We start from the raw sequence: 226625 nt of genomic DNA, 5'->3' as shown, positions 1-226625 counted from the left end.
CCGCAGCAATGGCGGAGTCCGAAGGCGTGACGATCGTAGGAGGCGGCGATAGCGCAGCGGCGATCGAAGAGTTTGGGTTCGCCGATCAGGTGTCCCACGTGAGCACGGGCGGAGGGGCGAGCCTTGAGTTTCTGGAAGGCAAGGTCCTGCCCGGAATTGTCGTCCTCCAGGACGCCTAACAGAGCATGACGGGTTCGCTGTGCCTGCGCGTGGATCTGGACTATGTCCCCTGGGACAGTCCAGACGGCGAAGAGTTTGGTCATGGTGAGCCAGCGATGGTGCTCAAGCTCCTTGAGCAGGCGCGGCACACGGGGGCTAAGTACCATTTCTTTACGTCGAACCGCTCTCTGCGGGCCTTTCCGACCATCGCCGACGCGGTTCTCAACGATGGTCACCACCTGGATTGGCTCTGCAAGCAGCCCGACCAGTTGGCAGTTCGGTGGGCCCAGGCGAAGGAGTTGTTCGCAATGCACGGACACGCGATCCAAGGTTGCGGTCTCCGGGGCGAGTTGCCCATCGGGCTTGAGCTGCCGGAACAGATCCGGTTCGTAAGCGCGATGGCGACTCCTGGCGAAACGGTAGAGCGCACCGATCTGAGAATCTTTAAGGTCGAGACCCGCCCGGAAAGAGATGCGCTGCGATCCGGTCAAACGGCGAGGGCTTGGATGGAATCGGTCAAGACCCAGCTGCGGGCGTTCGCTTCGCACGGCCAAAGTGCGACGGTGGTCGTCCGGCCGCAAGTGCTGGCCAAAGTGGATGTCAAGTTGGCGCAGATCAAGGAACTGGTCTCCTTCACCCGGGCGGTGGGGATGCGCGTTCAGACTTTGCGCGAGATGGCCGAAGAAGTCGCCCCTTGAGAATCTGACTGCGCCCCCTTGAACTCCGGAGGTTGCCGTTGGTATAATTTGAGATCGCGCACGAAAGTGAGCTCCTTCCTTGTCACCGCGAGGAGTTCTGCTTTAGTTTGCGTCGAAGGCGTCTCGAACGAAGCTTTAGCTTCTATGACGCAGGACACGCTATGAAAGTCAGGGCCAGTGTAAAGAAAATTTGTGACAAGTGCAAGATCATCAAGCGCGAAGGTGTCGTGCGGGTGATCTGCGTGAACCCTAAGCATAAGCAACGCCAAGGGTGATCTGGAGGAATTAATAACAAGTGGCACGTATTGCCGGTGTAGATTTACCACGCGAAAAAGCGATTTTGTACGCCCTTCCGCTCGTTTACGGGATCGGTCGGGTGAATGGTCGAGCCATCATCGAGAAGGCCGGGATTGACCCGCGCACTCGAGTGAAGGACCTGTCCGAGGGAGAAATCGGAAAGCTCCGCGAGATTATCGACGCGGAGTATCAGGTCGAAGGCGACCTCCGCCGTGATGTTTACGGCAATATTCGACGCCTGATGGAGATCGGCTGCTATCGTGGCCTGCGCCATCGACGCGGTCTGCCCACTCGCGGACAGAACACTCGTTCGAACGCACGAACCCGCAAGGGCAAGGCCAAGACTGTCGCTGGCAAGAAGAAGGCGAAGAAGTAAGGAGGACCCATGGCACGCAAGCAAGCACCTCGAGGTAAGCAGAAAGAGAAGCGGCAAGTGGCGACGGGTCATGCCTACATCCACAGCACGTTTAACAATACGATCGTCACGATCACCGATCCGCAAGGCAACGCGTTGTGCTGGTCGAGCGCAGGCAACGTGAACTTCAAGGGTAGCCGCAAGGGCACCCCGTTCGCCGCGCAGCTCGCCAGTGAAAGTGCAGCCCGAAAGGCTGCCGAGCACGGCATGCGCCGAGTCGATGTCTTCGTTAGCGGTCCCGGCAGTGGACGCGAAACCGCGATCCGAGCCCTGCAGGCTGCAGGCATGGATGTGGGATCGATCCGCGACGTAACTCCGATCCCGCACAACGGATGTCGCCCGCCGAAGAAGCGCCGAGTCTAAATCTAATTCGTCACTACTGACTCGGGCCCTCGCGGCCCGAGTCCCTCTGTCCATCCCACGGGAATGGACTCAAAACTCTAGAGAGATTCAAGCCCGAGTTCGGGCGAGAGCCACTATGCCTCATATTCAAACACTGGACCTGAATACAGAATACGGAAAGTTTGTGCTGGAGCCGCTGGAGCGCGGATACGGCCAGACGATCGGCAACGCACTCCGGCGCGTGCTGCTTAGCTCGATCCAGGGTGCTGCGATCACCGCCGTGAAGATCGACAAGGTCTTCCACGAGTTCGCCCCGATCCCTGGCGTGAAGGAAGATGCGACCGAGCTTTTGCTCAACCTGCGCTACGTGGCCATCAAAGTCGAATTCGAAGGCGTGCCTCCCGAGGAGATCGTGCTGAAGATCGACGTGAAGGGTCCGGGACGCGTGACCGGTGCAGATATCGTCTGCCCCGAAGGCGTTTCGATCGTGAACCCTGAGGTCTACATCGCGAGCATCAGCGACAAGGGCGCGAACCTGACCGCTGACCTGTACGTCGGATACGGCACGGGCTACGTGCTCCCCGAGAAGCAGGAGCGATACAAGGGCACCATCGGTATCATCACCACCGGGTCCCAGTTCACTCCGGTCCGAAAGGTCAACTGCACCGTCGAAGCGACCCGCGTCGGCATGCGAACCGACTATGAGCGACTGGTGCTGGACGTGACGACGAACGGAGCGGTCCCGCCCAACGACGCCGTTACCCAGGCCGCACAAATTCTCGACAAGTACTTCCGCATGTTCTTCGACCTAGGCAAGTCCACCGCGGACTTCTCGCTGGAAGAAGAGGGTGAGGAGCAGGACGATCTCTCAAACGTGCCCGACATCAAGATCGAGGAGCTCGACTTCTCGCAGCGCACGTTCAACTGCCTTCGCCGCGCGAGCCTACTGACGCTCAAGCATCTGGCGACGGTCACGGAGAGCGACTTGACAGGTATCCGAGGCTTCGGTAAGAAGTCTCTGACTGAAGTGCGCGAGAAGCTCGAAGAGCACGGACTCGCCCTCAAGCCACCGAAGGGCGGCTACCGAGCTATCGACCTCTTGGACGATGACGAAGAGGATTTTGACTGAACTAAGGACGTAACCCATGAGACACAAAGTCGATCGTAGAAAACTTGGACTGCCAAGCGATCAGCGCCGGGCACTCTTGACGAACCTGACGCGCCAGATGGTGCGGCACGGATACGTCCACACCACCCTGGGCCGCGCAAAGGAACTGCAGCGCCTCGTCGAGAAGCTCGTGACGACCGCGAAGAGCGATACGCTTGCCGCGCGACGCGAAGCTCGCAAGGTCCTCGTCGGTCATAGCAGCAGCTCGCCGAAGCCGATGCGACTGCTCGCCGGCAAGAGCGACATCGAGAAGCTGGAGATCCTCAAGGCGAAGAGCCTGATCAACGGCGAAGACCTCGTCAAGTACCTCTTCGACCACGTTGCTCCCCGATTCAAGGATCGACAGGGCGGCTACACCCGACTGACGAAGACCGGCCAGCGCCGGGGCGACGCCGCGGTGACCGCAGTGTTGGAGTTTGTCGACTAAAGTTCAGAGAATCAAGCTCGTCGTCTCGTACGACGGCACCGACTTTTGCGGCTGGGCCGCGCAACAAGGACAGAGATCTGTCCGCAGTACATTGACAGAAGCCGTTCGCCGGATCTCGGGCGAGGAAAACGAGATCGTTGGAGCAAGCCGTACCGATAGCGGGGCGCATGCACGAGGACAAGTCTGCCACTTTGACACCGCGTGCACGATCCCCCCGCAACGATGGGCGGACACGATCAGCCGATTGCTTCCCGTGGACCTGGCAGTCCTGAGGTCGAGCGCTGTGGCGCAGACCTTCCACAGCCGGTTCAGTCCACTGGATCGCTGGTATCGGTATCGAATACTTCCGCAAAGGCGAGACCCGCTGCGGAGTCGATTTGTGGCCCCGTGTTGGCACCGATTGGATGTCGACCGCATGCACCGAGTCGCGCAGAAGCTAGTCGGCACGCACGATTTTCGCGGATTCAGCGAAGAGATGGCACTCGACAAGAGCGCGAGGCGGACGATCCTGAAGATCGCCGTTCGTGCGCGACAGGACGAGGTCCACATCGATGTGATCGGAACTGCGTTCATCCGCGGAATGATGCGGAGGATCAGCGGTGGGCTTGTGGAAGTCGGAAGGGGACTCAGACCCGAGGAGCAGGTATCGAACCTCCTGGACCCGCGTATCCGCGATTCGCTCCAATGGCCCCGCGTTCTACCCGCGCAAGGACTTTGCCTAATGCGGATACGATACGGGAGATCCTACTACGGTCAGTCACAATTTATCGAAGAAGACAATACGGGAAAAGATAATGAATAGAACCTATAGCGCAAAGCCGCAGGATATAGAGCGCAAGTGGTACGTGGTCGATGCGACCGGCGTGCCGGTGGGTCGGCTCGCCGCCCAAGTCGCAAAGATCCTTCGTGGCAAACACAAGCCAACGTTTACGTACAACCAGGACGTAGGCGATTTCGTCGTCGTGATTAACGCCGATCGTGTGGTCCTGACGGGCCGCAAGCAAGACGAACTCATCCACTGGCACACCGGATGGCCGGGCGGTCTACGCAATATCAGCCGCGGACGCATGCTCGAGACCACCCCGACCAAGCTGGTTGAGAAGGTTATTTGGGGCATGACCCCGAAGACCAAGCTCGGTCGCGCCACGTTTAGCAAGTTGAAGGTTTATGCCGGTTCCGAGCACCCGCACGGAGCGCAGCAGCCAATCGAACTGAAGATCACGAAGGACTAAAGGCAAAGAATTAGATGGCAAAGGATCGAAACTACGGAACAGGCCGACGCAAGAGCGCGATCGCACGCGTGTGGCTCAAGCCAGGCGAAGGCAAAATCAACATCAACGGTCGCGAGCATGCGGAATACCTCGGCCGACCAGTTCTCGAGATTCTCGTGAACAGCCCGTTTGCCCACTTGGGTTACGAAGGCAAGTTTGACGTGATGGCGACGGCCAAGGGCGGTGGCATCACCGGTCAGGCAGGCGCCGTCCGACTCGGAATCGCCCGCGCACTCGTCGAGATGGACGAGAATCTGCGCAAGCCCCTCCGCGCAGGCGGATTCTTGACGCGCGACCCGCGTATCAAGGAACGTAAGAAGTACGGACGCAAGAAGGCGCGACGCGGCTTCCAGTTCGTTAAGCGCTAAGCGCACCCATACCCGTTGTCTTCAAAGAGCCTCGCTTGCCCCGCAAGCGAGGCTCTTGTTGTTTGCGAAGGAAGCTGGGGCAAGTAAACTGCGCAGCATGATCGACCCACGCGTCACAGCTCTCGCCCAGCAACTATGCTCCTATTCGTGCAAGCTCAATGAGAGCGACACGGTCCTTCTCCACATGTTTGACATCCCCGAAGAGGTAACCGCCGAGTTCGTGCGCGTGGCCTACACGTTTGGTGCCAAGGTGCTCACTCGGATCGAGCAGTCTCCCGTGCGCCGCGCGCGCATGATGGGCATGACCGAAGCTAACGCCCAGGTCAACACCGCGGTCGAGCTATACGAGATGCAGCAATCGACGGCCTACATTGCCCTCCGAGGTTCGCACAACAACCTCGAATTGAGCGACGTGCCCGGCGACGTCAACCGCATGTGGGCCAAGACCTACGTGAAGCCCGTCGTGTTCGAGACCCGCGTGCCCAATACCAAGTGGGTCGCACTGCGCTGGCCAAACCCGAGCTTTGCGCAGATGGCATCCATGAGCACCGAAGCGTTCGAGGATTTCTACTTTCGGGTGTGCCTGGTGGACTACGCCAAGATGGCCGCTGCCGCCGAACCCTTGCGCGAGCTCATGGACCGGACCGATCGGGTGCGCATCACCGGGCCGGGGACGGACCTGTCGTTCAGTATTAAGGGCGTCGGCTCGGTTCCGTGCAGCGGCGAAGCCAATGTCCCCGATGGCGAGTGCTTCAGCTCACCCCTGCGCGAATCGATGAACGGCACGGTGCAGTACAACACCGTCTCGCTGTACGAGGGCACCGAGTTCACGAACATCTTCTTCCGGGTCAAGGACGGGCAGATCGTCGAGGCGACGGCGGGCGCAAACACCGAAGCGCTGAACAAAATCTTGGACACCGATCCCGGCGCGCGGTACTTCGGCGAATGGTCGCTGGGCTACAACCCGCACGTCTTGCACCCGATGAAGGACACGCTCTTTGATGAGAAGATCGGCGGGAGCTTCCACCTGACCCCGGGCAATGCCTACGAGGGGACTGGCGGGAACGGGAACGAGTCGAACATCCACTGGGACATCGTGTGTATCCAGCGCGCCGAGTACGGCGGCGGCGACATTTACTTCGACGACGTCCTCATCCGAAAGGATGGGATCTTCGTGCTGCCAGAGCTGGCCGGGTTGAACCCCGACCAGCTTGGCCACTAGTTCTTAGCGTCGAGTCCGGAGCGGACGACGCGGTCGGCGAGGAGTGCCTGTCGGGCTGACCGGTGCGCCTTGCGGCTTAGGACCATGCGGGCGGTTACCGGCGGGCCGGCTGTCCTTTTTCCAGGCTGGCTTCGGCTGGGCAGGCTTGCCAAACGGCTTGGGGCCGTAATCCTTGCTGCCCTGGGGCTTCGGCTTGGGCGAGTACGCAGGTCGCGACTGACCCTCCGGCTTAGGGCCATACGGCTTGCGCTCCGGTCGGTTGTCTCCGTAAGGCTTGCGGTCGTTTCGGTTGTCACCGAACGACGGGCGATCCGGTCGATTGTCACCATTTGGCTTAGGGCCATACGGCTTGCGGTCGTTTCGGTTGTCACCGAACGCTGGGCGATCCGGTCGATTCTCGCCAAACGGCTTACGCTCGGGTCGATGTGCGCTGTGTGGCTTGCGGTCCTGGTTTGGACGCGAATCGTGCGAGTTGCCGTGGTGGTGTTTCGGCTCGTAGTGCTCGTATCGAACGCGGGGTCGCAGCACACGGCGATTGATCGTCCCACGCGAGTGGGTCGATGCAGCTAGTTCTTGCTGAATGACTTCCTCAATGGCTTCGACAGCGCGCCGCTCTTCAGGGCTGGCCATGGTGATGGCGAGGCCGCTTGCGCCTGCTCGACCGGTGCGACCGATGCGGTGGACGTAGTCCTCAGGCACGGTCGGAAGGTCGTAGTTGATGACCACCGAGATCTCCTGGACATCAATGCCTCGCGCGGCGATGTCCGTCGCGATGAGGATGCGGTAGTCGCCAGACTTGAACCCATCGAGTGCCTGGCGGCGCTGGAAAAGCGTGCGGTCTGAGTGGATCTCGGCAGCGGAGTGGCCCATGCGCCGGACGACGGCGGTGAGCTTGCGCGCGCTGTGTCGGGTGCGCGCAAACACGAGGACCGATCCGGAGTGGTGGCCGAGCAGATCGCCGAGAACTTCTTGCTTGTCGTCTTTCGCGACGACGAGGAGCTCTTGGGTGATGTTGTCCGCGGTGACCGTCTGGCTCTCGACTTCCAACCGCACCGGATCTCGCTGCGTGCTGCGTGCGAGCTCGACGATTGAGTTCGGCATGGTGGCGGTGAACAGCATGGTCTGTCGGCCGTGCGGTAGCGCCTCCAGGATCTTAGTGATGGAGGGCAGGAAGCCCATATCCAGCATCCGGTCGGCTTCGTCCAGCACGACGATGTCCACGTTGCGGAGATCGACGGTGCGCTGGTTCATATGGTCGAGCAGCCGACCTGGGGTGGCGATGATCACTTGGGGTCGGGAGCGCAGTTGGCGCACCTGAGGGACCATGCCTGCCCCACCTATGAGTAACGCTGAGCTGAGGCCGAGCCTTCGGAGGCTGTCCTGAATCTGCTGAGCCAACTCACGAGTCGGCGCAATGACGAGGCCGCACTTGCCTGGTCGGATTCTGGAGACCAGTGGCAAGCCGAAGGCCAGGGTCTTACCCGTTCCGGTCTGCGCGATGCCGAGGACGTCTTTGCCCTCGAGTGCAACGGGAATGGCGAGCTGCTGAATGGGGGTGGGGGTGTGAAACCCAAGGTGGCGCAATGAATTAAGGGTAGCTGCGGGCAGGCCAAGGCCCGCAAAGCCGTTCGATTGATTTTTCATGATTGAGAGCCGACGGGAGCAAGGCAGGCAGAGGGATCGGCTCGCAAAGCACCATGGCGAACCTAGTTCGCTTTCGTGGCAGGTTCGACTATACCCGATTTCGGAATTGTTCAATTTTTGACGCGATTTCGGCTCATAGGTGGCGCACGATTCGCACCCCCGCAAATTAGCCTGCAGATCCCTCCACCGATCCCCGAAGATACGATTGTGTCCCCTTGTAAGTGGGGCGCCGCGACCAGGATGGGAGCGTGCCGCGAACGGATTCGCATGGGAGAAGACCCATGCTGAACGCAATTTTTGGAAGTACAGCGGATCGGTTCCAGATCGCTCTGGACCGTACGTCGAAGCGCCACGGGCTTCTGACGCAAAACTTGGCGAACGTGAACACGCCGGGTTACAAGCGTCAGGACTGTGACTTCACGCTTGCGCTCGATGAAGCGACGGGTGAAGACCGAGAGTTTGGTCGCATTCGCCACCTCGCACGATTTGACAACCGCGAGACGCGCTCGGAAACGAACGTCCGTGTGGACGGCAACAGCGTGGACATGGAAAAAGAAGTCTCCACCATCGCCGAGACCGAACTGCGCTACCAGATGCTCACCGAGTTCACTAGCCGCTACTTCGGCGGTATGAAGAATGTCATTCGGGAGGGTCGATAATGGGTCTGTTCGGCGCGATGCGCGCCAGTAGCTCGGGCATGACCGCCGAACGATTCCGCATGGACGTGATCTCCATGAACATCGCGGGCGCAAACACTGTCAAGACGCCCGACAAGGATGCCTACCGCAGACAGGATGTGGTGCTCACGGCATCGGGCGACGGCGTCAAGGTGACGCGCATCGACCGCGATCAGTCGCCGCTGCGACCGGTTTATGAACCGGGGAACCCCGCTGCCGACGAGAATGGATTTGTTTACTACAGTAACGTGAAGCCGCTCCAAGAGATGGTGGACATGATGAGCGCCAGTCGAGCCTACGAGGCGAACGTGGCTGCATTTAACTCTGCACGCGGCATGATTCGCGCCGCGCTGACGATCGGAAAGATCTAAGAAAAGTCATGCGAATTGTCAATGAGACTCTCAGCCGCGCCCTTGCACAGGGCACCCAAGCAAAGTCATCGCCGATGGGCGGAGAGGACTTTGGGCAGATGCTGATGGACGCCGTGAAGGAAGTGAATTCCGCGCAGCAAGATGCTCGCGGGATGCAAAGCGCTTTCATGGCGGGTCAGTCGGGGGTTGAAGCTCATGACGTGATGATCTCCATGGAACGGGCCAGCATCGCGATGCAACTCACGATGCAGGTTCGGAACAAGGTGCTCGAAGCGTACCAAGAGTTGAGCCGAATGCAGGTTTAGCCCCCGCGCCCTAGAGCGCGGTTATGCAATCGATTATTCTAAAACTTAGAAGTTGGTGGGAGACGGCGGATCGGACGCAGAAGAGCGTCACGATCTTTGGCTCCATATTTCTTGTGTGCTTGATCGTTGGGACGATGTACTTCGCGGGGAAACCCAAGATGGACGTCCTCTTCCGCAATCTCTCGCCACAGGATCAGGGCTCGGTCGCAAATGAGCTCACTAAGATGGGCATCCCGTTCGAGCAGGACCGATCGGGTGCGATTATGGTGCCTGCCAGCCGCATCGCCGAAGTTCAAGGCAAGCTCGCGGTGGCACAGAAGCTCCCAAGCAGCGGCCAAGCTGGCTACCAGGATCTGGAGAAGCTCGGCATCATGAACACTCCTACCGCCGAGCGAGAGAAGATTCGCGCCATCCTTGAGGGCGAAATCAGCCGATCGATTGAACAGATGGATGGCGTGGCGACTGCCCGCATCCACTTGACGAATCCGCGTCAAACCGCCTTCGTCCGCGACGGCGAGACCGCTTCGGCGAGTGTCGTGATCAAGGAGACCACCGACGGCGCTCTGACCGGCGAGCATGCCCGTGCAATCCAGCGCTTGGTGCAGTTCGCGGTCCCTTCGCTGACGGCGCAGAACATCACTGTCATCACCGCAGCCGGTCGCACCCTCATCGATGGCGAGTCTGAGGCTTCGGGCGGCGGAGTTGCGACGGAGCGCATGCACACCGAGACGCAAGAGGCCAAGCGCCGAGAGGCCATGCTCCAAGCGCGCATGGACTCGGTCTTCGGCAAGGGCAATACCGTGGTAAGCGTCCCGCTGCTGGAGCTGAACTTCGATAAGAGGGAGCTTTCAAGCACTGAGCGGATGCCGACCAAACCGATTTACATCGAGAAGAACACAGAATCCATGGGCGCGAATGCGAACACAGTGGCCTCCGGCCCGGTGGGTACCCCGAGCAACACGCCGGGAGACGGTGCGACGTCAGCTGCTGGCGGCGGAAATACGACCGACAACAAGTCCTACACCGGCACCCAAGAGGCGAAGCAGATGGAGGTCACGGAGACCCGGACCAACACCGTCTACGCTCCCGGCAACCTCAAGCGCTTAGCGATCAACGTGCTGGTCAACAAGTCGGTCGTTAAAGACGAAGCAACCGTCCGTAAATTCCTGAACGGCGAGCTGGGACCTCTTGCCCTGGACGCTGAGAATTTCAAGGTCGAAGTCACGAGCACGGAGTTCGACAAAGCGGCGAACGAAGAGGTGAAGAAGTCTGAAGCGGCGGTAGCCGGTGCGGCGACGCGTCAACAACTGCTGAGCTTCCTCCCGATCGCTGCATTGCTGTTCGTCGGCTTCATGGTCGTCAAGGCGATCGCAAAGGCAAGTAAAGCCTCGAACGTGCTCGTCGCGGTCTCTCCGGACGGGCAAATGATCCCGCTGAGCACGAGTGCGCAGCACGTGTACATCGAGCAGGACGGGCGCCAAGTCGCCGTTGCCGCGAACAGCCCAATGGCGCTGGAAGCCGCCCGCAAGGGCCAGGTGCTGGGCCAGATCGATCGGGATATCCGTGGCGCTGAAGGGCTTGTCCACGGCGAAGAAATGGACGAGAAGCACGCGGCGCTCAAGGAGTTCGTGGACCAGAACGAAACCATTCGAATCGCAAAGATTCCTGACCACATCAACGTGCCGTTGGAACAGCTCAAGCAACTGTCCACCGAGCGGCCCGAGACCGTTGCCATGCTCCTCAAGACGTGGCTATTAAATGAGGGACGATGAGAAAGCAAGGCGAGGCTCTGACGTCGCGGCGCAAGGCCGCAGTGATGCTGACACTCTTGGGTGAATCGGCGGCCGACGTGATCAAGCACTTCGATGAGGAGCAGGTCGAGGCCCTTTCGGTTGAGATTGCTCGGTTGGAGAAGGTTACGACCGAACAGCGCGAGCAGGTAATCACCGAGTTTCACGAGATGGCCATGGCGCAGGACTACATCGCCGAAGGCGGTCTGGAGCAGGCGCGCAAGGTGCTCTCGGCGGCCTTTGGTGACGAGAAGGCCGATGCGATGGTCAAGCGAATCCTCGCGGCCATGCAGGTCGTGCCGTTCGAGTTCTTGCGGAAGGCCGATCCGCAGCAGTTGTTAGGCTTCATTCAGGACGAGCACCCGCAGGTGATCGCCTTGATCTTGGCCTACATGCCAATGACGCAGGCGGCCCTGGTGCTAAGTAAATTGGCACCGGAACTCCGAGCGGACGTCGCCGAGCGGATTGCGTGCATGGATCAGACCCCTCCTGAAGTCATTCGGCGCGTCGAGCAGGTGCTGGAGAAGAAGGTGTCTTCGCTGATCAGCACGGAAATGACCAAGGCGGGCGGTCCGAAGCAGTTGGTGGAGCTCCTCAACCGCGTGGACCGATCGACGGAGCGGCTCATCATGGACACGCTTTCGGAGAACAACCCCGAACTGGCCGACACGGTCAAAAACATGATGTTCGTCTTCGAAGACATCGTGAGCTTGGACGACCGCTCGATCCAGCAGATCATGAAGGAAGTCGACGTGAAGGACCTTGCAACCGCGCTGAAGGGTGTGACGCCGCAGGTCCAACAGAAGATCTACGGAAACATGTCCGAACGTGCGATGCGCATGCTAAAGGAGGACATGGAGTTCATGGGCCCAGTCAAGATGAAAGTCGTCGAGGAGTCGCAGCAGAAAATTGTTGCGGTCATCCGACGGTTGGAAGAGTCAGGCGAGATCATGATCGGCCGCGGCGAGGACGATGTCCTTGTCTAAGGCGGCCATCCGAAAAGATGCGGATTCGGTGGTGCCGATGCTCGCCGTCCTCAAGCCGTTCGATGACTCCATGGCGGTCGAGAACGCAGGGAACCGGCACAAGTCGAGCGGCGGCAAGCTGTCGCTCTCCCGGATCCAAACTGAGCTCGAGCAAGTAAAACTGGAGGCCTCGAACGAAGGCCGCGAGTTGGGATATAGCGAAGGGTTCAACTACGGAATGCGCATGGGACGCAAAACCGGTCACGCCGAGGCTCATGGTGAGTCGAAGCTGGAGCATGAAACCTCGCTCGCCCTGTTCCTTAAGGATCTGGATCAACTCAGCGTCAGCGTGAAACAGGCGATGGCCGAGTGGATGCTCCTCGCCGAGCAGGAGCTTGCCGCGCTTAGCATCGAGATCGCCGAGAAGGTGATCGCCCGCGAAGTCTCGCTCGCTCCCGGGGATGTCCTTGGGATTGCCCGCGAATGCCTTCAGGAAGTCACTCACGCCGATACGGCCCGCGTCCTCGTGAATGGCAATGCATTTGCCGCACTGCAAGGGCGCGAGACCGAGCTACTCGCCATGGCACCGTCACTTCGGCACGTGGAGATCGTTTGCGACCCGAGCTTGAGCGCGGGCGTCGTCGTCGATACGGACGGCGGGCGGATTGATGGTCTTGTTCAAACGCGTCTGCGCACCCTCATCGACAGCCTGGGAGGAGCCCGATGAACGTCGTTGCTCCACGATTCGACGGACTCCGCTCTAAACTACCGAACGCGCGCACGCTGCGTGTCTTCGGTCGGGTGACCCAGGTCGTTGGGCTCGTTGTCGAGAGCCTCGGCCCAAACGCGCGGGTTGGCGATCTTTGCTTTATCGAGAACAGTTTTGGCGAGCACATGCACGCCGAGGTGGTCGGATTCCGGGGGGACCGCACGTTGCTCATGCCCTTGGGCGAGATGCGCGGCGTGCGAGCGGGCGACCTGGTCCACAGCTCAGGCGGTTGTCTCCAAGTTCCGGTCGGACCAGAGCTTTTGGGTCGCGCCCTGAATGGGCTTGCCGAACCGATGGACGGGCTGGGGCCGATCGCATGCGAGCGACGGTACCCCGTCCTCGCGTCGCCTCCGAACGCACTGGAAAGGACCATGATCGAGCAGCCCTACGCTTCCGGCGTGCGGGCTATTGACGGCATGCTGACGCTCGGAGTCGGTCAGCGCATGGGGATTTTCGCGGGCTCCGGCGTGGGCAAATCGACGCTCCTTGGGATGATCGCTCGGAATGGCAGCGCAGACGTCAATGTGATCGCGCTCATCGGTGAGCGAGGCCGTGAAGTGCGCGAGTTCATGGAGAACGATTTGGGACCGGAAGGTCTGTCCCGGAGCGTCATCGTCTGCGCCACGAGCGACGAGCCCGCCTTGGTTCGGATTCGAGCAGCCATGACTGCCACCGCGATCTGCGAGTACTTCCGCGATCAGGGTCTGAACGTGATGCTGATGATGGACAGCGTGACTCGCTTTTGCATGGCTCAGCGCGAAGTTGGGCTGGCGGTGGGCGAACCGCCGAGTACCAAGGGTTACACCCCCAGCGTCTTTGCGATGTTGCCCAGGCTGATGGAACGGGCTGGTTGCGGTTCGCGCGGCGCGATTACGGGGCTGTATACGGTCCTGGTGGATGGCGACGACACCAACGAACCCATTGCCGATGCGGCGCGCTCGATCCTTGATGGTCACATCGTGCTCAGCCGCAAGCTGACGAGCCGCGGACACTACCCACCCATCGATGTGCAGAACAGCCTGAGCCGCGTGATGCCCATGGTCACTTCGCCCGAGCATGTGCAGGGCGGGAACCGCCTCCGTGAGTTGGTCGCGGCCTATGGCGATGTCGAAGATCTCGTTTCGATCGGTGCGTACAAAGAGGGCACCAAGCCGATTGCCGACGAGGCACTGCGCAAGTGGCCTGAGATCACTAAGTTTTTGCGACAGGACAAACAGGAAGAGTCCGATTTTGAGGTTTCTATAGCCGAAGTAGAGAGGTTAGCGAATGCGTAAGTTTGAGTTTCGATTGCAGAAGGTTTTGGAGTATCGGCTGCTGGTCGAAGGATGGGCGAAGGACGCGTACCTGGAGGCACAGCAAAAGCTTCTTGAGGCCGAGAAGACGCTGCAAACAATGGGTGATCGGCATCAAACCGCACTCGTGCTGAAGCCCGCGACCATCGATGAGATCGTGGTGAATGAGGCGTTCTTGCAGCGACTCGAAGACGAGATGGACATGCAGCGATCGCTGATCGGGATCCTCGATTCCGGAGTCGAGTCGGCGCGCCTGACCTGGCTGGAGAAACGCCGCGAGGCTGAAACTCTTCAGAACATGCGGGACGAGGCGCACGCGGAATACACGCTGGAAGTCAACCGGTTTGAACAGGCGGAAGCGGACGAATGGGCCGTTTTGCGAAGGAAGGCAGCATGAGAATCCAACCACGAGGTCAAGCGGGCATCCAGGCTCGCATCCAAGAACTTCAGTCCAAGATCGATTCAAAGCTCGGCGTCGAAGAGACGTTTGCGCAATCGACTTCGGGCAAGCTCGATCAGAACGAGGGCATGCCTTTGCGCGGGTTGATTGGCAAGCCACCGAGCCCCACGGACTCCAAGCCGATGGCCCCGATGAACCCGTTTGGCGAAGACACTAAGGTCGAAGGGATGCAGGGCGCACCACAGGAACTGAAGGGACTCATCCGCGACGCAGCGACCAAGGCCTCCGTCGACCCGATGTTGCTTGAGGCCCTCGTTGGCACGGAGAGCGGTTACAACCCCCGCGCTGTTTCAGGCGCAGGGGCCAAGGGTCTCTCGCAGCTGATGCCGGGCACCGCCGCCGCATTGGGAGTGACCGACCCCTTTAACCCCGAACAGAACTTGAGCGGAGGCGCACGCTATCTCAGCCAGATGATGAAGCAGTTCCCGGGAGATATGGAGAAGGCGTTGGCCGCCTACAACGCGGGACCCGGGGCGGTCACTCGTCACGGAGGGGTGCCTCCATTTCGTGAGACTCAGGACTATGTACGGCGGGTGATGGCGCGGTTCAACGCGCTGAAGGCAGGTGCTCTCTAAAATGGCCAAGGGGAAGGGCGCGAGTGGGAAGGGTAAGGGCAAGCTGATCATCGTTGCCGTGATCGTCCTGGTTCTCCTAGGGGGCGGGTTCTTTGGCGCGGCGTTCACGGGCATGGTGAAGATCAAAGGGATCACCCCGAAATCGAAGCTCGCCAAGCAAGCCGCTCCCGCTCCCGCAACTGCGGCTAAGGCGGAAGAAAAGCCGGCCGATGCTGCAAAACCGGAGGCGTCGACTCCCGAGCCAGTGGCGGAGGCTCCCAAGCCCAAGCCGGTCTCAGTCGACCTGGAGAAAGGCGCGGCAGCAGTCGCCGAAATCTGGAACAACTTGCCCAACGATAGGGTGCTTGCTATCACGGCGAACTGGGAGATTCCGGATATCGCCCGTGTCTTCGGTCTGATGGAGACCGAAAAGACGGCGGCGATTCTGTCAATGATGAAGCCGGATGAAGCGAGCCGGATCAGCGAAGAGATCCAGAGACAGGCAGGGACTCCGGACCCCGAGGGCTAGGCGCAGGTAAGATCGCGGGCATGATTGGCGGTGCCCTCCAAGCGATCTCGGCACTGGTAACTTTTGTCGGCGAGTGCACGCTCATCGTTTCGAGTTTTGTCTCGCGCTTGCTGAGCCGCCCGCGCGAGGTCGGCGAAACCGTCCAGCAGATGGCGTTCATTGGAGTGGCCTCGGTCCCCATCGTCGCGCTCACCACATTTTTCTCAGGCTCGGTTTTGGCGCTGTATTCCACTGAGCTGCTTGTCAAATATGGTGCGAGCAGCCTCGCGGGTGGCACCATCGGCCTTGCGGTCACACGCGAGATCGCCCCGGTACTAGCGGGGATCATGGTCGCGGCTCGGTGCGGTTCCTCGATGGCCGCGCAGATTGGCACGATGGCGGTGACCGAGCAGATTGACGCGCTCCGCGCTCTGTCGGTGCATCCGACCAACTACCTGGTGATCCCCAGAATCATCGCATGCATCGTCATGTTGCCAGTCTTGTGCATGATTGGCGTGTACTCGGGCATGCTCGGCGGTTACTTGGTGTCGCTCCAGGGCGGGGTCCCCGGCGAATCGTTCGTCATGTCCATTCGACAGTTCGTTGAGCCGTGGGACTTCATCGGGGGCATGATCAAAACTTTGGTCTTTGGCTTCATCGTGAGCGTCGTCGCGTGCCAGCAAGGACTGCGGACGAAGGACGGTGCGGTGGGCGTAGGGCGCGCGACGACGAATACGGTCGTCCTCTCGATGGTGCTCATCTATATCGCGAACTATTTCCTCGCCGACTGGATGTACTGACTGCGATTCTAGTCGGTTTGCGAGGGTATACTTCGCCTCTAGAAACCCCACGACTGATGATCGGTCGCGGGGTGTCTTTTGGAGGATTGAAGAACCAGTATGCCGACGTTGGGCAAAGTGATTCAGGTTTTGGGACCGGTTGTAGACTGCCGCTTTGATACCGGAAAGCTCCCAGGGATTTATAACGCGATCGAGGTGAAGGACGACAAGCACGGCCTGAGCATCGTTTGCGAAGTGGCACAGCACCTCGGCGACGACATCGTTCGCTGCGTTGCCCTCGCTTCCACCGACGGCATCGTCCGCGGTATGGCTGCCGAGGACACGGGCGGACCGATTACGGTACCGGTCGGCGACGCTACTCTGGGCCGAGTCTTCAACCTTTTGGGCAAGCCGATCGACATCCTGGAATCGGGTGAGCACGCCGACACGCCGGAAGTCCGAGCTGAGAAGGCTGCCAGACTTGCCGCTGCTCCGCGACTTCCCATTCACCGCCAGCCGCCGTCATTCGACCAGCAGAACGTTAAGGTTGACATCCTCGTTACCGGTCTGAAGGTCATCGATCTTCTTGTCCCGTTCAACAAGGGTGGAAAGATCGGTCTCTTCGGTGGTGCAGGACTGGGCAAGACGGTTACGATCCAAGAGCTGATCCGCAACATTGCGGTTGAAGCTTCGGGTGTTGCCATGTTCGCCGGCGTCGGCGAGCGCACCCGCGAAGGGAACGACCTCTGGCTCGAAATGAAGGAAGCCAAGTTCACGGACAAGGACGGCACCGAGAAGGCCGTTATCGACAAGACCGCCATGGTCTTCGGTCAGATGAACGAGCCGCCGGGAGCGCGTCTGCGCGTCGCCCTTACGGCACTCACGATGGCGGAGTACTTCCGCGACGAAGTGGGTACGGACGTTCTCATCTTCGTTGACAACATTTTCCGCTTCGTTCAGGCAGGTTCCGAGGTATCGGCGCTGCTCGGACGTATGCCGAGCGCCGTCGGCTACCAGCCGACGCTCGCCACCGAAATGGGCTTCCTGCAGGAGCGCATCGCTTCGACCACGAAGGGATCGGTCACTTCGGTGCAGGCCGTTTACGTCCCTGCTGACGACCCCACGGACCCCGCTCCAGCGACCACCTTTGCTCACCTGGATGCATACATCTATCTTGAGCGAAGCATCGCCTCGAAGGGTCTGTTCCCGGCCGTTGACCCTCTTGCTTCGACCTCGAAGAACCTCGACCCAGCGGTTGTCGGTGCCGAGCACTACGACGTCGCGCGTCAGGTTCAGCAGATTCTGCAGCGGTACAAGGAACTCCAAGACATCATCGCGATTCTCGGTATCGACGAGCTTTCGGACGACGACAAGCTGCTGGTCGCACGCGCTCGCAAGATTGAGCGATTTATGAGCCAGCCGTTCTTCGTCGCCGAGCAGTTCACCGGTAACGCGGGCAAGTACGTGTCGCTCGAAGATACGATCCGCTCGTTCCGAGAGATCGTTGAGGGCCGATGCGACGAGATCCCAGAGCAGGCATTCCTGTACTGCGGTTCGATCGAGGACGTCTTCGAGAAGGCGAAGAAACTCGCAGCTGTCTGATGCAAACCGTGACTCCACGCCTCAGCGCGGCGTGGAGTCACCAACAACTCCATGGCTACTAAGTTCAATCTATCAGTTGTTGCGCCGGACCGGACCGTCGTCGATGAAGAAGTCACGTCGGTGATCGTGCCTGCGTACGATGGTTACATGGGCGTGCAGCACGGTCACCAGCCGATGATCGTCGCGCTGCGCGCGGGAGTTTTCGAGTACCGCGATGCTACGGAACAGAAGCAATACGTGGCCATCGGTGGCGGCTTTATGGAGATCGGCGGTGACCGCGTGATCGTCCTGGCGGACGAAGCCCGTTTGGCTAGCGAAGTCCAGGTTCGCGAAACCGAGCGCGAGCTCGATGAGGCGCGCAAGGCGCTCCGAGGCGAGCCGAGCACCATGACAACCGACGAAGCGACTTCGGCAATCGAACGTGCGACGGCGCGGTTGCAAGCGGCCCGTAACGGCGGCTACCAGTAATCTCTGGCTGAGTTAACAAAAAGAGGGCAGGTTGCCTCGAGCGACCTGCCCTCTTCGTTCGGGTCTTAGTAGTCGTCGCCGTCGGTCTCGTAGTTGGCGCTCATGATCAGGTAGTCAAAGAAGTTCACTTCGCCGTCCTCTGAGAGGTCGGCACCTGCCGAGAAAGTGGGGTCGCCCACCACCGATTCGTAAGCGTCCGAGAGCTGCAGATAATCAAAAAAGTCGACGTGGTTGTCGTCGTTGCAATCGCCATTCTGCAGCGTGACGTCGAGCTGATTGTGGCCGGTGTCGAGATCAACGTTGTACACCGCCTTCTTTAGCCAGTGGCTCGATTTGAAGTACAAATCTGCCGTGCCGGTTGCGGTCGTATCAAAGGCGTACCAGTTGTTGTATCCCACCGCAAACGTCTGCGTGTCTACGAGCACGCCGCCCTGCACGACTTCAACGGTGACCGGGATCCCGATGCTTCGGTTGCTTTGGCCATGATAGAATTGCCCGGCAACAGTACCCGGATTCGCTTGGACCTGGAAGTATCCCTCAGATCGCCGGGTGTAAGTGACGGAGGCTGCGGCCGTGCCAAAGCCGGCATTACTGGTAGTTCGATAGCAGTCGTGAGTCAGGCCGTAATAGTAGTAGTGACCGCTGATCAGCTTTGCGCCCGGGATCGTGGTGCTACCGGCAACCGACGCAGGGCCACCGTCTTGCCACGCCAGGTTTGTCGAGGTCATGTCGAGCACATTCAGTGCACTCGTTGTGAGGGGCATTACCCCGCTGTGGGTGAAGGCGGGCCAGGTGACCGTCCGATCATCCCCTGCGTTGCAGAACTGCAAACTGGAATAGCTTCCCGAAGTCAGGAACGGAATTGAATTGGCGAAGTCGGCGGCACTCGTGGCAACTGTCGCCGATTGACCTGCAAAACTCCCTCCGGTGATCTTGAAAGTGTACGTTCCGGTCGGATAGCTTGTGAACAGCGCGCCCAACGTCGGTTGGTACTCGCCGTAGATGAGGTACGCAGGCGGGCTGAAGATCAGCGGAGTCACGGTCCCGTTGGGCGCGTTGAACTCACCGGCATCAAACTCACCTGTTCCATCGGAAGACATGATCGCTTGAAATGCGAAAAGGTCTTCCAGCACCGGAGCAAAGTCAGAATTCTGGACGGAATTCCGAAGGTACGAAACCGAGTAGCCGGTCACGGCTGCCGGGGCCAAGCAAGAGGTGGCAAGCAGGGACGAGAGCAGGGCAAAGCGGACTTTAATCATTGAGGTCTCCAATCACTACCCCCTAGTTTAATACACATCAGTGAGAATACGGTCAAAAATAAAACGAGGTGGGGCAAATGATCAAGTCACTTGCCCCACCCGTTGTTGAAAGGAGTGTCGATTAAGCTTTATGCTCCCGGTGCGGGCTCATCCCCTTGCAACTCGTAGTTCGCGTTAAGGATGAGGTAGTCGAAGAAGTCGATGACTCCATCGCCATTGAGGTCTGCGTACGGATTGGCATCGTAACCTGGCTGACCTGCCTCGGACTCGTACCCATCCGAAAGGATGAGGTAGTCGAAGAAGTCGACGAAGTTGTCGTTGTTGATGTCGCCATTGATGAGCGTGACCGGGGCGATGCGCACGAATGCGCCGCTCTGGTACTCGCCCACAAGTCTTTGCAAGCCAGCCCTCGTCTTGACGAAGATCCGGTTTAAGCCAGCAACTGGGGCCTTCGCCTCGAAGTAGCCGTCTTTGTCCATCGTCGTGTTGACGGTGACCGGGCCGCCATTGTCAAAGACCACACTGACGGGCATGGTCGCCAGGTTACCGGCGTATCCTGCGACCGCAATGCGACCGGCGTAAGTCTGCTGAGTGGTTGCATACCGCTTCACCGACAGGTCGTCGTAGTGACCGATGTTGGTGGAAGGCGTGCTCGGGCTGGTGCCGATGCTGCTCGCGTACAGCGCGGTGTACGCGAAGTTGTTGCGTGTGGTCGTTCCAAGGATTCCCAGGTCGATCCCGTTGACACTGCCACGAATCCTGCCAATCTGGTTGCCGACGCCCTGGATCAGTTCCAGTCGGTGCCAGGTGTCGCGTGGGACGTTCGTGACGACAGCGCTGACCTGCTGGTCCGGTCGATCCAAGATGGCTCGCCCGTCGCCGGTGATCTTCACTGCTGCGCCGATCTGATAGAAACCGATGCCCGGGAAGAGTTCAATATAGTCGCCGTAGGTCTCCAGGCCGAAGTGGCCGCGGTTCAGGTTGCCGCTTCGCGTGTCGGTGTCGATCTTGACCCAGACGGTACTGACGAAGGTGTCTTGGGTGTTGGTGTCGGTGTCCGGCTTCCAAGCAGTGCGCGCGCCGACGCCGTCGGTCTGCAGCTTCAGGTCGTAGATGACGCCCTGGGTGCCGTTGCGGCCCTGGGCTGCGGCGATCTTAAACGGGTTCGAAATCTGGGTGTCCAGGTCCCAGGTTTGTTGGTTCTTGATCGAGCCGTTCGAGAAGGGGCTCTCAAAACCAGTCGCATACCGGACGGTTTGGGCCATGGACACAGATGCCAGGCAAGCTAACGCAAACGTAGTGGTCAAGAATCGCATGAAAAAATCTCCTCTTCGTGGTCGAGCAACCAACGACAGTGTACTTGACGATATGCGCATGAAATTGGTTCGATATTCATTTGCAACGATTCTTCAAGCAGCTCTGGGAGAATTGCTGGGGACCAAGAAAAAATGCCCGCGAGCATCAAGCTCACGGGCATCTCGGAGTCGTCGATGAGGCTTAGAGCCCGGCGATGTCTCCGTTGGTTTCGTAGTTGTCCGACATGATGAGATAGTCGAAGAAGTCGGCCGCATCGTCACCGTTGAAGTCGCACTCTGCGTTGTATCCACCATCGCCGAGGGCGAGTTCGTAGCTAGCCGAGAGCAACAAGTAGTCGAAGAAGTCCACGAAGTCATCGTTGTTCGCATCGCCTGCGAGCACCGTGGCCACACCGGCGACTGTGTACGGCGAGTTCGCCGTCAACGTGATGCTGCCAGCCTTCTTGCTCAGCCACTTCGAGCCCTTGAAGTAGACATCGTAGGTGCCAGGACCTGCTGTTGTGTTCACTGTGAAGTAGCCGTCGCCATCTGGGGTCGCAGTCTTCGTGTCAACCAGCGTGGACCCGCTGTAAAGCGAGACGGTGACGGGGGCTGTGTCGGCACCCTTCATGTAGCCCGCGTACGTAATCTGACCGGCGACCGCTTTGTTGGCGTTCGAGTATCGGACGATCTTGTAGTCGTCGAAGTGTCCAACGTTGAAACCGCTTGCACTCGCGAGGAGGTCAACGTCGAAGATGAAGCTCTTCAACGTTGGCATCGGAACAGTGATCGGGAACGCCGATCCATTCATCGCGCCCGCCGTACGATTGTTCGGGTAGTCGGTGATCATGTCGATGCGGTGCCAGACGCCGTTCGCCGGAGTAAAGCCGGGAACATCCGCAATGGTGGATGAATAGAACCGGACCTTCTTGTCGCCGCGAACCAGAATAACGGCGATACGGCCGAAGTTCGATCCGCCAGCATCGGAGCCGCCGTAGGCATCGAGGCCAAAACCGGACTGGAGAGTATTAACGGTGTCCTCATCGACCTTGACCCACGCGGTCGTGACATAGGCGTTGCCGGCACCAGCTTGCGTGATGTCAAGCCATGCCCAGTTGTTGCCCGCCGCCGGAGCCGTGTCGTAGACGACTCCCTGGCTACCCGTGCGCTTGCCCGCATCCACGGTGAAGAAACTATTGACGTCTTCATCCACGAGCCAGGATTGCTGGCTATCCAGCACGCCGGGGGTGAACGGGGCCTCAAAGCCAGTGCTGTACACAGTCGTTTGCGCAAAAGCGACGCTTGCGAATGCGACGCCAAGCGCCGCCAGTGTGAGTTTGTTTTTCATTTCATCTCCTCAGAAATCAAAAATAGGAAAAGGCCATTAAATTGTACAACGAAGAACGCTCCAGATTGTTCATCGAATCGGTTTTTGTTCGCTGAAGGAGCGCTCTAGGCAAGGGTTTGAGGGAGAGAAAGCAAGAGATGTGCCATACTGGTAGTTCGTGCCTTCGGCATGAAATCTCACGTAAGGAACTGTTGGACACAAAACATGAGTGAAGAAACCACGCAGACGCAGGCAAGTCAAGCTTCGGAAGCCGCGTCAAACACCGCGGGTGAAAATGGAGCACGACGACCAAGTGCACGGCCGTACGGTAGCCAGGGCGCAGCCGGTGGCGGCGACATGGGCGCAGCGATGACGGGCGAGCCCCGATTCCGCGGACGACGACGACGCAAGGTCAGTTACCTCACCATTAACAAGATTCAGACGGTGGACTATAAGGAGGTCACCATCCTCCGACGGTTCACGAATGATCGCGGCAAGATCCTCTCCGCAAAGTTCACGGGGAACACTGCCAAGCAGCAGCGCATGATTGCTCAGGCAATCCGCCGTGCGCGTGAGATGGCTCTCATGCCGTTCGTCGTGACCGAGTTCAGCGCTGAGCGACCGATGCGACCGCGCCCGCCGCGCAACTACGATCGCGACAACCGCGAGCATCGCGAGCCGCGAGAACCGCGAAACGAAGACTAAGTCTTCTTCAGCAGTAAGTAAAGTGGGCGAGCCCTAAGGGACTCGGCCACTTTGTTTTGTGGGTGGAATCAGGCGCGGCGCGCGATACAGTTGCTGCACGTGCCCTGAACTTCGATCTTGATGGAGTCGGCTTCGTGACCGATCGCCTTGAGTCGATCACGCGTGCTGCTGAGCTCGGTGGCGGAGACGGGTAACTCGGTCACCTCGCCGCAGCTGGCACACACGAAGTGCTCTTCTTCGTGCGAATGATCGTCGCTCATGGAGCAGGCGCGGTAGCCGTCCACGATCCCAATGTGGTGGACCAGGCCCAATTCCGACAGAGTCGCCAGGATTCGGTACACGCTCACCACGTCGATCCGATCGCCCGAGCTCGTGATGGCGCGGTGAATGTCGTGCGCGGTGAGTGCCCTTCTGGTATCCGCCAGGGTACGGATCACTTGCAACCGAGGCATCGTGATGCGAAAACCCTCGTCGCGGAATCGCTGCAAGGCTCTTGTTTCGTATTCGGATGGTGGCTTGGGCAAGTTCACGCAGGCTGTCTCACTCGGTGAAAGTTTACTCCAGGTGCGGAAATTGACCAGGAAGAGCGCAAAATTTCCGCGCCCCGTTGAACCTACAGGTTCAACCCGGTTAGACTACTGATGTGTTAGGCAGGAGAAACTTTTGCACAGTGGGTTCATTTGAACTCAAGGATGTGATATAGTTTTCTCGAATCTATGCAGGCACTTAGGTGTCTTTGGAGGGATAAATGGAGTTCTATGATCTGAAATCGCGAGCGAAGGTTCAAGTAGGTGACAGTGATGTCACCAAGACCAAGATGGTGCGCAAGACCAAGACTGGTCAGCAGACGCGCCACGCGCTCATGGCCAACTACCAGGGCCGCAAGCTGTACAAGTTCGTTAGCGAGAAGGATTTCAACGCGGCGAACGTGAAAGAAGTCTGAATTGCTGCTAAGTTGATTTTTGGGCTGCGCCTCCTTTGGGAGGGGCAGCCCTCGTTCTTGATACCCTCGTGGTGAACAGAAGCCGCATCCTATCGTCCTCACTCACATGGCCGCTCTGACCGAACGAGAGAAGATTGCCCACGTCCTGCGCCGATTTGGGTGGGGAGTGAGCGAAGCCGAACTGGAGTACTACGGCAAGCTTGGGCTCGCTGGTACGATCGACACCCTGCTCAACTACGAGAAAGTCGATCCGCAATTTGACCTCACGCCGAACGACATGGGCATCGGCAAGGGCGCCCCACGCATGCGCGACATCCAAGCGTGGTGGCTCTTGAAAATGGTGGTGACGCGCCGACCCCTCGAAGAGAAGATGACCCTCTTCTGGCACAACCACTTTGCGACGGCGTCTTCAAAGGTTGACGTGGCCCCCGCGATGTACGCGCAGAATCTCCTCTTGCGCAAGCACGCGGTGGGGAACTTCCACCACATGCTGGTCGACGTCGCCAAGGACCCGGCGATGCTCTACTGGCTGGACAACCAGTTCAATACCAAAGAGAAGCCTAACGAGAACTTTGCCAGGGAGATTATGGAGCTGTTCACTCTCGGTGTCGGGCACTACTCGGAGAAAGACGTCCAGGAAGCTGCGCGTGCGTTCACTGGATGGACCTACGGTCGGCGTGGACGCAGCGTAGACAAACCCCGATTTGGCTCATCATTCCAGTTCCTAGAGGACGTGCACGATCCCGGAATGAAGTCCTTTCTGGGGAACAAGGGTCCCTTCGACGGGGAGGACGTCTGCGGTATTCTCGCCGCACACCCCAGTACGGCGATCTTTCTCGCGAAGAAGCTGTGGACATGGTTCGCCTACGACAACCCCGAACCCGCGGTGGTCGAACTGATCGCTGCGGCCTTCACGAACAGCCACTATTCGATTCGGTCCACCCTCAGGGCGATCATGGAGGCTCCAGAGTTCTATAGCGAGCGATGCGTGGGACGCCTGATCAAGAACCCGCTCGATCTATGCGTCGCGACGTACCGGCAGTTTGGGATCGGCGGGTCCATTCAGAGGTCCATCGAGGATGCTCGCGGCACGGAGACAAAGATTCCACGAGCCGCTGCCCTCGCGCCCATTTTCACCTCGACCAAGGCGATGGGGATGGAGGTTCTGAACCCGCCGGATGTGTCGGGGTGGAAGGTCGGAGCCGAATGGATCAGCTCGGCAACCATGATAGAGCGCATCAAGTTCGGTAAGATCTTGGTCCAGGGGCTCCAGCGATCACGGCTCTTGCAGTCGATTGTGCTGGATCTCCGAACGCCCACCGAGTATGCCCAAAGGCTGACGGCACTGCTGGATGTGAAACTCCCGGCGGACAAACTTGCCCGAGTCGAGGATGCCGTCCGAGCCGCCATGCCGTCGCGCATTACCGCGCTGAATGTCGACAAGCCCACGGCTGCGGCACTCGGGCTCATCTTTGGCACACCAGAATTCCAGCTGATGTAGCGCAGAAAATCGGCGGGGAATCGTCTTTAATAGGAGACGACTCCATGAGCACCCCTGTTGAGACTCCTCGCGCCCGCGTCCGTTTGCTGGACGCCCACACGATCAACCAGATCGCGGCGGGCGAGGTTGTGGATCGCCCGGCGTCTGCGCTCAAGGAGCTCGTCGAAAACGCCCTGGACGCCGGGGCAACGCGGATCGAAGTCGAGCTAGATCGCAGTGGGATCGAACGTCTGCTTGTGCGGGACAATGGCTGCGGTATGGACGCGGACGACCTGACGACCGCCCTGCAACGCCACGCGACTTCCAAGATACAGCGGATCGAGGACCTGAGCCGAACGGCGAGCTTGGGATTCCGCGGGGAGGCGCTCCCAAGCATCGCTTCGGTCTCTCGCATGCGCGTGACCACGGGAACGGGCGATGGCATCCGGTACGAACTTGTCGTGGATGGGGGCGTGATTGAGCCCATTCGTACGGTGAGCGGCCCCCAGGGGACAGAGGTCGTCGTCGAGGATCTGTTCTTCAACACCCCCGCGCGGCTCAAGTTTTTGAAGAGCGACACCACTGAGCTGAATGCGTGCGTCGACGTCGTGCAGAGGCTGGCGGTGGTCCGGCCGGACGTCCGGTTCACCATCCGAAGCGGCAAGACCGTCGTGCTGCAGAGCGCGGGGGACGACGACCTGCTCGGGGCGCTGGCAGAGGTCTGGGGTCGTGATGCGGCGCGCGCGTTGGCCGAACTCGATCACTTTGAGGAAGGTGTCCGGGTCCGGGGGTTTATCAGCCCACCGCACTTTACCAAGGGAACTCGCGCGTTCCAGTGGCTCTTCGTCAATGGGCGGCCGATCCGATCGCGCGCGCTACAGGTAGCGGTCGATCTGGCGTATCGGGTATTGACCCCCGAAAAGCGGTTCCCGCTGACCGCGTTGATCATCGATGTCGATCCTGCTCGGGTCGATATGAACGTATCTCCCACTAAGTCTGAAGTCAAATTCCAGCACGAAGTCTCGGTGAACGACGCAGTCCGGCACGCAGTCAAGCAAGCGCTGCTTCACCACGGAATGATCCCGGATGCCGCTGGTCTCATGCGCGTCAACCAAGCGCTCGATGAGCTTTCGGCTCCGCCTTGGCACGCAACGCTAAGCCAGGCTCAGGCTTCAATCGACGCACAGCAGCCCCTGTTTGCGCCTGGCGAGGGTCCCCAGTTGCTGACGACCCCGGTCCCGCCGAACGCGTATTGCTCGCTCCTTGAAGACCTGCGCGTCATCGGTCAGTCGATGAACACGTTCATCATCGCGGAGAACTGCGAAGGGTTGCTGGTGATCGACCAGCACGTCGCGCACGAGCGGATCTTGTACGAAATGCTGGTGCGGCAACGAGGGTCTGGGATGGTTGAGCAGCAACCGCTCTTGGTCCCGGTTACAGTGACGCTGGACCGGCGTTCGACTGGTGCGTTGCTCGATCAGACCGACACCTTGCGGGCGCTAGGATTTGAGATCTCGGAGTTCGGGGACGATGCGATCTTGGTTCGCGCCGTGCCTGCTGCGTTGCGTGTTGCGCCCGAGCAGGTGCTGCGCGAGATCGCGGACGAGATGATGGAGGGGATGGGCGGGTGCGTCAGTCCGGCGCGCCAGGATCTATGGGTTACCGCATCGTGCAAGATGGCGGTAAAGGCTGGCGACCCCTTGAGTTTTGCCGAGATGGAGAAGCTCATCATCGATCTGGCTCAAACCGAGAATCCGTACCTGTGCCCCCACGGGCGTCCGATCACCATCGTGATGGGGAAGGGCGAACTCCTGCGCAAGTTCAAGCGGACGTAATGGGTTCGGGGGAAGGCGTGTGGCGGCGAGACGAGATGAACGGCCGCTCGAAGACCCAGTAGAACCCGTAGCACCCGAGCAGTACCAGCGGAAACCAGGCCAGCAGCCAGGCGGTCTGACGGGTGGGCGTCGCCGCCCACTCGGGGCGCAGGAAGTAACCGACCTGGAGCAGCGGATGGTGCATCAGATAGAGGCTGTAAGAAAAGCTTCCCAACCAGACTAGCGGGCGTGCGCCGAGCATCCTGTCCGACCATGAGCCGCGGTAGCGAGTGATCGCAATGAGGACGGCCGCGACCGCGAGGCCGATGAACGCGTCCGCAACCCATAGGTCTTTGCGCGAAGTGGCAAACCAAACCGACGCGCCAAACAGCGCGCCAGCGCACAGCATGAGCACACCGTGCGTTGGGGGCTCTTCCCGCGAATCCATTGCCATCCGCGCGGCGACCATGCCGAGTGCGAAGAGCGCGGCGTACCAGAAGTAAAGCTTTATCCCGCCCGGGACTTGGAGGATCAGCAGCCAGGCGGCGACAGACGTGCAGGTCACCACGGCCAGTTTTCCGAACCGCATGAGCACCCAGACGAGGACCGGGAACGCGAAGTATAGCTGGAACTCGATGGCGATGCTCCAGAGGACGCCATTGACCTTGTACATCCACGTTGGATCAAAATTGTGGACAAGTAGCAGGTGTGCACCAACGTTCTCGGCGGTCAGCGGTAAATATTGTGTGAAAGGAAGCCCGGGTAGTTTTGTGGTGACGAGCACGCAAACCAGCAGCGAGAACGCCAGGCACGCGTAGTAAGGCGGCAAGATCCGGCGGCAGCGTCGCACCAAGTACCGGCGGAGGTCCTTGAGTTGCCCGTCGCCGTTACGCAGGTACAGCGAGAGTTGGAGACTGAAACCGGAGAGGACAATGAACGCAGCCACGGCCAGGTGTCCGTACCACATTGGGTGGGTCACTTGGGCGAGCCAAGCAGGCAAACTACCGGTGCGAGCGGCGTTACGTTCAGGATCGACCATGGTCACGATGTGGCCGAGCGCAACGTAGAGGGCGGCGAGACCCCGCAGGCTTTCGATGCTACGGATCTTGCCGGATTCGCTCACGCGGGATGTTGTTGCATCTCCTCAATTTGGTGGACGTACCGGTCCAGGTACTCCTGGCTCATTTCGTCCGTCTCGCCCTCGGCGAAAATATGGAAGACGGGCTCAAACGAGTCGGGAAGCACCAGCGCCCACCCGCCCGGCTGAAGTAGCTTGACGCCGTCCACGAGTTCCATTTGGTCCGGGTGTTGAGACTCCGTAAGGACCCGCATGATGGTCCCTTTGGACTCCCACGGGCAGCGCACCTGCTGGTACTTGACGTGGAAGGCGGGGAGGCCGGCGACAACGTCGCGCAGGGTCGTCTCGGCGCGTTCGAGCATCAGGACCAAGTTGGCAAGTGCAAACATGGCATCGAAGCCCGGGTGCAAGCTGGGGAAGATAAATCCACCGCTGGAGTCACCTGCGAACTGGGTTTCCGGGTTCATGGCTGCCGCCATCAGGGCGCGCGAGTCGGCCTTGGTACGGACGACACAAGCTCCGTTCGACACGAGCAGATCTTCGAGAACGCTGGATGCTGTGACGTTCAGGGCCAGGGTCGGGTTCTTGTTCGTGCGAGCCTTCAGAATGCTCATTGCCGCCAAAAGTTGGGTACCACTCAGGATCGCTCCGGTGCTGTCAACCACCGTCAATCGCTCTCCCTCGTTCGTGAAGAGCACCCCGAAGTCGTAGCCGAGCGTCCCCACGATCTGCTGCAAGTTCTCCATGTGCCGGGCAATCTCGCTCGGGCTGCGCGGGGCTCGCTTCGAATCGCTGAAGGAGTTGATGTTGATGGTGTCGATCTCAAGCCGTCCGGCCATTGCGGCAAAGAACGAACTGATGGCACTGTAGCCGAAGTCGCAAACCACCCGCAGACGTCGACCCTGCTGGATCGGGCCGAGCTGGTGAAAGAAGTCGTTCGTGTAGTCCTCGATGGCGCGACTCGCGTATTCGATTGCGCCCAGATCGTCCGGATCGCACCGATGAAAGTCTTCGCGGAAGAACGCGGTCTCGACTTTGCGTTCGTGCGACTTGCTCAGGTAGTTGCCGCGTGCATCGAATAGCTCAATCAGCGTGACGCGAGAGTTGCCTGGCATCTTGCGGACGTTGACTGCGCCCGAAGCGCCGCTTGTACGGATGAAGTGCCGCGCCACCGGGACCGCGGAGCTCTGCATATCCAGGACTTCGCAGCCCACGCTGAGCAGGCTGGCCATGATGGCCCGCTTGATCATGCGGCTGCTGCGGCTGCTGTCGCGTGAGGTAACGATCGTGGCCTTGTTGGGCAGGATTGAGCCGAACGCAGAACCCAATCGTGTGGCAAACTCGGGCGTGATCTCGACGTTCGAGAGTCCGGCCACGCCTAGCTCGCGGAACAGATTGCCGCGCCATTTGTTGCCCCAGACCAGCGACATGGTGACCGTCGAGCCACGCTCGATGACCTTGTCCGGCCAGAGCTTGATTCGGGGACGAATAGTGCAGCCGGTGTCGATCAGACAGCGATCTCCAACCACCGCATCCTCGCCGATCTGGCAGTCGCGTTTGATTGTGCAGCGCGCTCCGATGATGGCCGATTGGACGGTGACGTTCGGTCCGATGTAGCTCCCGTCCCAGACCACCGAGCGCTCGACGTGGGCGCCCTCTTCGAGCAGCGCGTTGTCGCCGATGACGGTATACGGGCCGATCTTGGCGTCGCCTTTGATCTTCGTGTTACGGCCGATGACGATGGGAGGCATGAGGACCGCACGCTCATCGATGTTGGTGTTGGGACCCACCCAGATGCCTGGTTCAATTTGCTCGCCCAGGATGGGTAGGTGGATCCGCCCGGATAGGAGGTGCTCCTGAGCTTCGCGGTACTGCTCCAGCGTCCCGACGTCGCACCAGTAGTCGTCCATGACGTAGCCGTAGAGGGGTTTGCCCTCGCGGAGCAATTCAGGGAATATGTCCTGGCTCCAGTCGTACTGTTTGCCGGGCTTCATCATCTCGAGAATCTCAGGCTCGAGGATGTAGATGCCGGTGTTGACGGTATCGCTGAAGACCTCGCTCCAACTGGGCTTTTCGAGGAATCGTACGACGCGCCCGTCGTCATCGGTGATGACCACACCGAACTCGAGCGGGGAAGTCACGCGGTACAGGACGAGGGTGGCGAGGCTCTTCTTTTCTCGGTGGAAGGCGAGTGCTTTGCTTAGGTCGCAGTCGGTGAGAGCGTCACCAGAGACGATGAAGAAGGTCTCGCCCTGCAGCAGTGCCTCCGCCTTCTTGACCGAGCCAGCGGTGCCCAGGGGAGTGTCCTCAATGCTGTAGTGCATTTTGACCCCGAAATCACTACCGTCGTCAAAATAGCCCTGAATTTCGTCGGCCAGGTAGTGGAGGGTGCTCACGACCTCTTTCACCCCATGGCGGCTGAGCAGCCGTACGATGTGCTGCATGATCGGCTCGTTGGCCACGGGGACCAACGGCTTGGGCCGGTTCGCTGTAATGGGCCGTAGCCTGGATCCTTCGCCGCCCGCCATCACGACTGCTTTCATCGTTTTCTCTCCCCCGATTGTGGCCTATTCGCCCGGGCACGCGGGTAGCTCGCGTGCGAGCTACTAGCAAGGTTACTAGTTTCTGCCGAAGATAGGACCGTGAACAGACTGAAATGTGACGCCGAACTTGCAAATATTGACAAAAACTCGAAATCCGCTCTTTGCATTTGGGCTCCCCTGGGTTATAATCAGTTCGTATCAAAGCCCTTCATGGGTGCGATGCAAATGATTCAGGGTCGTTTCGGCCCACTTTTTGGGATTTCCCAAGGGAGGACAGTAGTGAATAAAGTATTTAGTAAGGCTCTTATGGCCGTTGCTGCGCTTGGCGCAGTTGCAGCCGCAAACGCGATTACGTTTTCGAACGTGTCGATCACTGGCCCGTCGCAGTTGCTCGGAACCCTCGGTACCGACCACTTCTTTACGCCTGGCGCAACGGACATCGACTTCACGTTCAACAAGGCCCTAGTCGGAGACGCACAGCCGCTCCGCTTCGGCACGATCAACATCACCTACGAGGCCAAGAGCCCGACGGCAATGGTTCTTAACGAACTCAAGCTCTCGGCTACCACGCTTCTGCTGGGCAGCGGCCACCTTCGCGTCGTCGAGACGATCGAAGACGTCGTGAACCCCGGTGTGATCGCCAGCTTCTCGAAGGACTACTACGCAGGCACATTCGCCATCGCCGAGAACATTGTCTTCTCGCGACAATCGACGCACATCAAGGTCAAGAAGACGATCTTCATGGACGCGTTCGACACTCAGGCGCTTGACCTCGCAGGTGTGGGCCTCGTTGAGCAGAACATCAAGCTCGTCCCTGAGCCGGGCACGATGATGGCGATTGGCCTGGGTATTGCAGGTCTCGCAGCTCGACGTCGACGCAACCGAGCTTAAGTTTCGTTTCGATTGATTTTTCTGGGCTTTTGCCCTAGGGAGGACAGAATGAAGAAAATTACAGGAAAGATGATTGCGGTTGCGCTGGTGGCGACTGCAGCCGTGGGTGCAAATGCCCTCACGTTCTCGAACTTCGTCATCACGGGTGATGCTGGCATCATCGGTACGCTTGGTACCGACCACTTTATCAAGACCTACGATTGCGACGTTGACATCACATTCAACAAGGCATGGGTTGGCGATAACTTGCCGCTCCGCAGCACGACCATCTCGATCACGTTCCTCGTGACCGCAGGTGCGAACGAGATGATCACCGGCGTCCAGCTTGCTGGTAACGCTCTCGCGACCGGCAGCGGTCTCGTCCAGGTTTCGGAGATCGTCGAGGATCAGAACGACTTTACGAACGGCATCAACGATGGCGTGCTCGTGACTTCGACGACCTCGGGTTCGTTCAACAAGGCGTGGACACTGCGCAAGCCAGCTAAGTTCATCAAGGTTAAGAAGTCGATCTTCCTGAGTGCTCCAAACACTGACGCCCGCGACCTCGCTGGTATCGGCCTGGTTGAGCAGCGATTCATCAAGGCTGTGCCTGAGCCAGCCTCGATCGCCGCGATGGGACTTGGTGTCCTTGCACTCGTTGCCCGACGACGCAAGTCCAAGTAAGGCACAGGCCTCTCCCGAAAACACTACTGAATGGCAGAAGCGGAAATCCGCTTCTGCCCTCCTTAGTTTGTGGAGGTCGGTTTCGCTGACTACGATAGGCGGCGGAATTCGTGCTTTCCGACCCGCAAGATTCGGCCCACAACCTGGTCGATGGGCATCAGCAAGTCGGACACCTTGTCCGCATCCAGTGCGACGCCACCTTGCTGAATCTTGCTCTTGGCCTCGCTATTGCTTTTGGCCAACCCGAGCGTCGTGATCAGCGCATGCATGGCAATTTGACCATCGTGGATGCAGCTCTCGGGGATCTTCACCTCTTCGGCGTCGCCCACCTGGGTCTTCTTGGAGAACGTCTCGATAAAGTAGTTGTCCTCCGCCTCCGCGGCCTCAGCCGAATGGTACAGGGAAACGATCTCGCGGGCGAGCCGCCGCTTAACGTCGCGCGGGTTGACACTGCCGTCGTGGCAGCTCTTCACGAGCGTCGCGATCTCATCAATGGGAACATCGGTGCACAGCACCAGCCAGTTCTCGATGAGTGAGTCCGGGATCGACATGGTCTTGCCGTACATGTCTCGGGGCGTGTCGATGATGCTGACGTAGTTGCCGAGCGATTGGGACATCTTCTCGGTTCCGTCGGTGCCGATGAGCAACGGCGAGAGCACCACGACTTGCGGTTCCATCTCGTACTGGCTCATCAGCGTCCGGCCGACGAGGTTGTTGAACATCTGATCGTTCCCACCGAGCTCGACGTCGGCTCGCAGTGCGACCGAGTCATACCCTTGGCAGAGCGGATAGAGGATCTCGTGGAGCGCGATCGGTCGCTCCTCCTTGAGTCGCTTGGAGAAATCGTCGCGCTCGAGGATACGCGCGACGGTGGTGCGCGATGCGAGCCGAATCACGTCTTCAAAGGTCATCGTTCCCAGCCAATCGCGGTTGTAGCTGATCTCGGTGCGATCCGGGTCTAGGATCTTGAAGACTTGCTGCGAGACCGCCTCAACATTGGACTGCACCTCCTCACGCGTAAGCTGCTTACGGGTCTTGCTCTTTCCGCTCGGATCGCCGATCTGGGCGGTGAAATCGCCGATCACCAGACAGGCAGTGTGGCCCAGGCGCTGGAAGTCGCGGAGCTTGCGCAGGACCACCGCCCAACCGAGGGTCACGTCGGCAGCAGTCGGGTCCACGCCCAGCTTGATGCGCAGGTTCTTCCCGGATGCGAGCTTCTTCGTGAGGTCGTCGCGGTTGATGATCTCGGTCGTACCGCGAGAGAGGAATTCGATTTGCTGTTCGAGGGTCATGGACCCGGAAAGTGTACCGACTCCGATCACAGCCTGCGTTTTGGGCCGCATCTTGCCGATAAATCTGCTAGGAGACCGACTGTCTCCCGCGCGCAAAGGTTATGTTCACCTTCATTGGAATCTTTATCGTGTTGGCAGCCACCTTGATTGGCTATGTCATGCACCACGGTAACATCGCCGTTCTCATCCAGATCAACGAATTCGTGATCCTGGGTGGTTGTGCTGCGGGATCGCTCATCGCTGCCAACGGCATGTCCGGTTTCACGGCGTGTATCCAGGCGGTCATGGGGCTGCTGAAGCCAGACCCATTCACAAAGCCGGCGTTCGTCGATCTGCTGAAGATGATGTACCAGCTCTTCACGATCGCGAGGAAGGAAGGTCTGCTCGGCCTCGAAAAGCACGTCGAATCGCCGTCGGAGTCCGACATCATCAGCAAGTTTCCTACATTCCTGGCGAATCACCACGCCACTGACTTCTTCTGCGATACCCTGAAGGTGATCCTCACCGGTGCCGTCGGTCCGCACGACCTCGCCGAGATGATGGAGCTTGACCTCGAGGTCGCCCACGCTGAAGCCAAAGTACCTGTCGATGCAATCCAGACCGTCGGCGACGCCATGCCCGGTTTCGGTATCGTCGCTGCCGTTTTGGGCGTTATCATCACGATGGGAAAGATTGGTGGCGAAGCCGCCGCAATCGGTCAGTCGGTTGCTGCCGCTCTCGTCGGTACTTTCGTCGGTATCTTGCTCGCGTACGGCGTGTTCGGCCCGATGGCCAAGGCGATGGAGATTCGTCTCAAATCCGAAGAGCAGTATATGAACTGCATCCGGTTTGCCCTTTTCAGTTTTGCCCGCGGCGAATCGCCGATCACCTGCGTGGAGTTCGCTCGCCGCAACATCGTTCCCGCCCTCCGACCTGGCTTCACTGAGTTGGAGACGGCGGTGAAGGAGAAGGCCGCTTAACGAGCGCGAATCGCTATGGCTGACGGCACTCCCATTATCATCAAGAAGAAGAAGGGTCATGGCCACGGTCACCACGGTGGTGCCTGGAAGGTCGCCTACGCGGACTTCGTCACGGCGATGATGGCGTTCTTCATGGTTATGTGGATCATGGGAATGACCGACTCCACCCGGAGCATGATCCAGGGATACTTCAACGACCCGCTCGGTTTTACCAAGAACGAGCCCAAGTCGCGCGTTAATATCCAGCCTAGCAATGGCAGTCCGTACAGCACGTCGAAGTCCAGTAGCAAAGGTGCAGGCGACACGGAGATCCGAACCGAGCGAACCGAGGCCGCGCGTGCCGCAGCCGAAATCAAGAACGCTCTGAAAGGAGCCGCCAACGAGTCCGGGACCGGTGCCGGGCCAAACGACGCAGCCGTCCAGGCACTGTACAAGAACGTCGAAGTCTCGGTCAACGACGAAGGGCTCGTGATCGACTTTGTGGAGAACGCGGGCGCGGTGTTCTTCGAAGTGGGTTCCTCGCAGATCCGGCCGGGAGCGTTAACGCTGATCCGACGAGTGGCACCCATCCTGACGCGTGTCAATCGCAAGATCGTGATTGAGGGACACACCGATGCTCGCCCCTACGTGGGGAACGGCTATGACAACTGGGACTTGAGTAACGATCGTGCCTTCGCCATGCGACGGGCTCTCCGCGGCAGCGGCGTCCCGAGCAATCAGTTTCTGGAGGTCCGGGCGTACGGCCCGACGCGCTTGAAGGTACCGGAAGACCCGTATCACTTTAGCAATCGTCGCGTTACGGTCTTGCTCCCCTTTACTTGGCGCGGCGGAGACAAAGCGCCTGGCATGCCGCGGGATCTGCTGAATAGCGAGATTCAGGGGGTCTTCAAACGACCCGTCGATGTCGGACCGGCGACGGAATTGGTCCCGAAGAAGGACTGATGAAGAAAGGGCGGCGCGAAACTCGCGCCGCCCTTTCTCATTGCCTTTGACGAGGACTCTTAGCGGGTCCCTGCGTCGGTCGGCTTGACGTCCTGAACGCCCGTGTTGGTCGCTTCCTGCGGAGGAGCGGTGGTTGCCGCGCCGCCAACTGCTGCGTTGGGGTCAGTCTTTGTGGCAGGAGCTGCTGCCGTGGCGTCCGGTGCTGTGGCAGGTGCCGCAGCTTCTTCCTTCTTGCCGCAACCGACAGCCATGATGGCGACGGCCAAAACGAGGAGCAAACTAAGCTTCTTCATCATCAGATTTGTACCTTAGTTCGAGAACTCGTTATCCGGCATAAACGCCGCGACGTACAGGATCGAAGTCGAGCCTGCGAAACGGCCGCGGATGAAGTTCGACTCAGCATACGTCTCCGAATCCAGGAACTGGAGCGGCACCAGCGAGTTCGTGCTCGATGGGTAGGACGACTTGTTGCCAGAACCGAAACTGATCGCCTTGGCCGAGCTGTCGCAGAACACGTAGATGTTCTGACCACCGAACGGTGCGTAGCGAGGACCACCCTGCGAGCGGCTGCTCATGGTGAAGACGTCGCCGCGCGTGCCTGTGGCGTTGCCTTGCGGCAGTCCACCGGGATTGAAGCGGCACGGACCCGTACCATTACACAGCAAGCGCGGGTTGGCCATGGTCGCACCCTCCTGGGTGATGTCGCCAAAGCCCTGCCAGGCAAGCGGCATGCGGCTGACCGAAGCGACGCCACTGGTGGACATCGTATGCAGGTTGCCGTTCATGGTCAGGTTGGTCTTCCATGGTGTCTTCAGCTTCGCGCCGTAGCCTGCGGCCCACGGTGCGGCCGAGATCTGCACGACCTTTGCGCCGGGCATCTCGACGATGCCAGAGTTCTTGCGATACGGCTCGGTCGTATTCGTCCAGATCAGGGCGTACTCGTCCTGGGCTCCTGGGTAGTTGAACCAGCCATTGGGCGCCTGAGCCGTGTTATCGAACGGCCGGTAAGTCTCGACCGCAGCGGTGAGGTTGGGAACGACGCAGATCGGATACGAATCGTCGCTTGAGTCGGTGTAGAGAATGATACTCAGACCCGTCTGCTTAGCATTCGTGATCATCTGAGTCTTCTTCGCTGCCAGCTTCGCCTGCGCGAAAACAGGGAAGAGGATCGCCGCGAGGATCGCGATGATCGCAATGACGACCAGCAGTTCAATAAGAGTAAAAGCCTTGCGCTTCATTGTGAGAGTTACCTCGTTGTTTAATATGGCCAGAGCAGCGCCGTTGCTGATCGGGTGTAGGAATTATTCCGAGTTCATTTTATCCTAGGTTGGGTTCAAAAGAGCAAGACGCGCGCAAAGACTCATCGAAATGCATCATCACTTGCTGCTGGTCCGTCTCTAGGGACACGTATGAGTGCACGCATGGATGCTGAACTTTGGCGCTTTAACCTTACAAAAGTAGTGATCATCGACGTCACGGACGACTACGCGGTGATGCAGCCGCCACTCCCCAACAAGTGTTATCCCGTCCTCCGGGAGACCTACTTGCCTGTATACCAATTGAACAAAACCGTCCACCGCGACGACCTGGTGGAAGGGTTCATGTACGATTGGCATCAACGGCCGACCGAGGAGGAGACCGAGTGGGTCGTGGGCGTCGTGCGCGGAGAATTTGTGCGCGAGATGCTGGGTGGCTGAGATAGAATTCAGTTCATGCCACTCGTCATAGGTCTAGGTGTTTTCGTCGCGGGTGGCGTACTCGTCGGAATTTTGGTCTACATCCTGTTGCGCCCGCGCCTGGGACAGGTGGGCGAGCTCGATGCCCTAAAAGTCGAGAAGGCCACACTCGTTGAGCGTGCCTCTGCAGTGGGTCCGCTGCAAGAGGCGCTTGACCGCTCCCGGGCCGAAGCCAATGAGCTGGGGCAGAAGATTGCCACTTTGGATGCGGAAGCCGCCGCGCGCGATCGACAGTTTGCCGAACAAAAGCAACTCCTGGCGGACGCTGAGAATCGTATGCGCGAGGCGTTTCAGAATCTCGCGAACACCGCCGTCCAGACGAGCCAGGGCACCTTCCTCGAACTCGCCAAGTCGGAGTTCGAAAAGCTCCGCGGGGCGAGCGAGTCCGATCTAGACAAGCGCAAAGTCGCGATCGAGGCCCTATTGAAGCCGATTGAGGAGAAGCTCGGCAACTTCAACGTCGTGCAACAGGACATGGAGCGGGCCCGCACCGAGGCGTACGGCGAGTTGCGCAAGTCTCTCGAAACGGTCAAGGGCGACCATGAGCGGCTGCAGCGCGAGACGCGGAATCTCGTCCAAGCACTGCGCAACCCGGTCCGGCGCGGGCAGTGGGGTGAGTTGCAGCTCAAGCGGGTCGTCGAGATGGCGGGCATGCTCGAGTACTGCGATTTCGAGACGCAGAAGAACTTGAACACCGATGACGGACGATTGCGACCCGACCTCATCGTGAAGCTGCCCAATAACCGAACGGTGGTGGTCGATGCCAAAACTCCGCTCGATGCTTACCTCTCGAGCGTCGATGCCGAAGAGGAGGACGCGCGGCGCACAATGCTGGTCGAGCACGCACGACAGGTCAAGAAGCATGTGGAGCAGCTCAGCGCCAAGTCATACGACAAGCAGTTCGAGTCGTCGCCCGAGTTTGTGGTCCTGTTCTTGCCTGGCGAGTCTCTCTACAGCGCCGCGCTCGAACAGGATCCAAGCCTCATCGAGTTTGGGGTGAACAACAACGTGCTCATTGCGACGCCAACAACGCTCATCGCGCTGCTTCGGTCGGTCGCAGCAGGCTGGCGGCAAGAGAAGCTCGCCGAAGAGGCGCGGCATATTACGACGCTGGGACGCGATCTCCATTCGGCGTTCCGAGTTTTCGCCGACCACTACCAGAATATGGGGAAGAAGCTCACCCAGGCGGTGGATGCCTACAATGACAGCGTCGGTTCGCTCGAACGGAACATCTTGCCGAAGGCGCGCAAACTCAAGTCTCTTGGCGGTGCGCAGGAGGCCGCAGTGGTGGACCTGAATGACATCGACATTTCGGCCCGCACGATCCATGCTCCCGAAGTGTCCGCGCTTCCCGCGAGCGCGGGGCTATTCGAAGAGGGGAGCGACGCCTAATTGAGAGCGCTGTGCTTCGCTCTCGGAACGCTCGTTGCGGTCGTAGCGTGGGCTGATCCCGGCTTGGTAGGTGAGATTCCGAACGCCCATAAGGTCCTAAAGCGGACCTTGCGGCTGCATGGGGCGAGTTCGCTGAACCTCCGAGATCGGCGGGAGTTTGCCGTACAGGCACCGATCGGTGAGGCGTGGGAGACCGCCCTCACCTACGACGAGCGAGGGAGGCGTGCCTCGGTGGATCTGGCGTACCAGTTTTTGATTCCGTTCCCCGATGCCATCCCGGGGATTTCGATCGGCGTAGTGGACCTGCCCAATCGCACACGCGACGGGCGGTCGCTCTACCTCGTCGCGACCTGGCAGTTCGGACTCCAGGGGGAGTCGAACGGAAACGTGCCAGCGGAGCTCACGCTCGGAGGGGGTACTGGGCGCTATCGAGGACTGCTTTTCGGAATGAAACTACCGCTCACCGATCGATTCAGCCTCACTTCGCAGCACGATTCCCGCGACCTCAGGGCTGGCTTTGAGTTTCAGGCGACGCAGGAGCTGAAGTTCCGGATTCAGTTTCAGCAGAACCGGAGTCTGGTGTCGTTCGATTGGACTCTGCGATGATCAGCGGCTGACCGTGGGCGGCGCTGAGATCCGCCAATCGCTTTGCAAGCTCGTTGACAAACCGCACGCGCTTCAAGCGCTCGTTCCCCTCGCCCGCGACTTCGTCAAACGTGAACGAGTCTCCAAAAACGATGTCGATGCGATGTCGTCGGGGCCAGCTACGACCCTTTGGCAGCGTGATGTGCGAACCGATCATCGCGATCGGGAGGATTCGAGCGTTCGTTCGCTTGGCCAGCATCGCAAGGCCCGACGAAATCGGACCCATATGAGTTCCGTCACCACGCGTGCCCTCAGGAAACACCAAGACGGCCCGGCCCTCCTCCAGCAACCTGATCGCGAGGCGGATCGCTTCAGAATCGTTCTCTCCACGGCGCACGGGGAACGCGCCGACGGAGCGGATGATCGGCCCAATGACCGGCACTTTGAACAGCTCGCGCTTGGCCATGAAGGTGAGGCAGCGCGGTTGGCAGCACGCGCACGCAGGCGGGTCGAAGTTGCTCATGTGGGTGGGGGCGAAGATGAGCGGCCCATCGTCTGGGATTTTCTCGGGGTGGATCGCTCGCAGTCCACCGAACGGCCGGAAGACCAGCGTACGCGTCGCGTCACAGATAAATCGGTACCACCATGTGCCTCTGTCCATCATGCTCTCAGCCGTTGATACGGAAGTTGATCAGTCGCTCGACGTGCTTCGCCAGAACGTCGTACTCCAAGTTGACCCGGTCGCCGACCTTTCGGTCCATGAGATTCGTGTGTTGACGCGTATGAGGGATCACCCAAGCCTCAAAATGGGCGTCGGTCGGATGGACCACCGTGAGGCTGATTCCATCGACGGTGACGCTCCCTTTGTCGATGAGGTAGCGGGCATCGGGTGCCTCAAATCGATAGACCGTGTGCTCGCCTCGTTCTTGAATATCGAGGATGCGTCCAATCGCATCGACGTGCCCCTGGACGATGTGGCCGCCAAGCCGGTCGCCGACCCGCAATGCCCGCTCCAGGTTCACGCCCGACCCGGGCACCACGTCGCCAAAGTTGGTACGGGTGTAGGTCTCGGGGCTGAGTTCAAAGGTCATGCCCGGCTCGAATTCGATTACGGTGAGGCAGCAACCGTTGATGGCAATGCTCTCGCCGAGCTGAACGGGCTCATCACCGAGGTCGATCGGGGACAAGATGAGCTTGCCCGGGCGTGTTTCCTTGACTGTGCCGACGGCTTGGACCAGACCAGTAAACATTCGCTCAGTGACCGTCCTGCACAGGTCGGGCGTATGGGATGAGGGGCAAAGTCTGCATGAGGGTGTTCAAGCTGCCCGATTATGACCCATGGGCCGCCGTCAGCTCCGCCATGCTTCCAGCTTGGCCCGAGCGGCTCCCGACTCGATGGTGTTTCGGGCCAGCTCAGCTCCCGCTGGGAGGTCCTCGATGACCCCTGCCGCCCACAGCGCAGCAGCGGAACCCGGGATGAGCGCCTCGTTGCGGCTTGTGTTGCCAGGACTGAGGGCCTGGAGCAAAATCTCAGCGCTTTCCTCGAGCGTGTCCCCGGGCGAAATGTCGATCCCGTCGCCAAGCCCGAAGGTGGATGGATAAAGTGTCCATTCTGTGAGCCTTCCGTGCTCCACCTTGATCGCGGTGGAGGGCTCGGTGACCGAGATTTCATCCATGCCCGCCCCGTGTACGACCATGGCCCGTTCGCATCCAAGCTGCAACAAGGTCTCGGCCATAGGTCGGACAAACTCAGGGCGATAGACCCCGATGACTTGGCGCTTGGCACCCGCGGGGTTGAGAAGCGGCCCAAGGATGTTGAACACCGTTCGGACCTTGAGTTCTCGGCGGAGGGCCCCGACGTTCTTCAGCCCAGGGTGGAACGCAGGGGCAAACAAAAATGTGATTCCCAGCCGCTTCAGTTCGTCCGCAGCTGTTGCAGCCGAATCGGCCATCTTGACCCCGAGCGATTTGAGGACGTCTGCGCTCCCGCACTTGCTCGTCACCGCGCGATTGCCGTGCTTGGCGACCCGGGCTCCGGCGGCCGCGGCGACGATTGCTGCACCGGTGCTGAGGTTGAAACTGGGGTAGCCGCCGCCTGTGCCACAGGTGTCCACAAGACGGTCCGAAGAGGTCTGCACCTTGACGGCTTGGGTGCGCAGTTCTTTCACGAAGCCGGTGAGCTCGACCGATTGGACGCCGCGCATCCGCATAGCGATCAGGAGCGCCGCGACCTGGGCGACAGAAGCCTCGGGGACGATCATCGCGCTCATGATGTCGGACGCCTCCACTTCTGACAGCACCGCACCCTCCATGACCGCTTCGATCGCTTTCTCAAGGTTCATCGGGGTTGATTCTACTCGCGGGCTCTCAACGGGTACATTCTCACGTGAGCATGAACGGCGACTTCACTCCGGTTCTGATTCTCATCGCGCTCGCATCATTCCTTTGTGCCGCGATGGTCACCCTCTCTTGGGTCTTGGGCCCGAAAAAGGTGACTCCTTACAAGCAGTCTCCTTATGAGTGCGGCGTGGCACCTCAGGGCGACGCGCGGGAACGGTTCCCAGTCAAGTTCTATCTCGTCGCGATGCTCTTCATCCTGTTTGACATCGAAGTCGTCTTCCTGTGGAGTTGGCTCACCGTGTACCGATTCGCCGACACAGGCTTCCAGATGTTCACGTTCACGGTCATTGCGATCTACATGTTCTTGTGGTTGGTGGGGGACTTCTACGTTCTCCGCAAAAATGCGATCGACTGGGACGAATCGACTTCGCTCGACCCAATTAAGCTTGGCGAGGTGAAGGCTGAGATGCACGACTCGACCGATACGCTGGGCGAGCCGATTTCGAGCCGCGTGATTCCGGCGGCAGGTGGTGCCCAGTGAGTGTGGTGACCGACCGAGCAGAGGTTTCTAAGCTCAAGGAGCAGTTCGGCGATGCGATTCGGTTCGCAACCCTGAAACGGGACGACTTGTTCATTGGCGTCGCGGTGGGCGACCTGCACAAGGTCGTCACGTTCCTGAAGCAAGCGATGAACTTCGACTACTACAGCGAGTGCGTGGGCGTGGACTACTCCACATGGACGCATGCACGCGACTGGCCCGCTGGCGAAGCCAAGCGATTTGAGGTTGTCCACAACTTCATGTCAACGAAGACCTTCTCGCGACTTTTCCTGAAGGTAACCGTTGAGGACGGCCAGCCGGTACCGACGGTGAAGGACATCTTCCTCGGCGCGGAGTACCCCGAGCGCGAGATCCAAGATTTGTATGGCGTTGAGTTTGAAGGGAACGGTCCAATCAAGGGAGAGCGTTTCCTGCTGCCCAACGATTGGGTGGGATACCCGCTCCGCAAAGAGGTCCCGCTCGGAGGCGAGGACGTCGTGTTTGATCAGCACACGCTCGGACCAGCCGTGGAAGACATCTCCATGCCCCATGCGGGTGAGAGCTTCGCCGGAAAGACGGGCAGCGAAGGCGTCAGCGGCCGGTAATCACGCAGATAAACGAAGATGGGGTCCGCTCAACGTGTTGAGCGGACCCCATCTCTCTTTGAGTCAATTCAGATTAGAAGTAGCCCTTGCTGCTTTCGTTGGCTGCGTCGAGCCAGTCGCCGATGAACTTCTTGAGTTCTTCCTCGGTTGTGGTCTCGTTGGTCGGGAAGACGCGATAGAACACGCCGTCAATGTCCTTTCCGAAGCTGAACTGCTCCCAAAGGAGTGCGAGTTTGAGCTTCTGGGTGCTGCCGTAGAACTTTCCGCCCGGACCGCGATAGAAGAACGCAGCCAGTTGGTTGCGCATCTTATCCGAGGTCATCGTGATGAGCGTGATGGGCACTGTGCCGCGTGATTTCGTCACGACAGTCGAAGGGATCATCTTTTCCAGGGTGAATCCCTGGGCGGAGAAGCACACCCGTGGGTCGTGGAAGCTTGCCTTAGACCGGCTCGCGATGAGTACGGCATCAAAGCCTTTCACACCATCGGTGTACTGTCTGGCAACGATGCCGAAAGGTGCAAGGACCCGATAGGTCATCTCATCCATCTTGTACGAGAAGCGACCGTCCTCGGCTGCCGGCAGATAGTCCATTCCGGCGACCTTCATGGGTGCCATGGCCAGGAGTTCGTCCTCAGTACGCTTGAGGGTGTCTACCTTGCTTGAGAACATGACCCACGCGCCAGCAGATGCCATCACGCAGGCCAGAAACATTGATCGGGTGTTTAGTCCTTCCATCCTAGTATCCTCGCTAATTTGAAGAGCACGAAGAAGCAGATCAGCAACGTGAGGTATCCGCTGTAGTCGTGGAATTTATGTCCCGCATCCTGGCCGAATTCGTCCCCCACGACGCCGATTAGCGCGATGCGCAGGCCGTTGATGAACAGACATAGCGGCAGCACGCTGACGAACATGATCATGTTCGCCCAGATATTGAGCCGCGCGATGCAGACGAAGAAGATCATGAAGCAGCTAACCGCAAGCACCAGCTTGAACCCCGAACAGGGTACGCCGACGTCAAGCGTGAAGCGGTTCAAGTAAATGATTGTCGGGGAGTCTTGGAACGGCCTGAAACCGCCGATGTCAAGCATTCCGTAAGCGATCTTAGTACTGAGGAGCTGCAACGGGTTCGTGTATGAGTCGATCGCACCGGTCCATACGGGCAGCATGAATGCCAAGTACAGGATCGGGACGGCCAGGTAAAGCGTCCATTTGAACCCGAGGGTGAACCAAGCTCCGCCAAGCAACGCGAGCACGAAGGCCGCGGACATGAACTGATCGATCCCAGCAACGTATGCGCGTTGGTATACGAACAGTGCCCCTAAGACGATTGCGATCGCCGGGTAGAACGGCCGAACCGGAATGGTGGAAAGCTTCGGCCACCATTTGTAGACGATGTATCCCGCGATGAACGGAACTAGAACGCCGTGGGAGTAGTAGCCCTCGTCGTCGAACCACATGTCCGGGAGCTTCTGGAGCAGCGCGAAGAACCCAAAGATGATGGAGGCGAGCACGATAAGTCCCGGTACAAATGCGGGGCTATTTCGAACTTTGATCCAATCAATCCCTAGGAGTCCTGGCTGCCCGTCGAGGGTTTCGGGATTTGCCGTACTCATAAATCTCTTTTTTTCCTACGTGAAAGTTTCGATGTTAGGGTGCAGGTGCACGATTAAGTCAACGTCACGAAGGCAAGTTTCATTCCAGATTATGGCCCGTTTGGGCGAACCCGCTAGTATTGCCGGTCGCTTCTGGCAGGTAAATTCGGCTGACGATGTCGATAAGGGGAGTCCATCTCAAGCCACTGAGCCGTTACTCGGATAGCCGAGGTTGGCTTACCGAGTTGTACCGGGACGATGAGTTGCCCGAAGGATTTCGACCGGCGATGAGCTACCTGAGCGTCACGTTGCCGGGAGTCGCACGCGGTCCGCACGAGCATGTTCACCAAACCGACCTGTTCGTCTTCTTGGATGGTGAGTACGAATTGCACGTATGGGAGAACCGAGAGGGTGAAATGCCAGCGCACGAGATCCACGCGGTCGGCGCGACAAACCCGATGGCCGCTTGGGTTCCGCCTGGCGTCGTGCACGCATACCGAAATGTAGGCGATGCTCCAGCTTTCGTGCTGAACTTCCCGGACCAGCTTTATGCTGGCGAAGGGCGCAGAGAGCCCGTGGATGAGATTCGGCACGAAGACGATGAAGACTCGAGGTTTCAGTTTTGAATCTGCTCGTCACAGGGGCGGCTGGGTTCATTGGTTCGCACTTCGTTCGGCTTGTGCTGGAGGATCGTCCCGAAGTCCTGGTCGTCGTGGTGGATGCGCTGACCTACTCGGGGAATCGCTCCACGATGGCCGACTTTGCCGACCGAGTCACGTTCCATCAGGCTCGGATTCAGGATGCGGCGGCGATGAATCGTATCGTCGAATCTGAGGGGGTTACCCACATCGTCAACTTCGCTGCGGAGAGCCATAACGACCGCTCGATGGAATGCGCAGCCGAGTTTCTGGACACAAACGTGGGCGGAACTTACACCCTGCTCGAAGCGACAAGGAAGTTCGAGCTGGCGAAAATGGTCCATGTGAGCACCGACGAGGTGTACGGCTCGATCGCCACTGGCGAGTTCACGGAAAGCTCGCCTCTTGAACCCAACACGCTCTACAGCGCGAGCAAGGCGGGGGGTGACCTGCAATGCCGCGCGCATCACCGCGCTTATGGTACGCCGGTCAGCATCACGCGGGGAGGGAACACCTATGGTCCGTTCCAATACCCGGAGAAGCTCATCCCGTTCTTCGTTACGCGACTGATCGACGGCAAAAAAGTCCCGGTCTACGGCGACGGCTCACAGGTCCGCGAGTGGATCTACGTTCGTGACCACTGCGCTGGCATCCTGAAGGTGCTCGACGCAGGTCTTCCGGGAGAGGCGTACAACGTTGGCGATACCAATGAGCGCAGAAACATGGACATCGTCCGCATCTTATTGGAGGAGACAGGACAACAGGATTCGCTCGTAAAGCACATCCCGGACCCCCGACAAGGCGCGCACGACGCGAGGTACTCGATGCGGTGCGACAAACTCAACGCGCTCGGTTGGAAGCCGGAGCACCCGTTCGACGAGACACTGCGGATGACGGTGCGCTGGTACCGCGAGCACCAGCCGTGGTGGCGAGAGGTCACGAGTAAGCCTGAGCAGGTCGAGTTTGTTCGTCGCTACTACGGTCCGGGGCTCGGCGAAGACCTTTAGTCTTCGGGGGCAAGCGACTTTGCGGTCTCGTGCTCGGGGATGAGCAGCGCGATCGTCGCTACGAGGTACACCGCCACCATCGCGACGAAGAGTCCGACGGCGACGATATTACGGGGCGTTTCCACCGAATAGCGGAGCATCCACATGGTGATCGCGACCGCCCAGCCGACCCCGAACAGGATGGCGGTGCCGAGCTTGGCAGGGAGTTTCGGGACGAGCGATGCGTACGCGTCCGCGATCTGCAGATTGAAGAACATCAGTAACGCGGAGACACCGTAGCCACGGCGGACTGAAAGCCAGTACCAGATGCAACACGCAAACCCGGCAACGGCGACAACGTTCAGAAGCTGCGAGACGCGGCGGCGGGTCTCGGGCGAGTCGGGCACCACGTAGTGAATGATCAAACTCAGAAGAAAGACAGGCACCATGGCGACGGGCAGAAGCACCATGAGGACGCGCCGCACCAGACGCTTGAACCCGGACGTCTCGCCAGGTTCATTTATTCGATCACGTTCACCCATCTCTTTCGTCGTGATGGTACCGAAACCATCTAGTAGAATCTGGATTCTACGCGACATTCACTATTATGAAAGCTCTCATTCTCGCCGGAGGCAAAGGGACGCGTTTACGACCGTTGACGTTTTCGATGGCCAAACAGCTCGTGCCTGTCGCGAATAAGCCCGTTCTTGAGTACGGTATCGAAGCGATCGCGGCCGCGGGTGTGAAGGATTTCGGGATCATCGTGGCCGATGCAGCCTCGGAGATCATGCAAGTTTGCGGAGACGGCTCTCGCTGGGGAATCCGAATCACCTACATCCCTCAGCCGGATCCACTGGGGCTGGCCCATGCAGTCGCGACCGCGCGCCCGTACTTGGGAGATGACGATTTCATTATGTATCTAGGGGATAACTTGATGAAATCAAGTGTGGACTCGCTCGTAACGGAATTCACATCTCGACGGCCCGCGGCGACGATCTTGCTGACAGAAGTACCGAATCCCGAGCAGTTTGGGGTTGCGGAAATGCGCGAAGGGCGCGTCGTGCGGCTGGAGGAGAAGCCCAAAGAGCCGCGCTCGAACTTGGCGCTCGTCGGCGTGTACCTCTTCGATCGGCGGATCCACGATGCTATCGCGCGCCTGAGCCCGTCGGGTCGAGGTGAATACGAGATCACCGAAGCGATCCAGGGGCTTATCGACGAGGGACTAGAGGTTCGATCGCACATCGTCGAGGGGTGGTGGAAGGACACCGGCACAGTCGAGGCAATGCTGGAGGCGAATCGACTGATCCTTGAAGACCAGGTGCACGAGAATTTAGGCGACTGCGATGCTCGGTCGCGGATCGAAGGTAGGGTGCGGATCGGCGCGGGGGCGAGGCTCGTGAATTCGACCGTGCGTGGCCCTGCGATCATCGGCCCCGGGTGCTTCATCGAGGACTCATTCATCGGCCCGTTCACGTCAATCGATGCCCGAGTGCAGGTTCGGCGATCTGAGATCGAAAACTCGATTGTCCTGTCGGATGCGGTGATTGAGGACTTGCCCTATCGTTTGGAGAGCAGTTTGGTCGGGCGGGAAGTGCGGGCTTCGCGAGTCGATTCGCGCCCCCGAGCAATACAGTTGGTGCTCGGTGATCGCAGCGAAGTACACTTGCCTTAATCGAACCTAAATCTCTGCCGCCAAGAGCCGATAATGGGGCAGGGGTAAACTCAAATTTCTATGCAAGTTGCGATTGTCGGCACGGGATATGTAGGGCTTCCTACGGGCGTCGTGCTTGCTCATATTGGACACATTGTGTTGTGCGTGGACCGCGATCCCGCGAAAGTCGAGCGGATTCGCGGGGGCAGCAGCCCGATCCACGAGCCAGGTACGGAAGATCTCCTGCGAGAAGGTCTGGCCAACGGTCGATTCACCGCGACCACGGACCTCACCGCCGCCGTCCGCGCCGCGGAAGTCGTGATCCTTGCCGTCGGAACCCCAGAAGGGGCTGACGGCTATCCGGACATGACGGAGTTCGAGAATGCAGCGCTTGAAGTGGCGCGCGCCATCGACAAGCCGACGCTCGTCGTGACCAAGTCGACGGTTCCCATCGGCACCGGCGATCGCCTTCAACAATTGATGCTCGAAGCTGGAGTCCCCGAGGGCCAGGTTTTCATCCTCAGCAATCCTGAGTTCTTGCAAGAAGGGACCGCGATCAAGAACAGTTTGCAGCCCGATCGCGTGCTCATCGGAGGCAACAATGCGACCGCAGCTCAGAAGCTCGCGGATATGTACGCTCCTCTGGGTGCGCCCGTGCTGATCACCGACCGAAACAGCGCCGAGCTCATCAAGTACGCCAGCAACTGCTTCCTGGCAACCAAGATCAGTTTCATCAACGCCGTCAGCCGCCTCTGCGAGATGACCGGAGCGGATGTCGGCGAAGTCGCAAAGGGGATCGGGATGGATCAGCGGATCAATCCACACTTCCTCGGTGCGGGACTGGGCTGGGGAGGCAGTTGCTTCCCCAAGGATGTCAGTGGTCTGATCAAGATATCCGAGCGGATGGGCTACGACTTTGGGCTCCTGCGCGAGGTCGTGAAGATCAACGACGAGCAGGCGCTCAGCTTCCTCAACCGTGTGGAGAAGCGACTCGGCTCACTGGAGGGCAAGACGATTGCGATCCTGGGGCTGGCGTTCAAGCCGAACACCGACGACATCCGCGACTCGCGGTCGCTCGTGCTTATCGAAGAGATTCTCAAGCGCGGCGGCGCGGTGCAGGTTTACGACCCGATCGCGATGACCCATGTCCAACGGATTTTCCCCGACATTCGCTATACGCGGGACGCCTACGACGCCGTGGACGGCGCAGATGCGCTCATCCTGGCGACCGAATGGAACGACTTCCGCTCGCTCGACCTGGCGGCCATCGCCAAACGCATGAAGCAACCGATTCTTTTTGACGGACGACGCGCGGTGATCCGCGCTGCAGCCGAGGCTTCGGGACTGGAATACCACACCATCGGCAAGCGCACCATGGCTTAACGGCGATTTACGACTATGAAGACAGCTCTTATCACTGGAATTACCGGACAGGACGGCGCATACCTGGCAGAGATGCTCCTGAACAAGGGGTACGCCGTGCACGGAATCAAGCGTCGTACGTCGCTGTTCAACACCCAGCGCATCGACCATTTGTATCACGACCGGCACGATGACGGCCCCCCGTTGCGGCTTCACTACGGAGACTTGACCGACTCGACCTCGCTTATCCGCATCATCCAAGAGGTCAAGCCGGACGAGATCTACAACCTGGGTGCCCAGAGTCACGTCAAGGTGAGTTTCGAGGAACCCGAATACACCGCCAACTCGGACGCCATCGGTACGCTGCGCATCCTGGAAGCGGTTCGCATCCTAGGCATGCAGGATTCGGTGCGGTTCTACCAGGCTTCGACGAGCGAACTGTATGGCTTGGTCCAAGAGATCCCGCAGAAGGAGACCACTCCGTTCTATCCGCGATCGCCGTACGCCGTGGCCAAGATGTACGGCTATTGGATCACGGTCAACTACCGCGAGGCATACGGAATGTATGCCTGCAACGGAATCCTCTTCAATCACGAGTCCCCCCTGCGCGGCGAGACCTTCGTCACGCGCAAGGTCACTCGGGCAGCAGCGCGCATCGCTGTGGGACTGCAAAGCAAGCTGTACCTTGGCAATCTGAACGCTTTGCGCGACTGGGGCCATGCTCGCGACTACGTCGAAGCGATGTGGCTGATGCTGCAGCAGGACGTCCCTGATGACTTCGTCGTCGCGACGGGCGTCCAGCACTCGATCCGCGAACTGTGCGAAGTCGCATTTAGTCAGGTGGGTATCGAACTGGAATGGGACGGCCAGGACGAGCGAGAAACGGGCCGCGACCGCAAGACCGGGAACGTGGTCATCGCCGTCGATCCGGCGTACTACCGACCGACGGAAGTCGAGACCCTGCTTGGTGACCCGACCAAAGCGAAGATCAAGCTGGGATGGACCCCAAAGGTCACCTTCCGAGGACTGATCGAAGAGATGGTGGATGCCGACCTCGAGACGGCAAAGCGCGATGCGCTCGTCCAAAAAGAGGGATTCAAGGTTTATCAGAGTGCTGAAGAAGGACGCTAAGATCTTCGTCGCGGGGCATCGGGGGTTGGTCGGTTCGGCCATCGTCCGCGCTCTTCGGGCACGAGGCTGCACGAACATCGTCACCAAGACCCGGCAAGAGCTAGACCTCGAAAGCCAATCGGCGGTGAACGACTTCCTTGCCGCCGAGAAGCCGGACTGGATCGTCATGGCCGCGGCTAAAGTGGGTGGCATTGGCGCGAACTCGACCTATCCCGCCGACTTTATCGGGCTGAACTTGGTGATGGAGTGCAACCTGATCTGGGGCGCACACCTGGCCGAGGTGCCCAACTTCTGCTTCCTAGGTTCGAGTTGCATCTACCCGCGCGAAACCAAGCAGCCAATCCCCGAAGAGGCGCTGCTGACTGGCAAGCCCGAGCCCACCAATGCACCCTACGCGGTCGCAAAGATCGCGGGTCTGGTGATGTGCGAATCGATCCGCAAGCAGCACGGACGGAACTATTTTACGTGCATGCCTCCGAACGTCTACGGGCCCGGCGACAACTACGATTTGCAGACGAGCCACGTGCTACCTGCGCTGATCCGCAAGTTCCATGAGGCCAAGATAGCGGGCAACACGCCCGTTACGTGCTGGGGGACCGGCTCGCCCCGGCGCGAATTCCTCTTCAGCGATGATGTGGCCTCGGCGATCGTCTTCCTCATGGACCACGACAACGTGCCTGACATGGTCAACATCGGGGTCGGAACCTCGATCTCCATCCGCGAACTGGCGGAGACCGTTCAGCGCGTGATCGGTCACGATGGCGAGATTGTGTGGGATTCATCGAAGCCGGACGGTTTTCCGGAGAAGACCAATGACGTTGGACGACTTTTCGGTCTAGGCTGGAGGCCGCAGCACTCGCTCGAAGAGGGCATCGGTTTGGCCTACCAAGCCTATCTTGAGTTGAACGCGCTCGCTCGGTAAGGCGAACTCATGCTCGTTGACCATTTTCCAGGCTACAAGGCAAAGTCCAACACCTATAACGCTTTGCTGTGCCAGTCGCTGGAGGCCCTGGGCGTTACCATCCGCGAATACGACCCGCTGACCACCTTGAAGGAGGGGGCCGCGGACGTGGTCCACGTCCACTGGCCCGAGTACTCGCTCTCCGAGAAGCGACCGCTGTGGCGTCAATTACGCCTTCTGAAGTTCTGGTCGGGCATCCGCTACGCCAGGATGCGGGGAGCCAAAATCGTCTGGACCGCCCACAATCTTCGTCCGCATGAGCGGCTTGACGACGGTCTCGAGACCCGTTTCTACCGAAAGTGGATCCACTGCATCAGCGGAGTGATTTGCCTGTCGGAGGCGTCGAAGGGTCCGCTCGTCGAGCGCTACCCCGACCTTGGGCAGACACCCATCTTCGTCATCCCCCACGGCGACTATCGGCCGACGTTGGGCGGAACCGTGACGCGTGATGCGGCTCGCCAAGCGCTCGGCCTACCGACCGACGCGTTGATGATCGGGAGCGTAGGAGCGGTGCGGCGTTACAAGAATTTGCCCGTGTTGATCGAGTCGTTTCGCCGGGTCGCACCCGAGGGGGTACGGCTTCTCATCGCGGGGAAGTCGTCTGAGCCTGAGCTGATCGCGGAGATCGAACAGGCGATATCGGGCGACCCTCGCGTGACATTCTTGAATAAGTTTCTGAGTGATGAGGAGATGGAGCAGGTGAACGTCGCCTGCGATCTGATGGTCTTTCCGTACACGGACATTCTCAACAGTGGGTCGGCACTGTTCTCGCTCTCGTGCTCGCGTGCGGTGGTGGTGCCCCGGCTGGGGTCAATGCCTGAGCTTTCGGCAGCGGCTGGAGCGGAGTGGGTGCGGTTGTACGAACCGCCGTTCAGCGACGAGGCCCTCGGTGCGGCCATCGCGCAGGAACTACCCGCCGCAGGTAGCCAACCCGACCTTTCGAAGTTCGATTGGAAGGTGATTGGGGCTCAAACCAAGGCGGCCTATGAGCAGGTGTGCCGATGACCCGAATCGCCTTGCTCGTCAACATTGTTGCGCCGTACCGTATCCCGGTGTACGAAGTCATCGCTCAGGACAGTCAATTACAGGTCTTCACAAGTGGTGGTGAGTCGAACCGGACAACGTGGAGCAACTTGACCGCGGAGGCTACGGGAATTCAGTTCAAGAAATCGTGGGGTTTCACGCTCAAGATCCCACGAATGAAGGATGGCAAGGTTTTCGACCACCGGTTCGTGCACATCACTCCCGGCTACTTCTTCGACCTTGTGGCGATGCGGCCGCACGCGGTGGTCTGCAACGAGATGGGGTTCCGGGCGATGACCGCACTCATCTATGGTTCGATTTTCCGTAAGCCCGTATGGGTCTGGTGGGGCGGAACGCTCCATACCGAGGCGGATGTTGGTCGCGGCAAGCGGATGCTGCGCAACTGGTTTGTCCGGCGGGTGCGTCGGTGGATCAGCTACGGCAAGACAAGCACGGAGTATTTGGTCTCGATCGGGGTGAAGCCGGAGGCGGTCCTGGAAATCCAGAACTGCGTCGATAGGCGGCGGTTCTCCACCGATGTCGAGCCCGTTTGGACGGACTTGGAGCATCCTGTGCTGTTGCACGTGGGGCAACTCATCAACCGGAAAGGGATCGATTTGCTCCTGCGGGCTGCGGCGCAGGTCCGGCGGCGCGGTCGAACTTTCAGCCTGGTGCTGGTGGGGGGTGGCGACGAGAAAGCCAACCTCGAAGGGCTCGCCGCTGAACTTGGGCTCAACAATGTCCACTGGAAACCCGCGTGCAAACCGGCAGAGATGCCCGGCATCTACCGCAGCGCAGACGTCGTTGTCTTTCCGACTCTCGAAGACGTCTGGGGGCTGGTTGCCAACGAGGCGATCCTCTGTGGCGTGCCCGTGCTCGTCAGCAAGTTCGCAGGTTGCAACCAAGAGGTGGTGGACCCCAAGAATGTCTTTGATCCGACCGACCTGGACGCGTTCACGGAGATCCTTGATCGGGCCGTGCAGGGCGACATCGCTCCCGCCGAACCCGAACGGCTGAAGAGCTTTGAGGAGGTCGGCGCGATGATCCGCGGCGACATGCGCCGGGTGATCGGCAAGTGAAGATCGTGATCGTCCACGCACGGTACGTGCACCGCGGGGGCGAAGATTCGGTCGTTGATCAGGAAATCGAGCTGCTTCAGCAAGCCGGGCACACGGTCCGGCTCTTCGAGAGGCGGAACGAAGTTCTGACCGAGATGTCACCCGTGCGACAAGCCAGCATCACGATCGCAAACCACGCCGTTGCCGAAGAGTTCCGGGCGTTCCTTCAAGAAGATCCTCCGGATGTCGTTCACGTCCACAATACCTTTCAAGTCATCTCACCGCTGGTGATTCGAGTTGCGCACCAGCTTGGAGTTCCGGTCGTGCAAACGCTCCACAACTATCGGCTGCTCTGCGCAAACGGGTTGCTGTACCGAGAGGACGGAGCCTGCGAGCTTTGCGTGACGAAGAGCTTGAAATGGCCTGCGATCAAGTTCGGTTGCTACCGTGGCAAGGCGGGGAGCACTGCGGTCGCTTTGATGCTCAGCCGATCGCGCCCGATCTACCGCGAAGACGTGACGCGCTTCGTCGCGCTCACCGAGTTTGGCAAGCGCAAGTTTATCGAAGGAGGGTTGCCGGCAGCGAGAATCACCGTCAAGCCCAATGCGCTGCTCCGCGATCCGGGAGTCGGGTCCGGCTCGGGCGGCTACGTCTTGTACGTAGGGCGGCTCAGTCACGAGAAAGGGATCCAAGTGTTGTTGGAAGCGTGGAAGTCGGTGCGAAACCAGCGCATGCTCATCGTCGGTACCGGGCCGATGGAGGACGAGGTCCGTCAGCGCGTTGCTCAGCTAGAAGGCGTCCAGTGGCTGGGCAAGCTCGAGCCGTCTGAGGTGATGAAGAGGATGCAGGATGCCGCGCTGATGGTGCTACCGAGCGTGTGTTACGAAGGGTTGCCGATGACGATCATCGAGGCGTTGGCGTGCGGGACTCCTGTGCTCACCCCGAATCACGGGGCGATGCCAGGGCTGGGTCAAGAAGCGTCCTTGACTTACGAAGCGCCGTTCGAAGAACAACTCGCCACAAAGCTCAACGAACTATTGAGTCATCGAGAAGGGCTGGCAGAATTGCGACCCGCAGCAAGAGCCACCTACGAAGCGCGGTACACCCCGGAGCAAAACCTGGCGAGTCTCGAAGCGATCTATCGGGATGCCGTCGCCGATTGTGCTTCGAAAACCTGACGCAGGCCCGCTTCCAAATCGAGCTTCGGTACAAATCCGAGGTGCTGCCGGGCGAGCTCAGCGGTGCAGCACGAGTGCTTGATGTCGCCCGCGCGGGGCTCGGCATGGATGACCTTGGCACTTGAGCCAGTGACCTTCAGGATCATGGTAGCGAGCTCGTTCAGGTCGGTCGCCTGACCCGTGCCGATGTTGAAAGAGCTGCCGTCCGATTTCGGCGTCTCCATCGCGAGCAAGTTCGCGCGGACGACGTCACTCACGTGGATGAAGTCGCGAGTCTGTGAACCATCGCCGAAGATCGTCAGGTCCGTGCCTGCCCGGGCGCGATCCATGAACTTGGCGATGACCGCGGCGTACTCGCTGAACGGGTTCTGCCGCGTTCCAAAAACGTTGAAGTATCGGAGGGAGACGCCCGCCAGGCCGTGCAACACACTATACGACTTGAGGTAGTTCTCGCAGATAAGCTTCTGCGCGCCGTAGGGCGAGATGGGACCGGTTGGCAGGCCCTCGTGCTTGATCGGCTCGGGGCCGTCGCCGTAAACGGCGGAGCTTGAGGACATCACGACGCGTGCGCCGTTGGCCTTGGCCGCTTCGAGCAGGATCATCATGCTCGTCGCGTTGACGTGGTGCGTCATCACCGGCTCGGCGATGCTCTGCGGGACGCTCGCGATGGCGGCAAGGTGGAAGATACACTCGACGCCCGCAGTCGCCTCGTTCACCAGCGCTTCGTCAAGTATCGAACCCTCGAAGAAACGGACGGAGTCCTTGACTGACTCTAGGTTGGCGAGGTTGCCGGTTGAGAGATCGTCAAGTACTGCGACCGAGTGGCCAGCCGCGACAAGGCCTTCCACAAGGTGGCCACCAATGAATCCGGCACCGCCGGTAACGAGAACTTTCTTCGCCATACGAGCTTCCGTGAGTCTACCGCAGGCGCATTTGGGCGCCCTGAGTTCATTTTCGGTCGTTGACTGACCCTTCATAATGGTCGTATGGCGCAAGACGTGGCGGTGGTGGGAGCGGGTGCAGCCGGCATCATCGCGGCGTGGCGAGCCCGGACGCTTGGTGCCCGCGTTACTCTGTACGAAAAGACCCACCGCGTGGGCACAAAGATCCTGATCTCCGGAGGCGGGAAGTGCAATATCACTCACGACGGGCCGCTTGAGGACGTGCTCAAGGCGTTTCGGCCCAACGAGGCACGGTTCATTCGGCCCGCGTGCTACCGCTTTCCACCGTCCGCGATTCTCGAAGTCCTTACTGAGCGCGGACTGAAGGTGTACACACGACCCGATGGACGGATCTTCCCCGTTGACCAAACGGCTAAGGACGTGGTGGCAATTCTGCACTCGATTCTAAAAGAGGTCGGAGTCCAGATCCGGTTCGATGCAGCGGTGGAGAAGCTGGAGCGATCGGAGCATGGCATCGAAGCGCTGTGGGTGGACCAGAAGCGAATCCCGGCGACACGGGTTGTCGTCACGGTAGGTGGGTGCACCTACCCGAACTCAGGCACGACCGGCGATGGCTGGCGATGGGCCGAGGGATTGGGGCATTCGATGGTGCCGATTCGCGCCGCCCTCGCACCCGTCCTGACCGATCCGGAACCCGCCAGTGGGCTTCCCGGTGTGGCGCTCCGCGATATTGTTCTCAAGGGTCGGGTCGCCGGGAAGGAACTCACCCGTTGGCGTGGCGACATGCTCTTTACGCATCACGGACTCAGCGGTCCGACGGTTCTCGGGCTGAGCCGGGTGGTCGCCGAGGCGATGGCGGATCGTCAGACGGTCACGGTGGAGGCCGACCTCTGTCCTGATCTCACGTTCGAAGGGCTCGGCGAATCGGTGCAAGAGTTCGGCACTGAAAACCCGCGTAAGAAGCTGAGCGGATTCATCGAGCGGTTTGCTCCTGCGCGGGTAGCCGAGGACGTGCTGAGGCTAACGGAGCTCGATGAGACGACCGTTGCAGGTGGCTTGGCGAAGAAGTCGAAGAATCGGCTGGTGGAATGCCTCAAGGCGTTCCCGCTGGGAAGGGTTCGCGAGGTCATTTTGCCTAAGGGCGAGGTCGCGGCCGGCGGGATTGCGCTGGATGAGGTCGATCCAAAAACGATGGCGAGCTTGCGCTGTCCAGGACTGTTCCTTGCGGGCGAAGTGCTGGATATTGCGGGTCCGGTAGGCGGTTACAACCTTCAGGCGGCGTGGGCGACCGGCTACGTGGCGGGAGAAAGCGCCGCTACCAACCCAACCAAGTAACGAAAATCGTCCTAGTGCAGCGGTTTGACAGGCGAGGTATGCAAAAATGCGGGGGAGGGCCTATGAAGTCGAACGACGGAATGACGAATTTTGCGTTGCTGATGCTCCGACTTACCGCCGGGCTGATCCTGCTGTACTTTGGCTCGCAGAAGTTCCTCGGCGCATTCGGAGGGATGGGGCTCACGAACACGATCGTAGCTTTCAAGAACTCGATGGGGATTCCGACTCCCATGACGGTGCTTGCCGTGATTGCGGAATTCTTCGGCGGACTTGGACTCGTCTTGGGCGTGTTCACTCGGGTCGCTGCGTTTGGCGTCCTGTGTACGATGGCGGTCGCCACGTACACGAACGTTCAGAAGATTGAGTCACTGGTAGCGACCCAAACAAACCCGTTCCCCATCAACGGGGCGGCTTTCCCAATGGCGTTGGGCGCGATTGCGCTGGCACTCATGCTCTTGGGTAGCGGGGACTGGTCGCTCGAAGCGCACTTCTTCGCCAAGCGTCGCCGCCGCTAGCGTCCAACGGGCTAGCAGGTACCCTCTGGGAATGCTTGGTCCGGCTCTCCCGCGCCCTGGAAGTCAGCTTCGTGCGCTGTTTGAGAAAGGCATCGTGGTGATGCCTGGTGTTTTCAATGCCCTGAGTGCGAAGAGCGCAGCAAACCTAGGCGCGCAGGCGCTGTACATCTCGGGCGGTGCCACCACCAACGCCCTCATTGGGACCCCCGACATTGCACTCATCTCGCTCGAAGAGATGGCACTGACCGCTGCCCGGTGCTCTCAAGTCGCGCATGTCCCGATCATCTCAGATGCCGATACCGGCTGGGGGGCGGAGTGGAACGTCGTCCGAACGGTACTGGAAATGGAGCGGGCGGGCTTGGCAGGGATCCACCTTGAGGACCAAGTGAGCCCCAAGCGGTGCGGCCACCTGGACGGTAAGGACGTCGTTTCGTGCAACCAGATGCAGGCCAAGATCCGAGCTGCTGTGGCGGCGAAGGCCGACCCGAGCTTCATGATCATTGCGCGCACCGACGCGCGAGGCGTCGAAGGGATGGATGCCGCTGTGGACCGTGCTCGTGCCTACGTAGATGCGGGCGCGGACGCAATCTTTCCGGAAGGCTTGATCAGCGAGGAGGAGTTCGCAGCGTTCCGCAAGGCGGTCGGCGTTCCGCTGCTCGCCAACATGACTGAGTTCGGAAAGACTCCGCTGATCTCCGCATCAACATTCGAGAATCTCGGCTATCAGATGGTGATCTTTCCCGTGACGGCGCTGCGAGTGATTCTGAAATCGATGGAGGAGTTCTATGCCGATTTGTTGAGCACGGGGACTCAAGCAGGTTGGATGGATCGGATGCGGACACGCAAGGAGCTCTACGCCACGATCGGGTACGACGAGTACACCGCGCGGGGGCAGGCTTGGAGTCAGGGCGACGATTCGTGAATGTCCTTGACCGGATTTTCGCCGCCAAGAGGGCGGAGGTCGCGGAGAAGTCAACTGCCGCCGCGCTAGCCGACTTGCGTGCGCTCGCCGCAGACCAGTCGCCGACCCGCGGTTTTGAGCGGGCCCTCCGAGGTGCGGACCGGCTGGCCTTGATCGCAGAAGTGAAAAAGGGGAGCCCTTCCAAGGGGACCATTCGCGCCGATTTTGATCCCGCGGCAATCGGACGCGACTACGCGTCCGCTGGAGCGGCCTGCCTAAGCGTGCTGACCGATGTTGAATTCTTCCAGGGCGCGCCCGAAAATCTGAATCTTGCGCGTGAGGCGTCGGGTCTGCCGGTGCTACGTAAGGACTTTACGACAAGTGAGTACCACGTGATCGAGGCGCGCTCGCTCGGAGCGGACGCCATCCTGCTTATCGTTAACGGCTTGGACAATCATGAATTGCGCGACTTGCGAGCGCTTGCCGAATCGTTGGCCATGGATGTTTTGGTGGAGGCCCACAGCGAAGGCGAAGCGGATCGGGCGATTGCGAGCGGAGCGAAACTGCTTGGGATCAATAACCGCGATCTGGAGACTTTTCAGACATCGGTCTCGGTTGGCGAGAAGCTAATCCCACACTACGCCCGTGAGCAGTACGTGGTCGCCGAGAGCGCGCTGGAGTCGGCGCAGGATGTCCGGCGCATGGCTGACGCGGGGGCACGGGCCGTGCTTATCGGGACGGCGTTCTGTTCCGCGCCCGATATCCGGCAAAAGGTGGCGGAGATGATGGCCCCGGTGTGGAGCAGCCAGTGACCCGCATCAAGATCTGTGGGCTCACGCGGCGCGAGGATGCCGAACTTGCGGTCGAGCTCGGAGCGGATGCGGTCGGGTTCGTGGTCGAACCGACCAGCCCTCGGTGCGTCGATCCCGCTGAGCTGCCCTGGCTGGAGGACCTAGCCCCGTTCGTCACACGTGTTGCGGTATTCGGTGAGTACCGATCGGGCCTGGACCTGCAGCAGTTTGACGCGATGCAGACCGTCAAGGGTGGCGTGGGTCGGCGGATCCAAGCGTTACGGGTGGCGGAGGGGGAGTCGCCGGTACTGGCGCTCAGTCGGATCGCCCCTGGCGTGCATGCGGTGGTCCTCGATGCGCACGTGGCGGGACAGTACGGTGGGACGGGGCAGACCATCGACTGGGGTGTCGCCGAGCAGATCGTTGCGCTGAGCACGGTGCCAGTGATTCTAGCTGGCGGACTAACGCCCGCCAATGTCGCTGAGGCAATCCGGCGGACACGTCCATACGCAGTCGATGTGAGTAGTGGTGTGGAGTCGGAGCCAGGAATGAAGTCTGCGGACCGACTGCGAGCTTTCTTCGCTGCAGTAGAAGGGGTCTAGCAAAAAAAAAACGCGGGAACGTTGAAAGGAGAGCAAAGCACGTTCCCGCTAGTTCGTTCAAACCTTCCTCTAGGCCTCTCCGACCGCGCGTTGGCGATCACCTGAGTACTTTCGGTTTGTAGAGTTATAGTACCGCCCATAGTGCTCCCAGCATCGTATATTATTGTGCATATTAGCACAATAATACTAATTACCATAATCTAGTGTCACAAATTTGCAAGCTTGGCAAAGGCTGGTCCTAGCGTTCGTACGAGCATCCTCGCAGGTATAATTCCGGCGCAATCATCGCAGGAGGTGCCCCCCTTGGGAGCAGCCATTGAGACCAAATCACTCACGAAGACTTACCGGTCAAAGCAACGCGGTTCTGTAGACGTCGTCAAGAGCCTCGATCTACACGTCGAAGAAGGCGAAATCTTCGGGTTCCTCGGGCCCAATGGCGCGGGCAAGACCACGACGATCAAGATGTTGCTGAACATCATCAACCCGACGTCGGGGACGGCCCAGATCTTTGGCAAAGAGGTGGACGACATGGACGTCCACCGAATCATCAGCTATTTGCCGGAGAAGCCGTACTACTACGAGCACATGACTGGCATCGAGATCTTGCGGTTTTACGCCAGCCTCTTCGGGATCAAGGACGAGGCCAAGTGCCAGGCCCTTCTCGAGAAGGTGAACTTGGCTGGTGACATGTCGAAGATGATCTCGCAGTACTCGAAGGGTATGCAGCAGCGGATCGGCCTCGCGCAGAGCCTGCTAAACGACCCGAAGCTGCTCTTTCTGGATGAGCCCACGGGCGGTCTGGACCCGATCGCGCACGTCGAGATTCGTGACTTGATCCTCCAATTCCGCGATGAGGGCAAGACGGTTTTCATTTCGAGTCACGAGCTCAGTGACGTCGAGCGCATCTGCGACCGCGTGGCGATCATCGTAAAAGGCACGGTCGCGACGCAGGGTCGTCTTGAGGACCTGCTGAAGGGCGGACGCATTGAGATCACCGCAAATGGGGTCAGCGAGGCCCTAAGTAAGGAGCTCCACGGTCTGTCGGACGCTCTGGTTTCGTACAACAGCGGGCGACTGATTCTGGATATGCCCGACGAACGCGATCCAAACTCCGTAATCGACTCGATCCGCTCCAGTGGCGGGACTGTCAGCAGCGTCATCCCACGTCGTAAGCGGCTAGAAGATTTGTTCGTTGAGATTGTTGCGGACGCCGACACGGCCGCAGGCAAGAGAGCCACCGAGGTTTCACAGGCATGAGAGTCATCTATTCCATTGCAGCGACCACCGTCGGCGAAGCGATTCGCCGCAAGGTTTTGCTGATCATTCTGTTCATCGGCGTTCTCTTCGTCGCGATCGCTCCCGGATTGCAGGTTCTGTCTGCTCGTCAAGAAGAGGCGGTTCTGAAAGGGTTGACGCTGGGCATCATCCAGCTCACGAGCGTGGTCATCGCCATCGTTCTCACGGTCTATCTGATCCCGAACGAGATCGAACGGCGCACGATTTACACTATCCTGTCGAAGCCCGTCCTCCGAGCGCAGTTCCTGCTCGGCAAGTACCTAGGCGCAGTCGCCGCACTCGCGCTGATGATGTCGCTGATGACATCGGTGCTGCTGGTGGTCTACGCGGTGCAGAACCGTGGCGGGAACATGAGCGCGTTGGCCGATTTGGCCAAGCCTCCAATGATGTACTTTGTACAGATGTCGCTGCTGGCGGCTCTCGCAATCTGCCTCTCGACGTTCGTGACGCCCTTGGTGAACTTCTTCCTTAGCGGGGGCCTGTACCTTATCGGCTCGCTGCTGTCCACCGTCTTCCAGACGATGAACGAAAACCCGAACATGCCGGCGTTTACCAAATACTTCGCGCTCATCGTGAGCTCGATCTTGCCGAACTTCGCCAAGTTCAACGTTCAGAACCCCATCATCAACCCCGTCAGCCAGATTCAAAACGAAACGCAGTACTACTTGGCCGCAACGGGCTACGGAGTGATCTATATCGGCGTCCTGCTCATCATCGGCATGCTGATCTTTGAGCAGCGCGAGGTTTGACGATGCGAAAGAACAGCAATGTCCTGAAGATGCTTGCGGCGGTCCTCTTTGTGGGGCAAGGCCTGATCCACAACTATGTGGTGCAGCCGCGCTGGGCCAAGGACTATGCGCCCAAGCAGACTGGCATCGCAGAAGGGCTCTCGCCAGATCAGTTGCTTGCGGCACTGGCGGGCTTCCGCGAGATGATCGCAGGCATCCTGTGGGTTCGTGCGGATTCGTTCTTTGACACGGGCAACTACGACGCGATCTTGCCGATCGTCCGGCTGGTCACCTGGCTGGATCCCAGCCAGATCGACGTCTACGCCACGGGTATGTGGCACATCGGCTACAACTTCACGGACGAAGAGCAGCGCTCCGACCGGCGCTATCTGCCGTCAGCGCTCGCTCTCGGCATGGAGGGTGCCAAGAACAACCCCGCGACGTACGAGATGTACTTCGAAACGGGTTGGATGTGGTACCACAAGATCGAAGACGACTTCGACCAGTCAGTGAATTGGTTTGAACAAGCCGGAACGAAGCAAGATATGCTCCCGGCGCGCCGAAACGTGCTGGCCAACGCCTACATGAAGGCAGGCAAGATCGATCGCGCGTTGGACTACTACTACAGTCTGCTCGACAAGGCCGAGCTTGCCCTGAAGAACGACAAGGACAACTTCCAGAACCGAACAAACCGCGATACGATCGAGAACAACATCGACACGATGCTCGTTCGCATGTCACAGCGCGGCTGGTTCACCCGCAACAACCCGGCGGAGAATCCGATCCCGGCCGACACGCAGCCTCCGTTCGAAACTGGGTTCTCGGTCCGCGCAACGGTCGTTGAAGCCAAGGTCATCCAGTTTGAAGGGACTTGGAATGTTTTGCCGGTTGGTACTCGAATTCGCGCAATCTTGCGCGATGAGGACTATCCGAACGCTTACCCGGGTTCGGTGCACTGGGAGAAAGACGCGACGACTGTAAATCTGGATCCGCCCCGCGATCGAACGTTCATGCAAGAACAGCTCTACGTGCGCAACCGCCAGTTCTTGAAGAAGGTGGACATGAGCAAGGACCCGACCATGTACCCCATGTCTCGGGACAAGTACGTGCTGGAGTTCTACTACAGCGCGCGCAACGCTCCTCCTCACATCCAAGATAAGTTTGGTTGGAACGGTGAAGGGTTCACAGACAAAAACTTCTTGAACCTCGACGCACGACCGGGCGTAAGAGTGATGTACACGTCGTTCACGATGACGCGCGATCAGCTGCTGCGACGTGGCGAGTGGGCCGAGAAGACCCCGGTCATCCAGACCCCGAACTTCGTCGAGCTCAACCGATCGAACCTCAACAAGGACATCATCAACGTGCCAGGACTTCTGTCAGAGCCGAGCGTCGTGAAGCCCGGAAACTGACGGAATCAAGTAATCTCAGTAAGAGAAGGGACGCGGTCCCAGCGATGTGTCCACGCGGCACATCGCCGGGAACTGCGCGGCAGCAGGCCGGTGAACTCCGCCAGGACCGGAAGGTAGCAACGGTAAGTCGAACCTCTGTGCGATGCATTCTTCCCGGCGTTCCTTCTCTTTGATTTTTAGGACTGACCATTGGCCCACATTGCCCTCTACCGAAAATATCGCAGCCAGACGTTTGGCGATCTTGTCGGCCAGCAGCATGTGGTACGCACCCTGCAAAACAGTCTGAAGTCCGATCGGATCGGGCACTCGTACCTTTTCACCGGGCCGCGTGGAACGGGCAAAACCAGCACCGCTCGCCTCCTTGCCAAGGCGCTCAATTGCGAAACGGGACCTTCGAGCGAGCCATGCAACACCTGTGACCATTGCGTGGCGATCACCGCGGGCACGTGTTTCGACGTTTTCGAGATGGACGCCGCGAGTGAATCGACGGTGGACGATGTCCGCGAAAAGATCATCGCGGCAAGCGAGTACAAGCCGGCGGCGTGCCGGTTCAAGATTTTCATCATTGACGAGGTTCACGATCTGTCAGCCAAAGCGTTCGATGCGCTGCTGAAGACCATCGAAGAGCCGCCCCAGCACATCGTCTTCATCCTCGCAACTACGGAGTACAGCAAGGTCCCTCCCACTATCCGTTCGCGGTGCCAAAAGTACGAGTTTCACCGCGCGACATTGGGCGATCTGACGACGCGGCTCGACCATGTCTTGAAGGCAGAGGGTGTCGGCGCGGACCCGGGAGCGATCGCGGCGATTGCGCGCTTGGCGGACGGTGGATACCGTGACGCATTGACGCTGTTGGAGCAGGCCATCCTGTCTGCAGACGGACATCTGACAGCAGAGAAGGTGTATGACCAACTCGGGCTGATTCCCGATGACGAGGTGGACGCGGTACTCGTCGCGATTGGGGACGGCAATGTGCCCGACTTACTCTCAAAGCTGGACGCACTGAATGCGGCCGGACGCGATCCTCGATCGATCTTGGAGTCGCTGCTGCACAGAACGAGCGACCTGACTCGGGTGCTCTTTGGCGTCGATAGTTCGGGGACGGTGGATGCGAGCGCGCAGGCATCGATGCACGCGACCGCCTCGAAGCTGGGCAAGGACAATTTAGCGCGGATTCGCCGTATGATCGCGGATTCGCAGCGTTCCGTCCGGGAGGTCTCGCTGCCTCGATTGTGGTTGGAGGCCGAACTTGTAGGGCTGGCCAATCCGCAGCCGCTGCCCGTTGCCCCTGTGCCCGCGCACGCACCTGCGCCCGCAAAGCGCGCCGCAGAGACGACGGCGGTCGTGGAGGTCGCTGCTCCCAAGCCTGTGGCGAAGCCAGCACCTGAGCGAACGTCCAGCGACCCGCACGAAGCCGCATGGCTGAAGACCATTGACACCATCGGCTTGACTTCTAAGGCTGCCGCCTTGCGGTTGCAACGAACCCGGATTCTATCTGCGACCAACGGCGTTGTGACGATCGGTTTTGAGCGGTCGATGGACCTGGAGTGGGTGCGCGAGAAGCCCAAGTTCTTGCCGCTGCTCGAAGACACTTGGGCCAAGTGCCGCCCCGAAGGAGATCAGAAGTTGACGCTTGCCGAGGACACGGGCTCTACGGGCCCGGTCATCGAGGAGGCGATCATGGACGTGCCCGCCGAGGGCGAGCGGCTGAAGAAGCTGGTCGAGGACGAACTGAAGGACCTTTGAACTTCGCGAGAGTACAATACCAAGACTCATGAAGCTTCCTAAGAATTTCGGATTTGGCGCGCCAAACATGGCGGACATGATGAAGCAAGCCCAGTCGGCGATGGACCGGGCAAAGAACCTTGAAGACGAGCTGGCAGGCGAGTCGTTCGAACTCGATAAGGGCCCGATCAAGGTGACCTTTGACGGACGTGGAGCGATGACCGGGCTCAAGATCGTGGACAAGTCGGTGGTAGATCTGGACGACCTGGAGATGCTTGAGGACATGATTGTCGCGGCGGCGCGTGATGGCTTCCAGAAGGCGACGGAGATCCGGCAGAAGAAGGTCGATGAGATCATGCCGAACATGCCCGATATCCCCGGTCTCAAGGGCCTGATCTAATTCGGATGCTGTTTGCCAAGCCGCTGGCCGAGCTCATAGGTCAGTTAGAGCGGCTGCCTGGGGTCGGCCCGAAATCTGCTCAACGGTTGGCGTACCACGTCCTGCGGATGCCCGGAGATGACGTTCGGCGGCTCGCCGAGGCGCTCATCAGCGCGTCCGAAAAGCTTCAGCATTGCGAGGTCTGCCAGAACGTGGCCGAAGGTCCGCGCTGCGAGATCTGCATGGACTCTAGTCGCGACACGAGCACGCTGTGCGTGGTGGGCGAGTCCCGCGATGTGGCGGCGCTGGAGCGGCTGAACGAGTTTCGGGGCGTTTATCACGTCCTGCACGGGTTGCTAGACCCGATGAGCGGGGTTGGCCCCGAGCAACTGCGCATCCGCGAGCTCCTTGCTCGGCTGCATGGGACCGTCACCGAGATCATCTTGGCCACGAATCCCACCCTGGAAGGCGATGCGACTGCGCTGTACCTTAGCCGCCAGCTCAAGCCGATGGGCATCAAGGTCACCCGACTGGCGCACGGGATGCCCATAGGCGGTGAACTTGACTTTGCGGATTCGGCGACGCTGCTTAGTGCACTGGAGTATCGGCGCGAGCTATGAGCCAGCCTCGCGTGCTGGTCATCGGCGGCGGAGGGCGCGAGCACGCGCTGGCTTGGAAGCTAGCCCAAGAAGCTGAGATCCTTGCCGCGCCGGGCAATCCAGGCATCGCGGCGCAGGGTGAATGTTTCTCGGTCGCGGCGAAGGACTCTGTGGGACTAACCACTCTGGCTGATCGGTTGCGTCCGGATCTTGTGGTGGTAGGCCCGGAGGATCCGCTGGTGGACGGTCTTGCGGAGCATCTCCGGACGAGCGGCCACGCGGTCTTTGGACCGGGGGCAGACGGGGCGAAGCTCGAAGCGAGCAAAGCTCACAGCAAGGCTGAGATGGCTGCGGCCGGTGTCCCGACGGCGCACTTTCAGTCGTTTACTGATGCCGGGGCCGCTCTGGAGTTCGCCATGTCCCGATTTGATGCTGGCCGTGGGGTCGCGGTCAAAGCCAGCGGCAACGCACTCGGGAAGGGGGTTGTGGTTTGCGATTCTCTCGATCAAGCAGAGGACGCCATTGGAGCGATGCTCGTCGAAGGAGAGCTGGGGGAAGCGGGCCGGACGGTGGTCGTCGAAGATCGGCTCGTGGGGCGCGAGTTCAGCTTACTTACGGTCGTCAGTGGGGAGGACCTTGTCAGTCTGCCCGTGGCTCAAGATCACAAGCGCATCTTTGATGGTGATCGCGGACCCAACACCGGCGGAATGGGGACTCACTCGCCCGTCTCGTGGTTGGAGCACGGCTGGGTCGAGCGCGCGGAGGCCGAGGTCGTTCGGCCCATACTTGCACGCCTGCGATGCCAGGGGATTGATTACCGCGGAGTGCTGTTCAGCGGGCTCCTGGTCGAAGACGGGAAGCCGTACTGCCTGGAGTACAACGTACGCTTTGGTGACCCCGAAACCCAAACGGTGCTGCGACGGGTGGGCGCGGGATTCTATGAGTTGCTTCATTCCGCAGCGACAGGATCGCCGCTGCCGGAAATCGAAGTGCTTCGACAGGCTGCTTGCACGGTCGTACTCGCGAGCGCGGGCTATCCGGGCAAGGTGAAGGCCGGGTTCCCGATCACGATCGGCGAGATGCCCACAGGAGTGCAGCTCTTCCACGCAGGTACTGCGCTTGAAGCCGGGCAGATCGTCACCAAAGGCGGGCGGGTGCTGGGTGTTTCCGCGGTTGGCTCAGACCTGGCGGCTGCGTGCGCTGAGGCATACACGGCGGTCGCCAACATCCACTTTGAAGGGATGCAGTTTCGCCGGGATATCGGCGCGTCCTGATCAGTCTTGGAAGCGCCGCTTTTTGGGTGGTGTCCACCCAAACTTCTCCACAACGATTGCTTGCCACTGGATGACTCTCGTCGGTGTCTCGGTCGTATCTCCGGTGATCGTCAACGTGCCGGAACGGATGCCCGGGGTCGAGGTGTTCAACGTGATATTGGAAACGGTTCCGTTGCCCGGGGTCGCGACCTGCGTCCCTACGGGCGCGGAGATTCCGGTGCTCGGGGTGAAGGAGTACTTCAGATCTGCGAGCCCGGCCGCGGTCCAGAGGGCGGTGTTGCCCGAGTTCGTGACCGTGATCGGCGCGCTCACGCTGGCACCCTGATCGACAATGCCGAAGTCGATGAAGTTGGTCGAAACCGTCATCAGTGCGGGTAGTTTGAGATCCAGCATCACGGGCAAGTGGCCGTTGCCATTGACCGAGTTGACGAGGGCCTGGGCGATGGTCGGGCCCACCATCGTGTTCGTGGCTGGGTTGAGCGGAACATCGAATGTAGTGCCGTCGTTTCCCCAACAGCGATACGAGTGGTTAGGATCGTTCCAAGTGGTCGAACTGTAGGGGATGGTCAGGCTACCGATATAGTCAAAACCCGCGCCGTCGCGCAGCTGACCGCAAAGCAAAATTTGGTCGTGGCGACTGTCCATCTGGGTTGATGGCTCTTGGGTGTGGATCGTCTTGAACGAGCTCGAGTTCTCCCAAGTCCCGGGGCGCATAATCGGGTCAAATGCTCGTCCAGCATTGTTCGCCTTGCTAACTGTCATCTCAACGTATGCATCCTGGGTGCTTGCTTGGACGTTGAAGTCACCGCAAATGACGAACTGCCAGTCGGCCGGAAGCGATTCCGCATTGGTTCGGATGTATTGGGCTTCAAGCAGCCGCCGGGCCAAACTTGCGGAGTCGGTCCCCGACTTCATGTGATTGGAGTAGATTGCCAGCGTGGCAGCGCTGGCCGAGTACCCGATCGGGCGGACGTCGTATCGGATGCAGTCTCGAGGAGGGAACGCGGTATTGGAAGTCGCCTTGAAGAATCGCGTCGCACCGAGGAACTGGACCTTGCTGGTCCGGTAGAAGAAGCCGCTCTGGGTGTCATTACCTGGAACAATCCACGGTGCCGCCGCCCAATCGCCGGGGCTGCCGGGGGCAGTGTTCAGGATACTGAGATAGTTCGTAACGCCCGATGAGGACGTAAGTTCCTGAACAGCGAGAACGTCTGGCGCAAATTTGCGCCCCTGGTACTCACCGTAGAGCGCAGTCTGGAAGTCGGCGACGCGCCCGCTGGAGTAGTTGGTGATGTTCCACTGGCCGACGCGCAACTGCGCAAGCGCAGGGCCAGCTCCCAAGACACCGGCGCACAACAACGCCGTTAAACAACGAATGGATTTCGTGATCATATGCTCCCGCGGTCCCTCTATTTTGACAGACTCGTTAGAGTAGGACCACCGGTGCTTTCGCGGGGTTCGCACAAAACCGAAAAAAGGGGGGCGCAGAGCCCCCATCTTTTAGCCGAGTTTGATGCCGCGCTACTCGCCGCGGGCCCCGCCACGGTCTCCGCCTCCGCCTCCACCAACAGGGCCACCTCCCATCGGTCGTTGGGGTGGCAAGTTGACCTGCGCGACGACCTTCAAATCGCTGGACAGTTTGATCAGTTGGTCACCGCGAAGGACGTACACCCAGTTGCCGTCCACCTCGAGCTGAGGGCCAGATCCCATCATCATCATGCGGCCAGGCATCTGGCCCTCGCCACCGCCCTGACCCATGCCATCGATCTGCGGCGGGAGTCCGCCTTGGCCGCCTACTTGCGGTTGGCTCTCCATGTTGTCCGACTGAGCAAAGGACGGGGCCGAAAGCACACCCACCATGGCGAGCAAAGCGATTCCGCCGACGAACATACCGGTATTGCGTGTTGACATAGCGTCTCCTCGGACAGAAAGAGTCCGTCCCAACTGCAGTGACGCAACCGACCGGCAAAAAGATCAGTGGGTGCTCAATCGATTTCGATGCCGAGGTGCTCCGCGTACCGGCGGAAGAGGTTGTGAGCCGCGGGATAGCATGAGTTTGGCGACATGAAGTGCGGAAACTCAAACGTGATGATCTTCTCGGCGATTTGGCTTGCGGCCTCCATTTTGAACCTGAGGTATCGCCAATCGGCGGGTGGGAACTTGATCGGCATGTCTCGGTCGAACGTCTCGAGATTGCTCCAGATTGTCACGCCGTATTTCTTCCCAATCTCGCCGATGCCGCGCACGAACTCTGGCAGTTCTTGGTAGTGCACCTGGCCGTCCTGGAATGCGCAGATATCGTATGCGCTCCGTGTCTCGCTGAAGATTCGGTCCCAGTGGTCAAAGCTCTCTTCGAGCGTAAAGGCGTTCTCACCGAGCTGCTTCGCCCCCTGAGGGTAGGGCGAGATGAGGGTCGGTACTGGTGCGAGCGATTTGCAGTGATTCCCGATGTGGTTGAACAGCTCGATGATGTGGGCGTCGTTCTTTCCCGTTTCGTGGGTTAGGTACCAGCCTTGGAAGCTGGGGTGATGGCCATATCGCTCATACGCTTCGTCCAGGAAGAGCTTGTTGATGTCGACCTCTTTCCACCACGTGCGCCGCCACCAATGGTAGCCGCTATCGTACGTGCCGAAGAAGACCTTTAGCCCGAACTCGTCGGCGGTGGAGTAGATGATTTCGCCGATGTCCTCGTAGACAGGGAGCAGATCTGGCAAGCATTTCGCTTGGAAAATGCACTTATTGCGGTAGCCCGCGCGAATGATGATGAGCGTGTCGATTCCGATCTTCGAGTACAGCTCAAATTCGCGTCGCCACTCTTTCGGGCCCCAATTTTGGCTTGGGATGTCGTGGGTGATTTCGTCGATGAACGTGCCAGAAATGGGAAGAATGGAGGGCATGTCACCCCCCATTCTACATGCGCAGTCAGATCTCTGACTTGATGCGCTCGACCGCTTCGGCGAGGGTCATGGCCCCGAGGTCCCCCTCGTCGCCGCGGATTCGCACGCCGACCGTTCCCTGCTCAATATCCCGATCTCCGATAATGAACATGTAAGGGATCTTCATGCGGGAGTTCTCGCGGATCTTCTTACCGATCGTCTCGCGTCGGTCATCGACTTCCACACGGAGCTTGACACCGAGGTCGCCTTCGTGCCCGCGAAGTTGCTTCGCAAGCGCGTGGCAATGCTGGTTGTGCCGGTCTGCGATCGGCAACAGCGCGACCTGGACAGGTGCGAGCCACAGCGGGAACGCGCCTGCATACTGTTCGGTGAGCAGCCCAATCATGCGTTCCAATGAACCGAACGGCGCGCGGTGGATCATGACGGGGCGGTGAGGCTTGCCGTCCTCCGCGATGTACTCAAGCTCGAACCGCTCTGGCAGGTTGTAGTCCACCTGGACGGTGCCCATCTGCCAGTCGCGGCGGAGGGCATCCTTGATGATGATGTCCAGCTTGGGGCCGTAAAACGCAGCATCGCCCGGCGAGATCTCATACTGCAAGCCGAGCTTGCTGCACGCGTTGATGATCGCATGGGTGGCCTTGTCCCAGTTGTCCTGGTGGCCGATGTACTTGTCGCTCTTCGGATCGCGGGTACCGACGCGCACGCGGAAGTCGCTCAGACCGAGACGGTTCAGGACTGTCTGCATGAGCTCTACGACCCCGACAAACTCGTCCTCCAGCTGCTCGGGGGTCACGAAGACGTGGGCATCGTCCTGGGTAAAGCCGCGGGCGCGGAGAATTCCGGCCACCTCGCCGCTCTGCTCGTACCGATAGACCGTTCCAAACTCGGCGTAGCGCACTGGCAGGTCGCGGTAGCTCCGCATCTGAGATTGATAGATCTCGATGTGGAACGGGCAGTTCATCGGCTTTAGGATGAAGGTCTCTTTCTCCTCGTCCTCCATGAACGGGAACATCTTCTCGCGGTAGTTGATGATGTGGCCCGACTTCTCGTACAGCTTGATGCTGGCAAGATGCGGCGTCACGACCGGTTGGTAGCCGCGCTTGAGCTGCTCCTCCTTCAAAAATTCCACGAGCGTCTCGCGCAGGGTGGCACCCTTGGGCAGCCACAGCGCAAGACCCGTACCAACACGCGGTGAGAACATGAATAGGTGCAGCTCGCGCCCGAGCACACGGTGATCTCGCCGCTTCGCCTCTTCCAAGAAGTGCAAGTACTCTTCGAGCTCTTCCTTGGATTCAAATGCGGTGCCGTAGATGCGCGTGAGCTGCTTGTTCTTGACGTCGCCGCGCCAGTAAGCACCGGCAATGCTCATGAGCTTGAAGTGCTTGATCTCGGCGGTCGATTCTACGTGGGGACCTCGGCAGAGGTCCACGAACAGGTGTTCTTTTCCTTGCTTGTCCGTCGCGCGTTGCTCGAAGAAAGTGATTTCGTCCCCAGCTGGTATCGCCTCCAGAAGCTCAAACTTGTACGAGACGGAGTCCGGGCCCTGACCATTCGCGCAGTCCTCAAGGATGATCCGCTTTGCGCCGTCTCGGTCTGCTGCAACTCGGCGCACGATCGGCTGCTTTAGGTTTCCGAGCTCGCGCATCTTCTGCTCGATCTTGCCTAGGTCCGTCTCTTGGATCGGATCGGCAAAATCCACATCGTAGTAGAAGCCGTTTTCAACTGGAGGGCCAATCGTGAGCTTGGCGGTGGGAAAGAGCTCGAGGATGGCTTGGGCCATCAGGTGGGCGGCGGAGTGCCGCAATCGATATAGTTTCGATTCTTCGTAAGCAACGGAGTTCATAGCTTGGTTCCTCCCTAACAATGGGAATGGGTTGTCAGAGGGTAGGATACCAGCTACCAGATTGGCAACCCAACCCCCGATAATAGTGCTGGGTCATTCGCACTTTTGCGAACACTGCTGATCCGACCAAAGTCTCACATGCAGTCATGAAGTCTTTCATTGCGGCGCTCAGCCTCGCGTTGAGCGCAGTTGCCTCCGCTCAGACCGCGACTCAGGTCATGAGCTCGGCGATGTCACGGTTCGCCGCGAATGAGCGAATCGGCATGGAGCAGGCGGGCAGCATCGTCACCGGCGGCAACCGGGTCAACTTCTCCGTCGTGGCGTACTTCATGCAGGAGCCGGCCTCCAAGGACAGCACCGCGTTTCTCGACGCCACATTCTTTCGCAATGGCCAAGTCGTGACGCGAGTAGTGGGTGACGGGGTCGAACTATGGAAGTTCAACCCTGCTCGGAACGAGTTTTCCGCTTCGAAGTACGGCGACACGGTCGGTCATCCGACCACCCTGCTGGCCTCTCAATCGCAACAGCATTTTCGTGGCGAGTCCGCGATCATCGCGCGGCTCTTCGCCGACTCCTGGCTGACGAGTCGCACGAAATCCGGTGCATGGATGCCGTACGTTCCGCTCGGTGAGACTTGGGTGGAGTTCAACGACGACAAATCGCTAGCAACGGTGAACGTCGAAGCGGGCAAGCCCGTGCACACTTCGATGCGCTACGAACTCAGCGCGGACGGGCCGGGCTGGAGGCTCGACCGGATTGACTACCGTCGCGACGACAAGCGCGGAACCGAAGCTCGCTCCACAGAGTGGACGGTTGATCTGTACGAAATGAGCTCGTTCGGTCCCGAGGTGAACTTCCGCTTCTCGCCGCCCAGGGGCGCGGTCAGATCGCGCTAACGCAGCCGGTCCGCCATTTTCCCCCACACGTCTTCATTCGGCAGTCCGACGCAACCCAGCGTGCCAGCGAGGCCAAACATGGGTGCCCGCACCTCCAAGGGCGGATCGGGGCAGAGCACGGTCAAGCCATGCTCGCTCGCAGGGATCAGTAGTTTGACTTCCTCCGGATCGAATGGACCAAACAGCCACGCCACGACCGGAACTGCACCGCCGAACTCGCCATGGCACAGTTGCCGCCAAGTCCTGATATGGAGCACAGCCCCAAGCTCCGTTGCACCGACTTGGAGGGCACGCGGGCTCACCACCATGTTTTCGCCTAGGAGGCTGACCCCGCGCCACGAAGGGAACGAAGCAAGCTCAATCGTGTGCGGCGAGTACGCCTTTCGCCAAAGCATCTAGCCGCTAGGAGCGACCTGTCGCACCCAGCCAGCGAAGCCGGAGGGGGTGCGAGTCTGGACATACACCACGCCTGGACCCGTGAGCTGGACCACGAATCCTTCGCCCGATTTCAGACTGCCCAGCAGCGACTTGTTCACGGTGCGGACCTCGTAGCCCATCCCTTCCGAGAACGCCACGATGTGCCCTGAATCGACGATGTACGGCTGGCCGGGCATGAGTTGCACCGGGTGAATTGCGCCGAACGCGTTGGCAAGCAATGTCCCCACCCCGGTCACTCGGAGCAGGAAAAGCCCCTCGCCGCCCAAGAACGCGCGACCGCTCGCCTGTGTCGTAAGCTCAAGCTGAGTGTCGCAGGCCAGGAACGATCCGCTCTGCACCATCAGTCCCCCTTGAACTTCGACGCCGAGGATGTCGCCTGGCAGAGTCGGCGCGAGAAGCACTTCGCCTGGTCCGGTGGTCGCCGAGAAAGTGGACTGGAACAGGCTCTCGCCGCCCAGCAAACGGCCCAGCGCTTTGCCGATCCCGCCTTGCATCTTGCTATCCAGGTTGATGCTGGGAGACATGCTCATCATGGCCCCGGCTTCGGCCCGAATACTCTGACCTGGATCGAGCATGACGCGCGCGATGGCGAAAGATGGTTGATACAGCAGTTCGTATCGCATGGCAACTCGATTGTGACCGATGCGGGACCTTTGGGGGTATTCGTTAACGTAGACTAGGGGTGGAGTGTTTGCTTGTCCGTCGTAGCATCATCTGAACCCGGCCAGGAGGGCCAAGAACGTCTTGTTCGGACCGTCTGGGCCTTTGCCTGGCCCGCGGTCGCTCTGAATTCTCTCCAAGTTCTAAACAACTTGTTGGACCGATTCTTCATAGGTCACTTGGAGCAGTCGGCATTGAGCGCCCAGAGCGCAGCAATGAACTTGACGTTCTTGCTGTTTTCGTTGGCGATGGCGGTGGCCACCGGTGCGACCGCACTGGTAAGCCGTGCTTATGGCGCAAAGGATGTCCCCGAATACCGAGCAGCGGCGCAGCAGTCTCTCAATCTGGCAGTAGTGACCTCTGTGATCTTGGCGTTGCTGAGTTTTATGCTCACGCCCTTTGTGGGGCACTACGTCTTGCCCGCCGATGCGGATCGTGGACGCGAGCTCATGGTTCAGTACGTGGCGATGTTTGCCCTCGGCCTCCCAGCGATCTACATCATCCAAACGCTGGCCGCGTGCCTGCGAGGCGTGGGGGATACCAAGAGCCCGATGGTGATCTCGGGCCTGCAGATCGCACTCCACATTCTTCTGAACTTCGTCATGATCTTTCCGGCGCGTCCCGCGACGTTCCTCGGCGCACACTTCATGCTGCCGGGCGTGGGGCTCGGGCTTCCCGGTGCGGCGGTCGCCATGACCATCAGCGCATGGTTGTCGGCGGTCGTATACGTGGTGTACTCACGCCGCACGCCATTGGGGAACTTGCTCTCGATCCGATTGCCCCGTCGCGATTGGGCGGCGAGGATCCTTCGGATTTCGATCCCGAGCGCACTCATGTCGTTCCTGCGCGTGCTCTCGCTGACCGCGTTCACCGTGATCATCGCTAAGTCGGTCAACGGCGAGCCAGCGATCGCGGCGATGGGAGTCGCATTCGCGGTGGAATCGATCATGTTCATGCCTGCGTTTGGACTGTCGATGGCTACGTCTGCGCTCGTTGGTCAGAGCCTGGGCGCAAAGAAGCCCGACCGCGCCGAGCGGGTGACCTGGGTTGCGGCGCACAGCGGTGCGCTTGTCATTGCCGCGCTCGTCGTCCCGATCTACCTCTACTCTCCGCTCGTCGCGAAGACCATGATCTCTAGCGAGCCCGTGTCAATCCGAGCTGAGTCGAAGCGGGTTGAGCCAGTCGTGGCACGGCCCGACGAGTTGGCAGGGAAGCAGAAAACCCGCGAGGAAGCAGTAAGCCTGATCCGCTGGTTGTGTCTCACCGAGGTCCTCTTTAGTTACGCGATGATTATGATCGGCGCAATGCAGGGGGCTGGCGATACGGTCCGACCGGTCTGGATTACCATATGGTGTCTTTGGTTGTTGCGGGTGCCGCTCGCGTGGCTCCTAGTCCATCCGATTGCCATGGGCCCGACCGGCGCGTGGATCGCGATGAGCCTGAGCCAAGCGATCCAAGGCGCGATGGCCATTGTTGTGTTTCGGCGGGGACAGTGGAAGACGCAGCAAGTCTAGCGGTGCCCAAGCATCATGATGAGCGGCACCGACACGGCGATCATGAGCACCCACTGGATGAGCGCAAGATACACGGGTCGCCAGCCTGCCTTCACTAGGTCGCCAAACCCGGTTTGAAGGCCTACTCCGGCCATGCCGATGCTCAAAACGAACGGGACGAAGGGCTCAAACTGAGTCTTGAGTAGCGATTCGATCCCCAGCGATGGAGCCGCAGTGCGTAGAGCGGCGAGTAGGAGGAATGCGGTGACGAACCACGGTAACAGCGGTGTCTTGGTTTCACCCGTCGAGTGTCCCTGGCGACGCAGCCACAACCCAAGTCCAAAGATGATCGGAGCGAGGAGCGCAACGCGCGCTAGCTTGGCAACCGTTGCGGTGCCCTGGGCATCTGAGCCCATCGCTGCGGATGCGGCGACGACTTGGGCCACCTCGTGGAGCGTCGCCCCACAGAAGAGCCCGTATGCGAAACTGCCAACGCTGAAAACGTGGGAGAGCAACGAGTAGAGGACGATGCCGATCGTCCCCCAGAGGGTGACGATCCCGAGACTGGCGGCGGTGTCCTTGTGCTCCGCTTGGACTACCGAGTCGGCGGCGACGATGGCCGACGCACCGCACACTGCACCACCGGTCGCCAAGAGCAAGCCTAGCGAGCGCTCGACGCCCATCCGCTGAGCGAGCCAAACGCCACCCGCCATGCCGACGGCGGTTGTGATACCCACCACAATGAGCGCGGGACCGCCGATCTCGGCGAGCGCGCCGAGGCTCAGCTTGATCCCGAGGCAGGCGACCCCGATGCGAAGCATCGGTTTCTGGCACCATTTGATGCCCGGACCTAACATTTCGGGAAGCTGAGTGGTCGAGGCGATCGCCATCCCGAGGAGAATCACGATGAGGAGCGGACTCCAGTGGAGGGTCTGCATGACCCAGGGGAGACCGGCGAGCCAAACCGCGGCGATGGCGAGCCCGGTGGCGAAAAGTACACCCGGAGCAAGCTTTTGGAGGGCGGTCACGCCGTATAGCCTAGCTCGCGGCGCACGCGCTTGAATCCTCCTTCGACAGGCTCGAAGATGTGGCACCAAGTGAGTTCGTGACCGTAGATGTGCATGGTGATCGAAGCGGTGTCGGGGAGTGCGTTTGAGATCGTGTGGTAGTCGAACGGCGGGATGAGCGCGCCTGCATTGCCGATTCCGGCGAGGACCTCTTTGGCCTTCTCGAATTGGAAGGTTCCTTCCTCTGACTCGCTCTTGAGATCGTAACTCTGGACCCTGATCTGGCCGCGGTAGACGCACTCCACGCACCACTCACCCGCGTGGTCGTGCAGGTAGGTGCCTTGGCCGACGTTCCAGACCATCATCACGATACTGTAACGCCCGGCCGGGTCGCGGTGCAGGAGGTGTCGGGCGTAGGATGTCTCGCATGGCCGCAGATACTCGGCGGGAATAAGGTCTCGCCCCGAGTGGAAGAGCTCTTCGAGCAGATCCTTCACACGGTGACATCGTGCGGTCGTACAGTCGATCTCGACCGCGGCATCGACTTCGGCCAGGAACGCTTGGAGCTCGGGACACAGGGAACTGCTCATCATTGAACCTCAGCGGCTATTGTACTGCGCCTTCCAAGATCGACCCAAGTGCTTTCAGCAAACGCTCCACCTCGTCAGGGGTGTTCGTGTGGACGGCGCTGATCCGGACGACGCCTTGGACGAGATCCAAACCAAGCGCCTCGCACAGCCGATAGGCGTACATGTGCCCGTACTTGACGCCGAATCCACGATCACATAGCGCCGTCGCGATGGTCTCACTGCTCAGCCGGTTGTGAACGAAGCTGATCGTCGGGTGCCGCTCGGAAGGGCTCGTCGGGCCGATGATGCGCAGGTCGTCCCGGAGCTTCAGCCAAGCAAGCATGTGTTCGGTCAGGGGTTGCTCCAAAGCGTGCATCGATTTGAACGACTGCGCGACTCGTTCCCGGTCGCTGCTCGCTTCCGGAGCGAGTGTTCGTAAGTACTCGCGAAGCCCAAGAATTCCGGCGAGCAGTTCGTACGGAAGACAGCCCAGCTCGAATCGGTTCGCCCACTCGCCGGGCAGGTTGAAGAAGTGGTTCGGACCGTCGATCTTCTCCAGGCATTCGTTGCGAATCCACATCGCACCGACGTGTGGACCATATACCTTGTAGTGGCTGAAGGCGCAGAAATCCACATCCCACTCTACAACCGATAGCGGCTCGTGGGCCGCGCTCGCCACCGCATCGACCACCGTCCATGCACCCACACCACGTGCCAAGCGGCTGACGGCGGCGCAGTCTTGCACGTCTCCGAGCAGGTTGCTGGTTCGCGGATAGCAGATCAGTCGAGTGCGGTCGCTCAGAAGGGGAACAAGCCCATCGGGTCCGTACACGCCGGTCTCGGGATGGACCTCCCACCACCGGATTTTCACGCCGAACTCCTGCAGCCGAACAAACGGGCCGACGTTCGACTCGTGGTTTGCCACCGCGATGACGATCTCGTCACCGGGCCGGAGCGTGGGGCGGATGGATTGCGCGAGGGTATGGAAGTGGGAACTCGCCGACTGAGCGAAAGCGACTTTGCCTCTTCCGGCACCCCCGAACAGGTCGTTCACGAACGCATGAGCCTCCGCATTGACGGCAGATGCTTGGAGGCTGGCGGGGTAGCTGGCACCGGTCTGTGCGTACGATTCGAGCAGGAATGAGTGGATCGCCTCGATGACGCTGGTCGGGACCTGGGAGCCGCCCGCGTTCTCAAAGAAAGCAAAGTCAGATGCGAGGGCGGGGAACTGCGCTCGCGCTTGGGCGCGCACAGCTGCGAGGGAGTCGGTGCTACTCAGCATCGTCCGAGAGTACCGGGTTTAACCGACGGGCTCAGTTCAGGAGGGCTTGAGTGGCGGCGATCTCATGCGCCACGTAGTTCGGCATCCGGTTCTCGATGTAATCAGGGCCGTTCTCACCGACTTTGACGACGTACCAGGGCCGGCTGAGATCAAGCATCGCGGGGTTGTCAAATCGGATGAGGCGCTGAAGCGTTTTGCGTCCCATGTGGCGCAAAGAAGACTCTAACCGAAGGGCTTCGTCGAGCGTCATACATTGTCGAACGAACAACAGCTGGTCCACACCGAGGACCCAGCCCGCAGGAACGACCGAGCGCTCTTTGAACTGGCGCATTGTTACGAGAAGATTGCGGCTGGTGCCGATGTGAAGAGCGCCGACAGAATTCGACGCAATGTAGACGTACACGGGTTGAAACATCATCGTCCCCCACGTAGTGATGTGTGTGATTAGTCTAATTATAGGGCAATAGTGCGCAAATGCCCGTATTTTTTGCACTATTTCTTGCGGCGACACATCAGCGCCGCAAGGCCCAGACTCAAGGCCGCCCACGCCTCGGGCTCGGGAGCGACGACGTTGGCCAGTCCCCAGTTGCCGGTCGGTGCGGTCATTCCCGAGATCGTGGTGCTCGTGGTCGCGATGAGTGACGTCACTGCAGCGAACTCGGTGATCTGCAAGCCAGTGCCGCCGCTGTTCGTGCCGACGCAGTAGATCGCGTTGTGTCCTGTCACCATCGAAGGAATAAGGTCCGCACCCGAGAAGAACCCGCTGAGGGATTGATTCGCCGTCGCTGAAATGGTGAACCCGTCGTTCATCGAGACCCGATGGATGTTCAGGTTCGATGCATTGGTGCGAAACACGAACGAGAAGAACGGAGAGCCGCCGTTGTTTAGCCAGTACGTGGGTTGGCCAATCGGATCATTTATCGAAGTGCTTGACGCCGGTATCAGCGTTGACGCGCTGCCAACCTGCGCATAGCTGGAATCGTAAAGCGTGGTGACGATATCCCCTGTTGCATTTCTTCCGATGCCGCGAAATCTCCCGCCCCCTACCTTAACGAGATGGCTGAGTGTCACGCCTGCGGGAAGGGCCGTTGACCCAACGAGCCCCAGGTTAGAATTTAGGATCGAAATCTGGGTGCCCGCAATGACGAGGTACGGGGAGGCCGCGTTGCCGGTAATGACTGAGCTCCACGTCCCGAGATTGGTGAACTTCCCCCGCTCGCCAGTTGAATAGTTCAACTGCCGCGTTCCGTACGTTGCGGTGACCACTGCCATCGGATCGCCTGCGACGGCTGCCACATGGCGTGGAGCGGAGTACGCGATTTGGCCAAGCGAGATCCCGGCTACCGGGTCGTAGCGCAAAATACGGTTGTTCGCCGTATCTGGGATGAGCATTAGGTCGAAGGAAGCAATGGCTGATGTAACGGCAATAACGCCCGACACAACACACAAAAACCGATATCCCATTTGCAAATAGTACGGTAGTTTTTGTGTGCTTACGATACATTTGTGGTTATGCGGTCCAGATAAACGGATCGGAGTCGGTGAGCACTCGCGCCTTGTCCCATTGCTCCATCAGATAGGGCGGTAACGCGAACACTGCGGAGTGGAATTCGGGGGTGTAGTAGCGGGTCTTCACGCCGCGCTCGGTGAAGCGCCGCTTGATCTCTTCGACGGTAAGTGCAAGTGGGTCATGCTTCTTGCTGGCAAGGACGAATCCCCACGGCTGGAAGAACGTGGTCACGATGCCGTAGTAGCCTGCGACGTGGGCGAAGCAGTCCATCTCTTGCAGAGTCTTGATGCAACTCAGCATGCACTCTGGGTAGTTCTGGTTAGCGGTGCCCGCCTGGAGCGCGAGGACGCCGTCGTCACCCATCGCATCGGCGCAAATCTGGAAGTACTCCTTCGTGAAGAGCATCTGGCCGGGGCCCTCTTCGTGGGGGTTGGGCAGGTCCGACAGGATGACATCGAAGTTACTGCCTCGATGATCCTCAAGCCATTTGCGCGCGTCGAGGTGCAGGAGTGTGGTGCGGGGGTCTTCAAACGCGCCCTGGTGCCACTCCGGCATATGCTCTTTCACCATGTCCACGAGTTCGCCGTCGATATCCACCATCGTCGCATGGGTGACGGTGTTGTGCTTGAGCGCTTCGCGAAGGGTTGCGCCTTCGCCGCCTCCGCAGACCACGACGTTGCGCGGGTTGGGATGGAGCGTCATCGCTGGCTGGGACATGCACTCGTGAAAGACGTGCTCGTCCATGAGGCTAGTCTGAATGTTGTAGTCGAGGAACAGCGACTTGCCGAATCGGGGGACTTCGCAGATCTGATACGTCTGGAATTGGGTTTGGCCCTCCAGAAGCATTTTTGAAACCCGAAACATCCAGATCGCTGCATCGGTGTGGGTCTCGGTGATGAACATTCCAGTTGCGTCGCTACTCATGGCCCGGAGAGTATGACACGCGAAAGAGGGCTGGTGCACTCAGTGCACCAGCCCTCTGGTTAGCTAGGTTGAGCTGTTACTTGCCGCAGCAGCCGCCGCCACAGCAACCGCTTCCGCACTTGCCGTCCTTGCAGCATTCGCCGCACTTGTCGCCACAGCAGGCCTTGCAGTTTTCCTTGCAGCACTTGCAAGAACAGGCGCAGGCCTTACATCCATCGGCGAACGAGGCGTTGGACGAGCCGGCGAAGGCCGGAGCGAGCATCATGGCACCCATTGCGAGGGCGAATAGCATCTTCTTCATAGTTGTTTCCTTAGTTTCTAGCTCCATTGGAGCGGTCAGGCGTACATGGGGTACGCGGAGTTAAGACCGCTAGGCGATGGGTGGAGCGCGACCAAGGTCAGGCGGCGGTCCGTGACTGTGCTGTACGGATGGAGTAAAGCCGACCTGTACCGGCGGTTCGGGAATGGAGATCTTGATCCCCAGATCTGGAGCCGCCGGAAGTGTGAAAGGAGAATTGTCTGGTGCGACCGCGATCGCGTATCGATCGGGGCCCGGCACCGGGGTTGCTGCGCACATGGCGCAGGAAGCGCAGGAATCGCTGCTGATCTCGCACGCCGCGTCCGTAGACTTGTGCGCGGGTGCGCTACAACAAGCGCATTCTCTACTCTGGATCGGAAGATTGCAACAGGCTACTGCATTTGCGATGGGCTGAGCGATCGCGCAGACGAGCGTAATTGCCCATACCACTTGTATCCCTATCAGCCTTCGTAGCTTTGTCTTCATCGACCTACTTTAATTATGTCGCCGTTCGGGCAAAAGTGCCGCACATTTTTGCTGTTTTTATCCGTTCGCGCTGGCGAACTCCCGCATGAACCTGGCTAGCTCCTCGCATCCCTCGGTCGGAAACGCGTTATAGATGCTGGCTCGGCATCCACCAACGCTCCGGTGCCCCTTCAGCTCTTCGAATTTGTTCTCCTTCGCAGCCTTGATGAAGGCATCCGTCAGATCATCGCTCGGAAGGGTGAAGGTCACGTTCATGTGGCTCCGATTCGCGGGCTTCGCGTGGGCTTCGTAGAACCCGCCCGAGGCTTCAATGGCGTCGTAGAGCAGTCCGGCCTTGGCGGCGTTGTGCTTGGCCATGGCGGTGAGGCCACCCTGAGCGAGAGTCCATTGGTAAACCAGCCCCATCACGTAAATGCTGAAGCAGGGCGGCGTGTTGTACATCGATCCGTTCTCGGACTGCAGTCGGTAGTCCAGCATCGGTGCCAGCCCGGTCGGTGCTTCGCGAATGAGGTCCTCGTGCATGATCACGACGGTGACGCCCGCCGGTCCCATATTCTTTTGCGCACCTGCGTACAGCATGCAGTACTTGCTGACGTCCATCGGGCGACTGAGGATATTGGAGCTCGCGTCGCAAATCACGCGGCCAGCGACCGCAGGATCGGCAAAGAAATCGACCCCCTGGATCGTTTCGTTGCTCGTGAAATGGACGTACGCGGCGTAGGCGCTCAGGTTCAAATCGGTGAGATGTGGCGCGTGGTTGTAGTTGTCCGCCTTGGCATCGAAAACCACCTTTACGTTGCCGACCAACTGGGCGGCTTCGACGGCCTTCTTGCCCCAAGTTCCGGTGACGATGTACTCGGCGGTCTTACCAGCGGGGAGGAAACTGTTCGCGAGCATGGTGAACTGCAGGCTTGCACCCCCCTGGAGGAACAGCACCTTGTACGCCTCCGGGATGCCCATGAGCGTTCGTAGGTCCGCCTCGGTCTGCGCGATAATCGCCTCGTAGGCTTTGCTACGGTGGCTCATTTCCATGACACTCTTACCGGTGCCCTTGTAATTGATCAGGTCGTCGCGCACCTGTTCCAACACCGCAACCGGCAGTGTGCAGGGCCCAGCGGAGAAGTTATAGACGCGTTCGTAAGGCTGACTCATACCTCGGTTTTACCCGTTGGACAGCCTCTGGAGCGGCGGTCGGCTAGCCTGGGGGCCACGTCAAGCTGCGACCGCCGAGCAGGTGCATGTGTAAGTGATCGACGGTCTGCCCCCCGTCCGCGCCTTGGTTGATCACCAGTCGGTATCCGGCCGTAAGGCCTTCTGCCTCGGCGACTTTTCGAGCGGCATTGAGCAGGTACATGTGGTCGCCGGAATCGGGGACTTCGGCGACGCCGGAAATCTCGGCGCGGGGAACGAGGACGATGTGTACGGGAGCCTGGGGGTTGATATCGCGGAACGCAACGACGTGGTCGTCTTCGTACACGATCTCTGCGGGAATTTCCCGCTGGATAATGCGCGTAAAGAGAGTGGCCATATTCTGTTCAGAATATCCGAAGCACCGATTGCGGATAAAATGAGCGGGCACCATGGCCCGATTTACGATCGATTTAGACTATCTGAAGCGAGTCCTGTCGGATCTCATTCAGACCCCGAGTCCCACCGGGGACACCGAGTGGGCGGTCAGTTTTGTAGAACAGGAGCTGGAAAGCATGGGTGTGACCAGTTACCGCACTAACAAGGGTGCCCTCGTGGCCTACTTGGAAGGCCTACAGGACGACCGTCCACGCGGTCTCTCCGCACACGTGGACACCCTCGGGGCAATGGTCGCGCAAATCAAGCCGAATGGCCGACTGAAACTTACGGCGCTGAACGGGCTCATGTGGCCAACCGTGGAGAGTGAGGGCATCTGGGTGCAAACACGAGAAGGTCGGCAAGTGCGAGGCTCGATGGTCCTCGTCAACGGTGCGGCCCACGTGAACAAAGAGGCGGCAACCGCTCCTCGAAATGCCGACACTCTTGAAGTTCGACTCGACGAGCGGACGAACTCGGACGAAGAGACCCGGGTGCTTGGCATCAACGTGGGCGACTTCGTTTACTTCGATCCTCGGCTCGAGATTCTTGATAGCGGGTTTATTCGTTCCAGATTCCTCGATGATAAGGCGTGCGTCGCCTGCCTCATCGCGGCCCTGAAGGCGCTGCGGGGTGCGGGCGTGAGCCCGGCACAGCGAACGCACGTGCTCTTCAGCAACTACGAAGAGGTCGGGCACGGTGGGTGCGACGGATTGCCGGAGGACTTGGCCGAGTTCGTGGTGCTCGACATGGCCTGCGTCGGCGAAGGCCTGCAAGGAGACGAAACGCACTGCTCGATTTGTCTCAAGGATTCGAGCGGACCGTACTCGCGCCGCCTGACCGAGAAGCTGCGCACGATCGCGGATCAGTCGGCACTGGAGCTGAAGCCCGACATTTACCCGTTCTACGGTTCGGATGGCGGGGTGTACTGGCGAGCGGGTGGTCAGGCTGAAGTGGCCCTCATTGGACCAGGCGTCGATACATCGCACGGTTACGAACGCACGCACATCGACGCCCTGCACGATACTGCGCAATTGATCGCAGAATATTTGATCGAGAACTAGGGTTATACTAAGTTCGCGAGCGGGAGTAGCTCAGTGGTAGAGCAGGACCTTCCCAAGGTCAAGGTCGCGGGTTCGAGTCCCGTTTCCCGCTCCAAATCTCGTCTTACGGGGCTTCGACCACCGGCATAAAGTTGGCAAAAGCCGTCGAGCTCGGTGGGTTCCCCACGTACACCGTAGTAATCGTTCCACTGGCGAAGTTCACACTTCCGGTTGTCGTCTGGGACGTTCCGCCCTTCGTAATTCGGATCGGATACGAGCCAGCTGCCACGGTCACGTATGCACTCGCATTGCCGAATGTCAGGCCGGTGGCGACATGCGGGGTCGGCCCTGTCACGACGCTCATATCGACCGTGCCCACCGACGAGCCGACGTGTGCAAACCGGATCGTCGCGCTACCGGCCGACGGTTGGCGCGCGGTCTCGGCAAACCCGCGGAATTCAACTCCGCCGCCCGACTTGGGCAAGATGACGACAGTCGCCGCCTTGTTTGCTTCAGGGAGGTTCACGAGCTGGTTTCCGACGAGAGTCAGCGTTCCAGCTGCGTAGGCAATAAACTGGACAGAACCTGCACCCACGACGAAGTTGGTTCGCTGCAGGTAGTCCATGCCGTTCGCGCGCTGGTCGCGTCCGGTGCGCAAATCAATCTTTCCGGCGCTTTGTGCCAGGTTCACGGCCCGGACACTTACGGTGGGCCCCGTGATTCCGCTCTTTCCGCCGCCACCACAACCCATCAGGGCCAATGCAACCCCAGCCACCAGGGTCAAGCTCTTGATCATCGACTTCATGACGCTTAGTCCTTCGCAAGAACTATGCCAATTCGATCTCGGTAGTGACGGTTCCGGCACGTTCGTGGGACGCAGTCAAGGTGTATTTTCCAGGCTGCGCGATGTGATACTCAACATAAGCTACGTCGTCGGTGGCTTGGATTGTTCCGCCGAAGCCGCTACTGGTGACGTGGGACCATCCCGCAAGTTGCCCCGCTACCGTCCGAAGTTTGCCTGCGCTCAGCCACGCGGGCTTGTTGGTTCCGGCCTCGGTCCAGGCCTCGCCGTCTCGTCTGATTTCTAGTACCACTCCGCGGCACAACTTCTTCTCCGCGGCCAGCTTGGTCACGTTGGTTGGCAAGTAGCCTGTGTTGTGAACCGCCCACTTTATGTGCCAGCCGCCCGCAATGGGAAGGATGGTGAGCAATCGCTCTTCGAGCTGCGGCGATGCCAGCCCCATGTAGACAACCCAGTCCACAAAGTGCTCAATCTCTGCTTCCAGGAACTGGGTCGGCGGGTTGCGAAATGCCAAGTGGTGGTTCCACCCTCCGATCTCAACTGGGCCAAGCTGTGGGTGATCGAACGGGGTCCAGTCCGCATATCCCTTGCCGTCGAGCTTGTTATCGGACCACTGCAGGAGCTTGATATCGTCCTCATGGGGATGGTCGCGGAACCACTCGATGTACTTGTAATCGGTGATGCCGGCTTGGCGTTGCGGCGACCAGATTTCTGTGGTCCAAGCGAAGACGCCTCGGTGCTCGTACATCCAGTCGTCGAAGACGCCGGTAATCACCTCCTTGGGGTGGTACTTGAACTCATGGTAGTTGCTGATCGCTGGGTAGCCCGTGAGCTCGGTCCCTTTCTCGCCGAAGGCGTTGTAAAGCCAGAGGTCTTCGGCCGGCAGGTCGGTGTCGGGGTAACGGCTGGGCGGACGCAGATGGACGCCGCTGAATGTGTGATATGTGAACGCGGCGCAGATATTGGGCCGGTCGCAGATGGCTTGGACGCACGCACGAATTTCGGGCTCGCTCGTGGGGTACGGTCCTGCGCCGTACTGTTCCGCCTCGGGTCGCCAAGCGCTCGGGAAGTTTCGGTTGAAGTCCAGGCCTTGCGGGATCTTCTGGCCCCGCATGGTCACCGAGTCGTAGTTGTGGAAAAGCCCCTCAGGTATGAGGCGGTAGTAGGTGCCGCCAGACTCGTCCGGGCGACGCTTGCGCATAAGCCGCGGTTCAACTTCGCTCTGGACCCACGCACCGTTCGTGTCGCGCAAACGCATGCTGAGGATCCGGCCATCGCCATCTAGGTCCTTTTGCTCTAGACCTTCGGGATCGAGCTCGTCGAACGGGTAGGGCCGCGTCGAACTGCGGACAATCCGCGGAGGAGATTCGAGCGCCCACTCCGCTCCGTCCGGGTTCAGGCGTGGGACGAGGTAGAGGGTGCGCGTCTCCAGCAGGCGCGAGATGTCTGCGTCCTTCCCGTACTTCGACGTCACAGTGTGCAAGATGTGGAGTACTGCAGTGCTTGCGCTTACCTCGCTCGCGTGTATGTTTCCATCGCACCAGACCGCGGGTTTGTCGCTGGCAGGTTTGGTACCGGCCAGCGTGACCGTCACTAGCCAAATCGTTCGGCCCTCGTGGCTCTGGCCGATGCTCTCGAGCGTGACGAGTTCCGGAAACTCGGACGCGTAGGCGAGGAGCAGGGCCGTGAGCTCGTCGTAGCGCAGATATCGATCGAAGACCGGTGTAGGCATCGCGGTTACTTTAGCGCTACGAGGCTTCTAATATTGAAATTCCACAAACTTTAAGCAACGGCGACAACAGATCGTTGCCGCGCGATCAGATTTCTCGCAAAGCCGCGTCGAGGTCGCTGATGAGATCGTGCGGATCTTCGAGCCCGATGCTCAGTCGCACCAACTTGTCCGAGATGCCCATCTTTGCGCGCTCGTCCAGCGGGATATCGCAGTGCGTCATCGATGCGGGGTGCTCGATCAGCGACTCCGTGCCGCCGAGCGACACGGCCAGGCTAATGAGCTGGAGCGCGTTCAGGAATCGGAATGCGGCCTTCTCGCCGCGGATGACGTCGAATGAGATCATCGCGCCCGCCGATTCGCACTGCTTTTGAAAGATTGCATGCTGTGCGGTTCCGGCTTCGAGGTGCCCCAGGTAGTACACCCTTTCGACCTTGGGGTGGCCCAGCAGAAAATCGGCGACGATCTTTGCCGAGGCGGCTTGGCGATCCATCCGCACGCGTAGCGTTTCGAGCGAACGAAGCATGAGCCACTGAGTCCAAGGACCGTTCATGTTGCCGAGGAACGTTCGGAGCACCCGTACCCGCTGGACCGGCTCGGCGTGGCCCGCGACCGCGCCTGCAATGAGGTCGCTGTGACCCCCGATGTACTTGGTCGCGGAGTACAGCACCAAGTCGATCCCGAACTTGAGCGGACGCTGAAAGACCGGGCCGAGGTACGTATTGTCAACGCTCGAGGTCGCTCCCAACTTCTTGGCGATGCGGGCGATCATCTCTAGATCAATGAGTTCGTTGGTGGGGTTGGCAGGGGTCTCAATGTGTACAAGGCGGACCTTGTCAATCGCACCCGCGTCGGCGACACGCTGCAAGATGGTCTCCTCGCTCTCGCCGGGCGAGAATGCCACCCCGTGGACCCCCCATAGAGGCAACACGTGGTGGATGAAGTGGTGAGTTCCGCCGTACAGCGGATTGCTGTGCAGCAAGACGTCTCCCGGCTTGAGGAACTCAAGCATCACCGTCGAGATGGCGGCCATGCCGCTGCTGAAGACGAGTGCGCTGTCGGCATCATCCCAGACAGCGAGCCGGTCTTCCAAGATCTCCATGTCTGGGTTGTTGATGCGGCTGTAGATGAGTCCCAGTTCCTCGCCGTGGTCGAGGTTCGCGTGGCCGTAGGCGACTTCAAAGAACCGCTTGCCCTCTTCAGCCGATTTGAAAACGAAGGTGGAGGTCAGAAAGACAGGAGGCTTGATTGCGCCTTCGCTGAGTTCCGGCTTGTATCCGTAGCTCATCATGAGCGACTCGGGTTTGAAGCGTTTGCGAGCGTCTTTGCCTGCCTTTGCCATGGGCACAGGATACTCGGTGGGCTCGTTTGACCGTCGGTCGGCGGGTACCCTCTGGGGGCCCATGATCGATCGATACACCACCCCCGCCATGCAGTCACTGTGGAGCCGCGAGGCCAAGGCTCAGCGTTGGATGGAGGTCGAAGTCGCGATCTGCGAGGCGTACGCCGAGCAAGGCGAAATCCCGGCCGAGGACATGGCTCGGATCCGGTCCGGGGCAGGGTTTGACATTCCCCGGTGCGACGAAATCGAGAAGGAAACGCGCCACGATTTGATGGCGTTCGTGCGCTGCATGAGCGAGTACGTGACGCAGTCCGCAAATCTGACTGAGGGCGAGCCGACGCCTGCGCGCTGGATCCACTTTGGAGTCACGAGCTACGACGTCATCGACAGTGCGCTGGGCATGATGATGCGCGACTCGTGCGATGTGCTCATCGAATCGGCGCGAAGATTACGTGAGCCGATGCGTAACCTTGCGGTGGATCACGTGGGTACCCCGTGCATTGGTCGGACCCACGGCATCCACGCGGAGCCAATTACGTTCGGGTTCAAGGTGAACGGTTGGGTGCAAGAGCTGGATCGCAGCATCCGTCGATTGCAGTTCTGCCGCGAAGAGATCGCGGTGGGGAAGATAAGCGGTGCAGTGGGGATCCACGCGCACGTCAGCCCAGAGATGGAGGCGAACATTTGCCGCCGTTTGGGGCTGGGCGCCGACCCAAGCTCGACGCAGATCGTGGCCCGAGACCGGCACGCCAACTTGCTTTGCGCGCTGGCCGTCCTGGCGGGCTCGATTGAGCGCTGGGCGACCGAGCTACGAAACCTGCAGCGGACTGAGATCCTAGAGGTGCAGGAGGAGTTCGCGGCGGGCCAGACCGGCAGTAGTGCGATGCCCCATAAGCGAAACCCTTGGAACAGCGAGACACTGTGCGGGCTCTCGCGCGTTGTGCGCGGGAACTGCCATGCGATGCTCGAGAGCGTGATGACCTGGCACGAACGCGACCTGACGAACTCTTCGCTTGAGCGCATCGTTTTCCCGGATACGTTCAACTTGTTGGATTTCATGTTGAACAGATTCGCGAAGATTCTGACCGGCATCTCCGTTCGATCGGACCAGATGATGGCGAACTTGCGACAGATGGGTGACCTCGTGTTCAGCGAGCACGTCATGGTAGCGCTCGTGCGAGCCGGTCTTCCCCGTGAAGCAGCTTACAAGGCCGCTCAGCGCAACGCGGCCAAGGCGTGGGATGGGGCGTCGTTCAAGAGCGCCGTCATGGCGGACGAGGAAATAAGGGGCTTGATCCCTTCCGCAGAAATCGAAGAGTTGTTCAGCCTCGAACATCATCTGCGCCATGCTGGCAGTGGGTTCGCACCGGAGAAGTTCTAGGGAACGTTCACGGGACAGGCAGCATTGAATTCACCGATGATGACCGCAACTGTTTTGGTCTCCCTGATGCTCACTGGCGTACCCAAGGAGGTTGGGCTGAAGGTTGGGGACACGATGACCGCCTTTGACCCTTACCATGTTTCGGGTCCGACAGCGGGAACCTATACGTGCCCGGTTTGCGAGTACATCAATCTTCCGATGGTGCAAATGTGGGTGAGCGGTGGTACGCCCGAGGACATTGCGCCCGTTGCCCGGCTCCTAGACAAGGCAGTGGGCAAGTATGCGGCGAAAGAGTTGCACACGTTCGTAATCCGGACGGTAACTCCCCAAAACCGTGACGACGTCGCGCAGTCGTTGCAGGCCTTTGCTCAGCTCCAGAACCTAAACCGCGTGGCGTTGACGGTGCTCCCGACCACCGATCACGGCGTGTCGGATCACAAGTTCACCGGCAAGAGCATCATCTACGTCTACGTTCGCCGTAAGATCACGGCCAAGTTCGTGGACTTTGTGCCGACTCAGGCCAACCTGAGTCGGCTGTCCCAAGAGATCGCGAAAATCTGTCGCTAGTGGGGTTCCCAGCCGTTGGGGCCGTCCTTGAGTAGCGAGAACATCGGCCAGACCATGCAGTAAGCGTCGCCGGGACCGAGCATGTCGCGGTTCGTCCGGACGATGCTGCCGTCCTCATTGAGGTGGAACGCGGACACGCCGGGCCACCAACCGTGCTCTTCACTCCAAAAGCCCATCGCGGAAGTGAACTCCTTGCTTGCATCGCACACCATCTCGAATTTCCAGCCGCGAGCGGCGGCGAGCTTCGCCTGGTTCTCGGGTGAGTCCGGCGAGCAGACGACGAACGCAGTTCGCTCGCTGAGGTGGCGTAGGTATCCGCTGTAGCCATCGGCCCACAGGGTGCAGTAGTTACAACTTCCGCCCATGTTGTGGACGACGATCAGGTCCCTGTACGTGCCGAACAGTTCGCTTAGTTTCTTGGGCCCGGAAGCAGTTTGGAGCTCGAAATCTGAGACCGGCTCGGGGGTGGTTTCTTTGCGCAGTTCGTACAGCTCTTGCGAGAGCGCGTACCACTTTTGCTCTACTTCGCGCAGTTTTTCGTTCATGGGCGCAGTATAGCCACTGAGGAGCACCCTCGTAACACCGCTGGTACAATGTTTGCGCCGATGCAAGGGCACCGGCGAGCGCCTATGAACCCAAAGAACGCCTCCAAACCACGCCCCGTAAACGGGCCGGCGGTGACGTTGCCGCGTGGAATCGAGTCGCTCATTCGCGAGATTTCGAGTCTGGCGGACGTACAAGAACTGGAATATCCGATGGCACAACAAAACTTTGATGCAGACGTAATCGTGATTGGAGCGGGACCCGGGGGCTATGTCGGCGCGATCCGCGCGGCCCAGCTAGGCGCAAAGGTGATTTGCGTCGAGAAGGAGTATCTCGGTGGAACTTGCTTGAACTGGGGATGTATCCCCAGCAAGGCGATGATCGCGAGCGTGGAGCGACTTCAGCACGTGAAGCATGCGGAGGCACTGGGAGTCGTAGTCAACGGTGACGTGAGCCTAGACTTCGAGAAGTTCAGCACGCGCCGAAACAAGATTGTCACGACCCTGCGCGGCGGGGTGGGAATGCTCTTCAAGAAGAACGGCATCCAGCACGTGGAAGGGTTCGCCAGCTTTGTCGACGCTCATACGATCGAAGTCGAGAAGGACGGCAAGAAGCAAACCCTGCGCGCGAAGAACTTCCTGCTTGCCATGGGCAGCAGCGTCATCAAGCTCAACATCCCCGGGCTCGAAGGCGGCCGAGAGGAAGGAGTTTGGACGAGTGACGACGCTGTGACCGCTCCCAAGGTCCCGAAGAGCATGCTCGTTCTCGGGGGCGGGGCTGTCGGCGTCGAGTTCAGCTACGTCTTCAACGGTCTGGGCTCAGAAGTTCACCTTTGCGAGATGATGCCGTCGCTGATCCCGATGATGGATGAGGAACTCGGGGTGGAACTGGGCAAGCAGCTCGGTCGCCAGGGAGTCAAGATTCATACGGGCGCGACCTTGGAGAAGTGTTCTCGCACCAAGTCGGGTTGGCGCTGCACGGTCAAGAAGGGCACGGAAACGAGCGAGATCGATGTCGAGGTGGTGCTCCTAGGCGTGGGTCGCAAGGCGAACACCGAGGGGATGAACCTGGACAAGGTCGGCGTAAAACTCCACAAGCGCGGGGTCGAGCTCAAGGACGACACTTTCCAGACCCATGCGCCGAGCATCTACGCGATTGGCGACGTGACCGGACGCATCCAACTCGCCCACGTCGCGAGTGCGGAAGCCATCTGTGCAGTGACAAACATAGTTCGCGGTCAGAACAAGATGTTCGATTACAAGGCGGTCCCGAACTGTGTGTACACCGTGCCGGAGGTTTCGTCCGTCGGTATGACCGAGAGCGAGGCCAAGACCAAGTACGGTGCCGAGAACATCACCGTGGGTAAGTTTAACTTCCGACCGCTTGGCAAGGCGATGGCCATCGCCGAGCAGGACGGGTTTGTGAAGGTCGTCGCGGAGCGCAAGTACGGTGAGATCCTCGGCGTACACATGATTGGACCGCACGTGACCGACATGATCGCCACGGCAACCACCGCGATCAAGCACGAAGCGACCCTCGAATCGATGGCAGAGACGATCCACGCCCACCCGACGCTTGCCGAAGCGTTTCTGGAAGCGTGGGAAGACGCCATGGGTCACGCGATTCACAAGTAAGCGCTCCGAGTGCGCGAAGAAGTTGGGCGGACCTTCTTTAGGAGGCCCGCCCAGCCTACTTTTGGGGCATGGGCAAGTCGGGGATCTTGGTGACGCCGCTGGCGGTGAGGGTGCCTTGGGTGAGGACGATTTTGTCCACCTTCATCGCGTCGTACAACCCCAGGTCCTTCCGCAAGTCGAGCACGGGGTTGAGGGTTTTCAAGAGTGCTTTGCGACTGGAAGCGTCGGCACGCCTGCCGTTGAGCCAGATCTTCTCATCGACGAGCATCAGGGCGTTCCCATCGGGCGACTCGACTCGGGCGAGGACCTCGAAATCGGCCTTCGCGAGCAGAAAATCGCCGCTGCCATTGACTCGCACCTTGCCATATTGGATCGTAACCACGCAGGATTTGATCTCGCGGAACTTGGCGAGGATGAAACTCTGGATGTCCTCCTGGCGAACGATTACGCTACCAACACCGGCCCCGCTACGGCTCAATCGAAACTTGCGCTGGGAGAGAGCCAGCGCCAGGTCGAATCGGCAATCGGGGATCTCGGCTGTGAGAGACTCCACGCGGAGTTTGCCGAGCATGAAGTCCTTGAGCGCGATGCGGAGCATCTGCACTTGGCCCTTCTGGCTCCGATCCGGCTCAGTGAACATGGGCAAACCCGGCGTAGAGAATCCAGACGCACGGATTTCAACGCTCTTGAACATCCCCGCGAGACCGTTGACGGGACCGTCTGGCACCGCACGAACGGTGATCTTCCTGGGTGCCGAAGCAAGGCTTGCGCGGATGTCATCGGCAGCGGCACGCTCAAATCGGTGGAGCACGGAGCTGCCGGTAATGAGCACAAAGCCGACCAAAAGTCCTTTTCTGTCCAAGCGCATGGAGTGTAAACGGGATAAAATTCGTAGAACGTTGTGACAGTGCCGTCACAGTGGCGGGCGCTTTGCTGTGTCCGACCCCCCAGCGAGCCAATTCGTATGAGTGAAACTCTACCTTCTCTTGCGCAACCGCTCTCCGTCCACGACAGCTACCGGCTGATTCGTGACGACTGCGGCATCCTGGAACTCACTCAGCGTCAGGCTGTGATCTTGACTGGCGGGGATCGAAACGGATGGTTGCAGGGGCAAATCACGAACGATTTGCGTTACTTTGCGCCGGGCGCATTCTTGCAGTTCTGCCTTTGCTCGGCGACAGGGCAACTGGAAGCGATCGGGAGCCTTTGGGCCATGGATGACGAGCTGGTAGTCATCACTGACCCGGCCGGAGCGGAGGTTCTGCTGCGCCGAGCCGATAAGATGGTGATCCTGGAAGAGGTCAGCGCCGTCCCCAGCCCCGACCGGCTCATCTGCGTACAGGGCCCTAACGCTACCGAGCGCCTGGGGGACTTGGTGAGCCTGCCGCAATTGAATTCGGTCACTGCCGAGATTCTGGGTGTCCCCGTGCGGGTCCTGCGAAGCAACCGAACCGGGAGCGGCGGTTGGGTGGTCATGGTGCCCGCAGGTGGCGACCGGCTGGTTGCGGAGCTCGCTGATCGATTCCCAACGATCGCATCTGAAGCCTATGCGATGGCGTCGATGGAGTTCGGCTCACCTCAATTTGGAGTCGATACCGACTCAAAGACCTTGCTGCCTGAACTCGGCGCGGCGTTCGAATCGGCGACAATCAGCTACAAGAAGGGTTGCTACCTGGGCCAAGAGGTTCTCATGCGCCTGCACAGCCGTGGGCACGTCAATCGCCAGTGGATGGGGATGTACACCGACACTTTGGTGACCCCCGGAGACGCGATCACCCATGCTCGCCGCCCCGACGCGGGGGTCATCACGAGTGCCTTTGAGAGTCCGGACTTCGGATTCATTGCAGCTGGCTACGTCCGCCGCGAAGTCGCCTACTCGGGTGAAGAGGTTACGGTCCAATCGGCCAGTGGCACGGTCGGGGCCGAGCTAGTCGAGATGCCGATTCTGAGACTGGGCTAAGCGGCCTTGTTCTTCTGCGCGGCGAAGTGGGCGTTGGCAAGAGACCCCAGCACATAGAGTCCGAGAGCTAAGAAGACAACAGCCCTCACCATGGCGCTGCTCTTTTCGTGCGGTTGCGAGACTTGGTAGCCCCAGAACCCGACTAAGCACAAGACCACCATGCCCAGAGACCGATATGCCATCGCAGGCTTTGTTGCCGTCAAGCGCACCAGGATCAGGATCAGCGCGCCAGCGGCCATGCCGATGCCGAGTGAGACAAAGCTTTTGGCCATGGCAAACCCCATAATCCCGCCTAGGATGTTCAGAATCCCATAGACGCGCAGGATGGTGTGTAGTCGAGTGTTGTTGTTCATGGTTTTAGTTTGAGAGGACGTGTTCGGCGATTTGCACGGCGTTCAGGGCCGCCCCTTTGAGTAGCTGATCACCCGCGATGAACAGCGAAACGGCGGATGGGTGGGATGCGTCGCGACGGATGCGTCCAACAAGGACATCATCCTGGCCCGAGGCTTCGCTCGGCATTGGGAAGTGGTTCGCGGCACGATCATCGACCAGGCGGACTCCGGGTGCAGCTTCGAGGGCGGCTCGCACGGCGTCTTCGCTGGGCGCGCTGTCCTCGAACTCAACGGTGACCGATTCGCTGTGCGCGCGCATGACCGGCACCCGAACGCAGGTGACGTTCATCGCGAGGTCAGGCAAGGCGAGGATCTTTCGGACCTCTTCTTTGACCTTTGCCTCCTCCTCGTTGTCTCCCTCCGCGTTGATGGCCGTGTTGTGGCTGAAGAGGTTGAAAGCGTAGATGTGCGGCATGATCCGAGGCGTCAGTGGCTTGCCTTCGAGCGCGTCGCGTGTCTGCTCGGCGAGTTCCTCCATCGCTGCTGCTCCCGCCCCGCTCGCACTTTGGTAGGTGCTGACAATGATCCGCTTGATTGTGCCCAGCTTGCGAAGCGGATGGACGGCCATAAGCAGGATCGCCGCTGTGCAGTTAGGGTTGGAGATCAGCTTGCAGCCTGCGGGGACCGCGTCCGGGTTCACTTCGGGGACTACAAGCGGGACGCTGGGATCCATCCGGAATGCGCTGGAGTTATCGATGACAAGCGCACCGCGTGAGGTCGCGGCTTCGGCGAACTCGCGGCTGCGCGTTGCCCCTGCGGAAAAGAACGCGACGTCGATGCCGTCAAATGAAGAGTCCTGAACCGCCTCGACCGTTACCGACTTACCGGCAAACTGCATGACCTTGCCAGCGCTTCGCTCGCTGGCAAGCAGACGGAGTTCGGCTATCGGCAGCCCCCGAGACTCGAAAAGCCTTAGAAACTCCTTCCCAACGGCTCCGGTTGCCCCGAGCACGGCCACGCGAACTGGCGACAGCATGCACCTATTGGTACCAGAGAGTGGTGACTTTTCGCTGGCGATATGCGAATGATTGGGGAGCTACTGCGGTAGACAAATACAATGAGACAGATGTTCGCCGAGCCGGGCTACAGGTTTTACTATCACCATTCGGTCACTGACGGCGAAATGTCTCACCGATCCGTGTTTCGCGGCGACGACCTAACACTTGTGCTCCAGTCGGCGACGCGCCGAAAACCGATGCGTTGGAGCGCGGATATCTCCTTCGATCACTTCTTCGTTCTGCTGAATCTGTCGGGCACTATGTTGGTGCGCAAATCGGGTGAGCCCGAAGCGACCATCGTACTGCCGAGGAGCCTCGTGGTGGCCTCAGGACCGGTTGTGGTCAGTGCGCTGCTGGGTCGTGGTGAGCACCGGCACCTTGTTTACAATTGGCCGTTCCAAGGGACCGAGTCGTTGCGCAAATGGTGGACCGAGGTTTCGGCCGAATCAGGCGTTGACGGAGCGGTGGGCGTGGCCTCATGCCCTACCGGCTCGTTCATCGGCGACGTCTTCGACACTTTGGTACTTAGCGCGGGCGAGAAGTCAGAGCGCAATCTGCCTAAGATCAGCGGCTCACTTGGGCTGGCGGTCGGCGAGGCGATGACAAACGCTGTGGCTTACCAACTGACTCAGGATCCCAAGAGCGAGTTTCCTGATGCCATCAGCGGTCTCATGTACGAGGTCCGGCAGCGACCGCAAGAGCCGTGGACCCTCCGCGAGGCTGCCTCGCACGCTGGCTATTCGCCTTTCCACCTCAGCCGTACGTTTAAGGCGTTTGTGGGATACGGTTTCCCCGAGTTTGTGGAGCGATGCCGTACCGAGCGAGCGATTGGGCGCGTGGTGACGGTCGGGCCCCAGATCGATGAGATTGCTGTCGAATCGGGATTTACGTCCTCGCAGGGCTTGCGTGACGCGTGCCGCGACTACCTCGGATTCTTGCCGAGTGAGATGCGGGCGTTTGGCCTGGAGCTCGTGGAAGCAGCTTCCTAAAGCGACAAGATCCGCGCGGCCGACTCCATGTCTTTGTCGCCGCGCCCACTCATGTTGACGACCACCCGGGTGCCCTCGGGCAACCATCCGGGAACGAACAGGGGTGCGAATGCATGGGCCGATTCGAATGCCGGGATCAACCCTTCCAACTCCGCTAGCTTACGAAATGCGGCGAGCGCATCCTCGTCGGTAACCGCCGAGTACGCGACGCGACCGGAATCCTTCAAGAAGGCGTGTTCTGCGCCTACGCCAGGGTAGTCGAGGCCTGCGGACACGCTGTGGGTTCCCAGGACTTGTCCGTCCTCGTCTTGCATCAGGTAGCTAAACGATCCGTGCAGCACCCCCGGCGAACCGACGCTCAGGGGGGCGGCGTGCTGGCCGGATGCGAGGCCCAGCCCACCCGCTTCGATCCCATAGAGCTTGACATCGGGGTCGTTGGCAAACCCTGCAAAGAATCCGATGGCGTTCGACCCGCCACCGACGCAGGCAATGCCCGCATCCGGTAGCCGACCATAGCGTTCGAGGTACTGGGCACGTACTTCGGTCCCGATGACCGATTGAAACTCACGCACCATGAAAGGATAGGGATGCGGACCCGCGGCTGTCCCGATGATGTAGTGGGTGTCGCCGACATTGGTGACCCAATCCCGCATCGCTTCGTTGAGGGCGTCCTTCAGGGTGCGCGTCCCGCTCGAAACGGGGTGCACCTGCGCGCCCAGCAGCTTCATGCGGAAGACATTGAGCTGCTGACGGGCGCAGTCCTCCTCGCCCATGTAGACTTCGCACTTCAGGCCAAACAGCGCGCAGACTGTGGCGGTCGCAACGCCGTGTTGCCCGGCACCGGTCTCGGCGATGATCCGCTTCTTGCCCATGCGCAGAGCGAGCAGGCACTGGCCGAGCGCATTGTTGATCTTGTGCGCCCCGGTGTGGTTCAGGTCTTCGCGCTTGATCGTAACCTGGTAGCCAGTGAGCTCGCTGAGGCGACGCGCTTCGGTAAGAGGCGTGGGCCGACCGACGTATTCACTCAGGGCTCGGTCAAACTCTGTCCGAAACGCTGGATCTGACCATGCCCGCTCGAACTCCTGGCCCAGTTCTTCAAGCGCAGGAATGAGCGTTTCGGGAACGTAACGCCCGCCATACGCGCCAAAGCGGCCGGAGGAGTCTGGTGGGGTGAGCATGTACTTATTATGCGACGAATCTCACGCGCCCGGAAACTGGATCTGGGTTAGCGGGTGGTTGATCGCGTATTGCTGGCTAGAGAATCGGTCCTTCTCCTGGCCCGCCTTGCGTCGGTGGTAGATACCTTGCGAATCCAGCTCCCATGCGTTCGTGTTGTCGTGGAACACCGGATCGAGCACTTGTTCGCGGACAAGTTGGATCAGACGGGGATCTTCGACGGGTACAAGAGCCTCGACGCGGCGATCCAGGTTGCGGCGCATCAGGTCCGCGCTGCCGATGAAAACCTCGGGGGTGCCGTGGTTGCCAAAATAGTAGACGCGACTGTGTTCAAGAAATCGCCCAACAACGCTACAAACCCGGATGTTCTCGCTTACTCCCGGTATTCCAGGTTGGAGGCAACAGATGCCGCGAACGATGAGGTCCACTTGGACTCCTGCTCCGCTGGCCTCGTAGAGGCTATCGACCACTTCCGGATCGACGAGTGCGTTCTGCTTGAAGATGATGCGCCCGCCGCCGTGCCGGCGGTGGTGGCGTGTCTCCCGCTCTATCCGGTCGATGATCCCTTCGCGCAGGTTGATCGGGGCGACGAGGAGCTTTCGGTAGGTTTGTTGTTTCGAGAAACCCGTCAAAAAGTTAAACAATTCACTGATGTCCTGAGTGATCTCGGGATCGCAGGTGAAGAGCCCGAGGTCCGTGTACACCCTTGCCGTGGCCGGATTGTAGTTGCCGGTGCCGATGTGCGCGTAAGTCATAAGCCCACCGGGCTCACGCCGCACGATCGAGCATAGCTTGGCGTGAGTTTTGAGCTCGGTGAAGCCAAACGTCACATGCACTCCGGCACGCTCCAACGCCCGTGCCCACGTTAGGTTGTTGCTCTCATCGAAGCGGGCTTTGAGCTCGACGAGCACGGCCACCTGCTTGCCAGCAGTTGCCGCGGCCATCAGCGAATCGACGATCGGGGATTTCTCGCCCACTCGATAGAGCGTCTGCTTGATCCCGACAACCAGCGGGTCCTGGGCCGCGCTGCTCACGAACTCCTCGACGGACCGGAAGCTGTCGTAAGGGTGGTGGACCAACACGTCCTTCTCGGAGATCGCATCGAAGATGTTTCGGGGCGACGAGAACTTATCGCTGGTGAACGGCGTGTGGGGTGCGTAGCGGAGGGAAGGCTTGTCGACGCTGGTGAGATCCCACAGCGAGTCCAGGGAGAGCATGTCCGGCAATTCCATCACGTCCTCCTGGTCGAGCTCAAGCAGGCGCATGAGAGTACGAATGGTCTCGCGCGGCATCGTCGGGCTGACTTGGAGCAAGACCGGGTCTCCGAAACGTCGCATGTGGATGGTTTTCTCGATGCTCGTGATGAGGTCGGCTGCCTCAAGTTCGCGAATCTCGATGTCAGCGTCGCGAAGCACTCGGAACGGGTGGGCTCCGCGGATCTGGACCCCCAAAAACAGATGCCTCAGGTTTGCTTTGATGAGGTCCTCGATGAGAACGTACTCATTGCGCCGCTTGGTGACGCGAACAAACCGGGGGACGACACTCGGGATTTTGACCCGGCCGAGCTTTGCTCCACTCGCGGGATCGTGCAGCAAAACCGCCAAGTTGAGCGATCGATTCGAGATGAACGGCACGTTGTGGGCCGGGTGGAGAAGGAGCGGGGTGCAAACTGGAAAGACCTCGCGCATGAAGTACGCGTCGAGGCTCGCGCGGTCTGCTTCGCTTAGCTCGTCCACGCGCCGAATCGTGATCCCGCTCTGCTCAAGCTGGGGCCGAAGGACATCTTGCCAATGCATCCCCGCACGACGCCGCAGGGGATGCGCCATCTCCTCGATCACTTGAAGCTGCTCGCGCGCGGTGAGACCATCGGGTGAGGTCTCCGAGATGCCAGCCGCGACCTGCTCGATTAGGCCCGAGACGCGGACCATGTAGAACTCGTCGAGGTTTGATTCGAAGATCGCAAGGAACTTAAGTCTTTCGATGAGTGGGTTACTAGCGTTCTCCGCCTCTTCAAGCACGCGCTCGTTGAACCGGAGCCACGAGAGCTCGCGATTCGTGTAGTGCTCGCCGTTGAGAGGAGCTTTCGAACGCCCGGATTTCTGTCTGCCCATTACAAACTGCCTTCGTACATCTGAAAAATGGCACCTTCACGAACGCCGTGTTCGCTGACCATCAGTTCATGTTGTCGGAAGCAATGCAGCAGAGCTCGAATAACACTCGCACCGGGAAGCAGGGTTGAGGCGCGCTTGAACTTCACACCAAACCGCGCCATGATCTGCTCCACATCGAGTCGTGCTGCCGCCCAAGCCACGTAGTCTATCTCGACTATGTTAAGGGTTCTTTCACCATCAGGGTGAAGCGCCCGAATCAGCCCGCGGGCGATGCCGCCGCTAGCCACCACACGTCGCACGGGAGGGAAGGAGGAACAGAACTCGATCTCTCGGTCGATCAGGTTGTGCATCGAGCGAATCTGGGCCGGGGCGGCTGGGCTTTCAAGGCCCGTTTCGGCGATGAGGCGTCCACTTCCCAGTGGGAGTGACAATTCGTGCTGGATGGAGCCCTGGGAGTAGTGAGCGACTTGTGCGCTGCCTCCGCCGACTTCGACCAGCAGCGCGGGGAACTCTCCCGGGCAGTCTTGGCTGACGCCGCGCACGCTGTAACGGGCTTCGACCTCACCGGAGATCAGGTCGACCTCAATGCCGACTTCCCGCCGCAGCCGGGCCATGATCTCTTCGTGATTCTCCGCGAGCCGCATGGCTTCGGTCGCGAAAACGTAAAGTCGCTCGGCGTTAGAAGTGGTCGCAAGTCGTTTGTAGCGACGAAGGGTGGCAATGAGCCGGTTGGCAAGCGGTGCGGGGATCACGCGTTCGCGGCTGACGATTTCGCCAAGCGAGAGCCAATCGCTCTCGTTCGCGATTCGGCGAATGGTCTTGCCGTCGGTGCCTGCGACCAGCAGATGGCAAGTGTTGCTCCCGATATCGGCCGCCGCGAAGATCCGCTCCATTCCCGGTGGAGTATGGCACGGCCCAACCTCGGGTAGCCTGAGACTAATGCGGAAGCTTATGTTCGGCCTCTTCGGGCTCACAGTTTCGCTTACTTGGGCCCAGACCCGCGTGACCAGCTTGACTGGAGACATCCGGGTGCACCCGGACTTCGAATCAAAGTCCCTAGGGAACAAACGCCAGGTGACGGTGTACCTGCCTCCAGGCTACGACGCATCCCCCAAGCGGCGCTACCGGGTGCTCCTGATGCACGACGGTCAGAACATCTTCGACGGCATGCGTAGCTTTATCCCAAACCAAGAATGGAGGGCCGACGAGACCGCTACCTCGCTGATCGAGGCTGGGCTGATCGAGCCGATCATCATCGTGGGTGTGGACAACGCGGGCATGGACCGCGGCAACGAGTACTTGCCGCTGGAGATCCGTGCGGGCGGTGGGCAGAAGATGGGCGGCAAGGCCGATCAGTACGCGGCGTTCCTCATCGGCGAAGTGTTGCCCTTTATCAAGAAGACCTACCGCGTTGCGCCGGGCAAAGTCGGCGTCTGCGGGTCGTCCTTTGGCGGCATCATCAGTCTCCACCTGGGGCTCGCGCACCCCGAGGTGTTTGATCGCATAGGAGTCTTCTCCCCATCGCTGTGGGTGGGTGGCGGGGCCATGACTCGAAGGGTAGCGGCGTTGCCTCGCGCGTTTGCCAGCCGGTTCTGGATCGACATGGGGACTCAAGAAGCCCCTGAGGCGGAAGCGGCCGCGAAGGGGCTCGGCCAAGCGTTTGTTGCGCGCGGTTGGAAAATGGGTGAGAACGTGACCGTCGTGATTGACAAGGGGGCGCAGCATAACGAGCGGGCGTGGGCGCAGCGGTTCCCCAGCTTTCTGATGTGGATGTACGGTCGCCGTTAGCCCAGGAACTCGGTGACCCGAGCCGCCTGAACTTGGTCGTCCAAAAGGAACGAATCGTGACCGAACGGCAGGTCGATGACCTCTAGATGGCTCTCGAGCTCGGCCGCTAGGGCCATGGCGTGGAGCTCTTCGCTTTGGCTGGGTAGATACAGCCAGTCAGAACTGAATGCGGTCCAGAGGCATCGCGCCGTGCTTCCGGCCAGCGAATCGCAGGAGTAGGTATCGATCGCACGCGTAAGCGCGATGAGGCTATTGGCATCGAATCGGCCTGTGAACTTCCTGCCCTGGTAGCGAAGGTAGCTCTCGACTTGGAAGAGCTCGGGAGCATCTGCTTGGCGTTGACGCCCAAACTTGTGCTCGAAGGAGTCCGCACTGAGGTACGAAATGTGGCCGATCATGCGTGCCACGGCGAGCCCGGCATTGGGAGCGTCATCGGGGTTGTAATGCCCGTTGTTGAACTTAGGGTCGGCAAAGATGGCCTGGCGAGCAACCTCGTTGAAGGCGATCTGCATGGCATTGTGACGGGCGCACGAGGCAGTGAGCCATACGCTCTTGGTTGCGTCGCGACGCGCCCACTCCAGCGCCTGCATACCGCCCATGCTTCCCCCGCAAACGAGCAGCGGGCAGTCGATCCCCAGCGTCTGCATAAGCCGTTGCTGGGCGGTGACCATGTCTCCGATGGTGATGGCAGGGAATTCGCCGCCGTAGGGCCTGCCCGTTGCAGGATTCATGCTGAGGGGGCCGGTCGAGCCTCGGCAACCGCCCAGTACGTTGGTGCCGATGATGAAGTAGCGATCGGGATCGAGTGCACGGCCGGTGCCTACGATGCGAGACCACCAGCTGGCGGCATCGCTATCGCCGCTGAGGGCATGGCAAACGAGGATTGCATTGTCCGCTTGGGGTGCCAGCGCTCCCCAGGTTTGGTAGACGATCTCAACCTCGTCCAGTTGGACGCCCGATTCTAGGGTAAGAGGTCCCACGGAGGCCGTCGGCAGCTGTTGCTCGATCGCCGCGTACGTCGCCTCTTCTTGAAAAAGTCTCTCGTCCAACTTCAACGGAACTAGAATTTACCCTTACTCTGGCACGATGCTGATGTAGATCTCGGTACGAAGTTCCGCCTCGGGGGTTTCGCAGATGTCGTTCAGATAGCGCTCGAAACACGCACCCGTATCCGACATCGTGCGGTTGTTCGTAGCAAACCAATGGCCAAGGTTCATCCAGGCCTGGGGAAGCCCTTCGTACGAACCGACATGCAAGACCCGCGCGTACAGGTCCTCGTCGATGAGGTAGCCATGCAATTCGCCATCTAGCGGGTTGGGATTCGTCTGAGGCATGGCGACATCGTCGCCGAGGACGAGGGCTGCATCGCTACGAAGTGCCGCGGGGTCGCCTTCCAGCGGATTATCGTGGTAGACGCCGAGCACATCGCCCTGCTTGATGTTCCGACCCTCGACCGCTTGAAAGAGCTTGGTGAAAGCTTTTCCGATCTGTGGGTACGGCCCGATATGGCGGATGGCGAAAAGCCGTAGGGGAGGCATCTTGACCAGTTCGACGTCCATCGCGAGATATTACACCGGTTGATGATGAGTTAGAATGCTGGAACGGATGGCGATGCATACCGGATCCCGGACTTACGCTGAACTCCACCTTCACTTGGGTGGTGCTGTTCTTCCGCGAATTCTCTACTCGTTCATGCAGAAGGCACGGCAAGCTCGTACGGATGCCGAACGAACCGCGCACGCCGTGGAGATCCTGCGCAAGTACCCTACTTATGAAAAGTGGGAACGGCGACTGACACGCCCAAGTGATTCGTTAACCAAATATCTAGAAGCGCACAAACTGGTCGAACCTCTGCAAGGGATTGACAGTATCGCCTACATGGTGAATCGCTTGCTGCGGGGATGTTACGTCTTCGAGCACATCGATTATCTGGAACTTCGCTACAATCCGTTCTTTCGGATCCCGAAGAAAACGCATGAGGCAGACGCACGGCAACTGATGGTCGAGGTGGTGCAGACCGTCGCGGCTGCTGCGGCTGCGACTCACCGCGAGTACCCAATTCAGTTCACCCAGATTCTGTGCATGGACTCTCGGTTGCCCAAGAGCGTGAACATGAACATCGTTGATTTGGCTGCCGAATTAAAGGGTGAGGTTGCGGCGATCGACTTGGCGGGTCCGGACGAAGCATATTTCGACAACATCGAGGATCTCACTGCTTGTCTGAAATATGCTAAGGAGACCAAAGGATTAAGGGTCACGTGCCACCTCTTCGAGACGGCGGGCGCGATGTTCCCCGACCTACTGCCCTATTGTGATCGCATCGGTCACGGGCTCCAGATCCCGTTGCGTATGCCAAAGCTACTGCCGCAGCTGGCGCGGAGGAAGCAGTGCCTAGAATTGTGCCCAACCACGTATTTTCGAACCGGAACTTTGAAGAGTTACGGAGAACTACGCACTGTTTTTCAACAATGCTTCGATGTTGGGGTCGATATTGCCATTTGCACAGACAATTCAGCGTTCCATGGGGTGCGACTGCCGCTTGAGTTTGAGCGTCTGCTTACCCACGGGGTGATCGATTTCAAGGAGATGGAGATCTGCCGGCAGAACGCGTTCAAACACGCTTTCCGCTGGCCGGGAACGATTGAGCGGCGCACGAATCTCGCCTAGGCAAGTTCCAATTTCACCACACGTTCGCCGAACCGGATTTCGTCCTCGGGCGTGATCCTCATGGGCTGATCCGCTGCGAGCCTCGCCCCGTTCAAAAACGTCCCGTTCGTGCTGCCCAGGTCCTTGAGCGTGAACTCGCCGTCGCTGACCTGAATCTCCGCATGGCGACCGCTGACGTGCGGATCAGGGATGGCAATCGAGTTCTCCGACTTACGACCGATCGTGTTCGCCCCTGGTAACAGCGGGTCGCGGCGGTCATCGGTGACGAGATAGGCGACGGTCGCATCAACCGTCGGGGCAGCGGTGAGCGCTTCGGTGCGGTTCGATAGGCCGACCGCAGTCTTGGCCGATTCGCCGGGCATGCTCACCGTCATCTCATATCCGCCGAGAGAAATCTTGTCGCCGCTCTTCAAGACGCGGTCCTCGTGGGCAGGAAGCTTCTCGTCGTTGAGTTTGGTTCCGTTGGTGGATCCTAGATCTTGTAGGGTGAGAGTCTGGCCATCCAAAGTGATTTGCGCATGTTGACGGCTGGCGCGCGAATCCTCTACGAGCACGTCGCCGGTGCGACCGATGGAGTTCGAGCCGGGGCGCAGCGGATGCTCGCGTCCTGCGGAGTCGATGAGAACTGGTAGCTGGATTGCAGGCGCGCCGAAGGCGTCGCCCTCCAGAGCCCGGTCAAAGATCAGTCCGCACTCAACGCAGAACATGACCCCCATCGGGTTGAAGGTCTTGCAAACCGGACATTGCACCGGCTTGATCGTAATCGTCGCGTTCACGGTCGGTGCCGAGCCCATGATCGTACGATTGGGGTCGCTGCTGAGCATTTGAGTGGTTTCTGCCGGGTTCATAGCGCTTCTTTAGCATAGACGCAATTCCCCATGGGAATTGCGTCCACGTCTACGATGATTCTCGGACGCGACGGGTTGCTTCTTCTGCGGTGAGCGCTCCCAGGTCGATCTTCTTGGTTCGGCTCGTCTGTCCTGAGAGGATTGCCAGGCTCGACGGTGCGATGCCGAGCCGCTTCGCGAGCAGCTTCAGAACTGCGTCGTTCGCTTCGCCATCGGTTGGCGCGGCGGTCACGTACACCTTGACCTTGCCTTCGTCGGATACGGTGATCTTGCTCTGCGCGGACCGGGATTGAACCTGAACTTGGATTGCGTTACTGGGCAACCTGTTCCTGGATCTCCAGTGTCACTGCGCCCTTGGCGATGGTCTCTTCTGCTGCGGTAAGGCTACGGAGCTGATCTTCCAGCAGGAGCCGGATCTGATTGACAATCTGAGATCGCTCTCGTTTCAGCCGATCAACCTCAAAGTTCAGACGAAAGATTGCAAGTTCCGCGTCTTTCTGGACCTCTGCAGCGTGTCCCAGAGCCTTTTCACGTATCAGATCGGCTTCGCGGTGAGCAAGAGATCGGGTCTCATCTGCGGCACGCTGCGCCATGATCAAAGCTTCCTTAAGGCTCGATTCTTGGGTGAGGAAAAGCTCGACTTGATCTTTTTGGCGAAGGTTTTCAGCGCGGCAGTCAGAAAGTTCCGACTTGAGCCGCGCAATCTCTTCGGAGCAGCGAGACAATGCAAGCTCTACCGAGTGCGGGTCAAGCCCACGAAAACGTCGCGGAAATTCCATGCGCTCAATCTCGAGCGGAGTAAGACGATCCATCCTTGGTTCCTCCTAGAGTCGCACTCCAAGGGTGGAGTGCGATTACATTATATGCAACGTTACGACGTTGGTTGTAGTTTCTTTCGAATTCGCTCCGCATTGAGCTTTGCGGCGGCGTCGCCGGGGAAGTCCTTGATGAGCTTTTCGTACACCCTCAGGCTGTCCTTCAGGTTCTCAAGCTTCTCATAGCTGCGGGCCAGGATCCGATAGTTGTTCGGGTGCGGTTTCTCGCTCAACACGGGCTCAAGCAGTTCAACGACCGATTTGTAGTCCTTCAGCCGCAGGAAGCAGAACTGAGCTTCCGCGAGTGCGCGGTCCGGCATCAACGGGTTTCCCAGGCGAAATCGACGGTAGGCGTCCCGCGCAGAGTCGAACTGGTTCATGCTTTCCAACAGCCAGCCGTAGTCGGTGGCGGCGTCGTAGTCCGCCGGGTACATGAAGGAGCGCAATCGGCACGCCTGGGCGGCGCGAGGAAAGTCGCCTTGATCGAACCAGCGGTCGGCCTGCCTGGCCACGAACTCATCGGCCCGGGCAAAGATGCGGTCCACGCGGGATACCGCCATACGGGGGGCTGTCTTCATGCTCGGGCCGCTTGGCAGCTCTTGCCCCCATGCACCGGCCACGAGCAGCATCACGCCGAGGGTTTGGATTCTCACTGCTCCTCCAGCTTACGCTTTAGGATGTCATTGACCATTGCCGCGTTGGCGCGGCCCTGACTCTCGCGCATGACCTTGCCGACGAGGAAGCCAAACGTCGTCGTCTGCCCGCCTCGGTACTTGGCGACCACATCCGCGTTGTCATCCATCGCCTTCTGACAGAGCGCGGCAATCGCGTCGGGGTCAGAAATCTGGGTTGCGCCCTTCTTTTCGACCAGTGATGACGGCATTTCTCCCGATTCAAAGGTCTCTTTGAAGACGTCCTTGGCCGTTTTGCCGCTGATGGTGCCGTTCGCAATGAGTCGTGTGAGGTCGACTAGGTGCGCGGGCGACACTTTGGTCGGCGCGTGAGCATCGTCGCCTTCGTGGACGACTTGGCCAGTCTCGTTGAGCAGCCGCGCGAAGTCCCCATTCATCCAGTTGCAAACGAGCTTCGGGTCGCCACCGACATCGACTGCCGACTCGAACCAGCGCGCCCAGTGCTTGTCCGCGACGAGCACCCCGGCGTCGTAGTTGCTGAGGCCCAAGTTGGACTGGTAGCGCTGCATCTTTGCAAGCGGGAGCTCGGGCAGGTCGGCGCGGAGCCGCTCGATCTCTTCCTCAGTGAACTGCATGGGAACGAGGTCGGGGCACTCGAAGTAGCGGTAGTCGTTCTCAGACTCCTTGGCGCGCATGCTGAAACTCGTCTCGTTCGCATCGTTCCAGCCGCGCGTCTCCTGGAGAACGGTCCCCCCACCCTCGATCACGGCGATTTGGCGACGCGTCTCGAACTGGATGCCGAGTTGCACCGAGCGGAAGCTGTTCAGATTCTTGAGCTCAGTTTTGGTTCCGAGTTTGTCCGTAGTGTCGGGCCGAACGGAGATGTTCGGCTCGCAACGCATCGATCCTTCTTCGAGCCGGCCATCGCACACATCTAGATACAGGAGGATGTTGCGGAGCTGGGTCATGTACTCTTTCGCTTCGTCGCCGGTATGGATGTCGGGCGGGAAATCGGTAACCACCTCCATGAGGGGGACGCCAGCGCGGTTGTAGTCCACACCGCTGCCGCCGCTCGGCAGGTGCATGAGTTTGCCGGTGTCTTCTTCCAGATGGACTCTTCGGATGCGAATGCGCTTGGTGCCGCCGTCTTCACCGGGGATGTCCAAGTAACCGTGGTAACCCAACGGATTGAACTCGCCGTACTGGCTGACCTGGTACCCCTTCGGAAGGTCCGGATAGAAATAGTTCTTGCGGTGGAAGACCGAACGCAGCGGCACGCTGCAGTTCAAGGCTAAGGCCGTGCGGATCACGAACTCGATCGCGCGTCGATTGGGGACTGGAAGTGCACCTGGAAGGCCCAGACAGACCGGGCAGACGCGCGTATTGGGCTCTCCGCCAAAGGCCACCACGCAGCGGCAGAACATCTTGGATCGGGTCAGAAGCTCTGCGTGAACCTCCATGCCCACGCTCGTGATGTAGTTCGCCATCGGTGCGCGAGTTTACCTTTAGGAGCGTAGCGGGGCAGGACCCCGCAGCAGTCGAAGACCGTTCAAGATGACCAGCACGGTCGAACCTTCGTGACCAATCACGGCGAGCGGCAATGGCATCTCCTTGGAAAGCGTACTCAGGTACGGGATGGCGGGCCAGACGAAAGACAGCACCGACAGAAACACGATCATGCCGCCTGCGAAGACCAGGTTCCAGCGGATAATGCGGTTGGCCATCGAACCGAGGCGGATGAGTTCGGGGATTCGCTCAATGCGATCTTGGACCAAGACCACGTCGGCCGCGTTCATCGCAACATCGCTGCCCAGGCCACCCATGGCGACCCCGATCTGGGCTGTGGCGAGTGCCGGCGCGTCGTTCACGCCATCGCCGATCATCATGACTTCGCGCTTCTGCTGGGTCCACTGCTGGACGTTGGTGGCTTTGTCGGCGGGGGTCATCGATGCCGAGAATCGTTCAATACCGACCTGCGAAGCGACGGCCGCCGCAGTCATGGCGTTGTCTCCGGTGAGCATCACCACATCGCGGATGCCCGATTCTCGCAAGTCGGAAACGAACTTGGCGGCCGTGGGCCGAGGCGTGTCTTGCATGCCAAACGCGGTCCAACCCCCATCGCATTCCATGAGGACAGCCGTAAGGCCCCGGCCCTGCATTTCGGTCACGTGATCGCGAAATGCGGTCGGGAGGTTGTCCGCTTCGCCTTCGAAGAACTTCTGCTGGCCGATGCGCACTTGGACGCCTTCGACTTCCGCGACAATGCCCATGCCAGCGACGGCCACGTGGGTGGTTGCGACCGGGGGCTCGATCGCCTGATTCCGCGCCGCCACGACGATCGCCTGGGCGATGGGGTGGGTGGAGAAAATCTCGGCGGAAGCGGCTCGCCGGAGCGATTCGCGGGCTAGCTCGTTTATGTCGTCTCCAGCGTGCCAGCACCGAATGCCCATACATGTCGGGCAGTCGGGTCCGCAGCCGCCGCCCACTGCGGCAGGGACTCTGGCGCAGGAGCTGGTTGCCGCGCGTTCGCCTACGCAGACTTCGACCAATTGCGGCTTTCCTTCGGTGAGGGTGCCGGTTTTGTCGAGAGCGACCATGTCCACCATTCCTGCCCGTTCGATGAACTCGCCGCCCCGGACGAGGATTCCGCGACGTGCGGCAAAGGCGAGCGCACTGAGCGTTGACGCGGGAGTGGAGATCACGAGTGCGCACGGGCTGAGCGCGACCAGCAAGATCAGCGCAGAGTACAGGGCCGAGGTGAACGGGACGCCGAATGCGAGTCGGGCGACCAACGCCAGCGCGAAGAGGACGAGCACGAAAATCGTGTACCGCTTGCCGAACCACTGACTCACCCGTTCGCCGCTCGCTTTGTTCTCTTGGGCATCGGCGACGAGCGCCACGATCCGCTCAAGAGTGCTGTCGCCGGGCGCGGCCGTGACTTGCAGTACCAGCATCGAGTCGAGATTCTGAGTGCCCGCCAAGATCGGCTCGCCGGTCGAGCGCTCCACTGGCTTCGATTCGCCCGTCATCGCGCTCTCATCGAGCGTCGCATTCACAGTTAGCAGAGTCCCGTCTGCGGGGACCTGCTGAAAGGCGAGTACTCGGACCTGATCGCCAACGACCAGCCGCTCGGCCGGGATCGTTTCATCTCCGTCTGCGGTAACCCGGATCGCGGACTCAGGCTTGAGCCGCATGAGCGCCTCGATGGCATTCTTGGTCTTGGCCATCGTCATGTGCTCCAGGGTTGCGCTGAGGCTAAAGAGGAAGAGTAGCGCCGCTCCGTCCGAGGCGTGACCGATCGCGACGGCCGCGAAAGCCGCCAGGATCATCAGGAGGTGGACGTCGATGTCTCGCTTGCGGATCGACTCCCACGCGTCGATCGTGGCGAAGTATCCGCCAGCGGCGACGCTCACGTAGTGCATCCACCCGAGACCAGGGAAGAAACCGACCACCAGCGCGAGGCCGCAGATCGCAGTGAGAACAGACTCGGGATCACGGAGCCAGCGCATTTGAATTCATTGTACTTCGAGTGAGCTCGGGGGCAGAGTTCCACGCGGACCGGAAAAGGTGCGCAAAAAGTCGGTCTGCCACCTGCGCGGAGAAGGGACAGACGCCGATCTTCATAAGACATGAGCGCCGGGCAATACGCTTTCGAGCTATTCTTTAGGCACAACGGCAACGAAGTTGGCGTCAGATCAAGGAGGAAATGACAACTATGGGTGTTCCTTACGTAATCGAGCAAACCGCGCGCGGCGAGCGCAGCTATGACATTTGGTCACGTCTACTGAAGGACCGGATCGTGTTCTTGGGTACGGAGGTCGATGACTACGTTGCGAACTTGTTGGTCGCCCAGCTCCTGTTCCTTGAGAAAGAGGATCCCGAAGCGGACATCCACTTCTACATCAACAGCCCGGGTGGTTCGGTCTCGGCCGGACTCGCGATTTACGACGCGATGCAGATTATCAAGCCCGCAGTCGCGACGTACTGTATCGGCCAAGCTGCCTCGATGGGTGCAGTGCTGCTCGCAGGTGGAACCAAAGGCAAGCGGTATTGCTTGGAAAATGGTCGCGTGATGATCCACCAGGTGAGCGGTGGCGCGCGTGGCACGGTTGCGGATATGAACGTGGCCTTGCGCGAAGCGAACCGTTATATGGACATTTTGATGCAGATTCTTTCAAAGGCCTCGGGAAAGACCGAAGAGCAAGTGCGCAAGGACTGTGATCGAGACCACTTTATGTCGGCTGACGAAGCCAAGGAATACGGAATCGTCGATAAAGTTCTGAAGGCTGGCGAACGATAATTGGGTTAGGATAGTTTATGGCGCGGACTACAGAAAAACGTGAACAGTGCTGCTTGTGCGGCAAAAGTAAAGATCAGGTGAAGAAGCTGATCGTTGGGCTGCACGGGGCGGTCTGTTCGGACTGCATCGATCTCTGCAACGATATCTTGATGCACGAGACGGGCATGCCAGCACCGGTCCGCGAACCCGCCGGTGGTTCGGTCCCGGCGCGGGCGGTCAGCCAAGATGCCCCGGTCGAGTTCGAGGTTCCCAAGCCCCGCCAGATCGTGGAGCATCTGAACTCGTACGTCATTGGCCAGACTTCGGCCAAGCGAGCCCTTGCGGTGGCGGTTTACAACCACTACAAGCGGGTGAGCGAACTCGACAACTCGGATTCCGATGTTGAACTGCAGAAGTCAAACATCTTGCTGGTGGGACCGACCGGCTCGGGCAAGACGCTTCTGGCGCAGACCTTGGCGCGGGTGTTGCACGTACCCTTCGCCATCGCAGATGCCACGGCGTTGACGGAAGCTGGATACGTTGGCGAGGACGTTGAGAACATCCTTCTCAAGCTGTACCAGTCAGCCGACTCCATGGATCCGAAACGAGCCAAGGAACTCTGCGAGCGCGGCATCATCTATGTCGACGAAATCGACAAGATTTCGCGCAAGAGCGACAACCCGAGCATCACGCGTGACGTGAGTGGCGAAGGTGTTCAGCAGGCGCTCCTCAAGATTCTCGAAGGCACGGTGGCTAACGTTCCGCCGCAGGGTGGACGCAAGCACCCGCAGCAAGAGTACATTCAGATCGATACGCGCAACATTCTGTTCGTGTGTGGTGGCGCTTTCGAAGGCATCGAAGATATTATCCGACGCCGCATGAAGCACTCAGTGATGGGCTTCCACGCCGAGCCGGGTAACAAGAAGGAAGATGAGCATGCCCTTTTGAGCAAGCTGCTTCCTGAGGACCTACTCAAGTTCGGCCTGATCCCCGAGTTCGTTGGCCGCTTGCCGGTCGTGACGACGCTCGATCCTCTGGACGAGGCCGCCCTGATCCAGATCCTCACCGAACCGAAGAACTCGCTCATCCGCCAGTACGCTCGATTCTTCGAGATGGACGGCGTGACGCTGGACATCCAACCGGACGCCCTGAGGGAGATAGCTCTGGAGGCGCTGAAGCGCAAGACCGGTGCCCGTGCCCTACGCGCGATCATCGAGTCGGTCATGCTTGACGTGATGTTCGATGTACCTTCGACCGAAGACGTCAAGAAGGTGGTGGTCCCGGCGGGAGCGATTTCGGGTGAGACCAAGCCGATTTTGATGACCGAAGAAATGGTGAAGCGCGCAAGCTAACGCCGCCCTACGGTGAGATCAAAACATGTGGCTTGAGCCGTTTGGCTCAAGCCACATTTGTTTAGCGGTAGTTCTCGAAGTTGACGACGAATTCGAGCTCTAGTCCCTTGATGAAGTTGATCGCCTTTTGCAGGTCGTCCTTGCTCTTCCCGCTGACGCGAACCTGCTCGCCCTGAATCTGGGCGTTGACCTTGATGCCAGAGTCCTTGATCTGCTTGATGAGTCCCTTGGCTTGGTCCTGCGCGATGCCGTTCTTGAATGAAACTCCTTGCTTTACGGTCAGTCCGCTGGCTGGCTCTTCCTTGCCGTACTCGACCATGCGGCCGTCAATGCCGCGCTTGACGAGCTTGCTGAAGAGGATGTCCCGCACTTGCTTGAGCTTGCCTTCGTCGCCGCCGAGAAGGGTGATCTTGTCCTTTTCAAACTCGATTTCCGAATTTGTGCCTTTCAGGTCGAATCGGTGCATCAGCTCCTTTTGCGCTTGGTCGACGGCGTTGCGAACCTCTTGGGGATCGACCTTACTCACGACGTCGAACGAGAATTCTGTGGATGCCATTCGGCTATTTTGACATGTGCGCCACCTGCCGGACTGGGGGCTAGCGAATCGGATAGTCGGGCACGTAGTCGGTCTGGACACTCGAGCTCTGAGAGCGTCGCTGAGACTCCTGGTAGGCATAGAAGATGCCGCCCGCGACGCTCAGGCCAAGAATGACGGCTAGGAGAACCTTCCAGAAGCTGACGGGTGCTTCACCGCGCACGTCGCCCGTCCGACCATTGATAAGCACCCGGAACGGCTTGCCACGGTAGCGATAGGCCCCGGTCCAGATCGGGAGCAGCAGGAGCTTGAATGTATTGTCGAAGTACTGGGTGTTCTTCGTCAGGATCATTTGCTCATCGCCGCCGATGTCGTAGCGAATGGCGCTGTCGATCCCAGGCTGCATTCGGTCGCGGCCAATCTGGAGTCCTTGGGACAAGTCGAGTTCGTACCGCATGGTCTGGAAGCCCACGAGGTACTGAGGATTGTAGGGGACGACCGCGGGGAGATCCCAGTCCGAGAACCCCTCGGCATAGCGCGATGGGACGGCGGAGCTCGCCTGAACCGTCACATCGTCGAAAGGAACGTGGACCGTGCCTGCGGCGGGGTACCAACGGGTGCGTCGCTCCTGGCGCGTCCGAGTGACCGGACGGCCGTTTTCGACTGCTGTATACGTGACGGTGACCCAATAGTGTTCGCCGCGCTGGCCGGTGTAGTCGGTGATGGTGCGGCTATCGAAAGTCCAGAAGGGAACATAGATCCCCTTCAGGCTGCCCTCCTTGAGGGCCATGCGCTTGAGATCGCGGGGTGCCCAGAATCGCGAGCCGAGCCACTCGCCCATGGCGAACCGCGCCCTCGCGCCGGTGATGACGAAGGGGAGCACGCCGTTCGGTGGAATGCGCTCCTCATTGTTGATGGGGACGACAACGTGCGAGCCACAGAACGGGCAGGTCTGAGTCTCTTGGTCCGGGGGGAGCGTGAACTCGGCCGCGCACGAGTTGCAGTGCACGACTTTGCCCTGCTCTAGCTCCCAGTTGAGGTGTGCTCGATCGAGGAATTGGTCGAGAGCGAGTTCCTCAACAACCGTTGTCGGGACCGCGATCGCGCTCCGGTGCCCGCAGTAAGGACACACCAAGTCCGTCGCGCCGGGCGCAAACTCAAGTTGCGCCCCGCACTGCTCACACGGATAGTGGGCTACTTGGCTCACAGAGACGTGTTACTGACCCGGGACCGGTGGCGGCACCGAACTGAACAGCGAGGAAAGTGCCTCGACCTTTGAGGCAGGCTGCCAGTCCGCCATTCCTGCGCGCCAAACGAGCGTGTCCGCCGTGAGCGAACCACCCACCATGGTCTGCAGGGTCTGCATGTTGTAGGGGCCGCTTGATGCGCCGTTGACGACGACGTGGAATTCGAGAGCAGGAGGAGCCGCCACGGGCGCGGGCGGTTGTGCTCCGGTTGTCATCATCTGGCCCATGACTTGGCCGATCCCCATGCCGACGCCCGCCGCGCCCAATCCTCCCGGATTTTCGGCGGCCTTTTCGATCGCGTTCGCGGCTTGGAACTGCGTGTAGTTCTGTAAGTTCCCGACGACACCCATGCTCGAGCGCTTGTCGATGGCCTCTTCGACTTCCGGCGGGAGCGAGACGTTTTCGATGCGGAAGTTGACCAGCTCGATGCCGATCGCTTCGATGTCCTTGGCGATGGTGGCGAGGATCTGGTCACCCAGCTCGGAGTAGCGAGCCGACAGATCGATCACGGGAATCCCGGCCTGGGCCGTGGCCTCAGCAAACCGGCTGACGATCTGATTGCGCAAGTGCTCGGTGACTTCGTCGGTCGTAAACTGCCAATCGGTCCCGGCGATTTCCTGTAGGAACTTGGCAGGGTCAGTGACGCGCATGGCATAGGTGCCAAAGGCGCGGACGCGGACGACTCCAAGCTCGGCGTCGCGCATCATCACGGGATTCATTGTGCCCCACTTGAGGTCGGTGTACCGCTTGGTGTTCACGAAGTACACCTCGGCCTTGAACGGCGAGTTGAAACCGAACTTCCAGCTCTTGAGCGTGGTCAAGATTGGAAGGTTCTCGGTCTTGAGCTCGAACCGGCCTGGGCCGAACACGTCGGCAATCTGGCCCTCGTTCACGAACACTGCGGCCTGACTCTCGCGGACGGTCAACTGGGCGCCGTACTTGATCTCATTGCCCTGCCGCTCGAACCGGTACACCATCGTGTCCTGGGTGTCATCGAGCCATTCGATGATGTCAACAAATTCGCCTCGTATCTTGTCAAAAATTCCCATGTCAGTGGACCTCTGCGAACCAGTATACGGCTCGCGGGGGCAGGGGTTTCACGACACGCGAAAAATGAACCATAAGCCCAACGCGATCATGAAAACGCCGAACGCGCGGCTGAGCGACTGCTGGCTGGCCGCGAGCGCGATCTTTGAGCCGAAGAACGCTCCACCGAGGTACCCCGCGCCAATCAGCGCACCGAACTTGAGGTCCGCGTTGCCCGATCGGTAGTAGTTCATCACGGCAAAGATGCCGACGGGCATTAGCAACGCGGCGAGCGAAGTCCCTTGCGCCTTTTGCTGGCTGAATTTGAATGCGAGAACCAGCGCCGGAACGATCAGGATGCCCCCGCCGATGCCGAAGACGCCGCTACTGAGGCCAGCGATCAGCCCAAGCACGATGCACAAGACAAATTCCATTCGCCATGTTTACCCCTACAAGAAAAAGGCCCCCCACGGTGAGGGGCCCTTTGAAGTTGCTCTCTTTCTGGTTTGAAGGTTCAGTGCCGTCAATCTTCCCAATGGGATGCTGCTTGCATGGAACCCGACCCGCGGGCTTCGGCTCGCATATTCGATGCGCCGAGGGCGAGGACGGTGAGCAAGAGCGCGACTGCAAGTCGGAGATTGTTCGGCATAGCACTCACTTCATGAGCACATGCCGTGCCAATACGCGCAGTTTCTGCGCGTTTCTCGTAACGGTTACAGGGCGAGGGTGTGAAGCGTCGGCGAAACTGCGAACGACGCCGCGGTCTTTGACTGAACTTCTTCCAAGCTCACATCTGGAGCGAGTTGGATGAGTGTCATGACGCCATCGGTGATCTCGAACACGGCCAAGTCCGTGATGACCAACTGGACGCAAGCCTTGCCTGTGAGTGGGAGCGTGCACTTGGGCAAAACTTTGGATTCGCCGGCCTTGTTCGTGTGCTCCATGACGACAACCACGCGCCGGACGCCTGCAACGAGGTCCATCGCGCCGCCCATGCCTTTCACCATCTTGCCGGGGATCATCCAGTTTGCGAGGTCACCCTCTTGGCTGACCTCCATCGCCCCCAAGATGCTGAGGTCGATGTGGCCGCCCCGTATCATGGCAAACGAGTCCGCAGAACTGAAGTAGCTGGTGCCCGGAATCTCGGTGACTGTCTGCTTGCCCGCGTTGATCAGGTCCGGGTCTTCTTCTCCTTCGTAGGGGAACGGTCCGAGGCCGAGCATGCCGTTCTCGGATTGCAGCACGACGTCCATACCCTCGGGGATGTAGTTCGCTACGAGCGTCGGAATCCCGATGCCCAAGTTGACATAGAACCCATCGCGGAGCTCTTGCGCTGCGCGTTGTGCCAGTTGATCCCGGTTGAGCGGCATGTGCGAATGGTATCCGATTTAGCGCGCGAGCGTGGTCTCGACGAGCGCGTGCCCCGCCTCAGTGAGTTGGAGTTGGCCGTCGCGGCTCAGTACGTAGCCCGCCCGTTCGGAGCGGCGCACGATACTTGCCGCTCTGCTGGGGGACCAACCGAGTTCGCGCTCCAGGTGCCAGATGGAGTTTTCCGTGTCGCGGTCGGCGGTTGCCTCGTGGGTGGCGAGGTGGACCGCCAGCATCTCTACGGCGAATTGGAGGCGCTGCTGCCGCTGGCGGGCCAGTTGGCTCAGGATCCCCTTGCGCGGGGCGCCGAGCAGTGCGGTGAAGAACATGGCTCCGAGAGTGGTCGCAATCATGCCGCTGATGCTTACGTCCCACATGGCGGCCAGAACATAACCGAGCACTCCTCCCAGCGCCCCAATGAGCCCCGAGAGGCCGATCAGAATCGGCAAGCGCTCGGTCAGCAGAGAAGCGGTCACCGGCGGCACGATGATGAGAGCCACCGACAGGACCGCCCCGACCGCGCTAAATGCGCCCACCGTGGTGATTGCGACGCTGGTCATGAGGAGCATGTGTAGGGCCGCTGGCGCGAACCCTAAGCACGCGGCAAGCCCGGCATCGAACGTGGAGAGCTTGAACTCCTTATAGAAAGCGGTCAGGAACACGGCGTTGAACACGAACAGGGAACTGAGCACCCACAGCGAGAGCGGCCCCAGGTCGTGTCCTCCCCAGCGGAACCGGTCGAAGGGTGCCATGGCGATCTCGCCGTAGAGCACGGCATCGGTGTCGATGTGGACGTTCGCAAAGAACTTGGAGACGACGAGCACACCGAGCGCGAACATCGTCGGGAAGACGAGCCCGATCGCGGTGTCTTCACGTACCCGGCGAGACTTGGCAAGCACCTCGACGAGCCAGACGGTGGCAAGCCCGGCCGCAGTCGCGCCTAGGAATCCGACCCAGAGATTGGGTCCGTGCGCGAGAACGTACCCCGCAACGAGTCCTGGCAAAATTGCGTGGCTGATGGCATCGGCCATCATCGCCATTCGTCGGAGCACGAGGAACACTCCCGCGAGCGAACACGCCGCTCCTGCCATCAGCGCGACGGCGGCAATCTGTTGGCCGCTCGTCATGCGATCACCTTCTGCGGCTTGCGCCGGGCCGATCCGGCGACCAAGCTGACGATCACAAAGACGGCGAGGACGAGCACGATCGCGGGTCCGGTAGGGACTCCGCTGAGCTGGACGCTCAGAATCGCGCCCGTGGTCCCCGAGACTGCGCCGATGATGGCGGCCAGCAGCACCATGGTGCTCAGAGAGTTCGTCCACTGTCGCGCCGCGGCGGCCGGTGCTACAAGCATCGCTGACATGAGGATGACGCCAACCGTGTTCAGGCCGATGACGATGGCGACCACAAGTAGCCCGGTGAGCACGTTACCGACCGCATGGGTCGGGAGGCCGAGGGAGCGTGCAAAGTCGGGGTCAAAGGCGAGCACCTTGAACTCTTTGAAGAGGGCGAGCACGATCGCGAGCGCCAGGCTGCCCAGCACGGCCATGGTGACGACTTGGCTCGTGACGAGGGCCGCTGCTTGCCCGAATAGGAACTTGTCAAGTCCGGCTTGCTCCGCATCGCTCCGCTTCTGGATGACGGTGAGCAGCACGACACCGAACCCGAAGAAGGTCGTGAGAATGATGCCCAGGGCGGAACCGCTGTCAACCCGCGTACGCCGGATCGTCTGGATGATCATCCACATCCCAAGCCACCCCGTGAACGCTGCCCCGAGCATCAGGGTGAGTGGAGCTTTGGAGCCGGTGAGCATGTAGGCGATGCAGACCCCGGGGAGCGCGGCGTGGCTGAGGGCGTCGCCCATGAGACCCTGGCGGCGTAGGACTGCGAAGGAACCCAGCACGCCACTGACGATGCCCAGGATGGCCGAACCAAGCGCAACATTGCGCAGGGTGTAGTCATTTAGCAGGGCGTCGAAGAGCGTCATCGATTTAGCATGGCCATCGATCCGCCGTAGGTTTTGTGAAGATTCTCCGGTGTGAAGGTGGACTCAACCGGTCCCTGAGCGATGGCGCGGACATTGAGTAGGATGACTCGCTCGAACCGCTCCCGGACGGTATCCAGATCGTGATGCACCACGACGACGGTTTTCTGTTGGGACCGCATCTGCTCCAGAAGCCGAAGCAAAGTCTCTTCGGTGGTGGCATCGATCCCCGCAAACGGCTCATCCATGAAAGTAAGCCGCGCGTCCTGCGCAAGTGCTCGGGCGAGGAAGACCCGCTGCTGCTGACCGCCCGAGAGCTGGCTGATCTGTCGGCGGGCGAAGTCCGCCATGCCGACCTGCTCCAAGCATGCGAGCGCTTGTTCGCGGTGCGATTTCTTGGGGCGGCGGAGCCACCCGAGTTGGCCGTACATGCCCATGAGGACTACATCGAGGGAGTCGGTGGGGAAGTCCCAATCGACCGATCCGCGCTGGGGAACGTAACCGACTTGCTTGCGGACTTGATTGTAGTTCTGTCCAAAAATGCGCACACTTCCTGCCGCTATTGGCACCAAACCGAGCACCGCTTTGAGGAGGCTCGATTTGCCTGCACCGTTTGGTCCAACGATGGCAGTGAGGCTACCGGTGGGGATATCCAGGTCGATGTCCCACAGCACCGGGCGCGCGCCGTAGGTGACGGTCAGGTCGCGGACGATCAGCGCGGCGTCGGTCGCGGTCACTTCAGGGCCTCAACGATCGTGTGCACATTGTGCTGGACCATGCCAGGGTAGGTCCCATCGGCGGTTCCGTCTTGGCCCATCGCGTCGCTATAGAGTTTGCCCCCGATCTTCACGTCCCAGCCGCGTGAACGGACTGCTTGCTGCAGCGCCTCGATGGTGGCGGGCGGGACGCTGGTTTCGACGAAGATCGACTTCACTTTGCGGTCGGCGATGAGGTCGGCGACCCGGCGGATGCTGCCGGCAGCGGCTTCGGCGGCGGTGCTGGTCCCCTGGATACCGACGACCTCCAGCCCGTAGCGACGCCCGAAGTAGCCGAAGGCGTCATGGGCGGTGACGAGTACGCGGTTGGGTTTGGGAATGGTCGCGAGGGCGGCCATGGTCTCCTGATCGAGCGCTTTGAGCTTCGCATCGAGTTTGGCGGCATTGGCCACGTAGTCAGCCTCGTGTTTTGGGTCGTTTGCGACGAGGGCGGCGGCGACCGTCCTGGCGACTTGCTGCCACAGCGTCACATCGAACCAGATGTGGGGATCGAATTTTCCCGCGAAGCCGGGTACCTCGCGCAGCAACGATTCTGGGATGTCTTTGGCGACGGCGACGGTGGGCTTGCCGCCCTGTACCATCTTCTCGAAGATCTCGGTCATTCGGCCCTCGAGCTCCAGGCCGACGTATAACACTAAGTCTGCGCTTTCAAGCTTAGTTACATCGCCTGCGGTGGCACGGTAGAGGTGGGGGTCAATGCCGGGACCCATCAGCGCGACGGACGTCACGTGCGGCCCACCGATCTCCTTCACGAGGTAGTTCACCATGCCGACGGTACTGACGACGTTGAGCTTGCCAGTCTCGGCTTTTGGAGCCGGGGTGCATCCGCACACGACCCCAACGAAAACCAAGCAAAGGAGCACCGCCCGCCAGATTGAACACATGCTAAATATCATAGCATAGTCTAAGTCTTGTGGCAGTTCTAGATGGTGCCTTCCCGCGCCAAGTTGGGGGTAGAATGGTCGTCTTCCGGGCGGTTAGCTCAGTGGTAGAGCACTTCGTTCACACCGAAGGGGTCACAGGTTCAAATCCTGTACCGCCCACCAGGCTTTCGCTTCAGCACGATCCACCCTTGGTGCGAGGCTTTGAGCAATACTCGATCGGAAAACGGCAGTTTCTCAAGGTCCCCAATTCGCCAGAAACGTCCTTGTATTGTTGGTATTGGGTTAGGGGTCTCTCCGCTGAGGGGTAGCGCGGGGTTTCTTGCGGGGTCAGCCAGGAAGATTCGCCCTCAGAATGGACCTCGACCTTGGTCGCGGCGTCGGGGCAGGTATTGAGCATGATCTCGTGCATGCTTTCACCCTTCTTGGCTTGTCAAGCAGCTTGAGCTTCTGGTGAAGCTCATCGAATGAGGCGGCCAGCTGAGTCACTGCGGACCCTACGCAACGCTGGACGTTACGTGTTACCAAACGGACATCACCGGGAGCATTAGGAATCGTACGAGGCGGAGCCAATCAGACATCGGGGAGCGGCCTCGCGCCGGTCACTCCCCGATAAGCACGACGCTCTCTTGCTCGTTGGGGTCGGTCCGGGCGATTACCGCCACCGCGCGGGAGTCGCTTGGGTTGCGAGGACAATGCGGAACTCCCGCCGGGATGTAGATAAAGTCGCCCGCTGAGACCGTGTCGCGGTGCTCCAAATGGGGACCGTGGGTGAACTCAGCGGTCCCTTCAAGCATGTAGATCGCGGTTTCGTGGGACTCGTGGAAGTGCGGTTTGGCCTGCGCGCCGGGCGGCATGACGAGCATATGCATGCAGATTGCTTCCGCGCCGACGGTTTCGGCAGAGATACCGCTGAAGTAGTCCAGTCCCTGTTTGCCATGAAACCCCTCGGAACTGCGAACGATGCGACACTCTTTCATGGGGTGAGTATAGCGGTTGTACCGAGTCGGGCGGGAGGAGTTGATTGCTGGCCAAGTAAGGCGCAGTCGTACTGCTTTCCCAACGGACTTGCCGCTTGCCCCCGCTCGGCTTGTTCCGCCGGCTCATCCGTTCTCGCAGGCCAGCTAGCTTGATATTCTTTCATATTCTTGTTCCCTTTCATTGGCGAGGCTGTGAGTCGTACAATTCAACGCACGTTGAGCCTGTTGCTCAGGCTGCAGCACCCCAAGGCCGTTGCCTTCCAAATGAGAACAACGCGAGTCGAGTTCGTTTTCCCCGACGGAAGCGCTGGCGCTCATCGCACCCAGTGCAGGGCTCTGCCCCGCGCGGAAACCTCCACCAGCTTCTTCTGGAACTTCCCGCACCCGCGTTCAACGTATTGGAACGTATGGATTCCGCGACCGTACGAGAAGCGTTCAAGCGGCAGAACCACGCTGCACTGGCGACGCTGCGACAGATCATCGATGAATGCCCGCCCGAAGTCTGGACCCAGGGCGAGCATCCGCGGACCTTTTGGCGACAGCTCTTCCACGCAGCCGGGTACGCGCACCTCTACCTGTATTCGAACCTGCAAGCGTGGCAGCGGTGGCCAAAGCACCGTGTTGACTGCACCTACCTAGATGGGGAAGCGGAGGTCGTCGAGCCCTATACTCAGGCTGAAATGCGCGAGTTTGTGGACCTCATCGACAGCGAAGTGGACGCGCAGATTGATTCGCTCGATCTCGATGAGCCACATTGCGGTTACAACTGGTACCCCGGGGTGTCGCGGTTCGAATTGCTGATTCTCAGCTTGCGGCACCTGCACGGGCACATCGGTCAGCTCGATGAGCTGCTCCGACCACACGGGATTGACATCGAGTGGCGCGGCGAGTACTCGCCGCGCGAGCTCGATGCATGCCGGTAGCTGCAGCTACACGGTCAGGTCGGGCCACCGCTCCAGCAGCAGGACGCGCACCTCGTCGTCGCCGAACAGGCTGACGGGGCGAGGCGAATCTGCCGCAATGAGCATCGCGACAATCTTGGCGTAGTCGGCATCTGGAGCATCGCTCGGCGCGTGTTCCGAGGCGTGCATCGCCCACTGTAGCGGGATGGCGTTGTACACATCGGTGGCGTCGTCGAGCGGTGGATTGTGGCGGAGCAAGATCTCGACACTTTGCGGAATGCCGGCAAAGCACGCCGCATGGAGCGGGGTTCCATGGCTGTCGTCGCGGTCGGCGTGCCCAAATCCGCCAGCAAAGAACGCCTCAATGAGCTCATGGCGACCCAGCCAGATTGCCCCCGTGAACGCCTTGCGGCGCATGGTGCTCAATCGTGCATGCTCCTCGCGAAGTCGACCCGCCTCGGCCACGTCGCCCCGCCAACATGCCGCCAGGAGCAGATCGGCGGGCGAGGGTTCGTACTCACCGGGCAGAGAGTATCCGCGCTCGAACGCGAGCTGCCGGGCGGTGACGAAATCGGTCGTAAGATCGGGGTCTGCTCCAGCGGTTACCAGTTGGTCCAAGATTGCCTGGCTCCGACCTCGCCGGATGGCGTGGACCAGCGCGTTCGGGTAGCGCAAATCCGGGTGGTAGTCGAGCATGAGCTGAAGGCCCGTCGGGTCCTCGCGATCAAGCATCCGAAGGACGGCGTTTGTGCGCTCGAACTTCGCCCCCGCCTCGAGAAGCAGTCGCAGGCAGTCGTGCTCTGGGACCTCGGTTGAGTGGTAGAGCGACTCGTTGTCGTTCGGGTTCGCGCCCGCATCCAATAATAGCTTGGTCGCGCCGGGAGATCGGGCCATGCCGCTCGCGCAGTAGAGCGCGGACAGCGGTGTGCCGCCATCGTAGGGGTGGATGAAGGACGCGTCTGGATCGGCTCCCCGGCGCAAGAGCTCGCCCACGATCCGTACCATGTCCGCATCGCGCTCGCGAGCCAGTGGGGACGCGCATGCGTAAACCAGCGCGGGTGCCTTGCCCTCTCCGAGCTTGGCATTCACGTCGCTTGGAAGCATCGCCAGCAGGGCGTCGTAGTCGAGCGCAATGGCGGCCCCGGCCGCGGACAAACGGGTGACGACCGGGTGGAGGCCGATCGCTCGGGCCGACTTCTTGGCATCGCTCCCCCCTAGGATGCCGCGCTCAATGACGGCGAGGATCTTGGCGTTGCCCGAGGCTGCGAGGAGCACTTCCTCAACATGGTGGATGAGCCGCGGCCAACTGGCGAAACCGTAGTCTCGTGCGAGCGTGTGCTGCGCTTGGTGGAGGCGAGCGGCGGGGTCTTGCTGACGCAAGGCGGCGAGGCGGTCTTTCGCCTGCGCGCGCAAATGGTCGAGCGAGGGCTGAGTCGGTAGCTGTAGATTCATAGATCCGATCCTGTTACGGTCTGTGGCCTACCGTGCAGACCCAAGGTCGGTCGTTGTCACGATGAGATTGATGTCAGGTGGGTTCAACCCTTCCCGTAGGCCCGGGTGCGACCTGCTCGCATGACGGCATTGTATCACAGCTTGCGGGCTCGTAGAAATGTTGGTACTTCTACGCATTTCGTTGTATTCTAGATTTCGTAGACCTACTTGGTCGCAATGGAGAGGACTTAATGAAATCTTGCCGATATGCTCTAGTGCTTGGTGTTGCTTCCGCGTCGACCTTTGCGTTCGCTCAGGCAAACACTGGTCAGGTCTTGACGGCGGGGAACGATGTATTCGCGTTTGGGACCGCAGTGTCCAATGGTGTGCCGGGGCGGCTTTGCCGCTGCACACTTCGTCAGTCGCGTCTACACTCACATCGAATTGTCTGAACGTCAGCGAGCCCGCAGGGAGCCCTAGAAAGCGCCATGTTTCGGGAGGTAACTGGTTCTACCGCTTGGGTAACGACACCCGCGAACGGCAGCTCGCTAATGCGACAACAAAGGTCCTCAGCGGCACGAATGCTGTGGAGTACAACTACATCGGCAATCTCGTCACCGCGGGGAGCGCGGTCGTCCAGGATGTCGATGCGCAAACTTGCTATCAGTTGACGGATACCGGACCAAACACGGTGCGCCTGTACACGTACTTGTGCTTCAACAATCGTAGCGCCGCCACGATCACTGCGAACGGGTTCTGCGTGTTCGACTTTGATGTGGATGGGACCATCGGAAACGATGTGGTCCAGCCGCTGTTCTCAACCAGCGCGCTCAAATCTTGGACGATGACGGACGGCTTGTCGACCGGGCGCCTGACAGGGCCGGGTTGCTTCGGCGCGGCGGCGGGTACCGCCAGCCAAATCGCTGCGGCCATGACGAACGGGTCCGTGGACACGTTCTTCCCCGACGTGAACGCAGGGGGAATTGCGACTCCCGGCAACTATCTGTTGGGCCTGGAGTTCCAGACGATTCTGTTCCCGGGGCAGTCGGTTTGCTTCCCGGTGTACATCGACTTTGGGGTGAATGGGGAAGTCCCCCCGATCGTTCCCGAGCCTTCGACGCTGGCAATGGCTGGCGTGGCAATCGGTGCGTTCGTCTTGCGCCGCCGCCGCCGCTAACGACGAGAAGGGCGGGCTCAGTGAGCCTTCCCTTCTGCTTCCTCGCTTGCGCCCGCATGGCTACGCCAGACGATGTACCCGTAGCCTGCGCCGGTCATGACCAATCCGACGACGAGGAATACGGCCGCGCGGATCCCCGGGTCTAGTGCGCTCAAGTCGACCATCATTATGCGGCCGACCGTGATCGCGAAGACCACCAGGCTGGAGTAGCGCAGTACGCGATCCTTGAGCCGGAACCCGGCGCACATGATCAGGAGCGCGTACATGACCCAACTCATGCTGGTGGTCGCGTTCTCGCGGATTCCGAGCAGGTCACCGAGCAAGTGCAGCGAGATGAAGTCCGCCGTGACGATCCAACCGCAAACCGCGATGCCGACCTTTGCGAGCGTGGTGGATTCCTGCTTGATGAGGACGTAGAACACTCCGAGCGAACCGATCGCGGAGAGTTTGATCAGCAGCATCACCAAGATTGGAAGAGTGTGCGGGGAGAAGGAGAGCGCCGCTACACAACTGGCGACGGTCGATACGCCACAAAGGGCGATGTCGGCTCGAAGCCGGGTGCGAAGCCCGAGCACGGCCCAGATGATGCTCACTGCAGCGATCGCCGTGAAGGCAGCGGGCTTCGACTGGTCGTAGCCGCCGATTTGGTAAGCAATCGATTCCACCAGTCGGATCGAAATCAGGGAGATGCCCAGACCAACAAACCCGCGCACGACAGCGCTCGTTCTCGCTCCCTGAGTTTGGATTGCGGAGATGACAAGTGCGGCCAGATTCATTGTCAGGGCCGCCAGCTTGACGGTGGGCTGGCCGTCAGCTGGCTCGCGCAGAACGGGGAGCATCACTGCGATGGGAGCAAGAGACGCATAGAAGTAGAAGAACGCTTCTTTGCGGACTCGCAGCAGGATGATCGAGAAGCTCAGACTGGCAATGGAGGTCGCGAGAAGGGTGCTGTCCACCAACGTCAGCGGCGCAAATCGGGAGCGAGCCGTGTACGAAATCATTTCGCCCAAGAGAACGACGAGCGCGCCTGATTGGCCGTAGACAAGGACGTCGAGCTTGGGTAGTTGCTTCTGATGAAGCTCGTAAATGACGTTCAGAGCTATCGCCAAGAAAAGGCACAGCAGCGCCGTCCACGTCGCGGCGGGGGTGATGGGCGGCCACCCAACAAGTGCGTCTCTTCCGTAGAAAACGACCGCACAGAAGAGGCCAGTCCCGATGCTGAAAATCCAGGCGAATCGACCGAGATGGCTCCAGGCGAGCATGGCTAAGACCGCCGCTTCGATGCCGTAAATGGCCGTCGTCCGCGAGGCATCCAAGCACATCGGGGCAACTATAAAGACAAGGATCGACGCACCGCACAAGAGGCTCACCCGCGAGCCGGTGTCGCGGATGACGGCCCAGCCGAGTGCAACGGAGGTGACGGCCAACCCGACGAGTTCAAGGGCGGTGCTCGGGCGTGCCCAGAACAGGAGCGTGAGTAGTCCTCCGGTCATGAGGACGAATGCAGCGAGCCAGCGCTGTGAATAGTCGGTCTCTTCGCGGGTTGAGTTCCCCGCAGCGAGGGCGAGAATCAGGGTCGTGCCATACAGAGCGATCGCACCCGTACCATGGCTCACCGCAGCTAGCGGGACAAGCAGACAAGCCGCCGCCGCCACCCACAAGATCATCAGCATCTTCGTCCAGCGGTACCGGGCCCCGATCCATGCCGCCGGGGCGACGATGACATATTGCAGGGCAATCTGGGTGACGAACGATCGTTCGGACCCCGCCATAAGCGTCGCCACCAGGCCTCCCAGCATGCCCATTGCCAGGAACGACTTGGACCGGAAGACGGTCGCGTACGCAAGGTTCAACAGACTCAGCACCACCGCGAGAACGACGAGCGTTTCCGCGGAGATCAGATGCTTGTAGGCGTGCGCCCCGGTGAAGCTGGCGTAGAGCCCGGCTGAACCGACCGCGGTCATGAGCTGGCCGAAGTCTTCGCGATCGTTCCTCCTGACGAACCCGAGCACGATGAGGGCCAAGCACCCGGTGATCTCTCCCGCAAACTGAACCGTCGGGGTGATGATCCCTCTTCCAATCAGTACGGCAGCCAGGAGTAGGAACCCAAGCAGCATGACCGCTGCTCCGCCACGGAGCAAACCGTTGATCCCCAGGGAGTACTCCAACTCATCGGCGGTCTTCTGGGTTGTCCGCGTGGGCTCTGTGGGCACGATGACGGGCGGGGGAATGACGCGAACATCCTCTTCAGCGGTCCACTGGAAGGGCTGTACGGGGATGGTCGTCCGGGCGGGCGGAAAGTCGGCAGTACGACCGATCTCCACATCGTGCCTCCGTTCGAGTCGATCAAGGCGTTGGAGGATCTGTTCAAGCGAGGCTTCGAGCCGATCTAGACGGTCTTGGTTACCAGGCATAGGGTTCCTACCGAGGATTGCGCTGATGAGTGCAACGCTACCGTAAGGACGATCACTCCCGGCTTTATGGCATCAAGCTGCCAAACACGATGCGATAGCCGTTCGGGTCTTCGATGACGAAGTCCCGCAGACCGTACGGGTTATCCATCGGGGGGCGGACGATGCGCGCCCCACGCGCTGATACTTCCTCGTAATAGCGGTCCACGTCAGGAAGCATGATGTAAGCATCGCACTCGATCTCGGAACGCGCGGGCATCGGCGACCACTGTCGGCGGAGCTGAAAGTGAAGTCTCACACCGTCACGCGAGACAATGCCGTACACGCCGCCGGGTTGGCTGGGGTCGGGCGAGAAGATGCCCTCTTCGGGATCGAGTGTGAAGCCAAGCACATCCCGGTAGTATTCGACAGACTTGCGGACGTTCGGCACGCCCAAGATGGGCGCGGCAATCCAGCGGTCGCTCATGGCACCATTCTATCTATCCCTGGCGCAGGAGCGCCAGGGATAGTCGCCACCGTCAGATCGCCCGAAGTGCTCGGTCGAGGTCGTCGATGATGTCGTCGATGGATTCCAGTCCGACCGAAAGCCGGATAAAGTCCGGGGTGACGCCCGCGGAGAGTTGCTCGTCGGGCGCGAGCTGCTGGTGGGTCGTGCTCGCCGGGTGGATGACGAGCGACTTGGCGTCGCCAATGTTCGCGAGCAGCGAGAACACCTTTAGCTCATCGATGAACTTCACTGCTGCATCGTAGCCGCCGCCAATGCCGAATCCGACGATCGCGCCGTACTGGCCCCGGTGAAGGATCGCCTTGGCCCCGGCATGGTTCTTGCTGGTGGTCAGACCCGGATAGTTCACCCACGAGACCTTGGGATGCGTCGAGAGGAACTCGGCCACCCGCTTGGCGTTGGCGCTGTGCCGCTCCATGCGCAGGTGCAGCGTCTCGATCCCTTGCAAGATGAGGAACGCATTGAACGGCGAGAGCGCTTGGCCCTGGTCGCGCAGGCCCTGCACGCGCGCCTTCAGACCGAACGCCACATTGCCGAGACCAGGAAAGTCGCCGAAGACCTCCCAGAACTTCAGGCCGTGGTAGCTCGGGTCGGGCTCGGTGAAGTTGGCGTAGCGACCACTGCCCCAATCGAAGTTACCGCCGTCGATGAGAGCACCGCCGATGCTGGTGCCGTGCCCGCCGATGAACTTAGTAAGCGAGTGGACGACCACATTGGCCCCGAGCGGGATCGGGTTGCACAGGTACGGCGACGGGACCGTGTTGTCGATCATGAGCGGGATGCCTAGCTCCTTTCCGATGGCACCGACGGCCTGGATGGGGAAGGCATCGAGCTTGGGATTGCCGATCGACTCGCCGTAGAAGAGCTTCGTCTTGTCGGTGACCGCGCGCCGGAAGTTCTCCGGATCGCTCGGATCGACGAATTTGACGTGGATGCCAAGTTTGGGCAGGGTGTAGTGGAAGAGGTTGTACGTACCGCCATACAGGGAGTTGGCGGAGACGATCTCGTCGCCCGCTTCGCAGATGGTGGTGATGGCGAGCGTTTCCGCCGCCTGACCGCTTGCCGTGGCAACGGCCGCCGTCCCGCCTTCGAGCGCCGCGAGCCTCTGCTCCAACACATCAGTCGTGGGGTTCATGATCCGGGTGTAGATGTTCCCGAACTCTTGGAGGGCGAAGAGCCTCGCCGCATGCGACGTGTCGTCGAAGACGTAGCTCGTGGTCTGGTAGATGGGGACCGCGCGGGACTTTGAGGTCGGGTCTACCGACTGACCGCCGTGCAGCGCCAGGGTTTCGAAACGAAGGGTGGGGGAATCAATCGAAGTGCTCACAGATCGTCAAGTCTCCTTAGACCTAAGATTGTGAAGCCAGCGAACCTGAGATACCGCCCAAACGGAAGAGTGTGAGGAGTGGGCCCTAGAAAATGGAACGAACAAAGCCTCGGGGCGGCCCTAGGCTAGTTGTTTACCGAGAAATACTGCTGCGGCATGCGCGGCATGACGGTGCTGAGGACGCCCGCGATGCGGACCGTCTCGGCCAGCGCGGTGCGACAATGCTTGCAATTGAAGAGGTGAGCGCTCACCTGTTGAGCCTCGGCATCAGGGAGCTCGTCGCAAACAAAGAGGTAGAGCAACTCAGTCGTATCTTTACAACTAAGCTTCTTCGCTGCGATCAAATCGTATTTTCCGGGTTCCAAGAAAACTTCCTCGTTTAATAGGCCTGCGCCACGTCTGGAGTCCCTTAACTCGCGGACGTTTGGCCCGCTGAAATAGACTCTCGAAAATCAATCTTTGTTCAATATCGGTTCAAAACATGCCGATTCGTGACACAACCTGGCACTTATTCCGACATGTGGAAAGTTATCCCCACCGCAATTATACGGGATATTGTTAACTTTAGTTGCCGGCGTCACAATTCTCCGAAAAATCCACAATATCATAGTAGAGATCGTGGAACCAAAACGGCCGCATGGCCTGAGGATCGCCTCGGTCCTAGATTATTTTCGGCAGACGCTGAATAGTGGCGCTGAATCCGAATGGGGAGTGTAACAAGTGAGCAACGTACCGGAATCCGTGTGCGTAGCTAACTGGGCACGGCAAACGAGTGAAGGTGACAAGACGAACTTGGAGAACCTCGCAGGTTATCTGCGGGGACTGCTGGTGCGTCGGTTCATCCAATTCGGTTTGACCGCAGAAGAGTCCCAGGAGCTCGCACAAGAATGCCTTATCGACGTATTACAGAACTTATCAAAGTTCGACTCTGAGCGAAGCGCGCTCGGAACTTGGGTCAGTGGTTTCGCCAGAACCACGATTCGAAGTTGGCGACGGCGCGAGTATTCGCGACGCACCGCAGAGATTGGATTCGAAGTCGTGCCTGAAGTCCCGGTAGAGGACGGCTGCATGCTGGAGATCGAAAACTCTGTGGGCAACAGCCTTCGCAAGCTGCATGTCGTGGATCAAGAGCTCCTTTTCATGCGATTTAACCTCGGCCTCAGCTTCGACGAGATTGCTGACCGGACCGACATGACCAGCGTCAATGCGCGCAAGCGGCTCTCGCGAGCCGTCGAGCGACTGCGACGCGACCCCGAGATCCGCGCGGTGGTTGGGCTAGGCGCCTAGCTGCTGCGAACCGAACAGACCCCAACTCAAAACACAGCATCGAAAGGAGAGACACGGCCGCACCGCTCGTTGGAGCGAGGCGGCCGTTTCACTTTTCGTTGGGCGAGTTAGGCGTGGGGGTCGCCTCCCATGCCCGGTGGCGCGAGCTCGGGCGGGAACTAGTGGGCGAAGACTGGTTCGCGACGTTGGGCGCGAAACTCGCTTATGGTTCTTCGTTCCCGGAGGGGAAGGACGATTTTGAGGGAGTCGGGGCCAGCTGGCGGCTCCCACAGGCTTTGGAGGTTGGAGCTCTCGAGAAGAGAGACAACGGAAAGGTCTCGGCATCGTGACACATCCGGCAAACAAGCGAGTTCAGTACATCAATCTAGATCTAGAGACGTCAGATCTGCACAGTCCTTCCGATCAGGTGGAGACTCGAGGCCATGGCAGTCCCTCAGGGCGAGAGGGGAAAGTGCACGAAGTTCCGCAAGTTTGGAGGTGCGTCGAGTGTATGGCAACTTAGAAGACCCAGTGCCGCTCCATCCTCGATGGTGTCTAGCGGATTGGCCTCCGGGGAGACGCGGTGACACTCGGCATGTAACAACCCAGGAGTTGGAAACCAGGTACGGAGCCCCGAGCACCTCCACCGGGTACGAAACGCAAGCTTCACAGTTGACCAAATTGTGATAGCAGCGTTCGAAGATAGACTAGAGACAGAAGAAAAGAGCCCCGGCGCTCTCGCTCCGGGGCTCTTGCGGAATCATCGAACGTCGATTAGACGTCGTCGCCGACCTTCTCGTAGTTATCCGAGACGATGAAGTAGTCGAACAGGTTGATCTCTCCATCCTTGTTAAAGTCGGCGGTGGCATCGTAGCCTGCGTCGCCGTCCACGGTCTCATACTTATCCGAAAGGAGCAAGTAGTCGAAGAAGTCAACGGTGTTGTCCTTAACGCCATCGCCATTCAGCGGAGTGAAGTTCACGTTCGTAGCGTTGCCGCCCGAAACCGTGATCGCCACGCCCTGGCGGCAGTGGGTGAGACCTTCGCCGTACGCCGTGTACGAGCCATCGGCAAGCGTGATCGGCAGCGAGTAGTTGCCGCTTGCATCCAAGGTCACGTTGGTCGGAGCCATGACTTGGGTACCGCCGCCGTTCTTGATGTAGATGCTCATGGTCTTGCCAGCCAGGTTGAAGAGCGGGTCGGTACCGAGGTTAAACTTACCGGTCATCAGGGTCTGGAGACCGCTGCGGAAGTTGTCCACGAAGACCCAGTGCTTCTTCGGCGTGGCTTGGTCGGCGTCAAGTGGCGAGATGCCGATGCCTTCAAGGCCGATCAAGTTGTTGCCGCTGGCGCTCGAGAGGAACGCGTTGGAGCCCGAAAGGCGCACAAACGTGTACTTCGAAAGGTCGCTCATGTCGAAGGTCAGCGTCTTCCACTGGCCAGCCGGAACGACAAATCCGCCCTCGAATCGAGTGGCCGAAGGGAGTGCGCCCGGACCCGCCGGTGCACCACCCACGATGGCAACGCCGAATGGCGAAGATGCAGTGATCGAGGCCGGGCTCTGACCGACCGCGAGACCGGTGTAATTGGCTTCGCGAACGATGAGTGAGACTTCGATCGATTCGACCGAGTAGATGTCGAACGTCACCGGCTTTGTGATGTCGATGGCCGGGCAGAAGATCTTGTTCGTGCCGGTCGAGATGGCCGACGAAGCGCGCAGGAAGGTGCGAGCGCCGTCCACGTGGCGACCGCCGCCCGTGGTGGCACCCGGGCCCATGAAGCTGAACTTCAGTTCGAGGGCGTTGGTGTTGTTGCCAGCGGGAACCGGACCGGTACCGCCGCTACCAGCGGGGTTGGTGATGCGAGCAATGTTTCCGTTCGGGAAAGCGCTTGTCTGGAGCGTGGGGTCGTCCCACTTGCCGACGTTTAGGTTGGTGCCAGATGCCGTGGAATCGATCTGGCTAATAAAGAATGAACTAAAGACCGCGGGGGCCGAGGTGGCGAAATACTGGTTGTCGAAATCGACGACCGTGGTTGCGGCGATGGCACTTCCGGCCAAGGCGGCGCAAGCGGAAAGAATAAACAGACTCCTCTTCATCATTGAAAACTCCGTACGATAACTCGTGATAGGGTGCACACAGCAATGCGTGCGTTCCCACCCTCATTGTATAGCAAATTGAACCTAAATGCGGTTCAAAAAGCGTTCAAAGATATGAAAATGCGCCCGGATCTTTCGAGCCGGGCGCAGGGTCACCGCAGATGTACGAGGTTTTCTTACTTGCGAACGAACGCCATGGAGATCTGCTCGCTTGCGCCGGGCGTCTTGACCATCATTTCAAGTCTCTTGCCGCCTTGGAGAACGCGCATGTTGAAGACTACCTTGTCTGCGCTGCCGGTCGAAGGCTTGCCGTTCGTAAGCAGCGGGTGCAGAGCGATGGCGGTCCCTTCGGCGGTCACCGTGCCGGAGTAGGTCATGAACTTCTTGGTGGTACCGAACTTGCGAATGTACGTGCCGTCTGCCTTGATTTCAAGCTCGGAGAAGAATGGGCTGCGGCCCTTGGCTGCGAGCTTCTTATCCATGTCCTTCATGACAGCAGACTTTTCCATCTCGTAGGTGCCGACCACCGCAGTGAAGTCGCCCTTCGGTTCGACACGCTCGGCAGGAACCTTGGCCTCTTCCGGAGTCGGAGGTTCGGGCTTCGGGGCGTTGGTGTTCGCCCCGCCCTTAGCGGCATAGTCCGGACCTGCCTCCTTTTCCTCTTGCGGAGCGGCAGAGGAAGCGGTGGACCCTGGCGTCGCCGCGCCCTCGGGCTTGGCACCTTCCGTGGTGGTGCCTCCGGGGGCGGTAGTGCCAGCGTTCACTTGACCCTTGATACCGGGTGCGCCAGCGGGAGCTTGCATGGCCCCATCGGGTTTCGAGCTCGAACACCCAGCGAGTACCAGAGATGCACCTAGTACGGCGACAAAACCTAACTTCAACAGCGTCTTCATAATTCCAGATTGTGTAACAAATTCCGTGCCGGACTCAGTTCCACGCACTAGCGCCCCCACCGATTCTCGACCGTAAAGGTGACCTTCTTGGTGGAGTTCGCTTTGACGGGAACGATGAAGAGCAGTGTCTCTGCGTTGGGCCGGGTGAAATCATCGGAATTCTTGGTGACTTTCCAATCGCCCCAGAAGCGCTCGATCAGATCGACCGTTTCGTCGGTGTCCTTACGATTCCGAATTTCGATTTCATAGCTTTCACGTGCGCCAATATTGCTGCGCTTGGAGCCTGCGTCGCTGTAGATGTACTCAAACTTCGTACGCTTGCGCTCCACGACGATGTCAAAGGCACGACCTACGACGAGTGACAGCAGTTCGTCCTTGGGCGTGTGGTCGATGGCGTCTTCTCCCAGCATTTGCAAGGAGCCCGAACTATCTCGTTGGAATACCTTGACCTGCCCTTTCGGCATTGGCATCCCCATCTTGTTCTCTTTCGAGTTCTTGAATTCGATGCGAACTTGGGGCTTCATCGAGCCAGTGCCGACCTCCCCCTCGTTCGCGCGCCAACCCTGATAGTTACGCATTGGGTCGATGACCAAGCGTTTCTGGACCTTGATCCCGGTCCCTTCGAGCAGGCTTAGCTGCTTCTGCTCGTTGTTGCGGACCGTCGCCGGCCGTCCCAGGGTGTAGAGGTGATAGTCCGCGAACTGTTCTTCGGCGAAATCTGCCTTGGTCATCGGGGCCGCTTCCACGCCCCCGGAACCCCGCGGTGCACCGAAGTCTCGCGGTCGATTCCGCTCGACTTCACCGGCAAGCAGCTTCAGCTTTGCGTCCTTGAACGTCATGCCCGAGCCGTTGTTCATGGTGACCCAGCCCTTCACATCGCCCATGCTGCCCGACTGGTCCAGGGCCAGCACGTAGCTGGCGCTCCACGAAACGCCGCCCGTGAGGTAGCTGAGCTCGACGGTGTTGGCCCCAGCCTTGGCGCATTCGAGCTCCCACATGAGCGTGGGGCGGCTGATGAGTCCGTCCGGGATGGAGGTGACTTCGATCTCACCCGTGGGTGAGAGCAGAATTCGTCCGTCCTTCGTCTGCAGGACCATGCCCGAGTAAACGTAGTTGCCCGCCGTGCCCGCGACCTGACCGGGCGCGCTCAGCAGCGTCCCGACAATTCGCTCCTTCGAGCCATCTGGATTCACGCGGTTGAGCGTGATCTCGGATCCGACCGCCTTGAGCAAAATGGCTTGGGGGCTGATAAGGTCGTACTGATAGTTTTGCTCTAGGACGCTGAATGACCCCGGAGCCGAAACACTCCGGATACCTACCGAATCGGTTTCGATCTGCGTCGCAACATCCTCGATGGCAACGCGCTGAAACCCTTTGTTGAGTTGTAGTTGCCGGCTCTCTTTAACGAGCGCAAACCCTTGGTTGTAGACCGTGATCTCGGTCGCTTGGGCCGACGACGCGGCGATGACAGAGGCGAGCAATGATAGAGTAGACATAGTTGATCTCCCAGCAAAAGTCGTTGCTTCTAGGTGCTTAGACGCACGGCACCACTAGGGAATGTCACACACCGGTCGGATCGTTCAAACTTTCCGTCGGAGAGCAGCGATGATCTGCTCGACGATGGTCTCGGGCGAGACCCCAAAGCTCTCAATCCGCAGGGCATCTTTGGCGATGGAGAGTGGACTCTCGTCCCGCGTGTAGTCGCGGTGGTCTCGCTGGCTGATCTGGCGAAGAAGCTCGTCGTAGTCGATCTCAATGCCGCGCTCCTGGAGTTCCTTGTGCCGTCGTTTTGCGCGCTCCTCCAGACTCGCGGTGAGGAAGACCTTCAGGTCTGCGTCCTTGGCGACCACGGTCGTGGTGTCTCGACCTTCTAGCGTGTAGCCACCCTCGTGGATCATCGATTGCTGTCGAGCGACCAGGTGACGCCGGACGCTGGGATAAGCGCTAAGCGCGCTCGCCAACTCGCCAATTTCGGGTGTGCGGATCGACTCGGAAATGTCCTCGGCCCCGAGCCAGACCGTCTGCGGGTCGCCTTCGCCAAAGTGAACGTCGAGGTCCCGAGCGATCTCGGCGATACCCGGCTCATCCGCGACCGACACGTGCGAGCGTGTGACCTTTAGGGCGAGTGCCCGGTACATTGCGCCCGTGTCTAAATATCGCAAACCTAATCGGTGAGCTAACAATTTGGCAACCGTGCTTTTGCCTGCACCAGCCGGTCCGTCGATCGCGATTACCCAGTTACTCATCCCTGCAACGTCTCCAAATCACTCCAGAATCCAGGATAGCTCGTGGCGATCGCGTCCGCGCCCTGGATGATGGTGTCTCCTTGCGCAATCAGACCCGCGATGGCGAACGCCATCCCAATGCGATGGTCTCCCTGGGCATCGATGGTAGCGCCGCACAGCGGCGTCGGTCCGGTGATGATCATGCCGTCATCGGTTGGCTCGACCTTTGCGCCCATCGCCCGCAAGCCATTCGCCACGGTGAGAATCCGGTCACTCTCCTTGACTTTGAGTTCGGCCGCATCCTGGATTGTGGTCGTTCCGTGGCATTGGGTTGCGAGGACGGCAAGGACCGGGATCTCGTCGATGAGTCGAGGCACCAAGTCGCCGAAGATCTCGAAGGGCCGCAAGGTCGCGCGGCAGGACAGCCGGAGGTCGGCGATCGGTTCGCCCAACTCATCGCGCTCGTTCGTCGCTGCCCAAGGGATGCCTGCTTGCGTAAGAACGTCCAAGAGCCCGGTTCGGCTGGGGTTGGTGCCGACTTGCCTGAGTTCGATCTCGGAGCCGGGGAGCAGTGCCGCCGCGACCGCCCAGAATGCGGCGCTCGAGATGTCGGCGGGCACATTGAACTCAAATCCGTCCCACTTCGTGCCACCGTCCACCCCGACTCCGCCATCGCAGCGATCGTGGAGTTGCACCCCAAGCGCGCGCAACATGCGCTCGGTGTGGTCGCGGCTCGGCGCTGGCTCGGATACCCAGGTCGTGCCTTCGGCGCGTAACCCAGCGAGGAGAATGCAGCTTTTGATCTGAGCGCTGGCGACGGGGGAGGCGTAGTCAATCGCGCGTAGCCGGCCGCCCTGGAGGGAGAGTGGGGGAGTATCGCCTTCGATCTTTGCGCCCATGAGACGAAGCGGATCGGCTATACGCCGCATCGGGCGTCTTGACAGCGAGGCGTCGCCGATGAGTCGTACATGCAGCGGACGCGAAGCCAGGAACCCGCTGAGGAGTCGCATCGTGGTCCCACTGTTTCCGCAGTCCAATTCGTGCTCAGGCTGCAACCACTCCGGGGCGGGGACGATTTTGAACCCATTGCCTACTCGCTCTGGTAGGGCTCCCAACTGCTCGAGGCACCGCAGCGTACTGACGCAGTCTTCGCCCATGAGTGGGTTTAGGATTGCGCTCGGGGACTGCGCTGCCGCGGCAAACATGAATGCGCGGTGGGTGAGCGATTTGTCGGAGGGCGTACGGATGGAGCCCCGCAGCGGTCCAGAGTGCGAGACGACGATCTCCATCACTCCGAGTTTACTTGGTGGAGTTGCGGAGTCACCGCCCGATACCGTGCGGTTTCCGCCTTCTCGATGATCTCGCGTAGGCCAGCTGTGTTCCCCTCTGCGAGCATCTTCTTGGCCGCTTCGAGCCGTTCGATGAGAGTCCCGAGGGTGCCTTGGAGCGCTTCCGAGTTCATACTGAAAATCTGCTCCCACAGCGCGGGGTTGCTCCCACCGACACGGGTGAGGTCTGACCATGAGCCGCCATGAATGTCCGGTTTACGCAACTCGCTAGCCATGGCGAGCAGTTCGTTTGCGAGGACGTGCGGCAAGTGGCTCAGCAGCGCGACGTGCTCATCGTGCTCTTTTGGCGAGAGCCGCACCGGTCGTGCATCGAGCGCGTAGACCATGCGTTGGACCCAAAGGTAGGCGTCTTGATCTGTCTCGGGGAACGGGCACAGAATCCACGAGGACCCATCGAACAGATCTTTGCGCGAGTATTTCACGCCTCCTAGTTCCCGGCCTGCCATGGGGTGACCACCCACGAACCGGGAGCGCAGACTCTCGGGGACCGCATCCATGATGACGCCCTTGACGCTGCACGTGTCGGTGATCACGGTTTGCGGACCGATGATGGGTTCCAGATCGCGCAAAAGCTGCGGGATGGTCTCGGGTGGCGATGCGAGGACGACCATATCGGCCAAGCTGACGTCGTCTAGCGAGCCCGTCGCGATGCTAACGCAACGATGGCTAACGGCGGTTGAAAGAGAAACGGGGTCTGGGTCGTAACCGATGACCGATTCCGCAAAGGCCGAGTCGAGTAGGCCCAATCCAATGGAGCCCCCGATGAGCCCCACCCCTACAACGACCACTATCAACGTTCTCCCCGCATGCTTTCTGGATGACTACCACAGGCACGGGCAAAACGTTGCAGAGCCCGCTGTACTTGAACAGACGCTCAGATTATGGCTTAAGTGTGGTTCCTAGATGCGGAAAATGGAGTGACTCTAGTACTTTCAGCGCACGCTCCGCTTGTTCCATCCCGCCTCCGGTCGCAAACTCTTGCTCGTCGTGCACCCACTCGGGGGGAATCTCTTCGTTTCCGGCGAGCACGAAGACTGCCGCGGACCACATCCGGACCGTGGTTGGGACGTCGTACCCACCCCCACCGCATACCACCAGGGGCAAGCCGGTGTCGCGCACGATCCGAACGGCTTGTAGCCAACTCTCTATCGAGTTCTCGATGCCCGCCAAGGGATCGCTCCGATGGCTGTCCGCTCCCGTTTGAAGCACGATTGCCTGGGGAGCAAACGCCTCGACCGCTGGTAAAAACGAGTGCTCGAAGGCCCAGATCCACACGTCGTGGGTGGTGCCCAGCGGGAGCGGCATGTTCAGCGCCGTCCCCTGCGCTCCACAAGTTTCCGCCCGACCCGTACCCGGATAGAACCCGGGGGTCATCTGGTGGATGCTGTACGTGAGCACCCTTGGGTCTTTAAGGAAGAGGTCCTCGACCCCGTCGCCGTGGTGGACATCGATATCCACGTACATCACCCGTTCGTACCGCTCAAGGAGGGTGTGTACAGAGACCGCCGGGTCGTTCAGAAGGCAGAAGCCACTCGCCATGCTCCGCTGAGCGTGATGCAGTCCTCCGGCCAGATTGAACGCCAGCGGGGCACCCTCGTTCACCGCGCGTGCCGCCGCAACCGCCCCTCCACAGATGCTCAGGGCCGCTTCGAGCATGCCCGGAAAGGTGGGAGTGTCGAGGGTACCAAGGCCGTACCGAGTGACAAACCCGGAGGGCAGATAGTCTCCCGAACTGCCCCGATCCAGGGCCTGAATGTAATCCGGCGCGTGAAGTTTGAGCACCTCTTCGCGGGTTGCAACACCGGGATCGATGACCTCGAGCTTGGCGAACTCAAGCAAGTTATCGAGCGCTTTCTTCGCGCGGTCGATGCGAAGTGGGTGCCGCGGGCCAAAGTTGTACTCCAGCATCCGCGGATGGAAATAGAACTGGGGAATGCGAGCTGCCACGATCCAATGCTACCGCCTAGTACAATGACGTGCAATGGCGGCAAAGAGTGCGTCCGGAGGTGTGTTGCGCACCTACCTGGAGATGATCAAATTCGAGCACTCGATCTTTGCGCTGCCTTTCGCACTGATCGGCATGATGTGGGGCTCCTTGTCCTACAGCGGCTCGGCTTGGCCCGGTTCACGGGTATTTGTCTTGATTGTCCTCGCGATGATTTCGTGCCGCAGCGCGGCCATGGCGTTTAACCGAATCGCCGACCGACACATCGACGCCCAGAACCCACGAACGTCAATGCGCGCGTTACCGGCCGGGCTCCTGCAGCTGCGCCAGGCGAACCTGTTCTTGGTGCTGAGCGGGTTGATTTTTTTTGCCGCGGCATGGGCGCTAAACCCGCTGGCTGGGATGCTCTCACCGGTCGCGCTAGGGGTGACGCTACTGTACAGTCTGACGAAGCGGTTCACGCCGTTGTGCCACCTTGTGCTCGGTCTGAGCTTGGCCATCGCACCCGCCGCCGCGTGGATCGGGGTGACTGGCTCGCTGCACCCGGCCATCCTGCCGCTTGTGCTCGCCGTGACATGTTGGACGGCAGGATTCGATGTCATCTATAGCCTGCAGGACGAGGAGTTCGATCGGGAGAATCGGTTGCACTCGCTACCCCAGTGGCTGGGCAAAGCCCGGGCGCTTGGTGTGAGCAGGGTATTGCACACCATCGCGGCGGGGAGTTTGGTTTGGGCGGGTATCAGCGCGGGAGCGGGCGCGATGTATTTCGTCGGAGCTGCGGTCGCGACGGGTTTGCTGATCTACGAGCAGTCGCTCGTACGGCCCAACGACCTCAGCCGGGTAAATCTCGCGTTCTTCACCCTCAACGGCTTTGTGTCGATCGGGCTCTTCATCTTTACGCTTGTCGACTCGTGGGTTGCCGCGTGAGCCGACTCTTCGGCCGTGTCGGTCGCCCGGTCGGCGATCTCTGGCTGCGCTTGGAGAGCCCGGAGCAGCCGCGCGACGGGTGGCGCGAGGAACTGCTTGCGGCCGCCGTGAACTCCGGCGCAGTGCTCGATCTGTCACACCAGACTGCGCTTTGGGGTGGGGACCTTCACGCCGCACAGAACGAGGTCATGGTTACCGGCGGGCGCGAGCTCGAACGGTCGCAGGACCGAGCCGATGCCATGAGCCGAATGCAGGAAGAGATGCTGCAGCACCTCTGCGCCATTGGCAAACCGTGCATCGACTTCTACTTTCTGCGCGTAGCCCGCGCGTTAGAGGAGTTCCAGATCGATGCGGCCCTGGAAGTCCTTGAAACTGCGCGAGCAGAAGGGCATATTCGTCACCTCTGCCTTTCCCCGGAAGGGCCACCACTGGCGGTGCTCAGCGTGTGGCAGTTCCACGATGCGTTCGAAGGGATCGTCCTCAGCCAGCAGAATGGAGCGCAGCTCGCCCCGGTTGCGGCGGAGCGGAACTTAGGAGTTCTGTGGGATGCGCCGACGGTGAACACGCCGCGACGTGTGCGCGTTTCTTCGGCACATGAAGTCGCCGGTTTGCTCTAGGCTGCTATTCGATCCCGCCGCCCGTCGGGCCGAATTTCTCCCAGCCTTCGGGTCGGACGTACTTCTGACCTGGGTTCAAGGTGTTCCAGACCAGGTTGCAAAGTTTGCCCAGCAACACGTCGCCTTCGTTGTCCGCGGTCCAGCGCTGATCCTTCTGGTCGTCGGTGTAGATGCTCAGGACGTAGGGGCGCTTGCCCAAGATGTACGCGGTCTCACTGCGGCTGCGGCTGATCGCGCCGGTCTTGTTGAATACGCGGACTTCGGGAGGTGCGCTCGCACCAGCCCAGTCATCCCAGTACTGTCGGCCCAGGATCTTCAGTAGCCGTTCTGCACCTGCTTGAGTCTTCGTCGCTTCGCGTCGGGCGATGCGCAGCCACAGTTGGGACATCTCGTTGGGGGTCGTCATGCCCATTCCGTACGAGCGGTTCCAGCGCTTGAACCACGTTCCGTCGGCAGGCGAATAGCTCAGAAACGCGGTTCGTTCCAGCCCAAAGCCCACCATTCGATCTCGCACCGGCTGATTCCCAACCCACATGCCGACCATCTTGGTGGCCGTGTTGTCTGAGTACGTGATCATGAGATTGCACCACCCGTCAAGGTCGATCTTGATGCCGTCCTTCAGGTAGTAGCTCCACATGCTCGCCATGTTCGAGGTCCGCTCGGCGGTCGGTGGGATCTCTTTCGTGTCGGTCCACTTGAGCTTGCCCTCTTCTACTTGGTTGATCGCCTCAAGCAAAAGGACCGTCTTGATTGTGCTCGCAGTGGGGAAGCGCTGCTCGCCGAGCAGGCTGATCTCCCCGGGCTCGTGGACCATGCGAACCGAGTAGCCGATCTTTCCCTTGAACCCAGCACACAAGGCGTCCATCTGGGTCTTTAGGGCGGCCAAGTCGCTGGAGGGAGCGGCGAGCGACATCACGGTGAGAGCAGTGAGTCCCAGAAACATCCTTCTATGTTGGCATGTGTTCCGACGTGATGCGCCATGATAAATCGCGCCTTATGGTTCACCGTACTGCCAAGCTTTTGCCGTACTTGCCGTCGATCGTCTTCGGCTTGATCCTCATGCTCGATATCGGCATGCGGGGTGGAGCCGTCGGCCCGTGGGATCAATTCGCTGGGGATACGAGCCGAGGGTGGGACGTTCTCGCTGCCGACGGAATGCTGCAGTTCGCGCCGTGGCGGTCGCTGGTGTTTGAGGGATGGTCGCAGCACCTGCTCCCCACCTGGAATTCGTACATCCTGGGCGGTACGCCGCTGCTGGCAAATTCGCAGTCGGCGGCGCTGTACCTTCCGCACATCGCCATGGGGGTCCTCGGTTTCGGATGGCAGTGGGGCATGCTAGTGCTCGCCGGGGCGCATCTCATTGTCGCGGGGTGCGGCGTGACCTTCTGCGCTTTGCGCTTGGGAGGAAGCCGCGTCTTCGCGAGTCTGGCCGGGTTGGGATTCGCGGGTTCGAGCTTCATGGTCGCCTGGACCGCCTTGCCCTCGGTACCGAGCACCGTAGCGTGGGTTCCATGGGCGCTTGGATTCTTGGTTGGATTGCACCGCGAGGAGCGCCGCATCGATCGGGTTGGATTGGCGGTAAGCGTCGCTTGCATCGTGTTCTCGGGGCACCTGCAGTTTGTCGCGTATGGATTCCTCGCGCTGGCGTTCGTATGGCTCTGGTTGACGGTGACTCAGTTGGAGTGGCGACGAAGCTTCACGAGTGCGTTGTGCATCGCACTGGGTGTCGGACTGAGTGCACCGCACTTACTCCCAGTCCTGGACTATGGAAAACACTCGCACCGCCAAAACGTCGCGAACGCCGAAGGTTACGCTGCCTACAACGCACTGTCTCTGAAGCCGTACGAATTCGCAGGGCTCTTTATTCCGCAGTCGCTGGGCGACCCGCGACAGCAGATGGAGGTTGAAGGGGTCGGACGGATCGTGGAGTTTCTCCCTGCCCTGCGCAAGCCCGGTGCCAACTTCGCCGAGTCCAGCTTCGGGCTCGGGGCGGTGCTGCTCGGCTTGCTCATAGCGGGCCGCCGAAGGCTGACCGATCCTGTTGCAGGCGCGTTCGCGGGGGTGGCGGTGCTAGGCTTGCTGCTCGCAGTCGGGTCGAGCCTGACCCAGGCGATGTACTTCTTGGTGCCGGGCTGGTCGGCGACTGGCTCACCGGCGCGCGCAGGTGTGCTTTTCTTGCTCGGACTTGCGATCTTCGCCGGGTCGCGGAACCCCGAGGAAGGGATCAGCCGGGAGGTGAAGGTGCGCGGCATCGTGGTCACAGTCGTCTTCTTGTCTTTGGGATTCGGCATCGGGGGCGGACTGTCGCCACTGGCGCTCGTTCTCGTCGGACTGGCCGTCTTACTCGGAGTTCTTCTCGTGCAGCGAGTTCAGAAGGGCCTGCTCGTCTGGGCCGTGGCCGGATTGGCCGTGCTTGCCGCGACGTTCCGCATGACTCCTGCTGGGCACCCGATGGAGTTTCCCCAGAGTTCGCCCGAGCGCCGTATCGCGGTGGTCCAAGACCGCTGGTCGCTGTACACGCGACCGAATGCTCCATTGCCGCCCAACCTGCTGACGCTTGCACGCACTCCTCAACTGAGCGGTTACGACTCGCTGATTCATGCCGATACCGCGAAGCTCTTCGAGGCGCTCAATGGCGGGCGGACATCGCCACCCGAGAACGGCAATATGATGCTGACGATGTCGAGTGCCGACCCTGCGCTCCTCGCGCAGTACGGAGTGGCAGAGGTCTGGCGTCCCCTCGCCGATGGAACCGTCGATCGTTCGCCCGTGGCTAAGGCTTGGTACTGGAAAACCGATACTGATTCCGGGCTGGATGCCAGCAGGTCCGTTCAAGGATTGAGCCTGTCGGTGAAGGGCGGCGGAACGCTCCAAGTTCGGGAGCGATTTATGGACGGTTGGAGTGCAACGGTAGATGGGAAGCCGATGACGGTGAGCGCGGACGGGGCGTGGATGAGGATCGAAGGAGTTCCGTCGGGCGATCACGAGGTCGCCCTCACGTACTTGCCTCCCAAACTAGTCACAGGGTGGTGGCTGGCCGTGGTCAGTCTGCTCGGGGTCGCTGTGCTTACCCTCACCGGATCAAGAGCTAGCCGGACGGGTGCACTGCCGGACGAAAATCCTAGCGCTGATGAGCACAGTCTTTGATACAATAGGTGCATTGATTTGCGCCGAAGTGTCATGAACTACGAACGGATGAGCCACGACATCGACAGTGAAACCGACGCGGGTTTGTCTGCGAACACCACCGTCATCGGCACGCGCCGGTGGATGGTTACGATCTTCAACAATTCGTACAACTCTGCCGATGAGGTAGTCCGCATCCTAATGGAAGCCACCGCCTGCACGCTTGAAGAGGCGGCCATCGAGACGTGGGAGGCCCACACCTACGGTCAGGCACCGGTCCATTTTGAGTCGCGCGAAGTCTGCGAGAAGGTCGCGCGAGTCATTAACCGAATCGGCGTCGTCACCGAAGTCGGCCCTGAGTTTGATGACTAAGCTTTCGACTCGCCCGCTCATAGCTCCCGACTTGACTGAGTCCACCCAGGATGCGACGGACCGCGGCTGGGTCGTGATCGTCCACGACAACGATACAAACACCGACGTAGAGGTCATGGCCATCTTGATGGTGGCGACGGGGTGCGACGAGCAAGAGGCCTTCATCGAAACGTGGGAGGTCGATGCGCTCGGCCAAAGTACGGTCCACATCGCAGCTAAACAGGAGTGCGAAAGGGCAGCCGAGATCATCCGCACGATCGGCATCAAGGTGACCGTCGAGCCGAACTTGTAGAACCGTCGCGGGCCTGTCGGAGTAGGTATTCTCAGGTCCCCTATGATTCACAGTTTGATCATCATCGGCTCTGGCCCCGCAGGCTACACGGCCGCACTTTACTCCGCCCGCGCCGATCTCAAACCGCTCCTTTTCGCGGGGCCGCAGCCAGGCGGTCAGTTGACTATCACGACCGATGTCGAGAACTACCCCGGCTTTCCGGACGGGATCATGGGCCCGGAGATGATGGAGCTTTTTGCCAAGCAAGCCTCTCGATTCGGCGCTGACATTCGGTACGAGTCGGTGACTGCGGTGGACTTCAGCGTTCGACCGTTCCGCGTGTCGGTCGGCGACCAGGTGCATGAAGCCCGCAGCGTCGTGATCGCAACCGGCGCGAGCGCAAAGTGGCTTGGAATCGAGGGCGAGAGCCACTTCGGCGGGCACGGCGTGAGCGCCTGCGCCACGTGCGACGGCTTCTTCTTCCGGAACAAGCGGGTCATCGTCATCGGCGGCGGCGACACCGCCATGGAAGAGGCCAATTACTTGACCCGCCATTGCGAGAGAGTAACACTCGTCCACCGGCGAGACGAGTTCCGTGCGAGCAAGATCATGCTGGAGCGGGTTCAAAACAACCCGAAAATCGAGATCCTCACCAATCGCTTCGTAAGCCGAATCCTCGGCCAAGAGGACCCCAAGAAGGTCACCGGCGTTATCCTCGAATCGACGCTCGATGGCTCGCAGACAGAAATGCCCATCGATGGTGTGTTCGTGGCGATCGGACACAAGCCCAACAGTGATCTCTTCGCGGGCCTGCTGGAGATGGACGAGGTCGGGTACCTCAAGGTCGCTCCCGGCTCGACGGCGACCAATATCCCGGGCGTCTTCGCTTCGGGCGACGTCGCCGACAGCGTGTATCGTCAAGCAGTGACCGCCGCGGGTACCGGCTGCATGGCCGCCATCGATGCGGAGAGGTGGCTCGAGGAAAGCCACGCATGAGATTTGGTCGGGCGGCACTGACGCTGGGTCTTTGCGTGTCCGGCCTCCCGCTGGCCGCGCAAGAGCCGCCAGCCGCCTACATGATGGAACTCCGGTCTGCAGGTCAGACCGAGACGCGCGCACTTCTGCGCATCGACAATACCAAGCTCAATCCGCCGCAGAAGTCGCCGAAGAACGAGTGGATATTTGAGTACATCGTCTCAGGGTACGGACGCCTCGTACCTGGTTCGCCGCTGAACCTGCGGTTTCGGATCTTCAGTCAGTACCGATCCTCGAAGAACGACCTCGCGATCTCCGCGAGCCGCATGTTGATGCGTCTATGGGAGTTCAACATCGACAAGCTGCGGCTAGACCACACCGAGGCGACGATGAAATTCGTGGATCTGTACCTGTGCTACGGCGGCAAGGCGGGCGGCGAACAGCTCTTCGACAAGGAGATGCGCCAGGGGATGGCCGCGATGGTGAACACGATGTACATCTACGATGTCACGAGCTTCACCGACCCTCTTGAGATGGCGCGCGAGATCGCGCACGAGTACGGCCATGCAACGCTTCCGCCGGTTGGCGGGTTTGTTGAGCCGGAAGAGTGGGCGAACGGCTACCTCGGGGAGAAACTCTATCTATCCTGGCTGGCCGAGGAGCTCGAGAGCGAACGTCTGGGCTCGAACGACGCGATGGGTGCGCCGCTCGACCGGATCCAGGCTTGGGTAACCGCAAACGTAGACCCGCTCGCCAAAGCGGTGCGCGACCAGGGGCCGAATCGAGCGCTCCTCGTCCGCAAGACGAAGGCGGCCATGGACGCCTACCTAGGGGTTGCGCTCTGGGTGGAGCGGGTCATGCCGAGCGAGATGTTTAGCCGGAGCATGGTCCTGAATACTTCGGAAAGTGCGACGGGCTTTGCCAAGTCCGCTGCCGAAGTCGCGAGCGAACAGAAGTGGGAGTACTCCGGCGCGTCGATCGGTTCGAAGATTTGGCTCCCGGTCGGGACGGCCAAGCTTAAAGGCGCTAAGGTCTTGAAACTGGTCGAAGGCTGGGCGCAAGTTCAGGTCACGGCACCCAAAGTTGAGATCACACCCCGATGATCGGTGCGTGGGTGGAGCAGCTCGTTGCTGCCGGACACGGAGAGGGGCTCCAGATCGTGACGTCGCTCGCGCATGCCGACCGTCGTCTCCCCGTCCTGCTTGTGCCTAGTGAAAAGCGACCCGAACCGACAGACGGCTGGTTCCGCCTGACGGCCTCCGGGCTCGTTCTCGGCGATGGCTTGCCCGACCCTAGCGAGCCGATCTTTTTGCCAGCGCTGCAGGGATTTATCGGGCTGGGCGGATTGGTCGCGGTCGTAGACCGCTTGCTCGGACCGGGAGGGTGCCCTTGGGACCAAGCTCAGACTCACGATTCGCTGAAGCGACACCTGCTGGAAGAGGCGTATGAGCTGATCGATGCGATCGAAGCGCGGGACGACGCACGGATGCAAGAAGAGCTCGGTGACGTCCTGTTGCAGCCCATCATGCACGCGCAGATGCGTGCGCTGGCGGGCGGGTGGAGCACTCAGGACGTGGCCCAGACGATCGTAGACAAGCTTGTCCGGCGACACCCGCACGTGTTCGGCGACGTCGAAGCGAACGATGCCGAGACCGTCCTGCGCAATTGGGACGCCATCAAGAAATCGGAGAAGGGTGAAGAGGCGAGCATCCTCGGTGGCGTGCCGCGAGCAATGGCCGCCCTCCACCGAGCTCACGAGATCAGCAAGCGAGCGGCAAGGATCGGGTTTGAGTGGCCCGACTTGGAGTCCGTTTTCGCCAAATGCGAAGAAGAGATTGCCGAGCTGCGCGAGGCGATCGGGCGCGGGCACCAGCAAGACATTGAGTCGGAAATTGGTGACTTGCTGTTCACGCTGGTGAATGTCGCGCGGTGGCTAAAGGTCGAACCCGAGGAGGCGCTGCGCAAGATGGTGGATCGCTTCACTCTGCGCTTCGAGCGGATGGAGTCGGCGGCGACCAAACCGCTCCGCGACCTCACCCCCGAAGAGTGGGACACCCTGTGGAACGCCAGCAAAGCCGCCGAACAAGAGTAGATGAACGTCTACACTAAATGGTGTAAGATATCCCCATGATCGTTCGGTACGACACACCGTTCCAACTGAGCGGAGCCTTCGAACCCAAGGGCGACCAAGAGACCGCGATCGCGGAGCTCTTGGACGGGCTCGAATCGGGCTATCGCTACCAAACGCTGCTCGGTGCGACGGGAACGGGAAAGACTTTCACAATGGCGAACGTCATCGCCAAATCCCAGCGGCCTGCGCTGATCATCGCGCATAACAAGACGCTTGCGGCCCAGCTTTGCCAAGAGTTCCGGGCGTTCTTTCCTGAGAACTCTGTCCAATATTTCATCTCGTACTACGACTATTATCAGCCGGAGGCTTACGTCCCGCAGTCGGACTTGTACATCGAGAAGGACTCAAGCGTGAACTCAGAGATCGAGCGCTTGCGGCACGCGGCGACGCAGGCGCTTCTTGAGCGTCGGGACGTGATTATCGTGGCGAGCGTGAGCTGTATCTACGGTCTGGGCTCCCCGGACACCTACGCCGAAGGAGTCGTCACGTTTCAAACCGGTAGCGAATTCAACCTCGACGAGGTCCTCACCCGACTGACGCAGATGCAGTTTGCGCGGAACGACATAGTGCTCGATCGCGGAACGTTCCGGGTGCGCGGCGACACCATCGAGATCCAACCCAAAGACGAAGAGTTGGTCACCCGAGTCGAGTTTTTCGGCGATGTTGTGGAGCGGATCCGGATCCTCGACCCGTTGACGCAGGACGTCATCGACGAGCCGAGCACCATTTCCGTTTTCCCTGCAACGCATTACGTGACTCCGTTTGACCGGCTCGACGCCGCGCTGGTGGAGATCGAACAGGAAACTCAGAGCCAGGTCGATCAGTTCAAAGCGACGGAGAAACTGCTCGAAGCGCAGCGCTTGCGGCAACGGGTCGACTTCGACGTCGAGATGATGCGCGAACTCGGCTACTGCAATGGCATCGAGAACTACTCGCGGTACTTCGATGGTCGCGAGCCCGGAACACCACCGTACACGCTCCTCGATTTCTTACCCAAGGATGCCATCGTATTTGTAGATGAATCGCACCAGACTCTTCCACAAATTCGAGCGATGTTTAATGGTGATCGTCAGCGCAAGTCGGTGTTGGTGGATTACGGTTTCCGGTTGCCGAGCGCGCTCGACAACCGTCCGCTCAAGTTCGACGAGTTCTTGGAGCGTGTGCCACAAGCGGTCTTTGTCTCGGCGACGCCGGGACCATTTGAAAAAGAGCAGTCGAGTAGCGTCGCCCAGCAAGTCATTCGCCCAACGTACGTGGTGGATCCAGCCATCTCAGTTCGGGCGACCAAGGGTCAGATCGATGATCTCATCGAGGAGATTCAGGCCCGAGTGGTACGAGGCGAGCGTACGCTGGTGACGACGCTCACCAAGCGAATGGCAGAAGACCTGACCGGGTATCTACAAGATTTGAACTTCAAGGTGAACTACATCCACTCGAACGTTCACTCGCTTGATCGGCCTGAGATCTTGAAAGACCTTAGGCTCGGTGTCTATGATGTCGTCGTCGGCGTCAATCTCCTTCGCGAAGGTCTCGACTTGCCGGAAGTCACGTTGGTCGCTATCCTCGATGCCGATAAGGAAGGGTTCCTCCGCAGCGGCACATCGCTCATCCAGACCATCGGCCGGGCCGCGCGAAACGCTAGTGGCCTGGTGATCATGTACGCCGATCGGATCACCGACTCGATGCAATTTGCCATCGATGAAACGGACCGACGCCGGGCGATTCAGCAGGCCTACAACGATAAGCATGGACTTCAGCCTGTCACGGTTAGCAAGGAGATCCGCGATACGGTTCGCAGTGCCGACGCGGTCGCGGAACTTGTGGCCCAGTACGGCGAGGATGCGAGGCTGGAAATGGAGCATGCTGGAACACCGATGCGGATCGAAGACTTGCCGCTGCTCATCACGACATTGGAGAAAGAGATGAAGGACCTTGCGCGGCTCATGGAGTTCGAGCGTGCTGCGCAAGTTCGAGATGAGATCGAGCGGCTGAGAAAGCTCATGGGAGTAACCGATGGGGCGCTGGGTCGAGAGAAACGCAAGTTGCGCCGGCCCATTCAGCGACGCTAAACTTAGGCGTCCCCCTTGACCCACAGTTCGGGATCGGGTATTGTTTACGAACTCCAAGCGGGAGTAGCTCAGTGGTAGAGCATCTCGTTGCCAACGAGAGGGTCGGGGGTTCGAATCTCCTCTCCCGCTCCAAATTTCACGGCGTCGCAAATCTGCGACGCCGTTGTTGTTTGTCCGCGCGCCCAAAGCATCGGGATTGGCGTATAGAATGGAAAAGGGGAATTGATGTCAAGTAAGGAACGCGACGAGTGGTTGTGGCAAGTTGGAACTCAGCTGCAACGGTTGAGCGAAGAGTTGGCGAACCACGCACCGCGTGTTGCTCGGGGATTGGGTTGGGCACCCCGCGTGGATATCGTCGAGTCTGAAACTCATGTCTTCGTCCGGAGCGAGGTCGCTGGCGTTGATCCCGCCGAGATGCGGATCTGCATCTATCCCGATCGGAATGTTTTGGTGTTGCGAGGGCGTCGCGACGACCCTGGTTTCGGTCCAGGTCGCGCAGGGGCGCACACGCTTGAGATCTTCTTTGGGGAATTCGAGCGCGAGGTGCAACTCCCGCAGGTGGAGTTGGCGCTGGGGATGCTCGAAGCAGAGATTCACAACGGCATGCTCATGATCTCTGTCCCAAAAGCGCCGCAAGGAGCGAACATTGCGGTTCGCCGAACCATCCGTGTGAAGAGAATTGTTTGAAGCATTGAATCCTATGGACGAACAAGAGGCAGCAGTCGAAGAGTTAGAAACATCCCTCCTGGAGGCGGTCGGCATTGAAGTAGATGACGACGAGGGCACGCTCCGGCCGGACATTCCGACGGAGATCAGCCTGTTGCCGCTGCGTGAGTCGGTGGTGTATCCCATGCTCGTTGCACCGCTGAGCGTGACCCGGGAGACCTCGATTCAGCTCATCGACGATAGTGTCGCCAGCAGCAACCGCGTGATTGGAGTGGTTGCTCAGCGCCAACCAGAGAACGAGCGGCCCGGGTTCGACGACATCTACGAAGTGGGTTGCGCGGTCATCATTCGGACGTTGGTGAAGATGCCCGAGGCGGTACGTTTGATCGTTCAAGGCGTGGCTCGATTCCGGATCGTCGAGCGGCTCAGTACCGAGCCTTATCTTCGCGCTCGCATCGAGGTCCTAGAGGAGGCCCAGATTCCCGCCGAGCGAGAAGAGGAGTTTGAGGCGTTGAGGAGGAGTGTGGCGGCCATGTTCGAGCACGCGGTCCGACTCTCCCCAACCCTGCCTGATGAGCTTCGTTCGCTGACGACCGCAGTCCAAGAGCCCGACGTGATGGCCGATCTCGTCGCGGCGCACATGAATCTGAAGGTCGAAGAAAAGCAGCAGATCCTGGAGACGCTCGACCTGCAATCGAGAATGCGAACGTTGCTGGAGATGCTGGGTCGCGAAGTTCGGGTGCTCGAACTCAGCAGCAAGGTCACCAGCGAGGTGAGCGCCGAACTGAGCAAGAGCCAGCGAGACTACTACTTGCGCGAGCAGCTCAAGGCGATCCAGCGCGAACTCGGAGAGTATGACGACCGCGCGGAAGATCTTGACGAACTTCGGTTCGCGATCGAGGAATCCGGCATGCCTGCGGACGCTCTGAAAGAAGTCAACCGAGAGTTCGACCGGCTGCGGAGAATGAATCCGGGTGCACCTGAGTACACCGTCGCCCGAACTTACGTCGAGACGATGATCGCGGTCCCGTGGTCCAAGGCGACGGTCGATCACTTGGAGCTCAAGGAAGTTCGAACCGTGCTCGATAGCGAACACTTTGGTCTCGACAAAATCAAGGAGCGGATCACGGAGTTTCTCGCCGTGCGCAAGGTCAAAGGGACCGCATCGGTGCGTCAGCCCATTCTATGTTTCGTGGGCCCGCCTGGTGTAGGCAAGACGTCCTTGGGACGTAGCATTGCGTCGGCGATGGGTCGCAAGTTTGTACGCATCTCCCTGGGCGGTATGCGCGACGAGGCCGAGATTCGCGGGCACCGGCGCACCTACATCGGGGCGCTTCCAGGGCAGATCATCCAGGGGTTGCGCCGCGCCGAGAGCAAGAACCCCGTCTTCGTATTGGACGAGATCGACAAACTTGGAAACGATTTCCGCGGCGACCCCTCGTCGGCGCTCCTGGAGGTGCTGGACCCGGAGCAGAACTTTTCGTTTCGCGATCACTATCTGGATACGCCGTTCGATCTGAGTCAGTCGTTCTTCATCACCACCGCCAATCGCTTGGACACGATCCCTGCGCCGTTGCGAGACCGGATGGAGATCATCGAGCTCGGCGGCTACACCGAGGAAGAGAAACTCCAAATTGCGATTCGGCACTTGATTCCGAAGCAGACTGAAGAGCACGGGTTGAAGCCGAGCCAGATCGCGTGGCAGGACGATGCCATCCGGCTCCTGATTCGCAGCTACACCCGAGAAGCGGGCGTGCGCACTTTGGAGCGAGAAGTTGCGAGCGTCACCCGGAAGGCGACGATGAAGTTCGCCGAGGGCCGTAAAGGAAAGCTGACGGTAACCACCAAATTTGTCGAAGAGGCGCTCGGTGCGCCGCGATTTATTCACGACGAGGTGGAGGAACGCGAGCTCAAGCCGGGGATGGCGGTGGGGCTGGCGTGGACGCCGGTGGGCGGCGACGTGCTGTTCATCGAGTCGGTACGGATGCCGGGCACCAAGGGGCTCATCGTCACCGGCCAATTGGGCGACGTGATGAAGGAGAGCATTCAGGCAGCCCTAAGCTATGTGCGCAGCAACGCTGCGCGGCTGAAGGTGGACCTGAGCGAGTTTGAGAAGCAGGAAGTGCATGTACACGTCCCGGCGGGCGCGGTGCCCAAAGACGGCCCTAGCGCAGGCGTGACGATGATGACGGCGCTAACGTCGCTGCTGACGGGCCGGAGCGTCAAAGCCCGCCTCGCGATGACTGGAGAAATGACCCTGACAGGGCAAGTGTTGCCGGTGGGAGGGATCAAGGAGAAGATCCTGGCTGCGTATCGCGCGGGGGTCAAGACGGTGATTCTGCCCGATGCGAATCGCAAGGACTTCATGGAAGACGTGCCACCCGAGATTCGTGAACAGCTCAAGGCTTACTTCGTGAAGAGCGCGGACCAGGTGTTGAAGTTGGCTTTGGAGCCGGGAAGCCTCCGTCAGAAAAGATAGTCGACTTCTTCTTCCGCAAGCTGGCGATATTGAAGTCTGCGAGTACGGCGAGATTGCTTGATGCACGTTCGTTGGCGACCGCCGAATGCTCGCACCGAAGTTTGCCGCTGAACCAGATGTAGTCCGTCCGCTTGAGGGGCATTTTCGCGCTGGATGTGTAGCCCATCCCCAAGCCAGAGTCAGCAAATGCGTCAGAAAATCGCGAGCCAAACTGGCGGTAGAAGAGCCCGTTTGGGTTTGTATAGAAACTGCCGGCGAGGATGTTGTCGCCCTCTTGCGGGATGGCTCTGAGCACCGCTTCGTAGAGTTTTCTTCGGCCGTCAAGATCCATGGGAGGATCGCCATCGGAGGGGATGAGGTTCACGTTATAGACGCTGATCCGCTGTCCCTTGACGTTCAGATCGACCCGGAGCAGGCTACGGCGCTCGTGCAGACCGGGGAGCTCCACAAAGTCTTTCCCCACGATTGGGTACCGCGTTCCGATGAGCGAGTCACCCGTAGTCACTAGACGGTAGTTCTTGAACTGGGCTCTCAGCTCGCGTTCGATGCTCAGCTTCAGCCCGAAATCATACATCCCTTGGATGCAGAAGACGTCGGCCTTCCGGCGTTTGATGACGGACGCTACGTTGACGGCCCCTGCGTCACCCTCTTGGATGTTAAGCGTGACGACCCTGAAGTTCCCATCCGCAGAATCCCTGCCGAACGGGAAGTACGGGCGCACGATGAAGAGCACCGTGAGAAGCAGCACCGCGCTGGCCACCAGGATGGCCATCCGTCCTGCCTTGCGTGTCGCGGCGGTGATGAGCAAAAGGAGGGGAGGGAAGAGCCAGGCGGTGCTGGGCATCTGTGCGATCTTATTGGTGAGTTCGAACAGCTCCGGCGAGCCATAGTAGATCCACATCAGGAGCACGAAGAATCCGGCCCACGCGAGGCAAAAGTTGCGCGTGGAGAACCAGGTCTGCCACCAAGTAGCGACCTCTTCTTCGAATTCCAAATTCACTCTGCTTGGATTATCGGCCAAGTTGGGTCCAGTCCAAAGCACGATGGCCCAAACCAAAGCGGTTTGGGCCATCTCGGAGATCTTAGGGCGGCTTAGTCGCCGTCGCCGTTCCAGTAGCGATTCACTTCAGCCTCGGTCGTACCCTTGGCTTTCAGGCTCGCAATCGGTCGCGATTTGGCGTGTCCATCAAGGAAAACGGCCATGACGCTCTTAGAGTCGTACCGGCCCCAGAGCTGTCCCTGTGAGCGAGCATCGGGATAGGTGCCGGACCAACCCGCGTAGGTTGTTCCGCTCACCGCGAACGGTGGCTCAATCCGTGCGTAGCCAATCGTGCTCGCAATCCCACGCAGATTCTTCATGGTCGATTCGCCGAACATGATGGTGCTTGCGCAGTTGGGGAGCGCGGTGGCGGAAACGCCGGAGTAAATGATCGCGGGTCGGCTGAAGAACGTGGTCGTGCCAACGTTTCGGTTCAGATACTGATAGTTGTAGCCGAAGCTGGGGGTCGAGCCGTACAGGTAGTAATACCAGGCACCGGTCTTGTCGAATCGACCCTTACCGTCCGTGCCCGTAAGAGCCGGATCGGTGGCGGTGTCACCGGGTGCGATGAACAGCTCAAGGTTCTTAGTGTATGGTTGAAGCAGTAGCGGGTAGTAGTACTGACCCTGAGACGAGGGGTACTGACTGATGCTCGAATCAAGCACGTAGATCGGCACGGTGGTGTCGTCCGCATCTGCCTGGTAGAGCATGGTCGCGACGCCGATCTGTTTGACGTTGCTGAGAGCTCCTGTTCTCTTTGCAGCAACTTTGGCCGACGCGAAAACTGGGAAGAGGATCGCCGCAAGGATCGCGATAATCGCGATGACGACCAGCAATTCAATTAGAGTAAAAGCTTTTCGCATGACAATGAAAGTATTTGCCTTCTTTGCTGAAGCTTTTATGCCTGAGATGACGATAGAATGACGCGAGGAACTTGAAACTTTCGTGCAATTACACCGTGCACGTGACCATCATCACATGCCCACGCCGGTGTACCGTTTGATCCCGCCACGCCACAGTACCCGCAGAAGCACGATCGAGCCGAGAATCCATGCGACCTGCCCAAGGATCATCATCCAAGCGTGATCGCCTTGAAGTTTCCCAATGGCGATCTCGGTCGGGACTCCGGTCGTGAAGAAGAACGGGAAGGCGTAAATCAAGTTCTGCGCCCACTGCGGGAGCATGGAGACGGGGAATAGCTGCCCGCTCAGGAACATCATTGGGAAGTAATAGAGCTCGAAGACCGTGCTGCAATCTTCCAGATACAGGGCAATCAGTCCAAAGGCAATCACGAAGGTGATGCTCAAGATGTGCCCAAGGACAAGCGCAGTCAAGAACTGCGGACCGAGGTTGAGGGACCCGAGCGAGAATCGGTTCGCATAGACAAGCCCATATATGATGAGCGCGGGAATCGTGAATAAGGTGCGCCAGACCCTCCAAGCGAGGTTGCGCATGAACGTGAACCGGAAGTGAGAGATTGGCCGCACGATTTGCGCCGAAAAGATCCCTTCTTTGATCTCCTGACCCATCTCCCACATAAAGTGGCTCTGGATGAACGACGTGCAGAAGAGAAGAACCGCGAAGTAACGGAAGAACCCAGCCGAGTCGTAGCCTCCGAGTGTCCCGCTACCCGATGCTGCGCTGAGGACAAGCGGCATCGCGAACATGCTGACGGCGTCAGTGAGCAGCCAGATGACCCAAACGGCAGGGTACGCGCGCCCCTCGCGTAAGTAAACGCGGGTGATCGCCCAGTGGTGCCAGAAGGTCCGGCGCACTACTTTGGTCCCAGGGTTCGACCGAGGTCAAGCAGAATCACGAGTGTCATCAAACCCAGGACGAAGAAGAAGCCGACGGTGGAAACTGTTTGCTGGACACGCATGCTCAGTCGCTTGCCACGGCGCAGGAGTTCCGCGGTTGCCACGACCATCTGACCGCCATCGAGCGGCGGGACGGGCAGCAGGTTCATCACTCCCAGAGAGATGCTGAGCAAGCCGGCGAGTCGGAGCACCGAAGCGAAACCGTTCTGACTCGCTTCGTGGACCCCCTGTGCGACTGCCGCAGGGCCGCCAATTTGGTCCTTGGCGGTCGAAGGGGCGCGGACGATGGAACCCAGTCCGGCGACGATGGCGACTGGGGCCATTGCGGCACTTTGGACTGCCTCGCCCACTCCCACGCGTACCATGCCCGGATAGGCACCGATTTGGCCGACATGAGCCTTGTCGCTAGAAAAGGTGCCGTCTGGCTTCATCAGAGGAATCAAATCCGCGCTTGATGCGGGCGTGACTCGGATCTGTTGTGGGCTGCCCTTTCGCTGAATCGAGAAAAGTAGCTCCTTGCCCGCACTCTTCTGCACCACCAGCATCATGTCGCTCCACTTGCTCACCGGCTTGTTGTCGATCGACTTGATTTCGTCGCCCTTGCGCAGGCCCGCCAGGGCGGCCGGTTTGCCGGGGATCAGGTCTCCGAGCACGGCTCGCTCAGTAACCTTGCCGGAAGCGACAATGACGCCGCTGAGCAATATGATTCCGAAGACGATGCTAAACAGCGGACCTGCAAATAGCACCATGAGTCGTGCAAAGGGGGATTTGGAGTAGAAGCCCGATTCGATCTTCGTCTCGCTGCCATCGGGCTTAGGGTGCATCCCTTTGATGGATGCAAATCCGCCGAGCGGAAGCAACAGCAGTGAGAACTCCGTTCCATGACGGTCCTTCCTGGACAAGAGCGGTCGGAAGCTCACCGGGACCTGCTCACCGTCGATGTCCAGTTGCCCGGCTCCGTGAGGTGCATCATCCGCCTTGTTCATCACTGGCTGATAGTAGAGGATCAGCAGCGAGATCAAGCTGGCATAGAAGAGGACCCCGAGAACGGTGTGCAGCGTAAGTCCCTGTAGTCGCGTCGAGAACGCAGTGAATGCACCGCCGATCGCCCACGCGGTCAGCAGCCCTCGGATCCCCACGAAAGCCTCGATGTGGTACAGCGCCTGGAGCCGCAACGTGATCCAAACAGGAAGCACAATGGCTAGGATCAGAAGCCCGATCGTGTACGGAACTAACAGCCCGTTAAGTCCGCCCGCAGCCGTGAGCACCGCGCCGACAGCCGCCAAATCGAGGACCAGGACTTTGGGTGCCATGGGACGCTCCAAGCGGTCGTCCAAGTTTGTGGATCGAATGCCGCCCATCATGACGGCAAACGCGTCAACCTTCATCCCGAAGAGCCGAGCAAACCAAAAGTGGCCCAACTCATGGACGGCGACCAGGATCGTAATCACGATCATGAACACCGCTCCGGTCTTCAGGTAGTCCAGCAGAGTCACGAGAGAGCTTTCCATGGTTAATAAGATTCTAAGCGGATTTGTAGATGGACTGGGCCTCATGGCGTGCCCACGCATCGAACTCCAGTAGCACTTCAAGCGAAACCGGAGCGGGTGTATGGCGCGACATGACCTCTTCTACGACATCCATCATCTGTAGGAAGCCGCATTCGCCTCGTAAAAATGCGTTCGCCGCATCTTCGTTGGCTGCATTCAAGACGCACGGCATCGTGCCACCGATTCGAGCCGCCTCACGAGCAAGGTGGAGCGAGCGAAACGTGTCCAGGTCCGGCGGCTCGAAGGTGAGGGTGGAAGTCTCTGTTGGGTTCCACGGCTTGAGATCGTTCGGCACTCGGTCGGGGTAACTGAGGGCAAACAAGATCGGCAGGCGCATATTCGGCCAACCGCACTGCCCCAGCACACTCCCGTCGTTGAACTTAACGAACGAGTGCACGATGCTCTGAGGGTGAACACAAACATCGATGCGCTCGACGGGTACATCGAAGAGCCATCGGGCCTCGATCATCTCCAACCCCTTGTTCATGAGCGTTGCTGAGTCCACCGTGATCTTCCCACCCATCGACCACGTCGGGTGGTTGAGCGCTTGCGCCGGGGTGATCTGTTCCAGGTCCGTACGGGTCTTGCCTCGGAATGGGCCACCGCTCGCAGTCAGGATGAGCGAATGGACATCGTGTGGGCGTGAGCCGAGCAGGCACTGGAAGAGCGCCGAGTGCTCACTATCGATGGGGGTCATCAAGACCGAGTGCTCGCGAAGCAACGGCATCACGACTTCGCCAGCGGCGACCAGGACCTCCTTGCTCGCAAGGGCGATCTGTTTGCCCGCGCGAATCGCTGCGAGCGTGGGCAACAGTCCAATCACGCCGGAGACGCAAACCACGACAATATCGACACCAGTGAGCGTCGCAATGTGCGAGATCCCGTCGATCCCGGAGTGCGCATTCAGCGCTTGGGCAGCTGAAGGATCCATCATGGCCAGCCGCTGAACGCCAAACTCAGCTGCCTGCTTGCGAACAGCTTCGACATTGTGGTGAGCCGCAAGGGCAACGACCTTGAATCGATCCGGGTGTGCTCGGCAGATGTCTAGAGTCTGGATCCCGATGCTGCCCGTGCTTCCAAGGATGGCGATGCGCTTCACACCGGAATATTAGCAGTCCTGGCTTGGGATGCGCCGCGTGCTAAACTCACTGGAGCCGATGCTGCCTCCGACTTGGGAGACCCCATTCCGACTTGACGCCGACCTGGCTCGCTCCCTCGCCGAGACCTGGGGGACTCCGCTGTACGTCCTGGACGAGGCCACACTCCGGTACCGTGCGCAGCGCTACCACGAGGCGCTTGCCGCCTCGACTCCGAGCTATTCGCTCACTTACGCGAGCAAGGCCAACTCGACTTTCGCGGTCTTGGCGATTCTGGCCCAAGAAGGCTGTACCATCGACTGCGCCAGCGAGGGTGAACTCGAAGCCGCGCGCAGGGCCGGGGTGCCCGCATCAAGCTGCAACCTGCACGGGAATAACAAGCCCCGCCAGGCACTTGAAACCGCCTGCGAGCGGGGCATCCACGAGATCATCGTTGACAGTTACACGGACATCGACCACTTGATCGCGATCCAGCGTGCGGGCGGCCAAGTGCCCGATCTGCTGATTCGCCTGGCACCCGGAGTCAACCCGAAGACCCATGTGTGGATCTCAACGGGACAGTCCGAGACCAAGTTTGGATTCCAGATCGCAGACGGTGCCGCTGAAGCCGCGGTGAAGCGCATGTTAGACGGCGGCCTTCCCCTACGAGGAGTGCACTGCCACGTCGGTTCGCAGTTGCTCGATTCCGATTCGCAAGTGCAGGGGGGAATCGCGATCGCGGCATTCGCTGTCCGAATGGCGCAGCTTCACAGAATGCCGCTGGAACGGGTCAACATTGGCGGCGGACTGGGCGTGCAGTATTCGGATGAGGACAATCCGATTGCGCTGCAGCAGTACTGTCTGGAGATCGCCCAAGCGGTTCGAGCGGTTTGTGAACCGTACGGCTATTCGCCAGCGCTGGTGCACGAGCCCGGTCGTAGTATGGTTAGCCATGCCTGCGTATCTTTATACACACTAGGCGAGAAGAAGTTTGCCCCGGTGCACAAGTATTGGAGCGTGGATGGTGGGCTTAGCGACAACCCGCGGCCAGCACTGTACGATGCACGGTACTCCGTCGAAGTGGTCGGACGAGACGGCCCCACAGAAACGGTGACCGTGTCTGGATCGCACTGCGAGGTAGACGAACTCTTTGCGGATGTTTCGTTGCCTGTTAGCTCGCAGGCCGGTGACCTCCTGCAAGTGCTCAGCACGGGCGCGTACAATGCATCGATGGCCAGCAACTACAATCGCTTTTGCCGACCCGCAGCTGTGCTGCGGCGGTTGGACGGTTCGGTGGAGTTGGTCCAAACCCGCGAAACGCACGATCAACTGTTTGCGCGCGAGGTCCTTCCGAACGATTTGCGGAGCGAACCATGCTAGATCCTAAAGAGCCAATGGGCATTTTCCTGACCATCGTCATGGTCCTGCTCTCGATCGGAATTCATGAGTTCGCCCACGCCAAAGTGGCGGATTCGGCAGGTGATCCCACCCCGCGAGCACACGGACGGGTCACGCTCAACATCTTCAACCACATCGATCCTATCGGTGGAATCATGATCGTGCTGATGACGATGAGTGGATACGGGATCGGCTGGGGGCGACCTGTCCCCATGGATCCGGGCCGCATGCGAAATCCGCGATGGGACCACTTCGCGGCGGTGGCGGCGGGACCCATCAGTAATCTCATCCAGGCTGGCGTCTACGCGATCATCTATCGTTCGCTGCTCATCTTCAACATCAATCCTGGTCCTGCTGTCCTGTTCTTCATCCTGATCGGCGTCCTGGTCAATGTGGGTCTCTTCCTGTTCAACTTAATCCCGCTTGGACCCCTCGACGGGATGTGGCTACTGAGTGCGTTCTTGCACGGACCGAGTCGCATCAGCTGGATCCGCTGGAACCTGACCATGGGCTCGTTCGCGCTCCTTGGCATCATTCTCATCAGCCAGGTCGCCAATGTGAATCTGCTCGGCTACATTCTTGGCCCCGTCCGGGAGCAGCTGACTCAACTACTTCTCGGATGACGAAACAACGGATTCTCAGCGGCATGAGGGCGACGAGCCCGCGACTCCACCTCGGCAACTACGAGGGGGCACTCCGGCCATGGATTGTGCTCCAAGAGCAATATGAGATGTACTGCATGGTCGCCGACTGGCACGTCCTGACGACCGCCGCGGAAGAACACTTTGACGTCGCTCACAATACGCGCGAAGTCGCGAAGGACTTTGTTGCGGCAGGGCTAGACCCGGACAAGTGCGCGATCTTCCGACAGTCGGATGTCAAGGAGCACGCTGAGCTGGCGCTGCTGCTCGGTATGGTCGTGGGCGTAGGGAAGTTGGAGCGCACGCCGACCTACAAGGAGAAGGCCGATGAGGTCAAGAGCGGCGGGATCGTGAGTTACGGGCTTTTGGGTTACCCTGTGCTCCAGGCCGCAGACATCCTGCTTTACAAGCCTTACGCGGTTCCGGTCGGCCGCGATCAGGCGCCGCACCTCGAGTTGTCGCGAGAGATCGGGAGGTCGTTCAATGCTCTATTTGGAGAAGTCTTCCCGGACTTCAAGGACCTGATCAATGACGACGAATTGCTGTCGAAGCTGCCTGGCCTGGACATGCGAAAGATGAGCAAATCGTATGGAAACTGCATCTGGCTAAACTCCAATGCCGACGAGCTCGCCGAACAGATCAAGTCCGCCTTTACGACTCCGACAAAGATGCGCAAGACGGACCCCGGCATCCCCGAGGGGTGCGCCGTGTGTCAGTACCTACGCGTGTACTCTCCCGATTGGGAGCGGCAGTGGGCCGAGGACGTCGCAGGCGAGCGCGGATGCATGCAGAGCAAGAAGGAGCTCACTGAGATCCTCGTCGCATTGCTTCAGCCGATTTGGGATCGGCGCGCACAGCTTGATGACGCCACGATCGAAGACATTTTGCAGCGTGGCGCGGAGCGTGCTCGGGCCACCGCTGCCCAAACCATGGACGAAGTCAGGACGGCGATGAAGCTGAAATGAGTGCGGACTTAAGCGCAGTTCGCGCAATCTATTTCGACCTCGATGACACGCTGTGCGGCTACTGGGACGCCTGCAAAGCCGCTTTGCGCATCGCCTTTCAGCAGCACCCCGCGGGCGATGCGGATCCCGAGACGATGGTGCGCCACTGGGCCGCTGCATTTCGCGTCTTTGGCAAGAACCTGAAGCAGACCCACTGGTACCCGGTCTACCTAAAGACGGGCAAACCGACGCGCATCGAGCAGATGCGACTGATGCTGGAGAGCTTCGATATCCACGATCAAGACCACGCCGAACGGTTGGCTGAGACCTATAGCGTCGAACGCGACCGGGCTTTGCGTCTCTTTCCCGAATCGCATGAGGTGCTGGAACTACTCACGGGTCGTTACCCCATGGGACTGATCACGAACGGGCCTGCAGATATCCAGCGCCAAGAGATCAACACACTCGGGATCGAACACTTCTTCGACCACATTTACATCGAGGGGGAGTTGGGAGAGGGCAAGCCGCTTCCGTCCGTCTTTGAGCGGGCCCGGCGGGCGGTGGGATGTGAACCGCACCAAGTGTTGATGGTCGGTAATTCGTACGGCCACGATATCAAGGGGGCGATCGAGGCAGGTTGGCGCACAGTATGGATCCGCCGCTCCAGCGATGTTCCGCCGAGCGCGGATGGTAATGCCCAGCCCGAAGAGCGTCCGGAAGGTGATCCTGCACCGGATATGGTGATCGGGGATCTGCGCGAGTTTCTCCCGGCGCTCGGCTAGTAAACTCTGGGCATGTCGCACTCAGTCACTGCCGAGGGTTTCGGCACATTCGCCGTCGAACCGGGCACAAAACTTGTCAATGCGCTTGAACAGAACGGGGTGGACGTCAGCCACCGATGCGGTGGCAACGCTCGATGCACTACTTGCCGGGTGAAGTTCCACAGCCAAGAGCCCGCGATGGGTCAAGTGGAGCACGACTGCCTTGAAGAGGACGGCGTGCTCGGCGAGTTTCGACTGAGTTGCCAAGTCCGGGTGGAGTCGGACATGCACGTCGAGGTTTTGATGCGGGCGAGCGTCCAAGAATGGGAGCCGGGCCCGACGGTCGAACCGTAAGGCCGGGTACTTTCTGGGCATGGGACAACGAGTAACCGCTCCTGGTCTGATCGAGATGAAGGCGCGGGGTGAGCGCATTGTTTGCGTCACCGCATACGACTTTTTCGGTGCAAAGCACGCAGACCATGCCGGAGTCGATGTCCTCCTCGTTGGCGATTCCCTGGGCAATGTGATCCAAGGGGGCAACACAACGCTCGGGGTGTCGCTGGACGACATGATTTATCACACGCGCTGGGTGGCTCGGGCAGCCTCGCGCGGGCTCGTCGTGGCCGACCTTCCGTTTGGCTCCTACCAAGCGAGCATCGAAGACGCGGTCCGCTCCTCGATCGCACTCGTGAAAGCCGGTGCAGCCGCGGTCAAGCTTGAGGGAGCGTATGTGGACCACGCCCGCGCCATCGTCGCGGCAGGGATTCCTTGCATGGGTCATGTCGGCATGACTCCCCAGTCGTACCACGCCTTTGGCGGCCATCGAGTACAGGGCAAGGGAGATGCTGGTTCCAGGGTGCTGAATGAGGCTCAGAGGCTAGAGCAGGCGGGAGTCTTCGCCCTAGTGTTGGAACTGGTCCCGCGCGAACTCGCGGCGACGATCACGCAGAGCCTAACGATCCCTACGATCGGAATCGGCGCGGGAGCTGCGTGTGATGGTCAGATTCAGGTCTTTCATGACCTACTTGGCATCAGCGATAAGAACTTTCGGCACGTTAAGCGGTATGCCGAAATCGGAACGACCATGATACAAGGTCTAAGCGAATATGTTCGAGAAGTGCGAGTAGGCGAGTTTCCCACCGAAGAGAACAGCTTTTGATCATTGCGCGATCGATTCACGAGTATCAGCAGGCATGCGCCGGTTGGACTGATGTTGCCTTCGTTCCTACCATGGGTGCCTTACACGAAGGTCACATGACACTTATCCGAGAAGCACGTGCCCACCGACATGTTGTCGTATCTTTGTTTGTTAACCCTATTCAGTTTGCTGCCCACGAAGACCTATCAAAGTATCCTCGGCAAGAGCAGAACGATATCGCGCAATGCGCGGCCGCGAAGGTCGATGCGATCTTTGTTCCTGACGCCACTGAAATGACCGAACGCATGCGGACCAGAGTGAGTGTCAGCGGGGTGTCGGAGTTATGGGAGGGGACCTCGCGCCCGGGACATTTCGATGGTGTCGCGACCATAGTCAACAAGCTGTTTCAAATTGTGCGCCCCCGCCATGCGTACTTTGGGCAAAAAGACTACCAGCAGTGCGCAGTTATCGGACAGATGGTCGCCGATCTGAACATGCCTGTCGAATTAGAGTTTGTTCCAACTGTGCGGGAGAAGTCGGGGCTTGCGCTCTCGAGCCGCAATCAATATCTCACCCACGAGCAGCGCGAGGATGCGGCGCAACTCTATGCGACATTGGTGCGCACTCGTCAGGAGCTTTTGCGCGGCGATGAGCCTGTTTCCCGCGTTCTGGAGGCAGGTATTGCATCACTAACCATCTTTGGTTTCCAAGTGGAGTACCTCGCATTGGTCGATGGATCTACGCTCGAACCTCTGAACTCGCCTACCGAAAGTTCCCGCCTGATTGTCGCCGCGAAGTTCCACAGCGTACGGCTTATCGATAACATTGCTCTCTCCTAAACATCTGTGAATGTTGACTTTCTTGGAAAGATGGGTATCATTCTCTCCAGGTAACTTACCAAACATACACAACAGCTATGGCAAAAACAGTCGATTCAATCACCAAGGCCTTGAAGCTTAAGGCACAACCAAAGTCCGGAGTTCTCTCCGTGCGACTTGGCACAAAGAAGATCTCTCTTCCGTTCGAGGCACGCATGTTGTCGGGCGACAACTTTATGTTTATTCATATCCCGCCCACTGCCGCGATCCTCAAGGTCGGGGACAAAGGTGCTCACCCGGTTACGGAGATTGGAGACGCGACCGCTGCTCAGTCCGCTTTCCGTACTCCGGTAAAGCGAGCGACACGCGCAGCGAAGCCTGCCGTCGTCGAACTGCCTGCCGATGTGCGAGATGCTCTGCGAAAGATCCCTGCTGGGTACCGTCTGGACTACAGCGGTGGCGAGCCGAAGCTCGTGAAGATGCGCAAGCGACGCAAGTAAATCCAGTCTGAAGCCAATCATAATAGAGAGATCCAAGCCGACATAGCTCAGTGGTAGAGCAGCTGTTTTGTAAACAGCGGGTCGCGGGTTCGAATCCTGTTGTCGGCTCCAGACTTTCGCAGTAGGCTCCGGCGAGTCCGCCGGAGCCTACTGTTGTCTTAGTTTGCGCTGGCCGTACGCTTGGCGATCTCTGCGTCGAAGTTCAGCTTTGCCGTCCATGCGCAGATCCCGCCGATCAACACACATGCCGCGCCGACTTGCAGAGCGGTGCGCAGCCCGTGACTGTGGGCGATGAGCCCAAAGATGGGCGTGGTGATTGTTCCAAAGCCATTGAGTGCCCACACGTGCATCGAGAGCGTGCGTCCTCGCAGCCGCTCAGGGGACAGCAACTGGAACAGCGTGTTGCACGTATTGAAGAGCATCACGACGGATGCTCCGATGCATGCAAACGTGATGAACGCCGCCGCGGGGTGGCTGAGAAGCGATAACACGAGTAGCGAAACCCCGCAAGAGACCATGGAGAGTCGTACCAACAGAGTCTTGATCGGCTTGTGCGAGAGGCCCATCGTGACGATCAGCGACGTCATTGTGCCGACGCCGATGGCACTCATGGAGAGGCCCAATCCACGCTGGTCCAGCCCGAACATCTCACGCGTGATTGCGGCCATCTGCGAAATGTAGAAGAGTCCGCACCCCGAAACGATCGCCTCGCAGATAAATACCGCGCGCAGGCTGCGATCTCGCCAAGTGAACCGCATCCCCTCCAGCACCAGGTCCTTAATGGGCTCGCTTCGGGTCGTCCGCGCCGAGATGTTCGCGCGAATCATGAAGACCGAAGCGATGAGGGCGAGGTACGAGAAACCATTGACGGCATAGCAGGCTTGAGCACCGAACGTCGCTGCCAGAAATCCGCCCACCGAGGGGCCGAGCAAGCGAGCAAGATTGAACGTCATCGCATTGATGGGCACCGCGGCGGAGATATCCTCGGCCGCGACGATCGATCCCACGAGCGACTGTCGAGTCGGGACTTCAACACAAGTGACGATCCCGTTAATGAGGGCGACAGCCAAGATCATGTGGTAGTGGATGTTGCCCGTCGTGATCATCAAGGCGATGAAGAGGGCGTTGATCCCATAGACGGCCTGGCAAATGATGAGCACCACGCGGCGGTTGACCAGATCGGTCATCGCGCCTAGAATCGGTCCCAGCACAGCGCTGGGTGCGCTTGCAAGGAAGCTCACCATGGCCAGAGCACGGACGTCGCGAGTGAGCTCGTAAACCAAGAAGCCCTGGGCGACGTTCTGGATCCAAGACCCGAAGAACGACACGAATGCGCCGATCCACAAGAGTCTAAAGTCCCGATGCTGGAATGCTCGCAGGCTGTTTTCGCGCAATCGATCTGCAACGGCGCGCGCACTTAGGTGCATAGGGTCCAGTATGCCCGACTCTGTCAGGCCTTACTTAGCTAGGCTGGTACCGGGCTCGCGCTTGGGGGTGAGCAGGGAACCGTAAACGGCCTCGATTTGATCGAGCATCGCGTGGACGCTGTACCGCTGCTTCGCTTCCGCCTCAGCATTTTCGGCGATGCACTGCCACCACTGCGCATCGCTCAGCAACGAATGGATGCCGTCGGCCAGCGACGCAACGGACTCAGGCTCGACCAAAACGCCAAGCTCCGGGCGATGCAAGCATTCTGGGATTCCGCCCACTCGGGTGGCGACCAGCGGAGTACCCACGAGCATTGGTTCGAGAGAGCTCAAAGGGAACGGATCGAAACGAGAGGGGACGCAAGCGACTTCGGAGGCACGAAGCAGTTTAGCGATGTCGCGGCGGAATCCAAGCCGATGAACCCGATCGCTCAGGCCACGGTCGCGGATGCTCGCGTAAATGGTTTCCGCAAACTCTGGATCTTCGGCGGCACCCACCATCAGGAAGTGCACGTCGGGATGACTCGCCGCCAACTTTTCGGCTGCTCCAACGAAGAGATCTTGACCCTTCTGTGGCGTGATCCGGGCAGCGATGGTCACGAATCGAGGCACTGTTTTGAGCTTGAGCTCATCGGCCACGACCTTGCGCGCGAGTTCGCGGTCCATCTTCGCGTCCGGATCGTTGACGATGGAACTGCCATTCAGGACGGTGACGATGCGGGATGGGTCGATGCGGCTGTTCTCTCGATAGAACTCATTGACGCTGTTCGAGACTGCGATCAATTTGCCACGTCGCGCCGCGACCTTGTGGCTCACGTCCTTGCTGTAGACATGGAGGTGATCGACGACGGGGATTCCAGTCAGGAGGCTAGTCGCATTGGCGACGTGCGTCCCGCTTGTAAGGTGTGAATGCAAAATGTCCACGCCATATTGGCGACAAACCGAGGCGACCCGAAATGGGGCGCTGACGGGTCCAATCTTGGGCGCAATGACTTGTAGCCCCTGGTCGGCGAGATACTCTCCGACTTTGCCGCGCTCGCGAGTGGTGACCAGGACTCGGTGTCCTCGGACGATCTGCCCTTGGCCAATAGTAAGAACCATCTGCTCTGTGCCTGCAAATTCAGCAGTGCCGATCAGATGCATGATGGTCATACGTCCTATTATGACACCCTAGCTTTGTCCAACTGAGCAACGTAAAATAGGAGAATCTTGGCAAATTTCACGCGAACTCCCGAGTCGTTCGAGCAGATGGTGATGCATAGCCAAGTTGCACCCGCGTGGCTTGCCACCGCCGGACCGTGTCGAGACGTCGTGGCATCGACCCGTTGCCGGCTCGCCAGGAACGTCGCCAGATACCCATTTCCACCCGCGCTGAAGCCCGACGAAGCGCGCGAAGTGAGCGCAAAAATCGCTCACGCGATTCACTACGCCGAGCTTACGTGGCAAGTGAGTTCGCCACTGAGTCCACCCGAGAGGGATTTTCTCGCGCATTTACGGCTGGTCTCTCCGGAGTTCGAAGGGAGCAAACCGGGGCAGGCGCTTTGGCTGGATGAAGCAAGAGCCGTTTCCGTTCTTGTGCTGGAGGAAGATCATCTCCGGATCCAGTCGGTGCTTCCGGGTTGGTGTCCCGAAGAGGCCGAACGGCATTCTCGCACGGTCGAGCGGACTCTCGGAGCTACGCTCGACTACGCACAAACCAAGGAGCTCGGCCATCTGACCACAAGCATCACCAATGCTGGGACCGGGTGCCGGATCTCGGGCATGTTTCACCTCATTGGCTTGGCGCACACCGGTCGTCTTGCGTCAGTTTTGCGGGCGATCGCTGAGCAGGGCGTCGTCGTCCGCGGTCCGTTTGGGGAGCACAGCCGCGCGATCGGTCACGCATTCCAGGTCTCTCGAATCGGACTTTACGACTCGGCGTTTGCCGGGGCGGCGGCGTACCTCATGACGGAAGAACACGCGGCACGCGCCTCGGTCCAGCGGACGCCACTACGCAATCTGGTTGGCCAAGCGATCGAGTTCGCGGTGAAATCACGGGAGCTGAGCTACGCCGATGCATTGCGTGTCCTAGCGTGGGTCCGTTGGGGAGCGTGCGAAGGGCTGCTCACCGGCGACCTCGGGCCGCATGACATCGACGCGTGGTTGATCGAGCTGGACGTCTGGTCGCCGCCCAACACGCAGCGCATCGGGGTTCGTCGCGCTGCCTGGGTTCGCACGAAGCTCGAATACGCTTTAGCGTGACTTTGGTCCGCCGGGCCCCGCGCGCACGTCCTAGAATGTAAACACGATGAGTGACTACATTCTTTACCGCCCTGCCGAGGCCATCCAGTGGCTGCGTCACGGTGCCCAAACGATGCGCGGTAAGGCGAAGCGCTCTGGTATGGGGATCGTCCGTCGCGAAGGGGCACGGGGGATCGCCAAAGATCTGACCCAAGCTGCGAGCGCAGTGATCGAGGTGGGGAAGAGCGCGGTCGCAGACCTGATGCACCTCCAAGCCGCCGCAACGGAGTACACGCTTGGACCCGAAGGATTCTTCGTCAACCGGTCGACGGGTGGCAAGCAGATCCCGTACAAGGACATCCGGACCATCCGTCGCGCCAAGGATGGATTTCTAGTAGAACTTGAGCGTGGATCTGTGACGATCTCTCCACCGGCGCACATTGTCGCCGGAGGGGTCAAAGCCCCGGTTGGCTGGCTTCGCAACGAAGTCGAAGTGCACTTCGAGTTGATTGGCGAGGAGCTGGCCGCGCGGGCACAGCTGGAAATACTTCCTGAGTAAACTGGCCGCAAGCATGAAGTCTCCCTTAGCCAGTGGGGTGTGGATCGAACTCGATGAGGTCGAATCAACCCAAGTCGCCGCCAAGGCTCACGTCGCCTCTGGCGAAGAACCCAAAGTCGGAGTCCTGTTTGCCCACCACCAAACGGCGGGTGTCGGACGGTTTGAACGCGAATGGTACAGCGAGCGCGGCCACTCTATGACCGCATCGCTCATTTTTTGGGACTATGCGGACCATCCGAAGGGGTGGCTCATCGGGATGAATCTTGCGCTGGCGGTGGCGGGGGCGGTCCACTGCCGCGTTTCTTGGCCAAACGATTTGTTGCTTGGCGGAAAGAAAGTTGGCGGTGTGCTCACTCACATGGTGGAGGATCCGAAGGGTCGGCGCGTGCCTGTGATCGGCATCGGACTGAACCTGGGCGTCCTGGATTTTCCTGGAGATCTGTCTGGCCGTGCCGGAAACGTTGAGATGGGCTCGGGTGATCGGTTCGATCCCAAGCACGTGTGCGAAGAGATTTTGGAGCGCGTCAGCCTCCTTCCCGAGCCCAATGAATGGCACGATCTCAAGTCGGTGTGGTCTCGGTTCGATGAAACGGCAGGGAAGCGATACACGCTCCCTGACGGTCAGGTGGCGATCGGGATCGGGATCGGTCCGCAGGGAGAACTAATCTGTAGCCTGGAAGGCGAGACGACTTCCGTGCTGGCTGCCGACGCCATTTTTGGCCCCGCTTAGGTTCAAAAGGTACACTAGAGGTGTCCCACCTATGAGCACCTCTCCTTCGTCGCGCCAAAAGCCGCTTCACCTGCCAGGCCCCAAATCCAAGGCGATCCTGGATGAGGTTCTGGAGTACGTTCTGTTCGATCCGTATCCGTTTTCTCTGGACATCGAGCGGTGCAATGGCATGCGACTAGTGACGCTTGACGGACAGGAGATTTTCGATTGGGCCGGATACTACGGGAGCAAGCTGATCGGGCACAACCACCCGGCCCTCTACGAGCCGGACTATGTTCGACGCTTGACCGTCGCCGCGAACAACAAGACGGCGAATCCCGACTTTCTGACCCCGCAGTGCCTCGACTACTATCGGCTGCTGAATCGGCATGCGCCAAAGGTGATGCAGGGTCCGGACTTGGAAGTCTATGCAGTGAATTCAGGGGCCGAGGCCGTCGAGAACATGATGAAGTACATGATCTCACGCTTCAACTCTAAGAAAAAGCGGGACGGGCACGTCCCGTCGCACAAGCGGTTCATCTACTTCGATAAGGCGTTCCACGGACGTACGGTTTTTGCGCTCGGTGTCACGCAGACTCTTGATACGGTCGCCACGCGCGACTTTCACGGGCTGACAGTGGGTGGCAACATCAAGCTGCCGTTCCCAAGCGTCGGGAGCATGCACACCGCCGAGCAGCAGACTGCCATTACCGAGCGATCCCTCGACTTGATCGAAGCAGCGCTGTCCCAGATGCACGACGAGATCGTCGGCATCATCGTCGAGCCGATTCAGGGTGCGGGCGGTCAGCGATGCGCCCAACCGGAGTTCTTCCGCGGGCTGAGCGAATTGGCTCACCATTACGGCGTGTACGTCGGATTCGACGAAGTGCAGACGGGGGGGGGCGTCACTGGCGAGTGGTTCGCGATTGACCACTTCGATCTGCCGCATCCGCCCATTGCCGTGGCGAGTGGGAAAAAGTTTGGCTGTGGCACGCTGTGGATGCTGGAGCCGCTGGAAGAAATGGGCGTACTGGATTCGACATGGGGTGGCACGCTGGCGGATATGGTCCGCGTTGTTCACGAGTTCGAAATTGTAGAAAGAGAGAACCTAGTAGAAGCAGCCAAAACGAATGGGCATCGCCTGCGCGACGGGCTGCTACAACTGGTCCAGCGCTACCCGACATTGCTCAAAAATGTACGCGGGATGGGGCTGTACCAGGGCTTCCAATTGGCGACGCCCGAGCTCAAGGCCGAGTTCGTCCGGCTAGCGCGCGAGGAGTACTCGACGCTGCTGCTCGGGGCGGGCTTGATCTCGATTCGGTTCCGACCGAACCTCAGCGTCACCGCCGAGGAGATCGATGAGCTTCTAGAAATCCTCGATGCGATCGCCGCGACGATGCTCCGCGCAAAATCTTAATTCAGCTCGGCCGCTTCCAGTAACTTGTCGCCGCGGCGAAGGCTAGTTGCGACGCTCAGGCCGCCGATCACCTTGCCAAAGATAACGTAGTCACCATCGAACCCAGGGATATCCTGGTGGCAGATGTAGAACTGGCAGCCAGCGCTGTTGAGCGAGCTGCCACGCGCCATCGCAATCGCACCGACCTTGTGTTGCAGCGGGTTCGCCTCGAAGTTGATCGTGTACCCGGGGGTTCCGGTGCCGATGCTCGGGTCGGTCAGCGGTTTGGTTTTGGTGTTCGGATCCCCGCCCTGGATGAACGCGGGTTGCCCCTCATCCGGTCCGTAGCGATGGAAGACCGAGCCGTTGTAGAAACCCTCTCGCGCCAGCTTTTGGAAGTTGGCGGTGGTGTTGGGTGCTTCCGCAGTGGCCATGCGAATCCAGATGCTGCCCTTATCCTGGATGTCCATGCGGACCACCGGCGTATCCGACACGACGACATTGTAGGTTGCCGCCTTGCTGCTATCGCGCAAGCTTGTAGCGGTCACCACGTAGACTCCGGGAGTAGCGGGGGCGGTGAACTGACCCGTTTCGGTGATGAAACCACCGGAGGCTTGCCATCGGACCGACTGAGCGCTTTGGCCAGTGACGCTAGGGACAAAAATAACGGTGTTGCCGCTGGTGTATCGGGGCTTCGGATTCACGGGCAGGATGCTCACGGTGATCGTGCTCGCAACATTGATCGTCGCGGTGGCCGACACCCCGGGGTTATCCTTCAGAGCGACGCGCACCTGGAAAGTGCCCGTGGTCGCCGGAGCCCGGTATAGGCCGTCCGTAGTCACGGTTCCGTTGGCCGAGCCGCCCACGACGCTCCACACCACCGGTTCGAACGAGCCACCGGCAGGAATTGCCGCAAGTTGGACCGTTTCGTTGGGGAGCAGGCCCGTGTCGCCGGGTGTGACCTTTAGGGCCGCCGTCGCACCAGGGCCGGACCCGCCGCATCCCGCGACGAGAATGGCAAAAACAAGAACAAAGCACAACCAAATGGCCCGCATACTGTGGCAGGTTGTACCCGATCTAGCCTATTCGTCGGCTTGGGCGAGGATCGCCTCGGAGACGAAGATGGGGGCATCGAAGCGCAGCGCCAACGCAATCGAGTCGCTCGGTCGGGAATCGACGATCACTTCCTCGCCATCGTGCATGAGGAAGAGCTTGGCGTAGTATGTCGTGTTCCAGAGGTCGTCGATGACGACTCGGACGAGTTCGCCCCCCAGACGATCGACGAGCGTTTTCGTCAGGTCATGAGTCATCGGTCGGTCGGTCTTCTTGCCTTCGAGCACAAGGGTGATCGCGGCGGCCTCAAACCCGCCTATCTGGATGGGGAGCTTTCGGTCGCCGTCGCTGAGCAAGACGAACTGCTGGACGTTGCCAGCGTGCTCTGCCGCCAACACCGCCTCGACCTGAACCTCGACCGGCTCGCCCATGTCGACAGGTTCACGATCCGCATCCTCCCCGTCATACGGGAAAAACGGCGGAGGTGTATCGAGATCTTCGGGCTCGTCTTCGTAATCGTCCGGCATAGGCTCTTAAAATTTACCTCGCGACGGTCGCGGGCCGAAGGTACTCGGTGTAGGGTAGGCACATGGAGCGCTCGGGATTTGCGAAGTAGTCTAGCGCCGTGGCGAGCGCCTTGGCAGTGTCAATGTTGGTTACGCACGCGACCCCTGCTTCGATACACGCGCGGCGGATCGACTTCGCCTCATCGGTGCTTACGGCCGCTCCGGAGGGCGTGTTGATCATCAACGAGACTTGACCCGACTGGATCAGCTCCAGAAGGTTAGGAGAACCTTCTTGCAGTTTCTTGACCATTTGCGCCTCGATCCCCTCGGAGGCGAGGGCGGCGTGGGTCCCCTCCGTCGCGGCGAGTGAGTAACCCCGCCGCGTGAGTTCACGGGCAACCTGGATCGCCCCTTCACGGTCCCGGGGATTGACGGTCAGGACGACGAGGCCGGTGGGCTTGAACTGGATGTGGCTGGCAACGAGTGCTTTGTACAAAGCCGCTTCGTAGACGCGGTCGATCCCGAGGATCTCGCCCGTGCTCTTCATCTCGGGGCCGAGGCTCGGCTCGACTCTTGATAGCTTTTGGAAGCTGAAGACCGGGGCCTTCACCGCGAACAGGTGCGACTGCGCCAGTCGGCCATCGACGTAGTCACTCCGATTGGCGATTTTGCCGCCCACTCGCGGAGCGACCACACCCGGCGACGGCTCGGTCCCGTCGGCGCACCACAGGCCGCTGCCGTAGCCAAGGTCCTTGAGCTTCTCACCCATCATCGCTCGGGTCGCTAGCTGAACCATCGGGATCCCGCTGACTTTGCTCAGATACGGCACAGTGCGACTGGCGCGCGGGTTGACTTCGATCACGTACACGTCATCGCCATCGACCACAAACTGAATGTTCATGAGCCCCTTAACCTCGAGGGTCCGCGCGATGTCGCAGGCGATCTCGACCATGCGCCATTGGGTCTCGCGCGAGATCCCGACCGGCGGATAGACCGCCATCGAATCGCCGCTGTGGACGCCAGCGCGCTCGATGTGCTCCATGATTCCGGGGACGAGCGTGTCCACGCCGTCGGAGATCACATCGACTTCTGCTTCGGAACCCTGCACATATCGGTCCACAAGCACAGGCTGGCCCGGGTTCGCGTCCTCGGCCTGGGCGTAGAACTTGGTGAGAAATTCGCGGTCGAAGCAGATCTCCATCGCCCGGCCACCAAGCACGTAGCTTGGCCGAACGAGCACCGGATAGCCGACCGAATCGGCGGTGTCAAGCGCCTCTTCGAGAGATCGGGCGGCGCGACCGGCGGGGCGATTGATGCCCAGTTCCTGGAGCATGGCGTCGAACAGCGAACGATCTTCGGCACGGGCGATGCTCTTGTAGCCGGTACCGAGGATCGTTTCTCCGCTGCGGTGCAGCCCTTCAGCTAGATTGATGGCGGTTTGGCCGCCAAACTGGCAAACGATTCCGACCACATTCTCGTGGCGCGCCACCCGCAGGACGTCGTCCAAGGTAACAGGTTCGAAGTACAGGCCGTCGCCCGTGTCAAAGTCGGTCGAGACCGTTTCGGGGTTGTTGTTGAGGATGATCGCCCGGTAGCCCAGCTCCTGGAGCGCCCAGACACAGTGGACGCAGGAGTAGTCGAATTCGATGCCCTGCCCGATGCGGATTGGACCGGATCCCAAGACAAGTACGGTGGGCTTCATCGCACTCCATTGTGGCACCACGCGCCGAAACTGGGGAAGTTGCCCGCGGTCTGCATTCCGCGGGCAACTTCGCGGGAGTTAGACCGTCTTGGTCCAGCGAGAGAGGGGGTGCCGGAACTGCGGGAAACCCGCCTCTGCGGGGTAGCCGATCGCCACCAATGCCGGGATGCGCACGCGGTCGTGCATCCCCAGAAGCTCTCGGACTTGGGCCGGGTCGAAGCCGAGCATGGGCGACGAGCCGATGCCGTGCGATTCGAGTGCTAGGAGCAGATAGCCGAGGAAGATATTCGACTCGGCGAAGCCCCACTCGTCGGACTTCTCGTCGCCCATTTTGCCGAACATGTCGCGGGTCGATTGCGCCAGCTCAGCGGTTCGATCGGCCATGCCTGGGTGCACGAAATCTTCGGCGTGATCAACGGCATCTTTCATATCGCTCGCCACAACCAGGACCGCAGTTGCTGCGCCGACTTGAGGCTGTCCGTACGCCGCGCCCATCAGCTTCTGCTTCATCTCGGCATCGCGAACCACTGTGACGCGCCACGGCTGAACGTTCCAAGGCGAGGGGGCACGTCCGGCCGTGTCCAGAATCTCGTTCATGAGCTCCTCGCTGATCGGCTGATCGGTGTACTTGCGAATCGACACTCGATGGACGGCAGCGTCGCGGACCGTTTTTGTTGCAGTTGTTGATGTCATTGCATTTAATACTACTCCCACGTGTCAAATATTGCTTGCATGTGCAAATAAATCGCAAGAATTCTTGAGTCACACTAGGAGAATGAGCCCGCTTCCCACCGGTGTCTATCCTGCGTCGGTCACACCGTTTGACTCTGCCGGTGAAATCGATCTTGTTTCTCTCGCGCGACTACTCGCGTGGTTCGAGAGCGTCGGATGTGTTGGTGCGGTGCTCGGTGGGACCAACGGAGAAGGCCCATCCCTGAGTGCGGTCGAACGGCGAGACCTTTTGCGCGCGGCGATTCCGATGCGGGGCAAGTTGAACTTGATTCAGGGGATTGGGACATCGAGCTTAGAGGAAGCTAAATGGCTGGCGAGCCAGTCGGCAAAAGACGGCGCAGTGGCTTGCCTGGTGATGCCTCCCAGCTACTTCCAGGCGCAGGAGAAGGGGATCATCGACTGGTTCCTGGGGCTCATGGAGTCAAGCAAGATTCCGATCCTCGCCTACAACTTTCCCAAAAAGTCGGACGTGACCATCACAGTCGCGATGATCAAAGCGTGGCGAGCACATCCAATGTTCGCGGGCGTCAAAGATAGTTCGGGTGAGCCGGGAAACCTCGCCGCGTTTCGAAATGCCACACCCGACCATTCGCTGCTTGTCGGCGATGAGACCCTCCTCGCTCTAGCCCTGGACGCGGGCTGGAATGGGAGCATCAGCGGCGCGGCGAACGTGCTGGCGCGCACGCTCGCCAGCATCGTAGCTGAGTGGGGAAGCGAGACGGCTCGGACTCGCTTCGAGTGGGTGCAACCAACCCTCGCAAAACTACGAGGGTTCTCGCAGCCGATCGCCAACAAGGCCCTACTCGCTCAGTCCGGCATCCTGAGTTCTGACGCGGTTCGGTTACCGTTGCTCCAAAGCAACCACGATCTCACACAAGTCGAGACCGACCTGCCCAAGGGACCTGCTCACTCTGTGCCGCGACCGGGATCGGGCAGCACGCGAACGCTGTAGAGTGGCCCTTCTGGTGTGATCACGAACTCGACCAGCCGCGAGACTCCATCCACCACAAATCGATACTGAACGATGTGATCTGGAGCCGCATCACGCTCGGCCGTGAACTGGAGGGCCTGGCACTTTGTGTACGGTGCCATGGTTTGTAGGGCCATTTGGCCTCGCAGCGTCTTGAGGCGGGCTTGCATGTCGGGTCCAAAGGCCTTGTCGTCAATGTTCCCGCTGGCCAGCGCGCGGAACGCCTCCAGGAGTCGGGCAGTGCGCGCGGGATCAGGATCAGTTGCGTTGGGCACCGGCTTGGGCTTCAACTCGGGTGCTAACTGCATCGCCAACCCGGCGGCGAATCCGTCGCCGAGCACGGAGTACGTGTTGCAGAGCATGTAGATCTCCAACTTTTGGGCGGGGAACGTACTCATCGCCGCCGCGAACCCGACCGAATTGCCACCATGCGAGACCGAGGTATCGCTCACCATCCATCCTAAACCGTAAGGCGTGGTGCGACCACTGGTCACCAGCGATGCCTGCTGCATCTGACGCAGTGTTTCGAGTTTGACAAGCTTGCCCGCTCGACCCGCCTCGATAAACTTGCGCAGGTCATCGACGGTAGTGAAACCGCCTCCGTCCGCAGGAGTCGCCGCGATGCCTCCAGGCCCAGCATTCTCCCACTCGGTTCCGTAAAAGTAGCCTGCCGCAGAACCCTTCGGAAGTTCACCCTGCTTAGTCCGAAAGACCGTGGACTTCATTCCCGCGGGCTTAAAGACTTGCTGGTTGACGATGTCGATGTACTTCTTGTTGTACACCTTCTCGAGGATCATGCCAAGGGTCGTGAAGTTCGAATTGCTGTACTGGAACATCTGCCCCGGCTTGAAGTCCAGCGGAAGCGCATACATGAGCTTCTTCCAAGTCGCAGCGTCGTACGTGTCATTGAGCCCGATGGTCGGGACTCCCGCGTACTCTGGCACTCCCGATTGGTGAGAGATCAACTGCTTGATCGTGATTTCGCCCCAGGCCTTGGGCCAATCCGATAGGTGCTGGCTGACCTTGTCTTCCAACTTGAGCTTGCCTTTCTCCACGAGCTGCATGATCATCGTCGCGGTAAACGTCTTACCGATGCTGCCCATGTCGAATCGATCCTCTACCTTTGCCGCCGCCTTGGTCTCAAGGTGGCTGAAGCCGTAGCCCTGGCGTTTGAGAATCTTGCCGTCGAGAACGACGAGGATCGTGAGGCCGGGGATGTGTTGGGCCTTCATTTGCGCCTCGACGTACTGATCGATTACGTCAGGCTGCGGGGCGGATACGGTGAGGAGGAGGAGCGAGGCTAGGTAAGACATTTGGCATACCATACTGACTCGCGTCGGGGGAAGTTCCTCGCTATCACAATCCCCTGGGCGCGCCGCTCGGTCGTCCAGGGGCAGGGTGCTTCTTAGCCGACGGAACTCTCGAGCGAGACGCCGAGGAGCTTCTGGGCTTCGACGGCGAACTCCATCGGGAGTTCGCGGAAGACGTCCTTGCAGAAGCCGCTGACGATCATGTTGACCGCCTCTTCGGTGGCTACGCCGCGCTGGTTCATGTAGAAGATCTGGTCTTCGCCGACCTTGCTCGTGGAAGCCTCGTGCTCGACCTTCGCCGTCTTGTTCTTCACCTCAATATAGGGGAAGGTGTGGGCACCGCAGCGATCGCCCATGAGCATGCTATCGCACTGCGAATAGTTGCGGGCGTTCTCGGCACCTGCGTTGATCTTCACCAGACCGCGGTAAGTGTTCTGACCGTTGCCAGCGGAGATTCCCTTGCTCACGATGACCGATCGGGTGTTCTTGCCGATGTGGATCATCTTCGTGCCGGTGTCTGCCTGCTGCTGACCCGCCGTGAGTGCGACGCTGTAGAACTCGCCGACCGAATCGTCACCCTTGAGGATGACGCTTGGGTACTTCCACGTGATGGCGCTCCCTGTCTCGACCTGGGTCCAGGTGACCTTCGAACCGCGACCTTCGCACTTCGCGCGCTTGGTGACGAAGTTGTAGATACCGCCTTTTCCGGTTTCGGGGTCGCCCGGATACCAGTTCTGAACGGTGCTGTACTTGATCGTCGCATTTTCCAACGCGATCAGCTCAACGACCGCGGCGTGTAGCTGGTTCTCATCGCGCATCGGGGCGGTGCAACCTTCAAGGTAGCTGACGTACGCGCCGTCTTCGGCGATGATCAGGGTTCGCTCGAACTGCCCGGTGTTGGCGGCGTTGATACGGAAGTAGGTGCTCAGTTCCATCGGGCACCGGACGCCCTTGGGGATGAACACGAAGCTGCCATCGGAGAAGACTGCGGAGTTCAGCGTGGCGAAGTAGTTGTCGCTGTAGGGCACGACGCTGCCCAGGTACTGGCGAATCAGCTCGGGGTGTTCGCGGATCGCTTCGCTGATGCTGCAGAAGATGACGCCTGCCTCGCGGAGGGTCTCCTTAAAAGTCGTCGCCACCGAGACGCTGTCGAATACCGCGTCCACCGCGACCCCCGCCAGCATCATCTGCTCGTGCAAGGGGATACCGAGCTTGTTAAACGTCTCAATGAGCTTCGGGTCGGCCTCGTCCAGAGAGTTCAGCTTGGGCATCTGCTTGGGAGCAGAGAAGTAGCTAATGGCCTGAAGATCGGGCTCGGTGTAGTGGGCGTTGACCCAGTGGGGTGGTTTCATGGACTGAAGGTGTCGATACGCCTTCAGCCGCCATTCGAGCATCCACTCGGGTTCGCCCTTCTTTGCGCTCAGCCGCCGAACGGTCTCCTCGCTCAAGCCGGGCTCGAACGAATCGGTCTCCAGATCGGTGACAAATCCTTCCTTGTAATCTCGCTGCGCCCAACTCTCCAGCAGGAGGTCGTGCTCAGACTTCTCTTCGATGGTTGCAGGGTTGTTTTCTGACATGCGTGGGTTCCTGCCTGTGCCCACTCGGGAGACCCGACATCGCACAGGACAATCTATACTACGCAGTCAATTATGACCCGGTCGCGGGACCATCGTCCCAACGATGCGCCTTTTGCGCGAAAGCTGACGTCATAGACTCAGAGGACAATCGATGGAACTCATCCGACTCTGGGGAACCGTCGCCGCCGCGCTGACTCTTTCGGCAGCGATCGTTTATCGGCTCGTACCCACCGCGGGGCTAGCCTTGGTCGCACTTTGCATCCTGTGGACCCTTCTGCTGGCCATGCGGCAAAATTTCCCGCGTCGCACGACTCGGTAAGCAACCGCTTGGGGTAATCCTGCCAAAAAGGTATAGTTTATTTGGTAGGATACGCATGGCCTTGGAAGAGATGTACCAAGAATTGATCGTGGATCACGGTCGGCGCCCCCGAAACTTCGGAGAGCTGCCGGACGCGACCCATTCCGCGCGATCCTACAACCCACTCTGCGGCGACGAGATTGAGATCTCCTTGCGCGTTCAGGACGGTGTGATCGTCCAATGCAAGTTCACCGGGTGTGGATGCGCCATTTCTCAGGCTGCCGCGAGTCTGCTGACCGAGCGCGTGACAGGGATGAAACTAGAGGACGCCAAGCAGTTCTTTGGCAGATTTCGGAGCGCCATGGTGGACGGAGACGTCTCCGAGTCCGAAGCGCTTGGTGAATTCGTGGCGCTACTGCCAGTTCGGGAGTACCCCATGCGGGTGAAGTGCGCAACGCTGGCGGGCCATACGCTGATCGCGGCTCTAGAACACCCGAAGGACGCCGGGAATGCCTGAGCGCATCGATATCCCGGCCACGGAGCCACAGCCTCTCAACTCGATTCAGCGAAACCTGCTGGAAGGAGAAGTGATTGAGGCACTCCAAACGGTTTACGATCCAGAGTTGCCCGTGAACATTTACGACCTGGGGCTCATTTACGATGTGACAGTCCACGACTCGGGCCATGTCGAGATTCTCATGACACTGACATCGCCCGCCTGCCCGGTCGCCGAGACGTTGCCAGGCGAGGTCCAGTCCGTCATCGCTGGCGTCGCTGGCGTCCGTGAGGCGAAGGTCAATCTGACTTGGGATCCTCCCTACACACTCGATCGGATGCCCGAGCACGTCAAGCTGGAGCTAGGACTACTGTGAAATTTAGTGCCCAGGAAGAATACGGAATTCGGTGCCTACTGCAAATCGCAGAGAAGGGCCCCGACGGGATGAGCACAATCCCCGAGATCGCAAAGCTGGAAGGAATAACAGAGCCTCACGCTGCCAAGCTTCTGAGTCTGCTCCGCAAGGGAGAGTTCATCAAGAGCACGCGAGGACAGTCCGGGGGTTACCGGCTTTCGCGTAGCCCGGAGCAGATCACCATCGGCGAAGTGTTGAACTGCCTCGGCGGACGATTGTATGACGATGGATTTTGCATTCGTCACTCCGGGACCGACGAGGAGTGCGTACACCGCGACGACTGCGTCGTCGGCGAACTTTGGTCGAGGATCCAGTTCGTGGTCGACCAGCTCGTCAATTCGACGACCTTGGCGGATGTGGCGCAACGGCGATGGGCCCCCGGTCGCGAAAACCTGGAGCCTCTCCCGATCATCGAGCGACTATGAGCACGGAATTCCCCGTTGAGATCACAGCCGAGGCAGCGCAGCAGGCTGCGCGCGTCCTGACTCGCAACCCGGAAATGGGTTCTTTCATTCGGCTCGGCGTGAAGGGTGGCGGTTGTTCCGGCTTCGAGTACCTGTTCCGGATCGACTCGGCGCGGCGGGAAGGCGACGTCTCACTCACTCTGGGTGGCGTGGAATTCGTCGTAGACCCCAAGTCTTCTAAGTTCCTTCTCGGAGCACGCCTAATCGTGACCGGCAACTTGCTCGGACCGGGCCTGGCATTTGAGAATCCCAACGCCGCCAAGAGTTGCGGGTGCGGCACAAGTTTCACCCCAAAAAACCTCTAACGCAACATTCTGCACAGCTTCCAGGTATATCTGCGGGTAGATGGATCAATCGAGGATGCAGGGCACGCTCATGTTGCGATTCACGACCTTGGCGTCGGGAGTGCCGTATCTGGTGACCGCGATGAGCAGGGCCAACGCAGGTCCTAAGAGCCAGTTCCACGGCCACGACTTCCACGAGTTGACGCTGATTACTAAGGGCTCTGCACGCCACGACTGGCAGACTGGGTATCAGCAGGCAATAGCTGGCGATCTAGTTTGTGTCCGGTCGCGAGACTTTCATCGCTGGACCGACGCTTCGGACGATTTTGCTGCGCTGACGCTGGCGCTCCCGACATCGACTTGGAGACGATTCTGCGAATCGTCGGGTACTGCTGGCCTCGCGCGCGAGTGGGAAGATGCAACCGAGCCACCGCACTGGTGCGCGCCCGATCCAGCCCAGATTGAGTCCGCCATGCTCGAAGCGATGGGGGCGTTGCTAGAGGGGGACGGCGTACTGAGCCTCAACATGCTTCTGCTCATCGTGGTGAAGCAGGCCCAAGAGCACGCGGAGCGAGAAGGGGTGCCCGAGTGGCTCATCCGCGCCCTGGGCGCACTCTCTGCGGACGATGAATCGCTGGCGGCTGGTCTCGACCGGCTACTGGAAGCAGCGGGCGTGTCGCTCCCCCACCTGTGCAGAGTCGTCAAGCGCTGCTACGGGATCTCGCCGACACAATTAATCAATCGGCTGCGCGCAAATCGAGCGGCGACCTTGCTCCTCACAACCGACCTTTCATCCGATGCTCTGGCACAATTGCTAGGTCTAACGTCCCGGACTTATCTTCATCGCGTATTTCGCGAGACGATGGGGAAGGGTCCTGAGGCGTACCGCTCCCACTTCAAGAGCGTTTTGAACCCGTAGCAGGCATCCTTGATGCGAGCGGCAAGCCCGTATAAATACCAAAAATGGAAACTGCTCTGAGGCCTCGCCAGGTTCAAATTGCCGGGGCCAAGTTAAAAAATGCGCTGGGGAGTCACAAATGGCTTGCGCGTTGGCACAAACGGTGATACAATACCGTTGATTCTAGGCCGAAGGAGTCCGAGGACAAGAGGACCGGGACTTCTGACTGGGTCTTAGATTGAATTCACTTACAGAGGTAGAGGTAGTTATGAAACTCAACACGCGAACTTTCGCTTTCGCCGTCGCACTCGGTGCGACCGTTGCTGCAAACGCTCAGATCCAGATTTACCTGGGTTACGCTGATAACGCGACCGCCGCTATGAACGGCGTCGCCGTCGGTACGGAACTGAAGCCAGTCTCGAAGATCGGCGCTGTCGGTTCCACCTTCACGGTTGGCGTTTTCATCAAGAACAATGGTGCCAAGCTCACCCCGGGTGGCGGCAACACGTTCCTCGGTTTTGACACGGCTTCGACTAACAACTCGTCCACGGGTTATGCTTCGAACGCAGCTGCACAGACCGCAGGCACCGCTAAGAAGATCTCTTTGGCCGACGCATATGTCGGTTCGACGGGTCTCGATGGCTTCAAGACGAGCGACAGCTCGGCTGCAAGCGTTGACGTCCAGAGCGGCGTTACCGCAGCTAAGTTCCGAGGCGCACAGGGCTCTTCGACCGCTTCGATGCGATCGATCGGTCTGAACTGGGGCTGGGGCGTTGGCACCGGCTTCGCGTTCAACCTGGACGCTGGTGCAAGCCTCCGCGTCATGACCATGGTCGTGACGAACAAGGGCATCGCCGCTGGCGACATCTTCGGTGATGTTGCTACCGAGAACGGTCTGACCCTGAACCAGGATGTCGCTGCCGGTTCGGCTGGTACCAACTACGTTGGCGCCGGTGCGCAGATCACCTACACGTCGGCTGGCCGCAAGTACGCCCTCCAGGCTGTACCTGAGCCGGGCACGATGATCGCTCTGGGCGCTGCCCTGGTCGGTCTGGCTGCACGCCGCCGCAAGAAGTAAACTAAACCTTACTTCGGCTTAGATCAAGATTGGGTCGCAGGATTCTCCTGCGACCCAGTTTTCGTTGGCGGACTCGTCCGATGGGGTAACTTCGAGGCTCCATGAGGCGAGCGATCTATCCCGGCTCCTTTGACCCGCCCACCCTCGGGCACTTGGACATCGTCGAGCGCGCAAGCAGACTCTACGACGAGGTCGTGGTCGCGGTCGGTGTCAACACTACCAAGCAAGAGCCCTTCCTCGGCTTCGAGGAGCGTGTCCAGGCGCTGCAACTGGTATGCAAACAATGGCCCAACGTCGTCATCGACTCGTTCGACGGGCTGCTCGTTGAGTACGCCCGGTCGCAAGGTGCCGGCTCGATCGTACGAGGTCTGCGAGCGACCGCCGATTTCGACTACGAGTTTCAGATCGCGATGGCCAACCGCCGACTTGCCCCGGAGATTGAGACGGTGTTCCTCATGACCAAGTGGGAGCACAGTTTTCTCAGCAGTAGCATCGTGCGTGATATCGCCCGGCACGGCGGAGACTTCGCGGGATTTGTGTCTCCCGAGCTCGTTCCGATCATTGCAGGGGCCGCTTCGCGATGAGCGTGCTCCCCAGTGTGTCAAAATAGGGATTCATTCCGTCTTTAAGATATCCTGGAGGATTCAGTTGGACATACTTCGCATGCTTGAGCAATTGCACGACTTGGCTGTCGATCAGCCGAGGCACCTTGGCCCCCTGTACTGGAAGGTCAATACTGACGAGATCGCAATGCAGATCGCAAAGATCCGTGCAAGTTTGCCTCAGGAAGTTAAGCAAGCGGCAAGCGTGACCCGGGAGTCGGAGCAGATTGTCAAGACTGCGCGACAGGACGCCGATGGGCTGCTCGACAACGCGAAGGGCGATGCCTCCAGACTTCTTGACGAAGCAAAACAAGAAGCCGACCTCATCATCGAACAGGCCAAACTTGAGCAGACCCGTCTCCTCGCCGAGAGCGAGATCCTGAAGCTCGCGAAATCACAGGCCGAAGAGATCCGCAACTCTGCGGGTAAGGATGCCACGTCTCGACGCCGCGAGGCCGATGATTATTCCTACCACGTTCTCAAGCACGTGGAGAATGTCCTGGGCAAAGCGATCCGCTCCGTCGAAGCCGGAATGTCCGAGCTCGAGAGCAGCGTGGACGGCGCGGCGCCACTCTCACCGCAGGCAGTAATCGAGTCCCGCGAGAAGGTGCGGGTCTAACTTGAGATCGCTCTTCAGCGCACGAGCGAGCCTCCATCAATGATTTCGATCAAGCGAATAACGCGTATTGGTCTGATTGCGCTTGGCGTGGGCCTCATCGGTTACCTCGGAGCCACGATGCTGCCCAAGACCTATAGCAGCCAGATGACCCTGTACTTCCCAGCGGCTCAGGCAAAGCCTGCTGGCGGCATTTCGGCCCTGACCGGCGCGAATGGGGCCGATCCGGATGGAGGGACCATCAGCTCGATGGGCGGTGCATTGGTTTCGCCGCTCGTCGCGTCTGGGCCTCAAACTGCGACCGGGATCCTGACCAGCAATACTTGTTTCCTCGATGTCGTGCGCAAACTCAAGCTCGCAGACTATTGGGGAATGAACGAGCTGAAAGCGCGCAAGAAGCTGGAGGGCTCGGTCAGTGTCCGAACCGAGAAGACCGGTTTCCTAGTGATCGAGGCGAACGTCGATAAGCCCGAGTTGTGCAAGTCCATCGTCTCGGCTCTGTACACCCACCTTCAGAAACGTGCCGAGGAGCTCACGATCAACGTGAGCAAAGGGAACCGGATCCAAGTCGAGAAGCGTTACGCCGACAGCATCATGGAAGTCGAGGCCGCGAGGGAGAAGTTTGAGAAGAACCTTGCCGGCGCGACGGTCAGCGACACTCTGGAGTTTCAGCGAGCCTATTTCCTCGTGAAAGGGAAGCTTGGTGAGACTCGGGTTGCGCAGGCATCGGCGCGGCGTCAGCTCGCCCTCGTTAAGGAGAAGTTTGCGAAGCTCCTGAACCCTAAGGCGCAGTATCCCGAGAACCTGACCGCACTTGCTCCCGACGGCGCAGCCGCGGGCAAAGATAGTGTCAACACGCTTGTCGGGCAGATCGAAGCGCGGCGCATCGAGCTCGCGGACGTGGCCAAGCAGTTCGCGGAGAGCAGCCCCGAGTACGCGGTGGTCAAACAGAAGGTTGAGGCCGCCGAGCAACTCGCCGCCCGAGTCATCGCGAATCGTGCCCGAGAAGCGAGCGCCGGAGTTCAGCCCGAAGTCTTCCGTCTCGAATCTCAGCTCCAGGCGCTGGACGTCTCGATTACGGAGTACGAGAAGATCATGTCGAGCTACGAAGGGATCGCGCGACAGCTGCCGTCCAAGACCTCACGGCTCGCCAGCGCTCAGGCCGAGTTCAACGCAGCGCTCAAGAAGCGAGAGACTTTAGAGATCGAGCTGGGCAAGGCAAAACTGGCCGAAGATCGTGATGCCAGCCGCTTCGAAGTCGTTGATGAGCCGCTTGTCGAAGACGACCCGATCGCTCCGCGCAAGGCAGTATTTGGAGCGCTCTTCTTTCTGATCGCGGTCGCGATCCAGCTCGCACCGAACCTGTTCAGCAGCGAAGACTAAACAACCCGGAAGCGGGTCTGGCGCGAATCGTTGCGCTCCAAAAGAACTGCCTCTGAGGTCAGTTCGCGCGTGAGTTCCGCATACGTGGTCCCGCCATCCTCGGACATCGCAACGGCCCAGAGGTCCTTGAGGGTGTTCATCGCGGTGTCCAGCGAGGGTTTGGTGTCGTACAGCGTGGCCAGCCCATCGCGCAAGGTCTCAGTCAGGCCTGGTTCACCTGAGAGTACGGCCCATTGCTGCCGCTCGTGGTAGTCCCCATCAAAGTCCAGGACGAAGAATAGATCGCTCTCAGGTTTCGCGCCGACCTCGGCGAACATGGCCTTGAGCACGAATGGGGAAGAGTTGAAGTCCGAGAATGCGCGCTTGAGGGGTGTGCTCAGAACGCCGACCACACGCTGGACCGTCACGTCCGCCTCGCTCCGCTGGTACCCCTCTTGGTGAGCGAAGTCGATAGCGGCCACGCGCAGCGACTCGACGTCGGACTGCTGTCCTAGGCCAGCCATAAGCAAGCGATCGTAAATCTCGAAGATCTTCTTTGCCTGACGGCGCACCGTAAATGTGAGGACTCCTTCGGGGATGCTGACCGCTAACACAGGCGAGCCACCTTCGAGGCGGCTTTGCACGTACTCGGCTCGGTGTCCGATGCCCTCCTGCCAATCGTAGGGAGTGATCATAGTCACACTCTACTACGCTTCAGGGGGCGATTACGAAGCGGTTCGCCAGCGAGAGGCCATATTCTTCGCCGGGCGGTCGGCGAGCACCTTTTCAAGCGTCACGCCACTGAGTACGGTTTTGATTCGTTCCTTATCCCAGACCTTGAAGTAGCCTTGGCTGCCGCGCGCGAGCGTCACGGGCATGGCGACAGTGTAAGTGCGACCATCCTCCATCCGGTTCCCGCTGAGCGTGACCGAGGCAATCCGCGCGTCGGGCTCTGCCTTTGGACGGAACGTGATCTCCAGATTTGAGACCTGAAGAAAGCTGTCGCTGGGGGTCGGATAGAGTGATACGCTACGCTCCAAAGCCTGCCGGATTTGTGCGCCCGTCAAGTTGACCACCGCGATCTCTTCCGTTGGAAACTTCATGAGCGTCGCGAGGTTGTCCGGGTCGAACTTAGTTCGGAGCATCTCGGCGGTCAAGAACGCAGCGTCTGCTCCTGCGGCTTCGCGAATGGCATCCGCCGCAGATTGCGCAGCGGCAATCCCTTCGGTGTCAGGGCCAGCCGAAGCGGCAACCGAAAGAAGGAGAATTGTACCGGTCAACAATGAGCGAAAAGTCTGCATTCAGTCCATATGTAGGACGCATCGGAAAGGTGATTGTTTCTGCGTACCAATAGAAATGAGGACCGATGGGCCAAACCCGTCGGTCCTCATTTTGGGGTGTGAGTTGTTAGAGTTCGACCTTGACGCCCATGGACCGAGCGGTGCCCGCGATGATGCGCATGGCCATCTCTTCGTCCTCGGTATTGAGGTCCTTCATCTTGGCCTTGGCGACTTCGCGCAGCTTCTCCTTACTGAGAACGCCCGCGCGATCCTTCAGCGGATTGGCCGCACCCTTCTCGATGCCAGCGGCGCGCTTGACCAAGTCGCTCGCGAGCGGCTGCTTGACCACGAACGCGTAGGAGCGATCCTCGAAGACGGTGATTTCAACCGGCAGGACGAAGCCCATCTGCGGGGCCGTCATGTCGTTGAACTTCTTCAAGAACTCCATCATGTTGATGCCCGCCTGACCGAGCGCGGGACCGACGGGAGGAGCTGGGGTGCCCTTACCGGCAGCGATGTTGAGCTTAATAATGGATGAAACTTTCTTAGCCATGGTCAAAGGTTCCTGGTGGAGGTTGCCGTGCGGGTCAGAGGGAAGCTTGCCCCAAACAAGCTCGTCTATTATACCCAGTCGGCTATCAGGTTCAACCGAACTTCAGCCCGTGAGCATGACAACCGCGACCAAAGTCAAAACCAGCAGGTTGTTGAGGCAGTGGTAGAACGTTGCCTCGCGCACGCCGCCCACGAAGTAGCGCCAGGTGAAGAAGAATCCCACGACGGTGAGAGCGAGCGCACCGAAGATCGGGACTCCAACGATCATATGCGCGAATCCGAACTTGATGGACCGCGGGACCGACTGCGCCCAAGTCGTCGTGCCACGGCGGAAGATCTCCTCCTCGCGGCGGACGAGCCGAGGGATGTTGAGTGCAAGGAGTGCTCCAAAGACGATCCCGAAGTACGGCACTTGGGCACCGGCGGCGACCAGGTTGGTGCCCGCGTTCTTGCCGTCCGCGGGTTGCTTCAGGAGATTGAGCCAACTGAAACTCAGGATTGGGTTGTTGAGACTGTACAGCCCCATGATGATTGCGTAGAGAACTCCCAGCATCATCGAAGCCATTGCGAGCGCCTTGATCCACTCGGGGATACCGCGCCCCGCGAACACGGAAAAGTGCCGTTTGACCGTCCCCTTGCGCGCATAGCGAACGAAGTCAACAGTTAAGTAGGCCGCGAAGGCGTATTTCAGGAGGTCAAGAATGGTCACGAGTTACTTCTGTAATTCTCGGATCTCATTCAAGTCTTTCGGAGGATTTTGCCAAAGCGGGGCAATCGCGCGGATGCGCGCCTGAAAACCGCGTGGCAAGTCAGTGAACTTGTCAAACCGTCGAGCGACGAGTTGGAAGACGCTCTTGCCTGTGCCGAAAGCTGGGGGAAGATCGCTGAAGCGATTCCAAGTGAGTACCCGATCCTTCGCCCCCGCCCCTACGACAAAGTCGTAGTTCTCGTACGCTTCGATGCGTCCCCTCGGAGTCTCAACGGAAACAAACAGTGGAATGCTGAAAAAGGTGGTGTCACCCACGACTCGCACGCGAGTCTTGTTAGCGCTGACCTTCTGAAGTCGTGCGCCCGATCCCTGTTCGACCTCGGCGATGAGCTTTCCATCGGCAAGCCTGTATCGAATGAGCTGGTACGGATACTCGATGGGCTTGACCGCTTGCCCATTGCGTTCTGTGATCACCGCACCGGTTATCGGGTCCAGGTAGAAGAACACCTTGCGGCTCAACTGCGTCGCCGTCGTGGCGCTCAGACTGCTCGGCTCCAATCGGGCGGTATCGACGCCTTCGACTCGGGCGATCAACTCCCCTTCGGGGTACCGATAGAGTTCGCCGATGCAGTACCAGTACACGGGTTCGCCAGCCCCCACGCGATTCTCGATGAACTTCGCAAAGAGCGATTCGTTGGGCGAAGTATCTTGGACCATGGGTGCGCAGAGCGCGGTAAAGGCGATCAAGGTGGCTAGCATCTACCTGCAAGAATACCTGCGAAGGCTCGTTTATGCGAAGAAGCGCATAGTTGAATATGGATCAGAATCTGGTGTATTCTTGGAGTTACAAGGATGGCAAAGAAGACTTGGAAGCAAAAGTACGAGACTGGCTCACCGCAGGTGGAAGTACTGGAAAGGCCTATGATGGGGATGGCCCCGGGAGCGAGGTTGTACATTACAACCCCCCGTATCATGGATGCATCCGTGCGCTTGATCCCCTATGGCCAGACCAAGGAACTGACCCAGATCCGGGCGGAGCTGGCCCATGCCAACGGCGCGGACGCTACGTGCGCGCTTACGAGCGGGATCTTCATGCGCATCATCGCTGAGCTTGCGCTTGAGTCGCTGGCCGGGGGTGCAGCGCTTACCGAGGTTTCGCCATTCTGGCGCGTGGTCAAACCGAACTCCCCGCTCGCCAACAAGCTCAGCTGCGGAGCGGAGCACGTCGCCGCGTTGCGCCGGGCGGAAGGAATCGTCGACTAGCGCTCGCGCACCTGCTCCTTCGCCGCATAGACGAAGTCCCCCAAACCGCGTGCGACGGTCATGGCGGAGTTCGTCTCAACCATCGACACGCTGAGTGTGGGCGCACCGGACTGGCGGGTGATGCGATAATTGATCCCTTGACCGTACATCACATGCCCAATCCCGGCGACGATAATCACGACCGGCTTGCCCGCGGGATCGCGCTTTCGCAGCGCCTTAATCGCTGAATCAGCCATGCCTTCGTCCCAGAGCACCTGGGCTGAATAGACGTTGTCCATGGAACCACCGGTCGGGCCATGACCCCCCATGAGGGCATCGAAAACTGTACGGTGGTCTCGGTTGCCCAGGCTCATGTCTCTGGGGAGTTCGGATTGCTGCTCAGGGGTGAGGGCCGAGAATCCAGACTTGCCTACGGACCGGACCCATGCGCGCGGGACGTTTAGAGCGACCATCGGCAAGCGGTACTTTCGGACGGTTGTGAAGATCGGTCTGTACAAAGCAAAGTCGAACCCCCATTGGGCCTTCCAATTCGACTCTTGGATGAACTCCTCCTCACTGCCCCAGCCTAGCGGCCAGTTCGTTAAGTTCGACTGGTTGGACCTGTCGAACATTTCAAAACCCACCACGACGTCGCGACCCGATTTGGCGAACGCCTCGATGATCTGTGCCTGCATCTGATGGTGCTCTGCGTGGTCGTGACTCTCGCCGAGGAGGACGTATTGGACTCCCTCGGCCGATCGGACAATCGTCGAAAGCTTGGTCGACTTGCCGGATTTGGATTCGACAATCTGGCCAGACCGGACGTTCATGGTGCCCGGTGCACCGATGGGCAACGTGTAAACCGAAGAAGTCTGAGCGACGGCGCTTACAAGAAGGCTCGAAAGCATAGATCTAGTATGAAGCGATGTCTCGGTCGCTGGGGTATCAAGATGGCATGGACATTCAAGGTGCTTTGGTCGGCCAGTATCGCGCAGGTCTCACCATGCTGCGTGAGTGCATTACGGTCTGCCCAGACGACCTATGGGCCGAAGGCACGCATCCTCGGACCTACTGGCGTATCGTCTATCACTCGTTGTTCTACACGCACTTCTATGCGATGCCCAATTGCGACGAATTCACGCCTTGGGCTCGGCACCAGGCGCATGCGCGGATCCTGTGGACCGACGATGAAGAGGGGGTTCCGCCCGTCGAGACCACCTACTCACAGGCAGATCTGTTGGAGTACTTGGAGATGCTGTACGAGAACATCGATGGGTGGGTTCGCGCCCTTGATTTAGGTTCCGCGGAGTCCGGGTTCCCGTGGTATCCGATCCCCAAGATCGACCACCAGATTGTGAGTATCCGTCATCTCGGGGGTCACGTGGGGCAACTGTCGGAACTGCTCATGGCCCGTGGCATCGACATCAACTGGGCCGGGAAACGGTAGCGAACCCATCCAAGATGTGCGACAGCCAGGGAGCGAATCGTTCGGGCTCACGTTGCATCTCGGAGCGGAGCGCATCCAGAGCGACCCAGCGGATTTCTTGAACTTCGGTCGAGTTTGGGTGTAGTTCACCGTCCCAATCGGCCGTGAGGACATGGTCGTACTCCCTCTCCGTGAGTTGTGAACGATCATCGTGCGCTCCGTAGGTGAATGCACCAACCTCTCGCAGTTCGGGCGAGATCCCAAGCTCCCGTTCGCATGTCCTTCGGCCCGCGGCCAGCGGCTCTTCGCCGGGCGCAGGGTGGGAGCAGCAACTGTTGGCCCAGAGCCCCCCAAAGTGATACTTGGTGGCGGCTCGGCGCTGGATCAGCAACTCACCACGGGAGTTAAAGAGAAGGACCGACACCGCGCGGTGGAGCGTTCCACCGTGTTCGTGCGCTGCTAGCTTCTCCATCGATCCGATCGTCTGGCCGTTATCGTCAACGATCTGGACAAGCTCTTCGTTCATCTTCCTAGTGGGGAACCAGGGTCTCAAGAAACTCTTGGTCGCTCCAGCCTTGGCCTCCCAAAGACACCTTACCCATTCGGACGATGACCATCTTGGCGGACGGGACGATGTAGCAGCGTTGCTTGCCCGCGCCAGCAGCCATGCGAAAACCTTCGGCCGCCGCACGCGAACGGCCCGACATCATTTCCAGCTCTCCATCTTGGCCGAGCCACCAGCTCATGCCGTAGGCAGGATTGGACTTGGTGGGTTGGTATAGCTCCTTCATTAACCCGGCGTCGATCAGCTGCTTCCCATTCCACCGACCCTCTTGTCGCACGAACTCCCCGAACGTGAGCCAGTCCCGGGCGGTGATCCAACCGCCTCCAGCGAGCTGCGGATTGCCGTCAGCGCATTTCCCGCGATACAGCACTTTGATTCCAAGCGGCTTGTTGATGCGCCGATCCAAGTACGCCTCCCACTTCTCGCCTTTGAGCTTGGCCTCCATGAGCGCCCCAAAAATGTTGAAGGAGTTCGGACCGTACGCGAACTGAGCACCGGGCTCGAAAACCGGCTTCAGCCCCTTGGCGGTCTCCCACCCGTCGCGTTCGCCGCCTTCTCGCCCACGCGAACCGACCGGCATACCGCTGCTGAGGGATAGTAACTGCCGTACCGTGATGCGGGACTTGCGGGCATCTCGCTTCCATTCTGAGAAGGTGTCCGCCACCCGCTCGTCGTACCGGATCAGTCCATCGGTCGCAGCTGCGGCGGCGACCACGCCGCAGAAGCTCTTGGACCCACTCGCCATCGCCTGGATTTCATCCTTTCCACCGCCGTTGGCGTAGCGCTCAAAGGCCACCTTGCCGTCCACCATGACGAGTACCGCCTGGGAACGGAACTTCGAGGCGTACTCCCACGCGGCTTCGTAGTTGGGTTGCGCACTGGGCGCGGAAGCAAGGAGGGTGAGTGCTAGAGGGATCATGCGAGCCTAGACGGATCGAGGTCTCGGATGTTCAGCCGCTTGGCGCGGGGACGCCTCTGGTGCCCAGGAATGGACTCGAACCATCACTCCCTTGCGAGAACTAGTACCTGAAACTAGCGCGTCTACCAATTTCGCCACCTGGGCACGGCGGAGAGACAATTATACCCAGGCGGCGGATCGCTTACCAGTGCCAATCGGAATCGCCGAGCAGCGTCTGGATGTAGTTGAACTGGCCGCTGTGGTACCAGTTGTGCATCGAGGCAAAGATGAACTGCTCGAACTTGGTTGACGACCCCATCTCGGTCTCCACGACGGTGGCGAAGTCGGCCTCATCCATTCCCTCGGCAAGCGCGATCAGGACATCCATCTTCTCGACAAACGCACCCAAGATAGACTCCTTGGAACTGAACTCTGCCGGAGCAGTGATCCACCCACCTTCGGGCCATGGTGGCTGCTGCTCGCCTCGGACTGCCCGAGCGATGTGGTCGTTCACCAGGTTCAGCTCAAAGACGATGTCGGCCACGGTGCGGGTCGCATCCCCAAACTTTCGGGTGAGGGCTTCCTCGGGAAGCGCCTCAATGTCGGCGGCGACAATGCTCTTTGCTCCGTTGAGTCGTTTGAGAGCGATCGGTTTAGCGTCCATACCCGCGAGGCTACCCAAAATGAAAAACTCCCCTGGCAAGCGGCCAGGGGAGTTGGTGGGGCTAAGCTCAGCGTCGCTTTCTACGCAACGCCAAGGCACCCAAGCCGACGATCAGAGGCAGGAGCGCATTGGGCTCCGGCACCACGCGCACTTCGAGTGCGGTGGGATTGATGAAAGTGCCCGTCGCAGGATAGAGCGTTGCCGGGAATCCCGCATCGTCTCCCATCCAGTCCCAAATCAGGCTGCCGCCGGACATGGTGTACGTGCCAAGCATTGGCGCAAAGTTGAACACGAGCGAGCCGGATGCACCTGGCAGCGTTTTGCTGCTCATGTCCCCGGGAGCAAACTCCTGGTTCGCATTGAAGTCTTGCCAGCCAACCCCACGGAAATCCGTGGCTGTGCTCAGGAAGTACAAGATGCCCCCAAAGTACCGATCGTAGAATGGGTTCGCGCGGTCCTGGCCAAACAGGTTCAGACCGGTGCGTTGCACCGAGTACTGTGGGAGCGTGTAGTCCAGAGTGACCGTGGGGGTCGCAGCGCGGTCAATCAGCACCTTGCCCACAGCCGGGTCGAGGTCCCAAGAGCCGTTATCCAGGTTCGTGATGGAAAACCCCCCAGATGCAACCTGGTGACTATAGGGCGAGCCTCCTCCGAGCCCGAGGGATTCCATCAACACCTCGCCCGCGGCCGAACCGGTCGTCGTGATCTGCGACTGGAATGAGAAGGGCTTGTTCTGCCCGACGTAGTTGTCGCTGGTCATCGAGAACAGTCGAACCTCGCCGTCCGAAGCGGTGGACATACCGCCCATCCGGTCGCTGGGCATCTGGATATCCAGCGTATCGCCGGACTCGCCCGCCGCGAGGTGGTTGGACTTGAACCCGACGATTGAGCGACTAAAAGACGCGTAATCCTCGGCGATCGTCCGATTCGAAAGATTGAAACTGCTGGTCCCGTCGGCCGCGTAAAGCCTCGCACTTTGGTCGAGTTCGTCGCCAACCGAGATCGGTGCACCACCTTGCGTGAAGTCCCCAGTGGCACCGACCACTTTGAACTGTGCTTGAGACACTCCTCCCGCTAGGACAATACTAAAAACAAGTAATGACTTCATTAAGTCCCCTCCATTTCTATTGTCCCTTGCAATAGTGCTATCTGCAAGGGGGAAAGCATGCTTTGACCCATACGCCGCAATAAGAGAGCCGGAACAGCGGCGAAGCTTTCGGAAGCAACGACCAGCACCTTGGTAAGCTTGAAGAATGAGCGAGAATCTGACACGCTTGAAAGCCCGCCTTGCAGACGTCAATGCACTGCACGCGGCCGTTGCGATCATGGACTGGGACCAGCAGACTTTCATGCCGGAAGGGGGCGCAGAAGCGCGAGCCCAGCACGTAAGCCAGCTTAGCCGATTGGCCCACGAACTGCTAACGGCAGACGAGGTTGGCAGCTGGCTAGAGCGCTCCGCAGGCGAAGTTGCTCCCGGTTCGGATGACGCGGCGCTCGCCCGTGTGGTTAAGCGCGACTTCGACCTCGCCACGAAGATCCCCAGCGCGCTGGTCGCCAAGAAGTCAAAACTGGCCGCCGAGGGCCACGAGATTTGGGTGCGCGCACGCGCCAACAATGACTTTGTTTCGTTTGCCCCATTCCTTGAGCAATTGCTCGATATCGTCCGCGAGGAAGCCAACCACTTGGGGTACGAACACGAGCCGTACGATGCGCTGCTGGATCAGTACGAAGAGGGTGCGACGGCCGATGATTGCCGCCGCATGTTTGCCACGCTCAAGGAGAATACCGTTGGCCTTGTGCGCGACATCACGACCCACGGAGTCGCGGTCGATGACCACTTGCTCTGTGGCGAGTGGGACATCGCACGGCAAAAGCGACTGACCGAAATGATGGTCAAAGACATTGGATTTGACTTCACGCGCGGCCGCCAAGATACGGCACCTCACCCGTTCTGCACGGGTTGGTCGATTGGCGACATCCGCCTCACCACCCGGTTCCAAGACCACGTGTGCAGCAGCATCTTCAGTAGCTTGCACGAAGCTGGTCACGGCATGTACGAGCAGGGATCCCCCAAGGCGTGGGACCTGACGCCGCTGGCGGGCGGCGTTTCACTGGGAATTCACGAATCCCAAAGCAGATTGTGGGAGAACATCGTGGGTCGAAGCAAGCCGTTCTGGAAGCGATATCTCCATGAGTTGCACGCAGAGTTTCCCAGCCTCGCGGCCATCTATCTGGACGAGTTCTATCGCCTCGTCAACAAGGTGCAGCCCTCGCTCATCCGTGTGGAAGCCGACGAAGTGACGTACAACCTGCACGTGATGGTGCGGTTCGAGCTTGAATGCGACATGCTCAACGGCACGCTGGCGGTCAAGGACCTTCCGGCCGCGTGGAACGCGAAGTACAAAGAGTACTTGGGAGTCGATGTCCCGAGCGACTCGAAGGGGTGTCTGCAGGACGTCCATTGGTCCATGGGGAGCATCGGCTACTTCCCGACCTACTCGATGGGGAACCTGCTGAGCTACCAGATCTGGAATACCCTGCAACAAGATATCCCGAACACCGACGAACTGATCGAGAAGGGTGAGTTTGGGCCGATCTTGCGATGGCTGCAAGAGCACGTGTACTCGCAGGGCCGCAAGTATGCGCCCAAGGAGCTTGTCATGCGGGTCACCGGCAAGCCGATGCAGGCCGATGACTACGTGGAAGCCCTGAACAAAAAGTATCGGGACATCTATCGCATCTAGGTGGATAGCTAGTTTGGCCGCCTAACGTTAGTCGGCCAAACTATAGGATTTTCTCTTCCGTCTGCGCAAATAGAGTGCGGCTAAGCCGAGCGCGAGCCCAGCCCCCGCCATCGGCTCGGGCACCACGGTACCGCGCAACTGAAACGCTGTCGTGACCGGTGCCCACTCGAAGAGTTGTCCATTGCTGATCTGTCGCTGCAGCGCATCGCCGCCGCTCGGGACAGGCGACACACCCACCGCAAACACTGCGCTCGATGCTGAAGTGGTCTGAAGCGCGAATTCAACCCAATAGCGCCCAGAACTAAGGACCGGGGCCCAGCTTGCATCACCCAAGACTTCCATGATCGGGCGTTGCCTGGTGGTGACGTCACCGGGTGAGGTGCGGAATGCGCCGGTCCACTTCGAGCTCGCATAGCGGTTTGTTGCGAAGTCACCGTGCGCGGGTCCGCCCCCCAAACGTGGGTCCGCGGTATGAATTGCGATGTGCATGGCGGAGAAGGAAGAGACCGGTGGGAAGACAGTGGACGTAGTCGTTCGGAAGGCGAACGAAGCAAATTCCGTAAGCTTCCATTGCTGCCCGCTCGGTACCGTGAAGTCCTCGATCACGCGGAACGAGCTCAGGTTGCACCCGATGTTCGAGGCGACGGGCCCGGCGGACGTGGTGAAGACGGTCCACTCGCTGATGTCCGAGCCACTCGGTCCCGCTCCAGGCCGCGTCACAAAGGGGCCGTTATCATAGAGTGTTACTGCCGAGGCGCAGGCGGCGATGAGCGCGGCAAAGCCGCTTGTTAAGACACGATTCATGATTTTCTCTCCTAAAATTGAAGCTCAGCAATGACAAGTAATGAAACAAAAAGCTAGTCGCTATCGGTCCCCGCGTAGGGCGACGAGTAGTTCGGTGGTTCCTTGGTGATCCACACGTCGTGCGGATGGCTCTCGCGCAGCCCAGCGCCGGTTATGCGCATGAACTCAGCACACTCTCGCAGCTCGGCGAGCGAGCCAGCCCCGACGTAGCCAAGGCCCGATCGCAGCCCGCCGATGAGCTGGGCGACCGTCTCGGCCAGCCCGCCCTTGAAGGGGACGCGTCCTTCCACCCCTTCTGGAACGAGGGTGCCGCCCGCCTCCTTGACTTGGAAGTATCGATCGCTAGAGCCTTGCTTCATTGCGCCGATGCTGCCCATGCCGCGATACACCTTGTAGGCGCGGTTGCGGTAAATCTCGGTCTCACCCGGCGATTCGTCGCATCCTGCAAACATGTTGCCCATCATCACGCAGCTTGCGCCAGCGGCCAGACACTTCACGATGTCGCCTGAACTGCGCACTCCACCGTCAGCGATGGTGGGGATACCGATTTCTTGGGCTTGCATCGCGCACTCGTACACGGCAGTGAACTGGGGGACACCCACGCCCGCGACCACGCGAGTGGTACAAATCGAACCTGCTCCGATCCCGATTCGCAGACCGTCCGCTCCGATCTTGGCGAGCTCGCGCACGCCCTCTCGGGTGGCGACGTTGCCCGCGATGACCTTCAGGTCGGGCAGCTTCTCCTTGAGCATCTTCAGGCAGTTCATCACGCCCGCCGAGTGACCATGGGCCGCGTCAATCACGACAAAGTCGACGCCTGCTTCCTGCAGTGCCTTGGCCCGTTCGTACGGGTCGCGCAGGGCACCGATTGCTGCGCCGACCGCCAAGCGACCGAGCGAATCCTTGGTGCTATTCGGATGCTGGATCACCTTCAAGATGTCCTTGATCGTGATGAGTCCTGTCAGCTTGCCCGAATCGTCCACGATGGGGAGCTTCTCGATGCGATGCTCGGCGAGGATCGCCTGGGCCTGGATCAGCGTCGTCCCGGTACGACCGGTCACCAGGTTTTTGCTGGTCATCCGCTCGCTCACGAGCTTCTTGTAGTCGGTCTCAAATCGGATGTCGCGGTTGGTCAAGATACCGAGGAGCTTGCCCGTGTTGTCGACGATGGGCACCCCGCTGATGTGAAATCGCTCCATCAGGTCAATTGCATCCTGAATGAGCTTGTCCGGAGTGAGCATGATCGGATTCGTAATGACCCCGCTCTCACTCCGCTTGACTCGATCCACTTCCGAGGCCTGACGATCAATCGTCATGTTTCGGTGGATAACCCCGACACCGCCTTCACGGGCGATCGAAATGGCCATCCGCGCCTCGGTCACCGTGTCCATGGGGGCGCTGACGATGGGCGTATTCAGGTGGATGCCGGGTAGGAACTGGGTCGAGAGGTCCACCTGATTCGGCATCACTTCGGTGCGACGCGGTACGAGCAAAATGTCGTCGAAGCTCAGCCCTTCTCGAAAACTCATCTTGAGAGGATTTTGGCACCTTTCAGTGTGCCGGTGCCGGACGATCAAGCGGCGTGTGGAGGAGAGTACTCGGGCCAGGCCGCGGGTTCTGGCCCGGCCAGAACATGAGTGCAGGCTCTCCACAACAGAGGAATCGCCGCCACAGTGAACGCAATGCACACCAAGAGAACGAGCCAATTCATCGTTGCGTTTGGTCTGAGCGAGTTCAGGATATGTGCGAAGCTCTCGCTATGAGCCAGGCTGATGCTCGCGGCCATCTGAAGCACTAGCGGAAGCGTAAGCAATTGCATACAGGACCGGTCAGTGGCAAGTCGCCGCTGAGCCCAACTTCGCACAGAAACGACCGCTCCAAGCAAGATGGTCGCCGAGATTGCTGCGCCCACCCAATGGGCATTGAGCCACGGCCAAACGGCCAGTTGTAGGCTCGACGTGGCGACCAGCAGAAGGAGTCCAGCGAGCAAGGCGCAGGGCGTGGTGCCCCGGTGCACGCGCGCGAGACATTGAATCGCCGTCACGCAAACGAACAGGCATGCGGCTCCATTCCAACCCCCCAGAACTGCTTGGACAATTCTGGGGGCAGCTTCGGGTGGATTCGAGAGTGCCCCGAGGGAGGAGGTCAACCTCTGGGTCACCATCGTGGTCCACACAGCGAAGCCGTGGAGGGCGATGAAGAGTGTCAGTGTGCACGCAGCATGGAAGCGTGCGCGGCATCGACCCCATCGCAGGATCAAAAATGCGATGCTGAAGCAGGCAAGAAAAAAGAATAGGGCCCCTGAAAGCACAAACAGAGGGCCCCGATGATTGAGGAGGAGGTCGCTTATCGACACCCCGTGCGCGCGCAATCCGGTCCCGAGTGCAAACTCGCTTACCAAGGTTACGACGAGGAACGTGGCGAGCAATCGGATCCAGAAGTGGGCGATGCGTCGGTAGGTTTCGTTACCCGTGCGCAGCCAGATGACTTCCAGAACCACGAGAACAAGCCCCAGTCCTGCACAGAGAGGAGGGAAGACCGCATGAAGACTTGTGGTCAGAACCAACTCGATTCGGCTTAGAAGCTGGGCGGTCATTGCCTTCGATCTGAAGGGTGCCATACTTACGGACTGTGGACAAGTCGTCAATGAGTTGCCCGTGTAACAGTGTCATCCAAATCGACGACCTGGGCGGTGGCACTTGAGGTCCCGCTCCCCCAATCTATCCGAGCGGGAAAGCCAGCTCATTGAGATGGCGGCCAGCGGCCTGACGGATCAGGCGATCTCCATTCAGCTTGGAATCAGTCTGGCCACGGTGGCAACTTACTGGGGCCGTATCCGTATCAAGATGGGCCCGCTGTCACGCCCCGAGTTGGTCGCCAATTGGGTCTCGGCAAACGCGGATGCCAAGCTTACGACGTTAAGGGCAGAGAACGCCGCGTTGGTCGAGGAGATCGAAGCGTATCGAACTCGTGAGACCACTCTAGAAGACGCGCTCGCGACCATTCGCTCCCTGGTCGAGATGGCCCCAGAGGCGGTTCTATTCGTGGATCAAGACGGGTGCATCATCGAGGCGAACGCGCGGGCCGCAGACCTCTTCGGGTGTACGCTGGATGACTTTCGTGGGACGCGGGTTGGCAGGTTCATCCCCGCGAGTCTGCACGAGCGACATCGCATGCTCCGTGAGCAGTTCTTTGCCGCGGGTGGACGCGTCGAGATGGGCGACCATGCCGGACTCGCCGCGCTCCGTGCCGACGGGTCGGAGATTCGCATCTTAGCCTCGGTCAGCGCCGTGGAAACCCCTGCCGGGCGCGTCGCGGTTTTGATCGCGCGTCGCGCCTCCGCGACGAACGACTGATCCGCGCGAAGAAATACCGGCTTCCCAGCATAAGTATCTGGCTCATTTCGACCGAAAACTGGAAGGAAAGACCAGGGCCAAATGCTGACCGGCGATTTCTTTATTCAGGAGGGTTTGATCTCCGACGATCAACTACACGTTGCACTCGAGAAGCAACGTGAGCTCGGCGGCACCGACCCTATTGCCAGCATCCTTGTCAGCCTGGGCATGATCGCCGAGCGTGATCGAGTCAAATGCCTGGGCAAAGTCTGGGGCATCCCGTTTGTGGACATCGCCCAGAAGATGCCGCACCCCGATGCAATCGGACTGCTGACCCCCCAGATCGCCAAGCGGTTCAAGGCGATCCCGCTGTTTGCGCAGGGCAACAAGCTGCTGGTCGCGATGGCGAACCCGCTCGACATCTTCGCCATCGACGAGATGCGTATGAATACCGGGTTCGAGATCGAGCCCCTCATCGCCGTCGAAGAAGACCTCGACGCGGCACTCAATGCGCTCTACAAATCCGACAGCGCGGTCAACGACCAAGTCAGCAGCGTCATTCGCGACTTCGACGGGAACGTCGAGATCAACGATCTCAAAGAAGACGAGATGTCGGAGGCGGAACTTGCCGCCTTGGGCGAAGACGGCCCCATCATTCGCTTGGCAAACCTCATCGTTCAGCAGGCGGTGCGCGACAAAGCCAGTGACATCCACATGGAGCCGCGCAAAGAGTCGATGCTTATCCGCTACCGGATCGACGGCGTGATGATGGACGTGATGGAACTGCCCAAGAAGGTCATCGCCCCGCTCACGTCCCGCTTCAAGATCATGTCGAATATGGACATCGCAGAGAAGCGAGTCCCCCAAGACAACCGTGTCAGCGCGACCATCGACGGCCGAGACTTTGACTTCCGGGTTTCCACGTTGCCGCTCATCTTTGGCGAGAAGATCGTGATGCGCGTTCTCGACAAGGGCGGCATAAACGTCGGTCTGAACAAGCTGGGTTTCTTGCCCCACAACCTGCATCTGCTCGAAGACATGTCGAGCCGAAGTTACGGCATCATCCTCGTCACCGGCCCAACCGGCTCGGGTAAGTCCACCACGCTTTACTCGCTGCTGAACAAAATCGCGACCGGCGAGACGAACATCATCACGATCGAAGATCCGGTCGAGTACGAACTGGCGGGTATCAACCAGTGCGCCGTGAATGTGCGCGCTGGAATGACCTTCGCGGCCGGACTTCGCTCGATGCTCCGCCAAGACCCCGACATCATCATGGTCGGTGAAATGCGCGACCCCGAAACCGCGACCATCGCCATGGAAGCGGCCTTGACGGGCCACTTGGTCTTGAGCACACTCCACACGAACGACGCTCCAAGCGCCCCCACGCGATTGATTGACATGGAGGTCGAGCCGTTCCTCATCTCAAGCTCCATCGTCGGTGTATTGGCTCAGCGTCTGGTCCGCCAGATCTGCGCGAATTGCAAGACCAGCTACTCCGCCTCGCGCGAGAGCTTGCTGCGTTACGGCTTCCCGTTGCCGGAAGAGGTCGCAGGCGAGACACAGGGAGAAATCACGTTGTTCAAGGGTGCGGGTTGCGACAAGTGCAACGGCACTGGATACAAGGGCCGAACGGGCGTGCACGAACTCATGGAGATCAACGATCCGATTCGCGATGCAATCCTGCATCGCTCGCCTTCGCACGTGGTCCGCAAATCCGCGGAAGAGAACGGCATGAGGTCGTTGCAAGACGATGCAGTCCAGAAGATTCTGATGGGTGTGACCACCGTGGACGAGGTTCTACGCGTGATCTACGCCTAAGAGATTGACCAAAGGGAGAAAGTTACAAAAGTGTCCGCATTACCGAACGATTCAACCGCTGCTCCCCTCGAGACGATTCTCGCAGGGGTGAAAGACGTTGCCGTATTGCCCCAGGTGGTTTTCAAGATCATGGAAGGCACCTCGAGCACGGACACCTCCGCAAACGAGCTCGAGCGAAACATCATCATCGACCCTGGTTTCAGCGCCAAGGTCCTCTCGATGGCAAACTCGGCGTACTTCGCTCTCCCGCGCCGGATCACCTCGATCAAGGACGCCGTCCAGTTTCTCGGATTCAAGACTGTGCGCCAAATCGCGATGAACGCGGGCGTCTTCGACCTCTTTGTCGGCAAGACCGACCGCGAGTCGATGCGGCGTCGAACGTGGTGGCGTCACTCGCTTGACACGGCGAACTGTGGACGGTGGATTGCCGGTCACTATGCCTCGCTACCGCCTGAGGAGGCCTACACCGCCGGGCTGCTGCACCTGATCGGCAAGACCATCCTGGATCGGTCAAATTCGGAGCAGTACAACTTGGTCGAGACTGGGATCGCTCAAGGCATTCCCGATTTTGCGGTGGAGAAGCACTTGTTCGGATGTAGTCACGTGGAGGTGACCGTCGGTGTCTGCGGCCAGTGGGGGCTGCCGACCGATCTACTCCACGGAGTTGAGTACTCCGAACCGACAGCGCCGGACTTCGGGCCAAGCGTCCGTGCCTGCGTTGCAGTGGCCCATTGCATCGCCGGGTTGGCCACCGCGGGCAAGCCCGCCGACGTCGATATGCGCTCGCTTTTTCCAGATTGGGCGGTGGAGAGCCTCAATATTGCCGATAACTTAGAGCAGTGGGTGGATTCCGGCATTGCCGCGATTGCCGCGGCGAACCGAGCGGGGTAGTCGTAGCAGAGCACTACTGTAGGAGCAAACATGTCAGGGAAGTTTGATTGGGAAAAGGTCATTCAGTCGCAGCCGGACGGCACCGAGCCGCCCGAGTCCGCGCCTGCGCCCCAAGCGGGCGAAACTTGGGAGGCACTCTTGAGCCAAGTTCCAGATAAATCGTCGAACGCCGTGAACCAGGAAGTGTCTGCAGCCGAGATGGCTGCACCCGCCCCGACCGCGTCAGCGGAGCCGGTTGCGGAGGCACCTATGACCGAAGAGTCTTTCGGCTATTCCGAGCCCCCGGTCGTGGAGGCCCCACCGGTCTACGAGCAGTCTGCCCCCGTGGAGTACGCCGAGGCCCCGCCCGTTGCTTACGAAGTCGCAGCGGAAGCCCCGACGTATGCGGAAGAACTGCCGGTGACGGAAGTTGAATCCGTGCAGGTGTTGCCCCCGCCCGTGTTCGAGGCTGCTCCTGTTGCTGCCTGGCACGAAGAGCCTCCGAAGGCCCCACCCGCGGAAGCGACCCCTTACGAAGCGGAACCCGAAACCGCAATCGAATTGCCAAAACCTCCGCCAGCGACGCGACTGCAATCATTCTCCGTGGTCGCAGGTTCGCCGGTCGGCGGCAGCCTCGATGCGGAGATTACGGCGGACAACCGCCGGATTCAGTCTATCAACACTGCGTCGGAAGTGGGCGCGACCAAGTACGAACTGTACGACGAGTCCAGTCGAGTGCTCGTGAATGAGCCGGAGAACGCGGCTCCGCTCGATGGGGTCCATCTGGACGACATCTTGCGCATGGCAGTCGAGCGCCGCGCATCGGATATCCACTTCACCGTGGGCTTGCCGCCGATGATCCGTCTGGACGGCGAGATGGTCCCGCTCCCGTGGAAGATCTTGAAGCCGGTCGATACACGTCGACTGCTGACAGAAATCCTCACCGACGACAACTTGCAGAAGTTTGAATCTACGCACGAACTCGACTTCAGCCACTCGGTACGCGACGCCGGTCGATTCCGTGTGAACGTGTACATGCAGCGCGGCGTCGTTGCGAGTGCCATCCGTTCGATCCCGACGAAGATTCCGAGCTTTGCCGACCTGGGCCTCCCGGACGCGATCCGCGACATGTGTAAGCGGTCATCGGGCCTCATCCTCGTGACCGGACCGACCGGTTCCGGTAAGTCCACGACCATCGCGACGATGTTGGACGACTTGAACGATCATCGAGCCGGTCATATCATGACCATCGAAGATCCTATCGAGTACCTGCACATGCACAAGAAGTGTATGGTCAACCAGCGTGAGTTGCACGCGGACACGTACTCGTTCCACAACGCCCTGCGCGCAGTGCTTCGTGAAGACCCCGACATCATCCTCGTGGGTGAACTTCGCGACCTTGAAACCATTGAAGCGGCGTTGACGCTGGCCGAAACGGGTCACTTGGTCTTTGGAACGTTGCACACTCGCAACGCCCCTGCGACCATTGACCGTATCATCGACGTCTTTCCGAGCGACCAGCAGGGCCAGATTCGCGTGCTACTAGGGAACACGCTGGAAGGCGTCATCTCGCAGCAACTGCTGCCCAAGATTGGCGGCGGACGTATCGCGGCCCATGAGATCATGCTCGGGATTCCCGCCGTGCGAAACCTCATCCGTGAGGGCAAGACCCACCAGATGTACTCCATCATCGAAACGGGTCGCCAGCACGGCATGGTCACGCTCGACTCGTCGCTTGCGTACATGTACAAGCGCGGCATCTGCACCTACGATGAGTGCATGATCCGGGCGGTAGACAAGGATAACTTCGCCAAGCTCGCCAAGAGCGCAGCGTAAGCCTCAACAACGAAATGGGGGACATCGACCGATGTCCCCCATTTCTTGTTTGTGAGGACCGTTGCTAATGCGCAGGGCACGCGATGACGCGAGTTTCGACTGGGCCAAGGACCGAGCTGCGACCGCTGAGTCGACTGAATGAGCCGCAGTAAGCGGTCTGCACTGTGTTCCAGTCGCGGACGGTCGGTGTCGTCGGCGTCGAGGCGACCACGAAGGGGTACATGAGGTCGGTCGAAAGCGAACTGTGTCCGCCAATGCCGATCGCATGACCGAGTTCGTGCATGACGATCTTAGTCAAGTCGGTCTGGTTTCGCGCATTGCCCCCCGAGTCCAGAGTCGCCACCTCAATCTTTGCGGAGACGAGGGTTGCACCCACATAGCCAATGGTCGTGACCCCGACGGCATCACCTGAGATGAAGCTCACGGGCTTGTACTCAATCGTGATGTTCGCACCAGCCGAGGCGACCGATGCCAAGAATGTGATTTGGTTGCCCGATCTCGCTTCCCAAGCGTTGACGGCGGTCGTCCAGGCGGCGGATTCTTTTGCCGACCAAGTCCCTGCGTCGATCTGGAAGAAGCGCACCGGGAAGGTGGTCCAACGAAACAGCGAATCTCCGCCGGAGATATCGGAAACATAGTTCGGCAAGTACGATGTCGGCGAGCATGACCCCCCGCTTGTCGAACCTCCTGAGGATCCGGTGCCTGAACCGCCACCTCCGCAACCGAGCGTGAGTAGGGCGAGGCAGACGGCGCACGCCGACAAGGGGAGGAGGGCTGAGTAAGACCGTTTCATCATCCGCAGTGGCTCCAAGAGCTGGACACGGTCATTGTATCGGTTTGTCAGTGCCGTCGCTCGACCGGATTACTTGCGAATCTTCTCAATGCGATACTTGAGTTTGCCGGACGGTGCATCAAACACGACATCATCGCCGACCTTACGACCGTAAAGCGCCATCCCCATGGGGGACTCGTTGCTGATCAGGTCTTCGTCAGGATTCGCTTCCACGCTGCTGACCATACGCACATCGAATTGAATACCACGATCTTTGTCGGCGACCGTGATCCACGCTCCAACCGATGCAAAGTCGGTATCGACATCGTTCACGTCCAGCACCTGGGCTTCTGCGAAGATCGACTTGAGCTCACCGATTCGGTTCTCGACAATCGCCTGCTCAAACTTCACCTCGTCCAGCTCGGAATTATCCTCACTGAATTCGCCGTGCTGCTTGCTATCGCGGAGCCGTTCCGCAATCTCCGGACGCTTGACTGTCATGAGGTGATCAAGCTCCCCTTGCAGCTTCGCGTAGCCCTCTGGCGTGAGCAAGAGAGGTGCTGCGAATTGCTGTTGAATTTCGTTATGTTCCATGCGATTACCGAAGGCGTGTTTGTATTTGGCCGTGGGCCGATAGTATAGCCGGTTCGTGTAGCCCCGTGTAGGTCCAACGTGCACCGCTTACCCTGCTCTTAACGTATGCCGTGCCCAAAGGGTTCAGTGTCCAGGTGTTTCTAGGGGGCTTGACGTACACATGCACCCCGCTCCACACTGGCCATAGCGGTGAGACGGTACTTTCAAGCGATTCTGTTCGGCCTTCTTTTGCTCCAGGTAGGGCATGCGCAGGATTCGGCTTCCCAAGCGGCGAACCCCGAGGCAGCGCTTGAGTCCATTGTCATGGGCTTCAAACCGGGGGCAATGGTCGTCGTCCAACACTATCCCGATACTCGGTCTGAGTTGGTCGAGATCACCATGCTCAGTCCCACCTATCCTCCTCGACTGTTGCAACAGCAGAGCCTGATGGTCGGCCAGTATACAGGTGTCCCCACCCGCGGGCTATACGTCTACAATTCGAATCCAAAGAACCCGGCCGCCGGGTTCCTAAAGGCACGGTTTGCGACCAATGGACTTATGGATCCCACGGTCGGGGTCTACCGCATCGGCGCGCTCGCGAAGGCACTCGCCGGAGTTCAGAATGAACATGCCCTGGAGGGGATTATTGTAAATTTCGAGGGAGTGCAGCCCACCGCGAGGACCCTACGATCCTTCGTGAGCGAAGATGTCACCTTGCGAGGCGTGCCGGTGGCCAACCCTCTTGGCGTTGAATACCGAGTACGTTTTCTTACACAGAGCGCTGACAAGTACGCAATTCCGGACGAGGCGACAGTCAAAGCTAAGGCCCAAGCTGCCCCAAAATCGACAGACAACCGAACTTCTCTCAGCATCATCGCCCTCTTAGCGGTAGCGTCGGTCGCGGCAGGGTGTTTGGTATACTTCCTCGTGCTCGGATCGGGCAAAAGTTCGGCTCCCAAACGTTAGTGCGGGGCCGGAGAGGAATCGAACCTACCCATGACGGAACTAGCTGCAATCACCATGCCCCAACTGATTCAGGTTGGCTATGAACAGGGGGCGTCGGACGTCTTCGTCAAAGCCAATCGACCACCGATGATGAAGCAGTTCTCCCTGGTCAAGCCGCTTCCGGGCGAATGGCCAGTTTTGGACGATGCGACCACCGATCGGCTGGCGGCGTCTCTGATGACCCCGCGCCAGCGCCAGAATTTCGAAGACCACTACGAAATGGACCTTGCCTTCCAGGTCGGCGATTTGTGCCGCGTTCGAACCAACGTCTATCGTCAGCGCGGCTCGACCGCACTCGTTTGCCGCATCATCCCGCTTGAGATTCGCAGCCTCGACCAATTGGGTCTGCCCCCGGTGCTGGGCGAAACCACCAAACATCGACAAGGGCTGGTCCTCGTGACGGGACCTACCGGTTCCGGTAAGACGACGACCCTGGCGGCGCTCATCGACATCATCAATCAGAGCCGACAGTGCCACATCGTCACCGTCGAAGACCCGCTGGAAATTGTCCACCTGGACAAGAGCGCTTACGTCTCGCATCGAGAAGTTGGCATCGACACCTTGGACTTCCAACCCGCTCTGCGTGCCGTGGTCCGCGAAGCTCCCGACGTCATCCTCATCGGTGAAATGCGCGACACGACGACAATGAACGTCGCCATGCAAGCGGGCGAAACGGGGCACCTCGTTTTTTCGACCGTCCACACGGCCAGCGCCTACGAGACGCTGGACCGAATCATAAACATGTTCCCGCCCCATGAAAAGGCGCACCTCTGCCAGCGCCTGGCGAATTCGCTCAAGGCGATCGTCGCGCAAAAGCTCGTGCCACGATGCGATGGCCCGGGCCGCGTCGTCGTGAACGAAATCCTGATCGTCACCCCGACGGTACAGAAGGCGATCGAGGACGGCCACTTCGGAGACCTCTATCACATGATGAACGAGGGTGCATTCTGGGGCATGCAGACCATGAATCAGTCGCTGGCTCGGTACGTCAAGGCTGGCGTGATTGCCGAAGATGTGGCGCTAAATCACTCGGGCATCGTCTCCGAGCTGAAGCAGCTGCTCCGACGCTAATCGATCATGTTAGGTGGGGCGAGTTGCTCGCCCCACCTTTTCCTTGTCTGAACTGCTCGCGCAGCGGCTGGAATAGTTGTAGACTAGGGCCACAAATCATGGCCGAGCTGATTGATAATCTTCTTCGCGAACTGGTTGCCGCGGATGCCAGCGATCTGCATCTGAAAGCCAACAACCCTCCGCTCATGCGCATTCGCGGGGACCTGGTACGAACAGAACATCCCGCGTTGGACGATGCGACCACCCACAAGCTTCTGCTCAGCATCCTCACGCCCGAGAAACGGGAGCGGCTCGACACCTTCAAGGAAGTCGACCTCTCTTACTTCGTGCCGGGATTGTCGCGGTTCCGCGTGAACATGTTCTGGCAGCGCGGCCACATCGGGGCGGTTTTCCGTGTGATCCCGTTCAAAATCCGCACGATTGATGAACTGGGACTGCCCCCCGTCACCAAGAAGATCAGCTTGCTACCCCGCGGGCTAGTGCTCGTCACCGGGCCGACCGGGAGCGGCAAGTCAACCAGTTTGGCGGCAATGATTCACCACATCAACATCAACCGCCGCACGCACATCATGACCATCGAGGACCCCATCGAGTACGTGCACCAAGACCGGGAGAGCGTCATCAACCAACGCGAGTTGGGTACCGATACCCATAGCTTCGCCGATGCGCTCAAGCACGTAATGCGGCAGAATCCGGACGTCATCCTCGTGGGTGAAATGCGTGACCTGGAGACCATCCAACTCGCGATCACGGCAGCGGAAACCGGTCACCTTGTCTTCAGTACGGTCCATACCGTGGACGCGGCGCAGACCATCGACCGTATCGTCGACGTCTTCCCGCCGTCCCAGCAGGCACAGATCCGGACCCAGCTCAGCGTAACGCTCGTCGCTGTAGTGAGCCAAACGCTGCTGCCCACGCTCGACGGAAAGGGGCGCATCGCCGCCTTTGAGGTCATGACCGCGACGCCGTCGATCCGTACCATGATCCGGGACGGTAAGACCCACGCCCTTTACCACGACATTCAGACCGGCCTGGAGGACGGAATGCAGACCCTCGACGGGCATTTGCTGAAACTCGTCAAGGAGGGAAGAATCGACTTCGATCACGCCTTGGCCAAGAGTTCGAATGCTTCCGAATTTGCGCGACGTGCAGTCAACCAAGGTCTTGTGGAGGCAAGTAATGCAACACATTAACTCGCTCTTGCGAAAGTGCGTTGCCCGCGGTGCGTCGGACATGCACTTCAAGACCGATACCGGCAAGATCTACATGCGGGTAAACGGCGAGCTGGAGGAGGTCGAGTACCCGTCATTTAACGACGTGGAGTTCCGCGAGGAGCTAAAAATCGTGCTGCGGCCAGAGCAGTTGGCTCGATTTGACCGACAGCTCGAACTCGACTTTGCGCATGAGATACCGGGCGTATCGCGATTCCGTGGCAACATCTACCAGCAGCGAGGCCATGTTCAGGCTGCCTTCCGTGTGATCCCCTACGAGATCTCTACGATGGAAGATCTCCAGCTACCGCCCGCGACATTTGACTTCATCGATCGACCGCGTGGACTGGTATTGGTCACTGGACCTGCGGGCTCGGGCAAGTCCACCAGCCTGGCGGCGATGATCGACCGGATCAATCGCCGCGATCCGGTGCACATCGTGACGGTCGAAGACCCGATCGAGTTTGTTCACGATGACCACGTTGCGCTGATCAATCAGCGCGAGCTGGAGACCGACACCCTCGCGTTTGCGAATGCGCTCAAGTATGTTCTGCGCCAAGACCCGGACGTAATCCTGGTCGGTGAGATGCGCGACTTGGAGACGATCCACCTCGCCATTACTGCAGCGGAAACGGGCCACTTGGTCTTTGCGACGCTCCACACGGTGGACGCCGTGCAAACGATCGACCGCATCATCGACGTGTTCCCCCAGGCACAGCAACAGCAAGTCCGCATGCAACTCTCGGTGAACCTGGTCGGGGTCGTCTCGCAGACGTTGGTACGTCGCGCCGACAATCGCGGGCGGATTGCGGCTTACGAGATTCTTGTTGCGAACAGCGCCGTCCGCAATCTCATCCGCGAGAACAAGAGCTACCAAATCGGCTCGATCTTGCAGACCGGTGCAAAGCAGAAGATGCAGACGTTGGACCAGTGTCTGGCGGGCCTTGTCGAGCGAGGGCTGATCTCCTTCGACGACGGCGCAGGCAAGGCAAAGGATCGCCACGAGTTTGAGCGGCTGGTCAAGCTTGGGGAAGAGGCTTTCGCCGCGTCCGGCAAGCCGACGCACGTGCTCGACGACCGCAAGGTCATCGGTGGGCCGAGAGATGTCGAAGACGCCCCAGAAGAGGCACCGCCATCGCCGCCGCCTGGAGGCGTCCGTGGACAGCCGAACCGGCCTGGCTATCGCCGTGAATAGGTTCAAATGGATTCCAACTAGGTATCCTGGGTTCGACTAGAGACAGAGGAGAATGCAAGCACGATGACCGAAGTGATCATGCCCAAGATGGGCGACGGGATGGAAGAGGGCACACTCGTCGAGTGGCTCAAGCAGGAAGGCGAGAAAGTTAAGAGCGGGGAGGTTATCGGTTCAATCCAGACCGACAAGGCGACGCTTGAACTCGAGTCGCCAGGCTCGGGTGTACTCGCCGGATACCTCATCAAACCGGGCCAAACAGTCCCGGTAGGTGTCCCGATCGCGGCCCTTCTGAAAGCCGGTGAAGAGCTTCCCAAGGACTGGGGTAGCGCGGACCGCAAATCTGCTCCCATGGAAGCCGAGCCAGTCGCCGTCGCTGCGGGGCAAGCAGCTTCGTCTTCTGTGGCCGCCCCCGGTGGTTCAGAGCGCGTGAAGGCGAGTCCGCTCGCCCGCAAGATCGCTTCGGAGGCCGGCATCAACATCGAGTCCGTCGCCGGGACCGGCCCTGGTGGCCGTATCGTCGAGCAGGACGTGCGCAATGCCATCAAGCAGGGTGGGACCACGATTGCCGCGCCGGTAAGCGCGCCAGTAGCTTCGCCCGCAGCGGTCGCCTTCACCGCCGCCGATGAGAAGATTCCCCTCTCGCGACTTCGCCAGATTGTCGCCAGCCGCACCGCCCACGCGAAATCGACCGTGCCGCACTTCTACGTGACGGTCGAAGTGGACCTCGAGAAGATCCAGGAGTTCCGCTCACAATTCGAAGAAGAGGGAAGTGGCAAAGTCTCGGTGAACGACTTCGTGGTCGCAGCCAGCGTCCGTGCGCTCCGCGACGTCCCTGAGGTCAACGCGACCTTCCAGGGAGATTCGGTCGTCCGCTATGGCGCAATCCACATCGGGATCGCGGCGGCGGTGAGCGAGGGGCTGCTCGTCCCCGTCGTCAAGGATGCACACACCATGACGCTGCGACAGCTGAGTGCTCGTGCCAAGGAGCTCGTGACCAAGGCCCGAGACGGGAAGCTGTTGCCCGATGAGATGACAGGAAGCACATTTAGCATTTCGAACATGGGCATGCTCGACGTCGATAGCTTCGGTGCGATCATCAATGAGCCTAACGCGGGCATTGTGGCGGTCGGCACCGCCCGCAAGAAGGTCGTCGTGAACGAAGATGACGAACTGGAAGTCCGCTTGCGTATGAGCCTCACGGGTTCTTTCGACCACCGTGTTTTGGACGGTGCCATCGGTGCGAAGTTCATGAACGCGCTCAAGGGATACCTTGAGAATCCGACACGCATTCTGAGCTGACCCTGGTCAGACCAAAAAAGGGGCCGACAGTTGCTTGACTGTCGGCCCAATTGTCTTTACCCTTAGTTGCTTCTTTTGTTGGCTATTCCGTGACCACGGTTCGTGCCAACTTCGTCAGAGTTTCCGTCGGCAGATCGCTCACGATCACGAATGTCAGGTTTGACGCTGTCCATCGGTAAACGTTCAGTCGCCCTCCGCCCAATTTTTCAATTCTTCGCGGATCGACGTTTCCTCGTAGTTGGAAGAGCGAGACGCGTCTCCCATCGTACTCATAAGCCTGCATGAGCGCCTTGGTGCCTTGCATCGGGCTGGTGCGCACGTTGACCAGTTCCGCACCCGTGCTGGCCGGGATCCACGCGGCGACGAACCCTTCCTTCTTCGCAAGCTTCCGCACCATGTCGTACTGGGTGACGACCTTGGCCCCTGCTCGGCGGATCACGAAATCTGACTCCTGGATGTTTGGCCGGAAGTTGATCTTGCTGAACTCGTAGTAACCGATTCTCGATCCCACCGGGTCAAAGATTTCGCGCTTCAAAGCGAGGCCAAACTCGTTGTCGATCCACAGTTTCTGCAGGACGTTCCCCTGAGGGTCAGCCGCGGTCACGGCTGTCGTTTGCCGACCGGCTACGACGCCTCCTTGGCCAAAGCTGATGCGAATCCGACCGCTGCGGTCCGTGAGCATGCCGCGCAATCGCAAGACCGATTCGTCGCGCATGGGTGGCAGTATGCGAATTTCGTTCGCCTGAGGGAAGTAGTGCTGTCGCCCCTTGGGTGATTCGACAATGATCTGGCCCGCCCAAGAACTGTCGGTTCCAAACTCTACTCGCGATCGAAGACGATCCACCACCAGGAGCTCAATGTTGCGATACCGCTCGCCGTCAAGCTTAAACTCGACCACGCGTTGACCCGAGTAGGTCAGCCGCCCCACGCTTTGCAGGAGCTTGCGAACCGGCTGGGGAAGATCCCTGAACTCGTCGGGGCGCTGTTTTCCTTCGCCGGGAGGACGTCGCCCTGGCCCGGGTCCGGGCTGAGCGTTCGCCATCACCGCGCCGAGCGCAGCGAGTGTTAGAACGCTTCTAAGTCGTTGACTCCCCATGATGAACCGTCCAAGGTACTGTCCGCGGCGGCGGGTGCCGAATCCAAAACGTAGGATACTTGCGATCGGGCGTCCGATTCTTGGTGCGCCAAGACCAGCGAAGCTTCGATGGAACCGGCCTCTTGGCCAGTCGCGGGCTTTGCGCCGAGTCCTACGACGAAGTACGCGGTCGCCAGCGAAGCAGCGAGACCCATCGGAGCTGCCAGCTTCCACCATGCGAACGAACGCTTCGCGGGCGTGGCGGCGATCGCCTCCAGCTTTGCGTTTAGATCGCTGCGCCATTGCAAGCTGGGCATGTCTTCGGGGAGAGCCTGAACGAGATCCCGCACGGCATCCAGCTTGGCCAAGTTTTGGTCCAGCTTCAGCTCATCTGCCTGATTCAGCGTCTTGCGGTTCTTCATTTTAGTATCCCTCCTGTCTGTAATTTTCCACGTACGTACGAATATGGTTTCGGGCGAGGAATAGCCGGCTCTTCACGGTGCCGACCGGCAGGTCCATCAGCTCAGCGATCTCTTCGTACGCCATGTCCTCCGCGTCATGGAGCAACAAGACTGAACGAAGCTTCTCGCTCATGCTCGCGATCGCACTCTCCACGATCTGAACCAACTCACCCTGGATCATTCGATGCTCCGGGTTCCAAGTCTCGTCAGGAAGGTCGTATTCGTGACCTTGCTCATCCGCGTCCTCGAGGTGTAGTTCCGAGGGCGATCGGTCAAGTTTACGAGCCCGATCGATGCACAGGTTGTGTGCGATCCGGAACAGCCAGGTTCTTAGCGAACTCCGTCCGTCAAACCGTTCGAACGCTTGGAACGCCTTAATGAACACCTCTTGGGTCACATCAAGTGCCTCTTCGCCATTCCGCACGAACCGCCGCACGTACCCGTGTACGCGGTTCTGGTAGGCGTCCACGATCTTCCCAAATGCCTGGGCGTCGCGCTTACGGCAACGCTCTACAAGCGCTCTTTCCGATTCCGCATCGAGCTGTACTTGCATTGGAGTCAATCGTCCGAGTCCGGCGAGCGTACCCATCGTTACTGTGCACATACGATGGTCGCACGGAAAAGTTCACCTCAGAATACTCGCCGCTGAAAAGCCGGGAAGGTTGCGGTGAGTGCAGCAAGAAGCAACTTCAGTATGTCAATCATTTCACTGAAGCAGTACTTAACGTGGATCTCATTGTATCAGGGCTGGATGATGTAAATGAAGCATCATATTTCTCGATATCAATACGAGGAGGAAATGGTCGAAGAACCCCTCCGTCTGCTCTAAAGAACGGCCCCTGATTTCCAAATTGAATAACACCAACGGGGAACTACTGGGTCTATGTCACATCTTCATTTGTCAACGGGTTTATCGGACGCCGAGATTCGGCACAAGCTTATCATCAACCGCATCGAGGAGTCGGACAAAGCGGCTCTGCGTAATGTCGGCAAGATTCTGACGCCGCATATGGCCACGATTGTTGATGCGTTTTACGATCACGTAGGCAAGTTCCCTGAGGCCATGGCGATCGTTACCAGCGCGGGCTCATCGGTGGAGAAGCTCAAGAAGACGAACCCCAACTACTTCGCGCAGATGTTTGCCGGTGACTTCGGCCAGGAGTACTTTAAGTCCCGGCAGATCGTTGGCAAGATCCATGCGAACATCGGCCTCGAACCCTCGTGGTTCTACGCGGCGATGAGCACTTACTACGATGTCATCTTTCCGATCCTTGTAGGCAAACTCAAGTTCCAGCCGAAACAATTGACCGCATGTCTTTGCGCGCTGCAGAAGGCGTTCAACCTCGACCAGGCCCTCATCCTTGAGGCATACATCGAAGGGCTGGTGGAAGAAGTCGATCGGGTCACGCAAGAAACGAACAATGCCATCAATATCCTCCGCGAGACGAGCAAAGAGATTCGAATCGTCGCGGACGAAAGCGGTTCGGCCGCGGGCCAGGTCGCTCAGGTCACGATTGACTTGGCTGCGGGGGCACAAACTCAGGCAACGTCCGCAGACAACGCCGCTGAAACAACGACTGAACTCCGCCGCAGCAGCCAGCGGATCGCCGAAGGCAGTAAGGAGCAAACGATCGCCCTCACGAAGGCGAGCGCAGCGGCCCAGGAAGTTCAAACCAAGATTGTCGAGATCGGTGCCAATGCAAGCCAGTGGGAGAAGATCCGAAGCCGTATCGAGGTGATGAACAAGGTTCAAACCACTGTTGCTGAGACCGCTACGCGTGTCGAGCAAATGAGCGAGCATTCGAACGAGATCGGCAACATCGTGCAGACGATCGAGTCCATTGCCGATCAAACGAACTTGCTTGCGCTCAATGCCGCCATTGAGGCCGCAAGAGCGGGCGAGCATGGCCGAGGATTTGCGGTCGTCGCAGAAGAAGTTCGCAAGCTTGCGGAGCGAGCCAGCAACGCAACGAAGGAGATTTCAACGCTCATCTCGACGGTCCAGGCGGTTAGCGACGAGGCAAGCCAGTTCATGACCCGCACACTGTCCGACGTGGACGAAGCGACCGAGGTCAGCATGGAAGCAGCGGCCTGCCTGGAGGCGATCGCCCTGAGCACATCCACGTGCTCCGAGCTGAACGAGACGCTTGGTGCGGCAATGACTCAGGTCAACGCGATCGCATCAGAGAATCTCGAACAGCTTGCGGTGGTCGACGACAATATCCACGAAGTAAACGGTGCGATCAACAAGATCGCCACGATTACCCAGGAGAATGCAGCCGCGAGCCAGGAAGTCAGTGCATCGGCAGAAGAGATGAGTGCGCAGGTGCAGATGCTCGCCGCAAGCATCGGTCAGATTGATCAACAGGTCGAGGCACTGTCCGACGGATCGGTGAATCTGGCGGCGGCCATCGGCAAGCTTCGCAGTTCGCACTCGAAGCAAGCTCCAGCTCCAACCAGGCGAGCTGCCTAACGCGTTTCTTGAATTCCGACTCATGAAAACGGGCTCCCCCAAGGGGGAGCCCGCCTGCATTTCTAGTGGGTGAGTGTGCCGACTAGAATCGCGCGCCGAGGAAGACACCCCAGCCATTCACGGAGTTCTTGCTCGAACCGATCCAGCGTGCCTCAACGAAGAGCGGTACCTGGCTCTTGCTGAACTCGTAACCCAGACCGATCTGGTAGCTGAACGTCGTGTGGTTCTTGCGATTGTTCGTATTGTCCAGCTCGCGAACGAAGCCGACACCGGCACCGGCCGTGTAGTAAATGCTGTCCTGCATGCGGCCGATGTAGTTCAGCATGACCGGAGCATGTCGATAGTTCTTCTTCTGATACAGATCGGCGGAGATACTGTAGCTGGCGGAGTACGCCTTGCCAGTGGAGCCGTACTGCAGGTCACCGAGCTTGTACTCGACGCCGACGCCGATCCATTGCTTGCCCGAATCGGTCTTGGCCTTCTTCATGGAAGGGAAGAAGGGGCCACCGCGGACCGACAGGCCGAGCGGCTTGCTTTCCTGTGCAAAAGCGGCAGTCATCATGCCAACCGTCAGGGCGGTTGTCATCGAAAATGCTAAGACTTTGTTCATCCTAAATTGATTCTCCACAAGTTCTCGGGTCGATCAAACCCTAATGGCATCATAGCACGGACGGGTGCCCGCGCTATAGGACGCCGGACCTACTTTGCTGCCTCTAAAACGATCTCAAACGTGAGACGCGCTGTATCGATCAATCCCTGCCTGCTGATGCACTCGTCGTGCGTGTGGATCTTCTCCATCGCAGTGGCGACAACGATACTCGGCACGCCCTTGACGTTGTAGATGTTCGCATCGCTTCCGCCGAGCGTGGTCCGGAGTTCAGGCTCGAATCCCAAGTTTCTCGCCGCTCGCTGGGCGATCTGCACCACGGGAGCATCGTCGGGCACGTGGTAAGCGTCGTAGTGGCGCACGTGCTTGATCTCGACCTCCGCACCGGCCTCGCGTGCGGCGCGCTCAAACTCCGCGATCATGTGCGCTGTCTGGACATCCAACGTGGGCACACTCGTGCTGCGTGCTTCGGCCTTGATGTGAACCGAGGCGCACACCACGTTGGTCGCCGTCCCGCCCGAGATCACCCCGAGGTTTGCGGTCGTTTCCGGGTCGATGCGTCCGAGTTTCATCCGATCGATCGCGTTCGCTGCAACTTGGATTGCATTGATCCCCTTCTCGGGGTCTTTGCCTGCGTGGGCGGGCTTGCCCGTGATCGTGACGTCGAGCTTATCGTGCGTCGCGGTGCGCGTGACAAAACTGCCGACCGGGGGGCCAGTGTCGAGTACGTAACCAAAGTCGAGATTCAAGTCTTCGATCTTAAGGGCATCGGCACCCTTCAGTCCGATTTCCTCGGCGCAACTCAGCAGCAAGACGACGTCGCCGTGTCGTGCACCGGTTTCGATCAAGCAATGGACGGCCTCAATCGCAGGAGCCATGCCGCCTTTGTCGTCCGCGCCGAGAATGGTGTCGGACTTTGAATAGAAGACTCCATCGCGCTCCTCGATCTCAAGTCCGGCAGTCGGCTCGACGGTGTCGAAGTGAGCGGACAAGTAGATCCGCGGTGCGCCGTCGACGTTGCCGCGCAGGGTGGCGATAAGGTTGTTGGCATTCCCGCCGATGATCGCACCGGCGTTGTCTTCCTCTACCTCTAGGCCGATGGCCGTGAGGTAGCGCTTGACGTACTCGACCGACTCTCGTTCTTGGAGCGCAGGGGCGTCGATCAGGCAAAGCTCGCGGAACAGGGTGACGAGCCGTTCTTCGTTGATCATGGCCCCATTTTTACCTGGGAACGGCTAATCCTTGAGGCCGACCAACTTGCGCAGGAGCGCGACTTCGGGGACTCCCAGGGTCCGGCACCCCCCTACGGGCAGCCGCTTCAGCACCAGCGGACCGTAGCGAACGCGTCGTAGGGCGGTGACCGGGTGGCCCACCGCATCGCCCATCTTCCGAATCTGACGATTGCGCCCTTCTTGCAGTGTCATCCGAATTCTGGAGCGTCCCTCACCGATCGAGATGACCTCAACCTTAGCGGGAGCGGTCTTCCTCCCGTCGATGAAGACGCCCGTCTCTAGACGCTTTTGCTGGCGCGCATCCAGCTCTCCGTGCAGGCTGACCTCATACTCTTTTTGTACGCCATAGCGCGGATGGGAGAGGCGGCTTGCGAGTTGGCCGTCGTTCGTGCAAAGCAGAAGCCCCTCCGTATCGCGGTCCAGGCGTCCCACGGGCTTGAGCACGACCCCGAGGTCTGGCAGGAGTTGGGTGATCACTGCGCGGCCCTGGGGATCGTCCATTGTGGTGACGTACCCCTTGGGTTTGTTCAAGATGACGTAGACGTAACGGGAGGCGCGCGGTACCACAAGGCCGTCCACCGAGACCATGTCCTCGGGGCCGACCATCGTTCCCATCTGCATGACGACTTTTCCGTTAACTGAGACGCGGCCCTCTTGGATGAGTAGCTCTGCCTTCCGACGGCTGGTAATGCCAGCATTGGCGATCACCTTATGTAGGCGTTCAAGCTCTTGTGAGGGGGCGCGTTCGGTCATGGGGAGAGTGTCTGCACAGTGTACTCCCAAGAGGAAAAGAGCCCCGGCGAACCGATGTCATGCGAATTGCCGGGGCGAGAGGAAGCTCATCCTTGCTTTCGTGAGCGAAACACGGTCAGTGCGCTACCGATGAGCAGGGCCGCCGCTCCAGAGGGTTCGGGCACTGCGCCCGAGCCCTCAACGGTGGCTCGAAGCTCCGCGTTGACCGTTTGTGGCGTCACCCGATCGTAGTCGAACTTGAGATCGACTAGCCCGATGTTGGCCACAAACTGTGCTGGGCTCCCGAGGGCGGGCATCGTCCCAGCGAAGACGCCGGTGGTGTTCACTCCCGTAACCACCCCGTTGTTGACGGCAAGTTCCAACGAACCGCGGACGTCCGTGTAGTCGCTACCGGCATTGATGTGAACGGTTCCAGCACCTGCGGGTGTATCCACTATCAGCTTCCCGCTGTCGAGGGTCATGCTGCCGTCGCCGTCACCGGATAGCTCCATAAAAACGTCGAAGAACGAATCGGTGAATAGGACATCGTCGGTGAGTCTGTCGAAGAATCGAATGTCGATGGGGTCCCGGATGCTCTGTGACTGCTTTGTCTTGGCGGGCCCAGCGGTCGTGGCGACGCGGTGGTACATACCGACCCACCGCAACTCTCCGGTCTTGCGGTTCACATCGGTCCATTGCCAGCCGATTTCCGACTTCGCTGCACTTGAAGCGAACACCCCCGTGAACAGGGGCAAAGGCAAGATGTACGCCGACCCTTCCACGCCGACTCGACCGGAGCGTTCGCCTTCAGCGGGCCCCGGACCGAACAGGGTGTACCAACTCTTGGCTTCGCCAAACGCATCGGGGCGCAGATCGGCCGTCACCGTCTTGGTGTCCGTCGAAGGAGCGGTGACCGCGACCTTTCCGCTCCGGGCGGGCGGATTGGAGATCGCACTCAAGGTTTGGCTCATCGCTTCAGCCTTGTAGGTCCATGCCACCGAGGGCTTGAGCGAGCCTTGGGGGAACATCTTGAATGAGAAATCCTTCTCCGCCTTCCAGGCCCAAGCAGGGAAGGTACACCCGAGGACAACACACACCAATACGCCCCGGCCAAACATCGGACCGGTAGCGAAGAAACGTTTCACCGAAAACCTCCAGGTTGGAGCCCGGGCGAGGACGCCGAGTGGTCTAGGTCAGGGATGGTGCCAGGGACCCCACCCGAGCTCCGTGAAGTGGATTGAGCACCCGTTTACTCAAGCCACGTTGTCGATTGGAGCTTCCCTGGTGACGGGGACCGTTCGCCGACTCAACCCGTCGTCGTTGGGGTCCAATCTCACATTAATTATACAAGGGAAATGGCCGATTTAGAAGAGTTTTCTAGTTCGGATCCCGTACCAAACGACACCTGCGAGGGAGAGCCCCGCTAGGCTCAGTACCAGCGCCACTGGACGTCGTGTCGCGGCGGCTCTTCGGGACATGACGGTTTCGGCGGCCACGAGTGGAACGGTCCCTACAAAGGTGCCTCCGACCGCTACCGCGAGCTCTCCGACACGTTGCCCCGCCAGAAACCCGGCCGAGTCGAGCGTGGGTTTTGGCGTCAGTTGGACTTTATCGCCTGTGGTTTGAATGGGACCCACCCCCTTGAAGCTGCCGACGGTCCTCGCCTTGAACCTTCTCGGGTCACCCGGCACCGCAATCTCGACCGCGGTCCCGGCGGGCACGAGTTCCTGGAGAGAATAGTGCGCATAGGCCCAGTCGATCAGCGCGGTGGTGTCGCGTTGCCAGTCGGGCGACTTCATGACCACCGTGATCAACTCCCAACCGTTGCGGGTGGCCGCTCCCACGAAGCACTTGCCCGCTGGTACCGTGTAGCCCGTCTTGATGCCGATGCAGCCGATCCCGGCGCCGAGAAGATGGTTCTTCGATTTCACCAGTCGATCGGCCTGGTTCAGACTGCGCGTGAGCACCGCACTCTCAGTACGACAGAGAGCCCGAAAGTCATCCCGCTGCATCGCGGCGCGTGCGATGACTGCGAGATCATGCGCAGTGGTCACATGGCTGGGATCGTGCAGCCCGTTGGGGTTCACAAAGTTTGTGTGGGTACACCCGAGCTCTACCGCGCGGCGGTTCATCAGAGCCGCGAAACCCTCTTGGCTTCCACCGAGATGGACCGCGACTGCAAAACACGCGTCGTTCGCGCTACGCAGCATCATGGCGAGCGCGAGATTGGCAGCGGTGAGCTGCTCGCCTGGCTGAAGATGTAGGCTCGATTCGCCGACCTGGGTTACTTCGGCAGGCGCAGTGATCACGTCCGTGGGTTTCGTACGCTCCAACAGCATGAGCGTGGTCAGGATCTTGGTCGTGCTCGCGGGGTACATGGGCACGTCAGCGGAGCGTTGCCAAAGGATGCGGCCGCTCTGCAGGTCCATGATGAGCGCGGAGCTGGCGAGAACTTCCGGTTCCGCCGCGTTCGGGTTAGGCGGGGGAAGAGGCTGGGGCTCTTTCTTCAGCGGTGGTACCGCCAGGGCGAACGCTGCACTTGCCAAGCAAAGGGCATGCCCCACCGATCGCCGCAAACGTCGCATAGGACGCATTGTATCGGCTCAGTAGGTCGGCATGCTGGGGTCGATGTCGCGGCTCCATGCGAGGATGCCACCGTCGAGGTTAACCGCGAGGGTGTACCCGTGATCCGAGAGATAATCGACCGCATTCTGTGATCGACCGCCAGAGCGGCAAAAGACCACCACCGCAACCGTTTGCGGGATTTCGCCCATGCGGGTCGGCAAATCGTTGATGGGAATGCTCAGCGCACCAGGGATTTGGCAGATTTCCAGCTCGAACGGTTCGCGCACGTCCAGCAAGAACGGCGTTGTGCCTTGGTCCATCAACGATTTTAATTCAAGTACGGTCATACAATGATGCTCCTGGAATTGATTCTAGGCGGGCGACATTGACCGCGCGCAATATGCACATAAAATCTATGTGAATTATCGCGCATTACAAGCGATGGACAGGTGTCAGTTTTGGAATCTCTTTAGAGCAATCTATGAAACCGTCATGAGCGCACGGTCTCGTAGGTTCGAACTCAGGCATTCCAGGAGCTTTGCATGTTGTGGCAAGCTGAGATCGGGATCTGTTTCTAACAGTTCTATAGCGGCTTGGCGCGACTGTTCCAGGAGGTGGCTGTCTTGAACAAGGTCCGCAAGGCGAAAGTCTAGGGAGCCGCTCTGTCGGGTGCCTGCGATCTCACCCGGTCCTCTTAAGCGTAAGTCTGCCTCGGCAATCTTGAACCCATCTGTCGTCGATACCATGATGCCCATCCGCTCGCTGGCTTCCAAACTCTGGGTATTGTCGATGAGGATGCAATAGCTTTGGGCGTCGCCGCGTCCCACCCTACCCCGTAACTGATGCAACTGCGCGAGGCCGAAACGGCTGGCATCCTCGATGACCATGACGCTTGCATTTGGGACGTCCACTCCAACCTCGATCACTACCGTGCTCACGAGGATGTGGAGATCGCCACGCCGGAACTGCCCCATCACTTCGTCCTTCTCCGCGAGCTTCATTTGGCCATGCAGAAGCCCGATTTTCAGGTCTGGATACACCTCCTGGCTGAGTAGGCGGAAAACTTCCTCAGCGGCTTGCGCCTCGATCTTGGCGTTCTCCTCGATCATCGGGGTCACGTAGTACGCTTGTCGCCCCTCGTCGATCAGTTTGCGCAAGCCCGAGTAGATCGAAGTCCGTTCATGTGGACCTTTGTGATAAGTTTTGATAGGCTTGCGACCGGCGGGCATCTCGTCGATGACCGACAGATCGAGATCGCCATAGAGGGTCATGGTGAGCGTGCGCGGGATCGGGGTGGCGGTCATCACGAGCACGTCAGGAGCGACGCCGCTCTTCTGCCGAATAGCAAGCCGCTGCATGACACCGAATCGGTGTTGCTCATCGATCACACACAGTCCCAGCTTGGCAAACGCAACCCCATCTGAAATGAGCGCGTGAGTCCCAACCACGATCTGTGCTTCGCCCGCGGCGGCCTGTTGGAGCGCCTTCTTGCGCTTGGCGGCGGGGAGTTTTCCGGTCAGCAGCACAACGTTCACTCCGATTGGGTCGAATAGCCGATGCAGGTTCGCCGCGTGCTGCTCAGCCAGGATCTCGGTGGGAACCATCATCGCAGATTGGTAACCGTTGCGGATCGCAGCCAGCATCGCGCACGCGGCGACCGCGGTCTTGCCGCTGCCTACGTCGCCTTGCACTAGGCGATTCATCGGCACCGGCCTCGCCATGTCGCGCCAGATCTCGGAGATCACCCGTTGCTGCGCGCCGGTGAGCGTGAATGGCAGCATGCGATGGACGCTGTCGAGCAAGGTCTCGCCCTCGCGAATGGCCTGCTGCTCAGCGAAGAGTGTGCCGGTTCCTTGCAGCGCCCCGGCGTCCTCGATCTGAAAGGCGACACCGAGCTCGCGCTGCACCTCGTTGCGGCGCATCTGAACCTGCAACTGCATGAAGAAAAACTCTTCGAAGACGAGTCGCTTCCGCGCCGCGGCTTGCTTGTCCAAATCTTCAGGAGCGTGGATTTGGCGCAATGACCACTGTAACGGTTGTAAACGGTGGGCGCGTCGGAAGTCGTCGGGAAGCGGATCGTCGATCTCCCTGAGTCCCTTGGCGATCACCTCGGCGACGATGGAGCGCGCATTCTTTTGCCCCAGCCCCTCGGTCAGCGGATAGACCGGGACAATGCGCCGGAACTCGGCGATGTCGTCCTCGTCTTCGATGATCTCGATCTCCGGAGAACTGATCTCGTACGACCACTCGCGCTGCTTGATCGTCCCGAACGCGATCACCTCTCGGTTGTAGTGCTCCAGCTTCTTCCGAAGCCACGGCTGATTGAACCACACCAGAGTGACCCGGCCGGTACCGTCGCTGAGCGTCGCGCGTAGCAGAACCTTTCCCCCGCGAAGGGATCGAGTTTCCAGGTTGATGAGCTCGCCGCGGACGGTCACCGTCTGGCCGTCGCAAAGCTCGCGCATGGGGGGCAGCTGCGTTCTGTCTTCGTATCGCCGGGGGAAGTGGTAGAGGATATCGCGAGCCGTGCGCAGACCCAATTTGTGCAGCAGTGGGACGCGGTTGGGCCCAACCCCCTTCACGTACATGACTTCTGTATCGAGATACTGCCCCGTGTCCATGACCTCTTTTCATAGACGTTTGTCTTGTCAAAAAGGAGCCGGTTGACGTGCAACGGGCAAGGGCCCCATCATCGGAATATGGCGAAACCGCGAGTCAATGTGGGGATGATCGGCTACCAGTTCATGGGCAAGGCACACAGCAATGCCTACCGCCAGGTGGGGCGTTTCTTTGACCTGCCGTGCGAGGTGGTGATGCACACGCTCTGCGGCCGTACCGAGGGGCCGCTGCGGGAAGCCGCCGACCAATTCGGTTGGGCAAATACTCAAACTGACTGGCAAAGGGTGGTTGAGGATCCCGATATCGACCTAATCGACGTGTCTGTGCCGGGCCACTTGCACGCTCCGATTGCGATTGCCGCGGCCAAAGCAGGCAAGGCTGTGCTGTGCGAGAAGCCGCTGGCGAACACGCTCGCAGAAGCGCAGAAGATGCTGGCCCAGGCGCGCGACTCGAAGGTCTTCCACGGTCTGTTTCATAACTACCGGTTCGCGCCCGCGGTCGCGCTGGCGAGGCAGATCATCGACGAAGGACGGCTGGGCGAAGTGCGCCACATCCGCGCGGTGTACCTTCAGGACTGGATCGTCGATCCGCAGTTCCCGCGCGTCTGGCGACTTCAGCGCGACCAGGCGGGCTCGGGAGTCCACGGTGACCTCAATGCCCACTTGATCGACTTGGCGCGTTACCTGGTAGGCGAGTTTGACTCAGTATGCGGGCACTTGCATACTTTTATCGCCGAGCGTCCATTGCCGGACGACCCCACGCAGAGAGGACCAGTCGACGTGGACGACGCCGCGATGTTCCTCGCAAAGTTTCAGAACGGAGCCCGCGGCACCTTCGAAGCGACCCGGTTTGCCACGGGTCGCAAGAACGCAAATCGATTCGAGATCAACGGCTCGAAGGGCTCGGTGGCTTTCGACCTGGAGAGAATGAACGAGTTGGAGTTCTTTGACGCGGCGGCGAGTTCGCACACGCAGGGATTTCAGCGAATCCAGGTTACGCAGGGCGACCATCCGTACGCGGGGCGATATTGGCCCGCGGGCCATATTTTGGGTTACGAGCACACGTTCGTGAACCTAATCTCGGAGGCTCTCACCGCAATGCGCGGAGGGGCGAAGTTTGCTCCGAACTTCGAGGATGGGGTGCGCAATCAGCGGGTGCTCCACGCCGTCGAGCAAAGCCACCTAGAGGGCGCATGGGTCTCGGCATTTTGTGCCGAAGTCTAGTATCGCGCGGGCACGTTATGCACGTTATTGGCAGTATCATAAAGTATTACTTTGCAGTACAAAGGATAGGACCCCCCTGATCATGACCAAGATTCTAACTTCAGCATTGACACTCCTTGTAGCCGGAGTCTGCGTGGCTCTGCCGCCTGGCGTGTACATTCCAGACTCGCTTTCTGCCAGCGTGGGTAACCCAAATGGCAAGCGCGTGATGCGCATGGACGGATTTGGCACCTGGATCGACAACGTGATCGCACCCGCGACCCCGTCGTTTTCGATCCCGCTGAGTTGTGCTCAGGGCCCAGGGGATACGATTCTGGTGAGCGACCAAGGTAACGACAACGTCCAGAGATTCAGCAACACGGGCGTTTACCTCGGAGTGTTCATCAACTTCGGTGCTGGCACGGGCAACCCGCGTGGGATCGCCCGCCTGAAGTCAGGAAACTACCTCATCAGCCTCGGCGACTTGGATCAGGTCGTGGAGTACGACTCGAACGGAAACTTTGTGAAGGTTTTCGCCTCGGTTTCTAAGCCTTGGTTCCCGGTGCAGCTGCGCAACGGCGACGTTCTCGTTAGCCGATCTACCGCGTGGGGAAGCAGTGAGCCAACCCCTCCGCAGGTTATGCGGTACTCATCCACCGGTCTTCCCCTCGGCGTTTTCGTCGAAGGATATCCGTTCTCCCAGCAGGTGCATGAGTTGGCCGACGGTAACATCCTGGTGTCGGTCTTCAGCTTGCCGACTACCGCGCACCCGGACAAAGGGAACGCCCTGTACGAGTTCACGCCGGCCGGTGTCGAAGTGGCAAAGTACAACGTCCAGGGCCCCCGTGGATGTATGGAGTTGACGGATGGCAGCATCCTCACGACGTCGGGCACGGTCATCACGAAGTTTGCCCGCGGCAATCCCACTGGTACGGTGCTCAGCGGCTTCGGCGGCGGCACGAGCAGCTGGCGCATGATCATGAACACCAATTCGCCTGCGCCGATCAAGCTCAAGGCGGCGTTGCAAGGGTTCGCTGGCGACGGCAACGGACTCCCGATTAACGTGACGATCACTCCGACGACGGGATCTCCAGTTAGCTTCGCCATGACGGGTAGCTCCGCCTCCAGCGGCACCCTGGGCAACCCGATCACCGGAACCAAAATTACGACGTTACGTGGCCCGGCGACGATCGACATTCGAGGCCCGCGATGCCTGTCACGCCGACTGAACGTGAACCTGGATACCTGGGGATACGAGAGCTCGACGATCCAGCTTTTGGCGGGTGATGCGAACGCTGACGATATGATCGACCTGTTCGACTATCTCATCCTAAGTAGCGGCTACGAAACCTCGGACCCGGACCCCGGATACCTCGTCAATGCGGGTGCTGACTTCAATATGGACGGCACCATCGACTTCTTCGACTACCTGCTCCTCAGCGAGAACTACGAGAAGGAAGGCGAAGCGCTCTAATCCCACGTAAAGACGGGCTTGAACATAAATCCGCGCGCCAACGGCACTTGATCGTTGGCGTGCGGTTCTGTTTCGGAGATCCCGGGGGCGGTGATTGACCGGACCGAGACTTGCTTGCCCAGTTCGACGATCTGGATGAAAGTGCCCCGATTGTTGTAAGGCACCGGAGTTTGACCGGCGTAGTTCATTACCGAGGGGGAGTAGCGCCAGGTACCGACTCGCCGATCCACTTTGGAGAGTTGCTTCACCACGTTTTCGAACGCAGTGCGAGCGAGGGAAACGGGATCGCGTTTCCCGAGGAAGTCGTACTTGGTGCGTCGCTGAATCGCGCGGAGTATGACGCTCGGTTGCGTGGCCTGGTCAAAGGTGCTCTGGCTCATGAAGTTGCCAGTCTGCTCGGCAAAGATCAACGTTCGCATCTCTCGCACCCATTGCGAGTAGATGCGCGCTCCGACGCTGCCCGCTGTGTTGCGCGCGTCCCAACCGAGGAGTTCGCGCGCCGCGGTATCGGCCACCTCTTCACCAAACGGCGTCTTGAGCGCCTTGCGCAACGTCGGGAGGAATGCACCGAGTGTTGCATCGTCGCTCTTGGCGATCCTTGGTGTCACGTCCTCCAGATCGCTCGGGCCGAGCTGTGAATAAGGGATTGCCGCCCGCAACGCATCGACTCGGAATAGTGCGCCCCAAGCCGGGGTGTCGAGATTTGGCCACCACGAGATCGGCTTGTTGTTCCAATTGCTCAGCAGTCCAGACTTGGGGTTCACGACGTGAACCGCTGCTCCGATCGACTCTGCGCCGCGCCAATTCAGCTCGGGCGTCAGCGGAGTGGGGAAGCGTGCGTCCACACCATCTGCTCGCTTCGGCAACAGCCCGCAGTAGACCCACCCAGTCTCGCCGCTTTGCGTCGCGAAGAATAGGTTGAAGCCCAGTGAGATGTTGCGGCCAATCTCCAGCACGTCCTTTGCGGTACGGCACCGACCCAGGTCCGATGCTTGGTCATACGTCTGGAGTTCTCGCATCCAGATGGTGCTGCGTCGGACGAAAACAGACTTGCTGCTGGCGACCTCGTGGATCACCGGCCCGAACTCGGTGCGCTGCCGGGCCACGTCTTGGTCAGGCTCCCCCCTGACCTTCAACACACGTGACGAACGCTGGATCGCAAGCTTGCCGCTGCCGTACGCGAGCCCGTCGCCCGAGCGAGTGCTCACGAAGATGTCGGTCGTGTCGGCAACGCCCGTCGTCAGAGTCCACGCCGCGGTGGGGGTGCTACCGATGAGTACTCCCGGGACGCCGGGGACATCGAGTCCGCGGACTTTGAGCGTCGGGGTCTTCAGAACCACTTCGTGCACGATGCTGGGCGAGCCGTGCCCCATCTGGGGTGCGCCGAGTAGCAGCGGCACACCCGTTCGAGATCGTTTGCCGCTCACGACTACGGCGTATGAGCCTACTTTGAAGGGCGCGGAGTACTGCATCGCCAGATCGATGGTCGGCTCGGAGTACGCGATCCGTATCGCGGGTAAGAGCTCAAGGAGCGAGGCAGCTGGCAGCGCAGCCAACTGCCGGCTCGTGTCGGCCCGGGTGGCGATCGGGAACTGCATGGGGGTGCACTGACCCTCGTCTTCCTTGGCCACCGTCGTCGGTGACGCGGGATCGTTCTGCCAGGCGATGTCGTCCATCACGTCCAGGTACCGGTCGGCGCACTTCTGCGTCTTCAGGTATTTGCTCGCAGCCCACTGCACCAGCTCATAGCCGCCTCCAGAGCCGAATCTCGCGGACATCATCGTCGCGATCGCCGCCGAGTCGACAACCGACCAGGGTTCCGGTGACAAGTTGTATTCGCCGTATTGCTTCGGCAGCTTGCCCGCGGCTCGCGCGTCCTCGATGTACCGGTTGACTCCTTTGGCATAGGCGACCCAGTTGTCGCGAGTCTTGGCGCGCATGCCGTCGAATTGCACTTGAAGCTCGTCGTCGGTGTAGCCGGTCTTGATGACCTGGATGTCGCTCGCGACTGCGCTACTGCCGACGACTTCGGCCATGCGACCCCGCGCGATGCGGCGACTACTCTCCATTTGCCAGAGCCGGTCTTGCGCCACGGCATAACCCATGG

The 226625-nt window shown here is 59.8% G+C and carries 234 protein-coding genes, 5 tRNA genes and 1 other RNA gene (2 of these 240 running past the window's edge); 127 read left to right on the top strand and 113 right to left on the bottom strand.

The annotated features are described in order from the left end of the window. The 11 genes from JNM85_07120 to JNM85_07070 form a co-directional block, all read left to right on the top strand. Positions 1-179: the 3' end of a phosphoglycerate kinase gene (locus JNM85_07120; GenBank protein ID MBL8087827.1), read on the top strand. Its footprint begins 997 nt before the window's first position; 179 of the gene's 1176 nt are visible here — the last part of the coding sequence; the start codon falls outside the window, past its left edge; the stop codon is at positions 177-179. 6 nt (positions 180-185) lie between these two features. Continuing rightward, positions 186-857, top strand: coding sequence for a hypothetical protein (locus JNM85_07115; GenBank protein MBL8087826.1), 672 nt, complete (start codon positions 186-188; stop codon positions 855-857). Positions 858-1018: 161 nt separating this feature from the next. Continuing rightward, the gene (rpmJ, locus tag JNM85_07110; GenBank protein MBL8087825.1) at positions 1019-1132 is read left to right on the top strand and encodes a 50S ribosomal protein L36; all 114 of its coding nucleotides are present in this window, start codon (positions 1019-1021) and stop codon (positions 1130-1132) included. A 20-nt stretch (positions 1133-1152) separates the two neighbouring features. After that, positions 1153-1530, top strand: a complete 378-nt coding sequence (rpsM, locus tag JNM85_07105; GenBank protein MBL8087824.1) for a 30S ribosomal protein S13 — start codon at positions 1153-1155, stop codon at positions 1528-1530. A 9-nt stretch (positions 1531-1539) separates the two neighbouring features. Continuing rightward, on the top strand, positions 1540-1932 hold the full coding sequence (rpsK, locus tag JNM85_07100; GenBank protein MBL8087823.1) for a 30S ribosomal protein S11: 393 nt from the start codon (positions 1540-1542) through the stop codon (positions 1930-1932). A gap of 115 nt (positions 1933-2047) precedes the next feature. Beyond that, entirely contained in the window at positions 2048-3040 is a 993-nt protein-coding gene (locus JNM85_07095) for a DNA-directed RNA polymerase subunit alpha (GenBank protein ID MBL8087822.1), read from the top strand. Positions 3041-3056: 16 nt separating this feature from the next. Next, on the top strand, positions 3057-3506 hold the full coding sequence (rplQ, locus tag JNM85_07090; protein ID MBL8087821.1) for a 50S ribosomal protein L17: 450 nt from the start codon (positions 3057-3059) through the stop codon (positions 3504-3506). Continuing rightward, entirely contained in the window at positions 3496-4308 is an 813-nt protein-coding gene (truA, locus tag JNM85_07085; protein MBL8087820.1) for a tRNA pseudouridine(38-40) synthase TruA, read from the top strand. The genes rplQ and truA overlap by 11 nt, the downstream gene beginning before the upstream one ends. Further along, positions 4301-4738, top strand: a complete 438-nt coding sequence (gene rplM / locus JNM85_07080; GenBank protein MBL8087819.1) for a 50S ribosomal protein L13 — start codon at positions 4301-4303, stop codon at positions 4736-4738. Before truA ends, rplM begins: the two co-directional genes overlap by 8 nt. A 14-nt stretch (positions 4739-4752) precedes the next feature. Further along, a complete protein-coding gene (rpsI, locus tag JNM85_07075; GenBank protein MBL8087818.1) occupies positions 4753-5145 on the top strand; it encodes a 30S ribosomal protein S9 in 393 nt (130 codons plus the stop codon). 97 nt (positions 5146-5242) lie between these two features. Then, complete coding sequence (locus tag JNM85_07070; protein ID MBL8087817.1) at positions 5243-6367, top strand: aminopeptidase; 1125 nt, start codon at positions 5243-5245, stop codon at positions 6365-6367. Between the two features lie 3 nt (positions 6368-6370). Here JNM85_07070 and JNM85_07065 read toward each other — a convergent pair whose 3' ends face one another. After that, positions 6371-8011, bottom strand: coding sequence for a DEAD/DEAH box helicase (locus JNM85_07065; protein ID MBL8087816.1), 1641 nt, complete (start codon positions 8009-8011; stop codon positions 6371-6373). Between the two features lie 281 nt (positions 8012-8292). Here JNM85_07065 and flgB point away from each other — a divergent pair, with 281 nt between their 5' ends. From flgB to atpC, 13 genes are all read left to right on the top strand, one after another. Further along, positions 8293-8670 carry a flagellar basal body rod protein FlgB gene (gene flgB / locus JNM85_07060; GenBank protein ID MBL8087815.1) on the top strand — a complete coding sequence of 126 codons (378 nt, stop codon included), beginning with the start codon at positions 8293-8295 and terminating at the stop codon, positions 8668-8670. Continuing rightward, positions 8670-9059 (top strand): flagellar basal body rod protein FlgC, encoded by a 390-nt coding sequence (gene flgC, locus JNM85_07055; GenBank protein MBL8087814.1) that lies wholly within the window; start codon positions 8670-8672, stop codon positions 9057-9059. Before flgB ends, flgC begins: the two co-directional genes overlap by 1 nt. Positions 9060-9067: 8 nt before the next feature. Continuing rightward, positions 9068-9364 (top strand): flagellar hook-basal body complex protein FliE, encoded by a 297-nt coding sequence (fliE, locus tag JNM85_07050; protein MBL8087813.1) that lies wholly within the window; start codon positions 9068-9070, stop codon positions 9362-9364. Positions 9365-9387: 23 nt separating this feature from the next. Continuing rightward, positions 9388-11136: a flagellar M-ring protein FliF gene (gene fliF / locus JNM85_07045; protein MBL8087812.1), complete on the top strand. Its 1749-nt coding sequence runs from the start codon at positions 9388-9390 to the stop codon at positions 11134-11136. Further along, complete coding sequence (gene fliG / locus JNM85_07040) at positions 11133-12140, top strand: flagellar motor switch protein FliG (protein ID MBL8087811.1); 1008 nt, start codon at positions 11133-11135, stop codon at positions 12138-12140. The genes fliF and fliG overlap by 4 nt, the downstream gene beginning before the upstream one ends. Then, positions 12133-12846, top strand: coding sequence for a hypothetical protein (locus tag JNM85_07035; protein ID MBL8087810.1), 714 nt, complete (start codon positions 12133-12135; stop codon positions 12844-12846). The genes fliG and JNM85_07035 overlap by 8 nt, the downstream gene beginning before the upstream one ends. Next, entirely contained in the window at positions 12843-14162 is a 1320-nt protein-coding gene (locus tag JNM85_07030; GenBank protein ID MBL8087809.1) for a FliI/YscN family ATPase, read from the top strand. Before JNM85_07035 ends, JNM85_07030 begins: the two co-directional genes overlap by 4 nt. Next, complete coding sequence (locus tag JNM85_07025) at positions 14155-14577, top strand: flagellar FliJ family protein (GenBank protein ID MBL8087808.1); 423 nt, start codon at positions 14155-14157, stop codon at positions 14575-14577. Before JNM85_07030 ends, JNM85_07025 begins: the two co-directional genes overlap by 8 nt. After that, positions 14574-15215 (top strand): lytic transglycosylase domain-containing protein, encoded by a 642-nt coding sequence (locus tag JNM85_07020; GenBank protein ID MBL8087807.1) that lies wholly within the window; start codon positions 14574-14576, stop codon positions 15213-15215. The genes JNM85_07025 and JNM85_07020 overlap by 4 nt, the downstream gene beginning before the upstream one ends. Before the next feature lies 1 nt (position 15216). Beyond that, positions 15217-15723 (top strand): hypothetical protein, encoded by a 507-nt coding sequence (locus tag JNM85_07015; GenBank protein MBL8087806.1) that lies wholly within the window; start codon positions 15217-15219, stop codon positions 15721-15723. 20 nt (positions 15724-15743) lie between these two features. Beyond that, a complete protein-coding gene (locus tag JNM85_07010) occupies positions 15744-16502 on the top strand; it encodes an ABC transporter permease (protein ID MBL8087805.1) in 759 nt (252 codons plus the stop codon). Positions 16503-16601: 99 nt separating this feature from the next. Continuing rightward, entirely contained in the window at positions 16602-18083 is a 1482-nt protein-coding gene (gene atpD, locus JNM85_07005) for a F0F1 ATP synthase subunit beta (protein ID MBL8087804.1), read from the top strand. Between the two features lie 51 nt (positions 18084-18134). Then, a complete protein-coding gene (gene atpC, locus JNM85_07000; protein ID MBL8087803.1) occupies positions 18135-18551 on the top strand; it encodes an ATP synthase F1 subunit epsilon in 417 nt (138 codons plus the stop codon). 65 nt (positions 18552-18616) lie between these two features. Here atpC and JNM85_06995 read toward each other — a convergent pair whose 3' ends face one another. The 3 genes from JNM85_06995 to JNM85_06985 all read right to left on the bottom strand — a co-directional run bounded on the left by JNM85_06995 (position 18617) and on the right by JNM85_06985 (position 22453). Continuing rightward, positions 18617-19810, bottom strand: coding sequence for a hypothetical protein (locus tag JNM85_06995; GenBank protein ID MBL8087802.1), 1194 nt, complete (start codon positions 19808-19810; stop codon positions 18617-18619). Between the two features lie 128 nt (positions 19811-19938). After that, on the bottom strand, positions 19939-21126 hold the full coding sequence (locus JNM85_06990) for a hypothetical protein (GenBank protein ID MBL8087801.1): 1188 nt from the start codon (positions 21124-21126) through the stop codon (positions 19939-19941). Positions 21127-21307: 181 nt separating this feature from the next. Continuing rightward, entirely contained in the window at positions 21308-22453 is a 1146-nt protein-coding gene (locus tag JNM85_06985) for a hypothetical protein (GenBank protein MBL8087800.1), read from the bottom strand. A gap of 348 nt (positions 22454-22801) precedes the next feature. On the opposite strand from JNM85_06985, the gene JNM85_06980 reads away from it, so the two are divergent. After that, a complete protein-coding gene (locus tag JNM85_06980) occupies positions 22802-23137 on the top strand; it encodes a 30S ribosomal protein S18 (protein ID MBL8087799.1) in 336 nt (111 codons plus the stop codon). A gap of 68 nt (positions 23138-23205) precedes the next feature. Here JNM85_06980 and JNM85_06975 read toward each other — a convergent pair whose 3' ends face one another. Beyond that, positions 23206-23589 (bottom strand): transcriptional repressor, encoded by a 384-nt coding sequence (locus tag JNM85_06975; protein MBL8087798.1) that lies wholly within the window; start codon positions 23587-23589, stop codon positions 23206-23208. Positions 23590-23885: 296 nt separating this feature from the next. Between JNM85_06975 and JNM85_06970 the strand changes: the two genes are divergently transcribed. The 3 genes from JNM85_06970 (at position 23886) to mutL (ending at position 27395) form a co-directional block, all read left to right on the top strand. Continuing rightward, positions 23886-24080, top strand: coding sequence for a hypothetical protein (locus JNM85_06970; protein ID MBL8087797.1), 195 nt, complete (start codon positions 23886-23888; stop codon positions 24078-24080). A 106-nt stretch (positions 24081-24186) separates the two neighbouring features. Beyond that, positions 24187-25581 (top strand): DUF1800 domain-containing protein, encoded by a 1395-nt coding sequence (locus JNM85_06965; protein ID MBL8087796.1) that lies wholly within the window; start codon positions 24187-24189, stop codon positions 25579-25581. A gap of 44 nt (positions 25582-25625) precedes the next feature. Next, positions 25626-27395 (top strand): DNA mismatch repair endonuclease MutL, encoded by a 1770-nt coding sequence (mutL, locus tag JNM85_06960; GenBank protein ID MBL8087795.1) that lies wholly within the window; start codon positions 25626-25628, stop codon positions 27393-27395. Here mutL and JNM85_06955 read toward each other — a convergent pair. Next, entirely contained in the window at positions 27382-28497 is a 1116-nt protein-coding gene (locus JNM85_06955) for an acyltransferase (protein ID MBL8087794.1), read from the bottom strand. The two genes, mutL and JNM85_06955, sit on opposite strands and share 14 nt — an antisense overlap. Further along, the gene (locus JNM85_06950; GenBank protein ID MBL8087793.1) at positions 28494-30995 is read right to left on the bottom strand and encodes an NTP transferase domain-containing protein; all 2502 of its coding nucleotides are present in this window, start codon (positions 30993-30995) and stop codon (positions 28494-28496) included. Before JNM85_06950 ends, JNM85_06955 begins: the two co-directional genes overlap by 4 nt. A gap of 279 nt (positions 30996-31274) precedes the next feature. Here JNM85_06950 and JNM85_06945 point away from each other — a divergent pair, with 279 nt between their 5' ends. Both JNM85_06945 and JNM85_06940 read left to right on the top strand, forming a co-directional pair. After that, a complete protein-coding gene (locus JNM85_06945; protein MBL8087792.1) occupies positions 31275-31886 on the top strand; it encodes a PEP-CTERM sorting domain-containing protein in 612 nt (203 codons plus the stop codon). 48 nt (positions 31887-31934) lie between these two features. After that, complete coding sequence (locus JNM85_06940; GenBank protein MBL8087791.1) at positions 31935-32549, top strand: PEP-CTERM sorting domain-containing protein; 615 nt, start codon at positions 31935-31937, stop codon at positions 32547-32549. 89 nt (positions 32550-32638) lie between these two features. Here JNM85_06940 and JNM85_06935 read toward each other — a convergent pair whose 3' ends face one another. After that, positions 32639-33841: a tyrosine--tRNA ligase gene (locus JNM85_06935; GenBank protein MBL8087790.1), complete on the bottom strand. Its 1203-nt coding sequence runs from the start codon at positions 33839-33841 to the stop codon at positions 32639-32641. 101 nt (positions 33842-33942) lie between these two features. On the opposite strand from JNM85_06935, the gene motA reads away from it, so the two are divergent. Both motA and JNM85_06925 read left to right on the top strand, forming a co-directional pair. After that, the gene (motA, locus tag JNM85_06930; protein ID MBL8087789.1) at positions 33943-34800 is read left to right on the top strand and encodes a flagellar motor stator protein MotA; all 858 of its coding nucleotides are present in this window, start codon (positions 33943-33945) and stop codon (positions 34798-34800) included. Positions 34801-34815: 15 nt separating this feature from the next. Next, positions 34816-35742: a flagellar motor protein MotB gene (locus JNM85_06925; protein MBL8087788.1), complete on the top strand. Its 927-nt coding sequence runs from the start codon at positions 34816-34818 to the stop codon at positions 35740-35742. A 59-nt stretch (positions 35743-35801) separates the two neighbouring features. Here the strand turns inward: JNM85_06925 and JNM85_06920 are convergent, their stop codons facing one another. Both JNM85_06920 and JNM85_06915 read right to left on the bottom strand, forming a co-directional pair. Then, positions 35802-36038: a hypothetical protein gene (locus tag JNM85_06920; GenBank protein ID MBL8087787.1), complete on the bottom strand. Its 237-nt coding sequence runs from the start codon at positions 36036-36038 to the stop codon at positions 35802-35804. A 12-nt stretch (positions 36039-36050) separates the two neighbouring features. Beyond that, entirely contained in the window at positions 36051-36980 is a 930-nt protein-coding gene (locus JNM85_06915) for a prepilin-type N-terminal cleavage/methylation domain-containing protein (protein MBL8087786.1), read from the bottom strand. A 183-nt stretch (positions 36981-37163) separates the two neighbouring features. Here JNM85_06915 and JNM85_06910 point away from each other — a divergent pair, with 183 nt between their 5' ends. Genes JNM85_06910 through JNM85_06900 form a run of 3 tightly spaced genes read left to right on the top strand, consistent with a single transcriptional unit; the run spans position 37164 to position 39476 of the window. Next, positions 37164-37439, top strand: coding sequence for a hypothetical protein (locus JNM85_06910; protein MBL8087785.1), 276 nt, complete (start codon positions 37164-37166; stop codon positions 37437-37439). A 15-nt stretch (positions 37440-37454) separates the two neighbouring features. Continuing rightward, positions 37455-38870, top strand: a complete 1416-nt coding sequence (gene rmuC, locus JNM85_06905) for a DNA recombination protein RmuC (protein MBL8087784.1) — start codon at positions 37455-37457, stop codon at positions 38868-38870. Further along, positions 38871-39476, top strand: coding sequence for a hypothetical protein (locus JNM85_06900; protein MBL8087783.1), 606 nt, complete (start codon positions 38871-38873; stop codon positions 39474-39476). On the opposite strand, the gene JNM85_06895 is transcribed toward JNM85_06900, so the two are convergent. The 3 genes from JNM85_06895 to trpD form a co-directional block, all read right to left on the bottom strand. Beyond that, complete coding sequence (locus JNM85_06895; protein MBL8087782.1) at positions 39376-40119, bottom strand: 1-acyl-sn-glycerol-3-phosphate acyltransferase; 744 nt, start codon at positions 40117-40119, stop codon at positions 39376-39378. The genes JNM85_06900 and JNM85_06895 overlap by 101 nt on opposite strands. A gap of 4 nt (positions 40120-40123) precedes the next feature. Beyond that, positions 40124-40705: a riboflavin synthase gene (locus JNM85_06890; protein ID MBL8087781.1), complete on the bottom strand. Its 582-nt coding sequence runs from the start codon at positions 40703-40705 to the stop codon at positions 40124-40126. A 99-nt stretch (positions 40706-40804) separates the two neighbouring features. Beyond that, complete coding sequence (gene trpD / locus JNM85_06885; GenBank protein ID MBL8087780.1) at positions 40805-41797, bottom strand: anthranilate phosphoribosyltransferase; 993 nt, start codon at positions 41795-41797, stop codon at positions 40805-40807. A 50-nt stretch (positions 41798-41847) separates the two neighbouring features. Between trpD and JNM85_06880 the strand changes: the two genes are divergently transcribed. Together JNM85_06880 and JNM85_06875 are read left to right on the top strand one after the other, a co-directional pair. Continuing rightward, positions 41848-42336, top strand: coding sequence for an NADH-quinone oxidoreductase subunit A (locus JNM85_06880; protein MBL8087779.1), 489 nt, complete (start codon positions 41848-41850; stop codon positions 42334-42336). 2 nt (positions 42337-42338) lie between these two features. Beyond that, positions 42339-42938 carry an NADH-quinone oxidoreductase subunit C gene (locus JNM85_06875; protein MBL8087778.1) on the top strand — a complete coding sequence of 200 codons (600 nt, stop codon included), beginning with the start codon at positions 42339-42341 and terminating at the stop codon, positions 42936-42938. 73 nt (positions 42939-43011) lie between these two features. Here the strand turns inward: JNM85_06875 and JNM85_06870 are convergent, their stop codons facing one another. Beyond that, positions 43012-43650 (bottom strand): exosortase-associated EpsI family protein, encoded by a 639-nt coding sequence (locus tag JNM85_06870; GenBank protein MBL8087777.1) that lies wholly within the window; start codon positions 43648-43650, stop codon positions 43012-43014. An 11-nt stretch (positions 43651-43661) separates the two neighbouring features. Continuing rightward, complete coding sequence (locus tag JNM85_06865) at positions 43662-44552, bottom strand: exosortase/archaeosortase family protein (protein MBL8087776.1); 891 nt, start codon at positions 44550-44552, stop codon at positions 43662-43664. Positions 44553-44707: 155 nt separating this feature from the next. On the opposite strand from JNM85_06865, the gene JNM85_06860 reads away from it, so the two are divergent. Both JNM85_06860 and rfbB read left to right on the top strand, forming a co-directional pair. Continuing rightward, complete coding sequence (locus JNM85_06860) at positions 44708-45157, top strand: dTDP-4-dehydrorhamnose 3,5-epimerase family protein (protein ID MBL8087775.1); 450 nt, start codon at positions 44708-44710, stop codon at positions 45155-45157. After that, a complete protein-coding gene (gene rfbB / locus JNM85_06855; GenBank protein ID MBL8087774.1) occupies positions 45154-46176 on the top strand; it encodes a dTDP-glucose 4,6-dehydratase in 1023 nt (340 codons plus the stop codon). Before JNM85_06860 ends, rfbB begins: the two co-directional genes overlap by 4 nt. On the opposite strand, the gene JNM85_06850 is transcribed toward rfbB, so the two are convergent. Next, positions 46173-46697 (bottom strand): hypothetical protein, encoded by a 525-nt coding sequence (locus tag JNM85_06850; GenBank protein MBL8087773.1) that lies wholly within the window; start codon positions 46695-46697, stop codon positions 46173-46175. The two genes, rfbB and JNM85_06850, sit on opposite strands and share 4 nt — an antisense overlap. A gap of 65 nt (positions 46698-46762) precedes the next feature. Here JNM85_06850 and JNM85_06845 point away from each other — a divergent pair, with 65 nt between their 5' ends. The 7 genes from JNM85_06845 to JNM85_06815 are packed head-to-tail and all read left to right on the top strand — an operon-like array spanning position 46763 to position 54519. Next, on the top strand, positions 46763-47827 hold the full coding sequence (locus JNM85_06845) for a glucose-1-phosphate thymidylyltransferase (protein MBL8087772.1): 1065 nt from the start codon (positions 46763-46765) through the stop codon (positions 47825-47827). A gap of 60 nt (positions 47828-47887) precedes the next feature. Further along, positions 47888-49189 carry a UDP-glucose/GDP-mannose dehydrogenase family protein gene (locus JNM85_06840; protein ID MBL8087771.1) on the top strand — a complete coding sequence of 434 codons (1302 nt, stop codon included), beginning with the start codon at positions 47888-47890 and terminating at the stop codon, positions 49187-49189. 15 nt (positions 49190-49204) lie between these two features. Beyond that, positions 49205-50299: a GDP-mannose 4,6-dehydratase gene (gmd, locus tag JNM85_06835; GenBank protein MBL8087770.1), complete on the top strand. Its 1095-nt coding sequence runs from the start codon at positions 49205-49207 to the stop codon at positions 50297-50299. Further along, positions 50241-51221 (top strand): GDP-L-fucose synthase, encoded by a 981-nt coding sequence (locus JNM85_06830; protein ID MBL8087769.1) that lies wholly within the window; start codon positions 50241-50243, stop codon positions 51219-51221. Before gmd ends, JNM85_06830 begins: the two co-directional genes overlap by 59 nt. Before the next feature lie 9 nt (positions 51222-51230). Next, a complete protein-coding gene (locus tag JNM85_06825) occupies positions 51231-52265 on the top strand; it encodes a glycosyltransferase family 4 protein (GenBank protein ID MBL8087768.1) in 1035 nt (344 codons plus the stop codon). Then, a complete protein-coding gene (locus JNM85_06820; protein ID MBL8087767.1) occupies positions 52262-53362 on the top strand; it encodes a glycosyltransferase family 4 protein in 1101 nt (366 codons plus the stop codon). Before JNM85_06825 ends, JNM85_06820 begins: the two co-directional genes overlap by 4 nt. Then, positions 53359-54519: a glycosyltransferase family 4 protein gene (locus JNM85_06815; protein MBL8087766.1), complete on the top strand. Its 1161-nt coding sequence runs from the start codon at positions 53359-53361 to the stop codon at positions 54517-54519. Before JNM85_06820 ends, JNM85_06815 begins: the two co-directional genes overlap by 4 nt. Here the strand turns inward: JNM85_06815 and JNM85_06810 are convergent. Next, complete coding sequence (locus JNM85_06810) at positions 54480-55421, bottom strand: NAD-dependent epimerase/dehydratase family protein (protein ID MBL8087765.1); 942 nt, start codon at positions 55419-55421, stop codon at positions 54480-54482. The genes JNM85_06815 and JNM85_06810 overlap by 40 nt on opposite strands. Before the next feature lie 84 nt (positions 55422-55505). Here JNM85_06810 and JNM85_06805 point away from each other — a divergent pair, with 84 nt between their 5' ends. The 13 genes from JNM85_06805 to purD all read left to right on the top strand — a co-directional run bounded on the left by JNM85_06805 (position 55506) and on the right by purD (position 66978). Next, positions 55506-56756 (top strand): aminoacetone oxidase family FAD-binding enzyme, encoded by a 1251-nt coding sequence (locus JNM85_06805; protein MBL8087764.1) that lies wholly within the window; start codon positions 55506-55508, stop codon positions 56754-56756. A gap of 62 nt (positions 56757-56818) precedes the next feature. Then, positions 56819-57271, top strand: a complete 453-nt coding sequence (locus JNM85_06800; GenBank protein MBL8087763.1) for a DoxX family protein — start codon at positions 56819-56821, stop codon at positions 57269-57271. Between the two features lie 31 nt (positions 57272-57302). Continuing rightward, positions 57303-58193, top strand: coding sequence for a methylisocitrate lyase (gene prpB, locus JNM85_06795; GenBank protein MBL8087762.1), 891 nt, complete (start codon positions 57303-57305; stop codon positions 58191-58193). Then, positions 58190-58984 carry an indole-3-glycerol phosphate synthase TrpC gene (trpC, locus tag JNM85_06790; protein ID MBL8087761.1) on the top strand — a complete coding sequence of 265 codons (795 nt, stop codon included), beginning with the start codon at positions 58190-58192 and terminating at the stop codon, positions 58982-58984. The genes prpB and trpC overlap by 4 nt, the downstream gene beginning before the upstream one ends. Further along, on the top strand, positions 58981-59565 hold the full coding sequence (locus JNM85_06785; GenBank protein ID MBL8087760.1) for a phosphoribosylanthranilate isomerase: 585 nt from the start codon (positions 58981-58983) through the stop codon (positions 59563-59565). The genes trpC and JNM85_06785 overlap by 4 nt, the downstream gene beginning before the upstream one ends. Positions 59566-59868: 303 nt before the next feature. Then, entirely contained in the window at positions 59869-60822 is a 954-nt protein-coding gene (locus JNM85_06780) for an ABC transporter ATP-binding protein (protein ID MBL8087759.1), read from the top strand. Beyond that, positions 60819-61610 (top strand): ABC transporter permease, encoded by a 792-nt coding sequence (locus JNM85_06775; protein ID MBL8087758.1) that lies wholly within the window; start codon positions 60819-60821, stop codon positions 61608-61610. Before JNM85_06780 ends, JNM85_06775 begins: the two co-directional genes overlap by 4 nt. Before the next feature lie 2 nt (positions 61611-61612). Then, positions 61613-63001: a hypothetical protein gene (locus JNM85_06770; protein ID MBL8087757.1), complete on the top strand. Its 1389-nt coding sequence runs from the start codon at positions 61613-61615 to the stop codon at positions 62999-63001. A gap of 63 nt (positions 63002-63064) precedes the next feature. Next, positions 63065-63163, top strand: an RNA gene (ffs, locus tag JNM85_06765) — signal recognition particle sRNA small type. A 27-nt stretch (positions 63164-63190) separates the two neighbouring features. Then, the gene (gene dnaX / locus JNM85_06760; protein ID MBL8087756.1) at positions 63191-64747 is read left to right on the top strand and encodes a DNA polymerase III subunit gamma/tau; all 1557 of its coding nucleotides are present in this window, start codon (positions 63191-63193) and stop codon (positions 64745-64747) included. 28 nt (positions 64748-64775) lie between these two features. Next, complete coding sequence (locus JNM85_06755) at positions 64776-65126, top strand: YbaB/EbfC family nucleoid-associated protein (GenBank protein MBL8087755.1); 351 nt, start codon at positions 64776-64778, stop codon at positions 65124-65126. 5 nt (positions 65127-65131) lie between these two features. After that, the gene (gene recR / locus JNM85_06750; protein ID MBL8087754.1) at positions 65132-65725 is read left to right on the top strand and encodes a recombination protein RecR; all 594 of its coding nucleotides are present in this window, start codon (positions 65132-65134) and stop codon (positions 65723-65725) included. Then, positions 65722-66978 carry a phosphoribosylamine--glycine ligase gene (purD, locus tag JNM85_06745; protein MBL8087753.1) on the top strand — a complete coding sequence of 419 codons (1257 nt, stop codon included), beginning with the start codon at positions 65722-65724 and terminating at the stop codon, positions 66976-66978. Before recR ends, purD begins: the two co-directional genes overlap by 4 nt. Here the strand turns inward: purD and JNM85_06740 are convergent, their stop codons facing one another. The 4 genes from JNM85_06740 to JNM85_06725 form a co-directional block, all read right to left on the bottom strand. Further along, positions 66979-68370 carry an endonuclease/exonuclease/phosphatase family protein gene (locus JNM85_06740; GenBank protein MBL8087752.1) on the bottom strand — a complete coding sequence of 464 codons (1392 nt, stop codon included), beginning with the start codon at positions 68368-68370 and terminating at the stop codon, positions 66979-66981. Positions 68371-68499: 129 nt separating this feature from the next. Next, the gene (locus tag JNM85_06735; protein MBL8087751.1) at positions 68500-68889 is read right to left on the bottom strand and encodes a hypothetical protein; all 390 of its coding nucleotides are present in this window, start codon (positions 68887-68889) and stop codon (positions 68500-68502) included. 74 nt (positions 68890-68963) lie between these two features. Then, positions 68964-69875 (bottom strand): DUF4434 domain-containing protein, encoded by a 912-nt coding sequence (locus JNM85_06730; protein MBL8087750.1) that lies wholly within the window; start codon positions 69873-69875, stop codon positions 68964-68966. 25 nt (positions 69876-69900) lie between these two features. Next, positions 69901-71718, bottom strand: coding sequence for a threonine--tRNA ligase (locus JNM85_06725; protein ID MBL8087749.1), 1818 nt, complete (start codon positions 71716-71718; stop codon positions 69901-69903). A 146-nt stretch (positions 71719-71864) separates the two neighbouring features. Between JNM85_06725 and JNM85_06720 the strand changes: the two genes are divergently transcribed. Beyond that, positions 71865-72614, top strand: coding sequence for a hypothetical protein (locus JNM85_06720; GenBank protein MBL8087748.1), 750 nt, complete (start codon positions 71865-71867; stop codon positions 72612-72614). On the opposite strand, the gene JNM85_06715 is transcribed toward JNM85_06720, so the two are convergent. Both JNM85_06715 and JNM85_06710 read right to left on the bottom strand, forming a co-directional pair. After that, positions 72611-73009, bottom strand: a complete 399-nt coding sequence (locus JNM85_06715) for a hypothetical protein (protein ID MBL8087747.1) — start codon at positions 73007-73009, stop codon at positions 72611-72613. The two genes, JNM85_06720 and JNM85_06715, sit on opposite strands and share 4 nt — an antisense overlap. Continuing rightward, positions 73010-73675: a TIGR00266 family protein gene (locus JNM85_06710; GenBank protein MBL8087746.1), complete on the bottom strand. Its 666-nt coding sequence runs from the start codon at positions 73673-73675 to the stop codon at positions 73010-73012. A gap of 72 nt (positions 73676-73747) precedes the next feature. On the opposite strand from JNM85_06710, the gene JNM85_06705 reads away from it, so the two are divergent. Continuing rightward, a complete protein-coding gene (locus tag JNM85_06705) occupies positions 73748-75226 on the top strand; it encodes an MATE family efflux transporter (GenBank protein ID MBL8087745.1) in 1479 nt (492 codons plus the stop codon). Here JNM85_06705 and JNM85_06700 read toward each other — a convergent pair. The 9 genes from JNM85_06700 to JNM85_06660 all read right to left on the bottom strand — a co-directional run bounded on the left by JNM85_06700 (position 75223) and on the right by JNM85_06660 (position 82809). Next, the gene (locus JNM85_06700; protein ID MBL8087744.1) at positions 75223-76233 is read right to left on the bottom strand and encodes a putative sulfate exporter family transporter; all 1011 of its coding nucleotides are present in this window, start codon (positions 76231-76233) and stop codon (positions 75223-75225) included. The genes JNM85_06705 and JNM85_06700 overlap by 4 nt on opposite strands. Continuing rightward, the gene (locus tag JNM85_06695; GenBank protein ID MBL8087743.1) at positions 76230-76805 is read right to left on the bottom strand and encodes a cysteine dioxygenase family protein; all 576 of its coding nucleotides are present in this window, start codon (positions 76803-76805) and stop codon (positions 76230-76232) included. The genes JNM85_06700 and JNM85_06695 overlap by 4 nt, the downstream gene beginning before the upstream one ends. Before the next feature lie 13 nt (positions 76806-76818). Next, a complete protein-coding gene (locus tag JNM85_06690) occupies positions 76819-78063 on the bottom strand; it encodes an aminotransferase class V-fold PLP-dependent enzyme (protein ID MBL8087742.1) in 1245 nt (414 codons plus the stop codon). Positions 78064-78094: 31 nt separating this feature from the next. After that, positions 78095-78481, bottom strand: coding sequence for a hypothetical protein (locus tag JNM85_06685; protein MBL8087741.1), 387 nt, complete (start codon positions 78479-78481; stop codon positions 78095-78097). A gap of 74 nt (positions 78482-78555) precedes the next feature. Continuing rightward, complete coding sequence (locus tag JNM85_06680; protein ID MBL8087740.1) at positions 78556-79455, bottom strand: hypothetical protein; 900 nt, start codon at positions 79453-79455, stop codon at positions 78556-78558. A 118-nt stretch (positions 79456-79573) separates the two neighbouring features. Continuing rightward, positions 79574-80497 carry a hypothetical protein gene (locus JNM85_06675; GenBank protein ID MBL8087739.1) on the bottom strand — a complete coding sequence of 308 codons (924 nt, stop codon included), beginning with the start codon at positions 80495-80497 and terminating at the stop codon, positions 79574-79576. A gap of 76 nt (positions 80498-80573) precedes the next feature. After that, the gene (locus JNM85_06670; protein ID MBL8087738.1) at positions 80574-80798 is read right to left on the bottom strand and encodes a hypothetical protein; all 225 of its coding nucleotides are present in this window, start codon (positions 80796-80798) and stop codon (positions 80574-80576) included. Positions 80799-81338: 540 nt separating this feature from the next. Then, positions 81339-82433, bottom strand: coding sequence for a 3-phosphoserine/phosphohydroxythreonine transaminase (serC, locus tag JNM85_06665; GenBank protein MBL8087737.1), 1095 nt, complete (start codon positions 82431-82433; stop codon positions 81339-81341). 43 nt (positions 82434-82476) lie between these two features. Then, entirely contained in the window at positions 82477-82809 is a 333-nt protein-coding gene (locus JNM85_06660; GenBank protein MBL8087736.1) for a histidine triad nucleotide-binding protein, read from the bottom strand. Positions 82810-82861: 52 nt separating this feature from the next. On the opposite strand from JNM85_06660, the gene JNM85_06655 reads away from it, so the two are divergent. Next, complete coding sequence (locus JNM85_06655; protein MBL8087735.1) at positions 82862-83908, top strand: M42 family metallopeptidase; 1047 nt, start codon at positions 82862-82864, stop codon at positions 83906-83908. Positions 83909-83927: 19 nt separating this feature from the next. Beyond that, positions 83928-84002: transfer RNA gene (locus JNM85_06650), tRNA-Gly, on the top strand. A gap of 9 nt (positions 84003-84011) precedes the next feature. Here the strand turns inward: JNM85_06650 and JNM85_06645 are convergent. From JNM85_06645 to JNM85_06635, 3 genes are all read right to left on the bottom strand, one after another. After that, positions 84012-84692 (bottom strand): DUF4397 domain-containing protein, encoded by a 681-nt coding sequence (locus JNM85_06645; GenBank protein ID MBL8087734.1) that lies wholly within the window; start codon positions 84690-84692, stop codon positions 84012-84014. Between the two features lie 22 nt (positions 84693-84714). Next, positions 84715-86421, bottom strand: coding sequence for a carboxypeptidase (locus tag JNM85_06640; GenBank protein MBL8087733.1), 1707 nt, complete (start codon positions 86419-86421; stop codon positions 84715-84717). An 85-nt stretch (positions 86422-86506) separates the two neighbouring features. After that, the gene (locus JNM85_06635; protein MBL8087732.1) at positions 86507-87823 is read right to left on the bottom strand and encodes a cystathionine gamma-synthase family protein; all 1317 of its coding nucleotides are present in this window, start codon (positions 87821-87823) and stop codon (positions 86507-86509) included. On the opposite strand from JNM85_06635, the gene JNM85_06630 reads away from it, so the two are divergent. Beyond that, positions 87822-89141 (top strand): adenylosuccinate lyase, encoded by a 1320-nt coding sequence (locus tag JNM85_06630; protein MBL8087731.1) that lies wholly within the window; start codon positions 87822-87824, stop codon positions 89139-89141. The genes JNM85_06635 and JNM85_06630 overlap by 2 nt on opposite strands. 36 nt (positions 89142-89177) lie before the next feature. Then, positions 89178-89708: a hypothetical protein gene (locus tag JNM85_06625; GenBank protein ID MBL8087730.1), complete on the top strand. Its 531-nt coding sequence runs from the start codon at positions 89178-89180 to the stop codon at positions 89706-89708. On the opposite strand, the gene JNM85_06620 is transcribed toward JNM85_06625, so the two are convergent. Further along, the gene (locus tag JNM85_06620) at positions 89705-90253 is read right to left on the bottom strand and encodes a DUF899 family protein (protein MBL8087729.1); all 549 of its coding nucleotides are present in this window, start codon (positions 90251-90253) and stop codon (positions 89705-89707) included. The genes JNM85_06625 and JNM85_06620 overlap by 4 nt on opposite strands. A gap of 210 nt (positions 90254-90463) precedes the next feature. On the opposite strand from JNM85_06620, the gene lpdA reads away from it, so the two are divergent. Next, positions 90464-91885, top strand: a complete 1422-nt coding sequence (gene lpdA, locus JNM85_06615) for a dihydrolipoyl dehydrogenase (GenBank protein MBL8087728.1) — start codon at positions 90464-90466, stop codon at positions 91883-91885. 55 nt (positions 91886-91940) lie between these two features. Here the strand turns inward: lpdA and JNM85_06610 are convergent, their stop codons facing one another. Then, on the bottom strand, positions 91941-92747 hold the full coding sequence (locus JNM85_06610; GenBank protein MBL8087727.1) for an LmeA family phospholipid-binding protein: 807 nt from the start codon (positions 92745-92747) through the stop codon (positions 91941-91943). Between the two features lie 102 nt (positions 92748-92849). On the opposite strand from JNM85_06610, the gene JNM85_06605 reads away from it, so the two are divergent. Beyond that, positions 92850-93845, top strand: coding sequence for a hypothetical protein (locus JNM85_06605; GenBank protein ID MBL8087726.1), 996 nt, complete (start codon positions 92850-92852; stop codon positions 93843-93845). On the opposite strand, the gene JNM85_06600 is transcribed toward JNM85_06605, so the two are convergent. Together JNM85_06600 and JNM85_06595 are read right to left on the bottom strand one after the other, a co-directional pair. Continuing rightward, positions 93842-94198, bottom strand: a complete 357-nt coding sequence (locus JNM85_06600) for a hypothetical protein (GenBank protein ID MBL8087725.1) — start codon at positions 94196-94198, stop codon at positions 93842-93844. The two genes, JNM85_06605 and JNM85_06600, sit on opposite strands and share 4 nt — an antisense overlap. Before the next feature lie 4 nt (positions 94199-94202). Continuing rightward, entirely contained in the window at positions 94203-95213 is a 1011-nt protein-coding gene (locus tag JNM85_06595; protein MBL8087724.1) for an aspartate-semialdehyde dehydrogenase, read from the bottom strand. An 81-nt stretch (positions 95214-95294) separates the two neighbouring features. On the opposite strand from JNM85_06595, the gene JNM85_06590 reads away from it, so the two are divergent. Further along, positions 95295-96224, top strand: a complete 930-nt coding sequence (locus JNM85_06590) for a helix-turn-helix transcriptional regulator (protein MBL8087723.1) — start codon at positions 95295-95297, stop codon at positions 96222-96224. Here the strand turns inward: JNM85_06590 and trpB are convergent. The 3 genes from trpB to JNM85_06575 are packed head-to-tail and all read right to left on the bottom strand — an operon-like array spanning position 96221 to position 100404. Next, positions 96221-97402, bottom strand: coding sequence for a tryptophan synthase subunit beta (gene trpB / locus JNM85_06585; GenBank protein ID MBL8087722.1), 1182 nt, complete (start codon positions 97400-97402; stop codon positions 96221-96223). The two genes, JNM85_06590 and trpB, sit on opposite strands and share 4 nt — an antisense overlap. Positions 97403-97423: 21 nt before the next feature. Next, complete coding sequence (gene ppk1 / locus JNM85_06580) at positions 97424-99511, bottom strand: polyphosphate kinase 1 (protein MBL8087721.1); 2088 nt, start codon at positions 99509-99511, stop codon at positions 97424-97426. Then, positions 99511-100404 (bottom strand): hypothetical protein, encoded by an 894-nt coding sequence (locus JNM85_06575; GenBank protein MBL8087720.1) that lies wholly within the window; start codon positions 100402-100404, stop codon positions 99511-99513. Before JNM85_06575 ends, ppk1 begins: the two co-directional genes overlap by 1 nt. Before the next feature lie 46 nt (positions 100405-100450). Between JNM85_06575 and JNM85_06570 the strand changes: the two genes are divergently transcribed. After that, positions 100451-101299 (top strand): alpha/beta hydrolase, encoded by an 849-nt coding sequence (locus JNM85_06570; protein MBL8087719.1) that lies wholly within the window; start codon positions 100451-100453, stop codon positions 101297-101299. On the opposite strand, the gene JNM85_06565 is transcribed toward JNM85_06570, so the two are convergent. Both JNM85_06565 and JNM85_06560 read right to left on the bottom strand, forming a co-directional pair. Beyond that, positions 101296-102354 carry a homoserine O-acetyltransferase gene (locus JNM85_06565; GenBank protein MBL8087718.1) on the bottom strand — a complete coding sequence of 353 codons (1059 nt, stop codon included), beginning with the start codon at positions 102352-102354 and terminating at the stop codon, positions 101296-101298. The genes JNM85_06570 and JNM85_06565 overlap by 4 nt on opposite strands. Before the next feature lie 18 nt (positions 102355-102372). Next, positions 102373-102858 (bottom strand): GyrI-like domain-containing protein, encoded by a 486-nt coding sequence (locus JNM85_06560; protein MBL8087717.1) that lies wholly within the window; start codon positions 102856-102858, stop codon positions 102373-102375. A 52-nt stretch (positions 102859-102910) separates the two neighbouring features. On the opposite strand from JNM85_06560, the gene JNM85_06555 reads away from it, so the two are divergent. After that, positions 102911-103966 carry an adenosine deaminase gene (locus JNM85_06555; GenBank protein MBL8087716.1) on the top strand — a complete coding sequence of 352 codons (1056 nt, stop codon included), beginning with the start codon at positions 102911-102913 and terminating at the stop codon, positions 103964-103966. Here the strand turns inward: JNM85_06555 and JNM85_06550 are convergent. The 6 genes from JNM85_06550 to JNM85_06525 are packed head-to-tail and all read right to left on the bottom strand — an operon-like array spanning position 103963 to position 109770. Next, positions 103963-104814 (bottom strand): FHA domain-containing protein, encoded by an 852-nt coding sequence (locus JNM85_06550; protein MBL8087715.1) that lies wholly within the window; start codon positions 104812-104814, stop codon positions 103963-103965. The two genes, JNM85_06555 and JNM85_06550, sit on opposite strands and share 4 nt — an antisense overlap. Before the next feature lie 49 nt (positions 104815-104863). Continuing rightward, positions 104864-105136 (bottom strand): DUF167 domain-containing protein, encoded by a 273-nt coding sequence (locus JNM85_06545; protein MBL8087714.1) that lies wholly within the window; start codon positions 105134-105136, stop codon positions 104864-104866. Continuing rightward, the gene (locus JNM85_06540) at positions 105126-105626 is read right to left on the bottom strand and encodes a DivIVA domain-containing protein (GenBank protein MBL8087713.1); all 501 of its coding nucleotides are present in this window, start codon (positions 105624-105626) and stop codon (positions 105126-105128) included. The genes JNM85_06545 and JNM85_06540 overlap by 11 nt, the downstream gene beginning before the upstream one ends. Before the next feature lie 59 nt (positions 105627-105685). Continuing rightward, positions 105686-106282: a tetratricopeptide repeat protein gene (locus JNM85_06535; protein MBL8087712.1), complete on the bottom strand. Its 597-nt coding sequence runs from the start codon at positions 106280-106282 to the stop codon at positions 105686-105688. Next, positions 106279-107748, bottom strand: a complete 1470-nt coding sequence (gatB, locus tag JNM85_06530) for an Asp-tRNA(Asn)/Glu-tRNA(Gln) amidotransferase subunit GatB (protein MBL8087711.1) — start codon at positions 107746-107748, stop codon at positions 106279-106281. The genes JNM85_06535 and gatB overlap by 4 nt, the downstream gene beginning before the upstream one ends. Positions 107749-107766: 18 nt before the next feature. Next, positions 107767-109770, bottom strand: coding sequence for a cation-translocating P-type ATPase (locus tag JNM85_06525; protein ID MBL8087710.1), 2004 nt, complete (start codon positions 109768-109770; stop codon positions 107767-107769). A 197-nt stretch (positions 109771-109967) separates the two neighbouring features. Between JNM85_06525 and JNM85_06520 the strand changes: the two genes are divergently transcribed. Then, entirely contained in the window at positions 109968-110561 is a 594-nt protein-coding gene (locus JNM85_06520; protein ID MBL8087709.1) for an ATP-dependent Clp protease proteolytic subunit, read from the top strand. A 17-nt stretch (positions 110562-110578) separates the two neighbouring features. Next, the gene (gene clpX / locus JNM85_06515) at positions 110579-111892 is read left to right on the top strand and encodes an ATP-dependent Clp protease ATP-binding subunit ClpX (protein MBL8087708.1); all 1314 of its coding nucleotides are present in this window, start codon (positions 110579-110581) and stop codon (positions 111890-111892) included. A gap of 61 nt (positions 111893-111953) precedes the next feature. Here the strand turns inward: clpX and JNM85_06510 are convergent, their stop codons facing one another. From JNM85_06510 to JNM85_06470, 9 genes are all read right to left on the bottom strand, one after another. Continuing rightward, entirely contained in the window at positions 111954-112448 is a 495-nt protein-coding gene (locus JNM85_06510; protein MBL8087707.1) for a YajQ family cyclic di-GMP-binding protein, read from the bottom strand. A gap of 40 nt (positions 112449-112488) precedes the next feature. Continuing rightward, on the bottom strand, positions 112489-113634 hold the full coding sequence (locus tag JNM85_06505) for a hypothetical protein (protein ID MBL8087706.1): 1146 nt from the start codon (positions 113632-113634) through the stop codon (positions 112489-112491). Positions 113635-113643: 9 nt separating this feature from the next. Then, the gene (locus JNM85_06500) at positions 113644-114723 is read right to left on the bottom strand and encodes an SPFH domain-containing protein (GenBank protein ID MBL8087705.1); all 1080 of its coding nucleotides are present in this window, start codon (positions 114721-114723) and stop codon (positions 113644-113646) included. Between the two features lie 48 nt (positions 114724-114771). Continuing rightward, on the bottom strand, positions 114772-115134 hold the full coding sequence (locus JNM85_06495; protein ID MBL8087704.1) for a sulfite exporter TauE/SafE family protein: 363 nt from the start codon (positions 115132-115134) through the stop codon (positions 114772-114774). Positions 115135-115413: 279 nt separating this feature from the next. Continuing rightward, on the bottom strand, positions 115414-116070 hold the full coding sequence (locus tag JNM85_06490) for a CoA transferase subunit B (GenBank protein MBL8087703.1): 657 nt from the start codon (positions 116068-116070) through the stop codon (positions 115414-115416). Between the two features lie 18 nt (positions 116071-116088). Then, complete coding sequence (locus tag JNM85_06485) at positions 116089-117195, bottom strand: metal ABC transporter permease (GenBank protein ID MBL8087702.1); 1107 nt, start codon at positions 117193-117195, stop codon at positions 116089-116091. Next, positions 117192-118055, bottom strand: a complete 864-nt coding sequence (locus tag JNM85_06480) for a metal ABC transporter permease (protein ID MBL8087701.1) — start codon at positions 118053-118055, stop codon at positions 117192-117194. The genes JNM85_06485 and JNM85_06480 overlap by 4 nt, the downstream gene beginning before the upstream one ends. Then, on the bottom strand, positions 118052-118768 hold the full coding sequence (locus JNM85_06475; GenBank protein MBL8087700.1) for a metal ABC transporter ATP-binding protein: 717 nt from the start codon (positions 118766-118768) through the stop codon (positions 118052-118054). The genes JNM85_06480 and JNM85_06475 overlap by 4 nt, the downstream gene beginning before the upstream one ends. 17 nt (positions 118769-118785) lie before the next feature. Then, positions 118786-119712 carry a zinc ABC transporter substrate-binding protein gene (locus JNM85_06470; protein ID MBL8087699.1) on the bottom strand — a complete coding sequence of 309 codons (927 nt, stop codon included), beginning with the start codon at positions 119710-119712 and terminating at the stop codon, positions 118786-118788. 87 nt (positions 119713-119799) lie between these two features. On the opposite strand from JNM85_06470, the gene JNM85_06465 reads away from it, so the two are divergent. Beyond that, a tRNA-Val gene (locus JNM85_06465) sits at positions 119800-119874 on the top strand. A 437-nt stretch (positions 119875-120311) separates the two neighbouring features. Here the strand turns inward: JNM85_06465 and JNM85_06460 are convergent. Further along, positions 120312-120689, bottom strand: coding sequence for a cupin domain-containing protein (locus tag JNM85_06460; protein MBL8087698.1), 378 nt, complete (start codon positions 120687-120689; stop codon positions 120312-120314). Between the two features lie 407 nt (positions 120690-121096). Between JNM85_06460 and JNM85_06455 the strand changes: the two genes are divergently transcribed. Next, entirely contained in the window at positions 121097-121612 is a 516-nt protein-coding gene (locus JNM85_06455) for a hypothetical protein (protein MBL8087697.1), read from the top strand. Between the two features lie 6 nt (positions 121613-121618). On the opposite strand, the gene JNM85_06450 is transcribed toward JNM85_06455, so the two are convergent. Continuing rightward, positions 121619-123043: a hypothetical protein gene (locus JNM85_06450; protein ID MBL8087696.1), complete on the bottom strand. Its 1425-nt coding sequence runs from the start codon at positions 123041-123043 to the stop codon at positions 121619-121621. 496 nt (positions 123044-123539) lie between these two features. On the opposite strand from JNM85_06450, the gene JNM85_06445 reads away from it, so the two are divergent. Further along, positions 123540-124199 (top strand): PEP-CTERM sorting domain-containing protein, encoded by a 660-nt coding sequence (locus tag JNM85_06445; protein ID MBL8087695.1) that lies wholly within the window; start codon positions 123540-123542, stop codon positions 124197-124199. Between the two features lie 17 nt (positions 124200-124216). Here JNM85_06445 and JNM85_06440 read toward each other — a convergent pair whose 3' ends face one another. From JNM85_06440 to JNM85_06425, 4 genes are all read right to left on the bottom strand, one after another. Further along, a complete protein-coding gene (locus JNM85_06440) occupies positions 124217-126613 on the bottom strand; it encodes a DUF2339 domain-containing protein (GenBank protein MBL8087694.1) in 2397 nt (798 codons plus the stop codon). A 64-nt stretch (positions 126614-126677) separates the two neighbouring features. Beyond that, positions 126678-127076 (bottom strand): VOC family protein, encoded by a 399-nt coding sequence (locus tag JNM85_06435; protein ID MBL8087693.1) that lies wholly within the window; start codon positions 127074-127076, stop codon positions 126678-126680. A 52-nt stretch (positions 127077-127128) separates the two neighbouring features. After that, on the bottom strand, positions 127129-128430 hold the full coding sequence (locus tag JNM85_06430; protein ID MBL8087692.1) for an O-acetylhomoserine aminocarboxypropyltransferase/cysteine synthase: 1302 nt from the start codon (positions 128428-128430) through the stop codon (positions 127129-127131). Positions 128431-128567: 137 nt separating this feature from the next. After that, positions 128568-128807, bottom strand: coding sequence for a zf-HC2 domain-containing protein (locus tag JNM85_06425; GenBank protein ID MBL8087691.1), 240 nt, complete (start codon positions 128805-128807; stop codon positions 128568-128570). A 355-nt stretch (positions 128808-129162) separates the two neighbouring features. Between JNM85_06425 and JNM85_06420 the strand changes: the two genes are divergently transcribed. After that, positions 129163-129729 (top strand): sigma-70 family RNA polymerase sigma factor, encoded by a 567-nt coding sequence (locus tag JNM85_06420; protein MBL8087690.1) that lies wholly within the window; start codon positions 129163-129165, stop codon positions 129727-129729. Positions 129730-130482: 753 nt separating this feature from the next. On the opposite strand, the gene JNM85_06415 is transcribed toward JNM85_06420, so the two are convergent. From JNM85_06415 to JNM85_06385, 7 genes are all read right to left on the bottom strand, one after another. After that, entirely contained in the window at positions 130483-131808 is a 1326-nt protein-coding gene (locus JNM85_06415) for a hypothetical protein (protein ID MBL8087689.1), read from the bottom strand. Positions 131809-131981: 173 nt separating this feature from the next. Beyond that, a complete protein-coding gene (locus JNM85_06410) occupies positions 131982-132698 on the bottom strand; it encodes a hypothetical protein (protein MBL8087688.1) in 717 nt (238 codons plus the stop codon). Positions 132699-132745: 47 nt separating this feature from the next. Next, a complete protein-coding gene (locus JNM85_06405) occupies positions 132746-134194 on the bottom strand; it encodes a DUF4139 domain-containing protein (GenBank protein MBL8087687.1) in 1449 nt (482 codons plus the stop codon). Between the two features lie 84 nt (positions 134195-134278). After that, on the bottom strand, positions 134279-134944 hold the full coding sequence (locus JNM85_06400; protein ID MBL8087686.1) for a (d)CMP kinase: 666 nt from the start codon (positions 134942-134944) through the stop codon (positions 134279-134281). Continuing rightward, positions 134941-136212: a 3-phosphoshikimate 1-carboxyvinyltransferase gene (gene aroA, locus JNM85_06395; GenBank protein ID MBL8087685.1), complete on the bottom strand. Its 1272-nt coding sequence runs from the start codon at positions 136210-136212 to the stop codon at positions 134941-134943. The genes JNM85_06400 and aroA overlap by 4 nt, the downstream gene beginning before the upstream one ends. Continuing rightward, positions 136212-137060, bottom strand: a complete 849-nt coding sequence (locus tag JNM85_06390; GenBank protein ID MBL8087684.1) for a prephenate dehydrogenase/arogenate dehydrogenase family protein — start codon at positions 137058-137060, stop codon at positions 136212-136214. Before JNM85_06390 ends, aroA begins: the two co-directional genes overlap by 1 nt. A gap of 91 nt (positions 137061-137151) precedes the next feature. After that, on the bottom strand, positions 137152-138219 hold the full coding sequence (locus JNM85_06385) for a hypothetical protein (GenBank protein MBL8087683.1): 1068 nt from the start codon (positions 138217-138219) through the stop codon (positions 137152-137154). A gap of 34 nt (positions 138220-138253) precedes the next feature. Between JNM85_06385 and JNM85_06380 the strand changes: the two genes are divergently transcribed. Both JNM85_06380 and JNM85_06375 read left to right on the top strand, forming a co-directional pair. Continuing rightward, entirely contained in the window at positions 138254-139144 is an 891-nt protein-coding gene (locus tag JNM85_06380) for a UbiA family prenyltransferase (protein MBL8087682.1), read from the top strand. Beyond that, positions 139141-139761: a hypothetical protein gene (locus tag JNM85_06375; protein ID MBL8087681.1), complete on the top strand. Its 621-nt coding sequence runs from the start codon at positions 139141-139143 to the stop codon at positions 139759-139761. Before JNM85_06380 ends, JNM85_06375 begins: the two co-directional genes overlap by 4 nt. Positions 139762-139765: 4 nt before the next feature. Here JNM85_06375 and JNM85_06370 read toward each other — a convergent pair whose 3' ends face one another. Continuing rightward, entirely contained in the window at positions 139766-140704 is a 939-nt protein-coding gene (locus JNM85_06370; protein MBL8087680.1) for a serine hydrolase, read from the bottom strand. A gap of 53 nt (positions 140705-140757) precedes the next feature. Here JNM85_06370 and JNM85_06365 point away from each other — a divergent pair, with 53 nt between their 5' ends. From JNM85_06365 to lon, 10 genes are all read left to right on the top strand, one after another. Further along, positions 140758-142908, top strand: coding sequence for a hypothetical protein (locus tag JNM85_06365; protein MBL8087679.1), 2151 nt, complete (start codon positions 140758-140760; stop codon positions 142906-142908). 33 nt (positions 142909-142941) lie between these two features. Next, positions 142942-143259: an ATP-dependent Clp protease adaptor ClpS gene (locus JNM85_06360; protein MBL8087678.1), complete on the top strand. Its 318-nt coding sequence runs from the start codon at positions 142942-142944 to the stop codon at positions 143257-143259. Next, the gene (locus JNM85_06355) at positions 143252-143551 is read left to right on the top strand and encodes an ATP-dependent Clp protease adaptor ClpS (GenBank protein MBL8087677.1); all 300 of its coding nucleotides are present in this window, start codon (positions 143252-143254) and stop codon (positions 143549-143551) included. Before JNM85_06360 ends, JNM85_06355 begins: the two co-directional genes overlap by 8 nt. 42 nt (positions 143552-143593) lie before the next feature. Continuing rightward, complete coding sequence (trxB, locus tag JNM85_06350; protein ID MBL8087676.1) at positions 143594-144526, top strand: thioredoxin-disulfide reductase; 933 nt, start codon at positions 143594-143596, stop codon at positions 144524-144526. Beyond that, a complete protein-coding gene (locus JNM85_06345) occupies positions 144523-145608 on the top strand; it encodes a hypothetical protein (protein ID MBL8087675.1) in 1086 nt (361 codons plus the stop codon). Before trxB ends, JNM85_06345 begins: the two co-directional genes overlap by 4 nt. Then, positions 145605-146597, top strand: coding sequence for a nucleoside triphosphate pyrophosphohydrolase (gene mazG, locus JNM85_06340; GenBank protein ID MBL8087674.1), 993 nt, complete (start codon positions 145605-145607; stop codon positions 146595-146597). The genes JNM85_06345 and mazG overlap by 4 nt, the downstream gene beginning before the upstream one ends. A 35-nt stretch (positions 146598-146632) precedes the next feature. Next, positions 146633-148705 carry an excinuclease ABC subunit UvrB gene (gene uvrB / locus JNM85_06335; protein ID MBL8087673.1) on the top strand — a complete coding sequence of 691 codons (2073 nt, stop codon included), beginning with the start codon at positions 146633-146635 and terminating at the stop codon, positions 148703-148705. A gap of 57 nt (positions 148706-148762) precedes the next feature. Continuing rightward, positions 148763-148837: transfer RNA gene (locus JNM85_06330), tRNA-Gly, on the top strand. Positions 148838-148930: 93 nt separating this feature from the next. Then, positions 148931-149392, top strand: coding sequence for an Hsp20/alpha crystallin family protein (locus tag JNM85_06325; GenBank protein MBL8087672.1), 462 nt, complete (start codon positions 148931-148933; stop codon positions 149390-149392). Positions 149393-149405: 13 nt separating this feature from the next. Beyond that, positions 149406-151850 carry an endopeptidase La gene (gene lon / locus JNM85_06320; GenBank protein MBL8087671.1) on the top strand — a complete coding sequence of 815 codons (2445 nt, stop codon included), beginning with the start codon at positions 149406-149408 and terminating at the stop codon, positions 151848-151850. On the opposite strand, the gene JNM85_06315 is transcribed toward lon, so the two are convergent. The 5 genes from JNM85_06315 to JNM85_06295 all read right to left on the bottom strand — a co-directional run bounded on the left by JNM85_06315 (position 151771) and on the right by JNM85_06295 (position 157355). Then, positions 151771-152922, bottom strand: coding sequence for a hypothetical protein (locus JNM85_06315; protein MBL8087670.1), 1152 nt, complete (start codon positions 152920-152922; stop codon positions 151771-151773). The genes lon and JNM85_06315 overlap by 80 nt on opposite strands. 20 nt (positions 152923-152942) lie before the next feature. After that, positions 152943-153752, bottom strand: coding sequence for a prepilin-type N-terminal cleavage/methylation domain-containing protein (locus tag JNM85_06310; protein MBL8087669.1), 810 nt, complete (start codon positions 153750-153752; stop codon positions 152943-152945). A 111-nt stretch (positions 153753-153863) separates the two neighbouring features. Next, the gene (locus JNM85_06305) at positions 153864-154664 is read right to left on the bottom strand and encodes an ABC-2 family transporter protein (GenBank protein ID MBL8087668.1); all 801 of its coding nucleotides are present in this window, start codon (positions 154662-154664) and stop codon (positions 153864-153866) included. Continuing rightward, a complete protein-coding gene (locus JNM85_06300) occupies positions 154664-156217 on the bottom strand; it encodes a site-2 protease family protein (GenBank protein MBL8087667.1) in 1554 nt (517 codons plus the stop codon). The genes JNM85_06305 and JNM85_06300 overlap by 1 nt, the downstream gene beginning before the upstream one ends. Positions 156218-156230: 13 nt before the next feature. Beyond that, on the bottom strand, positions 156231-157355 hold the full coding sequence (locus JNM85_06295; protein ID MBL8087666.1) for a 1-deoxy-D-xylulose-5-phosphate reductoisomerase: 1125 nt from the start codon (positions 157353-157355) through the stop codon (positions 156231-156233). Between the two features lie 28 nt (positions 157356-157383). On the opposite strand from JNM85_06295, the gene lysA reads away from it, so the two are divergent. From lysA to JNM85_06250, 9 genes are all read left to right on the top strand, one after another. Then, positions 157384-158712, top strand: a complete 1329-nt coding sequence (gene lysA / locus JNM85_06290) for a diaminopimelate decarboxylase (GenBank protein MBL8087665.1) — start codon at positions 157384-157386, stop codon at positions 158710-158712. After that, entirely contained in the window at positions 158706-159353 is a 648-nt protein-coding gene (locus JNM85_06285) for a site-2 protease family protein (GenBank protein MBL8087664.1), read from the top strand. The genes lysA and JNM85_06285 overlap by 7 nt, the downstream gene beginning before the upstream one ends. Then, positions 159350-160336, top strand: a complete 987-nt coding sequence (trpS, locus tag JNM85_06280) for a tryptophan--tRNA ligase (GenBank protein MBL8087663.1) — start codon at positions 159350-159352, stop codon at positions 160334-160336. The genes JNM85_06285 and trpS overlap by 4 nt, the downstream gene beginning before the upstream one ends. After that, positions 160333-161097, top strand: coding sequence for an HAD family hydrolase (locus tag JNM85_06275; GenBank protein ID MBL8087662.1), 765 nt, complete (start codon positions 160333-160335; stop codon positions 161095-161097). The genes trpS and JNM85_06275 overlap by 4 nt, the downstream gene beginning before the upstream one ends. Positions 161098-161109: 12 nt before the next feature. Then, positions 161110-161430: a (2Fe-2S)-binding protein gene (locus tag JNM85_06270; GenBank protein ID MBL8087661.1), complete on the top strand. Its 321-nt coding sequence runs from the start codon at positions 161110-161112 to the stop codon at positions 161428-161430. 19 nt (positions 161431-161449) lie between these two features. Next, positions 161450-162235 carry a 3-methyl-2-oxobutanoate hydroxymethyltransferase gene (gene panB / locus JNM85_06265; GenBank protein ID MBL8087660.1) on the top strand — a complete coding sequence of 262 codons (786 nt, stop codon included), beginning with the start codon at positions 161450-161452 and terminating at the stop codon, positions 162233-162235. After that, complete coding sequence (locus JNM85_06260) at positions 162232-163053, top strand: pantoate--beta-alanine ligase (GenBank protein ID MBL8087659.1); 822 nt, start codon at positions 162232-162234, stop codon at positions 163051-163053. The genes panB and JNM85_06260 overlap by 4 nt, the downstream gene beginning before the upstream one ends. A 77-nt stretch (positions 163054-163130) precedes the next feature. Further along, positions 163131-163532, top strand: a complete 402-nt coding sequence (locus JNM85_06255) for a hypothetical protein (GenBank protein MBL8087658.1) — start codon at positions 163131-163133, stop codon at positions 163530-163532. A gap of 36 nt (positions 163533-163568) precedes the next feature. Next, positions 163569-163643: transfer RNA gene (locus tag JNM85_06250), tRNA-Thr, on the top strand. 47 nt (positions 163644-163690) lie between these two features. Here the strand turns inward: JNM85_06250 and JNM85_06245 are convergent. Together JNM85_06245 and JNM85_06240 are read right to left on the bottom strand one after the other, a co-directional pair. Further along, positions 163691-164959 carry an MFS transporter gene (locus JNM85_06245; protein MBL8087657.1) on the bottom strand — a complete coding sequence of 423 codons (1269 nt, stop codon included), beginning with the start codon at positions 164957-164959 and terminating at the stop codon, positions 163691-163693. Positions 164960-164989: 30 nt separating this feature from the next. Further along, entirely contained in the window at positions 164990-166111 is a 1122-nt protein-coding gene (locus JNM85_06240; GenBank protein ID MBL8087656.1) for a glycosyltransferase family 4 protein, read from the bottom strand. A 57-nt stretch (positions 166112-166168) separates the two neighbouring features. Here JNM85_06240 and JNM85_06235 point away from each other — a divergent pair, with 57 nt between their 5' ends. The 4 genes from JNM85_06235 to JNM85_06220 are packed head-to-tail and all read left to right on the top strand — an operon-like array spanning position 166169 to position 169864. Beyond that, the gene (locus JNM85_06235) at positions 166169-167200 is read left to right on the top strand and encodes a hypothetical protein (GenBank protein ID MBL8087655.1); all 1032 of its coding nucleotides are present in this window, start codon (positions 166169-166171) and stop codon (positions 167198-167200) included. Positions 167201-167246: 46 nt separating this feature from the next. Continuing rightward, complete coding sequence (locus tag JNM85_06230) at positions 167247-167738, top strand: hypothetical protein (protein MBL8087654.1); 492 nt, start codon at positions 167247-167249, stop codon at positions 167736-167738. 13 nt (positions 167739-167751) lie between these two features. Beyond that, on the top strand, positions 167752-168468 hold the full coding sequence (locus JNM85_06225; protein MBL8087653.1) for a biotin--[acetyl-CoA-carboxylase] ligase: 717 nt from the start codon (positions 167752-167754) through the stop codon (positions 168466-168468). Between the two features lie 31 nt (positions 168469-168499). Continuing rightward, positions 168500-169864, top strand: coding sequence for an aminotransferase class III-fold pyridoxal phosphate-dependent enzyme (locus JNM85_06220; protein MBL8087652.1), 1365 nt, complete (start codon positions 168500-168502; stop codon positions 169862-169864). Here the strand turns inward: JNM85_06220 and JNM85_06215 are convergent. From JNM85_06215 to JNM85_06200, 4 genes are all read right to left on the bottom strand, one after another. Further along, positions 169861-170313: a peptidylprolyl isomerase gene (locus JNM85_06215; protein ID MBL8087651.1), complete on the bottom strand. Its 453-nt coding sequence runs from the start codon at positions 170311-170313 to the stop codon at positions 169861-169863. The two genes, JNM85_06220 and JNM85_06215, sit on opposite strands and share 4 nt — an antisense overlap. A 612-nt stretch (positions 170314-170925) precedes the next feature. Beyond that, positions 170926-171423, bottom strand: a complete 498-nt coding sequence (locus tag JNM85_06210; protein MBL8087650.1) for a bifunctional nuclease family protein — start codon at positions 171421-171423, stop codon at positions 170926-170928. A gap of 13 nt (positions 171424-171436) precedes the next feature. After that, positions 171437-173104 (bottom strand): carbamoyl-phosphate synthase large subunit, encoded by a 1668-nt coding sequence (gene carB, locus JNM85_06205; protein MBL8087649.1) that lies wholly within the window; start codon positions 173102-173104, stop codon positions 171437-171439. Positions 173105-173182: 78 nt separating this feature from the next. Next, on the bottom strand, positions 173183-173797 hold the full coding sequence (locus tag JNM85_06200; GenBank protein ID MBL8087648.1) for a nitroreductase family protein: 615 nt from the start codon (positions 173795-173797) through the stop codon (positions 173183-173185). Positions 173798-173879: 82 nt separating this feature from the next. On the opposite strand from JNM85_06200, the gene JNM85_06195 reads away from it, so the two are divergent. Continuing rightward, on the top strand, positions 173880-174788 hold the full coding sequence (locus JNM85_06195; protein ID MBL8087647.1) for a dihydrodipicolinate synthase family protein: 909 nt from the start codon (positions 173880-173882) through the stop codon (positions 174786-174788). Here the strand turns inward: JNM85_06195 and JNM85_06190 are convergent. Both JNM85_06190 and sufB read right to left on the bottom strand, forming a co-directional pair. After that, the gene (locus JNM85_06190; protein ID MBL8087646.1) at positions 174743-176119 is read right to left on the bottom strand and encodes a beta-lactamase family protein; all 1377 of its coding nucleotides are present in this window, start codon (positions 176117-176119) and stop codon (positions 174743-174745) included. The genes JNM85_06195 and JNM85_06190 overlap by 46 nt on opposite strands. A 92-nt stretch (positions 176120-176211) precedes the next feature. Beyond that, positions 176212-177693, bottom strand: a complete 1482-nt coding sequence (sufB, locus tag JNM85_06185) for a Fe-S cluster assembly protein SufB (protein MBL8087645.1) — start codon at positions 177691-177693, stop codon at positions 176212-176214. 151 nt (positions 177694-177844) lie between these two features. On the opposite strand from sufB, the gene JNM85_06180 reads away from it, so the two are divergent. The 10 genes from JNM85_06180 to JNM85_06135 all read left to right on the top strand — a co-directional run bounded on the left by JNM85_06180 (position 177845) and on the right by JNM85_06135 (position 184227). After that, on the top strand, positions 177845-178012 hold the full coding sequence (locus JNM85_06180) for a hypothetical protein (GenBank protein MBL8087644.1): 168 nt from the start codon (positions 177845-177847) through the stop codon (positions 178010-178012). A 55-nt stretch (positions 178013-178067) separates the two neighbouring features. Beyond that, complete coding sequence (locus JNM85_06175) at positions 178068-178508, top strand: SUF system NifU family Fe-S cluster assembly protein (GenBank protein ID MBL8087643.1); 441 nt, start codon at positions 178068-178070, stop codon at positions 178506-178508. After that, positions 178501-178863, top strand: coding sequence for a DUF59 domain-containing protein (locus tag JNM85_06170; protein ID MBL8087642.1), 363 nt, complete (start codon positions 178501-178503; stop codon positions 178861-178863). Before JNM85_06175 ends, JNM85_06170 begins: the two co-directional genes overlap by 8 nt. Next, positions 178860-179327 carry an Rrf2 family transcriptional regulator gene (locus tag JNM85_06165; GenBank protein MBL8087641.1) on the top strand — a complete coding sequence of 156 codons (468 nt, stop codon included), beginning with the start codon at positions 178860-178862 and terminating at the stop codon, positions 179325-179327. Before JNM85_06170 ends, JNM85_06165 begins: the two co-directional genes overlap by 4 nt. Further along, on the top strand, positions 179324-179671 hold the full coding sequence (locus tag JNM85_06160; GenBank protein MBL8087640.1) for an iron-sulfur cluster assembly accessory protein: 348 nt from the start codon (positions 179324-179326) through the stop codon (positions 179669-179671). The genes JNM85_06165 and JNM85_06160 overlap by 4 nt, the downstream gene beginning before the upstream one ends. 40 nt (positions 179672-179711) lie before the next feature. Beyond that, positions 179712-180569 (top strand): helix-turn-helix domain-containing protein, encoded by an 858-nt coding sequence (locus JNM85_06155; GenBank protein MBL8087639.1) that lies wholly within the window; start codon positions 179712-179714, stop codon positions 180567-180569. A 247-nt stretch (positions 180570-180816) separates the two neighbouring features. After that, positions 180817-181626 carry a PEP-CTERM sorting domain-containing protein gene (locus JNM85_06150; GenBank protein MBL8087638.1) on the top strand — a complete coding sequence of 270 codons (810 nt, stop codon included), beginning with the start codon at positions 180817-180819 and terminating at the stop codon, positions 181624-181626. A gap of 101 nt (positions 181627-181727) precedes the next feature. Beyond that, positions 181728-182210 (top strand): pantetheine-phosphate adenylyltransferase, encoded by a 483-nt coding sequence (gene coaD, locus JNM85_06145; protein ID MBL8087637.1) that lies wholly within the window; start codon positions 181728-181730, stop codon positions 182208-182210. Between the two features lie 79 nt (positions 182211-182289). Continuing rightward, positions 182290-182847, top strand: a complete 558-nt coding sequence (locus tag JNM85_06140; GenBank protein ID MBL8087636.1) for a hypothetical protein — start codon at positions 182290-182292, stop codon at positions 182845-182847. Between the two features lie 39 nt (positions 182848-182886). Continuing rightward, the gene (locus tag JNM85_06135) at positions 182887-184227 is read left to right on the top strand and encodes a hypothetical protein (GenBank protein MBL8087635.1); all 1341 of its coding nucleotides are present in this window, start codon (positions 182887-182889) and stop codon (positions 184225-184227) included. On the opposite strand, the gene JNM85_06130 is transcribed toward JNM85_06135, so the two are convergent. The 5 genes from JNM85_06130 to JNM85_06110 all read right to left on the bottom strand — a co-directional run bounded on the left by JNM85_06130 (position 184224) and on the right by JNM85_06110 (position 187506). Next, positions 184224-184901 (bottom strand): hypothetical protein, encoded by a 678-nt coding sequence (locus JNM85_06130; GenBank protein MBL8087634.1) that lies wholly within the window; start codon positions 184899-184901, stop codon positions 184224-184226. The genes JNM85_06135 and JNM85_06130 overlap by 4 nt on opposite strands. A 30-nt stretch (positions 184902-184931) precedes the next feature. Beyond that, entirely contained in the window at positions 184932-185486 is a 555-nt protein-coding gene (locus JNM85_06125) for a 5'-nucleotidase C-terminal domain-containing protein (protein MBL8087633.1), read from the bottom strand. Between the two features lie 127 nt (positions 185487-185613). Continuing rightward, positions 185614-186039, bottom strand: a complete 426-nt coding sequence (gene rplK, locus JNM85_06120; GenBank protein MBL8087632.1) for a 50S ribosomal protein L11 — start codon at positions 186037-186039, stop codon at positions 185614-185616. 102 nt (positions 186040-186141) lie between these two features. Further along, the gene (locus JNM85_06115; protein ID MBL8087631.1) at positions 186142-186747 is read right to left on the bottom strand and encodes a hypothetical protein; all 606 of its coding nucleotides are present in this window, start codon (positions 186745-186747) and stop codon (positions 186142-186144) included. A gap of 3 nt (positions 186748-186750) precedes the next feature. Then, positions 186751-187506, bottom strand: coding sequence for a hypothetical protein (locus JNM85_06110; protein MBL8087630.1), 756 nt, complete (start codon positions 187504-187506; stop codon positions 186751-186753). Between the two features lie 93 nt (positions 187507-187599). Between JNM85_06110 and JNM85_06105 the strand changes: the two genes are divergently transcribed. Next, positions 187600-188010 (top strand): hypothetical protein, encoded by a 411-nt coding sequence (locus JNM85_06105; GenBank protein ID MBL8087629.1) that lies wholly within the window; start codon positions 187600-187602, stop codon positions 188008-188010. Here the strand turns inward: JNM85_06105 and JNM85_06100 are convergent. Further along, positions 188007-188897, bottom strand: a complete 891-nt coding sequence (locus JNM85_06100; GenBank protein ID MBL8087628.1) for a ChaN family lipoprotein — start codon at positions 188895-188897, stop codon at positions 188007-188009. The two genes, JNM85_06105 and JNM85_06100, sit on opposite strands and share 4 nt — an antisense overlap. A gap of 47 nt (positions 188898-188944) precedes the next feature. Here JNM85_06100 and JNM85_06095 point away from each other — a divergent pair, with 47 nt between their 5' ends. Further along, complete coding sequence (locus JNM85_06095) at positions 188945-189436, top strand: hypothetical protein (protein MBL8087627.1); 492 nt, start codon at positions 188945-188947, stop codon at positions 189434-189436. Here the strand turns inward: JNM85_06095 and idi are convergent. From idi to JNM85_06070, 5 genes are all read right to left on the bottom strand, one after another. Then, positions 189414-189941 (bottom strand): isopentenyl-diphosphate Delta-isomerase, encoded by a 528-nt coding sequence (idi, locus tag JNM85_06090; protein ID MBL8087626.1) that lies wholly within the window; start codon positions 189939-189941, stop codon positions 189414-189416. The two genes, JNM85_06095 and idi, sit on opposite strands and share 23 nt — an antisense overlap. 4 nt (positions 189942-189945) lie before the next feature. Further along, on the bottom strand, positions 189946-190899 hold the full coding sequence (locus tag JNM85_06085; protein MBL8087625.1) for a beta-lactamase family protein: 954 nt from the start codon (positions 190897-190899) through the stop codon (positions 189946-189948). A 57-nt stretch (positions 190900-190956) separates the two neighbouring features. Next, a tRNA-Leu gene (locus JNM85_06080) sits at positions 190957-191043 on the bottom strand. Positions 191044-191080: 37 nt separating this feature from the next. Continuing rightward, positions 191081-191542, bottom strand: coding sequence for a DinB family protein (locus tag JNM85_06075; protein MBL8087624.1), 462 nt, complete (start codon positions 191540-191542; stop codon positions 191081-191083). 67 nt (positions 191543-191609) lie between these two features. Next, complete coding sequence (locus JNM85_06070; protein MBL8087623.1) at positions 191610-192650, bottom strand: PTPA-CTERM sorting domain-containing protein; 1041 nt, start codon at positions 192648-192650, stop codon at positions 191610-191612. Positions 192651-192795: 145 nt separating this feature from the next. Between JNM85_06070 and JNM85_06065 the strand changes: the two genes are divergently transcribed. Beyond that, positions 192796-194286, top strand: a complete 1491-nt coding sequence (locus JNM85_06065) for a carboxypeptidase M32 (GenBank protein MBL8087622.1) — start codon at positions 192796-192798, stop codon at positions 194284-194286. 27 nt (positions 194287-194313) lie between these two features. Here the strand turns inward: JNM85_06065 and JNM85_06060 are convergent, their stop codons facing one another. The 3 genes from JNM85_06060 to JNM85_06050 are packed head-to-tail and all read right to left on the bottom strand — an operon-like array spanning position 194314 to position 197686. After that, complete coding sequence (locus tag JNM85_06060; protein ID MBL8087621.1) at positions 194314-195090, bottom strand: PEP-CTERM sorting domain-containing protein; 777 nt, start codon at positions 195088-195090, stop codon at positions 194314-194316. A gap of 53 nt (positions 195091-195143) precedes the next feature. Continuing rightward, positions 195144-196619 (bottom strand): IMP dehydrogenase, encoded by a 1476-nt coding sequence (guaB, locus tag JNM85_06055; protein MBL8087620.1) that lies wholly within the window; start codon positions 196617-196619, stop codon positions 195144-195146. A gap of 44 nt (positions 196620-196663) precedes the next feature. Next, positions 196664-197686: a cytochrome ubiquinol oxidase subunit I gene (locus JNM85_06050; protein ID MBL8087619.1), complete on the bottom strand. Its 1023-nt coding sequence runs from the start codon at positions 197684-197686 to the stop codon at positions 196664-196666. Positions 197687-197789: 103 nt separating this feature from the next. Here JNM85_06050 and JNM85_06045 point away from each other — a divergent pair, with 103 nt between their 5' ends. The 4 genes from JNM85_06045 (at position 197790) to JNM85_06030 (ending at position 202952) form a co-directional block, all read left to right on the top strand. Then, positions 197790-198446 carry a PAS domain S-box protein gene (locus tag JNM85_06045; protein MBL8087618.1) on the top strand — a complete coding sequence of 219 codons (657 nt, stop codon included), beginning with the start codon at positions 197790-197792 and terminating at the stop codon, positions 198444-198446. Between the two features lie 81 nt (positions 198447-198527). Continuing rightward, the gene (gene tadA / locus JNM85_06040; protein MBL8087617.1) at positions 198528-200246 is read left to right on the top strand and encodes a Flp pilus assembly complex ATPase component TadA; all 1719 of its coding nucleotides are present in this window, start codon (positions 198528-198530) and stop codon (positions 200244-200246) included. Positions 200247-200276: 30 nt separating this feature from the next. After that, positions 200277-201137, top strand: a complete 861-nt coding sequence (locus JNM85_06035) for an HDOD domain-containing protein (protein MBL8087616.1) — start codon at positions 200277-200279, stop codon at positions 201135-201137. Between the two features lie 249 nt (positions 201138-201386). After that, on the top strand, positions 201387-202952 hold the full coding sequence (locus JNM85_06030) for a PilT/PilU family type 4a pilus ATPase (protein MBL8087615.1): 1566 nt from the start codon (positions 201387-201389) through the stop codon (positions 202950-202952). A gap of 64 nt (positions 202953-203016) precedes the next feature. On the opposite strand, the gene JNM85_06025 is transcribed toward JNM85_06030, so the two are convergent. Continuing rightward, the gene (locus tag JNM85_06025) at positions 203017-203748 is read right to left on the bottom strand and encodes a matrixin family metalloprotease (protein MBL8087614.1); all 732 of its coding nucleotides are present in this window, start codon (positions 203746-203748) and stop codon (positions 203017-203019) included. Positions 203749-203814: 66 nt separating this feature from the next. Continuing rightward, positions 203815-204318, bottom strand: coding sequence for a transcription elongation factor GreA (locus tag JNM85_06020; protein MBL8087613.1), 504 nt, complete (start codon positions 204316-204318; stop codon positions 203815-203817). A gap of 189 nt (positions 204319-204507) precedes the next feature. Between JNM85_06020 and JNM85_06015 the strand changes: the two genes are divergently transcribed. The 5 genes from JNM85_06015 (at position 204508) to JNM85_05995 (ending at position 210078) form a co-directional block, all read left to right on the top strand. Next, on the top strand, positions 204508-205263 hold the full coding sequence (locus JNM85_06015; GenBank protein ID MBL8087612.1) for a hypothetical protein: 756 nt from the start codon (positions 204508-204510) through the stop codon (positions 205261-205263). 30 nt (positions 205264-205293) lie between these two features. Next, positions 205294-206373 (top strand): PilT/PilU family type 4a pilus ATPase, encoded by a 1080-nt coding sequence (locus JNM85_06010; protein MBL8087611.1) that lies wholly within the window; start codon positions 205294-205296, stop codon positions 206371-206373. Between the two features lie 98 nt (positions 206374-206471). Beyond that, positions 206472-207566 (top strand): type IV pilus twitching motility protein PilT, encoded by a 1095-nt coding sequence (locus tag JNM85_06005; protein MBL8087610.1) that lies wholly within the window; start codon positions 206472-206474, stop codon positions 207564-207566. Continuing rightward, positions 207553-208779 (top strand): type IV pilus twitching motility protein PilT, encoded by a 1227-nt coding sequence (locus JNM85_06000; GenBank protein ID MBL8087609.1) that lies wholly within the window; start codon positions 207553-207555, stop codon positions 208777-208779. Before JNM85_06005 ends, JNM85_06000 begins: the two co-directional genes overlap by 14 nt. A gap of 63 nt (positions 208780-208842) precedes the next feature. Beyond that, on the top strand, positions 208843-210078 hold the full coding sequence (locus JNM85_05995; protein MBL8087608.1) for a 2-oxo acid dehydrogenase subunit E2: 1236 nt from the start codon (positions 208843-208845) through the stop codon (positions 210076-210078). Between the two features lie 82 nt (positions 210079-210160). Here the strand turns inward: JNM85_05995 and JNM85_05990 are convergent, their stop codons facing one another. From JNM85_05990 to JNM85_05980, 3 genes are read right to left on the bottom strand one after another with little or no spacing between them, the layout of a single operon-like run. Then, the gene (locus JNM85_05990; GenBank protein MBL8087607.1) at positions 210161-211174 is read right to left on the bottom strand and encodes a hypothetical protein; all 1014 of its coding nucleotides are present in this window, start codon (positions 211172-211174) and stop codon (positions 210161-210163) included. After that, positions 211144-211575, bottom strand: coding sequence for a hypothetical protein (locus tag JNM85_05985; protein MBL8087606.1), 432 nt, complete (start codon positions 211573-211575; stop codon positions 211144-211146). The genes JNM85_05990 and JNM85_05985 overlap by 31 nt, the downstream gene beginning before the upstream one ends. A 1-nt stretch (position 211576) precedes the next feature. Further along, on the bottom strand, positions 211577-212167 hold the full coding sequence (locus JNM85_05980; GenBank protein ID MBL8087605.1) for a sigma-70 family RNA polymerase sigma factor: 591 nt from the start codon (positions 212165-212167) through the stop codon (positions 211577-211579). Positions 212168-212497: 330 nt separating this feature from the next. On the opposite strand from JNM85_05980, the gene JNM85_05975 reads away from it, so the two are divergent. Continuing rightward, positions 212498-214087: a globin-coupled sensor protein gene (locus JNM85_05975; protein ID MBL8087604.1), complete on the top strand. Its 1590-nt coding sequence runs from the start codon at positions 212498-212500 to the stop codon at positions 214085-214087. 82 nt (positions 214088-214169) lie between these two features. Here JNM85_05975 and JNM85_05970 read toward each other — a convergent pair whose 3' ends face one another. From JNM85_05970 to recG, 7 genes are all read right to left on the bottom strand, one after another. Beyond that, positions 214170-214697 carry an outer membrane beta-barrel protein gene (locus JNM85_05970; GenBank protein ID MBL8087603.1) on the bottom strand — a complete coding sequence of 176 codons (528 nt, stop codon included), beginning with the start codon at positions 214695-214697 and terminating at the stop codon, positions 214170-214172. 89 nt (positions 214698-214786) lie between these two features. After that, positions 214787-215905 (bottom strand): M20/M25/M40 family metallo-hydrolase, encoded by a 1119-nt coding sequence (locus tag JNM85_05965; GenBank protein MBL8087602.1) that lies wholly within the window; start codon positions 215903-215905, stop codon positions 214787-214789. A gap of 24 nt (positions 215906-215929) precedes the next feature. Next, the gene (locus JNM85_05960) at positions 215930-216679 is read right to left on the bottom strand and encodes an rRNA pseudouridine synthase (GenBank protein MBL8087601.1); all 750 of its coding nucleotides are present in this window, start codon (positions 216677-216679) and stop codon (positions 215930-215932) included. An 86-nt stretch (positions 216680-216765) separates the two neighbouring features. Beyond that, positions 216766-217803, bottom strand: a complete 1038-nt coding sequence (locus JNM85_05955) for a hypothetical protein (protein MBL8087600.1) — start codon at positions 217801-217803, stop codon at positions 216766-216768. Positions 217804-218022: 219 nt separating this feature from the next. Continuing rightward, positions 218023-219243, bottom strand: a complete 1221-nt coding sequence (locus tag JNM85_05950; GenBank protein MBL8087599.1) for a D-alanyl-D-alanine carboxypeptidase — start codon at positions 219241-219243, stop codon at positions 218023-218025. A gap of 18 nt (positions 219244-219261) precedes the next feature. After that, positions 219262-219570, bottom strand: coding sequence for a rhodanese-like domain-containing protein (locus JNM85_05945; protein MBL8087598.1), 309 nt, complete (start codon positions 219568-219570; stop codon positions 219262-219264). Between the two features lie 132 nt (positions 219571-219702). Beyond that, a complete protein-coding gene (gene recG, locus JNM85_05940; protein ID MBL8087597.1) occupies positions 219703-221844 on the bottom strand; it encodes an ATP-dependent DNA helicase RecG in 2142 nt (713 codons plus the stop codon). A 78-nt stretch (positions 221845-221922) separates the two neighbouring features. Here recG and JNM85_05935 point away from each other — a divergent pair, with 78 nt between their 5' ends. Continuing rightward, the gene (locus JNM85_05935) at positions 221923-223065 is read left to right on the top strand and encodes a Gfo/Idh/MocA family oxidoreductase (GenBank protein MBL8087596.1); all 1143 of its coding nucleotides are present in this window, start codon (positions 221923-221925) and stop codon (positions 223063-223065) included. 82 nt (positions 223066-223147) lie between these two features. After that, positions 223148-224518, top strand: coding sequence for a hypothetical protein (locus tag JNM85_05930; GenBank protein MBL8087595.1), 1371 nt, complete (start codon positions 223148-223150; stop codon positions 224516-224518). Here the strand turns inward: JNM85_05930 and JNM85_05925 are convergent. After that, positions 224515-226625: the 3' portion of a penicillin acylase family protein gene (locus JNM85_05925; GenBank protein ID MBL8087594.1), read on the bottom strand. The gene runs 115 nt beyond the window's last position; the window shows 2111 of its 2226 coding nt (coding positions 116-2226); the start codon falls outside the window, past its right edge; the stop codon is at positions 224515-224517. The two genes, JNM85_05930 and JNM85_05925, sit on opposite strands and share 4 nt — an antisense overlap.

This window comes from Chthonomonas sp. (assembly GCA_016788115.1).
In the GTDB taxonomy this organism is placed as follows: domain Bacteria; phylum Armatimonadota; class Fimbriimonadia; order Fimbriimonadales; family Fimbriimonadaceae; genus UBA2391.
Note: the sequence above shows the minus strand (reverse complement) of the source record. Positions and strands in the feature narration are given on the sequence as shown.

Coding starts and splice junctions, on each gene's coding strand:
- JNM85_06710 (MBL8087746.1), bottom strand. CDS start 73,675: ATGCGATACGAACTGCTGTATCAACCATCTTTCGCCATCGCGCGCGTC.
- JNM85_06675 (MBL8087739.1), bottom strand. CDS start 80,497: ATGAGTAGCGACGCAACTGGAATGTTCATCACCGAGACCCACACCGAT.
- JNM85_06860 (MBL8087775.1), top strand. CDS start 44,708: ATGTCGATAAGGGGAGTCCATCTCAAGCCACTGAGCCGTTACTCGGAT.
- JNM85_06355 (MBL8087677.1), top strand. CDS start 143,252: ATGACTAAGCTTTCGACTCGCCCGCTCATAGCTCCCGACTTGACTGAG.
- JNM85_06285 (MBL8087664.1), top strand. CDS start 158,706: ATGCTAGATCCTAAAGAGCCAATGGGCATTTTCCTGACCATCGTCATG.
- JNM85_06870 (MBL8087777.1), bottom strand. CDS start 43,650: ATGTTTCTGGCCTGCGTGATGGCATCTGCTGGCGCGTGGGTCATGTTC.
- JNM85_06865 (MBL8087776.1), bottom strand. CDS start 44,552: ATGAGTACGGCAAATCCCGAAACCCTCGACGGGCAGCCAGGACTCCTA.
- JNM85_06415 (MBL8087689.1), bottom strand. CDS start 131,808: ATGATGAAGAGGAGTCTGTTTATTCTTTCCGCTTGCGCCGCCTTGGCC.
- JNM85_06550 (MBL8087715.1), bottom strand. CDS start 104,814: ATGAACCCGGCAGAAACCACTCAAATGCTCAGCAGCGACCCCAATCGT.
- JNM85_07070 (MBL8087817.1), top strand. CDS start 5,243: ATGATCGACCCACGCGTCACAGCTCTCGCCCAGCAACTATGCTCCTAT.
- JNM85_06300 (MBL8087667.1), bottom strand. CDS start 156,217: ATGGAAAGCTCTCTCGTGACTCTGCTGGACTACCTGAAGACCGGAGCG.
- JNM85_06660 (MBL8087736.1), bottom strand. CDS start 82,809: ATGGCCACTCTCTTTACGCGCATTATCCAGCGGGAAATTCCCGCAGAG.
- JNM85_06830 (MBL8087769.1), top strand. CDS start 50,241: ATGCGCTCGTCCAAAAAGAGGGATTCAAGGTTTATCAGAGTGCTGAAG.
- JNM85_07015 (MBL8087806.1), top strand. CDS start 15,217: ATGGCCAAGGGGAAGGGCGCGAGTGGGAAGGGTAAGGGCAAGCTGATC.
- JNM85_06965 (MBL8087796.1), top strand. CDS start 24,187: ATGGCCGCTCTGACCGAACGAGAGAAGATTGCCCACGTCCTGCGCCGA.
- JNM85_06435 (MBL8087693.1), bottom strand. CDS start 127,076: ATGAGCGACCGCTGGATTGCCGCGCCCATCTTGGGCGTGCCGAACGTC.
- JNM85_06570 (MBL8087719.1), top strand. CDS start 100,451: ATGCGGAAGCTTATGTTCGGCCTCTTCGGGCTCACAGTTTCGCTTACT.
- JNM85_06325 (MBL8087672.1), top strand. CDS start 148,931: ATGTCAAGTAAGGAACGCGACGAGTGGTTGTGGCAAGTTGGAACTCAG.
- JNM85_06135 (MBL8087635.1), top strand. CDS start 182,887: ATGATTTCGATCAAGCGAATAACGCGTATTGGTCTGATTGCGCTTGGC.
- JNM85_06190 (MBL8087646.1), bottom strand. CDS start 176,119: ATGTCTTACCTAGCCTCGCTCCTCCTCCTCACCGTATCCGCCCCGCAG.
- JNM85_06970 (MBL8087797.1), top strand. CDS start 23,886: ATGGAGTTCTATGATCTGAAATCGCGAGCGAAGGTTCAAGTAGGTGAC.
- JNM85_06220 (MBL8087652.1), top strand. CDS start 168,500: ATGAGCACCTCTCCTTCGTCGCGCCAAAAGCCGCTTCACCTGCCAGGC.
- JNM85_06460 (MBL8087698.1), bottom strand. CDS start 120,689: ATGAAAGAGTGTCGCATCGTTCGCAGTTCCGAGGGGTTTCATGGCAAA.
- JNM85_06175 (MBL8087643.1), top strand. CDS start 178,068: ATGGCCTTGGAAGAGATGTACCAAGAATTGATCGTGGATCACGGTCGG.
- JNM85_07010 (MBL8087805.1), top strand. CDS start 15,744: ATGATTGGCGGTGCCCTCCAAGCGATCTCGGCACTGGTAACTTTTGTC.
- lysA (MBL8087665.1), top strand. CDS start 157,384: ATGCGCCGCGTGCTAAACTCACTGGAGCCGATGCTGCCTCCGACTTGG.
- JNM85_06980 (MBL8087799.1), top strand. CDS start 22,802: ATGACGGGCGAGCCCCGATTCCGCGGACGACGACGACGCAAGGTCAGT.
- JNM85_06020 (MBL8087613.1), bottom strand. CDS start 204,318: ATGGAACATAACGAAATTCAACAGCAATTCGCAGCACCTCTCTTGCTC.
- rplK (MBL8087632.1), bottom strand. CDS start 186,039: ATGGCTAAGAAAGTTTCATCCATTATTAAGCTCAACATCGCTGCCGGT.
- JNM85_06380 (MBL8087682.1), top strand. CDS start 138,254: ATGGCGGCAAAGAGTGCGTCCGGAGGTGTGTTGCGCACCTACCTGGAG.
- JNM85_06690 (MBL8087742.1), bottom strand. CDS start 78,063: ATGCTGAGTAGCACCGACTCCCTCGCAGCTGTGCGCGCCCAAGCGCGA.
- JNM85_07095 (MBL8087822.1), top strand. CDS start 2,048: ATGCCTCATATTCAAACACTGGACCTGAATACAGAATACGGAAAGTTT.
- rpsK (MBL8087823.1), top strand. CDS start 1,540: ATGGCACGCAAGCAAGCACCTCGAGGTAAGCAGAAAGAGAAGCGGCAA.
- recG (MBL8087597.1), bottom strand. CDS start 221,844: ATGGACACGGGGCAGTATCTCGATACAGAAGTCATGTACGTGAAGGGG.
- JNM85_06215 (MBL8087651.1), bottom strand. CDS start 170,313: ATGGACATCCAGGATAAGGGCAGCATCTGGATTCGCATGGCCACTGCG.
- idi (MBL8087626.1), bottom strand. CDS start 189,941: ATGAACGAAGAGCTTGTCCAGATCGTTGACGATAACGGCCAGACGATC.
- trxB (MBL8087676.1), top strand. CDS start 143,594: ATGATTCACAGTTTGATCATCATCGGCTCTGGCCCCGCAGGCTACACG.
- motA (MBL8087789.1), top strand. CDS start 33,943: ATGTTCACCTTCATTGGAATCTTTATCGTGTTGGCAGCCACCTTGATT.
- JNM85_06805 (MBL8087764.1), top strand. CDS start 55,506: ATGGCGCAAGACGTGGCGGTGGTGGGAGCGGGTGCAGCCGGCATCATC.
- JNM85_06130 (MBL8087634.1), bottom strand. CDS start 184,901: ATGATCACTCCCTACGATTGGCAGGAGGGCATCGGACACCGAGCCGAG.
- coaD (MBL8087637.1), top strand. CDS start 181,728: ATGAGGCGAGCGATCTATCCCGGCTCCTTTGACCCGCCCACCCTCGGG.
- JNM85_06315 (MBL8087670.1), bottom strand. CDS start 152,922: ATGGCCCAAACCGCTTTGGTTTGGGCCATCGTGCTTTGGACTGGACCC.
- JNM85_06500 (MBL8087705.1), bottom strand. CDS start 114,723: ATGGGAATTTTTGACAAGATACGAGGCGAATTTGTTGACATCATCGAA.
- JNM85_06645 (MBL8087734.1), bottom strand. CDS start 84,692: ATGAAGTCGATGATCAAGAGCTTGACCCTGGTGGCTGGGGTTGCATTG.
- JNM85_06005 (MBL8087610.1), top strand. CDS start 206,472: ATGGCCGAGCTGATTGATAATCTTCTTCGCGAACTGGTTGCCGCGGAT.
- JNM85_06360 (MBL8087678.1), top strand. CDS start 142,942: ATGAACTACGAACGGATGAGCCACGACATCGACAGTGAAACCGACGCG.
- JNM85_06685 (MBL8087741.1), bottom strand. CDS start 78,481: ATGATGTTTCAACCCGTGTACGTCTACATTGCGTCGAATTCTGTCGGC.
- JNM85_06935 (MBL8087790.1), bottom strand. CDS start 33,841: ATGACCCTCGAACAGCAAATCGAATTCCTCTCTCGCGGTACGACCGAG.
- JNM85_06030 (MBL8087615.1), top strand. CDS start 201,387: ATGACCGAAGAGTCTTTCGGCTATTCCGAGCCCCCGGTCGTGGAGGCC.
- JNM85_06770 (MBL8087757.1), top strand. CDS start 61,613: ATGCGAAAGAACAGCAATGTCCTGAAGATGCTTGCGGCGGTCCTCTTT.
- JNM85_06365 (MBL8087679.1), top strand. CDS start 140,758: ATGGTTCACCGTACTGCCAAGCTTTTGCCGTACTTGCCGTCGATCGTC.
- JNM85_07025 (MBL8087808.1), top strand. CDS start 14,155: ATGCGTAAGTTTGAGTTTCGATTGCAGAAGGTTTTGGAGTATCGGCTG.
- JNM85_06910 (MBL8087785.1), top strand. CDS start 37,164: ATGGATGCTGAACTTTGGCGCTTTAACCTTACAAAAGTAGTGATCATC.
- JNM85_06620 (MBL8087729.1), bottom strand. CDS start 90,253: ATGAACGAAAAACTGCGCGAAGTAGAGCAAAAGTGGTACGCGCTCTCG.
- fliE (MBL8087813.1), top strand. CDS start 9,068: ATGCGAATTGTCAATGAGACTCTCAGCCGCGCCCTTGCACAGGGCACC.
- JNM85_05930 (MBL8087595.1), top strand. CDS start 223,148: ATGACCAAGATTCTAACTTCAGCATTGACACTCCTTGTAGCCGGAGTC.
- JNM85_06800 (MBL8087763.1), top strand. CDS start 56,819: ATGAAGTCGAACGACGGAATGACGAATTTTGCGTTGCTGATGCTCCGA.
- JNM85_06065 (MBL8087622.1), top strand. CDS start 192,796: ATGAGCGAGAATCTGACACGCTTGAAAGCCCGCCTTGCAGACGTCAAT.
- JNM85_06110 (MBL8087630.1), bottom strand. CDS start 187,506: ATGCTAGCCACCTTGATCGCCTTTACCGCGCTCTGCGCACCCATGGTC.
- JNM85_06640 (MBL8087733.1), bottom strand. CDS start 86,421: ATGCCTACACCGGTCTTCGATCGATATCTGCGCTACGACGAGCTCACG.
- JNM85_06890 (MBL8087781.1), bottom strand. CDS start 40,705: ATGTTTACTGGTCTGGTCCAAGCCGTCGGCACAGTCAAGGAAACACGC.
- JNM85_06245 (MBL8087657.1), bottom strand. CDS start 164,959: ATGCACCTAAGTGCGCGCGCCGTTGCAGATCGATTGCGCGAAAACAGC.
- JNM85_06170 (MBL8087642.1), top strand. CDS start 178,501: ATGCCTGAGCGCATCGATATCCCGGCCACGGAGCCACAGCCTCTCAAC.
- JNM85_06370 (MBL8087680.1), bottom strand. CDS start 140,704: ATGTTTCTGGGACTCACTGCTCTCACCGTGATGTCGCTCGCCGCTCCC.
- JNM85_06850 (MBL8087773.1), bottom strand. CDS start 46,697: ATGGGTGAACGTGATCGAATAAATGAACCTGGCGAGACGTCCGGGTTC.
- JNM85_06895 (MBL8087782.1), bottom strand. CDS start 40,119: ATGATGGACAGAGGCACATGGTGGTACCGATTTATCTGTGACGCGACG.
- JNM85_06480 (MBL8087701.1), bottom strand. CDS start 118,055: ATGACGCTCTTCGACGCCCTGCTAAATGACTACACCCTGCGCAATGTT.
- JNM85_06310 (MBL8087669.1), bottom strand. CDS start 153,752: ATGCGAAAAGCTTTTACTCTAATTGAATTGCTGGTCGTCATCGCGATT.
- trpD (MBL8087780.1), bottom strand. CDS start 41,797: ATGAACCTTGAGAAAGCGATCGAAGCGGTCATGGAGGGTGCGGTGCTG.
- JNM85_06740 (MBL8087752.1), bottom strand. CDS start 68,370: ATGATCACGAAATCCATTCGTTGTTTAACGGCGTTGTTGTGCGCCGGT.
- recR (MBL8087754.1), top strand. CDS start 65,132: ATGCTGTTTGCCAAGCCGCTGGCCGAGCTCATAGGTCAGTTAGAGCGG.
- JNM85_06540 (MBL8087713.1), bottom strand. CDS start 105,626: ATGGATCGTCTTACTCCGCTCGAGATTGAGCGCATGGAATTTCCGCGA.
- clpX (MBL8087708.1), top strand. CDS start 110,579: ATGGCGCGGACTACAGAAAAACGTGAACAGTGCTGCTTGTGCGGCAAA.
- JNM85_06195 (MBL8087647.1), top strand. CDS start 173,880: ATGAGCCCGCTTCCCACCGGTGTCTATCCTGCGTCGGTCACACCGTTT.
- carB (MBL8087649.1), bottom strand. CDS start 173,104: ATGAAGCCCACCGTACTTGTCTTGGGATCCGGTCCAATCCGCATCGGG.
- JNM85_06775 (MBL8087758.1), top strand. CDS start 60,819: ATGAGAGTCATCTATTCCATTGCAGCGACCACCGTCGGCGAAGCGATT.
- uvrB (MBL8087673.1), top strand. CDS start 146,633: ATGATCGTTCGGTACGACACACCGTTCCAACTGAGCGGAGCCTTCGAA.
- JNM85_05990 (MBL8087607.1), bottom strand. CDS start 211,174: ATGGGGAGTCAACGACTTAGAAGCGTTCTAACACTCGCTGCGCTCGGC.
- JNM85_06810 (MBL8087765.1), bottom strand. CDS start 55,421: ATGGCGAAGAAAGTTCTCGTTACCGGCGGTGCCGGATTCATTGGTGGC.
- JNM85_06345 (MBL8087675.1), top strand. CDS start 144,523: ATGAGATTTGGTCGGGCGGCACTGACGCTGGGTCTTTGCGTGTCCGGC.
- JNM85_06730 (MBL8087750.1), bottom strand. CDS start 69,875: ATGCCCTCCATTCTTCCCATTTCTGGCACGTTCATCGACGAAATCACC.
- JNM85_06840 (MBL8087771.1), top strand. CDS start 47,888: ATGCAAGTTGCGATTGTCGGCACGGGATATGTAGGGCTTCCTACGGGC.
- trpS (MBL8087663.1), top strand. CDS start 159,350: ATGACGAAACAACGGATTCTCAGCGGCATGAGGGCGACGAGCCCGCGA.
- JNM85_06025 (MBL8087614.1), bottom strand. CDS start 203,748: ATGATGAAACGGTCTTACTCAGCCCTCCTCCCCTTGTCGGCGTGCGCC.
- JNM85_06560 (MBL8087717.1), bottom strand. CDS start 102,858: ATGGACGTCGAACTGGTCAAGATGCCTCCCCTACGGCTTTTCGCCATC.
- JNM85_06755 (MBL8087755.1), top strand. CDS start 64,776: ATGAAGCTTCCTAAGAATTTCGGATTTGGCGCGCCAAACATGGCGGAC.
- rpmJ (MBL8087825.1), top strand. CDS start 1,019: ATGAAAGTCAGGGCCAGTGTAAAGAAAATTTGTGACAAGTGCAAGATC.
- JNM85_06050 (MBL8087619.1), bottom strand. CDS start 197,686: ATGACCGCCCAGCTTCTAAGCCGAATCGAGTTGGTTCTGACCACAAGT.
- JNM85_06485 (MBL8087702.1), bottom strand. CDS start 117,195: ATGACGAGCGGCCAACAGATTGCCGCCGTCGCGCTGATGGCAGGAGCG.
- JNM85_06735 (MBL8087751.1), bottom strand. CDS start 68,889: ATGTCAACACGCAATACCGGTATGTTCGTCGGCGGAATCGCTTTGCTC.
- JNM85_06590 (MBL8087723.1), top strand. CDS start 95,295: ATGAGACAGATGTTCGCCGAGCCGGGCTACAGGTTTTACTATCACCAT.
- gmd (MBL8087770.1), top strand. CDS start 49,205: ATGAAGACAGCTCTTATCACTGGAATTACCGGACAGGACGGCGCATAC.
- JNM85_06915 (MBL8087786.1), bottom strand. CDS start 36,980: ATGAAGCGCAAGGCTTTTACTCTTATTGAACTGCTGGTCGTCATTGCG.
- JNM85_06670 (MBL8087738.1), bottom strand. CDS start 80,798: ATGAAGAAGATGCTATTCGCCCTCGCAATGGGTGCCATGATGCTCGCT.
- JNM85_06940 (MBL8087791.1), top strand. CDS start 31,935: ATGAAGAAAATTACAGGAAAGATGATTGCGGTTGCGCTGGTGGCGACT.
- JNM85_06160 (MBL8087640.1), top strand. CDS start 179,324: ATGAGCACGGAATTCCCCGTTGAGATCACAGCCGAGGCAGCGCAGCAG.
- rpsI (MBL8087818.1), top strand. CDS start 4,753: ATGGCAAAGGATCGAAACTACGGAACAGGCCGACGCAAGAGCGCGATC.
- JNM85_06655 (MBL8087735.1), top strand. CDS start 82,862: ATGGCCCGATTTACGATCGATTTAGACTATCTGAAGCGAGTCCTGTCG.
- JNM85_06495 (MBL8087704.1), bottom strand. CDS start 115,134: ATGGAATTTGTCTTGTGCATCGTGCTTGGGCTGATCGCTGGCCTCAGT.
- JNM85_06095 (MBL8087627.1), top strand. CDS start 188,945: ATGGACATTCAAGGTGCTTTGGTCGGCCAGTATCGCGCAGGTCTCACC.
- JNM85_05945 (MBL8087598.1), bottom strand. CDS start 219,570: ATGACCGTACTTGAATTAAAATCGTTGATGGACCAAGGCACAACGCCG.
- JNM85_06200 (MBL8087648.1), bottom strand. CDS start 173,797: ATGACATCAACAACTGCAACAAAAACGGTCCGCGACGCTGCCGTCCAT.
- JNM85_06085 (MBL8087625.1), bottom strand. CDS start 190,899: ATGATCCCTCTAGCACTCACCCTCCTTGCTTCCGCGCCCAGTGCGCAA.
- JNM85_06230 (MBL8087654.1), top strand. CDS start 167,247: ATGAGTGACTACATTCTTTACCGCCCTGCCGAGGCCATCCAGTGGCTG.
- JNM85_05970 (MBL8087603.1), bottom strand. CDS start 214,697: ATGAACAAAGTCTTAGCATTTTCGATGACAACCGCCCTGACGGTTGGC.
- fliG (MBL8087811.1), top strand. CDS start 11,133: ATGAGAAAGCAAGGCGAGGCTCTGACGTCGCGGCGCAAGGCCGCAGTG.
- JNM85_06625 (MBL8087730.1), top strand. CDS start 89,178: ATGATGACCGCAACTGTTTTGGTCTCCCTGATGCTCACTGGCGTACCC.
- gatB (MBL8087711.1), bottom strand. CDS start 107,748: ATGGCGAACTACATCACGAGCGTGGGCATGGAGGTTCACGCAGAGCTT.
- trpB (MBL8087722.1), bottom strand. CDS start 97,402: ATGCTCACCCCACCAGACTCCTCCGGCCGCTTTGGCGCGTATGGCGGG.
- JNM85_06510 (MBL8087707.1), bottom strand. CDS start 112,448: ATGGCATCCACAGAATTCTCGTTCGACGTCGTGAGTAAGGTCGATCCC.
- JNM85_06400 (MBL8087686.1), bottom strand. CDS start 134,944: ATGAGTAACTGGGTAATCGCGATCGACGGACCGGCTGGTGCAGGCAAA.
- JNM85_06240 (MBL8087656.1), bottom strand. CDS start 166,111: ATGACCATCATGCATCTGATCGGCACTGCTGAATTTGCAGGCACAGAG.
- JNM85_05960 (MBL8087601.1), bottom strand. CDS start 216,679: ATGACCGAACGCGCCCCCTCACAAGAGCTTGAACGCCTACATAAGGTG.
- JNM85_06925 (MBL8087788.1), top strand. CDS start 34,816: ATGGCTGACGGCACTCCCATTATCATCAAGAAGAAGAAGGGTCATGGC.
- JNM85_07030 (MBL8087809.1), top strand. CDS start 12,843: ATGAACGTCGTTGCTCCACGATTCGACGGACTCCGCTCTAAACTACCG.
- JNM85_06595 (MBL8087724.1), bottom strand. CDS start 95,213: ATGCTGTCGCCAGTTCGCGTGGCCGTGCTCGGGGCAACCGGAGCCGTT.
- panB (MBL8087660.1), top strand. CDS start 161,450: ATGGGACAACGAGTAACCGCTCCTGGTCTGATCGAGATGAAGGCGCGG.
- atpD (MBL8087804.1), top strand. CDS start 16,602: ATGCCGACGTTGGGCAAAGTGATTCAGGTTTTGGGACCGGTTGTAGAC.
- flgC (MBL8087814.1), top strand. CDS start 8,670: ATGGGTCTGTTCGGCGCGATGCGCGCCAGTAGCTCGGGCATGACCGCC.
- JNM85_07020 (MBL8087807.1), top strand. CDS start 14,574: ATGAGAATCCAACCACGAGGTCAAGCGGGCATCCAGGCTCGCATCCAA.
- JNM85_06680 (MBL8087740.1), bottom strand. CDS start 79,455: ATGCTCATCCCAGATACGGCGAACAACCGTATTTTGCGCTACGACCCG.
- JNM85_06920 (MBL8087787.1), bottom strand. CDS start 36,038: ATGATGAAGAAGCTTAGTTTGCTCCTCGTTTTGGCCGTCGCCATCATG.
- JNM85_06060 (MBL8087621.1), bottom strand. CDS start 195,090: ATGAATCGTGTCTTAACAAGCGGCTTTGCCGCGCTCATCGCCGCCTGC.
- JNM85_05980 (MBL8087605.1), bottom strand. CDS start 212,167: ATGCAAGTACAGCTCGATGCGGAATCGGAAAGAGCGCTTGTAGAGCGT.
- JNM85_06270 (MBL8087661.1), top strand. CDS start 161,110: ATGTCGCACTCAGTCACTGCCGAGGGTTTCGGCACATTCGCCGTCGAA.
- JNM85_06070 (MBL8087623.1), bottom strand. CDS start 192,650: ATGAAGTCATTACTTGTTTTTAGTATTGTCCTAGCGGGAGGAGTGTCT.
- lpdA (MBL8087728.1), top strand. CDS start 90,464: ATGGCACAACAAAACTTTGATGCAGACGTAATCGTGATTGGAGCGGGA.
- JNM85_06140 (MBL8087636.1), top strand. CDS start 182,290: ATGCTTGAGCAATTGCACGACTTGGCTGTCGATCAGCCGAGGCACCTT.
- rmuC (MBL8087784.1), top strand. CDS start 37,455: ATGCCACTCGTCATAGGTCTAGGTGTTTTCGTCGCGGGTGGCGTACTC.
- JNM85_06180 (MBL8087644.1), top strand. CDS start 177,845: ATGGAACTCATCCGACTCTGGGGAACCGTCGCCGCCGCGCTGACTCTT.
- rplM (MBL8087819.1), top strand. CDS start 4,301: ATGAATAGAACCTATAGCGCAAAGCCGCAGGATATAGAGCGCAAGTGG.
- JNM85_05965 (MBL8087602.1), bottom strand. CDS start 215,905: ATGATCAACGAAGAACGGCTCGTCACCCTGTTCCGCGAGCTTTGCCTG.
- lon (MBL8087671.1), top strand. CDS start 149,406: ATGGACGAACAAGAGGCAGCAGTCGAAGAGTTAGAAACATCCCTCCTG.
- JNM85_05975 (MBL8087604.1), top strand. CDS start 212,498: ATGTCACATCTTCATTTGTCAACGGGTTTATCGGACGCCGAGATTCGG.
- JNM85_06010 (MBL8087611.1), top strand. CDS start 205,294: ATGACGGAACTAGCTGCAATCACCATGCCCCAACTGATTCAGGTTGGC.
- JNM85_06105 (MBL8087629.1), top strand. CDS start 187,600: ATGGCAAAGAAGACTTGGAAGCAAAAGTACGAGACTGGCTCACCGCAG.
- JNM85_05995 (MBL8087608.1), top strand. CDS start 208,843: ATGACCGAAGTGATCATGCCCAAGATGGGCGACGGGATGGAAGAGGGC.
- JNM85_06275 (MBL8087662.1), top strand. CDS start 160,333: ATGAGTGCGGACTTAAGCGCAGTTCGCGCAATCTATTTCGACCTCGAT.
- JNM85_06440 (MBL8087694.1), bottom strand. CDS start 126,613: ATGCCTGGTAACCAAGACCGTCTAGATCGGCTCGAAGCCTCGCTTGAA.
- JNM85_06715 (MBL8087747.1), bottom strand. CDS start 73,009: ATGCTTTGGCGAAAGGCGTACTCGCCGCACACGATTGAGCTTGCTTCG.
- JNM85_05935 (MBL8087596.1), top strand. CDS start 221,923: ATGGCGAAACCGCGAGTCAATGTGGGGATGATCGGCTACCAGTTCATG.
- purD (MBL8087753.1), top strand. CDS start 65,722: ATGAGCCAGCCTCGCGTGCTGGTCATCGGCGGCGGAGGGCGCGAGCAC.
- JNM85_05950 (MBL8087599.1), bottom strand. CDS start 219,243: ATGCGACGTTTGCGGCGATCGGTGGGGCATGCCCTTTGCTTGGCAAGT.
- JNM85_06995 (MBL8087802.1), bottom strand. CDS start 19,810: ATGATTAAAGTCCGCTTTGCCCTGCTCTCGTCCCTGCTTGCCACCTCT.
- JNM85_06470 (MBL8087699.1), bottom strand. CDS start 119,712: ATGTGTTCAATCTGGCGGGCGGTGCTCCTTTGCTTGGTTTTCGTTGGG.
- JNM85_07065 (MBL8087816.1), bottom strand. CDS start 8,011: ATGAAAAATCAATCGAACGGCTTTGCGGGCCTTGGCCTGCCCGCAGCT.
- JNM85_06075 (MBL8087624.1), bottom strand. CDS start 191,542: ATGGACGCTAAACCGATCGCTCTCAAACGACTCAACGGAGCAAAGAGC.
- JNM85_06990 (MBL8087801.1), bottom strand. CDS start 21,126: ATGCGATTCTTGACCACTACGTTTGCGTTAGCTTGCCTGGCATCTGTG.
- JNM85_06555 (MBL8087716.1), top strand. CDS start 102,911: ATGCATACCGGATCCCGGACTTACGCTGAACTCCACCTTCACTTGGGT.
- serC (MBL8087737.1), bottom strand. CDS start 82,433: ATGAGTCAGCCTTACGAACGCGTCTATAACTTCTCCGCTGGGCCCTGC.
- JNM85_06410 (MBL8087688.1), bottom strand. CDS start 132,698: ATGAAGACGCTGTTGAAGTTAGGTTTTGTCGCCGTACTAGGTGCATCT.
- JNM85_06820 (MBL8087767.1), top strand. CDS start 52,262: ATGACCCGAATCGCCTTGCTCGTCAACATTGTTGCGCCGTACCGTATC.
- JNM85_06450 (MBL8087696.1), bottom strand. CDS start 123,043: ATGAATCTACAGCTACCGACTCAGCCCTCGCTCGACCATTTGCGCGCG.
- JNM85_06975 (MBL8087798.1), bottom strand. CDS start 23,589: ATGCCTCGGTTGCAAGTGATCCGTACCCTGGCGGATACCAGAAGGGCA.
- JNM85_06630 (MBL8087731.1), top strand. CDS start 87,822: ATGATCGATCGATACACCACCCCCGCCATGCAGTCACTGTGGAGCCGC.
- sufB (MBL8087645.1), bottom strand. CDS start 177,693: ATGTCAGAAAACAACCCTGCAACCATCGAAGAGAAGTCTGAGCACGAC.
- JNM85_06880 (MBL8087779.1), top strand. CDS start 41,848: ATGAACGGCGACTTCACTCCGGTTCTGATTCTCATCGCGCTCGCATCA.
- JNM85_06455 (MBL8087697.1), top strand. CDS start 121,097: ATGGATTCCGCGACCGTACGAGAAGCGTTCAAGCGGCAGAACCACGCT.
- JNM85_06635 (MBL8087732.1), bottom strand. CDS start 87,823: ATGGGCCCCCAGAGGGTACCCGCCGACCGACGGTCAAACGAGCCCACC.
- JNM85_06490 (MBL8087703.1), bottom strand. CDS start 116,070: ATGCCGCTCAACCGGGATCAACTGGCACAACGCGCAGCGCAAGAGCTC.
- mutL (MBL8087795.1), top strand. CDS start 25,626: ATGAGCACCCCTGTTGAGACTCCTCGCGCCCGCGTCCGTTTGCTGGAC.
- prpB (MBL8087762.1), top strand. CDS start 57,303: ATGCTTGGTCCGGCTCTCCCGCGCCCTGGAAGTCAGCTTCGTGCGCTG.
- mazG (MBL8087674.1), top strand. CDS start 145,605: ATGATCGGTGCGTGGGTGGAGCAGCTCGTTGCTGCCGGACACGGAGAG.
- JNM85_06725 (MBL8087749.1), bottom strand. CDS start 71,718: ATGAACTCCGTTGCTTACGAAGAATCGAAACTATATCGATTGCGGCAC.
- JNM85_06950 (MBL8087793.1), bottom strand. CDS start 30,995: ATGAAAGCAGTCGTGATGGCGGGCGGCGAAGGATCCAGGCTACGGCCC.
- JNM85_05985 (MBL8087606.1), bottom strand. CDS start 211,575: ATGAAGAACCGCAAGACGCTGAATCAGGCAGATGAGCTGAAGCTGGAC.
- rplQ (MBL8087821.1), top strand. CDS start 3,057: ATGAGACACAAAGTCGATCGTAGAAAACTTGGACTGCCAAGCGATCAG.
- JNM85_06720 (MBL8087748.1), top strand. CDS start 71,865: ATGAAGTCTTTCATTGCGGCGCTCAGCCTCGCGTTGAGCGCAGTTGCC.
- JNM85_06100 (MBL8087628.1), bottom strand. CDS start 188,897: ATGCTTTCGAGCCTTCTTGTAAGCGCCGTCGCTCAGACTTCTTCGGTT.
- JNM85_06985 (MBL8087800.1), bottom strand. CDS start 22,453: ATGAAAAACAAACTCACACTGGCGGCGCTTGGCGTCGCATTCGCAAGC.
- JNM85_06155 (MBL8087639.1), top strand. CDS start 179,712: ATGGATCAATCGAGGATGCAGGGCACGCTCATGTTGCGATTCACGACC.
- JNM85_06605 (MBL8087726.1), top strand. CDS start 92,850: ATGAGTGAAACTCTACCTTCTCTTGCGCAACCGCTCTCCGTCCACGAC.
- fliF (MBL8087812.1), top strand. CDS start 9,388: ATGCAATCGATTATTCTAAAACTTAGAAGTTGGTGGGAGACGGCGGAT.
- JNM85_06825 (MBL8087768.1), top strand. CDS start 51,231: ATGCTCGTTGACCATTTTCCAGGCTACAAGGCAAAGTCCAACACCTAT.
- JNM85_06000 (MBL8087609.1), top strand. CDS start 207,553: ATGCAACACATTAACTCGCTCTTGCGAAAGTGCGTTGCCCGCGGTGCG.
- JNM85_06600 (MBL8087725.1), bottom strand. CDS start 94,198: ATGAACAACAACACTCGACTACACACCATCCTGCGCGTCTATGGGATT.
- JNM85_06405 (MBL8087687.1), bottom strand. CDS start 134,194: ATGTCTACTCTATCATTGCTCGCCTCTGTCATCGCCGCGTCGTCGGCC.
- JNM85_06210 (MBL8087650.1), bottom strand. CDS start 171,423: ATGCCGGACGATTACGAAGACGAGCCCGAAGATCTCGATACACCTCCG.
- JNM85_06695 (MBL8087743.1), bottom strand. CDS start 76,805: ATGATGAGCAGTTCCCTGTGTCCCGAGCTCCAAGCGTTCCTGGCCGAA.
- aroA (MBL8087685.1), bottom strand. CDS start 136,212: ATGGAGATCGTCGTCTCGCACTCTGGACCGCTGCGGGGCTCCATCCGT.
- JNM85_06520 (MBL8087709.1), top strand. CDS start 109,968: ATGACAACTATGGGTGTTCCTTACGTAATCGAGCAAACCGCGCGCGGC.
- JNM85_06150 (MBL8087638.1), top strand. CDS start 180,817: ATGAAACTCAACACGCGAACTTTCGCTTTCGCCGTCGCACTCGGTGCG.
- ppk1 (MBL8087721.1), bottom strand. CDS start 99,511: ATGGGCAGACAGAAATCCGGGCGTTCGAAAGCTCCTCTCAACGGCGAG.
- guaB (MBL8087620.1), bottom strand. CDS start 196,619: ATGAGTTTTCGAGAAGGGCTGAGCTTCGACGACATTTTGCTCGTACCG.
- JNM85_06845 (MBL8087772.1), top strand. CDS start 46,763: ATGAAAGCTCTCATTCTCGCCGGAGGCAAAGGGACGCGTTTACGACCG.
- JNM85_06575 (MBL8087720.1), bottom strand. CDS start 100,404: ATGGAGCGGATCTTCGCGGCGGCCGATATCGGGAGCAACACTTGCCAT.
- flgB (MBL8087815.1), top strand. CDS start 8,293: ATGCTGAACGCAATTTTTGGAAGTACAGCGGATCGGTTCCAGATCGCT.
- JNM85_06525 (MBL8087710.1), bottom strand. CDS start 109,770: ATGCGCTGGCTCCGTGATCCCGAGTCTGTTCTCACTGCGATCTGCGGC.
- tadA (MBL8087617.1), top strand. CDS start 198,528: ATGCTGACCGGCGATTTCTTTATTCAGGAGGGTTTGATCTCCGACGAT.
- JNM85_06255 (MBL8087658.1), top strand. CDS start 163,131: ATGGCAAAAACAGTCGATTCAATCACCAAGGCCTTGAAGCTTAAGGCA.
- JNM85_06225 (MBL8087653.1), top strand. CDS start 167,752: ATGAAGTCTCCCTTAGCCAGTGGGGTGTGGATCGAACTCGATGAGGTC.
- JNM85_07115 (MBL8087826.1), top strand. CDS start 186: ATGACGGGTTCGCTGTGCCTGCGCGTGGATCTGGACTATGTCCCCTGG.
- atpC (MBL8087803.1), top strand. CDS start 18,135: ATGGCTACTAAGTTCAATCTATCAGTTGTTGCGCCGGACCGGACCGTC.